The following is a 225,299-nucleotide window of genomic DNA, read 5'->3' on the forward strand; positions in this document are numbered from 1 at the left end:
TGCCCATCAGCCGGTCGCGGCTGAGGACGATGCCCGCGATGCTCATCGACAGGCAGGAGAAGAAGGCGGAGGCGAGCACGACGGCCAGCCCCACGCCGAGCAGCTTCAGCGGGTTCCAGGTGAGGGAGACCCCGAGGACCGCGGCGATGACGATCACCACGACGGCCTGGATCAGGGACTTCACCCCGGCCGCGAAGGCCTTGCCGGTGATGAGGGCGGAGCGCGGGGTCGGGGTGACGAGGAGTTTGTTGAGGACGCCGGCGTCGCGCTCCCAGATGATCTGGATGCCGTAGAAGATGGCGATGAACATCGCGGACTGGGCGATGATGCCGGGCGCCAGGTAGTCGATGTAGGGGATGCCGCCGGTGGGTATCGCCCTGATCCGGGTGAAGGTCTGGCCGAAGATCAGCAGCCAGAGGGCGGGCTGGATCGCCCGGGTGTAGAGCTCGGTGCGGTCGTGGCGGAGCTTCTGGAGTTCCACGGCGCACATGGCGACGACCCGGGCGGGCAGCAGCCGCCAGCCGGAGCGCGGCTGCGGCGGGGTCAGCAGCAGGGACACCGGTCCGGTGCGCTCAGCCGACGCGGTGCGCGGTGCGGCGGGTGCTTCGGACATCGCGGAAACCTCCTGACTGCTCGTCGAGGCCGCTGCCGGCCACGTCGCGGAAGACGTCTTCGAGGGTGGGCAGGGTCTCGGCGCCCTGGCGTTCGGCGAGGCCCTGCCGGAGCTCGGTGGGGGTGCCGAGGGCGCGGATGCGGCCGCGGTGCATCAGGCCGACCCGGTGGCAGTGCTGGTCGGCCTCGTCCATGTAGTGGGTGGTGACCAGGACGGTCATACCGGTGGCTTCGCGTACGGCGTTGATCTGGTCCCACACGCTGGTGCGGGCGATCGGGTCGAGGCCGATGGTGGGCTCGTCGAGGATCAGCAGCCGGGGCGCGCTGACCAGCGCCTGGGCCAGTTCGAGGCGGCGGATCATGCCGCCGGAGTAGGTGCCGGCGAGCCGGTCCGCGGCGTCGGTGAGGTCGACGGCCGCAAGGGCCTGCGCGACCCGTTCGGCGCGTTCGCGCCGGGAGACGTCGAAGACGCGGGCGAACAGGGCGACGTTCTCGCGTCCGGTGAGCCCGCTGTCGGCGGACAGCTGCTGCGGGACGTAGCCGAGCAGCCGGCGGACGGCCATCCGTTCCCGGCCGGAGTCGTGGCCGAAGACGCGGACCATGCCGGCGGGGACGGGGAGCAGGGTGGTGATGCAGCGGATGGCGGTGGTCTTGCCGGCGCCGTTGGGGCCGAGCAGTCCGAAGACCTCGCCCTCGCCGACGGTCAGGTCGAGCCCGTCCACGGCCCGGGTCTCCCCGAAGGAGTAGGCAAGACCGGTGCAGTCGACGGCGGGGGTGTCCGGCGTCATGATTCCTCAGCCTCCTCGTGCAGGGCGACGGCCAGTCTGCGCAGTGCGGGAAGCGCCGCTCTCAGCGCTTCCCGATCGGCCTCGTCGAGCCGGGAGACCTGGCCGGCGACGAGTTCGGAGCGGCGCCGGCGCCAGTCGGCGAGGCGCTGGGCGGCGGAGTCGGTCAGCAGCAGCCGGGCGGCCCGCCGGTCGGCCGGGTCGGTCTCCCGGAGCAGGTATCCGTCCTTGACCAGCTGGTTGACCAGCGTCGACACCGAGTTGCCCGCCAGGTAGAGCTCCTTGGCCGCGTCCGAGATGCCGATCCCGGGCCGCGATTCGACCAGGCGCAGCAGCTCCACCTCGGCGCCGCGCAGCCGGGGCAACGGGCGCCCGCGCCGCAGCCGGCGGCGGATCAGCCGCTGGATGCCGACCAGCGCGTCGGCCAGTTCTTCCGGAAAGGTCTCCGATTCCACACCCCGAATATTACCTCTGCTACAGAGGTATCGCCCCCAAGGGAGGGTCAAGGAGCGATGCGCGGACGGACCGGATGGGCGGACCAAATGAGACGCATCTCACCTTTTCGAGTGAATTGTTTCGCTATGTCCGTCCCGGGGCATCCGGAGGGCAGTGCTTCGGACCGGAGGCACCTGCGTGGGAGCCGGCTTCCGCCGGTCGCCCCGTGTCCTCCCCAGGGTCCGAGCGCGTTCCTCCCACGGTGTCCGTCCACCAGCACCCGCTGAGGGAGGTGCGCGCCCATGGGTGCCACCTGCAAACCCACGTCCCATCCGCACGACGACGCTCCGGACACGGCCGAGGACTTCGCCCGGCTGGCCGGGCTGCCCGAGGGTCCGCGGCGCCGGGCGCTGCGGGACGAGCTGGTCGAGCTCTGGCTGCCCATGGCCGAGCGGATCGCCATCCGCTTCCGCGGCCGTGGCGAGACCCTGGAGGATCTCTACCAGGTCGCCGCGCTGGGACTGGTGAAGGCCGTCGACCGCTACGACCCGGCCCGCGGTCGCGCCTTCGAGGCGTACGCCGTGCCGACGATCACCGGTGAGATCAAGCGCCACTTCCGGGACCACATGTGGACCCTGCACGTCCCCCGCCGGGTCCAGGAGCTGCGCAACCGGGTCCGGGCCGCCCTGAAGGAACTGGGCCAGACGACCCCGGGCCGCACGGCCACCGTCGCCGAGATCGCCGAGCGGGCCCAGCTCACCGAGAGCGAGGTGCGGACCGGCATGGAGGCCCTGGACTGCTTCTCGGCACTGTCCCTGGACGCCGAGGTGCCCGGCGGCGAGGGCTACGCGCTCTGCGACACCCTCGGCGACACCGACCCCGGTTACGACCTGGTCGTCGACCGCACCGCCGTCCGGCCCTGTCTCGCGGGCCTGCCCGAGCGCGACCGGCTCATCCTCTATCTGCGGTTCTTCCGCGGTATGACGCAGAGCCGCATCGCCGAGCAGCTGGGCATCTCGCAGATGCATGTGTCCCGGCTGCTCGGCACCTGTTTCGACCGGCTGCGCGAGGAGCTGCTGGCCGAGGCCGGCTGAGGCTCACCCGACGGGCGGCGCGCCGGGGATCTGGGTGGGTCCGTAGCGCTCCAGCGCCTCCCCCAGCTCCGTGCGGATCTCGTCCGGCATGTCCCCGGTGCGCCCCCAGACCAGGATCAGCTCCGCGACGTTGCGCAGCTTGATGTTGGTGTGCTGGGAGACCTCCTTGAGCACCTCCCAGCCCGCGTCGGGCGTGACCCGGCCGAGCGCGACCACCATGCCGATGGCCTGGTCCACCACGGCATGGGAGGCGACGGCTTCCTTGAGCTGGTCGACCTCGTCCTGGAGGTGGAGGATCCGGTCCGGCTCGCTCTCGCCCATCCCCCCATCGTGTCACTCGAATGGCCTCCCGCCACCGGGGTACTCGCCAGGCGTTCCTGCCGCTTCCGGTTGGAGACTGGTGTCAGGCCGGTCCCCCGCGCCGGCCCCGACACCAGGACGCGAGTGCCATGAACAACGACACGCCTCCCCCCGGTCCCGTGCCCAAGAAGCGAGAGGTCGTCTCCACGCACTCGGTCTTCGGGGCTCCGTGCTGGGTGAGCCTGACCAGCCGCGACCTCCAGACGACCGAGGAGTTCTACAGCGCAGTGCTCGGCTGGCGATGGCGCAGCGTCCGGCTCGGGGACCACTTCCGGATCGCGCTGGCGGACGGGGTGCCGGTGGCGGGCATCGCCGCGGTCGCCTCGATGTGGCAGATGGCGGTGGCCTGGACGCCGTACTTCGCCGTCCAGGACGCGGACGAGGCCGTCGCCCGGGCCCGCGAGCGCGGCGGTACCCCGGCGGTGGGTCCGCTCTCCTTCCCGCCCGGCCGGGCGGCACTGATCGCCGACCGGGACGGCGCCGTCTTCGGTATCTGGGAGGGTGAGCTGGTCTCGAACTGGGAGATCTGGCGCCGGGCCGCCCCGACCTTCATCCGGCTGCACACCCGCAACGCCTTCGACTCGGCGATCTTCTACGGCGAGGTGCTCGGCTGGGCCTCCGACCGGCGGGGCTGCTGCGAGGTCGAGTACGAGGGCGGCGAGGTCGTGCTGCGCAGCCGCGGTGACGCCGTGGCGCGGATCGACTCCGGCGCGGTGGAGGCGGCCCCCGATCCGTCGGTACGGCCGCACTGGCAGATCCACTTCGCGGTCACCGACATCGAGGAGTGCGCCCGCACGGCCGAGAAGCACGGTGGCAGCGTCCTGAGCGAGAAGGACACGGAGGCGATCCTGCGCGACCCGGACGGGGCGCAGTTCACGGTGATGACGCGCCCGGTTGGCTAGGCGGTCGGGGTCCGGGGCGTCCGGCCGCGAGGCGGCGGAGGGCGCCCTGCCGGACCCCGCGTCGGCGGCATCGGACCCCGCCGTCTGCCGCACGATCCGCCGGACGGCCCCTGGTTCCCGCTACTTCCCGCCCTCCTCGCGGGACGGCCGGGTCAGCACCACCAGGCTGCGGGCCTCGACGCGCAGGCGGGTGCCCGCCTTGTGTTCGCGTTCGTCGGGGATGCCGTCCGGGTCGGCGGTGTCGATGAGGGTCGTCCAGCGGTCGCCGTAGGAGTCGTCGGGGAGCCGGAAGTCGACCGGTTCCCAGTGACTGTTCAGGAGCAGCAGGAACGAGTCGTCGATCAGGCGCCGCCCGTAGGGGTCGCGTTCGGCGATGGCGTCGCCGTTGAGGAAGACGCCGACCGAGTGGGCATCGGGGCGCTGCCAGTCCCGGTCGGTCATCTCACGGGCGTCGGGCAGCAGCCAGACCAGGTCGGGCAGTGGCTGCCCGGGGTGCACGGCGGTCTCGCCGCGGAAGAACCGGCTCCGGCGCAGCACGGGATGGGCGGCGCGCAGTGCGATGACGTACCGGGTGAAGTCCGTGAGGGTCCGCTGTTCCCCGGTCAGCTCCCAGTCGGTCCAGGAGACCTCGTTGTCCTGGCAGTAGGCGTTGTTGTTGCCGCGCTGGGTGCGGCCGAGTTCGTCGCCGTGGCCGAGCATCGGGATGCCCTGCGAGAGCAGCAGCGTGGCGAGGAAGTTGCGCTGCTGGCGGGCCCGGAGTTCGAGGACGCCGGGGTCGGTGGTCTCGCCCTCGGCCCCGCAGTTCCAGGACCGGTTGTGGCTCTCGCCGTCCCGGTTGCCCTCGCCGTTGGCCTGGTTGTGCTTGTCGTTGTACGACACCAGGTCGCGCAGGGTGAAGCCGTCGTGCGCGGTGACGAAGTTGACGCTCGCCCGCGGCAGCCGCCTGCTGTGCTGGTACAGGTCGGAGGAGCCGGTCAGCCGGGAGGCGAACTCGCCGAGCGAACCCGGCTCGGCCCGCCAGAAGTCCCGTACGGCGTCCCGGTACTTGCCGTTCCACTCCGACCACAGCGGCGGGAAGTTGCCGACCTGGTAGCCGCCCTCCCCCACGTCCCAGGGTTCGGCGATGAGCTTGACCCGGCTGATCACCGGGTCCTGCTGGATCAGGTCGAAGAACGCCGAGAGCCGGTCCACCTCGTGGAACTGCCGCGCCAGCGTGGCCGCGAGGTCGAAGCGGAAGCCGTCGACATGCATCTCGGTCACCCAGTACCGCAGCGAGTCCATGATCAGCTGGAGTACGTGGGGGTGCCGCATCAGCAGGCTGTTCCCGGTGCCGGTGGTGTCGTAGTAGTGCGCCCAGTCGCCGTCGACGAGGCGGTAGTACGACGCGTTGTCGATCCCCCGGAAGGACAGCGTGGGCCCCATCTCGTTGCCCTCGGCGGTGTGGTTGTAGACCACGTCGAGGATGACTTCGAGGCCCGCCGCGTGCAGCGCCTTCACCATCGCCTTGAACTCGTTGACCTGCTGGCCCCGGGTGCCGAAGGCGCCGTAGGCGTTGTGCGGGGCGAAGAAGCCGATGGTGTTGTAGCCCCAGTAGTTGGACAGGCCCCGGTCCTGCAGCACCCCGTCCTGCACGAACTGGTGGACCGGCATCAGCTCGACCGCCGTGACGCCCAGCGAGGTCAGGTGGTCCAGGACGGCCGGGTGCGCGAGGCCGGCATAGCTGCCCCTGAGCCGTTCGGGTACCTCCGGATGGGTGGCGGTGAGGCCGCGGACATGCGCCTCGTAGATCACCGAGTCGGCGTACGGCCGCCGGGGCGGGCGGTCGTCGCCCCAGTCGAAGTACGGATCGGTGACCACGCCGAGCATGGAGTGCCCCGCGCTGTCGCCCGGTGACGGCCCGCCGGGGGTGCGCTCGTAGAGGGAGGCGTGGTTGTCGATCTGGCCGTCGACCGCCCGGGCGTACGGGTCCAGGAGCAGCTTCGCGGGATTGCAGCGGTGGCCGAGGGACGGGTCCCAGGGGCCGGTCACCCGGTAGCCGTAGCGCTGCCCGGGACCGATCCCGGGCAGATAGGCGTGCCAGACGAAGCCGTCGGCCTCGTTCAGCGGCACCGGCCGCTGGGTCCCGGCGTCGTTCACCAGGACCAGTTCGACGTGCTCGGCGACCTCGCTGAACAGGGCGAAGTTGGTGCCCTGCCCGTCGAAGGAGGCGCCCAACGGGTAGGGGTGCCCGCTCCACACGGGCACCCCTTTCCGGGATTTCCTCGCCGTCACCGGGCGCCCTCCAGGACGCCGTCGGCGGCCGCGGCCAATCGGGCGACGGGCTCGGTGCGGGGCACCCGGAGCGTGCGGCGCAGGCGCGGCTCCGGTCCGGTCGGGACCAGCGGGACGCGCTCGCCGGACCGGGCCCGCTGCGAGAACCAGATGATCTTGCTGCCGGTGTCCGAGGCACAGCAGCCCCAGCCGTCGCTCATGGCGGCGATGTGCGCCAGACACGAGCGCAGGTCCTGGTCCGGACGGAGATCGCGGTCGTCGTCGCCGATCGCGGTGATGAGGTGCTGGCCGTTCCACCACATCTCGATGGACGTGTGCTTGTCCGTGGCGTGCTGATCGATGGCGCGCAGCAGCAGTTCCGCGCCGCCGCAGACCGGGTCCACGAGGTTGTCGAGGTCCCAGTAGCGGAGATGTGCGGCCAGTATGCGGCTGACCTGTCCCACCCGTTCCGGGCTGACCTCCACGTCGAGGTGGTAGTAGCAGGGCACTGCGGTCTTCATTGTCGCTAGCTCCTCACCCGCGAAACTCCCGCTCCCCCACCCCCTCCGGAAATCGGTTCCGGACGCGCAGCGTGAGCACTGATCGCTCCTGAGTCACCTTCACTGTGGAGGCGCTACGCCATTCGTGCAACACGAGAGCCGCACGGGGTGGTTGAAGATCCAACAAGACGCTCGGTCATCGGACATGCACCATGAGTGAAAGCCTCGATTCGCCGTAACGGCTCCGTGCCTCTCCGTGCCCGGACGCTCCCCCGAACATCGGGGACACGTGCCCACTCGAGAGCGTCGGAAGGAAAGACACGGCCATGCTGCTACCCGCGAAGGCCGAGGTGGCCCGGCAGCTGCGGCGCTACCGGGCGTGGGAGCGCGTCATGCTCGCCTCGCCGCACGACCGCGAGGTGCGGTCCACCTTCGAGGACTCGGGCTACACGCTGTGCGTCCTGATGGGCAAGCGCTGCGCCCGGGAGGCGGTGGACGCGGCCGAGCGCTATCTGCGCACCAGCCTCGTCACCTATGTGCGGGAACAGGCGGAGCGGCCCCAGCTGAGCGGAAAGATCCGGCCGGGCCCGCCCGTGGACCGGCGTTCCGCGCGGCAGTGACACCGCAGGCGGACCCCGCGGGAAGACACCGGTCTTCCGGCGCACTACGGACCGCGGAGCCGGGCCCGGCTCCGCGCACGGCGGAGGTGAGACCCATGAAGACGACGGAGGCCATCGGCCGCGTTCCGGTGCGTGACGTCCGGCCGGCCGTGGAGGGCGGCGGGCGTCCGGCGAAGGCGGTCCCCGGCGAGACCTTCCAGGTCACCGCCACCGTCTTCCGTGAGGGTCATGACGCCGTCGGCGCCGATGTGGTGCTGTGCGACCCCGGGGGCCGCCGCGGTCCCTGGACGCCGATGCGGGAACTGGTCCCGGGCACCGACCGCTGGGGCGCCGAGGTCGCCCCGGACGCGCCGGGCCGCTGGTGGTATCACGTGGAGGCCTGGAGCGCCCCGCTCACCACCTGGCGCAGGCACGCGCAGGTCAAGATCCCGGCGGGCATCGACACCGGCCTGGTCCTGGAGGAGGGGGCCGGGCTGTACGAGCGCGCGGCCGCCGGAGTCCCCGCGGGGCCGGCACGCGAGCGGGTGCTCGCGGCGGCACGGGCCCTCGGCGACGACTCCTCCCCGGTGCACACCCGGCTGGCGAACGCGCTGGCTCCCGAGGTCGACGAGATCCTGGCCCGGTATCCGCTGCGGGAGCTGGTGTCCGCGTCCGAGCCGCTGCCGCTGCTGGTCGAGCGCGAACGGGCCCTGTACGGCTCCTGGTACGAGTTCTTCCCGCGTTCGGAGGGGACACCGGAGCGGCCGCACGGCACGTTCCGGACAGCGGCCCGGCGGCTGAAGCCGATCGCGGACATGGGCTTCGACGTCGTCTACCTGCCCCCGATCCACCCCATCGGGACCACCTTCCGCAAGGGCCCCAACAACACCCTGGAGGCGGGTCCCGAGGACGTCGGCGTGCCCTGGGCGATCGGTTCCCCCGAGGGCGGCCACGACACCGTCCACCCCGGCCTCGGGACGCTGGAGGACTTCCGGTGGTTCGTGGCGGAGGCGGGCCGACACGGACTCGAAGTCGCCCTGGACTTCGCGTTGCAGTGCTCGCCGGACCATCCCTGGGTGGAGAAGCACCCGGAGTGGTTCCACCACCGCCCGGACGGCACCATCGCCTACGCCGAGAACCCGCCGAAGAAGTACCAGGACATCTACCCCATCGCCTTCGACACCGACATGCCGGGCCTGATCGCCGAGACGGTCCGCGTGCTGCGGCACTGGATGTCCTGCGGGGTGCGGATCTTCCGCGTCGACAACCCGCACACCAAACCGGTGGTGTTCTGGGAGCGGGTCATCGCCGAGATCAACACGGCCGACCCGGACGTGATCTTCCTCGCCGAGGCGTTCACCCGCCCCGCGATGATGCGCACCCTCGCCCAGGTCGGCTTCCAGCAGTCGTACACGTACTTCACCTGGCGCAACACCAAGCAGGAACTCACCGAGTACCTCACGGAGCTGTCCGGCGAGTCGGCCGCGTGGATGCGGCCGAACTTCTTCGCGAACACGCCGGACATCCTGCACGCCCACCTCCAGCACGGGGGCCGCCCCGCCTTCGAGGCCCGCGCCGTGCTCGCCGCCACCCTCTCCCCCACCTGGGGCATCTACAGCGGCTACGAACTCTGCGAGAACACCCCCCTGCGTGCGGGCGGCGAGGAGTACCTCGACTCCGAGAAGTACCAGCTCAAACCCCGCGACTGGACACAAGCCGAGACGGCCGGCATCGCCCCGCTCATCACCCGCCTCAACGCCCTCCGCCGCCGCCACCCCGCGCTCCAGCAGCTGCGCAATCTGACCTTCCATCACACGGACAACGACTCCGTCATCGCGTACAGCAAGCGCACCGGGTCGGACACGGTTCTGGTGGTCGTCAACCTCGACCCCCACCACACCCAGGAAGCCACGGTCTCGTTGGACATGCCGCAACTCGGCCTGGACTGGAACTCCGTCCTGTCCGTGCGGGACGAACTGACGGGTGAGGCCTACGCATGGGGCAGGACCAACTATGTGCGCCTCATCCCCGGCCGGACTCCGGCGCATGTGCTCCAGGTAGAGCGACCGACCCCAGCGAACGGAGGACCCAGCGCGTCATGACTGTCAACGACCCCGTCCCGGACACCTTCGAGGACACACCTGCCAAGGACCGGGATCCCGACTGGTTCAAACGCGCCGTCTTCTACGAGGTCCTGGTCCGCTCCTTCCACGACAGCGACGGCGACGGCATCGGCGACCTCAAGGGCCTCACCGCCAAGCTCGACTATCTGCAGTGGCTCGGCGTCGACTGCCTCTGGCTCCCCCCGTTCTTCAAGTCGCCGCTGCGGGACGGTGGTTACGACGTCGCGGACTACACGTCCGTGCTGCCCGAGTTCGGTGACCTCGCCGACTTCGTGGAGTTCGTCGACGCCGCCCACCAGCGCGGCATGCGCGTCATCATCGACTTCGTCGTCAACCACACCAGCGACCAGCACCCGTGGTTCCAGGAGTCCCGCAAGAACCCCGACGGGCCGTACGGCGACTACTACATGTGGGCCGACGACGACAAGCAGTACCAGGACGCGCGGATCATCTTCGTCGACACCGAGGTCTCCAACTGGACCTTCGATCCCGTACGCGGGCAGTACTACTTCCACCGCTTCTTCTCCCACCAGCCGGACCTCAACTACGAGAACCCGGCGGTGCAGGAGGAGGTCCTGGCGGCTCTGCGGTTCTGGCTGGACCTGGGCATCGACGGGTTCCGGCTGGACGCGGTGCCGTATCTGTACGCGGAGGAGGGCACCAACTGCGAGAACCTGCCGCCCACCCATGAGTTCCTGAGGCGGGTCCGCAAGGAGATCGACGCGATGTACCCGGACACCGTGCTGCTGGCCGAGGCGAACCAGTGGCCGGAGGACGTGGTCGACTACTTCGGCGACTACGCCAAGGGCGGGGACGAGTGCCACATGGCGTTCCACTTCCCCGTGATGCCGCGGATCTTCATGGCCGTGCGGAGGGAGTCCCGCTACCCCGTCTCGGAAATCCTCGCCAAGACCCCCGCGATCCCGTCCGGCTGCCAGTGGGGCATCTTCCTGCGCAACCACGACGAGCTGACCCTGGAGATGGTCACCGACGAGGAACGCGACTACATGTGGGCCGAGTACGCCAAGGACCCACGGATGCGCGCCAACATCGGCATCAGGCGGCGCCTGGCCCCCCTCCTCGACAACGACCGCAACCAGATCGAGCTGTTCACCGCGCTCCTGCTCTCGCTCCCCGGCTCGCCGATCCTCTACTACGGCGACGAGATCGGCATGGGCGACAACATCTGGCTCGGCGACCGCGACGCCGTCCGCACCCCCATGCAGTGGACCCCCGACCGCAACGCCGGCTTCTCCACCTGCGACCCGGGGCGGCTGTACCTGCCGACCATCATGGATCCCGTCTACGGCTACCAGGTCACCAACGTCGAGGCGTCCATGTCGTCGCCGTCCTCGCTGCTGCACTGGACCCGCCGCATGATCGAGATCCGCAAGCAGAATCCTGCCTTCGGACTGGGGTCCTATACCGAGCTCCAGTCGTCGAACCCGGCGGTGATCGCGTTCCTGCGGGAGTACGAGGACGATCTCGTCCTGTGCGTGCACAACTTCTCCCGGTTCGCCCAGCCGACGGAGCTCGATCTGCGGATGTACGACGGCCGGCATCCGGTGGAGCTGATCGGCGGTGTGCGCTTCCCCGCGATCGGTGAACTGCCGTATCTGCTCACCCTCGCGGGGCACGGCTTCTACTGGTTCCGGCTCTCCCGGGCCGCCTCCCGCATCGGCAGTCGGAACTGAGCGTGCGGAACCCAGCGTGCCGAGCCGAGGAAAGGACGCCCCACCATGACGAAGACCGTTGACCTCCCCCGACTGCCGGGGCGGAGCACGGCGGCGGGCCTCGACCGGCCGCTGGCCTCGCTGGGCGGGATGCTGCGCGAATGGCTGCCCCGGCAGCGCTGGTTCGCGGGCAAGGACCGGCCCGTCACGGAGCTGTCCGTGCTGTCCCTGACCGAGCTCTTCCCCGGCTGTCTGCATCTGCTCGTCCACGCCGACCACTCCGACGGCGGCGGCTCCTCGCCGTCGGGTGACTGCTACCAACTCCTGCTCTCGGTACGCGAACAGCGCACGCCCCGGCTGGAGCGGGCGTACATTGGCCGGGCCGAGGAGGGTCCGCTGGCCGGGCTCGCGGTCTACGACGCCCTGCACGACCCCGACGCGGCCAGGATGCTCCTGGAGCGGCTGCGGCTGCCCGGCACCGCGGGCCCGCTGCACTTCGAGGCCGCCCCGGACGCCCGGATACCCGGCGGACTCGCGCCCCGGCTGCTGGACGCCGAACAGTCCAACTCCTCGCTGGTGTACGGCGATTCCTACATTCTCAAGGTGTTCCGGCGGATCCAGCCGGGCATCAACCCGGACCTGGAGGTGCCGGGGGCGCTGGCCGCGCAGGGCTGTGCCCGGGTGCCCGCGCCGGTGGCCTGGTTCCGCACCACCGAGCCCAGCCCGGCGACCCTCGGGGTGCTCCAGCCCTTCCTGCCCGACGCGGCCGACGGCTGGACCCTCGCCCTGCGCGCGCTCGCGCAGGGGGACGACTTCGCCACCGAGGCGCACGAGCTGGGCCGGGCCACCGCCGAGGTGCATCTCGCGCTCGCCGCCGCGTTCCCGTCCGCCGTCCACGACGAACACGGCCGGACCGCCGAGGCGATGTCGGTACGGCTGGACGCGGCCGCGCACGCGGTACCGGCGCTGCGGCCGTTCGTGCCGGGGCTGCGGGGCGCGTTCGACGCGCTCGCCACCTGTGCCGCGGGGCCGCTCGCCCAGCGCGTCCACGGCGATCTGCATCTCGGTCAGGTGCTGCGGGCGGACCGCGAGTGGTTCGTGATCGACTTCGAGGGCGAGCCGTCCCGGCCGCTCGCCGAGCGGCGCGGCAACCAGTCGCCGGTGCGGGACGTGGCCGGCATGCTGCGGTCCTTCGACTACGCGGCCCGGCAGCGCCGTCCGTGGCGCCCGGAGTGGGCCCGCCGCTGCCGGGAGGCGTACTGCGCGGGTTACGCTGCGCGGGCCGGCTGGGATCCGCGCGAGAAGCACGCGCTGCTGCGTGCCCACGAGACGGACCGCGCGGTGTACGAGGTGGTGTACGAGGCCCGGCACCGGCCGGCCTGGCTTCCGGTTCCGATGGCCGCGATCGAGCGGCTCGCCCGCTGGGGAGGCTGACCTGATGGCCCTGCGTGACTCTTCGCTCCCCGAGCCCTCGGGTCCCTCCCGTCCCACGGCTCCGCCGCTGGACCCCGGCGACCGCGGGCGGCTGCTGGCCGGCGCCCACCACGATCCGCACGCCCTGCTCGGCGCCCACCGGGTGGACGGCGGCGTCCTCTTCCGCGCGCTGCGCCCGCAGGCCCGTGCCGTGAGTGTGCTGGCCGACGGGGTGCGCAGCCCCTTGGTGCCGGAGGGCGACGGGCTGTTCGCGGCCGTGCTGCCGTACGCCGAGGTCCCGTCGTACACCTTCCTCGTCGCGTACGGGGACGGCGAGCAGGAGGTGCACGACCCGTACCGCTTCCTGCCCGCGCTGGGCGAACTCGACCTGCATCTGATCCGGGAGGGGCGGCACGAGCAGCTGTGGAAGGCGCTCGGTGCGGAGCCGATGACCTTGGACGGGGTGGCCGGGACCCGGTTCACGGTGTGGGCGCCGAACGCCCGGGGGGTGCGGGTGGCCGGGGACTTCACCTGCTGGGACGGCACGCAGTACCCGATGCGCTCGCTGGGCGCCGCCGGGGTGTGGGAACTGTTCCTGCCCGGGGTGGGCGAGGGGGCCCGCTACAAGTTCGAGATCACGTCCCGGTACGGCGGCCGGTTCCTCAAGGCCGACCCGATGGCGCGGCGCACGGAGGTACCGCCGGCGACCGCGTCGATCGTGGCGGTGTCCCGGTACGAGTGGGGCGACGCGGAGTGGATGGCGCACCGGGGTGACACGCCGGTGCACGAGGCGCCGTTCTCGGTGTACGAGGTGCATCTGCCGTCCTGGCGTCCGGGCCTGACCTACCGCGAGCTGGCGGAGGAGCTGCCCGCGTACGTCGGCGGCCTCGGTTTCACGCACGTCGAGTTCATGCCGGTCGCCGAGCATCCGTTCGGCGGCTCCTGGGGCTACCAGGTCACCGGCTTCTACGCACCGACCTCCCGCCTCGGCACCCCGGACGACCTCAAGTACCTGATCGACGCCCTGCACCGGGCCGGCCTCGGTGTGATCATGGACTGGGTGCCGGCCCACTTCCCCAAGGACGACTGGGCGCTGGCCCGCTTCGACGGGGACCCGCTGTACGAGCCCGGGGACGAGCGGCGGGCCGAGCATCCGGACTGGGGGACCTACGAGTTCGACCTGGGCCGGGTGGAGGTGCGCAACTTCCTGGTCGCCAACGCGGTGTACTGGTGCGAGGAGTTCCACGTCGACGGGCTGCGGGTGGACGCGGTCGCCTCGATGCTCTACCTCGACTACTCACGGGACTCCGGACAGTGGACGCCGAATGTCTTCGGCGGGCGCGAGGACCTGGACGCGGTGGCGTTCCTGCAGGAGATGAACGCGACCGTGTACCGGCGGGCGCCGGGTGTGGTCACCATCGCCGAGGAGTCCACGGCGTGGGGCGGGGTGACCCGGCCGACGGACAGCGGCGGCCTGGGGTTCGGGCTGAAATGGAACATGGGGTGGATGCACGACTCGCTGGAGTACATGCGGCACGAGCCGGTGCACCGCAAGTACCACCACGACGAGATGACCTTCTCGATGGTCTACGCGTACAGCGAGAACTACGTCCTGCCCATCTCCCACGACGAAGTGGTGCACGGCAAGCGCTCGCTGGTCTCGAAGATGCCCGGCGACTGGTGGCAGCAACGCGCCAATCACCGCGCCTATCTGGGCTTCATGTGGGCCCATCCCGGCAAACAACTGCTCTTCATGGGTCAGGAGTTCGCCCAGGGCGGTGAGTGGTCGGAGGCCGACGGCCCGGACTGGTGGCTGCTCGACCCCGGGTACGGCGCGGAGGCCGACCACCGGGGTGTCCGGGATCTGGTCCGCGATCTCAACTCCGTCTACCGCACCCGCCCCGCCCTGTGGCAGCGCGACACCGATCCGGCGGGCTTCCAGTGGGTCCTCGGGGACGCGGCCGAGGACAACGTCTTCGCCTTTCTGCGGTTCGATGCCGAGGCCCGGCCCCTGCTGGCGGTCTCCAACCTCTCCCCCGTGGTCCGTCCCGGCTACCGGCTGGGCGTGCCCAAGGGGGCGCCCGTCTGGCAGGAGATCCTCAACACGGACAGCGCGCGCTACGGCGGCGGGGACGTCGTCGGCCGGGGGCCGCTGCTGGCCGACGACGGCGTTCTCCGGCTGACGCTGCCGCCGCTCGCCACGGTGTGGCTGGAGCCCGTCGTCCCCTAGCCCGCCGACGGCACCGGGACGTGTTTCCACGGCCGGGTCCGGGCAGTCCGGGATGAAAGACCCCGCCGCGCCCGGTCGCGGCCCGGCCGGAGGGCGGTCCCCAGTGCTGCGTACCGTCGGAGTGGAGGAAGAGGTCCTGCTGGTCCACCCGGACACCGGGGAGCCGATGCCCGGGTCGGCGGCCGTCGTCGACCGCGCGGCCCGGGACGATCCCGGGCAGGTGGTGTTCCAGAAGGAGCTGTTCGGGCAGATGCTGGAGCTCGCCACCACTCCGCAGCGGTACATGGCGGACCTGGGTGCCGAGATCCTGCGCTGCCGCAAGGAGGCGGCGCGGCTCGCCGGTGAGATCGGCTGCGCGGTCGCGGCGCTCGCCACCTGCCCGTTGCCGGTCACCCCCGCGCTCAGCGCGCACGAGCGGTACCGGTGGATGGCCGGGCGGTTCGGGACCGCCACGCTGGACCAGTTCGTGTGCGGCTGCCATGTGCATGTGTCGGTGGAGTCCGCCGAGGAGGGCGTCGCCGTCCTGGACCGGATCCGGCCGTGGCTCGCGGTGCTGCGGGCGCTCAGCGCCAACTCGCCGTTCTGGCAGGGCCGGGACTCCGGTTACGCCAGCTACCGCAGCCGGCTGTGGGCGCGCGGCCCGTCGGCGGGGCCGACCGAACTGTTCGGCTCGGCCGAGGGGTACCGGCGGCGGGTCGCGGACATGGTGGCCAGCGAGGTCATTCTCGACGCGGGGATGGTGTACTTCGACGCCCGGCTGTCCGTGCGCTACCCGACGGTGGAGATCAGGGTGGCGGACGTGTGCCTGCGGGCCGACACCACCGTCCTCGTGGCCACGCTGGCCCGCGCTCTCGTGGAGACGGCGGCCCGGGACTGGCGGGCGGGCCGGCCGCCGCTCGACCACAGCGTGAGCATGCTCCGGCTGGCGTCCTGGCAGGCCGCCCGCTCCGGGCTGGACCAGGAACTGCTCGATCCCGCGACCATGCGGCCGCGGCCCGCGGTCGACGTGGTGCGTGCGCTGGTGGCGCACACGGCGGAGGCGCTCGCCGACAGCGGAGACGCGCGCCTCGTCGAGGAGGCCGTCGCACAGCTGCTGCACAGGGGGACCGGCGCCCGCGAGCAGCGGGGGTTCCTGGAGCGCACCGGCAGCCTGCGGGACGTCGTCGTCGCGTGTGTGCGCCGTACCCAGGGCTGACCTCTTGTCATCAGGTGGAAACGAGTTGACCGTTCCCGACACGGGCCGTGCTCACCTGGGCTAGATTCGACCCGCGTCGACAACAGTACCGATCGGGAGGGTCACCCTCCGTACATCCAGGAGCAGTGCATGCGCGACTACGCCCTCGCTCCGACGACCGCTTCGACCCTGACCGGCGGGCTCGCCGACAGCATCTTCGAGACGGCGGACCGGAACCCCACCCTGCCGGTGCTGGCGCGCCGGCCCGAGGGCGCCCCTGCGGGCTGGGAGGAGATCACCGCGGTCGAACTGCGGGACGAGGTGGTCGATCTGGCCAAGGGCCTGATCGCGTCGGGGATCTCGCCGGGGCACCGGGTGGCCGTGATGGCGCGGACCCGCTACGAGTGGACGGTCCTGTGCCTCGCGCTCTGGTCGGTGGGGGCCGAGGTCGTCCCGATCCATCCGACGTCCTCCCGGGACCAGGTCGAGTGGATCCTGCGGGACGCCCGCTGTGTGGCCGTGGTGGTCGAGGACGACAAGGCGGTGATGACCGTCGGCACCGTCTGCGAGAGCCTGCCCGGGCTCAGACACGTGTGGCAGCTGGACGCGGGGGCCCTGCCCGAGCTGGTGGAGAAGGGCCGGTACGTCCCGCTGACCACGGTGGAGTCGCTGCGCCGCATCGTGATGCCGGACTCGACCGCGGCCATCACCTACACCTCCGGCACCTCGGGCCGCCCGCTGGGCTGCGCGCTGAGCCACAGCGGGCTGGCGTACCCGTGCGACACCCTGCTCGCGGGCTGGGGGCACACCGCCGCGCGCCCGGGCGAACAGGCCTCCGTGCTGGCCTACCTGCCGTTCTCGCACGTGTACGGCCTGATGGTGATGGTGCTGTGCCTGCGCGGCGGGATCCTGATGGCCCACGAACCGGAGATGTCCGAGAACGCGCTGGCCGCGGCGCTTGGCACCTTCCGCCCGACCTATCTGTACGCCGTGCCGTCGGTGCTGGAGAAGCTGTACAAGACGTTCCTGCGTACCGCGCAGCAGCACGGCCGGGGGGTCCTGTTCGAGCGGGCCGCGGAGACCGCGCGGGACTTCGCCGCCGCCCAGGAACGGCAGCGGCTGGGCACCGGGGCGGGCCCGGGCTTCGACCTCAGGCTGCAACACGCCCTGTACGAGCGGACGGTGTACCGCAAGCTGCGCGGGGCGCTCGGCGGCCGGGTGCTGCGGGCCACCTCGGGCGGCTCCTCGCTCAGCCGTGAACTGACCCTGTTCTACGAGGGCATCGGGATGTACGTCCACGACGGCTACGGCCTGACCGAGTCCAGCGGCGGGATCACCATGCAGCCGCTGGGCCGGGAGAAGTCGGGGACGGTGGGCCAGGCCCTGCCGGGCACCCAGATCCAGGTGGCCGACGACGGCGAGATCCTGGTGCGCGGGCCGTCCGTGTTCCAGGGGTACGTCGGTGACGACTACGCGACCCGGGCCGCGCTGCGCGGCGGCTGGCTGGCCACCGGGGACATCGGGCGGCTCGACTCCGAGGGCTATCTGACCATCACAGGGCGCAAGAAGGACATCATCATCACCAGCAGCGGCAAGAGCGTGGCCCCGGCCCCGCTGGAGCAGCGGCTGCGGATGCATCCGCTCGTGCACCAGGCGGTGGTCGTCGGCGACGACCGGCCCTGTGTGGGCGCGCTGATCACCCTGGACCCGGACTTCCTGGCCCACTGGCGCGGCGGCCTGGCGGTCTCGGGCGACTCGCCCGGGCGGGAGGCCCGGGAGGAGAACGCGCTGCGCGAGGAGATCGCCCGGGCCATCGCCTCCGCCAACAGCGTGGTGTCCCGCTCCGAGTCGATCCGGGTCTACCGGGTGCTCCAGGAACCGTTCGCCCCGGGCAACGGGATGCTGACGCCGTCGATGAAGCTGCGCCGGGACGCCATAGCGCGGCACTACGCCGCCGAGATCGACGCCATGTACCAGGCCCGCTCGCACGCGGTCCGCCGGCCGGGCCCGCCGGACCCGGCAGACTGGGACGACTCGGACAACGTGTTCCGCTGACCGGATCAGGGGTATCGGGCCGATCGCTGGGAACTCGTCGCGGTGAGAGCCGATGAGCGACGACGACAGCCCACGGCGCGCGGACGACCAGCGCCCACGCACCCGAACCGGGGAAGGCGAGATGGCGACCGGGCCACGACGGGGCAGACCACCGGTGGAGGAGACCTTCGAGCGTACGGTCGCCTTCCCGGGCGAGCTGCGCAATGTGACCGGCGCCCGGCTCGCCGCCGACGGCTACCTCGCCGACCTCGCCCGGACCGCGCCGCCCACCGTCCCCGAGAGCTGGGACGACATCCTGCTGGTCGTGACGGAGCTGGCCGCCAACGTGGTCCAGTACGCGCCGGGGCCCTTCGAACTGCGGATGCGCCGCACGTACGACGGTGTGCATGTCACCGTGCACGACACCAGCCGGGTCCGGCCCGAGCCGCGGCCGTTCCATCCGCAGCGGGGCGGGGGCGGTGTCGGCTGGCACCTGCTGCACACGCTGTGCGACCAGGTCAGCGTGGTCCTCACCGACGACGGCAAGGACGTCCACGCCTTCCTGCCCTGGTGAGCGCCGGGCACGGTCACGCGGGCCGGTGCGCGACCACCCCGAACATCGTCACCGACATGTGCAGCGCGCCCTGCTCGGCGGCCTCGGCGAGTTCGGTGTACAGGGCGTCCCGGCGCTCCTCGGTGAGGGCTCCGGTGCGGACCGCGGACTCGCCGAGCATGCGGATCACCGGCCAGGCGACCGAGCGGTGGTCCTGGAGCAGGGCCTGCGAGCCGCGGTCGTCGACCACGAACCCGGCGGTGCTGAGCTGTCCGACGAGCCGGCGGCCCGAGCAGGGGTTGGCGCCGTTGAGGACGGCCGAGGTGAGGGCCCGCACCACCTCCGGGTCGCCGGGGTGCAGGATGGTGGTCCCCCAGTCGGTGTCCAGGAGCGCCACCCGGCCGCCGGGGCGCAGCACCCGGGCCATCTCGGCGACCGCCTTGCCGGGCTCGGGGAGGTGCTGGAGGACCCGCTCGCACCAGACGACGTCCACCGAGCCGTCGGGCAGCGGCAGGGCGAGCGCGTCTCCCTCCGTGTAGCGGACCCGGCTGTCAGCGGAGCGTTCCTCGGCGACCGCGCGCAGCCCCGGGTTGGGTTCGATGCCGATCGCGACCCCGTCCGGGCCGACGGCGGCGGCCAGCACCCGGGTCTGCGAGCCGGTTCCGGAGCCGATGTCGAGGACGCGCTCGCCGGGCCGGACCGCCAGCGCCTCCTCGGCCCAGGCGCGCAGCCGTCGTACGCCCGGATTGGCGTCCTGGCTGTCCAGGGCACCCACCAGGGGGGCCACGCGGTCGGGGTCGATGTGCCGCTTCTGGAAGCCCGTTCCGGGCTGGGTCTGCGCCATGGCGCGCACTCTACTGGCGTAGGTGATCGCCGTGGGCGGCCTCGAACCGGACGCGAGTCCGCCGCATATCTGTGCGACACCCGGTTTCTGAGGGCGTTCCAGGGGCATGCTGGAGCCCACGCGTTCGTCTGGCTGCGCCGCCCGGCTGGCGGAACGGCTTCGGGCACGGTGGGATCGATGTGGTGCGAGGCAAGCGTTCCGGGGCATGCGAACGGCGTCGAGCCGGACGCCCCGGAGCAGCGGAAAGGGATGGACACCGTGACACGACCCAGGATCCTGGTGGTGGGCGCAGGCTTCGCCGGAGTGGGATGCGTGCGCCGGCTGGAGCGCAGGCTCGCCCCCGACGAGGCCGACCTCACCCTGGTGTCGCCGACCTCCTACCAGCTCTATCTGCCCTTGCTCCCGCAGGTCGCCTCGGGTGTGCTGACGCCGCAGTCGATCGCCGTCTCGCTGCGCCGCAGCAAGCGGTACCGCACCCGGATCATCCCGGGCGGCGCGATCGGCGTGGATCTCAAGTCCAAGGTGTGCGTGGTCCGCACCATAACCGAGCAGCTCGTCAACGAGCGGTACGACTACATCGTGCTGGCCCCGGGCAGTGTCACCCGCACCTTCGACATCCCGGGTCTGACCGAGCACGCCTTCGGGATGAAGACCCTGGCCGAGGCCGCCTACATCCGCGACCACGTGATCTCCCAGCTCGACCTGGCCGACGCCAGCGACGACCCGGCCGAACGGGCCGCGCGGCTGCAGTTCGTGGTGGTCGGCGGCGGGTACGCGGGCACCGAGACGGCGGCCTGTCTGCAGAAGCTCACCCATGCCGCCCTGCACCGGTATCCGAACCTGGATCCGAAGCTGATCAAGTGGCACCTGATCGACATCGCCCCGAAGCTGATGCCGGAACTCGGGGACAAACTCGGCCGCAGCGCCCAGGAGATCCTGGCCCGGCGCGGCATCGACGTCTCCCTGGGCGTGTCGATCGAGAAGGCGGGACCCGAGGAGGTCACCTTCACCGACGGGCGGGTGGTGCCCACCCACACGCTGATCTGGACGGCCGGGGTGGTCGCCAGTCCGCTGATCGCCACCCTGGGCGCGGAGACGGTCCGCGGGCGCCTCGCGGTGAACGCCGAGATGACCCTGCCGGGCCACGACGGGGTGTTCGCGCTCGGCGACGCGGCCGCCGTACCGGACAAGGCGAAGGACGAGGCGGGCGCGGTCTGCCCGCCGACCGCGCAGCACGCCATGCGGCAGGGCAAGGCGGTCGCCGACAACGTCATCGCGACCCTGCGGGGCGAGCCGCTCCACCCGTACGTGCACAGGGACCTGGGGCTGGTGGTGGACCTCGGCGGCAAGGACGCGGTGTCCAAGCCGCTCGGCATCGAACTGCGCGGGATGGCCGCCCAGGCGGTGGCCCGCGGCTACCACTGGTCGGCGCTGCGCACCAACGTGGCCAAGACCCGGGTCGCGACCAACTGGCTGCTCAACGCGCTCGCGGGTGACGACTTCGTCCGTACGGGCTTCCAGGCCCGCAAGCCCGCCCGGCTCAAGGACTTCGAGTACACGGACACCTATCTGACCCCGGAGCAGGTCCGGGCGCGCGCCGAGGGCCCCGCCGGCCCGACCGCGTGACGCAGAGCGCGGCGGAGTGAGCGCGGCGGGCCGGCCGGCGTGGGCGGAGGTCAGGGGGCGGCTCGCCGCGGCCGACCCCGGGCTGCTCCGCTTCACCGCCGGGCTGCGCACGGTCACCTCGATCGCCCTCACCCTGGCCGTCCTCGCGGCGCTGCGGGCCGATGTGTCGCATCTGGTGGCCGGGGCGATCACCGCGATGGTCGCCACCTTCGCGATCCGTGAGAAGCAGGCCCGCGCCCAGGCCGTCACGCTCGCCCTCGGTCTGCCGGTGGCGCTGGCCTCCATGTCGCTGGGCGCGCTGCTCAACTCCCGGATCGTGATCGGCGACCTCTTCTTCGTGGCGCTCATCTTCAGCGCGGTCTACGGCCGTCGCTTCGGCGACCGGGGCACGGCGCTGGGTCTGATCGGCTTCCAGATCTACTTCGCCTCGCTGTTCGTGCGCGCGACCCTGTCCGCGCTGCCGGGTCTGTACGTGACGATCGCGGCGGCCTTCGCCAGCGCGGCGCTGGCGCGTTTCGTGCTCGTGCGGCAGACGCCCGCGGGCATCCTGGACCGGCTGCGGCGGGCGTTCCGCGCCCGGTTCGGGCAATTGGTCTCCGCGCAGGCCGAGTTGCTCGACGCCGGGCCGGACGAGCTGGACCGGACGGTGGAGGAGGTCCGGGTCAGGACGGCCCGGCTGCACGAGACGGCGCTGCTGATCCAGGGGCGGCTCGCGGACGGTACCTCCGACGAGGCGGTGGCCCGGCTGGTGCAGCGCCGGATCGCGGACGCCGAGATCGCCGCCGAGCGGCTCGGGCTGCTGCTGCTCACCGCGCGCAGCGCGCGGCGGGCGGACACGCTCACCCTGCATCTGCCGGGCGCCCCGCTGCCGTCGGCCGCCCGGGAGCCGGTGCGGGACGAGGCGATGGAGCGGCTGCGGCTGGATCTGGAGGCGCTGCGGCTGCTGGTGCTGCGGCCGGCCGGCCCGGAGGCGGGGACCGCGCTGTCCGGGCTGCGCAACCGGCTCCTCGGCTACCGCGAGGAGGAGAACCTGCCGCCCGCCTCCCCGGCCGTCCAGGACGTCTTCCGGGGCATCGGCGAGGCGGCGCGGGCGGTGCTGGGGCTGCGGATCGCGCTGGACGGGCCGCAGGACGAGTCCGACGACACCCCGGCGACCTCCCGGTCCCGCGAGGAACTGGACGCCGAGGACGCGGCGATCGAGGGCACCGAGGAGCAGGACGGGAAGTCCGGGGAGGAGACCGGGCTGCACCGGCCCACCACCCGGGCGGCGGTGCAGGTGGCGGTCGGCTCGTCGCTGGCCATGGTCGGCGGCGAGTTCCTGTCCGCCCAGCGCTGGTACTGGGCGGTGCTGACCTGCTGGATCGTGTTCATCAACACCGCGTCCACCGGCGAGATCCTGGTGAAGGGCTACCGGCGGCTGCTCGGCACGGTCCTCGGGGTGGTGGCCGGCATCGGGCTCGCGGGCCTGGTCGGGCACCACACCTGGACGGCGTTCGGGCTGGTGCTGCTCTTCATCTTCGCGATGTTCTACTCGGCGCCGCTGTCGTACACCCTGATGTCGTTCTTCGTGACGGCGATGCTGGGCCTGCTGTACACGCTGCTGAACACCTACAGCCTGGACGTCCTGGTGCTGCGGATCGCGGAGACGGCGCTGGGCGCGGTGTGCGGGGTGATCGCGGCGGCGGTGGTGCTGCCGGTGCACACCGACCGCCGTACCGACGAACTGCTCGTCGAGACGCTGGACCGGCTGGCCGACGTCACCCGGGCCGCCGCCGACCAGTTGAGCGGGGCGGCGCCGGTCGACCTGGTGGAGAAGGCCCGTGACCTGGACCAGGCGCTGGCCGATCTGCGGGCGGCCGTGCAGCCGCTGACGCATCCCATCACCCCGCTGCGCTCCCGCCGGGACACCGCGCGCTATGTGGTGGCGCTCCTGGAGACCTGCGCCTACCACGCGCGGTCCCTCGCGGCGACGGCGGAACTGCTGCCCACCCATCCGGCGATCGCTGCGGATCCCCGGCTGCGCGGGGCGGGCCGGCGGATCGTGCACAACATCGAGGCGATCAGCGCCCAGGTGGCCGGCCGACGCCCCGTCCCCGAGATCGAGACCGGCCCCAGCATCGCCGCGATGCTGCAGCCCGGCACGCTGGGCGCACCGCGCTACGGCCGGGTGACCGACCGGGTGCTGCGCCATCTGCAGCGCCTCGACGAGGCGGTGACCGGCCTGGCCCGTCCGTTGAAGGTACCGGTCCGGGCGCGCGCGGGTTGACGGCGTGTCACACCCGGCGCCAGCGGGCCAGGGCGAAGGCGAACAGCCCGAACAGGATCAGGCCGACGGCGACGGCCGCGAGCAGCCACGGGCCCGCCGGAGTGCCGGCGAAGGAGCGGAGGGTGTCGTCCACGCCCTTCGCCTGGTCGGGACGGTAGTCGACCGCCGCACGCACCGCGAAGGCGCCCGCGGCCACGAACACCGCCGCACGGGCCAGACCTCCGACGACGCCCGTCACGTCCACGGCGCGCCGCACCGGCGCGGCCATCGCGCCCGCCTTGAGCTGACGGTAGTAGTCCCGGCGTACGGCCTGGACGCCGGTCCACGCCCCGGTCACCACGATGCCGGCGCCGACGGCGGCCACCAGCCACTGACCGGCAGGCAGGCCCAGCGCCCTGGCCGTGAGGTCCCGGGACGCCGCGTCCCCGGAGCCGCCGCCCGCGCCGGCCGCGAACTCCAGCACCGACCAGGCCACGGCCGTGTAGAAGAGGCAACGTGCGAGGGCCGGCAGGCGCATGTGCGCGGTACGGCCGTCGGGGCCGACCGCGCCGAACACGGCCTCGGACAGCCGCCATACCGCCATGCCGACCAGCCCGAGGCCCAGCGCCCAGAGCAGGGCGGCACCGAACGGCCGGTTCGCGAGTTCGGCGAGGGCGCCGTTGCGGTCGGCCTGCTGCCGCCGGTCGCCGAGGGCGACACGCAGCGCCAGCAGACCCACCAGCACGTAGATCACGCCCCAGGCCACCAGCCCGGCCCTGGCGGCCCACGGGCGGCGGGGCGGGGGCGGGCCAGGGTGGGGGCGGGCGAGGCGGGGGTCACCGGGGTCTCTCCGTCGGGCGCGGATCCGGTGGCAGGAGCGCGGTCAAGGGTCGGTCGGCGACGAGACGTCCGTACTCGTCCACGGGTGTGCCGGGGATGACGGGGTCGGGCATCAGCATGACGGTCGCTCCTCGGTCCTGCGGGCAGCCGCGCGGCGGCAGGGGTCAGGAAGGCCGGCCCAGGGCCTCGGCGCGGACGCGGGCGCAGCTGCGGCTGATGAGGCGGGAGACGTGCATCTGGGAGATGCCCAGGCGGTCGGCTATGCGGCTCTGTGTCATGTCCTCGAAGAAGCGCATGTAGAGGATGGCGCGTTCGCGTTCGGGCAGCCGGCGCAGGCCTTCCTTGGCCGCCTCCCGGTCGATGACGACGTCGTAGGAGCCGTCGGTCGCGCCGAGGGTCTCGGTGAGGCTGTACCCCTCGTCGCCCGTGGCGAGTTCGGCGTCCAGGGACAGGGTGCTGTAGCTGTCCAGGGCCTCCAGGCCGGCGGTGACCTCGCCCTCGGTCAGGCCGGTGCGGGCGGCGAGGTCGGCGGTGGTGGGTTCGGGGCTGCCGGGGAGCTGGGTGAGTTCGCGGCGGGCCACCCGGACCCGGTTGCGCAGTTCCTGGACCCTGCGGGGCACGCGCAGCGCCCACATCCGGTCGCGGAAGTGCCGCTTGACCTCGCCGGTGACGGTGGGCACCGCGTAGCTCTCGAAGGCGCCGCGGGCGGGGTCGTAGCGGTCGACGGCCTTGACCAGGCCGAGGGCCGCGACCTGGCGCAGGTCCTCGACGGCCTCGCCGCGGTCGCGGAAGCGGCCGGCGATGCGGTGGGCCATCGGCAGCCAGGCGGCCACCAGTTCGCCGCGCAGCGCGTCCCGCTCGGGGCCGTCGCCGAGGGCGGCCAGCCGGGCGAAGCGGGCGGCGGTGTCGGGTGCGTCGTCGTGGACACGCCGGGGCGTGTCCCGGGTGGTCCGGTCGGGCGTGCGGGGACGGCTGGTCGACAAGTCGGTGAGCATGCGGAATCGCTCCTGAACTGTGGGTTTCAGGGCATCACCGGAACGTGGTTCCGGGACTCGACCCGAACTGCGGTGTCGGGGTCGCCGCGGGAGCACCGCCAGGACCGCTGTGCGGACCCGGGGGCCGTGAAGCGACTGCTCCCTCGGCGCGCGCCTCCGGTCCGAAGCACAACAGTCCGCGTGCCCCTTCGCACCGGGCGCAAACACCGCCGCCGGACGTTCGGTTCGCCGGCTCAGGCCAACGGCACCACGGCGGTGATCCGCTTGCCCCCTCGGGGCAGTCCGGCGATCTCCACGTCCCGGGCCAGCCGGCAGACGATGGGCCAGCCCCGGCCGCCGGGCCGCCAGCGCTCCCCGTCGTCGGCGGCCGGGGCGGCCACCGGCACCTCGTCGCTGCGGTCGCTGACCGAGACGCGCACGGCGCAGCCGTCGACGTCGACGTGGAAGCCGGTGACCCCGCCGCCGTGCAGGATCGCGTTGGTGGTCAGTTCCGAGGTGACGAGCAGGGCGTCGGCGAGCGCCTCGGCGGCGCATGGCACGGCCCGCGAGGCGAGCGCGCCGCGGACCGCTCTGCGGGCGTCGGCCGGCCGCAGCGACGACGACGGCCGACGGAATTCGTGTGCTGCCAGGGCAGGTTCGGTCCGATACGTCTCGCGCATCCCTTCGCTCCTTGCGTGGTGGACCGGTTGGGCTGCCGTGCCTCCATCCGCACGGTCTCTCCTGGTTCGGCTGACCGCTCGGGGCGCGTCCAAACGCATCCGGGGCCCGCAAGGGCTTCCCCAAAGTGAAACGGGTCACTTAACCTGTTCCCGGTTACGCGAAATCGCCCCGGATGGTTTAGCGTTCACCCATAAGTGGTCGAGGAGTAGACGTAAGGTCCTCCCGGACCGCCTTTGACGGCCCTGGCTGGCCTCCCCCGTCCAGCCAGGGCTTTTTACTGCCCGCCCGGCTCCCGGGCGGCCCGCCCCGGTCCTTCGAGGTGCCCGGCGCGGCGGCAGCGGCTGAAATGGGCGTAGGGAAACCCCCGTACCCTCGCCGGCGAGGAGCCCCGCGCCATGACCAAAGCCATCAAACTGCTGACCGCTCTGCCCCAGGCGCAGCGCGAGCGCCTCATGGAACTGGCTCACGAGGTCTCCTTCCCCGAGGACACCAGGATCTTCGAGGCGGGCGGCACGGCTGACCGCTTCTGGGTGATCCGCTCGGGAGCGGTCAACCTGGACCAGGAGGTGACCTCCCACAAGCGGGTCACCGTCGCCAGTCTCGGCGCCGGCGACCTGCTCGGCTGGTCGTGGCTGTTCCCGCCGTACACCTGGGACTTCGGCGCGGTGGCCTTCAGCCAGGTACGGGCCTACGAGTACGACGCCGCGGCCGTGCTCGCGCTGTCGGTGGAGGACCCGCTGCTCGGGCTCTCGCTGGTGCGGACCGTCGCCGAGATCCTCGCCAGCCGGCTGGAGATCACCCGGGGCAAGCTGCTGGACGCATACGTCGGACGACGGCCCGTCTGAGGCTCAGACGCGGTAGCGGCGCAGGGCGGGGACCGCGGCGGCCAGGGTCAGCATCACGGCCACGACCAGCAGACCGCCGCCCGCGACGGCGGCCCGCGGGCCGAACACGGACCCCATGGTGCCGTGCAGGACGTCGGCGAGGCGCGGACCGCCCGCGACCACCACCGTGAACACGCCCTGCATCCGGCCGCGCATCTCGTCCGTCGCGGCGGACAGCAGGATCGCGCCCCGGAAGACCATCGAGACCATGTCGGCGACCCCGGCGGCGGCCAGGAAGGCCACGGCGATCCAGAGGTTGCGGCTCAGCCCGAACCCGGCGATCGCGGCTCCCCAGCCGACCACCGCGCCGATCACCATCCAGCCGTGCCGGCGCGCCCGGGAGAAGGTGCCGGAGAAGAGTCCGCCGAGCACCGCGCCGATCGGGATCGCCGCGAACAGCAGGCCGAGCGCGAGCCCTTCGCCGTAGGAACCGTAGGTCTGGGCGGCAAGCTGCGGGAACAGGGCGCGGGGCATGCCGAGGACCATCGCGATGATGTCGGCGAGGAACGACAGCAGCAGCACCTTGTGCAGGGAGATGTAGCGGAACCCCTCCACGATCTCGCGCACCCCGGCCCGCCGGGTCGCCCCGCCCGCCAGCGGCGGCAGCGCGGGCAGCCGGTAGACCGCCCACACCGTCACGCACAGCGCCAGCGCGTCGATCAGGTACAGCTCGGGCAGGCCGATGACGGGGATCAGGGCACCGGCGAGCAGCGGCCCGACCACCTGGCCGGTCTGCATCACCGTGGACCCCAGGGCGTTGGCGGCGGGCAGCTGCGCCTCGGGGACGAGCCGGGCGATGGAGGCGGTGCGGGCCGGGGCGTTCAGCCCCCAGAACGCCTGCTGCAGGGCGAGCAGCACCATCAGCGCGGCCACGGACTCCAGGCCCGTGACGGCCTGCAGCCAGAACAGCAGCGAGGTGACGGCGATGCCCATGTTGGTGATCAGCAGCAGCTTGCGCCGGTCCATGGCGTCGGCGACCGCGCCGCCCCACAGCGCGAACACGATCAGCGGCAGCAGCCCGGCGAGGCTGGCGGCGCCGACCCAGGCCGAGGAGCCGGTGATGTCGTAGATCTGCTTGGGCACGGCCACCGCGGTGAGCTGGCTGCCGACCGAGGTGACGATCGTCGAGGACCACAGCCGCCGGTAGGCGGGCACGGCCAGCGGCCGGGTGTCCATCGCCCAGCGGCGCCAGCCGCGCCGGGGCGGGGCCGCCGCCGTGTCGTCGGGGTTCGCTGTGCCGGACTGGGTGCCGCTCTCGCTGGTGTCCACGGAGTTCCTGGTGTCCTGGTCCTCTTGGTGCCCGCTACATCTTTCCTGTTCGGGTTCACTATCCCAGCACCTTCCGTGACGGCCGAACCAGTTGTCTCAGGATCCGGTTACCAGCATCAGACCGAGGCCGATCATGGTCAGGGCCACCAGCCCGTCCAGCACCCGCCAGGCGGCCGGCCGGGCGAGGTACCGGCCGAGCAGCCGGGCGCCGAAGCCGAGGGCCGCGAACCAGCAGAGGCTGGCCAGCGCGGCACCGAGGCCGAAGGTCCAGCGCAGGTCGCCCCGGTCGGCGGCGAGGGAGCCGAGCAGGAACACGGTGTCCAGGTAGACATGCGGGTTGAGCCAGGTCATGGCCAGGCAGGTGAGCACCGCGCGCCGCCGGGAGCCGGCCGCCTCGCCCTCGGCGACCAGGGCGCCGGTGCCGGGCCTGAGCACCCGGCGGGCGGCCAGTACGCCGTAGCAGAGCAGGAAGACACCGCCGATCAGCCCGACCGCCCGCACCGCGTCCGGCCAGGCCACGACGATCGCGCCCACCCCGCCGACGCCGAGGGCGATGAGGACGGCGTCGGAGAGGGCGCAGATGCCGACGACGGCGAGGACCGCGTCCCGGCGTACGCCCTGGCGCAGGACGAAGGCGTTCTGGGCGCCGATGGCGACGATGAGCGAGAGGCCGCTGCCGAAGCCGGCGGCAGCCGCGGTGAGGGAGCTGGACATGCCTTCGACGGTAGGGAAGCGATCTCCGGACGTACAGCTAAAGATTTTTACGTACCCTTAGCGCAGCTGAAGACGGGAGTGGGACGGTGGAGCTTCCCCTCGACCAGGTGCGGACCCTGCTGGCGGTGGTGGACGAGGGCACGTTCGACGCGGCGGCCGCGGCCCTGCATGTGACGCCGTCGGCGGTCAGCCAGCGGGTGAAGGCGCTGGAGCAGCGGACCGGCCGGGTGCTGCTGCAGCGGACCAAGCCGGTACGGCCGACCGAGTCGGGCGAGGTGCTGGTGCGGTTCGCCCGGCAGTTGGCGCGGCTGGAGCGGGACGCGCGCGGCGAGCTGGGCATGAGCGGTGCCGGAGAGCCGACCCGGGTGTCGGTCGCGGTCAACGCGGACTCGCTGGCGACGTGGTTCCTGGCGGCGCTGACCGGGCTGCCGCGGGTCTTCGTCGAACTGCGGCGGGAGGACGAGGACCACACGGCCGCGCTGCTGCGGGAGGGGCTGGTGATGGCGGCGGTGACCTCGTCCCCGGATCCGGTGCCGGGCTGCTCCGTGCGGGCGCTGGGGCGGATGCGGTACCTGCCGGTGGCGGCGCCGGAGTTCGCGGTGGAATGGGTGACGGGGGCGCTGGTGGAGGCGCTCGCCGAGGCGCCGGTGATCGTGTTCGACCGGGTGGACGACTTCCAGGACGGGTTCGTACGACGGTTGGGGGGTGCGGGCGCGAGTGCGCTGCGGCACTACGTGCCGACGTCGGAGGGGTTCGTGGACGCGGTGACGGCCGGGCTGGGGTGGGGGATGGTGCCGGAGCCGCAGGCGGAACCGCGCTTGCGGGAGGGGCGGTTGGTGCGGCTCGGTGATGCTTTGTGGGTGGACGTGCCGTTGTACTGGCAGCAGTGGAAGCTGGATTCACCTGCTTTGGGGGCGGTTGCGGAGGCGGTGGTGCGTACGGCGGGGGGTGCGTTGCGCCGGCCGTAGGGGGTCTGTTGGTGGTGGGGCGGGTGCGGGTGGGTGGGGGCTGGTCGCGCCCACGCGGCGGAGCCGCATATTTACACAGCCCCGCGCCCCTTTGGGGCGCGTTTCCGTCGGGGCGTCTACAAGGACCGTCCCGCGCTGTCCAGGAGCATCTCCAAGGCTGCTGGATAGGCGCTCGTCACCATGCGCTTCGCCAGCAGGGGCGCCGCTTCCGCGATGCGTGGGTGGGTCGTGTGCGGGAGGCGGGCGTAGGTGGACTGCCACTTCTCCTCGTCGGCGCGTTGGGAGTCCTTGGGGAGGGCAAGGGACGCCGCGTCCAGGGCGGCGAAGGCGAGGGTCTGGTCGATGAAGGCGTGGTAGACGCGTACGGCTTCGGGCAGGGGGAAGCCGGCGGTGCGTAGGACGTCGAGGATGGCCTCCTCGGCGGCGAGTTCGTGGGCGCGTCCTGTCACGCGGTTCGTGGTCAGGAGGGCGGCCTGCGGGTGGGCCACGTACTGGGCGTGGACGCGCAGGCCGATGGTGCGCAGGTCGGTGCGCCACTCCCCCGTCGGCGCCCAGCCGGCCAGCGCCTGGCCGATGAGGGCGTCGCCGATCGCCAGGGTGAGGTCGTCCATGCCCCGGAAGTAGCGGTAGAGGGTGCTGGGGTCGCAGTCGAGGGCCAGGCCCAGCCGGCGCGCGGTGAGGCCCGCGCTGCCGTGCTCGCGCAGCAGGCGCAGCGCGGCGGCCACGATCAGGTCCTCGGACAGCACGGTGCCGGCGCGGGTGGGGCGGCGCCGGCGGCGCTTCTCCTCCGGGACGACCGGTTTGGGCATCGCACACTCTCCTGGCGTCCAGTCTTATGCCAACGCCATTGACCTTACGTGACGACCGGGCGTTTGATTCCGGCCAAGGCGCGCCCGTACCCGAACCCCTGTCTGTGGAGGAGATCCCCGCATGCGTGTACTGCTCGTGGGAGCCGGTGGTGTGGGCACCGCCGTCACCCGGATCGCGGCCCGTCGTCCGTTCTTCGAGGCGATGGTCGTCGCCGACTACGACCCGGCCCGCGCCGAGGCCGCCGTCGCGGCGGCCGGCGACGGCCGGTTCCGGGCCGAGCGGGTGGACGCCGGTGACGAGGCGGCCGTGGCCGCGCTGCTGGCCCGGCACGGCTGCGACGTGCTGCTCAACGCCACCGACCCGCGCTTCGTCATGCCCCTGTTCCGGGCCGCCCGCACCGCCGGCGCCACCTATGTCGACATGGCGATGTCGCTGTCCCGGCCGCATGCCGAGCGCCCCCACGAGGAGTGCGGGGTCAAGCTGGGCGACGAGCAGTTCGCGCTGGCCGGGGAGTGGGAGCGGGCGGGCGCGCTGGCGCTGGTCGGGATGGGGGTGGAGCCCGGGATGTCCGACGTGTTCGCCCGGTACGCGGCCGACGAGCTCTTCGACGAGATCGAGGAGATCGGCATCCGCGACGGCGCGAACCTGACGGTGGACGGCTATGACTTCGCGCCCTCCTTCAGCATCTGGACCACGATCGAGGAGTGCCTCAACCCGCCCGTCGTGTACGAGAAGGGACGCGGGTGGTTCACCACCGCCCCGTTCAGCGAGCCCGAGGTGTTCGACTTCCCGGCCGGCATCGGGCCGGTGGAGTGCGTGAACGTGGAGCACGAGGAGGTGCTGCTGGTGCCGCGCTGGGTGGACGCCCGGCGGGTCACCTTCAAGTACGGGCTCGGGCAGGAGTTCATCGACACGCTCAAGACGCTGCACCTGCTGGGCCTGGACGCCACCGCGCCGGTGACCGTGCCGGGGCCGGACGGGCCGGTCGCGGTGTCGCCCCGGGACGTGGTCGCGGCCTCGCTGCCCGATCCCGCGACGCTCGGCGACCGGATGCGCGGCAAGACCTGCGCGGGGACCTGGGTGCGCGGGACGAAGGACGGGCGGCCGCGCGAGGTGTATCTCTACCACGTTGTCGACAACGAGTGGTCCATGGCGGAGTACGGTAGTCAGGCCGTGGTGTGGCAGACGGCCCTCAACCCGGTCGTCGCCCTCGAACTCCTGGCCACCGGCGCGTGGTCGGGCTCGGGCGTCCTCGGCCCGGAGGCGTTCCCGGCCCGCCCGTTCCTCGACCTGCTGACCGAGTACGGCTCGCCCTGGGGCCTGCGCGAGCAGTGACCGCCCGCGTTTTCCAAGGGACTTGGCCGTTTCGACCGCGTCCGCGGTGGTGACCCGGAGCCGAGCAACGTGCACCCGAAACGGCAGAGTCGACTTGGATCGCAGGTGACTTCGATGGACGACTGGCGAGAGCACGCCGAGTGCCGCGACGAGGACCCCGACCTGTTCTTCCCGATCGGTACCACCGGCCCGTCGCTGCAGCAGACGCGGCGCGCGAAGGCCGTCTGTGAGCGCTGTCCGGTCCAGGACCCGTGTCTGCGCTGGGCGATGGGGACCGGGCAGACCGTCGGCGTCTGGGGCGGGACGACCGAGGCCGAGCGCCGGCTGCTGGCCCGGCGCAGGCAGGCGGCGGCGCGCCGGTTCAGCTGACGTCGGCCGGGGCCTCGGCCGCCGGCAGCCGCAGGGTGAACTCGGCGCCCTTGCCCGGTTCGCTGCGCGCCTCGGCGGTCCCGTCGTGGGCGGCGACCAGGTGCCGGACGATCGGCAGGCCGAGCCCGCTGCCCCCGGTGCGGCGGCTGCGGGACTTCTCCGCCCGCCAGAACCGCTCGAAGACGTGCGGGAGATCGTCGGGGGCGATGCCCTTGCCGGTGTCGGTGACGGTGAGGAGCACGTCGGCGCCGTCCCGGCGGGCGGTCAGCGTGACCGTGCCGTCGGCGGGGGTGTGCCGGATCGCGTTGGAGACCAGGTTGCCCAGCGCCTGCCGCATCCGTACCGGGTCGGCGTCCAGCCAGACCGTGTCCTGGGCGTCGGTCAGCAGGGCGACCCCGGCCGCGTCGGCGGCGACCCGGTGGGCGGCGGCGACCTGGTCGAGCAGGTCCGCGGCCCGGACCTGCTCGCGGTGCACGCGCAGGGTGCCGGCGTCGGCGGCGGCCAGGTCCTGGAGGTCGTCGATGATCCGCTGGAGGACCAGGGCCTCCTCGTGCAGCGAGGACAGCAGTGCCGGGTCGGGGTCGACCACGCCGTCCCGGGTGACCTCCAGCCAGCCCCGGATGTTGGTGAGCGGGCTGCGCAGTTCGTGGGCGATGTCGCTGACCATCGCCTTGCGCTGCTCCTCCAGGCGTTCCCGGCGCTCGGTGAGGTCGTTGAACGCCTCGGCCAGCAGCCCGGTCTCGTCCCGGGTCCGCACCGGTGCCCGGACGTGCAGTTCGGGGGGCTGCCGCGCGGCGACCGTGAGCGCGCGCAGCGGTCGTACCAGACGGGTGGCGACCACGGCGGTGACGGCGACGGTGACGGCGAGGACCAGGCCGGCCGCGCCGACGATCCGGGCCTTGTTGGCCGGGGACATGTCGAAGCGGGGCGCGGTCTGGTCGCCGATGCCGAGGAAGAGTTCGGCGGCGGGGGCGACATAGGGTTCGAGCTGGGTGCGGCGGGCGTTGGTGACGCAGTTCTTCGCGGACTGGTCCGTCGTCCGCTCCATGCCCTTTCCGTCGGCGCTCTTCCTGGTGACCAGGAAGGCTCCGGAGACGGGGTTGCGGCCGGTCGTGTCGTAGGTGAGGGAGAGCTCGGCGCCGAGGTCCAGGTCCCGGGCGCGCAGGCAGGGGCGGGCCAGGTCCGTCAGCGCGGCGAGGGCCTTGGTCTCGGTGGGCATCGGGAAGTCGAGCGCGTCGCTCGTGTCGGCGGTCGACTCGCCGTAGACGTTGCCGCAGCCGACCTTGAGTTCGAGGGGAGCGTCCCGAGCGTCGTCGACGATGACGTGGGGCCGCCCGCTCGGGGTGTGCTGGACGGTGGTGTGGACGCCGAAGCGGTCGAAGCAGGACTGCTCCTTCTGCGCGACCGCCTCCAGCTTGGCGCGCTCCTGCGCGGTCAGCAGGAACGGGCCCACCGCGCGCGGGTCGATGCCGCTGAGCTGGGCGCCGAACTCCGTGTAGGTGTCGGTGTGCAGCGGGTCCACGGCGGCGGCCGGCCGGGGCGGCAGCGGGGTGTCGTGGGGCGCCGAGTCGGCGATCAGGGTGCGGTCGGGGGTGGTCAGGGCGATCCGGCGGCCGGTCTTGGCCGCCAGCGCCCGCACGGTGTGCTGGACGCCGGTCCAGTCGGGGTGGTCCGCCGCGTACCCGCTGAGCTGGGCCAGGATCTTGTTGTCGGCCGCCAGGTCCTGCCCCTGCTCCTCCTCCAGCGCGCTGGTGGTGGTCGTCACGGCGAGCCAGGCGGTGGCGGCGACGGAGCACACGGCGATCAGGACCGAGGTGAACAGCAGCCGGACCAGCAGCCGTTTGCGCCAGGGTATGCGCGGCTTCACGGGCGGCCGCCGCTCAGCTTGTAGCCGACGCCGAACACGGTCAGCAGCCGTACCGGCCGCCGGGGATCGGCCTCGATCTTCCGGCGCAGGTTCATCACGTGCACGTCGACGGCCCGTTCGGTGGAGGACCGGTCGAAGCCGCGGGTGCACTGCAGCAGTTGCCGCCGGGTGAACACCCGGTCGGGTTCCCCGGCCATGGCGAGCAGGATCTGGAACTCGGCCGGGGTCACCTCCACCGGTATCCCGTCGCAGCGGACCTCGTGCCGTACGGGATCGACGCTGAGGCCGGCGGCGATCACGGCGGGCTCCTCCCGGACGGCGGCGGCCCGCCCGCTGCGCCTGAGGATGGTCCGGATCCGGGCCATCAGCTCCCGGGGGCTGTACGGCTTGGTCATGTAGTCGTCGGCGCCCAGTTCCAGGCCGAGCAGCACGTCCTCCTCCTCGGAGCGGGCCGTGAGCATCAGTACGGGGATCTCCGGGTCGCCGCCGCGCAGCACCCGGCAGACGCCGAAGCCGTCGATCACCGGGAGCATCAGGTCGAGCACGACCAGGTCGGGCCCGAGCCGGCGCGCCGCGTCCAGCGCCGCGGCCCCGTCGTGGACCACGGTCGCGGTATGGCCCTCGGCCAGCAGGGAGCGCCGGATCAGCTCGGCCTGCATCTCGTCGTCCTCGGCGACCAGCACATGTGCGCACACGAGTTCGGATCCTAAGCGGAGTACCGGCGGTCTACCGGGCGAGCCAGTCGGCGTGCCCCATGACCACGACCGGATGCCGGTCCGGGTCGAGGGTGCGCAGCAGCTCCCTCATATGGGCCTTCGCGACGCTGACACAGGCGTGGGTCGGGCCGCCGTGGTCGACGTGCAACCAGATCCCGCCGCCCCGGCTCGCGCCCAGCGGCCGGGTCCAGTCGAGCGGCGAGGTCCCCGGCTCGCGGTTGTAGTTGATGGCGACGACGTAGTCGAAGGAGCCCTCCAGCGGCTCGCCCTCGAAGCCGGTGCCGGGCGAGTAGAAACCGGAGGACTGGTGGTAGGGCAGCCTGCTCCCGGGGTCCCGGAGCAGCCCTCCGGCGTCGGTGAGCCCGTAGACCCCGACGGGCGAGCGCAGGTCCCCGGCCACATGCTGGTCGCTCCAGCCGTCCCTGCCGTTGTGCGCGGGCCAATGGGCGCCGGGCTGCCAGGCGGTGTCGTCGCGCTCGTAGAGGACGACGGTGGACAGGGGCGAGTCCTTGCCCCGGCCGCTGGCGACGACGACCTGTTCGGCCCGCTCGGGTATCGCGGCCGTGGTCCTCGGTCCGAGCCCGGGTATGCCGGTTGCCCGCGAGGTGCTGCTCTCGGGTGTGGGGGTGGCCGTCGTCCCGGCCGCCGGGACGACGGCCGGGCGGCTGTCGTCCGGCCGGTTCGGCGCGGCCTCGGCGCCGCCCCCGCAACCGGAGAGCAGCAGGGGGGAGGCGACGAGGGCGACGGCGGTTCTGCGATGGATCATGGAGCGAGCGTGGCGCAGATTTGTAAGGAACTCGTCAGGATTCAGGCCTGGTTCGGCTTGCCCTGCTGGTACAACCAGGTCTGGAAGAGCGGACCCAGGTCCTTGCCCGACTCCTTCTCGGCCAGCTTCACGAACTCCGCGGTCGTGCCGTGCCCGTAGCGGTGCTGGGCGGCCCAGGCCCGCAGGATCCGGAAGAAGTCCGTGTCCCCCACGGCCTTGCGCAGCTCGTGCAGGGTCATCGCACCCCGCTCGTACACCGGTGTGCCGAAGATGTTCGCCCCGCTGCCCGGGTTCCCGGGCGGATAGGCCCACAACCCGTTGCTCGCCGGCTTCGCGTACAGCGCGTCGAAGGTCTTCTGCGCGCTGTCGCCCCCGTGCTGCTCGTCGTACAGCCACTCGGTGTACGACGCGAAGCCCTCGTTGAGCCAGATGTCCTTCCAGGCGGTGACCGAGACGGAGTCGCCGAACCACTGGTGGGCGTTCTCGTGCACGAGCGTGTCCAGGTCCGGCGCCGAGTCGTAGATCGGCCGGCCCTGCGTCTCCAGGGCGTAGCCGACGTCCGGCGCGTGGTCGACGATGGACCCGGCGGAGCGGAACGGGTACGGCCCGAACAGCTTGCTCTCCCACTCCAGCACCGACGGCAGCTTCTTCAGCACGGCCGCCGAGCCGCTCGCCTCCCGCGGGTCGACCGCGTTGTACACCTTGATCCCGTCCCGGGTGGTGTACTGCTCGACCTTGAACTTGCCGACGGTCGCGGTGGCGAGATAGGCGGCCATCGGCTCGCTCTGCCGCCAGCGGAAGGTCGTACGGCCGTCGGACGTGTGCTGCCCGAGGAGGACGCCGTTGGCGACGGCGGTGCGCCCCTTGGGGACGGTGATGGTGAAGTCGTACGACGACTTGTCCTTGGGGTGGCTGTTGGCCGGGAACCAGGTCATGGCGCCCTGCGGTTCGCCCGCGACGAAGGCGCCGTCGTCGGTGCGGATCCAGCCGTCGTCCGAACCGTCCGGGTCGGTGACCGACTTGGGTGTGCCGTTGTAGGCCACGGTGACCTTGAAGTCCCGGCCCTTGGCCAGTGCCCGCGACGGGGTGACGGCGAGTTCCTGTCCGCTGCGGCTGAAGCGGGCCGTCCGGCCGTCGACGGTGACCCGGGTGACCTTGAGGCCCTTGAGGTCGAGGTCGAAGCGGGTGAGCTTCTGGGTGGCGCGGGCGGTGAGGACGGCCTTGCCGTCGAGGTGATGGGAGGCGGTGTCGTAGCGGAGCGTCAGGTCGTAGTGGCTGACGTGGTAGCCGCCGTTGCCGCTGAGCGGGAAGTACGGGTCGCCCGCGCCGGAGGCGCCTATGGTGCCCGCCGAGGCCGGTCCGGCGGCGGCGAGCAGGGCCGCCACGGCGACCGGGACGGTGGCGAGGACGGCCTCGCGGCGGAGGACTGCGGTACCGGTACCTCTGCTTGCACCCAGCACATGCGCTCCTTCGAAAGGGGGGTGGCCGATGATCAGTGGCCCACAGACTAGGCGCGCGGGCGTCTGTGCTTCCCCCTCATTCTGGTCAAAGCGAGCCGCGTCGGCAGCCGGTGGCGCGGGCCCGCCGCGTACGCTCGCGGCACCGTCGCCGACCCGAGAGGTGCCCGACCGTGAGCGTGCGCGTCCGCAGGATCTACGAAACGCCCGAGCCCGAGGACGGGGTCCGGGTCCTGGTGGACCGGCTGTGGCCGCGCGGGATGTCCAAGGAGGACGCGCACGTGGACGAGTGGCCCAAGGGGCTGACGCCGTCGAACGAGCTGCGCCGCTGGTTCCACGACGGCGGCTCGTACGAGGAGTTCACCCGCCGTTACGAGGCGGAGCTGGCCGCCCCCGAGGCCGCCGGGCTCCTGGACGGCCTGCGGGAGTCCGCCCGCAAGGGCCCGGTGACCCTGCTCACCGCGTCGAAGACCCCGGAGCGGAGCCACGCCACGGTGGTGGCGCGGCTCCTCTCCGAGTAGGTCACGCGGTCTGCTTCGCCGCCGCGCGTCCGGCCGCCCGGCCGGAGAAGAGGCAGCCGCCGAGGAAGGTGCCCTCCAGCGCGTTGTAGCCGTGCACTCCGCCGCCGCCGAAGCCGGCCACCTCGCCGGCCGCGTACAGCCCGCCGATCGGCTGCCCGTCGGCGCCGAGGGCGCGGGAGTCCAGGTCGGTCTGGATGCCGCCGAGCGTCTTGCGGGTGAGGACGTGCAGCTTGACGCCGATCAGCGGGCCGGCGGCGGGGTCGAGGATGCGGTGCGGGGTGGCGACCCGGCCCAGCCGGTCGCCGATGTAGCGGCGGGCGTTGTGGATGCCCTGGACCTGGGAGTCCTTGCTGTAGGAGTTGTTGATCTGCAGGTCGCGGGCGACGATCTGGCGCCGGATCTCGGCCGCGTCGAGCAGGGCCTTGTCGGTGAGCCCGTTCATCTTCTCGACGAGCTGTTCCAGGGAGGCGGCGGTCACGAAGTCCGCGCCCTTGTCGAGGAAGGCCTGCACCGGTCCGGGCGCGCCCTTGCCGAGCAGCCGGTCGCGGAGCACGGCCTTGCGGTCCTTGGCGGTGATGTCGGGGTTCTGCTCGGAGCCGGAGAGCGCGAACTCCTTCTCGACGATCTTGCGGGTGAGGACGAACCAGGAGTGGTCGTGTCCGGCGATGTCCTCGGTGGTGCGCAGGTGCTTGAGCGTGTTGAGGGTGTCGTAGCCCGGCAGGCAGGGGTCGGGCAGCCGGCGGCCGAGGGCGTCGAGCCAGATCGAGGACGGGCCGGGCAGGATGCGGATGCCGTGGCCGGGCCAGACGGGGTTCCAGTTCTGGATGCCCTCGGTGTAGTGCCACATGCGGTCGCGGTTGACCAGGCGGACGCCCGCCTCGGCGCTGATGTCGAGCATGCGGCCGTCCACGTAGGCGGGGACGCCGGTGACCATCTCGGCGGGGGGCGTGCCGAGCCGCTCGGGCCAGTAGCGGCGGACGATGTCGTGGTTGGCGCCGATGCCGCCGGAGGTGACGACCACGGCCTGGGCGGTGAGCTCGAAGTCGCCGATCCGGTCGCGGTTGGAGGCGACCCCGCGCGCCGAGTCGTCGGCGGCCAGGACCGTGCCGCGCACCCCGCGCGCCTCGCCGCCCTCGATGACGAGTTCGTCGACCTGGTGGCGGTGGTAGAAGGTGAGCAGCCCGTCGCGGGCGGCCTGCCGGGCGTAGCCCACGAAGGGCTCGACCACACCGGTTCCGGTGCCCCAGGCGACGTGGAAGCGCGGGACGGAGTTGCCGTGGCCGTGGGCCCGCAGGTCGCCGCGTTCGGCCCAGCCGACGGTCGGCAGCAGGCTGATGCCGTGGCCCTGCAGCCAGGGCCGCTTCTCCCCGGCCGCGAACTCGACGTAGGCGCGCGCCCAGCGCACCGCCCAGGAGTCCTCGTCGTCCTCTCGGTCGAACTGGGCGCTGCCCCGCCAGTCGCTCCAGGCCAGGTCGAGGGAGTCCTTGATGCCGAGGCGGCGCTGTTCGGGCGAGTCGACGAGGAAGAGCCCGCCGAAGGACCAGAACGCCTGGCCGCCGAGGTTGGCGGCGTTCTCCTGGTCGACCAGGGCGACCCGCCTGCCCCGGCTGGTGAGTTCGTGCGCCGCGACCAGGCCGGCGAGGCCGGCTCCGACGACGATGACGTCCGCGTCCATGGCGACGCCTTTCTTATCCGAATCGGGTGCTGCCGTCGGTCAGCAGCGCGGTGAGCAGTTGCTTGAGCCAGGCACGGGCCCGGTCCACGTCCTTGTCGAGCAGCAGCTGGGTGGTGACTCCGTCGTACGCGGCGACCACGGCGTGCGCGGCGCCCTCGACTCCGCCCAGGACGGCGGGGAGCGGGGCGTGGCCACGGGCCCGGAAGAGCCGGTCGGCGATGGCCTGCCGCAGCCGGGCACGGTGGTCGAGCAGGGCTTCGGCGACGGCCGGGTCCCGGGCGGCGTGCACCAGGAAGTCCGTCTTCACCAGCAGCCAGTCCACGTCCAGGAGCAGCACGTCGGTGACCCGGTCCACGGAGGCCGGTACGTCCAGGTCGGGGCCGTCGCCGGCGAGCGCGTCGGCGACCTGCTCGGCGATCAGCTCGGCGCGCTCCCGGTAGAGGGCGAAGAACAGTTCGTCGAGGGTGGCGAAGTTGGAGTAGAAGGCGCCCCGGCTGAACCCGGCGGCCTCGCAGACCTCCTCGATGGAGACCCGCCCGAAGCCCTTGGCGGCGAACACGGTGAACGCCGCGTCGAGCAGCCGGGCCCGGGTGCGCACCCGGCGCCGGGTCACCCGCTGGGGCGCGCCGTCCACGGTCATGTGCCGACCTCCGTTCGATACGCGAATGTATCGGATACATGAATGTATCGAAAGAGCCCTGACGGGCCTGATCGGAATTGAAAGGGAACAGATTTTCGATTAAGGAGTACGCTGGCTCCATGGCCACGCACCTCCAGGGCTCCCTGTTCGACCAGACCGACGAGCTGCGGCTCGGTCCCCTCGACGGCATCGGCCGGACCGTGCTGGGCTACGGCGCCTGGATCGACGTGCTGCCCGGCTGGCTGAGCGGCGCCGACGTGCTGTTCGAACGCCTGGCGGCGGACGTCCCCTGGCACGCCGAGCGCCGCACCATGTACGACAACGTCGTGGACGTACCGCGCCTACTGGCCTTCTACGGCGCGGGCGACCCGCTCCCCCACCCCGTCCTCGCCGAGGCCCGCGAGGCGCTCACCCGGCACTACGCCGGCGAACTGGGCGAGCCCTTCGCCACGGCCGGGCTCTGCCACTACCGCGACGGCCGGGACAGCGTCGCCTGGCACGGCGACCGGATCGGCCGGGGCGCCCGCGAGGACACCATGGTCGCGATCCTCTCCGTGGGCGCCCCCCGCGACCTGCTGCTGCGCCCGCTGCGTGGCGGTCCCTCGGTCCGGCGCCCGCTGGGACACGGCGACCTGATCGTGATGGGCGGCTCCTGCCAGCGGACCTGGGAGCACTGCGTACCGAAGACGGCACGGGCCGCCGGACCGCGGATCAGCGTCCAGTTCCGGCCGCACGGCGTGCGCTGACGCCGGTCCTCCCTGACGGCCGCCCCACGCCATCTGGTTGGCTGTGTCCATGCACGCTGAGGTACACGAAGTCGGCAAGGGCACCTACCTGGTGCACGGACACCACACCAACTGGGTGATCCTCAAGGACGGTGACGCCGTCACGCTGGTGGACACCGGTTACCCCGGGGACCGGGAGGGGCTGCTCGGCTCCCTCGCGGAGGTGGGCAGCTCACCGGAGGCGGTCACGGCCGTCCTGATCACCCACGCGCACAACGACCACCTCGGCTCGGCCGAGTACCTGCGCCACACCCATGGCACCCCGGTCTATCTGCACGAGGCGGAAGTGCCGCACGCGCGGCGGGACTTCCTCCAGCAGGTGGCCGTGGGCGACGTGCTGAAGAACGCCTGGCGGCCCGGTGTGGTGCCCTGGCTGGTGCATGTGCTGAAGGTCGGCGGCACCGAGCAGCACCCGGTCACCGCCCCCGAGGCGTTCCCGGTCGCCGACGGTCCGCTGGACCTGCCGGGCCGCCCGGTCCCGGTGCACACCCCCGGCCACACCGACGGGCACACCGTCTACCACCTGCCCGAGGCCGGGATCGTGATCTCCGGCGACGCCCTGGTCAGCGGGCACCGCACCTCACGGATCCAGGGGCCGCAGCTGCTGCCCGACATGTTCCACCATGAACGCGCCCGCGCGGTGGCCTCCCTGGACCTGATCGCGGAACTCGACGCCGACGCGCTGCTGCCCGGGCACGGGCCCCTGCACCGGGGGGCCGTGAAGGCGGCCGCCCAGCAGGCCCGCGCACGCGCCGTCTAAGGTTCGGGCCATGGCATTGCAGATCAGCGCCACCAACCCGGAGCACCCCGCGCTCCTGCTCGAACTCCCCTGGGACGTCCCGCTGGAGGAGTGGCCCGAGGAGTACCTCGTGCCGCTCCCCCGCGGTATCTCCCGGCACGTGGTGCGCTACGCCCGCGCGGGCGACGAGGTCATCGCGGTGAAGGAGCTGGCGGAGCGCCCGGCGCTGCGCGAGTACGAGCTGCTGCGCGACCTGGACCGGCTCGCGATCCCCGCGGTCGACCCGCTCGCGGTGATCACCGGCCGTCTCGACCCGGACGGCGAACCGCTGGAGTCGGTGCTGGTCACCCGGCACCTGGGCGGCTCGATGCCGTACCGCTCGATGTTCGAGACGACCATGCGCCCGGCCACCATGCACCGCCTCATGGACGCCCTGGCGGTGCTGCTGGTACGGCTGCACCTGGCCGGGTTCGCCTGGGGCGACTGCTCGCTGTCCAACACCCTGTTCCGGCGGGACGCGGGCGCCTACGCGGCGTACCTGGTCGACGCCGAGACCGGCGATCTGCACCCGCAGCTGAGCAACGGGCAGCGCGACTACGACCTCGACCTGGCCCGGGTGAACATCAGCGGCGAGCTGCTGGACCTGGAGGCCTCGGGCGCGCTGCACCCGTCGCTGGACCCGATCGAGTTCGGTTTCGAGATCTGCACGCGCTACGGCGAGCTGTGGGAGGAGCTGACCCGGACCTCGGTGTACCCGGCGGGCAAGTACCACTACATCGAGCGGCGGATCCGGCGGCTGAACGAACTCGGTTTCGACGTGGCCGAGATGCAGATCGAGCACTCCTCCAACGGCGACAGCGTCACCTTCGTGCCGAAGGTCGTCGACGCCGGGCACCACCAGCGCCAGCTGCTGCGGCTGACCGGCCTGGACGCCGAGGAGAACCAGGCGCGGCGGCTGCTGAACGACCTGGAGAGCTGGATGGCCACCCAGGACGACTACGCCCCGGGCGACCCGCTCGCCGCCCGCCCCGAGGTGCTGGCCCACCGGTGGGTGCGGGACGTCTTCCGCCCCACCGTGCGGGCCGTGCCGCTGGAGCTGCGCGGTTCCATGGACCCGGCCGAGATCTACCACGAGCTGCTCGAACACCGCTGGTACCTGTCCGAGCGGGCCCAGCACGACATAGGTCTGGACAACGCGGTCGAGGACTACATCGAGAACGTGCTGCCGAAGGCGCGGGAGACCCTGGAGCCGGTCACGCCCGAGTGAGCGCGGGCGGGCGTCAGTCGTGCGGCACCACGGCCACCGGGCAGTCGGCGTGGTGCAGCACGCCGTGCGCGACCGAGCCGATGCGGGCGCCGACCGCCGTCCGGTGGGCGCGCCGGCCGACGACCATCAGCTGGGCCCGTCCGGCCACCGACAGCAGTACCTGCCCGGCGCTGCCCATCTCCACGTGCTCGGCGACCGGCACGTCCGGGTACCGCTCGCGCAGCGGCCGTACCGCCTCGGCCAGCGCCTTCTTCTCGAACGGTTCCAGGCCCCCGGTCTCGTCCAGCAGCTTCAGCGAGCCGGGGCTGTAGGCGAAGACCGGCGGCAGGGTCCAGGCCCGGACGACCCGGACCGTCGCCCCACGGGCCGCCGCCGTCCCGAACGCGAACTCCAGCACGGCCGCGCTGTCCTCGGGCCCGCCCTGCTGGCCGACGACGACCTCCCGCCCGCCGGCCTCGGCCGCCGGCTGGTCCCCGGCACGCACCAGCACCACCGGGCGGGCGGCCTCCGCGATCACCTGCTGGCCGACGGAGCCCAGCAGGAACCCGACGACCCGTCCGTGCCCGCGCGAACCCAGCGCAAGCAGCTCCGCCCCGGCCGCCGCCTCGACGAGCACCTCGACCGGACCGCCCTCGACGACGTCGACGCTCGCCGAGAGGTCCGGATACCGCCCCGTCACGGCCCGCACCGACTCGGCCACCCCGTCGGACACCCAGCCGCGCTGGGCCTCCCGGTCCTCGCCGAGCGCCTCGTGCGCCTCGAACCGCCAGGCGTGCACCACCCGGAGCGGCAGCCCCCGGCGCACCGCCTCCCGGGCCGCCCAGTCGAGAGCGGCATGGCTCTCCTCCGTCCCGTCGACCCCTGCCGTGATCGGGCGTGTCATGCGCCGGCCTCCTCGTCGGTTCCGCGTCTGCGCGATCAGTGTTCCGCACCGCGGGCCACCAGGTGTGCACCGGCGTACAAGAGCGAAGGCGGAGGCGGGCGATCGAACATACGGTGACTCCTCCCCCGGCTGAAGCCGGGGGCTTCTCGTTACCAGTCGCTTGAAGGATCCCCCTCCGCGGCAGGCCGTCTCTTGGTCAGCCGGGCTGCAGGACGAAGTCGTACTCGGCTTGCAGATACGGCACTTCAAGCGTGCTGCCGTCGGGGGCGGCGCCGCCGGCGGGTCGTTCGGTGAAGGAGGTGATCAATGCGTCCTTGGTTCCGAAGACGACGTCGGATTCCAGGTACTCGCTGCCCTCCTGGAACAAGTGGGTGATCAGCTTGCGGTAGTCGGGTTCGTCGATGAGGAAGTGGACGTGTGCGGGCCGGAAGTAGCTGATGTCCGTCTTGCGCATCAGGTCGCCGACAGGGCCGTCCATGGGGATGGCGTAACCGCGCGGCGCGATGGTGCGGATGCAGTACGTGCCGTCCTCACGGGTACGGTACTTGGCCCGCAGACGGGCCTCGTCGATCTCGGGGAGCTGGGCTTCGTAGGCGCCGTCGGCGTCGGCCTGCCAGACGTCGAGCACGGCGCCCGGGACGGGCCTGCCCTCGATGTCCGTCACCTTGCCGGTGAAGAACAGCGGTGTGCCCTCGACGCCGTCCGACATGTCGAAGCCGTAGGGCGCGGTCGGCGAGCCGTCGACGTGGAACGGGCCGAGCACCGTGGCGGGGGTCGCCTGCGGCGCGAACCGGTTGTTCAACTGCACGACAAGGGTGCTCAGTCCGAGCACGTCGGAGGTGAGGATCAGTTCCTGTCGCTTGTCGTCGCAGGTCTGGCCGGCCGCGGTCAGCCATTCGATCGCGGCCATCCACTCGTCCTCGGTGAGCCGCACCTCGCGCGCGAATTCGTGCAGATGACGGACCAGCGCGGTCATGAGCTCGCCCAGCCTCGGGGAGTGCGCAGTGGCCCAGCGCTGAGCGGCCAGGTCGGTGATGTTGTCCTCGTCGACGAACACGGTTGCGGCTCCTTGGTCTGCGGGCGGTTGCGGTGCTGGGCGTGCGGCGGTCGCGGGGTCAGTCCTCGCGCCGTCCTTCCACGAGGGGCTTGGGGGCGTAGGGGTCCGGTGGGACGGGGGTGTTGTTGAGGTCGACGGACAGGAAGACGTCCTGGGCGACCGGGTGGCGCAGTTCCTCGGCGAGCTGGCCGATCAGCCCGGCGGTACGGGCCAGCAGCGCGAAGCCGCGCAGCAGGGGCAGCGGGAGGCCGAGGTCTGCGAGTGCGGCGCCGCAGACGCCGGCTCCGTTGAGGGGAAGTGTTCTGTTCAGCACGGCCGGGTGGACTCGGCCGATGGCGGCGAACAGGTGCAGGTGCGGTCCGAAGACGCCTTCCTCCTGTGCGATGCGCATCAGCCGCGGTGTGCGGGGGTCGCCCTCCTTGTGTACGTGGTGTCCCAGGCCGGGGACGAATTTCCCGGCCGCGCGCTGCTCCCGGACGGTGCGCAGGGCGAGTTCGTCCCAGCCGGCCTCGTGGGTGGGCAGGGCACCGTCGAGGGACTCCAGTACGTCGTGCAGGAAGCGACCGGTGTCCTCGGTGACTCCGAGGAAGCGGGAGCCGCCGCCGAGCAGGCCGGCGGCGAGGGCGCCCTGGACCGAGTCCGGTGCGGAGAGGTAGGTCAGGCGGGTGACGATGGCGGTGGGGGTGAAGCCGTGGTCGGCCAGTGCGGCGAGGACGGCCTCGAAGACGCGTGTCTCGCCGGGGGTGGGCCGCCGCTGGGTGGCGAGCCAGAAGGCGAGTTCGCCGAAGCCGACCGAGCCCATGATGTCCTCGGCCAGGTCGTGCCCGAGCAGGGTGATGGTCTTCAGGTCGGAGGCGCCCAGTGCGGTGGGGTAGGCGGGGCGGGGTGCCGGCTCAGTCATGGTCGGTCCCTTCGGCTTCGGACAGCCACTCGCGCAACTCCTCGCCGTGTTCGTCGAGTTCGGGTGGTGGCAGCCGGTAGGCGGCGGGAGTCGCGGAGAACCGGATCGGATGCCGGGTGGTGGGCACCGCGCGGTCCCCCTCCCCCACGGTGACGACCGGGTCGAGTCCGAAGCGCTCGGCCATGGCGAACCCGCCGTCGATGGTGTTGATCGGTCCGCTCGGCACGCCGGCCTCCACCAGTGCCTCGAACCATTCGGTGGCGCCGCGCGTCACCAGCCTCTCGACCAGCAACGGCCGCAGCTGCTCGCGGTGGGCGGTGCGGTCGGCGTTGCGGGCGAACCGCGGGTCGTCGGCGACCTCCGGTATGCCGAGTACTTCGCACAGCTTGCGGAACTGGCCGTCGTTGGCGGCGGTCACGATGAGGTCGTTGTCGGCGGTGGGCAAGGGCTCGTAGGGGAAGACGCTGGGGTGGGCGTTGCCCATCCGGTACGGCACGGTGCCGCCGGCGATGTAGGCCGAGCTGTGGTTGACCAGTCCGGTCAGGGCCGAGGACAGCAGGTTCACCTCGACGAGCTGGCCCGCGCCTGTGGCGTCCCTGTGCCGCAGTGCGGCGAGGATGCCGATCGCGGCGTGATTGCCGGCCATGACGTCGAACACGGATATCCCGGCCCGGTAGGGCGGCCCGTGCGGGTCGCCCGTCAGGCTCATGAGCCCGGAGATGGCCTGCACCATGAGGTCGTAGCCGGGGACGTGGCGGCCGGGCCCGGCACCGAAGCCGGTGATCGACGTGTAGATCAGACCGGGGTTGTCCCGGCGGAGCGACTCGAAGTCCAGGCCGTACTTGGCCATGCCGCCGGGCTTGAGGTTCTCGATCAGGACGTCCGCCCGGCGGGCGAGCTTCCGGGCGACCTCGGCGTCGGCCTCGTCACGCAGGTCGAGGGCGATCGAACGCTTCCCCCGGTTGATCCCGAGGTAGTAGGTCGAGACGTCGCCGCGGGTGGGGGGCGTCCAGGTCCGGGTGTCGTCGCCGTTCGGTCCCTCGACCTTGACCACGTCGGCCCCCAGGTCGGCGAGGAGCATCGTGGCGTACGGCCCGGCGAGGATCCGCGAGAAGTCCGCGACCAGCACCCCGGAGAGCGGTGCCGCGGTGCCCTGCTGGGCGGACTTGGTGCTCTGTGACATCGTTCTCGCCTCCGCGTCCGCACAGCGGACGATCGTCCGGACAGCGATTCTGGGTCCTGTGGGGAGAAGGCGTCAAGACTTCACGCCCGCGCCCGCCGGCCGGACGGCGTGCGGTGCGGACTCCAGCCGGGCGAAGTCCACGCTGATCTCGCCGGCGGCCTGAAGGAGAAGCGGGAGGTGGTCGTTGAGGAGCACCTCCACCGAGGTCTCGGCGGCGTGCGCGTTGACGTTGACGCTCGCGACGACCCGGCCCGAGCCGTCCCGCAGGGGGGCGGCCACCGAACGGATGCCCCTGGCCAGTTGCTCGTCGGTCATCGCCCACCCCCGCGCGCGCACCTCACGCAGCTCCGCCTCCCACTCGGCCCGGTCCGGGCGCCACACGGACTCCAGGCCGGAGCGGCTGGGTTCGGCGAGGATCCGGGCCACGTCGTCGGGCGGCAGGGCGGCCAGCAGGACCTTGCCCAGCGAGGTGGGCAGCGCGGGGAAACGGGTGCCGATCTGCACGGCGAGGGTCACGATCTTGGGCACCGAGACCCGTGCGACGTAGACGATGTCCGAGCCGTCGAGCTGGGCGATCGAGCAGGACTCGTTCGTGCGCTCGACCAGCCATTCCAGGTGTGGACGGGCCACGTCCCACAGCCCCATCGAGCGGACGTAGGCGACGCCGAGGTCCAGGACGCGCGGGGTCAGGGCGAAACCGCCGGCCTGGGGGCGTACGTATCCCAGCTCGGCCAGGGTGAGCAGGATCCGGCGCGCGGTGGGCCGGGCCAGTCCTGTCGCGGTGGCCACGTCAGTCAACGACATCACGGGCTGCCGGGGCTGGAAGGCGGTGATGACCTCCAGGCCTCGGGCCAGCGCCTCGATGAAATCGGGCCCGGTTCCTTCACGCGGCATGGTCGCTCCTCCGGATGTCTTCGAATGCACTGTGCATGCGTCCGCCTGGCGGACAGTTCATCGCAGGCACTCTACGCAGGGAAACAGACTCCTGTGTCCATGGTTCGGCGTCAATGGCTCCCATCCGACCGTGGAGCGGACAGTGTCTATCAAAACTGGGTGGAGTTCGGAGTACGCGCAGTATTGACAGCGATCGGCGGCCTGATAACCATCAGGCAGCAACAAGTGGCCGTGATACGGACACCTGTCCGTCATAGCGTGGGAGATTCAGTGATGAGCCAGTCCACCCCATTCCAGGCGGGACGTCCCGTCGTCTTCCGCGGCGGCACGGTGCTGCCCATGGACCGCGCGCGACGGGTGCTCACCGACACCGACGTGCTCGTGACCGGCGACCGGATCACCGCGGTCGGCCCGCGGCTCGCCGTCCCGGAGGGCACGACGGAAATCGATGCGTCCGGCGGCATCGTGATGCCCGGCATGATCGACACGCATCGGCACATGTGGCAGACGGCGATGCGCGGTTACGGCGCCGACTGGACCCTCACCCAGTACTTCGTCTGGTACTACCTCGAACACGGCAAGACCTTCCGGCCCGAGGACGTGCACGCCGGCAACCTCCTGGCCGCCGTCGAAGCGCTGGACGCCGGGGTGACCACGGTCGTCGACTGGTCACACGGGCTGCAGACGGTCGACCACGCGGACGCGGCCGTGGACGCGCTCCAGTCGGTGCCCGGACGGTTCGTCCTCGCCTACGGCAACATCCAGCAGGCTCCGGCGCAATGGACCGCGGCACCGGAGTTCCGGGACTTCGTGAGCCGCCGCATCACCGGCGACGACATGCTGGGCTTCCAGCTCGCCTTCGATGTCACCGGCGACCCCGCCTTCCCCGAGAAGCCGGCCTTCGAGGTGGCCCGTGACCTCGGTGTCGCCGTCACCACCCACGCCGGTGTCTGGGGCGCCACCAACGACGACGGCATCCGGCTGATGCACGAGCACGGATTCATGAAGCCCGAGACGGTTTACGTACACGCCTCCACCCTGTCGGCCGACTCCTACCACCGCATCGCGGCCACCGGCGGCTCCATATCGGTTTCCACGGAGAGCGAGCAGAGCGCCGGCCAGGGCTATCCCACGACCTGGGCGATCCGCTCCCACAACATCCCCGTCTCCCTGTCGATGGACACGAGCGTGTGGTGGAGCGGCGACCTGTTCTCCGCCATGCGCACCACACTCGGCGCCGACCGAGCGCGCGAGCACCTGGAGGCCCACGCCGGCGGTGAGACCGTCACCCACTGCGCGCTGCGCGCCGACCAGGTGGTGGAGTGGGCGACGCTCGGCGGTGCCAGGGCTCTCGGCCGCGAGCAGGACCTGGGCAGCATAGAGGCGGGCAAGAAGGCAGACCTCGTGCTGCTGAAGAACGACCACTCGCCGGTCTCGTTCCCGGTCCTCAATCCCTACGGCCATGTGGCGTTCCAGGCCCAGCGCGGCGACGTGCACACCGTGGTCGTCGACGGCCGGGTGGTCAAGCACGAGCACCGGCTGCTCGGCGTCGACCTGGCCGCGGTGCGGCGCACGGTCGAGCAGACCGTGGAACACCTGCGGTCGGCCATGGGCGAGGAAGCATGGGCGAAGGGCATGAACCCGGACGTCCCCGAGACGAAGGTGCTCGACAACCCCTACACGTACACCGACTACCGCAGCACCTCGACGCACAGCCACTGAACCGGCCCAGCCGACGCGACCCCACCTCGGCCGCAGCCGCCTCCCGCGGCACACTACACAACGCCAAGTCCGCCGCCTCCGCCCCCTCTCCCGCCACCCTCGACGCGCGCCTAGCTCCCGATCACGCTCGCCACGACGCACACAAGCTTCGAAATCGGCGCCGGATCACCGCACGCGACCGCCGTCGCCTCAAGCAGCAGCCAAATGGCGGGTCGCCTGCAGCCCATGGCGGCCGCCCGCGCCTGACCGCGCGACCGCGGCATCGACTGGATGCCCTTCAGCCAGGACGAGATCCGCCGGGATCTCGCCTGCGGCATCGGCCTCGACGGACACTGGCACGGCTGGTTCGACGTCCGCGTCGATGCCGCCGCCCTGCGACGGCTCGGACTCCACCCAGACCAGCCCACCGCCCACGTGAACAGCCCTTCCCCCGCCTCAATGGTGGCACGCCGCCGCAGAACGCAACGCTCCCTGACACCACGAAGCTCGTCTCTGAAACAGGCCCTAGCCTCCCTGTCTCGCTTCGGGCGGCTGAGCCGGTCTGTGGGGTGCGGTCGATTGCTTGTCGTAGGTTGGCATGGCTGGGGCCCGACGCGTGGGTCGGGTGCTCCAGAGTTCCTCGGTCGTGGGTGGGCAGGAACTCCCGCGGTTCAGGTGGCTGGCTGGGGCAGGTTCGCAACGCGGGTGAATGCGCCGGTCAGCTCGTCTCGCCAGGGCCAGGTGGCGGAGATCCGTAGGCGGAGGCGGTGGCCAACTCGCTGTCCAGGAGCAGGGTTTGAGTCCAGGCCAGCAGGTCTGCACCGGCCAGTGCCAGTTCGAGCCAGGCGGCGTACCTCCAGATGCTGCAAGGAGCCCTCGCCGTAGGGAGTGTCGGTGAGGAAGATCCGCTCAGGACTTCGGCACCGCCGTAAGCGAAACGCGCAGACTGGTGCGCACCGAGGGACAGAGCAATGCCCGTGCAACCACAAGGAGTTGAGGGACCGTACAACCGACCCCCGGAACACAACCTGAACCCGACCCGAAGTCGGCCCGAACTCAGACAGTCCCAGGTATCACAAGCCCCGACTCGTACGCCACGATCACCAGCTGCGCCCGGTCCCGCGCTCCCAACTTGCCCATGATCCGGCTGACATGGGTCTTCGCGGTCAGCGGGCTGAGTCCCAGCGCGTCGGCGATCTCGGAGTTGTTGAGACCGCGCGCGACCAGCGCGAGCACCTGCCGTTCCCGTTCGGACAGCCCGCTCGGCCCGCCCACCGCGGATGTCGTCGCGGTGTTCGGCGCGCGCAGAAAACGGGCGATCAGCCGCGAGGTGGGACCGGGCGAGAGGAGGGACTCGCCCGCGGCCACCGTCCGGATGGCGTCGAGGAGTTCGGCCGGCCTGATGTCCTTCACGAGGAAGCCGGACGCCCCGGCCCGCAGTGCCTCGACGACGTTCTCGTCGGTCTCGTACGTCGTCAGGACGAGCACCTTCACCCCCGCGAGATCCTGGTCGGCGGCGATGAGCCGGGTCGCCTCGATCCCGTCGAGGTCGGGCATGCGGATGTCCATCACGACGAGATCGGCCCGCGCCGACCGGGCCAGTGCCACGGCCTCCCTCCCGGTGCCCGCCTCGGCGACGACCTCCATGTCCCCGGCCGACGAGACGAGCATCGCGAAGGAGGCCCGTACGAGGTTCTGGTCGTCGGCCAGCAGTACGCGGATGGTCATCGGACCTCGCCCTCCCGGGACAGCGGCAGTGTGGCGGTCACCTCAAAGCCCTCGGCGGGCCCCGGACCGGCGTCCAGTGTGCCGCCCACGCTACGGGCCCGCTCCCGCATTCCGACGAGCCCGTACCCCGGCGGACCGTCGCACGGGCCCACCCCGCCGCCCGTCCCGTCGTCCCCGCCCGTCCCGTCGTCCCTGACGCTCACCCGCAGTGCGCCGTCCGCGGTCCACAGCCCCACCCGCACGGTGAGGTCCTCGCGGCCACCGTGCCGTACGGCGTTGGTGAGCGCCTCCTGCACGATCCGGTACGCGGCGGCGCCCACGGAGGGCGGTATGCCGTCCGCGCGGACGGACAGTTCGACCTTGGCCCCGGCCACCCGGCCGGTCTCCGCGAGACCGGCCAGTCCGTCGATCCCGGGCAGCGGCCCCCGCAGGTCAACGGCCCCCGACACGGAACCGGCCCCCGCTCCCGGATCCGCGCCCACTCCCACGGCCGTGTCATGCGCCCGCAGCACCTCCAGCGTCGTACGCAGTTCCCCTCGGGCGATCCGGCAGGTCCCCGCGATGTCGTCCAGTGCCTGGGCGACGGCCTTGCGGTCGAGGCGCTCTGGGTCGGCGGTGAGGACGTGGGCCGCCACGGACGTCTGCACGCCGATGAGCGTGATGCTGTGGGCGAGCAGGTCGTGCAGGTCACGGGCGATCCGCAGCCGTTCCTCGGCGACGCGGCGCCTGGCCTCCTCCTCCCGGGTGCGTTCGGCCCGCTCGGCCCGCTCGACGATGGAGGCGACGTACAAGCGGTAGTAGCGGACGGCGATACCGACGAACAGGACCGCGATGATCCAGCCGGAGATCTCCAGGGAGTCCAGCGCCTCGTCCTGGTCGGTGATGCCGTTGCTGATCACTGTCGAGCCGAGGATGGCGACGCCGGTGAGCAGCGTGCGGCGTACGGCGCCGGTCGCCGCGACGGTGTAGAGCGCCAGGACGATCGCGGGGACGGGCAGGGCGGGGTTGTAGTCGAGGGCGTAGTACGGAGCCATGCAGGCCACCACCCCGAGCAGGGCCACCACCGGACGGCGGCGCCGCCATACGAGGGGCAGGTGCCCGGCGAGCAGCAGCATCCAGCCGAGATGGCCGGGCCGGATCCCTTCGCCGCCGCCCATCAGGGGGGTGATGGCTACGGCGAGCACGGCGACGCCCAGCGCGAGGACCGCGTCGTTGCGGGTGCGGTGCGGTGCGGTCAACGGTTCGCGGTTGATGGCGGACATGACGCGCTCGACGCGACGGGGCCGCCCGCCGCCACCGGCCGCCGTCTCCGCCGCCGACCGGTCGCGTACCCCTGTGGTCGTTCCCCGCTCTTCCACGGCTCCATCTTCCGGTACTCGTGCGGGAACCCGGGCGCCGCTCCGGAAGGAGAGACACCCGGGCGGGCCCGGCGGATCAAGGTGCTCGATCGAGGCGTTCGCCCAACGTGCTCAGGGTGCGCCGACGGTTTCCGGCTGCCGTGGCGGCTCGGTCGGTGCGGCCGGCCCGGGCTCCCGTGAGAGCACGCCCGGCCACCACACCTTGCGGCCCAGGGCGACGCTGGCGCTGGTCACCAGGTACGTCCGTACGAGGAAGGTGTCGAGCAGGACGCCGACGGCGATCACGAAGCCGAGCTGGACCAGCTGCACCAGGCCCATGTTCGTCAGCACGGCGAAGGTCGCGGCGAGGACGAGTCCGGCGGAGGCGATGACGCCACCGGTGGTGCGCAGCGCGGTGAGTGCCGCCGCGGCCGGTTCCGCTCCCGCCAGGGACTCCTCCCTCATCCGGTGCATGAGGAAGATGCCGTAGTCGACGCCTAGGGCGACCAGGAACACGAAGGACAGCAGACCGAGCCCCGGATCGGTGCCCTTGAGGCCGAGGAGCGGTTCGAAGAGCAGTCCGCCGATCCCGAGGGAGGCGCCCCACACCGCGACGACCGCGACCACCAGGAGCAGCGGTGCGACCAGGCTCCGCAGCAGTCCGATCAGGATGAGCAGCACGGAGACGAGGACGAGCGGTACGACGATCTTCGTGTCCCGGGCGTTGGTGGCCTCCAGGTCGATCTGCTGGGCGCTGTCCCCGCCGACGTAGGAGCCCTTCAGTTCGTCCCGCAGGGACTTGATGGTGGCGGTCTCCCCCGCCGACTGGGGTGCGCTCTTCGCGAAGACGGAGATCTCGGTCCAGCCGTCTCCCGTACGCCCCTTCTCCGCGCTGCCGACGCCCGGCGTGCCGCGGACGGTCGCGAGGGTCTCGTCGGCGCGCCCCTGCGGGGTGATCACGTCGATGGGCTGGCTGCCGCTGTCGGGAAAGGACTTGGCGAGGGTCTCCATCGCGACGACGGACTCCGGCTTCTTGACGAAGGAGTCCTCCTGCTTGAGCGCTCCCGGCAGGTTGAGCGAGCCCAGCGCCAGGGCGCCGAGCAGTACGGCACCGCTCGCGAGTACGGTCAGCGGCCGACGTCCGGCAGAGCTGCCCATCGCCGAGAACAGGCTCCGCCGCTGCTTGGGCGTGCTCCCGAAGGCGGGCACGAGCGGCCAGAACACCCGCCGTCCGACCAGTACGAGGATGGCGGGGAGCAGGGTCAGCATCGCGATCAGCGCGCACAGCACACCGACCGTGCCGAGCGGGCCCATGCCCCGGCTGCTGTTGAGGTCGGCGGCGAGCAGGCACAGCAGTCCGGCGGCGACGGTGCCGGAGGAGGCGAGCACGGCGGGCCCGCAGCCACGCAGGGCTGCGACCATGGCCTCGTACGGTCGCTCGATGCGCCGCAGCTCCTCCCGGTAGCGCGCGACGAGCAGCAGCGCGTAGTCCGTGCCCGCCCCGAACACGAGGATCGTCATCACCCCCGAGCTCTGCCCCGAGACGGCCGTGCCGAAGGCCTGGTTGAGGCCGTAGGCGACGCCCATCGACATGTAGTCGGCGATCCCGGCGACGACGAGGGGTACGAGCCACAGCACGGGGCTGCGGTAGATCAGGATCAGCAGTACGGCGACGACGGCGACGGTGGTGTAGAGCAGCGGTCCGCCGAGCGAGTCGTAGACCGCGCCGGAGTCGGTGCCCAGCGCGCCGGTGCCGCCCACATCGACGCTCAACCCGCCTTCGCCCTGGGCGACTTCGCGAACGTCGGTGACGAGCTTGTCCTGCTTCTCCTCGTCCGCCCCGGGGTCGTTGCTGGCGACCGGGTACATCAGGGTCGTGCCGTCCTTGGACGGAATGCCCTGGGGAGTACCGCCGATCAGCTTGTGCTGCCGGCTGATCTCCGCGACCTGCCCGGCCGCGGTCTCCCGGTCGGCGGCGCTGAGCCCGCCGTCCCGGTGGTAGACGAGCACCATCTCCGTGGTCTCGCCCCCGGGCAACTTCTCCTCGATCCTCGCCACTTGCGTCGAGTCCGCGCTCGCCGGCAGGTAGTCGGTGACCTTGTCGTGCTGCACGCTGCCGAGCTTCGCCGCGAACGGCCCGACGAGCGCGATCACGGCAATCCACAGCCCGAGCACCGCCCATGGAACGGTTCGCCCGCGCCCCGGCCCCAGCCTCGTCGTAGTGGTTGTCTTTCCGGCCCTCATTGACCGAACTCCCTCCGGATGACGTCTGCTTCGGTCCCCAGACTTCCGGTGAGAGCCACGGCTTTCGTCGGGCGGGAGGGCGAGGTGACGCGTACTGCCGGGGGCGGCGGCGGGTGCGGATTACTCCCTGGGGAGTACGTGCGGCGACTTCATGTCACAGCCCGGTCTGACGACAATCTTTCCGCCTTTGGTCTCCCGCAGATCGGCCTCGTTCATCTCGGTCATGAAACGGGTGGAGCCGCAGATCACGACGATACGCGGGAGGCTCAGCAGCTTCTTCGCCTCGGCGAGCTTCTCCTCGGGGGTGAGCAGTGGCGGGTAAGACACTGGGTCCTCCTGGGAGTGTGGTCCAAGGGGTGCCCGCGGAGACGAGAACGAGGGTTTCCAAGATCGTTTTGTGACGAACGACGTGGACACCCTCGCGACAGAACTCTGTGCGCCGGCCGACGACATACTGAAGGAGCATCCCGACCTGGCGCCGTGGCGCCCGCCGATCGGCATTGCGTCCCCTGGGACTACCTACCGGCGAGGATCGCGAAGGCGCCGAATCCGGCAGATGGTGTCATCCTGCTTGATCGCCATCCGGATCTTCCGCCAGAGCGAGGCCCCGGCGGTAGCCCGGACTACCGGGAGCCCGCCACAGGCTGCCGCTTGTAGAAAGACTCCTCCAGGTAGGCGGCCTCGTGCGGCTGGTAGGGCTCCTCCAGGTAGGCGGCCTCGTCTTCGTCGAGTTCCACGTCCACCGCGGCGACCGCGTCGGTCAGCTGGGCCGGCTTGGTGACCCCCACGATGGGCGAGGTCACCGCCGGGTTGCGCATGACCCAGGCCAGGGCAACCTGGGCCGGGGACAGACCCCGCCTGCCCGCGATCTCGTGGACGCGCTCGGCCACCGCCTGGTCCTCGTCGCGGTAGAGGATCTTGCCGCCCGCGTCGGTCTCGGCACGTGCCGTGGCGGTGTCCCGGGCCCGCGTCAGCCTGCCCCGCGCCAGCGGGCTCCACGGGATCACGCCGATGCCCTGGTCGGCGCAGAGCGGGAGCATCTCCCGCTCTGCTTCCCGGTGGATGAGGTTGTAGTGGTCCTGCATCGACACGAACCGGGTCCAGCCGTTCAGGTCAGCCAGGTACAGGGCCTTGGCGAACTGCCAGGCATACATGGAAGAGGCCCCGATGTAGCGGACCTTCCCGGACTTGACCGCGTCGTGCAGCGCCTTGAGGGTTTCCTCGATCGGGGTGTCGTAGTCCCAGCGGTGGATCTGGTACAGGTCGATGTAATCGGTCCCCAGCCGCTTCAGGGACGCGTCGAGCTCGGCGAAGATCGCCTTGCGGGACAGCCCGGCGCCGTTCGGGCCGGGTCGCATCCGCATCCAGACCTTGGTGGAGAGAACGACCTCCTCGCGCCGGGTGAAGTCCTTGACCGCCTGGCCGACGATCTCCTCGCTGCTTCCGGCGCTGTACCCATTGGCCGTGTCGAGGAAGTTGACGCCGCACTCGAGGGCCTGCTTGATGATGTCCCGGCTGGCGTCCGCGCCCAGCGACCAGGGCTCGCCGCCACGGTCCGGCTCGCCGAAGCTCATACAGCCGAGGGTTATGGCGGAGACTTCCAGTCCGGTCGTTCCGAGCTTGATGTATCGCATGCCGCCGAACCTAGGAGTTGGAGTGCACTCCAGCGCAAACATGTCTCGGTCTGGAATTGGGAGGCGTGGGGCATGTGCGCCCTGTCAGGTCGTTTCGGCCAGACGCACCAGAGAACCCAGTGGTAGCGAGTAACAAACTGCCAATTCGCGGCCGAGCGCGTGGGGCATCACTCAGCCCCCGTCGGCAAACCGCCCTCGCGGGTCCGGGCGGTGGTATCGCGGCGCTCGCGGCGGCGCCCCCACCCGCGAGATCTCTCAGTCCGGAAAAGGGGCGTCTGTCCGGCGGGCCGCCTCGCGCCGAGGTCCGCTGCGGCCCCCTCCGGCCGCGCATTGTCCGCCAGCCACGGGGCAGGCGTCCCTTGTTGTAGTCGCTCTTGTCGAGCAGACCGTACGCTCCCGTCGGACGGCACTCGTATCGCTTCTCATGGGTGTCGTAGTACCGCTCTTGAGGCGGCACGGCGTGTCGGTCCTGAGGTGACAGCGTCGAGGTCCTGGCGGAGGAATCCGGCGAAGCCCTTCATCGGCTTCGGTGTGTCCGCCGAGTCAGCTCCTGTGTCGGCAGTTCGAGCGCCTCGAACTCCGGCACGGTGAGTGGGCGAGGCGTTTCGGACCGCAGGACGGCGATGGTCCAGGAACAGCCCGCCCACGTGGCTTGCTGGGCGGGTCCGGGCACGACGCCGATCAGCTTTCAGCGCACGACAGCCGTGCACCACTCGCGGTTGTCTTGCTGTTCGAGGACGAGGACACGCTTCCCGCCGAACTGCGCGATCGTGCGCGCCGCCGCGAGACCGCCCATACCCGACCCGATCACCACCACCACGTCGGCTTCCTCGTCCGACACCATCCGCAACCCCCAGTCATCCGCCCCCCGAGTGCTCAGATTGACCGAACCGGCTTGACGTCGACTGAATCATCAGTGGAGGCCACCCGGAACCAGGTCCCGGCCCCATTCCATTCCCGTCCAGTGCGACCTCATAGCTTTGCGCCGCGCGTGAGGGTACGGAGCCGTGTCGTTCTCGCTGAATTCGTCCGCCGACCCTCCACGGTCGCCGCGGTGGCGCCTCCGGTTCGTCGACCGATGTGTCCGGACACTTCCGTCGGTCGACGTCACGCCGACGGACCTGTCCCGCAAGCGCGGTTCGAAGAAGTGGTCGCCGGCCGGACGGTGCGGAAGAACCCGACACCCGCTCCGGTTCCTGTCGGCCGTCATCCGAAGGAGAGGTTGGTCCATGGTGAGCGGGAATCCGACGATCGCGCTCGCGCACAGAGCCTTTGCCGACAGCAGCGGCTTCAACGCCGTCGCCAAGCGGCCTGTCGCCGACGGCCATCCAGTGGTCGCCGCACCGAATCCGCTTCGAGAACTCACCTTCGACGCGGCCAACGCCAGGGCACTGCTGGAGAGCGAGGCGGCGCCGCTTGCCCATGGAAAAGTCTTCATCCTGATTCCGCAGGTCACGGGGCTTGGCGAAGCCGTGCTCGACGGCGGTGCGTTCGCGATTCAGCAGGCGGTTCGCTTCCTTCTCCGCGCCGGTGAGGCGGTGGTTGCGGGTGGCCTTGCGGCCGGTGATGATCACCGGGTCGTCGGGGTCGTCGTCCAGGCCGATGAAGCCGAGGTCGGCCAGGGTCCCGAATCCGGCCTCGCGCAGATGGCCGGTGATCTCGTTGCGGCGGGCCGCGGTGATCCCGCTGGACCGGCCGGGCCTGGCCGCGGAGATCCAGATCAGGTTGCCCTTCTCGTCGGCCGGTGCGAGAAACAGCGGGCCATGGGCTTTGTGCTTGCCGGAGAAGTTCTTACAGCTCGACCACGTGCGGCCCCTCGGCCGGATCGGCCTCCTGCGACACGGGGCGCGGGCGGCCGTCGATCAGCTCGTACGTGCGCCGGTAGCCGAAGGGGATCTTGCCGTGGGGGCGGCCCTCGCCGGCTGCGGAGTTCACCCCACGCAGCGTACGCACCGACAGGAGCCGAGCCTCCTTCTCGGCGTCATTGATGCCACTGATCAAGGAGTGCCGGTCACCGTAGTTGCGTGGGTCGAAGGTGCGGTCCAGGCTGGTCACGTGGATCAGGTATCCGCCCGCCTCCGCCGCGTCGACCAGGGCCACGCCCTGGCCGGCCTCACGGGCGAGCCTGGACACCTCCCACAGCACGAGCACGTCGCCGGGCTCGCCGAAGGCGCCGGACGTCAGGTCGGCCAGCAGCTTCTCGAAGTCGTCGCGCACCTTGGTCGCGAACTTGGAGGGCGAGCCGGTGTCCCTGCACGGCTCGCCCCGCGTTCACGGACCGTGATCGGCTTCGGTGGCGATATTGTCGCGGTGCTGGTCAGTGATGCTGCACGCGGTCTTGCCCTTGCCCTCGGACACACACAGGTACTCGCGTGCCGCCCTTGTCACGGTTCCCGTGGCCAGGGCCCCTCCCCGTCCCTTACGGTCGCGTTATGTCACCTTCACAGTCACCCGTAGGTGTGATCATGACCGTGGACGACGACCCGGGGGTCTCCCGTGCCGTCGCCCGGGACCTGCGGCGCCGCTACGGGGCGTCGTACCGGATCGTGCGCGCGGAGTCCGGGGACTCGGCGCTGGAGGCGCTGCGGGAGCTGAAGCTGCGCGGCGACCTGGTGGCGGTGATCCTGGCCGACTACCGGATGCCGCAGATGAACGGCATCGAGTTCCTGGAACAGGCCCTGGACGTGTATCCGGGCGCCCGGCGCGTGCTGCTGACCGCGTACGCGGACACCAACGCGGCGATCGACGCGATCAACGTCGTCGATCTCGACCACTATCTGCTCAAGCCCTGGGACCCGCCGGAGGAGAAGCTCTACCCGGTCCTGGACGACCTGCTGGAAGCCTGGCGGGCCAGCGACTACAAGCCGGTGCCGGCCACCAAGGTCGTCGGGCACCGCTGGTCGGCCCGGTCCTCGGACGTGCGGGAGTTCCTGGCCCGCAACCAGGTGCCCTACCGCTGGTACTCGGTCGAGGAGCCCGAGGGGCAGCGGCTGCTGGCCGCGGCCGAGGCCGACGGGGACCGGCTGCCGCTGGTGATCACACCGGACGGTACGCCCCTGATCGAGCCGGAGGCCCCGGAGCTGGCCGCGCGCGTGGGGCTGGCGACGACGCCGACGGCGGACTTCTACGACCTCGTGGTCATCGGCGGCGGCCCGGCCGGGCTCGGCGCGGCGGTCTACGGAGCGTCCGAGGGACTGCGGACCGTGCTCGTGGAACGGTCGGCGACCGGCGGGCAGGCCGGTCAGAGCTCCCGCATCGAGAACTACCTGGGCTTCCCGGACGGCGTGTCGGGCGCCCAGCTCACCGACCGGGCCCGGCGGCAGGCCCACAAGTTCGGCGCGGAGATCCTGACCGCCCGCGAGGTGACCGGCCTTGAGATCAACGGGGGCGCCCGGGTCGTGCGGTTCGCGGACGGGTCGGCGGTCGCGGCGCACAGCGTGATCCTGGCGACCGGTGTGCAGTACCGGCAGCTGGAGGCGGAGGGCTGCGTCGACCTGACCGGCTGCGGGGTCTTCTACGGCTCCGCGCTCACCGAGGCGACCTCCTGCCAGGGCCAGGACGTGTACATCGTCGGCGGCGCCAACTCGGCCGGCCAGGCCGCCATGTACCTGTCCCGGTTCGCCAAGTCGGTGACCCTGCTGGTGCGCGGCACCGATCTGTCGGCCTCGATGTCGTACTACCTGATCCAGCAGATCAACGAGGCCCCGAACATCTCCGTGCGCAGCCGGACCGTGGTCGAGGCGGCGCACGGCGTGGAGCGCCTGGAGCAGCTCACCCTGCGCCATGTGGAGACCGGGGACCGGGAACAAGTCGAGGCCCAGTGGATGTTCGTCTTCATCGGGGCGGCGCCGCTGACCGACTGGCTCGGTGACACGGTGCTGCGTGACGGACGCGGGTTCATCCTGGCCGGGCCCGATCTGACCGTCGACGGACGGCCACCGGCGGCCTGGGAGCTGGACCGGCCTCCGTACCACCTGGAGACCAGCATTCCCGGCGTGTTCGTGGCGGGCGACGCACGCGCCGAGTCCGCCAAGCGCGTCGCGTCCGCCGTCGGAGAAGGAGCCATGGCAGTGATGCTCGTCCACCGGTACCTGGAGCAGTCATGAGCGGGCAGCCGATGCCGTGCAGCCCGCAGGAGGTCGGCGCGCTGTTCCTGTTCGAGAAGCTGGAGCCGGAGCAGCTGGGGCGGCTGTGCGCCGCGGGCCGGGTGGAGCTGTTCCAGCCCGGTCCCGTCTACACCGAGGGTGAGCCGGCGACCTGTTTCTACGTGATGATCGAGGGCACGGTGGTGCTCTCCCGGCAGGTCGGCGGGGACGACATCGAGGTCACCCGGACCTCGCAGGCCGGCGTGTACGCGGGCGCCATGCAGGCGTACCTCGGGGACCGGGTGCGGCAGGCCTACAACAACTCGATGCGGGTGACCGAGCCGACCCGGTTCTTCGTGCTGCCCGCGGACACGTTCGCGGACATCATGCGCGAGTGGTTCCCGATGGCCGTCCACCTCCTTGAGGGCCTGTTCTTCGGTTCGAAGAACACCCAGGCGGCGATCGGGCAGCGCGAACGGCTGCTGGCGCTCGGCTCGTTGTCGGCCGGACTCACCCACGAGCTCAACAACCCGGCCGCGGCGGCCGTGCGGGCCACGTCCACGCTGCGCGAGCGGGTGGCGAAGATGCGGCACAAGCTCGCGATCATCGCCGAGAGTCCCTTCTCGCGCGAGCAGTTGGCCGGTCTGATCGAAATCCAGGAGCGCACCGCCGAGCGGGTCGCCAAGGCACCGGCACTCAGTCCGCTGGAGGCCTCCGACCGCGAGGACGTGCTCACGGACTGGCTGGAGGACCACGGCATCGACTACGGCTGGCAGCTCGCGCCGACCTTCGTCCAGGCCGGTCTCGACGTGGACTGGCTGGAGCAGGTCGCGGCGGCCGTGGACGAGGAGATCCTGCCGAACGCGGTCGGCTGGCTCAACTACACCATCGAGACCGAGCTGTTGATGAACGAGATCGAGGACTCCACCACCCGGATCTCGCACCTCGTGGACGCTGCCAAGCAGTACAGCCAGCTGGACCGGGCGCCCTACCGCGAGGTGGACGTGCACGAACTCCTCGACAGCACGCTGCTGATGCTGTCCGGGAAGATCGGGCAGGACATCCACGTGGTCAAGGAGTACGACCGTACGGTCCCGCCGGTGCCGGCCTACCCCGCCGAGCTCAACCAGGTGTGGACCAACCTCATCGACAACGCGGTCTGCGCGATGAAGGACGGCGACGGCGGGCGTGGCACGCTGACCGTGCGGACCGCCCTCGACCACGAGCAGCTGCTGGTCGAGTTCCGGGACACCGGGAGCGGGATCGCGCCGGAGATCAAGGACCGGATCTTCGACCCCTTCTTCACGACCAAGCCCGTCGGGCAGGGCACCGGCCTCGGTCTGGACATCTCCTGGCGGATCGTCGTGAACAAGCATCACGGCAGCATGCGGGTGGAGTCGGTGCCCGGGGACACCCGGTTCCAGGTGCTGCTCCCGCTGACCGCCGAAGCATCCGAGTCACCTGAGTCACCCGAGTCATCTGAGGAGACGGTATGAGCGGCGACACCGCGATCGACACGAACGTTCCGCCGAGCGGTGCCGGGTGTGTCGAGTGCGACAAGGCGGGGGGCTGGTGGTTCCATCTGCGGCGGTGCGCGCAGTGCGGGCACATCGGGTGTTGTGACGACTCGCCGGCGAAGCACGCGACGGCGCACTTCCATGACTCCGGGCATCCGGTGATCCGTAGTTACGAACCGGGCGAGGGCTGGTTCTGGAACTACGAGACGGAGGAGCTGTTCGAGGCCGGGCCGGAGTTGGCGCCGCCGGAGAGTCATCCCGCGGACCAGTCGGTGCCGGGTCCCGCGGAGCGGGTGCCGGAGGACTGGGCGCGGGTTCTGCGGGGCTGAGCGCCCAAGGGGGTGGGGGTTCTGTGATGGGGCGGCTGCGGGTTCGTTGTGGCTGGTCGCGCCCACGCGGCGGAGCCGCATGTCGATACAGCCCCGCGCCCCTTGGTTTCTCGGGTGGTCCCTTGTCAGGATGTGGGCGTGTCGCAGAGATCGTTTAACACCCCACTGATCGGTCGGGACGATGAGCTGGCCCGCCTTGCCGGGGTGCTTCGGCGTGCCCGGGACGGCAGTGGGCAGGCTGTGCTGGTCGCCGGGGACGCGGGGGTCGGGAAGACGCGGTTGCTGGACGAGGTGGCGGCGCGGGCCGTCGCGGGCGGGGCCGTGGTCATCACCGGGCACTGTGTCGATCTCGGTGATGTGGGGCTGCCGTACCTGCCGTTCACCGAGATCCTCGGTGTGCTGGCCGCCGACGAGCGGTTCTCCGGGGTGCTGGCCGCGCATCCGGTCGTCGACCGGCTGCTGGGTGCCGCGTCGGACTCCTCCCGGGACGCGGACGCGCGGCTGCGGCTCTTCGAGGGGGTGGCGGGGCTGTTCGCCGAGCTGGCCGCCGTCACGCCGCTGCTGCTGGTCCTGGAGGATCTGCACTGGGCGGACCAGTCCTCCCGGGATCTGCTGCGGTTCCTGCTGAGCCGGGGTGTGCTCCCCCGGCGGCTCGCCGTGCTGGCCTCCTACCGGTCCGACGACCTGCACCGTCGGCATCCGCTGCGGCCGTTGCTCGCCGAGCTGGTACGGCTGCCCGCCGTGGACCGGCTGGAGCTGCGGCCGTTGGCCGATGCCGAGGTGGCCCGGCTGGTGCGGGCGCTGGAGGAGCGTCCGCTGTCGGACGCGACGGTGCGGGGCATCGTGGAGCGGGCCGAGGGCAACGCCTTCTACACGGAGGAGCTGGTGGCCGCCGCCGACGCGGACGGCATGCCGACCGGGCTGGCCGATCTGCTGCTCATCCGGGTCGAGCAGCTGTCGGAGACGGCCCAGCAGGTGCTGCGGACGGCCGCGGTGGCCGGGCGCCGGGTCGGGCACGAACTGCTGCGGGACGCGGTCGGGATACCGGAGGAGGAGCTGGAGTCGGCGCTGCGCGAGGCGGTCGGGCGGCAGCTGCTGGTCGCGGGCGACGAGGACACGTACACCTTCCGGCACGCCCTCGCGCGCGAGGCCGTCTACGCCGATCTGCTGCCCGGGCAGCGGTCGCGGCTGCACGGGACGTTCGCCCGGCTGCTGGCCGCGCGCGGCGGCGGGGCGGAGACGGCGGCCGAACGGGCGCACCACTACCGGGAGAGCCATGATCTGCCCGAGGCCCTGGCCGCGTCGCTGGAGGCCGCCGATCACGCGCGGCGGGTGGGCGCGCCCGCCGAGGAGCTGCGGCGGCTGGAGACGGTCCTGGACCTGTGGCCGGCGGTGGCTCCCGACGCACGGCCCTCGGGCGAGGGGCTCGACCCGGTGACGTTGACGCTGCGGGCCTCGGCCGCGGCCGCGCACGCCGGTGATGTGCACCGGGCGGTGTCGCTGACCCGCTCCGCGCTGGCCGGCACCGGTCAGGACGCCGATCCGGAACTCGCCGCCCGGGTCCGGTACACCCTCGCCGGGAACCTGATGACCGTCGACAACCTCGCGGCGGCGTTCGCCTACAGCAGCGAGGCGCTCGCGATGATCCCCGCCGAACCGCCGTCGCGGACCTGGGTGTGGGCCGCGTCCACCCATGTCATGGCGGCCCGGCAGGTCGGGGACGACGCCACCGCGCTCCGGGTCGCCCGGCAGGCTCTGGAGGCCGCCGACCGGATCGGCGCCACCGCGGCCCGGGCCGAGCTGCTGATCTCCCTGGCCCGGCTGGAGGACGGCGCCCGCGGCACCGCGAAGGGGCGCGAACTGCTCCGGGAGGCGCGGGAGTTGGCCCGGTCGGCCGGGGACGCGCCGGTGGAGATGCGGGCGCTGTACAGCCTCGCCATCGGCTGCTTCGAGTCCGGTGAGTTCGAGGAGTGCCTGCCGTGGATCACCGAGGGGCTCGACCGGGCCCGGCGTTCGGGGCTGCTCTCCTCGCCCTATGCCTCGGAGCTGCGGTACCTGCGGCTGCTGGTGCTGTTCACGCTGGGGCGGTGGGACGAGTGCGCGGCCGCGGCCGACCGGGACGGCGTGCCCGGGTATGCGCAGGGACCCGCGCTGTACGTCGCGCTGGCCCGGGGCGAGTCGGATGTGGCCGAGCGGGCCGAAGCGCTGCTCGGGGAGCCCTTCGACTGGATGGGCCGGCTCGTCGGGGGCATCGTGCTCGTCGACGAAGCCGCCCTGCGGGGCGATGCGGAGGAGGCCGTGGCGCGGGTGCGGGAGTCCGTCGCGTCGTTGGCCGACCGGTTGGGGCGGGCGCCGTACGTGTCGGTCCGGCTGGCGGCGCTCGCGCTGGCGGTGGTCGCGGACCGGGCCGTGGAACTGCGCGGCACCGGGGGCGAGGAGCCTTGGACGGACGTCGCCGACGAGTTGGTGGAGCTGGCCCGGGAGACGGCGGTGCGGCAGGGGCCGGAGGGACAGGCCTGGCTGGCGCGCGCGGAGGCGGAGCGGGCCCTGGCCTGGTCGGGGCCGGACGTGGCGGCCTGGGAGAAGACCGTGGCCGCGTTCGCGGACGGCGATGTGTACGAACGGGCCCGGGTGCGGCTGCGGTACGCGCAGGCCCTGCTGGCCGACGGCCGGCGTGCCGAGGCCGAGGAGCAGGCGGCAGCGGTACGGCGGACGGCCGTGGCCCTGGGCGCGGTGCCCCTGCTGGAACGGCTCGACAGGCTGGTACGGCCGCCCGCGGAGGCCGACCGGGTCTCGCCGCTCACCGCCCGTGAGCAGGACGTGCTGAGCCTGCTGGCGCTCGGCCGCAGCAACCGGCAGATCGGCGAGGAGCTGTTCATCACCGGCAAGACGGCGAGCGTGCATGTCTCCAACATCCTCGCCAAGCTGGGCGCCGCGAGCCGTACGGAGGCGGTGGCGATCGCCTATCGCGAAGGCCTGATCACCCCGGAGCCGTCGGCCCGGGGGTGATCAGGCGCTCACGCGGGTTCAGCGGTCGCAGTCCAGACCGGCCAGGTCGACGGAGTCGGCCATGGCCTGCATCCCCTTGTCGTTGGGGTGGATGTGGTCGCCGCCGTCGAGGAACGGCAGCATGCGGGCCTGGTCGTAGGGGCTGCGCAGGATCCGGTCGAAGTCGGCGGTCCCGTCGAACTCCCCGCTGGTGCGGATGTAGTGGTTGACCTCCTGCCGGACGGCCTCGCCCGCCGGGTCCCACTCCGGCCAGCCCTCGAACGGCCCGACGGTCGAGGCGACCACGCACTTCCCGGCCGCGTGCGCCCGCCGCGCGATCTCGCGGTACCCGGCGATCAGGTCGGCCGCGGTGACCCCGGTGTGGGCCTTGATGTCGTTGACCCCCTCGAAGAGGAAGACGGTGCGGACGCCCGGCTGGCTCAGGACGTCGCGGTCCAGCCGGTTGAGCGCGGCCTGTCCGGCGCCGTCGGCGAGGACCTGGTTGCCGGAGATCCCCTCGTCGGCGACGCCCTTGACGTCGGTGTCCGCCTTCTGGAGGCGGCGGGCGAGGTAGTCGGGCCAGCGGCGGTCGAGGTCGGTGGTGGACGCCCAGCCGTCCGTGATGGAGTCGCCGAGCGCGACCACCGCCCCGGTGGCCGGGTCCGGCGGCCGTACCGAGACCGAGTCCAGGTACCACCAGGAGCCGGTGGTGTCGGTCCAGTTGGCGGCGCTCTCCTCGGCGGTGTGGTCGCCCTGGGTGACGTAGGACGTCTGCATCGCCATGCCGTGTCCGGTCGCGGGGCCGGCCGCGTCGGGGGTGTGCAGGCTGACGACCAGGTTGCTGCCGGCGGGCAGGGTGCCGGGCAGCGGGTCACTCCAGGCGGTGGCGCCCGCCGGGACGGTGACCGTGCGGGCGCCGTCGAAGGTGAGCCGCTTGTTGCTGCCCGGCCTGAGGGCGGCGCCCCGGCTCTGCAGTCCGGCGTAGACGCTGTCCAGGGTCAGCGGCCGGTCGCCGAAGGCGTTGGACAGGCGTACCCGCAGGCCGCTGCCGGCCGCGCTGGTGTGCACGACCAGCCGGTAGGCGCGGTCCGCGGTGCCCTGTCCCAGCCGGTCGGCGCTGGCGCCCCAGGTGACGACGCCGTGCCGGGCGGAGGCGGCGGCCCCGGAGGAGGGCTCCCAGGTGGGCGCCGCCTCGGCGGGCCCGGTCTGGCAGGCGACCGTCGTCAGTAACACGGCGGCGAGGCTCAGCAGTCGCGCGAACCGGCCGGTCACCGCGCGAGGTCCTTCAGGGTGACGGACTGGCCGGGCTTGAGTGTGACCGTCCGGGTCGTACTGCCGAACGCGACCGTGGTGGTGCGGCCGCCGACGCTGCGGATCCGGGCCTCGGTGGGCTTTCCGTCGCGCCAGCGCAGGTCGACGACGAAGCCGCCGCGCGCGCCGGCGCCGGTGACCGAACCGGCGGCGGCCCAGGCGTCGGGCAGGGCCGGCAGCAGTTCCAGGTGGCCGGGGCGGGAGTACAGCAGCATCTCCGCGATCGCGGCCGGGGTGCCGAAGTTGGCGTCGATCTGGAAGATGCCCCGGCCCCCTCCCATGTCCATGATGTCGAACAGGTTCGACGCGCTGCCGTTGCTGCCGTTCACCGACGGCTTCAGGTTGTTCACGACGAGTTGGTAGGCCTTCTCCGCGTTCTTCAACCGGGCCCAGCACAGGCTGCGCCAGGCGTTGGACCAACCGTAGCTGTCCATGCCCCGGGCGGTCAGCAGAGCCGTCGCGCCGGCGAGGATGTCCTTGGGCGTGGAGTCGTCCGGGCGGATCCGGTCGCCGGGGAAGAGGTTGATGAGCGGCGAGAGGTGGCGGTGGGTGGTCTCGCCGAGGTTGTCCGGGGACATCCACTCCTCCAGCCAGCCGGTCTTGGGGCTCACCACCGGCAGGTAGAGGCGGTCGCGGAGCCCGCCGACGGTGCCCGCGTATCCAGCATCCCTCTTCAGCTCGGCCGCCGCAGTACGGAAGTTCCCGAACAGGGTCCAGACCAGTTCCTGGGCGTAGGTGATGCCCTTGGCGTCCAGCGGCCCCTGCTCCGGCGACCAGTCGCTGTCGGCGATCAGCACCTCCCTGCCGTCGTCCAGGGTGGTGGTGAGCAGCCGCGCCTCCCAGAACTCGACGGCGCCCTTGAGCAGCGGGTAGATCTTCTCCAGGTGGGCGCGGGACTGGGTGAACTCGTAGTGCTCCCACAGGCTCTGGCAGAGCCAGGCGTTGCCGGCCGGGTGCCACCACCAGCCGCCTCCGCCGTAGGGGTTGGTGGAGATGGCGACGGTCCAGCCCGCGACCTTGCCCCGGGAGTTGCGGTAGCGGTTGCGGGAGTCCTGGAAGAGCCGCCGGGTGGTGTCCTGCCAGGACGGGAGCTGGTCGACGCAGTAGTCGGTGAAGGCATCGAAGCACGGGGACAGACCCACCCGGTCCGACAGCCAGTAGTTCATCTGGACGTTGATGTCGGTGTGGTAGTCGCCCATCCAGTCCGGGTCGTTGCCGTCCAGCCAGAGGCCCTGCAGGCCCATCGGGAGGCTGTCGCGCGATCCGGCGACCATCAGGTACCGGCCGAACTGGGCGTAGGCGGCCTCCAGTTCGGGGTCGGGGTCGCCGGTGGCGGCGCGGGCCTGGACGCGCGCCCAGGTGTCCAGTTCGCGCTGCTCGGCCGTCGAGGTGCCGAGGGTGAGGTCGAACTGCCCGAACAGCGCCCGGTGGTCGGCCGCGTGGGTGCGCAGCAGCGCGTCGGCCGAGTGCTGGGCGGCCGCCCTGACCTTGGTGCGGGCCAGCGCCACCGGGTTCACGGAGGGGGCGCGGTAGCCGGCGGCGGCGTCCGGGGCGTAGTTCGTGCCGCCGCTCAGTACGACGGTCAGCTCCCGGCAGTCCGCGAAGGTGATGTGTGACCCGCTCACCCGGACGCTGCCGCCGCTGCCGTACGCCTTGACGGCGGCCCCGTACTCCAGCCCGTTGGCGAAGGACCCGGCGAACGACTCGGCCGTGCCGCCGGTCTCGCCGTGGGTGCCCTCGAGAGTGATGGTGCCGGTGTAGCGCCCGCCGCCGTCCTGGCCGAGGTGCAGCACGATCACGTCGTCGGGGCGGCTCGCGAACACCTGCCGCCGGTAGGTCACTCCGGAGCGGACGTACGAGGCCGACACCACGCCGTTGTCGAGGTCGAGGGTGCGCCGGTAGCCGGAGACGGCGCCCAGGTCGTGGTCGGGGATCTCGACGGTGAGCCGGGCGAGCAGGGTGAGGGAGCCGAAGTCGGCGCGGCCGTAGGGGAACTGGCCGTCGGAGTCGAGGGTGTCGTTGAGCCCGCCGGTCCACAGGGTGGCGTCCGTGACGAGCAGCAGCTCACGCCCGGAGTCGTTGCTCGCGAGCGCACCGAGCCGCCCGTTGCCGACGGGCAGGCCCTGCGTGATCATCGACCCGCCGTCGGCGGGCGCCTGCCACCAGAGCTGGTGACGGGGCGTGGTGAGCGGTTCGGTGGAGCGCTGCGCGGCGGCGGAGGCGGTGAACGAGGGAAGCGAGGCCAGGGCCCCGGTGGCGGCGGCCAGTGCCAGAAAGCCGCGTCTGCTGGGGTGGTTGTCCATGGGGTTCCAATCCAACGTCCGTGAGGGGAAGCGCCCCTTCAGGGGCGCGGGGAACTGCGCGACCAGCCCCCACCGGCCCGCAGTTCCCCCACAACGCACTTTCCGAAGCGACCGACTACCGGGGCGACTTGGGAACGTCGATCCGGTCCACGTCCGGCGCGTACCCCGACCCGCTGTCGAAGCTGACCGTGTTCGCCCCGGCCTTCAGAACCACCGGCACACTCACCGAAGCGACGGTCCCCCAGTCCCCGGTCGACGGGAACTTGTGACTGGTCCCGCCCCCGGAGTTCGCCGACACGACTGCCGACCGCGAGTCACCACTGACGTACGCGACCTTCACCAGGTACGTCCCGGCCTTGTCGACGACAACGTTGTTGAAGGTCAGCTTCCCGCCCTGGTAGAGGTTCCCGACCTTCTTCTGCCCGGAGCACGCGTCGCACCCGGCGACCGACGCGTTGCCGCTCAGCGTGTTGCCGCTCGCCTCGGCCTCGTAGCCGGTGGAGGCCAGCGCGCTGCCCTTCGGCGTCACGGTGAAGAGCCGGGAGCCGTGCGCCGGCAGCGCCTCGGTGATCTTGTTCTGGAAGCTGCCGAGGTTCTCCTTGTTCCACACGTCCCGCACCGACGCCTTGCCGCCGAAGCCGAGCGCCGTCCAGTCGGCCGTGACCGCCGAGGGCGAGTCCGCGAGGTTGAACAGGGCGACCGTGTACGTGCCGTCGGCGTTCTTGGCGGCCCAGACCTGCTGCGGGTCGGACGGGGTGACCGGGCGGGCCGGCGGGTTGCCGCTCTGGTCGATGCCGATGACCTCGCGGTTGGTCAGCAGGGAGACGCCGTAGTCGTCCAGCTTGGTGAGGTCGTCACCGGTGAACAGGGGCGACTTGGCGATGGCCCAGAGCGTGGCGTAGCTCTGCCGTTCGGCCTTGGTGAGGCCGTCCATGGCGCCGTTGCCGACGTCGAGGGAGTCGAGGTCGTTCCAGCCGCCGGGGCCCGCCTTGTCGGTCCAGGCCGGGGTGTCGTCCCAGCGGTCGTCGACGGAGTTCTCCCAGCTGACGAGGGTGTTGCAGTAGCACTCGACATCGGTGTCGATGCGCCAGCCGTTGGTGTACTTCTGCCAGTCGGCGGCGTGCCCGAAGTCCAGGGACCAGGAGGCCTCCAGGTGGATCGGGCGGCCGGTGGCGGCGATCGCCCGGTGCCAGGCGGCGACGTCGGCGACGTTGTTGTACTGGTCACCGCTCTTGCCGGAGCCGGGGCCGACGCCGTCGAGCTTGAGGAAGTCGTAGCCCCAGCCGGCGATCAGCTGGGCCTGGGAGTCGATGTACTTCTGTGCGCACGGCTTGTCGAAGTCGATCTTGTACGCGCTGTCCCAGCCGTTGGTGGTGCGCAGGTCGTCGTAGACGATGTCGGCCGTGGTGCAGCCGTCGGCGTTCCAGACCGGCGTCTTCCCGTCGCCGTAGGCGCCCTTCTCCAGGCCGGCCGGGAGGTAGATGCCGGCCTTGAGGCCCTTGGCGTGGATGCGGTCGGCGACGGCCTTCATGCCGCTGGGGAAGCGGGCGGGGTCGGCCTTCTGGCGGCCGTACTGGTCGTAGCCCTGCTTCCAGTTCCAGTCCATCCACCAGCCGGCGTCGATGTTGACGTATTCGTAGCCGTACTTCTTCAGCTTGCTCGCCAGGGCGTCGGTCTGCTTGAGGACGTTCGCCTCGGTGAGGTAGCTGTAGTCGCCCTGGTCGTTCAGACCGGGGTACTTGGACGACTGCATGCTCCAACTGGACCAGCCCATGTAGGGCTTGGCGGCTATCGGCGTGGAGGTCTCGGCCTGCGCCGCGGGCACGGCGGACGCGAAGGCGGCCGTCAGTGCCAGCACCAGGACGGTTCTCAGCCCGCGTACGGGCAGGACGGAATGCGAAGGTGACCGCATGGGTCCTCCAGGTTTCGGGGTCTCGGGCGGCTCAGCCCTGGCCCGTCGGAGTGGGAGAAGAGGTGATGAAGGACTGGATCGCGGCGGCCGCGGCCCCGCGCGCCCACTCCTCGAAGGGGAGCGGGCGGGTCTGTACGTCGCACTGCGCGGCGGAGCCGAAGGCGGCCGCGGTGAACGAGTCGAGGATCTGCTCGGCGAAGAGGTCGGAGGCGGCGAGTCCCTCGCCGGAGATGATCACGCGTTCGGGGCCGAACAGGTTGGCGACGGTGGCGATGCCGCGGCCGATGGCCGCACCGGCGTGGGCGTACACCTCCCGGGCTCCGGGCACGCCTTCGTGGGCGAGGGCCACGGCGTCGGCGGAGTCAGCGACCTGACGGCCCGTCACCTCGCGCATGCGGGCGACGATCGCGGCGTCCCCGGCGATCGCCTCCACGCAGCCGCGGTTGCCGCAGTGGCAGAGCGGTCCGGCCGGGTCGATGGGCACATGCCCGATCTCCCCCGCGACGCCATGGGCGCCGGACACCACCTGTCCGTGGACCACCAGTCCGCAGCCGATGCCGGCGCCGACGGTGACCACGGCGAAGTCGGAGAGTCCGACCCCCGCGCCGAACCACTGCTCGGCGACGGTCAGGGCGCGGACGTCGTTGTCGACGACGACCGGCAACCCCGTGGTCATCGCGGCAAGTTCGGCCAGGGCCACGTCCCGCCAGTCGAGGAAGGGCGAGTAGCGCACGACGCCCTCGGCGCGGTCCACGTCGCCGGAGACGGCGATGCCGAGGCCGAGGACGGGGGCGCCGAAGTCCTCGGCCTCGGTGCGCAGTTCGTGGGTGAGCTCGGCGACGGAGGTCAGGACGGCCCTGGCGGCGCGGTCGGTGACCGGCAGCCGGCGGGCCAGACGGATCCGGCAGCACAGGTCGGTGAGGACGGCGATGACCTCGTCCCCGGTCACCTTGACCCCGATGAACAGCGCCCGCCCGCCGTCCACGCGCACCAGGTTGGCGGGGCGCCCGAGAGCGGGCCGGGCCTCGCCGTCGGCGTCCTCGGCCAGGTACCCGGCCGCCAGCAGCGGCCGGACGGCCTTGGTCACGGCCGCCGGCGACAGGCCGGCCCGGCGGGCCGCCTCCAGCCGGGTGAGGGGGCCGTGGGACAGGACCGTGGTGAAGATCTGCGAGACGGCCGGCGTGTGGGCCGGGAACGTCTCGGCACGGGAGGTGGAGCGCATGGCCGGGAACTTAGGTGGCTTATTTTCCGCTGTCAATAAAAGAAACAGGAATCACCTGAAGGTTGACTGTGAGGCTCCAGTGGCCTTCAAATGGCGGGTGTGGCGGGGGCGTTGGCCCGTGTTCCACCGCTCTCGTTCCACCGCTCTCGTTCCATCACTCGTGTTCGATCACTCGTGTTCGACCAGGAGGACCGATCCGGGTACCCGGCCCCCCGACAGGGCACCCGGATCAGTGGCGTGGCGCGCCCGTCAGCGGCGGGCGGCCGGCGTGTTGGCGACCGTGACGTTGACCGCGGCCCAGGCCTGGTCGACCGTCCGGTACTCGACGCCGCTCGCGCCGTAGAGGTCCTTGGCCGCCTTCAGCGTCGCGATCCGCGCGTCGTGGAAGTCGGTCGAGGAGACCATGTACCGGGTCAGGGCGCGGTAGAAGATCGCCGTGGCCTTGGTGCGGCCGATGCCGGTGACCGTGGACCCGTCGTAGGTCGGCGAGTCGTAGGTGGTGGCGCCGATCGTCTTGCGACCGCTGCCCTCGGCGAGCAGGTAGTAGGCGTGCGAGGAGACGCCGGAGCCGGCGTGCACCTCGGCGTCCTCGACCTCGGGCGACCAGTAGTCGACGGTGCCTTCGAGGCGGTCGAGCGAGGGGTGGTCGAGGCGGCGCAGGAACTTCTGGGCGAGGCCCAGCTTCTCGCCGAGGAGGTAGTTCGGCGGGTTCTTCGGGTTGTTGGCGGAGAACTCGACGTTGGAGCCGAAGATGTCCGCCAGCGACTCGTTGAGCGCGCCGGGCTCGCCGAACTGGTTGCCGTCGTTGTCGACGTAGGTCGGTTCGAGCTTGGCGGTCGCGTCCACCACGCCATGGGTCAGCTCGTGCCCGGTGACGTCGAGGACGACCAGCGGCTTCTTGATCTCCTGGCCGTCGCCGTCGCCGTACAGCATGCAGCCGCAGGTCGGGTCCCAGAAGGCGTTGCCGACCTTGTTGCCCCAGTGGACCATGGCGCGGGCGGGCTTGGAGTTGTTGGCTATGCCCTTGCGGCCGAAGGTCTTCTTGTAGAAGTCCAGGGTCTTGGTGATGCCGTACTGGGCGTCGGCGGCGGCGCTGCCCCGGCTGCTGGTGGTGCCGTTGCCCCAGCTGTCGGTGGTGCTGGTGAACTTGGTGCCCTGGCCGAAGCTCTCGGTCTCCCTGCCCTTGGCGTCCCGGGTCTCGGTGCCGTAGCGGGTCGGGTCCTTGAGCAGGAAGCTCTTGCGGGCGGTCTGCGTGGTGGTGAGCGGGACCTTGCCGACGAAGAGGGACCTGCCGGAGCCGTGCGCGGTCGCCGGGTAGTGGGCGGCGGCCGCGGCGGACGAGCCGATGAGGGCCTGGGCCTGGCTGCCGATGCCGAGGGCCGGGTCGACGGTCTCGCCGCGCCTGCGGAGGGTCTCCAGCACCTTGGGCGAGAGGAATTCGTCGCTGTCCGGCGTGTTGCTGCGCACCTTGCCGGTCAGGGCGTCGACGACGACCGTGCTGGAGCCGTTCGCGCCGTCCACCGGCACCTGGTAGGCGAGGGCCGAGGCGCCGTCGCGGGCGTCCACCACGAGTTCGGCGGTGCCGGCGTCGCCGTCGGCGGCCGAGGCGGCCTTCTCCTCGGCCTGCCGGGCCGTCAGCTTCGCCTCGGTAGCGGCGGGTTTCACGGCGTGATCGGCCGCTCGGGTGACACCGGTGTAGGCCAACCGACGGGAAAGATGGACGACGAGGTCGCCGCCGAGCACCGGCATGCCCCGGTGGGTGCGGACGAAGCGGACATGGCGCGCCCCTTCGGGGTCGATCATCACGTCCTGGGCCCGGAGTTCGTCGCCCGCGCCGACACCGGTCGTCGGGGCGTGGGCGAAGGCGGCGGCCCGGGCCGCCTCCACCACCTGCGCGGATGTCGCGGCGGAGGCCGCCGACTGCTGTACCCCCGTGGTGGGACCGGCGAAGGCCGTACCGGCCAGGCCCGTGGCGGCGGTCGTCACGGCGACGGCGACGGCCACGCTGCGTATGTGCGCGCTACGCACTGATCAGGGTTCCTTTGTTCGGACGGCGGTCGAGGTCGTCGATCGCCGTGCGGCATGGCGCCCTGGGGCGCCAAGGGGGCTGGTCGGGCCCCGGCCCGCAACCCTTCCGGACGAGTCATGTCCATGTAAAGCTCGGTTCGTCGCTTTTCTTGCTTTTCGTGGCAATACTTTGCGAAACCGCATCGCATGGTGATCACTGGGTGACCAACTGTGCGTCTGCTGTGGAGATGTGACGGGATGCGAGAAGGTTCCCTGACACGCATGTGACCCATCTCGCATCAGAAACAGCACGGAGAGGAGCAGAGTCCGGATGGTCTCGGCAAAGGTGAGCAGAAGCGCGGTGCTCGGGGCGGTGGCGCTGTCACTGGTCGCGGTCCCGGCCCAGGCGGCGACCGGTACGACGGGAGCGGAGCCGCGGCCGGCCGCCGCCGCCCTGCCGGCGCCCGACACAGCGGGGCTGGCCGCGGTGCTGGGTTCGGTGGTGTCCAAGGGCGCGCCGGGCGCGATGGCCCGTATCGACGACGGCACGAAGGTCTACAAGACGTCCCGGGGCGTGGCCGACCGGACCACCCGGCGCGCCCTCACGACCAGCGACCGCTTCCGCGTCGGCAGTGTCACCAAGACGTTCTCGGCGGTCGTCCTGCTACAGCTGGTGGACGAGCACAAACTCGTCCTGGACGCGCCGGTCAACCGCTATCTGCCGGGGCTGCTGCCCGACGACCGCATCACCGTGCGGCACGTCCTGAGCCACCGCAGCGGTCTGTACGACTACACCAACGACATGTTCGCCAGCAGCGTCTCCGGCTTCGAGGCGGTGCGGAACAAGGTCTTCACCTACCGCCAGCTGGTGAACCTCTCCCTGAAGAAGCCACGCACCAACGCGCCGGGCGCCGCCTACTCGTACTCCAACACCAACTTCGTGGTGGCCGGCCTGCTGATCGAGAAGCTCACCGGGCACAGCGTGAGGACCGAGTACCAGAACCGCATCCTCAAGCCGCTGAAGCTGCGCGACACCTTCTACGTCCACCCGGACACGAAGATCCCGGGACAGCACGCCAACGGCTACCTCACCGCGGACAAGACGGGCGCCCAGCCCGTCGACGCCACGAACCAGACGGTCTCCTGGGCGCAGAGCGCGGGCGCGATCATCTCGACCGCCCAGGACCTCGACACCTTCTACTCGGCGCTGGTCCGGGGCAAGCTCACCTCGGCCGCCCAGCTCAAGGAGATGCAGCGGTTCACCCGCGTCAACTCCACCACCTCCTACGGCCTGGGCCTGCGCCGCCGCGACCTGTCGTGCGGCGTCTCGGTGTACGGCCACACCGGCGCCGTCCAGGGGTACTACACGTACGCCTTCACCACCAAGGACGGCAAGCGGAGCCTGACCGCCGTCGCCAACGCCTCCAACAACTCGGCCGTGCTCAACGCGCTGGCGGGCACGCTGGAGTCGGCGTTCTGCGGCAAGAAGGCGACGGCCACCCGGAACGCGGCCACACCGGTCGAGCAGGAGGACGTGGCACCGGCCGACCCGAGCCGGCTCTAGCGCCCCGCCGGGGGAACCTCGCGCCCGGGCCGGACGTTCTACCGGCGACTCCCCCCACCGGGCGCGAGGTTCTGCCCCCCGACCGCACAGAGGCGGCGCGATGAGCGAGCTGGTCCCCGGGGGCAATCTGCCCCTCCCGGGCGGCGCGCTGACGCTGCGGGTACCCGGCCCCTTCGACGTGTCCGCCCTGATCACCGGCGAGAGCGGCCAGGTGGGCGGTGACGCCGACTTCGTGTTCTACAACCAGCCGGACGCACCCGGCGTCCGGCTGCGCGGCGACACGCTGACCGTCGAGCCGGGCCGGCTGCGGTCCGGCGCCCAGCGCGTCACCCTCGCCGTCACCGCCGAGGAGCCCGGGACCGCGCTCGGCCGGCTGCCCGCGTCCACCCTGCACGTCACCGACCGGCTCGGCCGCACCCTGGCCCGGTTCGCCCCGCCGCGCCCGCAGAGCGAGACCCTGCTGCTGCTCGCCGAGATATATCGCCGGGGCACCGGCTGGAAGCTGCGCGCGATCGGCCAGGGGTACGCGGACGGGCTGGCGGGCCTGGCCCGGGACTTCGGGGTCGACGTCGTCGAGGACCGGCAACCGGCCCCGGCCGCCCCGGAGTTCCGCACCACCATCCCCGCGCAGCGCACGGCGGCCGCCCCGGCCCGTCCCTCGGCGGCCTCGCTGCCCGACCCGGACGGCCTGCTGGGCCTGGTCAACTCCGCCCGCGCCGAGGCCGGCCGCCCGCCCGTGGCCCCCGACGCCCGGCTGGCCTCCGCCGCCCACGCGCACGCCACCGCGATGGCCGAGTCCGGCCGGCCGGCCACCGAGAGCCGCGACGGCGTCTCCGTGCACCAGCGGATCAGCCACACCGGATTCGCGTACGTCACGGTCGGCGAACACCTCGTCTCCGGCCCCCGCACCCCGGCCGAGTTCGTCGACTACTGCCTGCGCACCGAGGACGCCCGGCGCACCCTGCTCGACCCCGCCTTCACCCACACCGGGCTGGCCCACGTCAGCGACCCGCGCGGCGGCGACACCTACTGGACCGCGCTGTGGGCCAGACCGCTCACCCGGACCGAGCTGACCCGCACCCGCGCCGAGGTCGTCGACCTCACCAACCGGGAACGCGCCCGGGCCGGGCTGCGGCCGCTCGCGGTGGATCCGCAACTGGCGGCCGCCGCGCAGGCGTACAGCACGGACATGGCGACCCGTGACTTCTACGCGCACACCTCCCCCGAGGGCACCCAGCCCTGGGACCGGGCCGCCGCCGCGGGCTCCCGGCGGCGCACCATCGGCGAGAACATCGCCTGCGGCCAGCGCTCGGCGGCCGAGGTGGTGGACGGCTGGATGAACAGCCCGGGCCACCGGGCCAACATCCTCAAACCCGAGTTCACCCACATCGGCATCGGCTTCGCCGGCGGCGGCCGGGCGGGCACCTACTGGACCCAGCTGTTCGGTGCCTGAACCGGTACCGTCCGTGATCTTGGCGGAACGGGTCCGTCCGGGCCACCATGCCCCGCATGAAGGGTGATCTCTTTTCCAGTCAGCACATGGTGGCACCGGCCGTCGAGCCCGGTATGTCGGTCGAGAACGCGAAGTGCCTCAAGTACACCGTGAACGGCGAGATGCACGCCCGCCAGGGCGCGATGATCGCGCACCGCGGCAATCTCAAGTTCGAACGCAAGGGCCAGGGCGTGGGCGGCATGCTCAAGCGCGCGGTCACCGGCGAGGGGCTGCCGCTGATGTCGGTGCAGGGCCAGGGCGAGGCCTGGTTCGCGCACGAGGCGCAGAACTGCTTCATCGTGGAGGTCGAGCCCGGTGACCAGTTCACGGTCAACGGCCGCAACGTCCTGTGCTTCGACGCCTCCCTGTCGTACGAGATCAAGACCGTGAAGGGGTCCGGGATCGCCGGCGGCGGTCTGTTCAACAGCGTGTTCACCGGGCACGGCAAGCTGGGGCTGATCTGCGACGGCAACCCGCTGGTGATACCGGTCTCGCCGCAGACTCCGGTGTACGTCGACACCGACGCGGTGGTGGGCTGGACCGCGCAGTTGCAGACCTCGCTGCACCGCTCCCAGTCCATCGGGTCGATGCTGCGCGGCGGTTCGGGCGAGGCCGTGCAGCTGATGCTCCAGGGCGAGGGATATGTGGTGGTCCGGCCGAGCGAGCTGACCCCGCAGAAGGCACAGCAGCACTGACACCTCGTGCGGTGATCCCCGCCACACGGGCAACCCCGGCGGCCCTGCCGACGTCCTGATGCACAACAGCAAAGCCCTGGTCCCCGCGGCCAGGGCATTATTCGGGCGGACTATACGCAGTGTGTATACATGCGATGTATAGATGCCGTGTATACGCCCTTGTGCAGAGAGGCACGCATGTACGGCAAGGCATTCGCCCCGGAGTACCAGGGCGCGTTGACTTCCCTGTCGGTGAACTCGTCGCTGGTCGACGTGCTGGCGGCGGCCGTCGAGCAACTACGGGCGGCCGAGCGCTCCGGACGGCTCGACGAGGAGGCACGCTGCCGGCTGGCGGTAGCGGAGGCACACCGGCGGCTGGGCCGGGCGGCGGACGCGGACCGGGCCTGGAAGGCGAGCTACCGCACCGCCCGGGCCGCCGGGGAGACGGCGGCGATGGCGTGGGCGCTGTGGAGCGGCGGCACCCTGGCCCGACAGCGTGGGGCGTTCCCGCTGGCCCGGCGGCTGCTGGCACTGGCGGCCGGACTCGGTGAGCGGGGCGGGGACGTCGTCGTACGCGGCTACTCGCTGGCCGGACTCGCCGAGACCGGCCGGATCCAGGGCGACTACGAGGCCGTCGGGCGGCTGCACGAGCAGTTGCTGGCCGAGGCGCGGCGGCGCGGGGAGGCACGGCACACGGTGTGGGCGCTGGAGGGCATCGCCCAGATGCACCGCAACACCGGGTCGTACGACACGGCGTACGCGCTGTTCGAGGAGGCGGCGGAGATAGCCGGGCGGGCGGAGGACCGGCGCGGACACGCCTGGGCACTGCGCGGGCTTGCCGACATCGTGTCGGTCCGCGACGGCGACACCGGGCGGGCGCTGGCGCTGCTGTCCGAGGCCGAGGTGTCGTGCCGGACGATGGACCTGTCCGGCGCGCTGGCCTACAACCACAAGATGCGCGGCAACGTCCTGTACCGGGCGGGGCGTTACCCCGAGGCCCGGGCGATGTACGAGACGGCGCTCGCGGAGTTCCGAGCGATGGGCGAGCCACGTGGCGAGGCGCTGTCCCGGCTGGGGCTGGCCAAGGCGCTGGCCCGGCTGGGCCGGGACCGGACCGAGACGGCGGCCGAACTCGCCGACCTGGCGGGGGTGCTGGAGCGCGCCGGGCTGCGGCACGCCCGAGAGATGGTCACCCGGGCCCAGGCGGAGTTCGGCGTCGCGGCGGAGGCCGTCCGATGACCGCACCCTCACCCGTCAGCACTCCCCCACAGGCCCTCACCCGCTGCCGGGACCTGGTACGGCCCGAGCTGCGGGCCGCGGTGGAACGGCTGCACACACAGGACACGGTCACCCGGGCCCACGCGGAGCTCGGCGTCACGGCGGAGGCCCTCCGATGACCGCACCCGCACCCGTCAGCACTCCCCCACAGGCCCTCACCCGCTGCCGGGACCTGGTGCGGCCCGAGCTGCGGGCCGCGGTGGGAGGGCTGCATCCCTGGGTCGGCGAGATGGCGGCGTACTCCTTCGGCTGGTGCGAGGTCGGCGGGGCGGCCGTGGACGCACCGGGCGGCAAGGGGGTCCGGCAGGCGCTCGCGGTGCTCGGCGCGGAGGCGGTCGGCGCACCGGCGGCGCGCGGGGTTCCGGCGGCGGTGGCGGTGGAGCTGGTGCACGCCTTCTCGCTGCTGCACGACGACATCATGGACGGCGACACCACCCGGCGGCGCCGGCCGGCGGTGTGGCGGGCCTACGGCACCGGGCCGGCGGTGCTGGCGGGCGACGCCCTGTTCGCGCTCGCCGTGCGGACGCTGGCCGACTCGCCCGGCGCCGTGCGGCTGCTGTCGGGCGCGCTGGCGGACCTGGTGCGGGGGCAGGCGGACGACCTGCTGTTCGCGACCCGGCCGTGGACCGGCGTGTCGGCGCGGGAGTACCGGGTGATGGCCGAGCACAAGACGGGCGCGCTGCTCGGGTGTGCCGTCGCGCTGGGAGCCGAGCTCGGCGGGGCGCCGGAGGCCGTGGTGAGCGCGCTGGACCGGGTCGGCCGGCAGCTGGGCGTGGCGTTCCAGCTGGTCGACGACGTCCTGGGGATCTGGGGCGACCCGGCTGTCACCGGCAAGCCCGTGCACGGCGATCTGCGGGAGCGGAAGAAGACGTATCCGGTCCTGGCCGCGCTCGGCACCTCCGCCGGGCCCCGGCTGGCCGGGCTCCTCGACACGCCCGGGCGCGCCGAGGAGGCGGCGGCGCTGATCGAGCAGGCGGGCGGGCGCACGGCCGCGCTCGCCGAGGCGCGCCGGCACACCGAGCGCGCCGAGGCCCTGCTCACCGCACTCCCGCTCGCCTCCCCGGACCTCGCCGACCTGCTGGACTTCCTGGTGCGCCGGGACCTGTGAATCCGGATCAGGGAAGGAGCCACGCGCACCACCACCCGCGCCGGGCCACACCCGCACACCCCGCACGCCGGAACACTCCTCACCGGGCTGCCACTCGCCACCGCGGACCGCCACGGCCTGCTGGACCTCGTGAGCCGCCGAGACCTGTGAATCCGGGTTGACCTGGGACGTCCGGCCGGGTCAGGGTGCGAAAGGCGCGGCCCTCCACCTCCGCGCCGGAAGGGTGAACCACCTTGATCGGCATCTCGGACATCGAAGCCGCCGCACAGCAGATCGCCGGGCATGTCGTCCGCACGCCCACCGTGCCCAGTCCGGGTCTGTCGGAGCTGCTCGGCGCCCCCGTCACCGCCAAGCTCGAACTCCTCCAGCGCACCGGCTCGTTCAAGGCGCGCGGCGCCACGGCGAAGCTGCTCTCGCTGAGCGAGGCCGAGCGGGCGGCGGGTGTGGTGGCCGTCAGCGGCGGCAACCACGGCATCGCCCTCGCGGTGATGGCCGAGGCCCTCCAGGTGAAGGCGACGGTGGTCATGCCCCGTACCGCGCCCGCCCGGTCGATCGCGCTGGTCGAGGCGGCCGGGGCATCGGTGCGGCTGACCGACGGCATGGGCTCGGCGTTCGAGCTGGTCACCGTGTTGCGCGACGAGGGCCTCACCCTCGTCCACCCGTTCGACGACCCGATCGTGATCGCCGGTCAGGGCACGGTGGGCCTGGAGCTCGCCGAGGACGCGGACGACCTCACCGATGTGATCGTCAGCATCGGCGGCGGGGGCCTGATCGCGGGCGTCGCGGCGGCCCTGCGCGCGAAGCGCCCGGACGTGCGGGTGTGGGGCGTGGAGACGGAGGGCGCGCAGGCCATGTCCGAGGCGCTCGCGGCGGGCGGTCCGCTGCCGGTCGTGGTGTCCTCGATCGTGACGACGCTCAGCGCGCCGGCCGTGTCCCGGCTGACCTACGACCACGGGGCGGCCCTCGTGGAGGAGGTCCTGGTGGTCCCGGACCGGGAGGCCGTACGGGGCAGTCTGGAGTTCGCCGAGCACGCCAAGGTGTGGACCGAACCGGCCGCCGGCTGTCTGCTGCCCGCGGCCCGGCAGGTGCGCGAGCGGGTCGGCGACGGGGCGCGGATCGGGCTCGTGGTGTGCGGGGGCAATGTGACACACCGGGAAATCGCCGAGTGGACCGAGCGTTTCGGGCTCGGCTGACCACCGCATCGCAGCCGGGCTTTTACCGTCGGTTACCCGCAGGTCGAAGCCCGGCCATTCATTGTTTTCCCCAAGTTCGCCGCTGGTGCCGCCGTTTGAATAAAAGGCAAGAACCCTCCCGGAGTTGCAGATCCTTTGAACAAACCCGGGCGCGTTCCCCGTACCTCTGGTCAAGACGAGGCAGGGGTTTCAGCGAGGGATGACGATGGTCAAGGCGCATGTCTCCGCACAAGAGTTGGTCGCCGGAAGGTATCGGCTCCTCGAGGTCGCCGACCGCGAGCCGAACCGCATCGGCTGGTATGCGGAGGACATCCAGGCGGAGCGCCCGCGTCTGGTGACCCAGATCGCGCTTCCCGGCGACCTCACCGCCGACGTCGTGCGCCGGGCCACCGCCCGGGTGCTGCGTTCCTCCGAGGTCATGAGCGCGCTGCGGCCGGGCCGGGTGGCGATGGTGATCGACGCCTTCGAGGAGGCGGGCGCGCTGTGGACGGTGACGGAGCTGATCGACGGCACACCGCTCAGCGAAGTCCTCGCCCAGCAGGGCTCGTTCACCTACGTACGGGCCGCCCGGATCGCCCTTGAGGTGCTCGACGTGCTGGAGGCCGCGCACAGCGACGGCTACACCCACGGCGAGCTCAGCCCCGGCCAGATCTTCGTCCGGGACAAGGGTCCGGTCGTGGTCACCGGGTTCGGTCTCGCGGGCGCGACGCTGGCGCCCCGGGTCACCGCGCCGTCGTACGCCTCGCCGGAGCAGGCCCGTGACGAGCGCATCGGGCCGGCCGCCGACCTGTGGGCGCTGGGCGCGATCCTCTACACGATGGTCGAGGGGCGGCCGCCGTTCCGGGACCGGGGCAAGGCCGACGCCACCCTGAAGGGCGTGGACCGGCTGCCGCTGCGCACCCCGTTGCGGGCGGGCCCGCTGACGCAGGTCGTGCAGGGGCTGCTGCGCAAGAACTCCCGGGAGCGGCTCAGCCGGCCGGTGGTCCGCCAGGCGCTGGCACGTGTCCTCGACGAGGATCCCGACGCGGTCGGGCAGCCGGCCCCCGTGCCCCGGCTGCGCGGCGCCTATGTGGCCGCCCGGGCCTCGGGGTGGAGCAGGACCACCATGATCGGCGGGACCGCGCTGGCGGTGGTGACCGTGTCGGTGGCGGTGCTGGCCGCGACCCAGGGGCTGCCGGGCGGCGCCGCTACCTCGGCGGGCTCGGCGCCGAGCGCCACCGCCACGACCGACCAGCCGGGCAACCGCACCGACGGCAACGGCCCCAGCCCCTCCCCCTCGAAGACCTCGGCCTCCCCCAGCGCCACCGCCGACCCGTCCCCCTCGGCCTCCGCCACCGCCGGCGCCCTGCCGGCCGGCTTCCACCGCTACACCGCCCCGGAGGGCTTCTCCGTGGCGCTCCCGACGGGCTGGAAGCGCATCGAGACCTCCCGCGTCGACGACCTGGCCTACCGGGTCACCTTCGGTCCGGGCGGCGACGACCCGCGCACCCTGGCGGTCACCTACAGCACCCAGGCCGGCCCCGACCCGGTCGCCGTCTGGCGGGACGACGTGGAACCGCAATTGCAACAACTGGACGGCTACCAGCGGGTCGGCCAGATCACCGCCACCACCTACCAGGGCTACAAGGCAGCCGACATGGAGTGGCTCTCCGGCACCGGCGCCGACCGCGTCCACACCTTCGGCCGCGGCTTCCTCCTCGGCGGCGGCCGCAGCTTCTCCCTGCGCATCACGACATCCGCCAGCACCTGGGACCTGCCCGCGAACAAGCTGGCGATGAAGACCTTTCTCACGACCTTCCGACCGGCGAAGACCTGACCCGCCCGCCCTCCCCGGACCGACGCCACCAGATGCTCCGGTCGGCGCCACGCGGCGCGCCCGGCCGGTCTTCGGTGGTGTGGCAAAGGCTGGTCAATGGGCGGATATAGGCTGCTGGTCTGTACGCATGCAGTTCGGCAGCCTTCGGGAGTGTTCTCCGTGACCCTAGCGATCGACCCGTCCGAGACGTCCGGTGCGTCTTTGGCTCCCCTGTCCGACCTCGTGGCGCGGGATGCGCGGGAGTTCGGGGCCTATGTGCGCACCGGAGGCTGGACGTTCGGGCTGATGGTGGCGCGCAGTGTGCGACCGGGCGGCCAGGGTGCGGACGAGACGGCGAAGGTGTCGGCGAGGGAGTTCGCGGAGCTGGCGGGCTGCTCCCCGGAGCGGGTGATGCGCTACTACAAGGCGTGGGACAAGGCCGCCGACGACGGTCTCGTTCCGCACTTCGAGGCGCTGGCCCCCGGGCAGGAGGTCGAACTGCCGGACTCCGACGTGTGGCTGGCGTACTACGTCGCCCGCAGCAGCGCGACCTCCGAGCGGGGCACCGCCATCGCCGAGGCCGCGGAGGCGGAGGGCATCCGGCCCACCAAGGCCCTTGAGGTCGCCGAGAACCCCACCGCGCTGCGTGCCGCGATCCTCGCCGACCCCTCCACGGCCAGCGCCGCCCGCACGGCTCTCCTGGACCGCATCAAGGAGGACCCCGAGCTGCAGACGGTGCTGGCCCGGGACGTGGTCCGCACCGCCGACCTGAAGAAGGCCGTGGCCACCGAGAGCCGCTCGGCGGACCGGATCGGTTACGTCCGCCAGATCGCGGAGTCCGGCCAGATCAAGACCCCGGCCGGACAGACCGTCGACGCCCCCGCGGAACTCCGCCAGGAGGCCGAGCGCCATCTCTCGCTCCTGGACGAGCTGGACGAGGACGAGGACACCGGCGAGTGGGCGTCCGAGGCCTACGACACCCTGAAGAACCTGGTGGTGGAGGCGGTCGAGGCCGACCCCGACCTGCGGGTCCAGGAGAAGCGGACGAAGTTCTACAACAGCCTCCAGAAGGCGACCAAGGCGTTCGAGGAGCTGACCTTCGACGACGCCCAGGACTTCTACGAGGACGACATGGTCCAGCAGCTGGAGGAGCTCCAGCAGGCCATCGGTTCCTGCCTGGCCGCGCTGCGTTCGCGGGACTCGTAGGGCAATTCCGCTCAGGATTGAGCGTTTTTCCCGTGAGAGGGGTACTAGAGGGCACCCAGCCGATCGTTCTCGGAGGCCTCTCGGTGAACCCCATCGTGCACAGGACCCTGGTCGTACAGCTCCGCGCGGACGGGACGGACCGCTGCCCGGTCCTCGCCCATCTGTCGTACGACGCCGGTGACCCGTTCGCCGTCACCGCGGTGTTCACCCTGGACGGCCGGGTGCTCGCCCGGTGGCGGCTGGACCGCGAGATGCTGAACGACGGTCTGAGAGAACCGGTCGGGGTCGGGGACGTGCGGCTGCGTCCGGTGCGGCAGGGCCGCTGGCGGGAAGTGCGCATGGACTTCCTCGGCGATCCGCTGCCCGGCGGCACCCGACACCACGCGGTGGTGTTCGCCTGGGCGCCCGCGCTGGCCGCGTTCCTGAGCGACACCTACATGGTCGTGGCGCCCGGGCGCGAGGAGGTCCAGGTGGACGACGTACTCGCGGAGATCCTCGCGACCGGCTGAGTAGCCGTACTCATGTCCGTGGCCTCGGGGCGCGGCCACGATGAGGGCTCCACGACAAGGAGTCCGCCATGACCGCAGTGCACCCCGCCCCGCGCCCCGTTCCGCACCGGGTGCCCCGCCGTGTTCCGCCCGTCCTGCTCGCCGGGGCGGTGGTGGCCGGCATGGCGCTCTCGGCCTGGGGCGCACGGGACCGCACGACCTGGTTCCTGGAGACGGTGTGGGTGCTCGTGGGACTGCCGCTGGTGGTGCTGACCTGGCGGCGCTTCCCGCTGACGGGCCTGCTGGCCGGACTGCTGACCGCGCACGCGCTGGTGCTGGCCGTCGGCGGCCACTACACCTACGCCGAGGTACCGGCGGGCGACTGGGTCCGGGACACCTTCGGCCTCGACCGCAATCCGTACGACCGTCTCGGCCACCTCATGCAGGGGTTCGTGCCGGCGATCCTGGTCCGGGAACTCCTCAGCCGTACCTCGCCGCTGCGCGGCAGCCGCTGGCTGGCCCCGCTCACCGTGTGCGCCTGTCTCGCGTTCAGTGCCTTCTTCGAGCAGCTGGAGTGGCTGGCGGCGGAGATCGCCGGGCACGGCGCGGACGCGTTCCTGGCCACGCAGGGCGATGTCTGGGACACCCAGTGGGACATGTTCTGCGCGCTGATCGGCGCGACGGTGTCGGTCCTGCTGCTCAGCAGGGTGCACGACCGGCAGCTGCGGGCGCTGGAGGCGGCTCAGCGGGTGCTGTGACGGCGCCTGGACCAGAACGGCAGGCCGTACCAGCACACCAGGTACCAGCCGACGACGGCCACCACCACCCAGGTCACCGCGCTCCCGCCGGTGGCCACCCGGAGGATCAGCACCAGGGACGAGGTCATGGTGGCCAACAGCAGGAAGAGGCCGATCTGGGTCAGCCCGGAGGCCAGCCGCACCGCCTGCGGCTTGACCTTCCGGCCGGCGACCAGCCGGTGCAGGGACACCGGGCCGATGAGGGCGCCGGTGGCCGAGGCGCCCAGGACGACTGTGACGACGTAGATCGTCCGGTCCGCGTCGGACAGCTCGGCGTACTTCTGCTGGAACACCACGGTCAGCAGGAAGCCGAAGAGGATCTGCACCCCGGTCTGGGCGACGCGCACCTCCTGGATGAGTTCGCCCCACATCCGGTCGGCGCGCTCCTCCTCCGTCTCGTCACGCCCGGTGCGCCGGTCCTGGTCGGTCATGACATGCGGGTAACCGCGGGCCGGTTCCCCAAACGGCGCGGGCCGGGGGCGGCGCCTGTCCGCTCCCGGCCCGTACCCGGTTCTACCAGCGGTTCTCGACCTGGTCCTTGATCCGGCCGGCGTACAGCTCACGGATCGCGGTGACGGTCTCGGCGGGCAGCTCCGGGAGCTTGGCGGCGGCCGCGTTGGCCCGGGCCTGCTCCTGGTTGCGGGCGCCGGGGATCACCGTGGTCACCCCGGGCTGCTCGATGATCCAGCGCAGGGCGAGCTGGGCCGGCGTGTACCCCTCGGGGGCGAGGGCGGCGAACTCGGCGGCGGCCTCGACGCCCGTCGCGTAGTCCACTCCGGAGAAGGTCTCGCCCTGGTCGAAGGCCTCGCCGTGCCGGTTGTAGGTGCGGTGGTCGTCGGCCGCGAAGACGGTGTCCTTGGTGTACTTGCCGGACAGCAGACCGGAGGCGAGCGGCACCCGCGCGATGATCCCGACGCCAGCCTCGCGGGCCGCCGGAAGCACCTCGTACAGCGGCTTCATGCGGAACGGGTTGAGGATGATCTGCACGCTGGCCACGCCCGGGCGGGCGATCGCGGTGAGCGCCTCCGCGCAGGTCTCCACGCTGACGCCGTAGGCGGCGATGCGCTCCTCCTCGACCATCGTGTCGAGGGCGTCGTACACCTCGCCGGAGGAGTAGACCGGGGTCGGCGGGCAGTGCAGCTGCACCAGGTCGAGGCGGTCCACGCCGAGGTTGCGGCGCGACCGGTCGTTCCACGCGCGGAAGTTGTCCAGGACGTAGTTCTCCGGGATCTGGTCGACCCGGCGGCCCATCTTGGTGGCCACCAGCACGTGCAGGTCCGGCCGGCCGCGCAGGAAGGCGGCGATGGTCTGCTCGCTGCGCCCGTCCCCGTACACGTCGGCGGTGTCGAAGAAGGTCACCCCCGACTCGGCCGCCGCCTCCAGCACGGCGAGCGCGTCCTTCTCGTCCACCTCGCCCCAGTCGGCGCCGAGCTGCCATGTGCCCAGGCCGACGACCGATGCCCGCTGTCCCGACCTGCCGATTACGCGTTCGTCCATGGCGCCAGTCTGTCATCCGCCACCGACAACGCTGTCACGGGCCCGAGCGACCGCGCCCACCTGTGAATCGTTCACTCACACGGGTGATTGCATTCGACAGAAATCAGGAGTGCGTCAACCCGGACCTAGCGTGTCGGCGTGACTGACACTTCAGCGAACAACACGTCCTGGGGCGACGGCTGGAGCCGTCGGGCCTTCCTGCGGTCCGCCGCCGTGCTGGCCGCCGTACCAATACTGCTGGCGGCCGACCCGGCCGAGGCCGCCGCCGAACTGCCGGGCTTCCCGGCGGAGGTCGCGCTGTACCGCTCGGCGTACCGCAACTGGGTGGGCGAGATCACCGCGGACGGGCTGTGGGCCTGTGCCCCGGCCGACGCCGGCCAGGTGCTCGCGGTCGTCGACTGGGCCTGGCGGAACAGCCGGCGGGTGCGTGCGCGGGGCGCCTCGCACGGCTGGTCGCCACTGACGATCACGGAGGGGACGGCGGCCGACGACCAGGTCCTGCTCGTGGACACCACGGCTCATCTCACGGGTCTCTCCCTGGAGTCCGGTTCGCTGGTGCGGGCCGGGACCGGAGTCACCCTGGAGGCCCTGCTCACCTTCCTGGAGGGCCACGGTCTCGGGCTCACGGCCGCGCCGGCGCCCGGCGATCTGACGCTCGGCGGCGCCCTGGCCGTCGACGCGCACGGGACCGCCGTACCGGCCGACGGCGAGGATCCGCTGCCCGGGCACACCTACGGCTCGCTGAGCAATCTGGTGGTGTCGCTGACCGCGGTGGTGTGGGACGAGGACGCGGGTGCGTACGTCCTGCGGACCTTCGGCCGGGACGAGGCGGACTGTGCGGCGCTGCTCACGCATCTGGGCCGGGCGCTGGTGACCGAGGTCGTGCTGCGGGTGGGGGCGAACAGCGACCTGCGGTGCGTGAGCCGGACCGACATCCCGGCCGGCGAACTGTTCGCGGCGCCGGGTTCCGGCGGGCGGACCCTCGACGGCTTCCTGACGCGGTCCGGGCGGGTCGAGGCGATCTGGTTCGCCTTCACCGAGTACCCGTGGCTGAAGGAGTGGAGCGTCGCGCCGGCCAAGCCGCTCACCTCGCGGCACGTCACCTCGCCGTACAACTACCCCTTCTCCGACAACGTCCCGACCGTGGTCGCCGACCTGGCGGGGCGGATGGTGTCCGACGCGGCGTGGTACCTCGCGCCGGTGCTGGGGAACGCGCAACTCGACGTCGCGGCGCTCGGGTTGGTGACGACGCTGTCCTCGGACCTCTGGGGGCCTTCGAAGAACACGCTCCTGTACATCAGGCCGACCACGCTGCGGATCAACGCGAACGGGTACGCGGTGCTGACGGAACGGGGCGAAGTGCAGCGAGTGGTGCACGAGTTCACCTCGTTCTACCGGGAACGGCTCACCGCGTACGCGGCGTCCGGGCGGTTCCCGGTGAACGGGTCGGTGGAGATCCGGGTGACGGGGCTGGACGAGCCGGGGGATGTGGGGGTGGCCGGGGCGCAGGTGCCGTCGCTGTCCGCGGTGCGGCCGCGCGACGGGGCCGACACGGCGGTGTGGCTGGACGTGCTGACGCTGCCGGGGACGCCGTACGCGGAGGCGTTTCTCCGGGAGTTGGAGAGGTTTCTCTTCGAGAGGTTCGAGGGGACTCGGGTGGAGTGGTCCAAGGGGTGGGCCTATACGGAGTCCGGTGTGTGGAGCGATGAGGAGGTGCTCGGGGCAAGGATTCCGGATTCGTTCGGGAGTGCGGTGTGGGATCGGGCGGTGGGGGTGCTGGATCGCCTTGATCCTCATCGGGTGTTCGGCAATGGGTTTTTGGATGGGGTGCTTGTGCGTCGTTGAGATCTGCGGGTTTGTGGGGGCTGGTCGCGCCCACGCGGCGGAGCCGCACGTTGATACAGCCCCGCGCCCCTGACGGGGCGCGTCAGCCGGCCGGCGATCAGAAGTAGTGGCCTTCTTCCAGATCAGCGATCAATCCCTGCTCTTCCGGCTGCCAGCCCAGGAGCTTGCGGGTGCGTTCGCTCGACGTCGGGTTGTCGGCTGCCGCCACCATGCCGAGCCAGCCGAAGTGGGACTGGGCCTCTTCGCCCGGGATGCTCTTCAGCGGTACGTCGAGACCCCGGCCGATCGCCGCCGCTATGTCCTTGAACGGGACCTCCTGGTCGGCCGCCGCGTGCAGGGCGGTGCCCGCGGGGGCCGATTCGAGGGCCAGGCGGAACAGGTGGGCGGCGTCGAGGCGGTGTACGGCGGGCCAGCGGTTGGTGCCGTCGCCGATGTAGGCGGCGACGCCGGTCCGGCGGGCGACGTCGATCAGGCGGGGGACGAAGCCCTGGTCGCCGCGGCCGTGGACGGTGGGGGCGAGGCGGAGCACGGAGCTGCGGACGCCGCGTGCGGCCAGGGCGAGCGCGGCGAGGTCCGCGGCGCTGCGGTGGACGGCCGCTGCCGGGGTGTCCTGCTCGGCCGCGACCCCGCCGTTCGGGGCGAGCATGAGGGTGCCCGAGGTGACGACGAAGGGCCGGTCCGAGCCGGCGAGGGCGGTGCCGACCGCCTCGATCACGCGGAGGTCGGTCGCCACGGGCCCGGTCATGTCGGGGAAGGAGTCGTGGTCGAAGGCGAGGTGGATCACGCCGTCGGTGCCGGCCGCCGCGCGTGCCAGGTCCTCGGGGTCGTCGAGGCTGCCGCGGTACACCTCGGCGCCCGCCGCCGTCAGGGCTTCGGCGGACTTGTCGGAGCGGGCGAGGGCGAGGACCCGATGACCGGCGCCGAGGAGTCCGGGGACGACGGCCGAGCCGATGAAGCCGCTGCCGCCGGTGACGAATACCCGCATGAGGGGTGCTCCTTCGAGGGATGGGGTGGTGTTCTCCATCGTTCGGCCGACGGGTGCCGCGCGTCCAAAGCCTGTTTCGTACTACGCAATGCCTCTGAGGCATGAGCGCAGGTCATTGTGCATATGCTGAAGACATGGCTGATGCGGCTCCCGCCCCCGACCTCGATCTGCGGATCGTCCGGTACTTCACCGTCGTCGCCGAGCAGCGGCACTTCGGGCGGGCCGCCGGTGCCCTGCACATCACGCAGCCGTCGCTGAGCCGGCAGATCCAGCGTCTGGAGCGGGTGCTGGGGGCGCGGCTCTTCGACCGCACCCCGCAGGGCGCGCGGCTCACCGAGGCCGGTGAGGTGTTCCTGCCGCGGGCCAAGGGACTGCTGCGGGCCGCGCGCGAGGCCGCGGCCGTCACCCGGGCCGCCGGGGAGCCCAGCCGGATCACCGTGGGGTACATCAACGGGATCTTCGTCACCCCGGCCGTGCGCGATCTGCGCTGCCGCTTCCCCGACGCCGAGGTGCGGACCCTGCACCTCGACTGGGGCGAGCCGCGCGAGGCCCTGCTGGCGGGACGGGTGGACGCGGTGGTGACGCGGCTGCCGCTGCGCACGGACGGGCTGCGGGTGACGGTCCTCTACGACGAGCCGCGGGTCCTGGTCGTACCGCTGGACCACCGGCTCGCCGGGAAGGAGTCGGTCACGCTCGACGACTTCGCCGACGAGCCGTTGCCCCGGGGCCAGGATCCGCTCTGGAACGCGTTCTGGCGTGTCGATCCCCGGCCGGACGGCAGCCCGGCGCCCGGCGGTCCGCTGATCGACGCGGTGGAGGACAAGTTCGAACACGTCGCCGCCGGGCAGGCGGTGGCGATCGTGCCCCGGGTGCCCGGCATGTCCCTGCGCCCCGACCTCACCGCCGTCCCGCTGCACGGCGTCGAGCCGAGCCATGTGGTGCTGGCGACCCGGGCCGGTGACAACAGCCGTCTGCTGGCCGCCCTCCGCCGGTCCGTCGAGGCGCTCCTGACCGCGCCGGAGCCCGGCTAGGGCGTCAACTGGGCCTGGACGGCCGGGCCGTAGCGGTCGGCGAGGTCGCTGACCGCCGAGTCGCGCAGCCGTGGGCCGCGGGCGATGCCGTACATCACGCCCAGGCCGATGAGCTGGGCGACGGCGAGTTCGGCGCGCAGGCCGGGGTCCGGGCCGGTGAGCCGGGCGGCGAGGACGTCGACCACGTGGGCGCGGAAGTTGGCGCGCAGCACGTCCCCGAGGTCGCCGTGCAGGGGTGCGAAGACGATCCGCAGCAGCGGGTCGGCGCCGCGGTCGCGCTGGCCCTCCAGGACGTAGCGGACCATGTGCGGGCCGAGGCGGTCCAGGGGCGCGTCGAGCAGGGCGGCCGCGTCGGCGTCGAAGGACATCACCCGGGCGAACAGGCCGTCCTTGTTGCCGAAGTACTTGAGGATCAGGGGCGGGCTGACCCCGGCGCGCTCGGCGACGTCCTTGAGGGTGATGTCGGCGTGCGCGTGCCGGGCGAGGAGATGGCGGGCGGCCTTGAGGATGGCCGTCCTGGTGGCCTCCGCGTCCCGGCGGGCGGGCGCGGCGGGGAGGTCCGGTGAGGTGCTCACGGCACTCATGCTCCCTCCAGCGCGTCGTCGCGCACGCCCTCGGCGCGGTCCTTGGCACGGGGGGCGTCGTCGGTGGCCCGGTCCTTGTCGCCGGGGATGGACAGGGCGGCGGCGCCGGCCGCGAGCGCGATGACGCAGGCCATCGCGAAGGCGAGGAGATAGCCGTGCAGGGTGGGGATCGCGGCGCCGCCGACGAGGCTGGTGTGGTGGGTGAGCACGGCGGCGACGGCGGCGCTGGAGGTGGCCTGGCCGATGGTGCGCATGAGGACGTTGACGCCGTTGGCGGAGGCGGTCTGGCTCGCCGGGACGGCCCGCAGGATCAGCGTGGGCAGCGCGGAGTAGGCGAGCGTGGTGCCGGTGGCGACGACGGTGGCGCCCAGGATGATCATCCAGAGGTCGCGGCTGTCGGCGATGCGTACGACGTAGCCGCAGGCGATGACGGCGGCGCCGAGGGCGAGGGTGATGCGCGGGCCGCGGGAGGCCGAGATCCGGGCGGAGACCGGCGAGAACAGCAGCATGGTGACGCCGCCGGGGAGCAGGCAGAGGCCGGTGGCGACGATGGACAGGCCCAGGCCGTACCCGGTGGCCTTCGGCGCCTGCACCAGCTGGGCGGTCACCAGGGAGTTGGCGTAGAAGGCGAACCCGGTGAGCAGGGCGGCGACATGGGACAGGCCGACCCGGGGCCGGGTGACGAGGTGCAGGTCGACCAGCGGCTGCTCGGTGCGCAGCTGCTGCCACCACCACAGGACCAGGACGAGGACCGCGGCGGCGAAGAGTCCGAGGACGCGCGGGCTGGACCAGCCCCACTGGCCGCCCTGGGAGACGCCGAGCAGCAGACAGGTCAGCCCGACGGCCAGCCCGAGCGCGCCGAGTACGTCGAACCGGCCGGACTCGCGCACGGGCGATTCCCGGACCGCCCACCAGACGGCCGCCACGCCGAGCGCGCCCAGGAGGCTGGTCAGCCAGAACATGGTGTGCCAGTCGTAGTACTGCACGACCAGCGCGGCCAGCGGCAGGCCCAGTGCGGCCCCGATGCCGACGGTGGAGCTCATCAGCGCCACCGCCGACCCCCGGCGCTCCGGCGGCAGTTCGTCGCGCAGGATGCTGATCGAGAGGGGGACGACGGAGGCGGCGGCGCCCTGGAGCGCGCGGGCGACGATGAGGACGGTGATGTCCGAGGAGAGCGCGCACATCACGGAGCCGACGGTCATCAGCGCGAGGGCTCCGGTGAGCACCCGGCGCTTGCCGTACATGTCACCGGCCCGGCCGAGCACCGGGGTGAGGACGGCTCCGGCGAGCAGGGTCGCGGTGACCGTCCAGGAGACGGTGCCGGCCGAGGAGTGGGTGAGCCGGGGCAGGTCGGGCAGCAGGGGGACGACCACCGTCTGCATGACGGCCATCAGGATGCCGCCGAAGGCCAGTACCGGGATGGTCAGCCGTTGCCGCAGCGGGCGCGGTGCGGCGGGCGAGCCCGAGGGGCCGGCTATCGGGACGGGCTGCTCCATCGGCACTCCTGCGGACGGCATGGATAAGTAGGTGAATATAAATTCACCCTACCGGGTGAATGACCTTTCACCTACCCGGTATGCCGCCGGACGGCCGCTACGACCGGGCGTGCAGGGCCCGCGCCGCCCGTGGCCCGAGCCACCGCTTGAACCGGCGCAGCACCTCCAGCCGCCCGGCCGCCTTGTCGATGCCGTAGTAGAGCTGCGGCGGCACATAGGGCAGCAGGGGCGAGTGACGCTGGCCGAGCAGGGCGAACATGCGGTGCGGGGGCAGGTCGATGTAGCGGGGCAGCTGCTCGTACCACTGGGCGCTGAGGCGGGCGGCGCTCTGGGCGGAGACCAGTTCGGCCTTGCGCCGCCGTTCGTAGGCGGCGAGCGCCTGGGGCACGGCGCCGTGTTCGCGCAGGGTGTCGGCGAGGCACATCGCGTCCTCCAGGGCGAGGGTGGTGCCGGCGCCGATGGAGTAGTGGGTGGTGTGGGCGGCGTCGCCGAGCAGGACGAGGTTGCCGTGGTGCCAGCTGCGGTTGGTGAGGGTGCGGAAGGCGGGCCAGGCCGCCGTGGCACCGCCGATCAGCGCGTGGCCGTCGAGGATGCGGGCGAACAGCTTCTCCAGCAGGGCCAGTTGATCGGCCCCGTCCATGGCGTCGAGACCGAGGCCGGCCAGGGTGTCCGGGGCGCACTCGATGACGCAGGTGCTGTGTTCGGCGTCGTACGGGTAGCCGTAGCACCAGACCCAGCCGTGCTCGGTCTCGACGAAGGCGAAGGTGAAGGAGTCGAAGACCCTGGTGGTGCCGAGCCACAGGTAGTGGTTGCGGCCCTCGGTGGCCTCGGTGCCGAAGTCGTCGGCGTGCCGGGTGCGCAGGGCGCTGTGGATGCCGTCGGCGGCGACGACGAGGTCGGCCTCGGGGAGGCGGTCGGGCGTGATCCCGTCCTCGAACTCCAGGCGCACGCCCAGGGACCGGGCGCGGTCGGCGAGGATCTCCAGGAGGCGGTGGCGGCCGATGCCGTGGCCCGGGTCGCCGGGCTGCCGCGTGATCCGGTCGCGGACGTGGGCGACGCCCTGGTGCCAGCGCACCGAGCTCTCCTCGATCGCGCGCGCCGACTCGGGGTCGAGCGCGTGCAGCCGGTCGAGCAGGGCGCGCCAGTAGGTGACGCCCCAGCCGTAGGTCGAGCCCTCGGGGTCGCGTTCGTGGACGGTGATGTCGTGGGACGGGTTTTGCCGCTTGAGCAGGATCGCGAGATACAGGCCGGCGGGCCCGCCTCCGACACAGACGACCTTCACGCACACACCCCTGGGTTTCACCGAACGTGGTCAATTGGCACCGCAGGGTAGCAGCGCGGGTGAGTCCGGCCGGGTTTTCGAATCGCGCCAGATTGACGCCGTGAGCCACGCCACCCGGACGGCGGACCGCCGCGAAAGATCGACGGAAACCTCCTCGCCAGAGCAAGGAATTACCCGTTCCGGCAGCGGTGAGCCCCCCACCGCGGCAAGATCATCTTCGTTCAATCTTGTATGACATGTAGTCAATTGTCCTGATCGTAGCCAACCCGATCCGGGCGATTTCTCCCGCTCCGGAACCGGCGGATAGGCATACGGGGTCATCACCCGCACCCACCACAGGAGCACCCGTATGCCCGAACTCACCCGCCGTCGCGCGCTCACCGGGGCGGCCGTCCTCGCCGCCGCGGTCGGCGCCCAGACCCTCGTCGCGCCCGGCGCCTCGGCGGCCGGCCACTCGCACGAGGGATCCCTCGAACCCTTCGACGAGGTCTACGGGGGCCGACGGATACAGGGCCACCCGGCCGGCATGGGCGGCATGGGCGGACACCACCACGGACACGGCGCCGGCTACGCGGTGTTCGTCGACGGGGTCGAGCTGCACGTGATGCGGAACGCCGACGGCAGCTGGATCAGCGTGGTCAGCCACTACGACCCGGTCGCCACCCCGCGCGCCGCCGCCCGCGCCGCGGTCGACGAGCTGCAGGGCGCCGCGCTGCTGCCGTTCCCCGCCAACTGACCGCCCCCGCAAGGACTTCCGGAGTTTCGAAGCACATGACCGTACGCAAGAACCAGGCCAGTCTGACCGCCGACGAGAAGCGGCGGTTCGTCGCCGCCGTCATCGAGCTGAAGCGCGACGGCCGTTACGACGACTTCGTGCGCACGCACAACGCCTTCATCATGTCCGACACCGACGACTCGGAGCGCACGGGCCACCGTTCACCGTCGTTCCTGCCCTGGCACCGCAGATTCCTGCTCGACTTCGAGCAGGCGCTGCAGGCGGTGGACCCCTCCGTCGCGCTCCCCTACTGGGACTGGAGCACCGACCGGACCGTCCGCGCCGCGCTGTGGGGCCCGGACTTCCTGGGCGGCACCGGGCGCAGCTCGGACGGCCGGGTGACGGACGGGCCGTTCGCCGCGTCCGGCGGGAACTGGCCGGTCAACGTCCGTGTGGACGGCCGTACTTACCTGCGCCGGGCGCTCGGGACGAGCGTGCGCGAGCTGCCCACCCGGGCCGAGGTCGACTCGGTGCTGAACATGGCGACGTATGACATGGCACCCTGGAACAGCGCCTCGGACGGCTTCCGGAACCACCTGGAGGGCTGGCGCGGGGTCAATCTGCACAACCGGGTCCATGTCTGGGTCGGCGGGCAGATGGCCACCGGGGTCTCCCCCAACGACCCGGTGTTCTGGCTGCACCACGCCTTCGTCGACAAGCTCTGGGCCGAGTGGCAGCGCCGGCATCCGCAGGCCGGGTACGTGCCGGGCGGCGGCACCGCGGACGTGGTGGACCTGGACGAGACGATGAAGCCGTGGAACGACGTGCGGCCGGCGGATCTGCTCGACCACACGCGGTTCTACACGTTCGACGTCTGAGCCGTCCGGTCAGGCCTCGGCCGTACGGCACTCCGGGTGGCCCCAGCCCTGCGCGTTCTTGGCGATGGTCTCGCCCGCCGCGTAGGAACGGCCGCACAGGCAGCGGCCGGGGAACTTCGCCTTGAGGGTGCGGGAGGAGGAGCCGTTCGCCGTCTTGCGGGGTGCCGCCTTGCGCCGCGGGGCCGAGGCCGCGGACGTCGGGGACGACGGCGGTTCCGGGGAGCCGAGGGCACTGCTCGCGGCCTCCTGGGCCGTCGCCGCCTGGCTGGCCGCCCGGTCGGCGAAGTCGTTCAGCGGGTCGCCGTCGACCTGGTGCGCGGGGACGTAGCGGAAGTCGACCGTGCGGCCGTCGAGGAGCGCGTCGATCCGGACCACGAGGTCCTGGTTGGCGACCGGCTTGCCCGCGGAGGTCTTCCAGCCGTTGCGCTTCCAGCCGGGCAGCCAGGTGGTGACCGCCTTCATCGCGTACTGCGAGTCCATCCGCACCTCAAGGGGCACGTCCGGGTCGGTGGCCGCCAGCAGCCGCTCCAGGGCGGTCAGTTCGGCCACGTTGTTGGTGGCCTTGCCGAGCGGCCCGGCCTCCCAGCGGGCCGCGGTCGCCGCGTCGTCGGACACCACCCAGGCCCAGCCGGCCGGTCCGGGGTTTCCCTTAGAAGCCCCGTCGCACGCGGCCACCACTCGTTCACGCATGGCCCCGATCATGCCACGGCCGGGCGCCCCGCCCGGCCGTGGCCCCGCGTCCGCCCTGGTCAGGCGTCCTTGACCTGCGGCATCTCACCCTCGGTGGTCGTGATGTCGATCACCGAGAAGTTGGCGCCCTGCGGGTCGCTGAGCGCCGCGAACCGGCCGAAGGGGCTGCTCATCGGGCCGAAGCGGAGGATCGCGCCGAGCTTGGTCGCCTTGGCGACGGCCTCGTCGCAGTCGGCGACGGTGAAGTAGACGTTGATGTACGAGGGCACCTCGGGCGGGAAGTCGTCGGTCATCCGCATCCGGCCGAGGACGGTCTGCTCGCCGAGGTCGAACATCCGGAAGTCGACGTTGTCGTCCTCGATCTGCTTGGCCGTGTAGGGGAAGACGGCGCCGAAGAAGGGGTCGGCCTTCTCCGGCTCACGGGTGAACACCTCGGCCCAGCAGTAGGCGCCGGGCACGGCCGTGGCCTCGAAGCCCTCGTGGACACCGCCCTGCCAGATGCCGAACACCGCGCCGCTGGGCTCCCGGGCCAGGCACATGGTGCCGAACTCGCCGACCTGCATCGGCTCCATCAGCACCTCGCCGCCGTTCTCCCGGATCCTCGCGGCGGTCGCCGTCGCGTCGGGCGAGGCGAAGTAGAGGCACCACTGCGACTGCCCCTCCTGGCCGGGCATGGGCGGTACGACGGCGGCGACGGCCTTGCCGTCCGCGTAGGCCTGGGTGTAGTTGCCGTACTCCGACGTCGACTCGCCGAACGTCCAGCCGAGGACCTCGCCGTAGAAGCTCTTGGCCCCCTCCAGGTCGCTGAACATCGCGTCGGCCCAACAGGGGGTTCCTTCAGGTTGTACCGCCATGGCCGCGACCCTTCCGATCGAGCGGATTCTCCCGCTTCCTCACGCTAGCCACCGGGCCGTCCGCCCGCGCGCCGAACGCCGGACTCCGGCGGACACTGGGGAGGGGACCGGCGGCCTTCGGCGGACGGGGCGCGAGATGGCGGACACGATGCGGGCGTGGTCGGTGGTGCGGCCCGGGATGGTCGAGGCGGATCTGCTCCGCCTCGTCGAGCGTCCGGTGCCGGTGCCCGGGGCGGACGAGCTGCTGGTCCGGGTGCGGGCCTGCGGGGTGTGCCGCACCGACCTGCATGTCACGGAGGGTGATCTGCCCGTGCACCGGGCCGGGGTGACCCCGGGACACGAGGTGGTGGGCGAGGTCGCGGGCGCGGGCGGCGCGGTCACCGGCTTCGCGGTCGGCGACCGGGTCGGGGTGGCCTGGCTGCGGCGCACGGACGGGACGTGCGGGTACTGCCTGCGGGACGCCGAGAACCTGTGCCCGCACTCGGAGTACACCGGCTGGGACGCCGACGGCGGGTACGCCGAGTACACGACGGTCCCGGCCGGCTTCGCCTATCGCCTGCCCGACGGCCTCGACGACCTGGCGCTCGCGCCGCTGCTGTGCGCCGGGATCATCGGGTACCGCGCGCTGCGCCGGGCCTCGCTCCCGCCGGGCGGGCGGCTCGGGCTGTACGGCTTCGGGGGCAGCGCCCATCTGTGCGCGCAGGTGGCGCTCGCGGAGGGCGCGCGGGTCCATGTGCTGACCCGGGGTGCCGAGGCCCGGCGGCTCGCCCTGGAACTGGGCGCTGACTCGGCACGGGACGCCTACGAGGTGCCGCCCGAACCACTGGACAGCGCGATCCTGTTCGCGCCGGTCGGCGATCTGGTCCCGGTCGCGCTGCGTGCCCTGGACCGGGGCGGGGTGCTGGCGGTCGCGGGCATCCACCTCAGCGACGTACCCCCATTGAATTACGAACGCGAACTGTTTTACGAACGTGAGCTGCGGAGTGTCACCTCGAACACCCGTGCCGACGGGCGGGAGTTCCTGGCGCTCGCCGAGCGGTACGACCTCCGCGCGACCACCCACGCCTACCCGCTCTCGGAGGCACCGAAGGCCCTGCGGGACCTCAAGGAGGGCCACTTCGACGGGGCTGCGGTGCTGGTGAACGACCTGTCCTGAGTCCAACCCCGCGCCCGCCCGGGCACGAGAGCGAGCCACCGGCGCGCGATCTCGCGCCGCGCCCCTTTCCGCACCGGACCACGGGTTTGCGCAACTCGGGCAAATATCCGCCCCGTTCGCGCCGTACCCGGAGATCACCGGGGCTGTTTGGCTTGTCGGTGCGCATCACCACCTCGCACCCCACCGACCTTCCGGGTCACCGTCGTTCACCTCGTAGCTGGAGGGAAAGTGTCCACACCGGACAGCGTCATCGGTTCCGCCGTCGACGAGCCCGAGCCGGATCCCACCACCGACCGGCAGCTCACCAGTCTGAGCACCCGGGCGGCACGTCAGCTCGCCACGACCACCAAGTCCGAACCGCAGATGCAGGCCATCACCTCACGATGGCTGCTCAAGACACTGCCGTGGGTGGACGTCAAGGGCGGCACCTACCGGGTGAACCGGCGCCTCCAACTGCGCACCGGGCGCGGCCGGGTGAGCTTCGAGCAGAACGGCGGGAACGACATCCGGGTCATCCCGCAGACCCTCACCGAACTGCCCGTCCTGCGCGGCTACGACGACCTGGACGCGCTCACCGAGATCGCCGGCCGCTTCCGGGCCCGCGAAGTGCGGGCCGGCCAGGTGCTGTTCGAGGCGGGCCAGCCGGTCACCGAGACCTACCTGGTGGTGCACGGCCGGTTCACCCGGTACGCGGCCGGCAAGTACGGCGAGGAGGAGGTCGTCGGCGTCATCACCGACGGCGACCAGATGGGCGACGAGGCGGTCGGCCAGACCGACCCGCTGTGGCTGACCTCGGTCCGGGCGGAGACCCCGGGCGTGGTGCTGGCGCTGCCCTGGTCGGTCGTCGAGGAGGTGATGGACCGGGTCCCCTCGCTGGGCGCCCACCTCCAGGCGTATGTGGACCGGCAGCGGCTGCCGATGAACCGCAAGGGCGAGGCCGAGGTCCCGGTGCAGGCCGGCCACAGCGGCGAACCGACCCTGCGGGGCGGCTTCGTGGACTACGAACTCGCGCCGCGCGAGTACGAGTTGTCCATCACCCAGACCGTGCTGCGGGTGCACACCCGGGTCGCCGACCTCTACAACCATCCGATGGACCAGACCCAGCAGCAGCTGCGCCTCACGGTCGAGGAGATCCGCGAGCGCCAGGAGTGGGAGCTGGTCAACAACCGCGAGTTCGGGCTGCTGCACAACATCGACTACGGGCAGCGGATCAGCTCCTTCACCGGACCGCCGACCCCGGACGACATGGACGAGCTGATCTCCATGCGCCGCAAGACCAAGGTGCTGCTGGCCCATCCCAAGGCGATCGCGGCGTTCTTCCGGCAGTGCAACCGGCGCGGCCTGGTGCCCGGTACGGCGAACGTGGACGGGCACGAGATCCCCGCCTGGCGCGGGGTCCCGATCTATCCGTGCAGCAAGATCCCGATCAGCGACGAGCACACCAGCAGCATCATCGCGCTGCGCACCGGCGAGGGCGACCAGGGCGTCGTCGGCCTCTACCAGACCGGTATCCCGGAGGAGTTCCAGCCCGGCCTCAACGTCCGCTTCATGGGCATCAACGAGCAGGCCGTCATCAACTACCTGGTCACCGCCTACTACTCGCTCGCCATCCTGGTCCCCGACGCGGCCGGGATCCTGGAGAACGTCCAGCTCGGCCGCACCGCCGACTGACGGCCTGGAGCACATCCATGACCACGACCACCACCTCCTACGTCCTGCCCGGGCCGCCGAACATCGCGGAGCGCCTGCGCCCGGCCCGGCGCACCGGCGCGGTCCCCGGACTGCACTACCGGCCGGCCGTGCCCGCCGACCCCGAGAAGGCCGCCGAACTCGACCGCCGGCTCGAGGCCTGGGCCCGGGAGCTCGACCTGTTCCCGGAGTCCTGGAAGGGGGACTTCTCGGACTTCCAGTTCGGCCGGGCCGTCGTCCTGCAGCATCCGGGCGGGCTCGACCTGGACCGGCTCACCGCCGCCGGCAAGCTGCTGCTCGCCGAGAACATCGTGGACTCCTGCTACTGCGAGGAGGACGAGGGGCGGGGCGGCTCGCGGCGCGGGCTCGGCGGCCCGCTGATCATCGCCCAGTCGGCGCTCGACCCGTACCACGGCATCCCGGAGATCGAGGAGGAGTGGCGCGAGGGCATCGCGGCCGACGGTCCACTGCGCTCCTACCACTTCGCGCTCTCCGGCTTCGCCGAGTTCGCCACGCCGAGCCAGACCGACCGGTTCGTGCACGACATGGCCCGGCTGCACCTCGGCTATCTCGGCGAGGCGGCCTGGATGGAGACCGGGTACACGCCGCGGGTCTGGGAGTACCTGGTGATGCGGCAGTACAACAACTTCCGGCCCTGTCTGTCGATCGTCGACGCGGTGGACGGCTACGAACTGCCCGAGCAGCTCTACGCCCGTCCGGAGATCCAGCGGATCACCGCCCTGGCCTGCAACGCCACCACGATCGTCAACGACCTGTACTCCTTCACCAAGGAGCTGGCCAGCGACCCGGATCACCTCAACCTGCCCCAGGTGGTGGCGGCCAACGACCGGCGGGGGCTGAAGGCGGCCTATCTGAAGTCCGTCGACATCCACAACCGGATCATGGCGGCCTTCGAGGAGGAGTCGGCCACCCTGGCCGCCGGCTCCCCGCTCGTCGCGCGCTACGCCGAGAGCCTGGCCGCGTGGGTCGCCGGCAATCACGAGTGGCACGCCACCAACACCAACCGCTACCACCTGCCGGACTACTGGTAGCCCCTCAGCCACATCCGAAACACCGTCAGAAACACTTCGAGGAGAACCTGTTGACCACCGCCCCTGTCGCCCGGAAGAAGACCACCACGTCAGCCCCGGTGCCGACCCAGTCCAGGTACCAGAACCGCGTCGCGGACTACTGGAATGCCGAGGAGAACCCGGTCAACCTCGAACTCGGAAAGATCGACGACCTGTACCACCACCACTACGGCATCGGTGAGGCCGACTGGTCGGTGCTCGACGAGACCGACCCCGAGCTGCGCAAGGAGCGCGTCACCGGCGAACTGCACCGTCTGGAGCACGCCCAGGCCGAAGTGCTGGCCGGTCACCTCGGCCCGCTGACCCCGGCCGACCGGGTCTTCGACGCCGGCTGCGGCCGGGGCGGCGGCAGCATCGTGGCGAACCTGCGCTACGGCTGCCAGGCCGACGGGGTCACCATCTCCGCCAAGCAGCACGAGTTCGCCAACGACATGGCCCGTAAGCGGGAGGTCGGCGACAAGGTCCGCTACCATCACCGGAACATGCTGGACACCGGCTTCGAGACGGGCGCGTACGCGGCCTCGTGGAACAACGAGTCCACGATGTACGTCGAACTGGAGCTGCTGTTCGCCGAGCACGCCCGGCTGCTGCGCCGCGGCGGCCGCTATGTCACGATCACCGGCTGCTACAACGACACCTACGGTCGCGCCTCGCGCGAGGTGTCCCTGATCAACGCGCACTACATCTGCGACATCCACCCGCGCTCGGAGTACTTCCGGGCGATGGCGAAGAACCGGCTGGTGCCGGTCCATGTGGAGGACCTCACCCAGGCCACCATCCCCTACTGGGAGCTGCGCAAGCAGGCCGAGCACCTGGTGACCGGCATCGAGGACGCGTTCCTCACCGCCTACAAGAACGGCAGCTTCCAGTACCTGCTGATCGTGGCCGACCGGGTCTGACCCGGCGGGGTCCGCGTGCGGGGCGGTGTCCGGACACCGCCCCGCGTCCGTGTGCGGTCACTCGCCCGCGTACGCCTTCTTCAGCGCGGCGATGTCGAGCTTGCCCATGGCGTACATCGCCCGGGTGGTACGCGCCGCCTTCTCCGGGTCGGCGTCGCCGATCATCTCGATCAGGCCGTCGGGGACGACCTGCCAGGACAGGCCGAACCGGTCCTTGAGCCAGCCGCAGGGGCCGGCTTCGCCGCCGTTCTCGGTGAGCTTGGCCCAGTAGTGGTCGACCTCCTCCTGTCCGTCGCAGTAGATCTGGAAGGAGATCGCCTCGCTGAACTTGAACTGCGGGCCGCCGTTGATGGCGACGAACTTCTGCCCGTTGGCCGTGAAGTCGACGGCCAGCACGGAACCCGGCTCGCCCGGTCCGGCCTCGTTGTACCGGCCGACCTTCCCGACGCTGGAGTTCTTGAAGATCGACGCATAGTAGTGGGCGGCCTCCTCGGCCTGGCCGTCGAACCAGAGACACGTGGTGAATCCGTCGGTGGTCATGGGCACCTCCTGGGGCGGGGAACGCGGTCATGTGTACCGACCGCCGCACGGCCGGAAACTCATCGGTGGCCCGCCTACGATCCCGACCACGACCTCATCGCCGGACCTCCGTCCCTTCCGCGTCTCGATCCCGCAGAGCGACCTCGACGATCTCCACGACCGCCTGGACCGCACCCGGTGGGCGCGCCGAACCGGCGTCAGGCGGCCAGGCACAGTCCGTTGTAGGGCCTCGGCACGGGGCGGGCGGTGGTGGTCCTGCGGGCGAACTCGGTCTGGACCCGGGACAGCAGAGTTCCCAGGTCGAGGCCGAGGGCGTGGGCGGCGGCCGCGAGGACCTCCGAGGAGGCCTCCTTGCGGCCCCGCTCGACCTCCGACAGGTACGGCAGGGAGATCCGGGCGGTGTCGGCGACATCCTTGAGGGTGCGTTCCTGAGTCAGTCGTTCGCGCCGCAGGACGTCTCCGACCAGGTCGCGCCAGAGCGGCTCCCTGGGGTCGGCGGACGGCTCCTGCGGACGCAGCGGAAGGACGGGGGCGTGGTTCGGCGGTTGGCTGCTCACCCCCTCAGCCTAAAAGCAGTGGCCCACGCGGGAGGGAGATCGGCATTCTCCCCCGCATGGAAGCGCATGAGTTCAGCGGAGAACGGCAGGAACTGCGGGTCACCTTCGACGAGGACGCCGAACTGTACGAGCGGGCGCGGCCCCGCTATCCCCCTTCTCTCGTGGCGGAGCTGGGCCGGGTCATCGGCGCCGCTCCCGGAGTCCGCGTGCTGGAGATCGCCCCGGGCACCGGCCAGCTGACCGTCGACCTGGCCGGGTCCGGCTGTGCGGTGACCGCCGTGGAGATGGGTCCGTCGATGGCCGCCGTCGCCCGCCGGCGCCTGGCGGGGTTCCCGGAGGTGGAGGTCGTCACCGCCGTCTTCGAGGAGTGGGAGCTGCCGCCGGAGCCGTTCGACGCGGTGGTGTGCGCGACCGCGTTCCACTGGATCGACCCGGCGCTCCGGGTCACGAAGCCGGCCCGGGCGCTGCGCCCCGGCGGGCTGCTCGCCGTCGTCACCACCCACCATGTGGCGGGCGGCACCGAGGACTTCTTCGCCGACGTCCAGGAGTGCTACGAACGATGGGATCCGGCCACACCACCCGGGCTGCGCCCGTCCCCCGAGTCCGCCGTCGCGACCGACACGGCCGAGTTCGCCGGCTCCCCGTACTTCACGGACGTCACGGTGCACGGCCACGCCCAGGAGATCACCTACCGCACCCGCGCCTACCTGGACGTCCTGCTCACCTACTCGAACCACCGCGCACTCCCCGAACCGGCCCGCGCCGGGCTGCTCGCCGACATCCGGCGGCTCATCGACTCCCGCTACGACGGAGTCGTCACCAAGCGCTACTGGCACGAGCTGATCACGGCCGTACGCGTCGGGGAGACCGGCGGCTGAGCCGCTGATTTTCCGCCACGCATGCGGACGGGACGCATGCGTGGCGTCACCCCGGGTACCCGACCGTCAAGCACGCATGGGATGTCCGGTTCCGGGTACCCGACCCAGGGGCGAAACCCTGGAGAGGGCCGGAACGACAGGCCGAAGAGGCAGCCGCCGAACCGTGACTTGGGAGAGGGAAATGGAAACCGCCGGGATCCGGTCGGAAGCAGTGGTCACCGCGCACACCGCGGAAGAGCTGACAGCGGAGGGAGCCCTGCCCGGAATCGAGGACCCGAAGTCCGTGGCCCCGCGCGACGCGCGGGAGTTGTCCCGGCAGTTCTTCCGCCGGCTGGCCGAGGTGGAGGAAGGAACCCCGGAGTACCAGTACGCCCGGAACACGCTCATCGAGATGAACATGTCGCTGGTGCGGTTCGCGGCCGGACGGTTCCGCAACCGGGGCGACGACATGGAGGACATCGTCCAGACCGGGATGATCGGCCTGATCAAGGCCATCGACCGGTTCGAGCTGTCGCGCGAGGTCGAGTTCACCTCCTTCGCGCTCCCGTACATCGTGGGCGAGATCAAGCGGTTCTTCCGGGACACCACCTGGGCGGTGCACGTGCCGCGCCGGCTCCAGGAGCTGCGCGTCGAGCTGGCCAAGGCCCGCGAGGAGCTGTCCAGCCGGCTGGACCGGGAACCGAGCGTCGTCGAACTGGCCACGCTGATGAACCTGTCCGAGGACGAGGTGGTCGAGGGCCAGCTGGCGTCCAACGGCTACAACTCCTCCTCCCTGGACGCGGCCCTGACCGGGGACGGGCCCGAGGACGGCGAGTCCGTGCTCGCCGACTTCATCGGCGTCGAGGAAGAGGGACTGCGGCTGGTGGAGGACTTCCAGTCGCTGGCCCCGCTCATGGCCGAACTCAGCGAACGCGACCGGGAGATCATCCATCTGCGGTTCGTGGAGGAAGCCACCCAGGCGGAGATCGGCGAGCGCCTCGGCTGCTCCCAGATGCATGTCTCCCGGCTGATCAAGCGGATCATCACACGCCTGCGTCAGGGGATGCTGGGCGAACTCGGCTGCGCCTGACGGCAGGACTCCGGGCGCTGCCCCACACCGGCGCGTGGGGCGGCGCCCGTGGTGTCCGCGAGGGCCGGTGAAGCGGGAAGAGGGAAGCGGTCAGTGCGGGAAGTGGTCAGTGCGGGAAGCGCACCAGGGCCCGCACCCGCTTGCCGACCGGCACCCGCTCGGCGCTGACCTCGGCGGCCAGGGCGTGCACGATCTCCAGGCCGTGCCGGCCGACCCGCTCGGGGTCCCTGGGGAAGCGGCGGGGCAGCGCGGCGCTGCTGTCGTACACGGAGACCAGGACCGCGCTGTCCGTGCCCTCCAGTTCGAGGATGTACGGGCCGTTGCTGTGCCGGTCGGCGTTGGTGACCAGTTCGCTCACCACGAGGAGCAGCTCTCCGTCGGCCCGGGGGTCGATCGCGGCGCACCACTCGGTCCTGAGCTGCTCCAGGAAGCGGGCCGCGAAATCCCGCGCCTCCGCTATGCAGCCGGGTTCGCCCGTGTAGTGCGCCGCCCGCCGCAGCGGCTCCACGGGTACGTCGAAGCCAGTCGGTATCACTGCCCCGCCCAGGTGTTCGGTCATGCGTGTCTCTCTCGGAGGCCGGTACGGCCGGTCGCTGTTGCATCCATGCTCGTACCCCGAGTGCGGTCGGGCAGTCCCGGGAGATGTTCGCCGATCGCGCACAAGAACGTCGCGCTTCTCACACCGGCGGGGACGCGGGGGCCGAGCCGGGCGGGACCACCGGGGATTCGGGGGCGGCGGAGGACACCGCGGACTCGGGACCGGGCGACGCCGGGGACGGCGGCCCCTCGGAGCGCGGCACCTCGGACTTCGGGGACTCCGGAGACTTCGGGGACTCCGGCGGCTTCAGGGGCTCCGGGGATTTCGACCCCGGCCCCGGCTCGGTCGCCGGCGATTCGGACCCCGGGGACTCGCTCTTCGGCGACTCGGTCTTCGGCGACTCGGTCTTGGGCGACTCGGTCTTCGGGGACTCCGCCGAAGGGCCCTGCGACGAAGGCGGCACGGAGGACGGCGGCATCGAGGACGGCGGCTGGGACGAGGGCGGCTTCGAGGACGGCGGCGGTGAGGACGGGGAGTGCGAGTTCGCCGACGGAGGCTTCGAGGACGGCGAGTGCGACGAGGGCGGCGACGAGCCGGTGCCGGGGCTGGACGGCCGCGAGGGGCCGGTGGAGGCCGGCGGGTACATGGGGTTCGGGTCGGCCGGAGGCCTGGTGCGGTGGTCCTGGTGCCCGGTGTGGTCGCCCCGGTGGCGGCCGAACCAGTCGTCGTGCCGGTGGTCGAAGATGACGAAGACGTTGACGACCTGCGCGGCGGGCGCGACGACGACCACGTTCCCGGGCCGGTACGCGGGCCAGGCGGCGCCGGTGGTCCGGGGGGTGGTCCGCTGGGCGACCGGCGGGGTCAGCGGGTTGCCGCAGGCGCACCGCACCCGGGGCACGCCGTGCCCGTCGACCATGACGGCGGTACCGGCCTGGAGGACCGACTGGTAGGTCGTCGCGCCGCCGTCGCGGTAGCCGTGGGCGGTGACCCGGGTGTCCGCGCGCAGCTGCACGGGGGTGAGCGAGCGCAGGTAGGCGGGGACGCCGGAGGGCTGGACGCCGACCTGCGAGGCGAACGCCCTGTTGCGCGAGGGCGAGGCCTGGAAGTACTTGATCTGCTGCTCGACGTCGCAGCTGCCGCTGTTCTGGGTGCCGCTGTACAGGCCGGGCGCCGCGCCGCTCACCCCGCGCACCTCGTTCGCCGGGGCCCCCGAGACCACCGACGCGGACGGGGCGGGGGACTCCGAGGTCACGGAGCTCTTCACCGCGGTGGACTCGGTGAACGGGTCCTGGCCGGCGCTGTTGGCGGCCTGGAGGAAGACCTCGCCGCGCTTGCCGGTGCCGCTGCCCGCACGGGTGAGGACCACGGCGAGGACGGCGGCGACCACCACGGCGGTGGTGAGCATGGCGATCCGGGGAGCGGACCGCCACCACGGCTGGTGCGGCCGTCCGTCCTCGCCGCCTCCGCCGGTGGGCGGCTGCGAGGGGGGTCCGGCCGGTGGTCCTGAGGGCCCGGACAGCGGGCCGGAGGGAGGCCCCGTGGGGCGGCCGGATGACGGCGGTTGGACGCTCACGCGCTCATCTCCCCGTTGCGATAAACGGCATTTGCAAAAAATGCCTCATTTGATGCACAACGAGCCCAATGTGCGCCGGTCCCGTAGCGTCCGCAAGCGGACGCGGACGGCTCACCCGGCGGGCGGGGTGTCCGGCCGTTGCCTAGCGTGACAGCGTGAGCCCCCGAATCGCCTCCGAGCGGCCGGTGGCCGAGTCGGCCGCCCGCCTCGTGGCCCGGCACGGCTGGCCACTGGCCCTGTCCGTGGTCCTGGCCGCGACGGTCGCCATGGCCGCGGTGGCCGCCGGGGGGCTGTGGGCGGCGGGCGCGACGGACCTGCCGAAGGGCGCGTTCGGGCCGGTGGTGCTCGCGACCGTGGTGACGGCGGTCGGCGGCACGGTGGAGCTGTCGGGGAACGCGGGGGAACTGGCCCGGACGAACGCCGGGCTGACCGCCGTACCCCTGTCGGTGACGCTGGTCGGGGCGCTCGTGGTGGCCGGGGGCTTCCTGCGGCCGCTGCGGCATCGGGCGGTGGCCGGTGCCCGGGAGCTGGCCGGGTGGGCGGCGCGGCTGGCGGTGCTGTGGCTGCTCGCGCTGATCGGCCTCGCTCTCGGCGCCCGGCACACCTTCACGGTGAACGTGGGCACCGGCGCCCTCGGTGACGTCACCGACCTCCTCGACGCCTCGCCGAGGGTGGGCTTCACCACGGACGTGCCGCTGACCGTCGGGTTCGGGCTGCTCTGGCTGGCCGGGATCCTGCTGCTGGCGCTGCTGGTCTCGCGCGGGGCGCCGCTGCCCGGGCGGCTGCTGCGCTTCCAGGCGTCGGTGCGCCCGGCGGCGTACGCGATGGTCGTGCTCGTCCTGGCGTACGTGGCGCTGGCGCTGGTGATCGCCCTGGTCACGATGGTGACGCGCGGGCAGGCCAGGGAGACCCTCGCGCTGATCCTGCTCGGGCTGCCCAACCTGGCGTGGCTGGCCCTTACCGTGGGTCTCGGCGCGACCTGGGACGGCCGAGTCGACGGCCCGTTCGGTCTGCCGGTGCCGAAGGTGCTCGCGGAGGTGCTGCGCACCCCGGACGTCTCCACCCTGAACGTGCGCACCCTGGCGGCCCACGACGGCAGGGCGTGGTGGCTGGTCGGGGTGGCCGCGGTGCTGCTGCTGGCGGCCGCCCTCGTGATGGTGGTGCGCTCCCCCGCCCGCATGCGCCCCTGGCAGCACGCGCTGCATCTGGCGATCGCCCTCGCACTCACCATGCTGACGCTCTGCCTGACCGTCCGAGTCTCCGCCCACTACGGCCTCTCGTTGCTCGGCCTCGGCGACCTGGGCGGCGGCCTGTCGGGCGAGGTGCTGCTGCGGCCGCGCCTGTGGTCGGCGGTGGGGCTGGGCGCGCTCTGGGGTCTGGTCGCCGGGTTCGTGGGCGCGCCGGCGGCCCGGCGGGTGCGCCGGCGGGGCGAGGTGGCCGCCTAGCGGTCCCGCAGGACGGGTGCCGCCCAGGGCGGCGGGCGGGTGACCGACCGCCGTTCCCCGGGCGTGTCGGCCGGCGCCGGCGCGGCGGCGGGTGTGACGGCCGGTGTGGCGGTGCGCAGGGCGGTGACGAAGGCGAGGCAGGAGCCGTAGCGGTCGGCGGGGGACTTGGCGAGGGCCTTCGCGAGGACCTGGTCCACGGCCGGGCCGAGGTCGGGGCGGCCCGGGGTGAGCGCGGGCGGCTCGTCGTACTGGTGGGCCCGGAGCACGGCCATGTCGTCGTCGCGCACGAAGGGCGGACGGCCCGTCAGGGTCTCGTGGACGACGCAGGCGAGGCCGTACTCGTCGCAGCGGCCGTCCACCGGGCGGCCCGCGATCTGCTCGGGCGCCACGTAGTCGAGGGTGCCGACCAGCTGGCCGACGGAGGTGAGGCCGGTCAGGGACAGGGATTTCTTGGTGAGGCCGAAGTCGGTGAGGTAGACGTGCTCGGGGTGGTCGCTGTCGGGGCCCCGGGCGACCAGGATGTTGCCGGGCTTGACGTCCCGGTGGACCAGGCCGTGGTCGTGGGCCGCGTCCAGCGCGGACGCCACCTGGGCGGCGATCCGCACGGCCGCCGCGAACGGCAGCGGGCCCTTGCGGTCCAGGAGTTGACGCAGGTCGCAGCCGTCGACGCAGCGCATGGCGATGTACAGGACACCGTCGGCCTCGCCCGCCTCGTAGACCGGCACGATGTGCGGGTGGTCGATGGCGGCGGCCGCCCGGGACTCGTGGATGAAGCGCCGGCGGAAGGTGTCGTCGCGGACGAGTTCGGGGGTGAGCAGCTTCAGTGCCACCGTGCGGTCCAGGCGCGGGTCGTGGGCGCGGTACACGACGGCCATGCCGCCGCGGCCGAGCCGGCTCCCGATCCGGTAGCCGGCGATCTCCTGGCCGGTCAGGTCGGCGAGCGCCTGCGCGCCGCCGGTCATCAGCGCTCTCCGCCGGGGGTGACCACCCGGGTCGGGTAGTGGCCGGGGCCGTCGCTGCCCGGCTCGGCCCGGTCGGTGACGTACGTGGTCAGCCGTCGTCCGTCGCCGTACAGCCAGCGGCCCTCGGCGGGGTCGTACAGCCACACGGACTCCCCGTCGACCACCACGCCGATGCGCAGCCCGTGGGTGCGGTCCCGGAAGGACTCGCCGTCCAGGGCGCCGCCCGCCAGCTCCTCGACGGCGGCGTTGTAGTCGGCCAGGGCCCGTTCGGCGCGGGCCAGCAGCGGACGCGGGTCGGTGGCCTCGGTGGACGGGCCGCCGGTGAGGGGCGGGTCGTGGGGTACGGCGACGAGGTAGCGGCCGTCGACCCAGGCGGCCCAGCCGTTGGCGCAGCTGATGTGCGCCCAGTCGCCGCGCCGCTCCACCAGTTGCACCGGGAGCAGCGGGTCCAGGGGCACCGTGGGCCGGGCGGGGTCGGGGGCCTCCCAGGCGGGCATGCCGTCGGCCGGGACGACGTGGGTGGGCCGGAATCCTGGCGTCGTCGTCATCGCCTCGCCTACTTTCGCATCACGGCCGGTTCGTGCCGGCGCAGCAGCCGGGACAGCACCAGGCCGAAGCCGGCCGACAGCACCACCAGCATCACCATGTTGCGCAGCCAGACGCCCGCCGAATGCCGGAAGAACGGGTCGGCGGTGAGGGTGCCGGGGACGATCCGGTGCAGTTCGACGGTGCCGGCCATGGCGCCGAGCGCCCACCGCGAGGGCACCAGCCAGGCGAGCTGTTCGAGGCCGGGCACGCCGTCGAGTTTCAGCAGGGTCCCGCAGAAGACGACCTGCACGACGGTGAGCAGCACCAGCAGTGGCATGGTCACCTCCTCCTTGCGGACCAGCGCGGAGATCAGCAGGCCCAGCATCATCGCGGTGAAGGAGAGCACGGCCACGGCGACGGTGATCTCCAGCAGGGGCGGCATCAGCACCCCTCGGCCCCCGGGCGCGTTGAGGTCGACGCCGGCCAGGCCGACCTGGGTGAGCACGATCGCCTGGAGCACGGTGATGGCGCCGAGGACGACGACCTTCGACATCACATAGGCCGATCTGGGCAGGCCGACGGCTCTCTCGCGCTGGTAGATGACCCGCTCCTTGACCAGCTCGCGCACCGCGTTGGCCGCGCCGGTGAGCACCCCGCCCACGCACAGGGTGAGCAGCGCGTTGGTCGCGGTGTCGAAGGTGAGCTTGTTGCCGGCGACGGCCCGGGCCATCGCGCCCATCACGAACGGCAGTCCGATCATGATGGCGAGGAAGGTCCGGTCGGCGAGGAGCGCGGCGGTGTAGCGGCGGACCAGGGTCGAGAACTGGGCGCCCCAGCTGCGCGGGCGCGGCGGCGGGGCCGGGGCGAGGGGCCCGCTGCGCGCCACCACCGGCTGCGTGCTGGAGTTCACGATGTACTTCCGGTGGAACGACGAGTCGCGGTACTCCCCCGCCCAGTCCCGGCCGGTGTCCCGCTCGAACGCCTCGAAGGCCTCGGGCCACTCGTCGAACCCGAAGAAGCCGAGGGCCTCGCCGGGCGGTCCGAAGTAGGCGGTCCGCCCGCCCGGCGCGAGGACCAGGAGGCGGTCGCACACGTCGAGGCTGAGCACGCTGTGCGTGACGACGATGACGGTACGGCCGTCGTCGGCGAGGCCGCGCAGCATGTTCATCACCGAGCGGTCCATGCCGGGGTCCAGTCCGGAGGTCGGTTCGTCGAGGAAGAGCAGCGACGGCTTGGTCAGCAGTTCCAGGGCGACGCTGACCCGCTTGCGCTGTCCGCCGGAGAGGCTGTGCACGGGCTGCTCGGCGCGCTGTTCCAGGCCCAGTTCCCGGATGACCTCCTCGACCCGTTCCCGGCGTTCGGCCTTGGCGGTGTCCTCGGGGAAGCGGAGTTCGGCGGCGTAGGTGAGGGCGCTGCGGACGGTGAGCTGGACGTGCAGGATGTCGTCCTGCGGGACCAGGCCGATGCGCTGGCGCAGTTCGGCGTAGTCGCGGTAGAGGTCGCGGCCGTCGTAGAGGACGGTGCCGTGCTCGGCGGGGCGCTGCCCGGTGAGGGCGCCGAGCAGCGTGGACTTGCCGGCGCCGCTCGGGCCGACCACGGCGAGCAGGCACTTCTCGCCCACCGGGAAGGAGACGTGGTCCAGCAGGATCTTGCGGCCGCGGTCGACGGCGACGGTCAGGTCCTGGACGTCGAGGGAGACCTCGCCGGTGTCGACGTACTCCTGGAGCCGGCCGTCCACCAGGCAGAACGCCGAGTGGCCGATGCCGACGACGTCCCGGGGGCCGAGCGGGGCGCGGGTGACGGTGCGGCCGTTGAGGTAGGTGCCGTTGTGGCTGTTCAGGTCGACGATCTCGTAGCCGCCGTCGGGGTGGGCGCGCAGTTCCGCGTGGTGGCGGGAGACGACGAGGTCGTCGACGACGACGTCGTTGTCGAGGGCGCGGCCGATGCGGACCGTGCCGGCCTGGAGCGGCCGTACCGAGGACGGCTGCCGGAAGGTGCCGGTCCGGCTGGGCATCGAGACGACGGAGGGGCGGTCCGGGGCGGGCGGTGCGCGGCCCACCAGGACGGCGCTCGGGCCGTCGGCGGGGCTGCCGAAGCGGATGACCGTGCCGGCGCCGACCTCCCATTCCCGGACGCGGCGGCCGTCGGCGTAGGTGCCGTTGGTGCTGTCCTCGTCCTCAAGGGTCCAGTGGCCGTCGGCGGGCCGGAGCACCGCGTGGTGCCACGAGACCCGGGCATCGTCGATGACGATGTCGCTGTACGGGTCGCGCCCGACGTGGTAATCGCGGCCCGGGCTCATCACCGTGGAGCCCGTGTCGGTCTCCAGGACGAGTTCGGGCGCCGTCGAGGCGACCGGCCGCTCCACCATGGCCAGAATTCTACCGATCTGACCTCTTATGTGCCTGGTCATGCCGCCGGGGCGGCGGCTGTCACGTGTCAGGCGACGGGGACGACGAGTGCCGGGATGGTGCGCTGCATACGGAGGGCGTCGACGGACTCGGCGAGCAGTTCGTACTCGGTGGTGTCGTCCTGGACGGCGATCCTGACCAGCCGTCCGCCGGCCAGTTCGTCGGCGACGAGTTCCTGCCGGACCACGTCGGAGCACCAGGCGCGCAGCAGGCCGGGCACGTCGAGGACGGTCTCCGCGACCGGGACGAGCGCTCCCCGCGGGAATCTGGGGTTCTCGGGTAAGGGGTCCAGTCGTTCCGCGATCCAGGAGGCCCGGTCCCGTAACCACCACAGCGCCAGTGCCAGGGTCGGCGCACGGTAGGTGCCGAGCGGAACGCCGATGCGCTGCCCGCCGCACGTACCGTATGCCGTGACATGGCACAGGAATTCGTCGTGCACGATCACTCCCCCGTAGCTCGCCGGTGTGCCGTCGCGGGCCGGTTTTCCGTGCGGCTCCTGTGCGGTGAAGTGCTCCTGACATTCGAGTATGTTCACTTTCGAAACACTGTCACCACGCCTTTCCGGCCAGTCTCTTGGCATATTCCCTCTACGAATTGGCCGAAATGCGCGAGCTGTACCGGCCAACCTTCATTACCCGAGGGGTAATCGACCCGTCGCGCGGACCCGGGCAGGGTGGTGCCAACGGATCGCCGCACACCGCGATCCACCACCTGACCAGCGATGACGACCCTCGATGGAGGCTGATCCGCCATGTCCGTGAACACCGACCGTCACCAGACCGCCGCCGCCCGCTACTTCGAGGCCTGGAACGCCACCGAGCCGGAGGCGCTCGGCAAGGCGGTCGCGGCCGCCTGGGCTCCGGAGGGCTCCTACACCGACCCTCCCCCAGAGGGGGGACCCCCAACCGATGTCGCCGGGCATGCGCAGATCGCGGCCGTGATCGCGGCGGCGCACGCGCGGTTCCCCGGTTTCGTGTTCCGTCCGCTCGGCGCCGTGGACGGCCACCACGACACCGCGCGCTTCGGCTGGGAGCTGGTGAACGAGGCTGGGGGTACCCCCTCTGGGGGAGGCTCCGCTCCGGTGGCCGGTTTTGACGTGGTCACGCTCGACGAGGAGGGCCGGATCCGCCGGGTGCTGGGTTTCCTCGACCGGGTTCCGGCCGGAGCCTGAGCCGGCGCCGAGTTCTGCCGCTCACGCGAGGCGACCGGAATGGGTGAGGGGGACGCGGTACGCGTCCCCCACACCGAATGCGTCACCGAACGCGTCACCGGTTGATGATCGCGTCGATCCGCGTCAGTTCCTCCGCGTCGAAGTCCAGGTTCGCGGCGGCGCCGACGCAGTCCTCGACCTGCCGCACGCTGCTGGCGCCGATCAGCGCGGAGGTCACCCGGCCGCCGCGCAGCACCCAGGACAGGGCGAGCTGGGCCAGGGTCTGGCCGCGGCCCTTGGCGACCTCGTCGAGCTCGCGCAGCTGCCCGACCAGGTCCTCGGTGACCGCGTCCGAGTTGAGGAACGGGCTGTCGCTCGCGGCCCGGGAGCCCTCGGGGATGCCGTCGAGGTAGCGGCCGGTCAGCAGGCCCTGCTCCAGCGGGGAGAAGACGATGGAGCCGACCTGGAGCTCGTCGAGCGCGTCCAGCAGGCCCTCGGTCTCCGGGCGGCGGTCGAGCATCGAGTAGCGGGGCTGGTGGATGAGCAGCGGGGTGCCGAGCTCGCCGAGGATGCGGGCGGCCTCGCGGGTCTGCTCCGCCGAGTAGTTGGAGACGCCCACGTACAGCGCCTTGCCCTGCTGCACCGCGGAGTGCAGGGCGCCCATCGTCTCCTCCAGCGGAGTCTCCGGGTCCGGGCGGTGCGAGTAGAAGATGTCGACGTAGTCCAGGCCCATCCGGCCCAGGGACTGGTCGAGCGAGGACAGCAGGTACTTGCGGGAACCCCACTCGCCGTACGGGCCCGGCCACATCAGATAGCCGGCCTTGGTGGAGATGATCAGCTCGTCCCGGTACGCCGCGAAGTCCGCCTTCAGGGCCTCGCCGAACGCGGACTCGGCGGCGCCGGGCGGCGGGCCGTAGTTGTTGGCGAGGTCGAAGTGGGTGACGCCGAGGTCGAAGGCGCGGCGCAGGATGGCGCGCTGCGTCGTCACCGGCCGGTCGGGCCCGAAGTTGTGCCAGAGGCCGAGCGACAGCGCGGGAAGCTTCAGGCCGCTGCGGCCGCTGCGGCGGTACGGCATGTCGGCGTAGCGGTCGGGGTGTGCGGTGTACAACGCGACTCCAGAGGGGTTGGCACACGAACTACCGATCCCACTCTTTCCCGAGCCGCGGGCAGTGGTCCAACAGAAGAATCCGATGGAATTGTGCGGTTAGGCTTCTCAATCATGGAACTGCGTCATCTCCAGCACTTCGTGGCGGTCGCCGAGGACCAGCACTTCACCCGGGCGGCCGAGCGGCTGCTGGTGTCCCAGTCCGGTCTTTCGGCGTCGATCCGGGCCCTGGAGCGGGAGCTGCGGGCGCCGCTCTTCGTGCGGACGACCCGCCGGGTGACGCTGACCGAGGCGGGCCGGGCGCTGCTCGGCGAGGCGGAGCGCATCCTCGCCCAGGTGCGCTCCGCGCACGAGGCGGTGGCGGCGGTGCAGGGCGTGCTGCGCGGCACGCTGGCGCTGGGCACCGAGCAATGCATCGCCGGGGTGCATGTGGCGGGGCTGCTCGCCGCGTTCCGGCGCCGCCACCCCGACGTCGAGATCCGGCTGCGGCAGGCGGGGTCGGGGGCGCTGGCCGAGGAGGTCGCGGCGGGCCGGCTCGACCTGGCCTTCGCCTACCGCACCCAGGACGACACCGACCAGCTGCGCTCGGTGGCGCTGACCAGCGAGCCGATCACCGTGCTCTGCCATCCCAGCCACCGGCTGGCCACGGCGGGCGCGGCGGTGCTCCCGGAGGACCTCGGCGGGGAGGTGTTCGTCGATTTCCACCCGGACTGGGGCCCGCGCCGCGCGACCGACGCGGCCTTCGCCTCGGCGGGCGTCCGGCGCACGGTCGCGCTGGAGGTCAACGACGTCCACAGCCTCCTCGACCTGGTCGACGAGAACCTCGGCATCGCCGTCGTCCCCCGCCACTTCCGGCACAAGCGGCCCGCGCTCACCGCGCTCGCCCTCAAGGACACCGACGAGGCCGCGTACGAGACGGTCGCCCTGCTGCCGCCCGAGACGGCCACCAGCCCGGCGGCCCGGGCCCTGATCACCCTCCTCGAAACAGGGGGCCTGACACCACCCCCGGACGGGGCCTGCCCCTCCTGACCCCGGCTCCCCGCCGCCGCAGACTCGTGTCCGTCACCTACGGAAACGGGGAGTGCGGAGATGGCGGAACACACACGGCGTACGGTGCTGCGCGGGGCGGCGGGCATCGCGGCGGCGAGCGCGCTGACGGGAGCGTCGATTCGGCCGGCCACGGCGGCAACCGCGTCGGCGGAGCACCGGTATCCCTTCCTGAAGGGCGCGTTCGCCCCGGTCACCGAGGAACTCACGGCCTTCGACCTGCCGGTCACCGGCCGTATCCCCCGCGAACTGAACGGGCGGTATCTGCGCAACGGCCCGAACGTCCTCGGCCTGGAGGATCCGCGCGCCCACCACTGGATGCTGGGCGACGGCATGGTGCACGGGGTGCGGCTGCGGGACGGCCGTGCCGAGTGGTACCGCAACCGCTGGGTGCGCTCCTCCCAGGTGACCGCGAAGCTCGGCGAGCCCTGCCCGCGCCCGGTCCCGCCGGACGACTTCGCCTGCAACACGCATGTCATCCCCTACCGGGGGCGGATCCTCGCGCTGCAGGAGAGCGGCCCGCTGCCGTACGAGCTCGACGGCGAGCTCAACACCGTGGGCACCCACGACTTCCGGGGCACCCTGGAGGGCGCGTTCACCGCGCACACCAAGTACGACGCGCGCACCGACGAGCTGCACGCGATCACCTACTACCCGACCTGGGACCACGTCCGGCACCTGGTGGTCGGCCCGGACGGCCGGCTCGCCCGCACCACCCGGATCCCGGTCGCCGACGCGCCGATGATGCACGACTTCGCCCTCACCGAGAGGCATGTGGTGGTCTTCGACGTCCCGGTCTCCTTCGACCCGGCGGCCGCCGAGCGCGGCGCCCCGGTGCCGTACGTCTGGAACCGCGAGCACCCGGCGCGGGTGGGTGTGATGCCCCGGGGCGGGGGCGCGGTCCGCTGGTTCGACGTCGACCCGGTGTTCTACTCGCACACGCTCAACGCGTACGACGAGGGGGCGTCCGTGGTGATCGACCTGACGACGTATCCGGCGCCGTTCGACGTCGCGGGCCCGACCACCGACGGACCGCACGCGGTGGGCACCGCGAGGCTGGAGCGCTGGACCGTCGACCTGCGCCACGGGCGGGTCCGCCGGCGCACCCTGGACGACCGGCCGCAGGAGTTCCCGCGCGTCAACGAGGAGCTGGTGTCCCACCGGCACCGCTACGGCTACTCGGCGGCCGCCGCCGAGATGTCCGTCGCCTATCTCGCGGGCGACGGCAACCCGCCGGACCGCGCCTTCTCCAACGCCCTCCTCAAGCACGACCTCGTCCGCGGCACGGCCCAGGTGCACCGGCTGCCGAGGGGCGCCGCGGCGGGCGAGGCGGTGTTCGTACCGCGCGAACACGCGGCCCGGGAGGACGACGGGTACACCCTCGCCTATGTCCACGACCCCGACCGGGGCGCCGCCGACCTGGTGATCCTCGCCGCGCAGGACTTCACCGGCGCGCCGGTCGCCCGGATCCATCTTCCCGGCCGGGTGCCGCTGGGCTTCCACGGAAGCTGGATTCCGGACGCATGACGGCCGGGGATGCGCGATCGTGGTCGCATGCATGCAAGGGACATCCTCATCGACGGCTTCGGCCGCATCCAGGAAGAAGTCCACGCCGCCCTCGACGGCCTCGACCCCGAACTGCTCAACCGGCGCCCGGCCCCCGACGCCAACTCCGTCACCTGGCTGGTCTGGCACCTCACCCGGATCCAGGACGACCACATCGCCGACGCCTTCGACCTGGACCAGGTGTGGCTCACCCAGGGCTGGGAGAAACGCTTCGGCCTCGACCTGCCGCCCCATGACCACGGGTACGGCCACACGGCCGCGCAGGTCGCGAAGGTCACGGTGGACTCCGGCGACCTGCTGACCGGCTACTACGACGCGGTGCACGAGCAGACCCTGCGGATGCTCCGCGACCTCCCCGCGACGGACCTCGAACGGATCGTGGACGTCCGCTGGGATCCGCCGGTCACGCTGGGCGTACGGCTGGTGAGCGTCCTCTCCGACGACCTGCAGCACGCCGGACAGGCCGCCTACCTGCGGGGACTGCTTCAGAGCGCGGCGGCGTAACCCGGCAGGACGACGTCCTCGATGAGGGCCTCGCGCTCGTCGAACGGGATGAACGCGCTCTTGAGGGCGTTCACCGTGACCGTGCGCAGGTCCTCGACGCCCCAGCCGGCCTCCTCGACCAGCAGGGACATCTCCCGGGTCATCGTGGTGCCGGAGACCAGCCGGTTGTCGGTGTTGAGGGTGACCCGGAAGCCCAGCTCCTTCAGCGCGGTGATCGGGTGCTCGGCGATCGAGGTGGCGCAGCCGGTCTGGAGGTTGGAGGTGGGGCACATCTCCAGGGCGATCCGGCGGTCGCGCACCCAGCTCGCGAGGCGGCCGAGCTTGCCGTCGACGATGTCCTCGGTGATGCGGACGCCGTGCCCGATGCGCTGGGCGCCGCAGTCCTGGATCGCCTGGTGGATGCTGGGCAGCCCGAACGCCTCGCCGGCGTGGATGGTGAAGGGCACGTTCTCGCCGCGCAGCAGCCGGAAGGCGTCCAGGTGGTCGACGGCCGGGAATCCGGCCTCGGCGCCGGCGATGTCGAAGCCGACGACGCCCGCGTCCCGGTAGGCGACGGCCAGCTCGGCGGCCTCCCGGACGCGGTCGAACATCCGCATGCCGCAGAGCAGGGTGCCGACGCGGACCGGCGTGCCGGCGGCAGCGGCCTTGGCCATACCGGCGGCGAGCCCCTCCTGCACGCTCTCCACGACCTCGTTGAGCGTCAGCCCGCCCTTGACGTTCAGCTCCGGCGCGTACCGCACCTCGCCGTACACGACGCCGTCGGCGGCCAGGTCGAGGACGTACTCCTCGGCGACGCGCCGCAGCCCCTCCTTGCTCTGCAGCACGGCGAGGGTGTGCTCGAAGGTGGCTATGTAGCGGACCAGGTCGCCGGAGTTGGCGGCCTCGAAGTACCAGGCGGCCAGCTCGTCGGGGTCGGTGGTGGGCAGGGTGTGACCGACCCGCGCCGCCAGCTCGACGAGGGTGGCGGGGCGCAGGCCGCCGTCGAGGTGGTCGTGCAGGACGGCCTTGGGGAGGCGACGGATCACAGCTGCGTCTACGCGCGTAGCGGTCATGGCGGGGCTTTCCTCGGCAGGTGGTTCGGGGTGATCGGTCAGGTCAGGCGGCGGGCTGGAGCAGGTCCCAGCGGTTGCCGTAGAGGTCCTGGAAGACGGCGACGGTGCCGTACGGCTCGTGCCGCGGCTCCTCCAGGAAGGTCACGCCGGCGGCGGCCATCCGGGCGTGGTCGCGGGCGAAGTCGTCGGTGTGCAGGAAGAACCCGACACGCCCGCCGGTCTGGTCACCGACCCGGGCGCGCTGCTCCTCGTCCTTGGCGCGGGCGAGCAGCAGTCCGGTGCCGGCCCCCTCCGCACCCGGCTCCACGACGACCCAGCGGGACCCGTCCGGGCGCGGCGCGTCCTCGACGAGCCGGAACCCGAGGGCCTCGGTGTAGAAGCGGATCGCCTCGTCGTAGTCGCCGACGACAAGGGTGACCAGGGCGACGCGTCGCATGGGGGCCTTTCGATGGAGCGGTTAGCGGGAGAGGTTATACGTAAAACTAAAGGGATGCCAGTCACCTTTTTCCAAGGCCCGGCAGGAGCGCCCCTTCAGGGGCGCTGGGGGTACCCCCGGCCGAAGGCTGGGGGAGGAACTGCGCGACCAGCCACGACGGACCCGCACCCGACGACCGGCCACCCCTACCGCTCCGCTTCCCCCTGAGCGACCTCCACCCGATGGTGGAAGTCGGCCATCCCGGTCGCGGAGGCCACGCACGACACCCCGGCGCAGGCCACCAGCAGCACCGCGACCCACCCCCCGGCCCGCCGCCGCCCCCGCGGCGCCAGCAGCGCCTCGACCCGCTGCGGCACCGGCCCCGACGCCACCCCCGGCACGAACGCCGGCCGCTCCGCACCCCCGCCCTGCCTCGCCAGCGCGGCCCGCGCGATCGCGCGGGCGGTCAGCCGCCGGTCCCCCACCGCACGCGCCGCGGCCTCGTCCGCGACCCGTTCCACGGCCAGCCGTACGACGTCCCGGACCCGCCGCAGCGCCGGATGACAGTGCGCCGCGAGCTCGGCCACCGCCAGGAAGAAGTGGTGCCCGCCGGCGTTGTGCGCCCGCTCGTGCGCGAACAGCGCCTCCCGCTCGGCCCCGTCGAGGCTGCGCAGCATCCCGGTGGTGACCACGATCCGGTGCGGCCGGCCCGGCAGCGCGTACGCGTCCGGACACGGCGAGTCGACGACGCACAGGTCGCCCGCGGCGGCCCACCCGGCCTCCGCGCGGGCCGCGTGGAAGGCACGGGCCTGGCGGAGCACCGTCCGGACCAGGCGCCGGGTGCCCAGCGCGACGGCGCCGGCCGAGACGGCCGCCAGCGGCAGCACCAGGCGGTCGGAGCCGAGGCGCAGCGGCCGGATCAGCTCACCGAGCGAGGCGAAGAACGGCAGTCTCAGCAGTCCGGTGAGGACGAACGCGCCGAGCGCCGCCAGGGAGCAGCCCGCCAGGGCGACGGCCGCGCCGGTGACCGTCCAGAGCGCGGCGGCGGGCGACAGCCGGTCGAGCGCCCGCCGGGCCAGTGCCGGCAGGACGAACGGCACGAGCAGGGGCAGGATCAGCAGGGCGATCATCATCCACCGGACTGCTCGTCGGCTTCGAGCAGATGGCGGAGCACCCGCTCGTCGTCGGGGCTGAGCTGGGCGACGAACCGGGCGAGCACGGTCTCCCGGTCGGTGTCCCGGTCGAGCTCGGTGTGCATCCGCTTCGCGGTGAGGCCCTGTGCGTCCTGGACGGGGACGTAGGCGAACCCGCGCCCCTGGCGGTGCCGGTCGACCACGCCCTTGTCGTGCAGCCGGGTCAGGATCGTCGTCACCGTCGTACGGGCCAGGTCGGTGCCGAGGCTGTGCTGCACCTGGCCGGGGGTCTGAGGCGTACCCGCGGCCCAGAGAGCCGCCATGACGCTCGCCTCGAGTTCACCGGCGGGCCGGCGTTCGTCCTTCGCGTCGGCCATGGAAGATTCCTCACCCCTTCGTCGTCCACAGTCCGGCAGACCGTCTACGACAGTGTAGTCAACACTGCGGCGGCCACCACCCTTGAGCCATTATGAGGAGGACCGCCGCGGCGGACGGAGGAATTCTCCCCCGCGGGTCAGGCGGCACCGGTGTGCAGGGCGTTGAGCCGGGCCAGCTCCTCCCCGGTGAACCGGAGGGCGCCGGCGGCCACGTTCTCGGCGAGGTGGTCCGGGTTTCCGGTGCCGGGGATGGCCAGGACGTGCGAGCCCTGGTGCAGGGTCCAGGCCAGGCGGATCTGGGCGGGACTGGCGTCGTGCGCGCGGGCGACGGCGAGGACGGCCTCGTCGTGGTTCTCGGTGGCTCCGTGGGCCCCGGACTCGCCCGCGACGGCGAAGAACGGCACGAAGGCGATGCCCCGGTCGCCGCAGAGGCGGACCAGTTCGCCGGTGGCCGGATCCCGCATGTCCAGGCCCCAGCGGTTCTGCACGCACACCACGGGGGCGATGGCGAGCGCCTCGTCGAGATGGCGCGGTTCGACGTCGGAGACGCCGAGGTGCCGGACCAGGCCCGCCTCGCGGAGTTCGGCGAGGGCGCCGAAGTGCTCGGCGATCGAGTCCTGGCCCATCCTGCGCAGGTTGACCACGTCGATGTGGTCGCGGCCGAGCTGGCGCAGGTTCTCCTCGACATGGCCGCGCAGCTGGTCCGGGCGGGCGGAGGTGTTCCACTCGCCGGAGTAGTCGCGGAAGGGGCCGACCTTGGTGACGACGACGAGGTCGGCGGGGTACGGGGAGAGGGCGGTGTTGATGAGTTCGTTGGCGGAGCGCAGGGCGGAGAAGTAGAAGGCCGCCGTGTCGATGTGGTTCACACCGAGTTCGACGGCCTTGCGCAGCACGGCGACCGAGCGGGCGCGGTCGCTCGGGGTGCCGTGGTGGAAGGCGGCGCTGCCCGTCAGCCGCATCGCGCCGAAGCCGAGGCGGTGGACGGGCAGGTCGCCCAGTTTCCAGGTGCCGGAGGCGTCCGCGGTGATCGTTTCGGAGGTCATCGACGGAGTCTGGCACACAGCCCCTGACGAGGGGGTCAGCAATACAGGTTGTTTCCGGCCGCGACACCGAGGATCTGCGTGAACTTCTGGTAGGCGCTGACGCGGCTCTGCACCTGCGCCGGGTTCTTGCCGTCGCACTCCAGGGAGCCGTTGATGGAGCGGATGGTCTGCCCGAAGCCGGCCTGGTTGACCATGGCGTTGTGGCCGGTCATGGTGCCGGGACCCTTCTGGGTGTTCCAGTACCACAGGCCGGTCTTCCAGGCCACGGCGGAGTTGTTCTGGACTTGCCAGGGGTTGTTGAGGAGGTCGATGCCGAGCGCGTCGCCCGCGGCCTTGTAGTTGAAGTTCCAGCTGAGCTGGATGGGACCGCGCCCGTAGTAGGCGGACTGGCCCGCGGGGCAGCCGTAGGACTGGCTCCAGTCGCAGTAGTGCGAGTAGTTGGCGGTGTTCTGCTCGACGATGTAGACCAGTCCGCCGGTCTCGTGGCTGACGTTGGCGAGGAAGGCGGCGGCCTCCTGCTTCTTGACGGTGTCGCTGCCGGTGTTGGCGAAGCCGGGGTACGCGCTGAGCGCGGCGGTGAGACCGCTGTAGCTGTAGAACGAATTCCGGTTCGGGAACATCTGGTTGAACTGTGCCTCGCTGACGACGAAGCCGGCCGCCGAGGCCGAGGGGGCCGCTTGGAACACCAGGGCGGAGCTTCCTATGGCCAGCGAGGTCAGGAGCGCGGCGATGCGACGCCTCACACGGATCAACTCCTTTGCGGAGCACGGCCGCACCCCTCGAAGGGGGAGCGGCCGCGGTGGGGGGTGTGAGGCCCACTCAACTGCTTTGGTCTGTACCAGTCAAGGGTGTAGACCAGTCAAGCCGGGACCGGTCTCCGCTCGGTGGTTTCCGCAATTGCGCCCGGAAACCAGGAAGTCGGGCATTCGGCGCCGCCGGGAACGGCAGCGCTCGGGCCCGGCCGCGTCAGCACGCGGCCGGGCCCGGAGGGAATCGGCGGATCAGCTCAGCGGCTTGGCGAGAACCGCCTTGCGGTGGCTGAACGTCTCGATGGAGTAGCGGCCGTGGTAGCTGCCCATGCCGCTCTCCCCCACCCCGCCGAACGGCAGGTCGGAGACGGTGAGATGGGCGACCGGGAGGCCGTAGCCGAGGCCGCCGGAGGAGGTCTCGGCGGCGAACCGCTCGCGGGTGGCGTCGGACTCGGTGAAGACGTAGAGCGCGAGGGGCTTGTCACGGTCGTTGACGAACCCGATCGCGCCGTCCAGGTCGGGGACGGTGACGATCGGCAGGACCGGGCCGAAGATCTCCTCCCGCATCACCGGGGACTCCGGGTCGACGTCGGCGAGCACGGTGGGCGCGATGTACTTGACGGCGCGGTCGGTGTCGCCGCCGACCACCACCCGGCCCGAGCCGAGCAGTGAGCTGAGCCGGTCGAAGTGGCGCTCGTTGACGATCCGGCCGTACTCGCCGGATTCCTTCGGCTCGGCGCCGTACAGCGCCTGGACGGCCTTGGCCAGGGCGGGTTCCAGGGCGGCGGCCGTCCCGGGGTCGGTGAGGACGTAGTCGGGGGCCACGCAGGTCTGCCCCGCGTTGAGGAATTTGCCGCGCGCCAGCCGCTCGGCGACCACCGCGAGGTCGGTGTCGCGGTCGACGAACGCCGGGGACTTGCCGCCGAGTTCGAGGGCGACCGGGGTGAGGTGCTCGGCGGCGGCGCGCATCACGATGCGGCCGACCACGCCGTTGCCGGTGTAGAAGATGTGGTCGAAGCGCTCGGCGAGCAGGGCCGTGGTCTCCGGGACTCCGCCCTCGACGACGGCGACCGCGTCGGGGTCGAGGTAGGCAGGGAGCAGCCGGGCCAGGGCGGCGGAGGTGGCCGGGGCCAGCTCGCTGGGCTTGGCGACGACCGCGTTGCCGGCCGCCAGGGCACCGGCCAGCGGCGCCAGCAGCAGCTGGGCGGGGTAGTTCCAGGGGGCGATGACGAGGACGACGCCGAGCGGGTCGTACTGCGTCCAGGCGGTCGCGTCGGCGCCCAGGTGGGCCGGGACGGGGGCGGGCTCGGGACGCAGCCACTCGGCCAGGTGATCGAGGGTGTGGTCGATCTCCCGGATCGTGAAGTCGATCTCCGTGCGGTAGGCCTCGGTGGTGCTCTTGCCCAGGTCGGCGTGGAGAGCCGCCGCCAGGTCCGCGCCGCCCTCGGTGAGCAGGGCGCGCAGCCGGCGCAGCTGGTCGGTGCGCCACTCGACCGGCTTGGTGCGGCCGGTGCGGAAGGTGGCGCGCAGCCTGGCGACGACGTCGGCGGGCTGCTCGGGGAGGGACTGGTTCACGGATGCCTCGCTGGTGGTGCGCGCGGGCCCGACGGCCCGGCTGGGGTCTCAACAGTCAGATGTATATTGCAACCATTCAGGGGGCGAAGTAAATTCCGGCGGCCCGAAACCACCGCGGTTGACGAAGGTCACACCTGCTCAGCCGGTGAGTTCGTCCCGCCGCCGCGCGAGGTGTACCCGTTCGGGCAGGCTGCCGGTGAGCGCGATCGCCGCGTCGTACTCCACCACCGCCTCGCCCGTCCTGCCGAGCCGGCGCAGCAGGTCGGCGCGGACCGCGTGCAGCACGTGGTAACCGTCCAGGTCCAGCGCGTCGACCAGCGCCAGCGCCTCGCCCGGGCTCTCGACCTCGGCCACCGCGACCGCCCGGTTGAGGGCGACGACCGGACTCGGGGCGACGGCCATGAGCTGGTCGTACAGCCGCAGGATCTGCCCCCAGTCGGTGGCCTTCGCCGTGAGCGCGTCGCTGTGCACGGCGTTGATCGCGGCCTGGATCTGGTACGGCCCCGGCCGGTTGCGCCGCAGGCACCGCCGGACCAGGTCCTGGCCCTCCCCGATCAGCTCCCGGTCCCATCGCCCGCGGTCCTGCTCGGGCAGCGGCACCAGCTCGCCCTCCGCCGGCTCCCGGGCGGGCCGCCGGGCCTCCACGAGCAGCATCAGCGCGAGCAGCCCGGCGGCCTCCGGCTCGTCGGGCATCAGCTCGTACAGCAGCCGCCCCAGGCGTACGGCCTCGGCGCACAGCGCGGGATCACCGCCGTACCCCTCGTTGAAGACGAGGTAGACGACGGCGAGCACCCCGTTGAGCCGGTCGGGCAGGTCGGCGTCCCTCGGCACCCGGTAGGGAATGCCCGCGTCGCGGATCTTGGCCTTGGCGCGCACCAGGCGCTGCGCCAGGTTGGGCTCGGGGACCAGGAAGGCGCGGGCGATCTGGGCCGTGCTCAGTCCGCCCAGCAGGCGCAGGGTCAGGGCGACCCGGGACTGGAGGGCGAGGGCGGGGTGGCAGCAGGTGAAGACCAGCCGGAGCCGTTCGTCGCGCACGGGGCCCTCCTCGGCCGGTGCGTCGGGGGCGAGCAGCCGGGCGGCCTCGGTGTGCCGGGCGGCCCGGGAGGACTCACGGCGCAGCCGGTCCAGCGCGCGGTTGCGGGCGGTGGTGATGATCCAGCCGGCCGGGCTCGGCGGCACCCCTTGCTCCGGCCATCTGTCGAGCGCCGTGGTGAAGGCGTCCTGGACCGCTTCCTCGGCGAGGTCGATGTCGCCGAGGAAGCGGACGAGGACCGAGACCGCGCGCCCGTACTCGGCACGGAAGGCGGCCTCGACATCGGCGGCGTCCGCCATCAGTGCCGGCCCATGAAGGGCCGCACCTCGATGGGGAGAGTGGTGGCGAGGGCGCACTTGCGGCCCCACTCCAGGGCGGCGTCCAGGTCTTCCGCGCGGATCAGGCAGATCCCGCCCAGGTACTCCTTGCCCTCGGCGTAGGGGCCGTCGGTGATCAGCACGTCGCCGTCCTTGGGCCGCAGCACGGTCGCGGTCTCCGGGCCGTGCAGACCGTCCGCGAAGACCCAGGCGCCGGCGGCGCGCAGCTCGTCGTTGAACGCCTCGACGTCACGCATGATCGCGGCGAGCGCGTCGGGCGTGGGCGGGGTGCCGTCGGCCGGCTGGACCACGCTGAGCAGGTAGTGCTTCATGGGGTTCTCCCAGGTCGTTTCGGGATGTTCTCGCCTTCTACACGAACGGCAGCCCCCCGGATCGACACCTCACGCCGGGAAACCGAAAGAATCTTGTCCATGACCGTCGCCGCACATCCGCTCGTCGTCCGCGCCCGGGAACTCGCCGACGGCCTGCTGGCCCCCGCGGCCGAGCGGGTCGACCAGGAGGGCGTCCCCGCCGGCCACATCGAGGCGATCAGGCGCTCGGGCCTGCTCGGGGTGAGCGCGCCGGCGGCGTACGGCGGCTCGGCGGCACCGGCGGCCGTGGTCCGCGAGACGGCGGAGATCCTGGCCGGGGCGTGCTGCTCGACCTGGTTCGTGCAGACGCAGCACCACACGCCGGTGCTGACCCTGGCGAAGACCGCGCTGCCGGTACGGGACCGCCTGTTGGGCCCGCTGGCCCGCGGTGAACTGCTGTCGGGGGTGGCGTACGCGCACCTGCGGTCGTACCCGCGGCTTCCTGTGCGGGTCCGGCGCGAGGCCGACGGCTGGAGCTTCTCCGGCACCGTGCCCTGGTACACCGGCTGGGGTCTGAACGACGTGATGCTGCTGGCCGGGGTGAGCGAGGACGACGAGGCCCTGTTCGCCTTCGTCGACGCCCGTGAACAGCCGGGCCTGCGGCCCTCGGAGCCGATGCGGCTGGCGGCCCTCACCGCGTCCCGGACGGTCTCCCTGGACCTGGACGGCCTGCGGGTGCCCGAGGCGGACGTGGCCCTCCGGCTGCCGTACGCGGAATGGGCGGCCCCGGACCGCCTCAAGACCCTCAACGCCAATCCGGCGGTCTTCGGGATCACGTCGGCGGCGCTGGCGCTGGTGGCGGAGGAGTACGCGGCCGCCCTGCGCACCCGGCTGGAGGAGATCCGGCGCCGCGCCTACGCCCTGGCCGACCACCCGGTGCCGCACGAGCACGCGGAGGAGCGGCTGGCGCTGCGGGCGGAGGCGTTCACGCTGATGCGTACGGCGACCACGGCGGCCGTGGTGTCGGGAGGCGGCCGGGCGATGTCCCTGGACCACCGCGCCCAACGCCTGGCCAGGGAGGGCCTGTTCCTGCTGGTCCAGGGACAGACGGCCGAGTCCCGCACGGCACACCTGAGCCGACTCGCCGAGCCCCGCCGCCCCGGCCGCTGACGAGGCCGCCACCCCGGAGGGCCACCCCCTCTCTGTTGCGTATCGCACAAAACGATGCGTCAAGAAGAACACTCCCTCTTGACCCGCGAGCCGACTTGGCTGGACCATGTTGCGCATCACTCATATCGTTGCGCGATGCGCATCCTGGAGGGTGTCATGTCTCCTCGACCGCAGCCCGGCCGCGAGTTCGTCCTCACCCTTTCGTGCCCCGACCGGGCCGGTCTGGTCCACGCCGTCACCGGCTTCCTGGTCGAACACTCCGGCAACATCCTGGAGAGCCAGCAGTTCGACGACCGGCCGCAGGACCGCTTCTTCATGCGGGTGCACTTCGACGTCCCCGACGGCGCCGTCTCGCTGGAGGACCTGCGCACCGGCTTCCTGCCGGTCGCCGAGGCGCACGGGATCACCTGGCGACTCAACGACGCGTCGACCCCGACCCGCACCCTGATCATGGTGTCGAAGTTCGGCCACTGCCTCAACGACCTGCTCTTCCGCAGGTCCACGGGCGCACTCAACATCGAGATCCCGGCGATCGTCTCCAACCACCGCGACTTCGAGTCACTGGCCCGGACCTACGGCATCCCCTTCCACCACATCCCGGTGACCCCCGACACCAAGGCGGAGGCGGAGGCCCGGCTGCTGCGACTGGTCGACGAACTCGACGTCGACCTGGTGGTGCTCGCCCGGTACATGCAGATCCTCTCCGACGACCTGTGCAAACAGCTCGACGGCCGGGCCATCAACATCCACCACTCCTTCCTGCCGAGCTTCAAGGGCGCCCGGCCCTACGTCCAGGCACACCAGCGCGGCGTCAAACTCGTCGGCGCCACCGCGCACTACGTGACGCCCGACCTCGACGAGGGCCCGATCATCGAGCAGGACGTCGTCCGCGTGACCCACTCGCACGCGCCCGACGAACTGGTCGCCCTGGGACGTGACGTGGAGGCCCAGGTGCTCGCCCGCGCCGTGCGCTGGCACAGTGAGAGCCGGGTACTGGTCAACGGCCGCTGCACGGTCGTCTTCCGCTGACCGCGCGCACAGCGGGCCGGCACCCTGGTGGGTGCCGGCCCGCTGTGTCCTACGTGCTCAGACGGGGCCCGCGTTCCGCTCCGCGGCCTCGACGACGTTGGCGAGCAGCATCGCCCGCGTCATGGGACCCACTCCCCCGGGCATCGGCGCGAGCCACCCGGCGACCTGGGCGGCCTCCGGGTGGACGTCGCCCGCGAGGCCGTGCTCGGTACGGGTGATACCGACGTCCAGGACGGCCGCCCCGGGCCGCAGCATGTCCTTGGTGATCAGCCCGGGCGAACCGGCCGCCGCGACCACGATGTCCGCCTCCCGCACGTGCCAGGCCAGCCCCTTGGTCCCGGTGTGGCAGAGGGTGACGGTGGCGTTCTCGGAGCGCCGGGTGAGCAGCAGCCCGATCGGCCGGCCCACGGTGATACCGCGCCCGATCACACAGACCCGCGCCCCGGCGATCGGCACCTCGTGGCGGCGAAGCAGCTCGACGATGCCGCGCGGGGTGCAGGGAAGAGGCGCCTCGACGCCCAGGACCAGTCGGCCCAGGTTGACGGGGTGCAGTCCGTCGGCGTCCTTGCCCGGGTCCATCCGCTCCAGCACGGCGTTGGCGTCCAGGTGGCGCGCGAGCGGGAGTTGGACGATGTAGCCGGTGCAGGCCGGGTCGGCGTTGAGTTCGTCGACGACGTCCTCGACCTGCTGTTGCGAGGCATCGGCGGGGAGTTCCCGCCGGAGGGAGGCGATCCCGACCTGAGCACAGTCCCGGTGCTTCCCGGCGACATAGGCGTGGCTGCCGGGGTCGTCCCCGACGAGCACGGTACCGAGCCCAGGCGGCCTGCCTCCGCCGGCCGTCAACTTGGCGACCCGATCGGCGAGTTCACGCCGAATAGCGGCGGCAGTGGCCTTCCCGTCCAGCACTTGTGCGGTCATCGACGGTTCTCCTTCATCGAGCCTGTGCCTGAGCGCCCCTTCAGGGGCGCGGGGAACTGCGCGACCAGCCACAACACACCCGCACCCGACAACTCACCCACGCAGCCGGGACATCGCCGGATCGAACAGCGGCTCCTCCGCCACGACCGCCTCCACCCGCTCGTCGAAGTAACCGATCTGCACCGCCGTACCCGGCACAGCCAACTCCGCCGGCAGCCACGCGTACGCGATCCCCTTGCCGACCGTGTAGCCGTACGCGGCGCTGGTCACGTACCCGACCGCGCGCTCACCGTCGTACACCGGCTCCTTGCCCATGACGACGGCCCGCGGGTCGTCGATGGTCAGGCAGCTCAGCCGCCGCCGCACCTCCCCCTTGCGCCGCTCCAGCGCCGCCTTCCCGACGAAGTCGCCCTTGTCGAGCTTGACGGCGAAGCCGACGCCGGCCTCGTAGGGATCGTGCTCGTAGGTCATGTCGGTGCCGAAGGACCGGTAACCCTTCTCCAGGCGGAGGCTGTTGAAGGCGCCGCGCCCGGCGACGATGCCGCCCAGCGGCTCCACCGCCTGCCACAGCGTGTCCCAGAGTTTCGCGCCCTGGTCGGCGGTCGTGTACAGCTCCCAGCCGAGCTCACCGACGTACGACAGCCGCATCGCGGTGACCGGCACCGAGCCGATGTAGGCGCGCTTGGCGCGGAAGTACTTGAGGCCGTCGTTGGAGAAGTCCTCGTCGGTGAGCGGCTGGAGGACCTCCCGGGCGAGGGGCCCCCACAGGCCGATGCAGCAGGTGCCGGGGGTGATGTCGCGGACCTGGACCGTGCCTCCCCCAGCTACCGCTGGGCGGTGCCCCCAGGCCGGCAGCCGCCGCGCGAACCAGTCGAGGTCGAGGTTGCCGTTGGCGCCGACCTGGAAGAGGTCGCGGGCGAGGCGGGCGACGGTGATGTCGCTGCGGATGCCGCCGTCGTGGTCGAGGAGCAGCGTGTACGTCACCGAGCCGACGGACTTGGCGACCTTGCCGGTGACCAGGCCCTCCAGGAAGTCGGCGGCGCCGGGGCCGCTCACCTCCAGGCGCTTGAGGGCCGTCATGTCGTACATCGCGACCGTCTCGCGGGTGACCTGGGCCTCGGCGCCGACGATCGGGGACCAGTAGCGGGCGGCCCAGTCGTTGGGCGTGGGGATCGAACGCCCTTCGACCAGGCCCGCGTTGGCCTCGTACCACTGGGGCCGCTCCCAGCCGTTCGCCTCCAGGAAGAACGCGCCGTGTTCCTGCTGGCGGGCGTGGAAGGGGCTGGTGCGGATCGGGCGCGGCTTCCCGGACGGCTGGAGGGGGTGGAGGATGTCGTAGACCTCGACGAAGTTCTGGCAGTCGCGGGCGAGGACGTACTCCGGGGCCAGCTGGTGCGGCTCGAAGCGGTTGACGTCGCACTCGTGCAGGTCGAAGGTCGAGCAGTGGCCGTCGACCAGCCATTCGGCGACCGCGCGGCCGACGCCCGCGGAGTGGGTGACCCAGACGGCCTCGGCGACCCAGAAGCCCTTGACGTCCGGGGACTCGCCGAGCAGCGGGTAGCCGTCGGTGGTGAAGGAGAAGAGGCCGTTGATGCCCTCCTCGACCTTCGCCTCGCGGGTCGCGGGGAGCAGGGACTGGGTCTCGGTCCAGGCGTCCTCGAAGTCCTCCTCGGTGAACTTGAGGACCGAGGGCATCTGGTCGGCCTCGTCGACGGAGAGGATGTCGTCGGCGGAGATCGGCATGGGGCGGTGGCCGTAGTAGCCGATGCCGATGCCGTCGAAGCGGTCGCGGTAGTAGAGGTCGGCGTCCTGGTGGCGCAGGATCGGGCGGACGGCCTCCTCGGTCTGGCCGGCGAGCGCGGGGACCGGGCCGGTCCAGGCGAGCTGGTGGCCGAGCGGGGTGAGCGGGAGGTTCATGCCGACCATGCGGGCGATCCTCGGGCCCCAGATGCCGGCGCAGCACACGACGATGTCGGCTGCCAGGTCGCCCTGGTCGGTGCGGACGCCCGTCACCCTGCCGTCGGCCTGGAGCACGTCCAGTACCTCGTGGCGGGGCAGGAAGGCGACCCCGCGCTCGGTTGCCCGGCGGATCTGGGCCTCGACGGCGAGGACGGCCTTGGCGAGGCCGTCGGTGGGGACCAGGAGGCCGCCGAGGACCCGGTCGCGGTTGACCAGCGGGTGCTGCTCGACGCACTCGTCGGGGGTCAGCAGGCGTGCCTCGATGCCCCAGGCGGTGATCCAGCCGTGCCGGCGGTGGAGTTCGGCGAGGCGTTCGGGGGTGGTGGCCACTTCGAGGCCGCCGACCTGGAGGAAGCAGGGCTTGCCGTCGACGTCGAGGGAGCAGAACTTCTCGACGGTGTAGCGGGCCAGCTCCGTCATGGTCTTCGAGGGGTTCGTCTGGAAGACCAGGCCCGGCGCGTGCGAGGAGGAGCCCCCGGTCGCCGGGAGGGGGCCCTGGTCCACCACGGTCACCTCGGTCCAGCCGCGTGCGGAGATCTCGTCCGCGAGGGCCGCCCCCACGACGCCCGCTCCGATGATGACCACTCGGGGTCCCGCCATCGCCCAACCTCCGAACTTGAGACCGGTGCAGTTGCTTTGTGCGCAACGTGATTCAGGCTGCGCAACTCAATGTGCCCGTCGCCCAGGAGGGGTGTCAAGGGGTCCGGTGACGTCGGGGAACGGGCCGCCGAGCGGTCCGGAAAACGGCAACGCCCGGCGGGCGGCGCGCACAGCTGCGCACCGCCCGCCGGGCGTCCCGGACCGGCCTTCCAGCGACCTGCGACCCCGCTACTTCAGCCAGGCCTTGACCTTGTCGGGGTTGGCGTCGACCCACTTCTTGGCCGCCGCGTCGTCCGACATCTTGTCCACCGCGATGTACTTGGCCACGGTGTTCTGGTCGTCGTTGGTCCAGTTGAACTTCTTCACCAGGTCATAGGCCGGGCTGCCCGACTTGGCGAAGCTCGAACTGACGATCTTGTCGAGGTCGTAGACGGGGTAGTCGCAGGCGACCTTCGCCGCGTCGGCGTCGCAGCCCGTCGTGTACGCCGGCAGGGAGACCTTCTTCAGCGGCACCTCGGACAGGAACCACTGCGGTTCGTAGAAGTAGCCGATCAGCCACTGCTTGTTCTTCTCGGCCGTTCTGAAGGCCTGGATGAGCGCGGTCTCACTGCCCGCGTACACCACCTTGAAGTCCAGCTTCAGGTTCTTCACCAGGGCCGCGTCGTTGGTGACGTACGACGGGTCGCCGTCGAGGAGCTGGCCCTTGCCGCCCGACTCGGACGTCTTGAACTCGGACGCGTACTTGTTGAGGTTCTTCCAGTCGAGGATGTCGGGGTGCGCCTTGGCCAGCCACGGCGGCACGTACCAGCCGATGATGCCCTTGTTGCCGGTGGAACCGGCCTCGACGGCCGTCTCCTGGCCGGTGATGTACTTCTTCTTCAGGTCGTCGTGGCCCCAGTTCTCCAGGACGGCGTCGACCTCGCCGGTCCCGAAGCCCTGCCAGGCGATCTCCTCCTTGAGGTCCTTCTTGTTGACCGTACAGCCGAGGTCGTGCTGCGCGACGTACGCGACGACCGCCGCGTCCGCCTCGTAGCCCACCCAGGGGTTGACGGCCAGGTTGAAGGTGCCGCACTTGCCGTCCGAGGACTTCGAGCCGGCGGAACTGCTGTCGCCGACCTTCGCCCCGCCGCAGGCGGTGAGGGTGAGGCCGAGGACGGCCAGGCCGGCCGCGCCGGCTCGCCAGTGTTGTGCCATGGTGTCGAGCTCCTTATGCCCTGGTGCGTCGTGCCGCAGCCTGAGTGATCCGGTCGAACATGACTCCGAGCAGGACGATGGCGAGTCCTGCCGCCAGCCCCTTGCCGTACAGCTCGCCCTGCGAGAAACCGGCCACGACGTCGTAGCCGAGGGCGCCCGCCCCCACCAGGCCGCCCAACACAACCATCGACAACACGTAGATCAGGCCCTGGTTGGTAGCGAGAGTCAGGGCGCCGCGTGCCATCGGCAGCTGGACCTTGGTGATGATCTGCCAGGTGTTGCACCCGGCCGAGGTGGCCGCCTCCACGGTGGACTCGGACACGTTCCGCACCCCGTCCGCGATGATCTTGATCGCCACGGGTGCCGCGTAGACGACGCCCGCGATGATCGCCGTGAAGCGGGTGGCGCCGAAGAGCGCCAGGAACGGTACGAGGTAGACGAACGGCGGCATGACCTGCGCGGCGTCCAGGGTGGGCCGGATCAGCCGGTCCGCCAGCGGGCTGCGGCCCATCCACACGCCGAAGACGACGCCGGCCAGCATCGTCAGGATGGTGGCCACGACGGTCGAGGCGAGGGTGGTCATGCTGTCCGACCAGAGTCCGGTGCCGACCAGCAGCCCGACGCAGACGGCCGCCGTCACCCCGGCCCGCCAGCCGCCGAGGACCGCGCCGAGCGCGACCAGGACGGCGCCGACCAGCCACCACGGGGAGTCGGTCAGCAGGGTCTGGAAGGGGTTGAGCAGGCCGTTGGTGACGGCGTCCCGCAGGGCGTTGGTGAGGCCGTAGAGATGGTCCTGCAGCCAGCTGGACGCGGTGTCGGCGGCGCTCGCGATGTGGCTGCCGACGGTGCCGTCGCCGGGGAACTCGGCCGCCCAGACGTAGGTGTGGGAGAGGTAGACCAGGACGGCGGCGGCGACTCCGCCCGCGCCCAGCAGCGGGCGGCGCCACGTGAGGAACCGCCCGTCCGTGCGGCGGGTCTCGGTCCGGACGGCCGCCGCGGTGGTCACCCGGTCGAGCACGATGGCCATCACGACGATGGCGAGGCCGGCGTTGAAGGCGGTGCCGACGTCGAGCGACTGGAGCGCCTGCACGACGGTCTTGCCGAGGCCGGGCGCGTCGATCAGGGCGGCGATGGTGACCATGGCCAGGGCGGCCATGATCGTCTGGTTGACGCCCACGACGACCGTGCGCTTCGACATCGGCAGCAGCACCTTCACCAGTTGCTGCGCGCGGGTGGCGCCGAGTGAGTCGGCCGCCTCGACGGTGGTCTCGGGGACCGAGCGGATGGCGTACGCGGTGATGCGGATGGCGGGCGGGGCCGCGTAGATGACCGTGGTGATCACGGCGGAGGCGCCGCCGATCAGGAAGATCAGGGTCAGCGGGGCGAGGTAGACGAAGGTCGGCATCGTCTGCATGAAGTCCAGGAAGGGCGTCATGATCCGGTTGACCCGGTCGGAGAGCCCCGCCCACACGCCGAGCGGGATGCCGATGAGCAGGGCCACCAAGACCGCCGACAGGGTCAGCGCCAGGGTGTCCATGCTCTCCTGCCACAGGCCCTGGAGCCCGAAGAAGGTGAAGCCCGCGACGGCCAGCAGGGCGACCCGCCAGTTGCCCACGGCCCAGGAGACGTAGCCGGTGATGCCGACGACGCCGAGCCAGCCGATCTGCGGGACCGGGCGGCCGTCGGTGGGCTGGGAGATCAGCGACTGGACGAAGGTGACCAGGTTGTCGATGACCAGCCGGATCTCGTTGAAGAAGTAAAGGAAGACCGGGTTGGAGTTGCGGTTGGCGCCGATGCTGTCGTTGACGTCGTTCAGCCAGCGGTGCAGACCGGTGAGGTCGGCGGCGGCCAGCGTCAGGGTCTGCCGGCCGCGCAGCGCGGCGAAGAGCACCAGCCAGACGAGCACGATCGCCGCCACCACCATCGGGCGGCTGACCTTCTGGCGCAGCGTCGCGACCGGCGCGGTCGCGTCGGCGACGGCGGCCATCAGGCGCCGCCCTCCTGCCCGGCGACCACGGCGAGGATCTCCTCGTCGCCGACGATGCCGAGCAGCTTGCCGTTCTCGACGACCTTGACCGGTTTCTCGGCGGCGAGCACCGCCCGGGTGGCCTCGCGGACCACGACGTCCGGGCCCAGCTCGGGGCCGTCCAGCTCGTCGCCGTCGGCGGGCGGGCGCATGATCCAGCGCAGGGTGAGGACGTCTCCGCGCGGCACGTCCTTCACGAAGTCCCGTACGTAGTCGTCGGCCGGGGCGCCGACCAGTTCGTCACCGGTGCCGCACTGGACCATCTTGCCGTCCCGCATGATCAGGATGCGGTCGCCCAGCTTGAGGGCCTCGGAGAGGTCGTGGGTGATGAAGACCATGGTCTTGCCGACCTCGTGGTGCAGGCGGATGACCTCGCTCTGCATGTCCCGGCGGATCAGCGGGTCCAGGGCGGAGAACGGCTCGTCGAAGAAGAGGACGTCGGGGTCGCCGGCGAGGGCGCGGGCGAGGCCGACGCGCTGCTGCATACCGCCGGAGAGCTGGTCGGGGTAGGAGTTCTCGTAGCCGGCGAGGCCCACCAGTTCGACGGTCTCCATCGCGCGTTTCATCCGGTCGGCCCGGCTCATGCCGCGGATCTCCAGGCCGAACGCCACGTTGTCGACGACCTTGCGGTGCGGCAGCAGCCCGAAGTGCTGGAAGACCATGGAGAACTTGCTGCGCCGCAGCTCCCGCAGCCGCCGGGCGTCGGCGCCGCGGATGTCCTCGCCCTCGAAGACGATCTCGCCGGCGGTGGGTTCGATCAGCCGGGTCAGACATCGCACCAGGGTGGACTTGCCGGAGCCGGACAGGCCCATGACGACGAAGACCTCGCCGTTGGACACCTCGAAGTTCACATCGCGGACGGCGGCGGTGCAGCCGGTGCGGTCCATCAGCTCGCGGCGGGTGAGCCCGCACAACTCCTCGGAGCCCGGCACCTCGTCGGCCTTCGGCCCGAACACCTTCCACAGCCGGCGCACGGAGATGACCGGGGTCCGATCCTCGGGGTCCTGGGACGTGCCGCGCCGCTGCGACACCTCGGTCTGGGCTGGGGTCATGATCGGCCTCTCTTCGGCGTCAGCCGCGGAACCAGTGCTGCGGCCCGGGTTGGATGTTCTGCCAGACATGCTTGGGCTCTCGGTACTCGTCCAGGCCGGTCGGTCCCAGCTCACGGCCCACACCCGAGTGCCCGAAGCCACCCCATTCCGCTTGCGGCACATAGGGGTGGTAGTCGTTGATCCACACGGTGCCGTGGCGCAGCCTGCGCGCGACCCGCTGGGCCTTGCCGGCGTCCTGGGTCCAGACGGCTCCGGCGAGGCCGTACTCCGTGTCGTTGGCGATGCGGACGGCGTCGTCCTCGTCCCGGAAGCGCTCGACGGTGAGCACGGGCCCGAAGGACTCCTCGTGCACCACGCGCATGTCCTGCCGGCACTCGTCGAGGACGGTGGGCGGGTAGTAGAAGCCGTTCGCCAGCGCGGGGTCCCCGGGGCGCGCACCGCCGCAGCGCAGCACGGCCCCCTCGGCGATCCCGGCGGCCACGTAGGCCTCGATCTTCTCGCGGTGCTGTGCGGAGATCAGCGCGCCGGTCTCGGCCTCGGGGTCGAAGGGGCCGCCGAGGCGGATGAGCCGGGCCCGGCGGACCACCTCGTCGACGAAGGCGTCGTGGATCGAGTCCTCGACGATCAGCCGGGCGCCGGCCGAGCAGACCTGCCCGGAGTGCAGGAAGACGGCGGTGAGCGCGAAGTCGACGGCGGTCTCGAAGTCGGCGTCGGCGAAGACCACGTTGGGATTCTTGCCGCCGAGTTCGAGGGCGACCTTCTTCACGGTGGCGGCGGCGGTGGCCATCAGGTGCCGGCCGGTGTGCAGGCCACCGGTGAAGGACACCATGTCGACGTCCGGGTGCTCGGCGAGCGGTGCGCCCGCCTCGGCTCCGGCGCCCAGCACGAGGTTGGCGGCGCCGGCCGGGAGCCCGGCCTCCGCCAGAGCCCTCATCAGCAGGATGGAGGTGGAGGGGGTGAGCTCGCTGGGCTTGAGGATCACGGTGTTGCCGGCGAGCAGGGCCGGGGCGACCTTCCAACTGGCCTGCAACAGCGGGTAGTTCCAGGGGGTGATCAGCCCGCAGACGCCGACGGGTTCGTAGGTGACCCGGCTGAGCGCGTCGGCGCGGCCGGTGTCCACCACCCGGCCGGCGCTGGTGCCGGCGATGCCGCCGTAGTAGCGGAAGCAGGAGACGACGTCGGCGATGTCGTACTCGCTCTCCACCAGGCGCTTGCCGGTGTCGAGGGACTCGGCGCGGGCGAACTCCTTGGCGTCGCGCTCGATGATGTCGGCAGTCCGCAGGAGCAGGGCGCCGCGCTCGCGTTCGGGGGTGTGCGGCCAGGGGCCCTCGTCGAAGGCGCGCCGGGCCGCGGTGATCGCCGCCTCGGTGTCCGCGCGGGTCGCCTCGCTGACCGTCGCGACGAGGGTCCCGTCCGCCGGACAGCGGATCTCGCGGTGGCCGCCGGCCACCGCCGCGCGCCATTTTCCATCCACATACAGATCTGCCACGGCCGCGCCCTTCGAGCCCGAAATCGTTGCGCATTGTGCATTGGATTGCTTTTGGTGGAACACCCTGACCGAATGTACGGACAGCCGTCAAGGGCTCCGCGTATCCCGATTCGGCCGCGAAAAGCGGCGCCCCCGGGGTGGGTCAGCCGGCTTGCTGCCGCGCGTCGCGGTGCCGGTAGTAGACGGCCTTGGAGGGCTCCAGCGGATCCTTGCCGAGGATCAGGTCGGCGGCCTTCTCGGCGATCATCATCACCGGCGCGTAGATGTTGCCGTTGGTGACGTACGGCATCACCGAGGCGTCCACCACCCGCAGGCCCTCCACCCCGTGCACCCGCATGGTCGCCGGGTCGACGACGGACATCTCGTCGGTACCCATCTTGCAGGTGCAGGAGGGGTGCAGGGCGGTCTCGCCGTCCTTGGCGACCCAGTCGAGGATCTCCTCGTCCGTCGCCACGGACGGCCCGGGCGAGATCTCGCCGTCGTTGTAGGGGGCGAGCGCGGGCTGGTTGAGGAGTTCGCGGGCGACCCTGATCGCCTCGACCCACTCGCGGCGGTCCTGTTCGGTGGAGAGGTAGTTGAAGCGCAGGGCCGGGTGTTCGCTCGGGTCCTTGCTCTTGATCTTCACCGAGCCGAGGGCGTCGGAGTACATGGGGCCCACATGGACCTGGTAGCCGTGGCCGCCGGCGGGCACCGAGCCGTCGTAGCGGACCGCGATGGGCAGGAAGTGGAACATCAGGTTGGGGTAGGCCACGTCCTCGTTGCTGCGGCAGAAGCCGCCGGCCTCGAAGTGGTTCGTGGCGGCCGGCCCCTTGCGGAAGAGCCACTGCAGGCCGATGAAGGGCGCCCGCCACTTCGCCAGGTACGGCTGCATGGAGACGGGCTGCTTGCAGCCGTACTGGATGTACACCTCCAGGTGGTCCTGGAGGTTCTCGCCGACGCCCGGCAGGTCGTGGACGACGTCGATGCCGAGGGCACGCAGTTCCTCGGCGTTGCCGACGCCGGAGAGCTGGAGCAGCTGCGGGGAGTTGATCGCGCCGCCGCAGAGGACGACCTCCTTGGCCCGCACCTGCTGGAGGGCGCCCCTGCCGCGCCGGTACTCGACGCCGACGGCCTTCTTGCCCTCGAAGAGGACGCGGGTGACCAGCGCGCGGGTCTTCACGGTGAGGTTGGGGCGCTTGCGGGCGGGCTTGAGGTACGCCTTGGACGCCGACAGGCGCCGGCCGCGGTGGACGTTGCGGTCGAACTTGGCGAAGCCCTCCTGCCGGTAGCCGTTGACGTCGTCGGTGGGCGCGTGGCCCGCCTCCTCGGTGGCCTTCAGGAAGGCGGAGAAGAGCGGGTTGGTGGCCGGGCCGCGCTCCAGCACCAGGGGGCCGTCGTGGCCGCGGAACTCGTCGTCCGGGTCGGCCGCGAGACAGTTCTCCATCCGGCGGAAGTACGGCAGGCAGTGGGCGTAGTCCCAGGTCTCCATGCCGGGGTCGGCGGCCCAGCGCTCGTAGTCCATGGGGTTGCCGCGCTGGAAGATCATGCCGTTGATGCTGCTGGAGCCGCCGAGCACCTTGCCGCGGGCGTGGTAGACGCGGCGGCCGCCCATGTGCGGCTCGGGTTCGGACTCGTACTTCCAGTCGTAGAAGCGGCTGCCGATGGGGTAGGTCAGCGCCGCGGGCATGTGGATGAAGACGTCCCAGGGGTAGTCGGGGCGGCCCGCCTCCAGGACGAGCACCCGGTTGCCGGGGTCGGCCGAGAGCCGGTTCGCCAGTGCGCTGCCGGCCGAGCCGCCGCCGACGATGACGAAGTCGTACTGCAAGGGAGCCATGGTGCCTCGTCTCGCTCGCGCCGTCGATTGCGCGGAATGCTAGTACGGGTATCGCTATACGCACCAGGTTGCGAACAACGCAACTTGTAAGATCTTTGTTCACACCGCGTTACTTGGAGCGTGTTGTTTACTGCGCGTATAGTTTCGCTATGAGCAACTACAGTCCGGATTCCGAAACGAACGGCTCATCCTCTGGTGGCGTGCAGTCCGTCGACCGCGCCATCAGCGTCCTGGAGATCCTGGCCCAGCGCGGCGAGGCGGGGGTCAGCGAGGTGGCCGCCGAGATCGATGTTCATAAATCGACCGCGTTCCGGCTGCTCGGCGCCCTGGAGGCGCGCGGTCTCGTGGAGCAGGCGGGCGAGCGGGGCAAGTACGCGCTCGGTTTCGGCATCGTACGCCTGGCGGGCGCGGTGACGGGACGCATCGACGTCACCCAGCAGGGCCGGCAGGTGTGCGAGCGGCTGGCCGAGGAGATCGGCGAGACGGTCAACATCGCGGTGATGCAGGAGCACTACGCGATCAACCTCTACCAGGTGCGCGGCACGGCCGCCGTCACCGCGCACAACTGGGTCGGCCAGCTGACCCCGCTGCACGCGACCTCCAGCGGCAAGATCATGCTGGCCCACCTGCCCGCCAAGGAGCGGGCCGCGCTGATCGTGGACGGCGGACTGAAGAAGCTCACCCCGCACACCATCTCCGCGAAGGCGAAGCTGGAGAAGAACCTCGCCGAGGCCCGGGAGCGCGGGTACGCCTGGACGCTGGAGGAGCTGGAGATCGGGCTGCACGCCATGGCCGCGCCGATCCGGGACCGGGAGGGCCGGGTCGTCGCGTCGATCAGCGCCTCCGGGCCCTCCTACCGGTTCACCGAGGAGCGCATGCACGAGCTGGCTCCGGTGCTGGTCAAGGGCGCGGAGGAGATCAGCCACCGGATGGGGTACCTGGGCTGAGCGCCCGCAGGACGACCGCCGTCGGGCCCGCGTTCAGCCGCTCGCGCGGGCCACGGGCGTCACTCCGGCTGCCGGGTGCCGAGCCGTTCGTGCACCCAGTCGTGGAAGGCGCCGATGTGGTGCTCGCTGGGCACCAGCACCCCGCCCTTGGCGTACAGCCGTGAGCTCATCCCCGGCTGAGTGCGCTCGCAGGCGTCGAAGTCCTGGCGGTTGACCCGGTCGAAGAGCTCCACGGACCGGCTGACGTCCTTGCCGCTCTCGACGACGTGCGGAAGGTAGAGCCAGTCGCACTCGACGATCGTGCGGTCGACGGCGACCGGGTACATCCGGTGGAATATGACATGGTCCGGAACCAGGTTGATGAACACCTGCGGCTTGACGGTGATCGCGTAGTAGCGCCGGTCCTGGTCATCGGAGACGCCGGGGATGCGGTCGAGGCCCTCGGAGCCGTCCACGGTGAAGCCCTGCACGCCGTCGCCGAACTCCGCGCCGTGGCCCACGTAGTACTGGGCCGCGTAGCCGTCGGCGAACTCGGGAAGCACCTCGGTGAGTTCGGGGTGGATGGTGGCGCAGTGGTAGCACTCCATGAAGTTCTCGATGATGAGCTTCCAGTTCGCCCGCACGTCGTACACGATCCGCCGGCCGACGGAGAGGTCGTCGACGCCGTAGCGCTCGATCGACGCCACATCGCCCAGCCGCTCGACCACGGCACCGATCACGTCCTCCTCGAAGGACGGCGGGTTCTCCGCGAGGCACACCCACACATAGCCGAGCCACTCGCGCACGGCCACCCCCACCAGGCCGTACTCGGTGCGGCCGACGTCGGGCATCTTCGTGAGGTTGGGGGCCGCGACCAGCTTGCCGTCCAGGCCGTAGGTCCAGGCGTGGTACGGGCACTGGAACGCCCGCTTGACCTCGCCGGTCTCCTCGGTGCAGAGCTTGGCCCCGCGGTGCCGGCAGACGTTGAACCAGGCGCGGATCGAGTGGTCCCGGGCCCGGGTGACGAGGATGGACTCGCGGCCCACGTCGACGGTCCGGAACGCGCCGGGCTTCGGCAGGTCGGAGGCGCGGGCGACGCAGAACCACATCGTCTCGAAGATGCGCTCCTGTTCCTGGGCGAAGATCCCGGGATCCGTGTAGGCGGACCCGGGGAGGGTGGCGATCAGGCTGTCCGGCAGGCTGGTCGAGGTCACGGTGCACTCCTCGGAGAACGTCGTGGATCGGTGGGGTGGCGCGGGCGCCGGGTCAGGACGCGGCGGCGGTGAACTGCTTGCGCGCGCGGGTGAACAGCCGCGGCTGGTCCATGCCGAGCACGGCGACCTGCCGGCCGGCCTGCCGGTAGACGGCGAGGAAGCTGCGCTCCTCGGTGGAGCCGGCCTCGACCGTCACGCTGTCGGCCCCGGCCGCGCTGCCGACGAACTGGATCTTCACGCCGTACTGGTCGGACCAGAAGTACGGGGCCCGGGGGACGCCGGGGTCCGTCGCACCGTGCGCGAGCAGCGTGGCCACGGCGGCGTCCGGCCGTTCCAGCGCGCCGGTCCAGTGCTCGACCCGGCGGTGGGTGCCGGTGTGCGGGTCGTACCAGTTGGCGCAGTCGCCGACCGCGACCACCCCGGCCAGGCTGGTGCGTCCGTCGGCGCCGCACCTCACCCCGTTGTCGAGCGTGATGCCGGAGCCCTCCAGCCAGTCCACATTGGGGCGCGCGCCGACGCCGACCACGACGGTGTCGGCGGGCACGCTGCGGCCGTCCTCCAGCAGGACGGCCGCCACCTGGCGCTCGCCGCTCAGCCCCTTGACCCCCACCCCGCACAGCAGCCGCACCCCGTGGTCGGCGTGCAGGCCGGAGACCACGGCGCCCATGGTCTCGCCGAGGGGTCCGGCGAGCGGGGTCGGCGCCGCCTCGATCACGGTGACGTCGAGACCGAGGGCGTGGGCCGTGGCGGCGACCTCGGCGCCGACGAACCCGCCGCCGATCACCACCAGCCGGCCGCCCCGGGCGAGGTCGTCGCGCAGGGCGCGGGCGTCGTCGAGGGTGCGCAGCACATGGACTCCGGCGAGGCCCTCGGTGCCGGGCAGGGTGCGGGCGGCGGCACCGGTCGCGAGGACCACGCCGTCGGCGCGGACCTCCCGGCCGTCGGCGAGCCGGATCGCCCGCGCGGTGCGGTCGAGCCCGGTGGCCCGGGCTCCGAGCAGCCACTCCGCGTGGAGTTCCTCGTCGTCCCGCTCCAGCGCGAGGTCCGCCTCGCCGAGGGTGCCGGCCAGGAACTCCTTGGACAACGGCGGCCTGTCGTAGGGGCGATGGGTCTCGTCGCCGATGACGACCAGCCGGCCGTCGTACCCCCGCCGCCGCAGCGAGCGCGCGGCCGACAGTCCGGCCAGTGAGGCGCCCACCACGGCCACGGTCCTCACGCGGCGCCTCCGGCGAGGCGGGCGCTGACGCACGGCGGCAGGTTGGGGGCGTCGGTGGAGAGCCGGACGTAGACCGTGCCGTCCTCGACGACGACCTCGTGGGTGCGGACCGGGAGCTTGGCCGGGGGTGCGTCCACGGCGCCGGTCCTGAGGTCGAACCTGGAGGCGTGCAGGGGGCATTCCACCTCACAGCCCTCCAGCCAGCCGTCGGCGAGCGAGGCGTCCTGGTGGGTGCAGGTGTCGTCGATGGCGAAGAGCTCGCCGTCGTCGGTGTGGAACACCGACACGGGCGGCTCGATGTCGAGCCGGTGGGCCTCGCCTCGCGGCAGATCCGCGAGACGGCACGCGGGAATCATCATGACACCTCGGTGCGTATAGCGAAACGGATTGCGATGAGCGCAACGTCAGTTTGAGGGCGGTTCCGAAGCGTTGTCAAGGAGTTCACCCGTCGGTTCGGGCGGGCCTCCACGGCGGTCGCGCGGGCACGCCGAAGCATCCTCGAAACCATGGTTGAACAGGGGAAACAAGCTCCCCTCCAAGCGCCGCGACGGCCCTGCCCCGGGGCCGGCCGAAGGGGTCGGCCGCCGGGGCGGGGCCGCTGCGTCGCGGCGCGGTCAGAAACCGCGGTCGATCCACTCCTGGAGATGCGGCGCCTCGGCACCGACGGTCGTACCGTCCCCGTGTCCGGTGTATACGACCGTGTCGCCGGGGAGGGTGAGGAGCCGCTCCCGGATCGACCCGACGAGGGTGGGGAAGTCGCTGTACGACCGCCCCGTGGCCCCCGGCCCGCCGGCGAACAGGGTGTCGCCGCTGAAGAGCGCGGACAGCCCCGGGGCGTACAGGCAGACCGCTCCCGGCGCATGGCCCGGGGTGTGCAGCACGGTCAGCTCGGCACCGGCCACCTGGAGGCGCTGTCCGTCGGCGAGTTCGGCGTCGGGCAGCCGCTCGGAGTGGGTCTGCTTCCACAGCGGCAGGTCGTCGGGGTGCAGCAGGACCGGGGCGCCGGTCCGGGCGGCGAGGGCGGGCGCGGCACCGATGTGGTCGTCGTGCGCGTGGGTGCAGACGATCGCGCGCAGGGTGCGCCCGCCGAGGGCTCCGAGGATCGCGTCGGTGTCATGGGCGGCGTCGACGACGATCACCTCGTGGTCGTCGCCGACGAGCCACACGTTGTTGTCGACGTCCCAGGTGCCGCCGTCCAGCGAGAAGGTGCCCGAGGTGACGAGGCGCTCGACGCGGGCACCGCCCGTCACAGGACCACCACCGAGCGCAGGACGTCGCCGTGGTGCATGCGCTCGAAGGCCTTCTCCACCTCGTCCAGGGCGATGGTCTCGGTGACGAAGGCGTCCAGGTCGAGGCGGCCCTGGAGGTAGAGGTCGATGAGCATCGGGAAGTCGCGGGAGGGCAGGCAGTCCCCGTACCAGGACGACTTGAGCGACCCGCCGCGGCCGAACACGTCGAGGAGCGGCAACTCCAGCTTCATCTCCGGGGTCGGCACGCCGACCAGCACCACGGTGCCGGCGAGGTCACGGGCGTAGAAGGCCTGCCGGTAGGTCTCCGGGCGGCCCACGGCCTCGATGACGACGTCGGCGCCGAAGCCGCCGGTCAGCTCGCGCACCGCGTCGACGGCGTCGGTCTCCTTGGAGTTGACCGTGTGGGTGGCGCCGAGCGTGCGCGCCGTCTCCAGCTTGCGGTCGTCGATGTCCACCGCGACGATCTTCGCCGCGCCGGCCAGGTTCGCGCCGAGGATCGCTGCGGCGCCGACGCCTCCGCAGCCGATCACGGCGACGCTGTCCCCGCGCCCGACGTTGCCGGTGTTGAGGGCGGCGCCGAGGCCGGCCATCACCCCGCAGCCCAGCAGCCCGGCGGCCGCCGCCGAGGCGCGCCGGTCGACCTTGGTGCACTGCCCGGCCGCCACCAGCGTCTTCTCGGCGAAGGCGCCGATACCGAGCGCGGGCGAGAGTTCCGTCCCGTCGGTCAGGGTCATCCTCTGCTTGGCGTTGTGGGTGTTGAAGCAGTACCACGGCCGCCCGCGCAGACAGGCCCGGCACTGGCCGCACACGGCACGCCAGTTGAGGATCACGAAGTCCCCGGGTGCCACGTCGGTGACCCCGGCGCCGACCTCCTCGACGACCCCGGCCGCCTCGTGTCCCAGCAGGAACGGGAAGTCGTCGCTGATCCCGCCCTCGCGGTAGTGCAGATCGGTGTGGCAGACCCCGCAGGCCTCGATCCTGACCAGCGCCTCACCCGGGCCGGGATCGGGCACCACGATGGTTTCCAGGCTGACGGGGGCGCCCTTGCTCCGCGCGACGACGGCACGGACCTGCTGAGACATGGCCACTCCTCGGCTGACAGAGGTGGCGAGACGTTGCCCAATGCGGCACGTATCTCGTGTTTCGCAACACAGCATCGCGGAGGCCGCAGCGGCGGTCAAGAATCCGTCCGGCCGGACCCGACCGGGAACGAGCGACCCGGCGAAGGGGGGCCCGGTATCATCAATTGCACAATTACCTCAAAACACCCATGTCCCTAGTCCGGCACGGATGTGCCCGAGGTGAGGATGCACGACATCACCTTCGACGGCCGCGGTGAGCTCCCGGAGCCCGGGGGCGAGGCGGAGGTCCTGCTGGACGCCCGTGCCCGGGTGGCGGCCTGGGGGCCGGGAGCCGAGCGGCTGCTCGGCCACCCGGCACGGGAGGTGCTCGGCCGCCGTGCGGACGAACTGCTCCACGACCCCGCGGACGCGGCGGACCTCGCCCGGCGGTGGGAGGAGGGCCTGCGCCGGGGGACGGTGGCGCTGCGGCGGCGCGACGGACAGCCCCTCCGGGCCGAGGTCTGGGCACGCCCCCTCACCTCCGCGGACGGTGCGCGGCAGTGGCTGGTGCAGGCGGTCGGCACGGAGACGTTCCGCATCTACGAGTACGGGCGCGCCCTGTTGAAGGGGCTGTTCACCGACACCCCCTTCCATATCGACCTCTTCGACACCCGGCTCCGGTTCATCGGCCAGAACCTCACGGAGCGTCGCGCCGGGGTGTTCCGGGAGAGCGAGTACTCCGGGCACACGATGCGCGAGATGGCACCGCCCGGCCTGCTGGACTTCGACGCCCTGGAGCTCCGGCAGCGGCAGGTGCTGGAGAGCGGCGAGGCCCTCATCGACACCGAGGTCGAGGGCCACCCGGTGCCCGGTTCACCGCGCGAGTACGTGTGGTCGGAGTCGATCCTGCCGCTCAGGGACCCGTCCGGGGCGGTGATCGCGCTGGGCCATGTGGTCTCCGACGTGACCCAGCAGGTCCGCGCCCGCGAGCGGCTGATGCTGGCGAACGAGGCGGGCACCCGGATCGGCACCTCCCTGGACCTCTGGCAGACGGCCCGGGAACTGACCGAGGTCGCGGTGGACCGCTTCGCCGACGTCTGCCAGGTCGACCTGCTGGACTCCGTCTTCGCCGAGGACGAGCCGGCCGAGGACGAGCAGCCGCGCTCCCCGCGGCTGCGCCGGGCCGCGTCCGGCGGGACCCCGGAGGAGCCGGGTCCGGACGGCGGGCCCCGGGACGGGACGGTGCGGGTGGGCGATCTCGACACGGCGGCGACCGCACCCGGCTCACCGTTCCTGGACGCCCTGACGAAGGGCACGTCCGTTCTCCTCACCGATGACGACGAGCGGCTGCACACCCGCCCGGGTGTCGTGTGTCCCCCGCCGTCCCCGGACGGCGGGCCCGAGGTGCACTCCTGGCTGCTGGTCCCGATGCTCGCCCGCGGGGTCGCGCTCGGCACCGCCGTCTTCATGCGCTCCCGCAGCCCCCGCCGGTTCGAGCCCGACGACGTGCTGCTGGCCGAGCAGATCGTGACCCGTACGGCGGTGTGCGTCGACAACGCCAGCCGCTACCACCGGGAGCGCACCACGGCCCGGACCCTGCGGCGCAGCCTGCTCCCCCAGCGGCTGCCGTCGCCGTCGGCGGTGCGGACGGCGTCCCGCTATCTGCCGGCCAGCGAGCACACCGGCCTCGGCGGGGACTGGTTCGACGTGATCCCGGTGTCCGGCGCCCGGGTGGCGCTCGTGGTGGGCGACGTGGTCGGCCACGGTCTGCAGTCGGCCGTGACCATGGGCCGGCTGCGCGGCGCCGTCCGCACGCTCGCGGATCTCGACCTGTCGCCCGTCGAGGTGCTCACCCATCTGGACGACCAGATGAACCGCTTCCTCGACGAGCGCGGTGACGAGGTGTCCCTGGTGACCGGGGCGACCTGCCTGTACGCCGTGTACGACCCGGTGTCGCGCCGCTGCCAGCTCGCCCGCGCGGGCCATCCGCCCCCGGCGGTGGTGTCGGCGGACGGCGGGGTCTCCTTCGTCGACCTGCCCGGCGGTCCGCCCCTGGGGCTGGGCGGTGTCGTGTTCGAGGAGCGGGAGATCACCCTGGACGACGGGGACCTGCTGGTCCTCTACACCGACGGGCTGCTGGAGTCGCGGTCCCAGGACTTCGAGACCGGGCTGCGCCGGATGCGCGAGGTGCTGGCCCGCACCTCCGCGTCGGCCGCGCCGCAGGAGGTGTGCGACACGCTGGTCCGCGAGCTGCTGCCGCCGGGCCACCAGGACGACGTGGCCGTCCTGGTGGCCCGGATGACCGGCCTGGCGCCGGACTCCCATGTCACCTGGGAGATCGAGGCGCAGGACATGATGGTGGGCCGCGCCCGGGAGCTGACCGCACGTCAGATGGCGGTGTGGGGGCTGGCGGAGGAGTCGTTCACCACCGAACTGATCGTCAGCGAGCTGCTGACGAACGCGCTGCGCTACGGCGGTGAGCCGATCACCCTGCGCCTGATCCGTGACCAGGGCCTGATCTGCGAGGTGTCGGACGGCAGCAGCACCTCGCCGCATGTGCGGCGGGCCCAGGAGACGGACGAGGGCGGACGCGGCCTCTACCTGATCACCCGGCTCTCCCAGAACTGGGGGACGCGCTACGGCGAGCGCGGCAAGACCATCTGGGCCGAGCAGCCGCTTCCCCGGTGACGGTCAGTCCTCGTCCGGGCCCGGGACCACCACCAGGAAGGCGTCCGTCCTCAGGTCCATGACCACGGTCGCGGGCTCGCCCAGGGCCCGGCGCTCGGCCGCGTACTCCTCGGCCGGCCATGATCCCCGGGGAGCCCCGGCGGGAAATCGCTGCAACACCCTCGCGCCCATACCGGCCCTCACCTCCGCGGTCGATGTCGCCGTACCCGTGCGGCTGCCCCGGATCGACGCGGACATGCCGGAAACGCCGGAGGGGCGCGGCCACCGGTCCGCCGCCCAGGCGCGGAGAGGTGAAAGCCTGGGGGTTTCGCCCCCGTTCCCGGAGCCGCACCATGAACGTCTCGGTCGTCCTGTTCACCGCCGATCTGCGTCTGCACGACCACCCGCCCTTGCGGGCGGCCCTCGAAGGGTCCCGTGCGATCGTGCCCCTGTTCGTGCGGGACCGGGCGGTGGAGCGGGCCGGGTTCGCGGTCCCGAACCGGCTGGCCTTCCTGGCCGACTGTCTGCGCGACCTGGACGCGGGGCTGCGCGAGCGCGGCGGACGGCTGGTGGTGCGCTCCGGCGACCTGGTCGAGGAGGTGTGCAAGGCCGCCGCCGAGGCGGACGCCGAGGCGGTGCACCTGGCGGCCGACGTCAGCGGGTACGCGCAGCGCCGGGAGGAGCGGCTGCGGCGGGCCCTGGCGGCGGACGGCCGGCGGCTGCACGTCCACGACGCGGTGACGGCGGCGGTCCCGGCCGGCGCGGTGACACCGGCCGGCCGGGACCACTACGCGGTGTTCACGCCGTACTTCCGGCAGTGGTCGCGGCAGCCGCTGCGGGACGCCCTGGCCGCACCCCGCACGGTCCGGGTCCCGGAGGGCGTCGGATCCGAACCGCTGCCGGACCGCGCCGCGCTGTCCGGGGTGTCGCGGGACCTGGCCCCCGGCGGCGAGACGGCGGGCCGCGCGCGGCTGACCGCCTGGCTCCGCTCGGACCTCGCCGCGTACGAGGACCGCCACGACGACCTGGCCGGCGACGCCACCTCCCGGTTCTCGCCGCACCTGCACTTCGGCACCCTCTCCCCCGTCGAGCTGGTCCACCGGTCCCGGCGGGCGGGCGGCCCGGGCGCCGAGGCGTTCGTACGTCAGCTCGCCTGGCGCGAGTTCCACCGCCAGGTGCTGGCCGCGCGACCGGCGGCGGCCACGGCCGACTACCGCACCCGGCAGGACCGTTGGCGCACCGGGACCGCCGCCCGCGCGGACGTCGAGGCGTGGCGTGCGGGACGCACCGGGTACCCCGTCGTCGACGCGGCGATGCGCCAGCTGGCGGCGGAGGGCTGGATGCACAACCGCGGCCGGCTGCTGACCGCGAGCTTCCTCGCCAAGACGCTGTACGTCGACTGGCGGGTGGGCGCCCGGCACTTCCTGGACCTGCTGGTCGACGGGGACGTGGCGAACAACCAGCTCAACTGGCAGTGGGTGGCGGGCACCGGCACGGACACCCGCCCCAACCGCGTCCTCAACCCGGTGGCCCAGGCGAGGCGTTACGACCCGGACGGCGCCTACGTCCGGCGCTGGGTGCCGGAGCTGGCCGGCCTGCCGGGCGCGAGGGCGCACGAGCCGTGGAAGCTGCGCGGCCCGGAGCGGGCGGCGCTCGACTACCCGGACCCGGTCGTCGACCTCGCGGAGGGCCTCGACCGGTTCCGCCGGGCCCGCGAGCGCGGCTGACCACGCCGAGAGCTACACATAAAGAAGAAATAAGAGCAGAATGATAGTAAGCGGCGTATACCGCACGCTTCAGACGCGGTCAGGCCTGCAAGTCAAAGGAGACGAGTCATGGCCAACGTCTCGCACGGCAGAAGTGACATAACCAGCCACCCCGACGTCTCCGAGATGCGGGAGCGCTACGCCCGCATGCTCGGCGGTCGTGATGTGGCACTCGTGGACGGACCGGTGTTCCTGCTCGGTCTGTACTGCGCGGCGTCCCCGTGGATCCTCCACTACTCGGCGAGCCAGCCCGCGCTCATGACGCACAACCTGATCATGGGCATAGCGATAGGACTGCTGGCACTCGGATTCACCCGGGCCCCGGAGCGCATGTACGGCCTGAGCTGGGCCATGTGCGCCATGGGCATCTGGATGATCATCGCGCCCTGGGTGGTCGGCAGCAGCCCGGACACGGGCGTCATCATCAACAACGTCATCATCGGCGCGCTGGCCCTCTGCCTCGGGCTGGTGTGCGCCGCTTCGGCGGCCAGGCGGACGCCCGCGACGTAGACGCCACCGAGCACCTCCTCGGAAAGGAGGATGCGGGGCCGGCCCGGTGACGGCGGACCGGCCCCGCCGCCTGCTCACCGGCCGGGCACCAGCCAGGGCTCCTGCGGGAGCGGGCCGCCGGTCTCGACGAGGGACTTCAGGTTGGACAGGACGGCCGGCCAGCCGGACGAGACGGCCCGCAGCTCGTCCTCGTCGTTCAGTTCCTCGTGGGTGACGGTGAGCCTGACGATGTCGGCGTGCGGCTCGATGTCGAAGGTGACCCGGGAGTGCCGGTCCGGCTCCCCCTCGTGCTCGGGCGCGGCCCAGGTGGTGACCAGCCGGGTCGGGCGTTCGCTCACGACGACGGTGCCCACCACGTCGGCGATGCCGGAGCCGTCGGTGCGGACGTGCTCCCAGCGGGATCCGGGGCGCCAGTCGGAGACGTTGGAGTGCCCCCAGTAGGCGGCGGTCAGGTCGGCGTCCGTGAGGGCGTCCCAGACCTTCTCCGGGGTGCCGGCGATGTAGGTGACGTAGACATGGCTGGGCTTGTCGCTCATGGCTTCCTCGGCTCGTCGCTTCAGGTCGCCGAGCGCGCGCAGGCGCGGGCGCTCGAACTTGTCGATCCACCGCTCCTGGATCTCGTGGAGCGGCACGGGGTTGAGGTAGTGCAGCTTCTCCCGCCCCCGCCGCACCGTGCTGATCAGGTTCGCGGCCTCCAGGACGGCCAGATGCTGGGTCACCGACTGCCGGGTCATGGCGATGTGCCCGCACAGCTCGCCCAGCGTCTGGCCGTTCTGCTCGTGCAGCCGGTCGAGCAACCGTCTGCGCGTGTCGTCGGCCAGCGCCCTGAAGACCCTGTCCATCGCACTGTCGTCCTCTGATCGCACACCCAAAGTTATGCAGCCAATCACCTGCATGTCAATCCCGGCACCCGGGGCCGGGCACCCGGCCCCGCACGTCGAACGAGATCCACACGTCCGGCGGCAGCTCCGGCCGGCCGGGCACCGGGCGGGGCTCCTCCGCCCAGGCGTCCCCGGCGGCCTCGGCCGCGACCCGCCGCCAGAAGGCGACGGCATCGGGGTTCTCGTACTGGAAGGCGACCTCCCAGCTGCCCGGATGCCGGGTGAGCACCTCGTGGACGGCGCGCAGCCCGATCCCGGTCCGGCGGGCGCCGCGCACCACGAAGAAGCTGTTCAGGACCCGCACGGGCGCGCCCAGTCCGCGCACGAACGCGAAGCCGACCGGGTGCTCGCCCCGGACGAACAGGTAGGGCGCCCAGTCGGGCGAGGTGAAGGCGTCCTCGACGCGTTCGTCACGGAACGTGCCGTCGGGGCGGGGCAGCAGCCGGCGGAACCCGGACAGGTCGTGGCGGAACATCAGCCACAGCCGTTCGACGGTGGCACGGTCGGCGGGGGCGGCGGTGCGGACGGCGACGTCCGTATCGGTGGTGTCGGTCATGAAAAAAGCCTCACCCGGCGGGAGTTGCCCGCGCCGGGTGAGGCTGACGTCTGCCGGGGAGACTACACCACGACCGCTTCGCCCTCGTCGGGCGCCAGGTAGTCCTCGCCGATCTCCTTCGGGCCGAACGGCCACACCTTCTCGAACCGCGCCCACAGCACGAACGCCACACAGCCGAGGGCGAGCCAGGCCAGCGACCATTCGATGGGGTGACGGCCCGGGGAGTTCTTGTCGGCGTAGCCGTAGATCACGCACCAGCCGACGAAGGCGACGATGCTCGGCACGGGGTAGAGCCACATCCGGTACGGCCGTTTCAGCGCCGGCTGCCGGCGGCGCAGCACCGTGAGCGCCACGATCTGGGCCAGGGCCTGGACGATCACCATCACCGTGGTGAGGAGCTGGATGAGGGTGGCCAGGTCGGTGTGGCGGCCGATCAGGAAGCCGATCGCGGTGATCACGCCCATGGTGGCGAGGCCCAGCATCGGGAAGCGGTGCCTGGGGTGGAGCTTCGCGTACGGCCGGAAGAAGACCCGCTCGCGGGCGGCGTCGTAGGGCACCCGGGAGCCGCCGAGCAGCCCGGTGAAGACCGAGGCGAAGGCCGTGATGAGGATCAGGACGGTGACCGTGTCGGCGGCCCCCTTGCCCCAGGTCTTCTCCAGCACCGCCGACGCCACCGACGTGGAGGCGATGTCGCCGGGGTTCGTCATGCGGTGCCAGTCGATGACGCCGAGCGTGCCGATCTGGAGCAGCAGGTAGATCGCCATGATGCCGACGATGGAGAACAGGATGGAGCGCGGCAGGGCGCGGCCGGGGTCCTTGATCTCGGCGCCCATGTACGCGGTGGTGTTGTAGCCGAGGTAGTCGTAGATACCGATGGTCAGGCCCGCGGCGAAGCCGAGCCAGAAGTGGTCGCTGGTCAGGTCGAAGGCGCCCGACGGGTAGGTGAAGGCCAGGTGCGGGCTGAAGTCGCTGGCCGCGGCGGCGATCACCAGCACCACCGAGGCGATCATCACCGCCCACATGACGGCGGTGATCCGGGCGATGTGCTCGATGCCCCGCCAGAGCAGGAGCACCACCAGGGCGATGATGCCGAGCCCGACCAGGTCGCCCGAGGTCTTTCCGAGGTCGGGGGCGAGATAGCCCAGGTACTGGACGAAGCCGACCACGCCGGTGGACATGATCAGCGGGATGAAGAGCATCGCCGTCCACACGAACAGGAACGGCATCAGGCGTCCGGTGCGATACTGGAAGGCCTGGCGCAGATAGACGTAACTGCCGCCGGAGCCGGGCATCGCGGCGCCGAGTTCGGCCCACACCAGGCCGTCGCAGAGGGCGAGCACCGCGCCCGCGACGAAGCCGATCACGGCCTGAGGGCCGCCGAACGCGGCGACCATCAGCGGGATGGTCACGAACGGGCCGATGCCGCACATCTGGCTCATGTTGATGGCGGTGGCCTGGAACAGGCCGACGCGCCGGACGAAGCCACCCGTGGGTGGCGCGGTGCCGGGACTACCGGGACTACCGGACATGGCGGGGCTCCTGGGGCGAGGACGGGGCGGGGCGGAGGGGACACGGAGAGGACTTCGGCCGAGAGGGCGGGATGGCCGATAAAGTTAAGGAGCCTTACTAGATGCGTCAAGTATGCGTCGGGAATCGGTGAGAATGGTGTGATGGCCGCCAGCGACGTCGTAGAGCAGCAGGAACAGCCCTGGAGCCGGCAGCGACTGCGCAGCACCAACGAGCGGCTGCTGCTGGACCGGCTGCGCACGCTCGGTTCCGCCTCCCGGGCCCAACTGGCCCGCGAGACCGGTCTGTCCAAGCCGACGGTCTCCAGTGCCCTGGCCGCCCTGGAGTCGGCGGGCCTGGTCCACGAGGTCGGCACCCACGCCCCCGAGCGCGGCCGCACGGCCGTGCTGTACGCCCCCGACCCGGCGGCCGGGTACGCGCTCGGCATCGACGTCGGGCGCGGCTGGCTGCGGGTGGCGGTCGCCGATCTCGACGGCACCCTGGTCGCCCGCTCGGAGGTGCGCAACCGGGCCCGCGGCTCGGGCGCCATGGCCGACCTGCTGGTCGCGACCGCCCGGCAGGTCGTCGCCAACTCGGGGGTGGACCCGGCCGAGGTGGTGCACGGGGTGGTGGGCACGCCGGGGGTGTACGACGAGCGGCAGCGGCGGGTGCGGTACGCGATGCATCTGCCGGGCTGGGGGCGCGCCGGGCTGTTCGACCGGATGCGCGAGGAACTGGGCGTGCCGCTGGAGGTGCACAACGACGCCAATCTCGCGGCGCTGGGCGAGTACACCTACGGGGTCGGGGCGGGCAGCCGGCTGTTCGCGTACATCATGATCGGCACCGGCCTCGGCATGGGCGTGGTCAGCGAGGGCCGGCTGTTCACGGGGGCGCACGGGCTCGCCGGGGAGATCGGCTTCCTGCCCTGGCCCGGGCAGCAGCGGGGGCCCGAGCGGCTGGAGGACGCCGTGTCGGGGGTGGCCGTGGTCGAGACGGCGCGGCGGCTGGGGATGAGCGGGCAGCTCACCGCGAAGTCCGTGTTCGACGCGGCCCGCCAGGGCGACCGGGCGGCCGCGGAGGCGGTTCGTCTTGAGGGCGAGCGGATCGCGCACACGGTGGCGGCCGCGACGGCCGTGCTCGACCCGGACCTGGTGGTGCTGGGCGGCGGGGTCGGCCACAGCGTCGACCTCCTGCTGCGCCCCGTACGCGAGCATCTGCGCACACTCACACCACTGCGCCCGAAGCTCGCGCCCAGCCGGCTGGGCGAGGACGCGGTACTGCTGGGCGCGGTGGCCACGGCCCTCGGGACCGCCCGCGACCTGGTCTTCGAGCGCAGATCTGCGGCTTCCTGAGAGCCCGGGCCGGCCGCGTCCCGAGCGCACAGGTAGGTGGGTTCCGGAAACCGGCGGCGCCAACTCGCACGGACGCCACGGTGATTGACACGCCCCTCTCGGGACCCTAGCTTGAGCCGGGTTAGTAAAGTTTCCTAACTTTACGAGCCTGGAGACCATCGTGTTCCCTCGCCCCGCCCCCGGACACCGCCTCGCCACCGCCGCCGTGGCCCTGGGCCTGCTCTGTTCACTCAACACGAGCGCCTGGGCCGGCGCCAGGAACCCGGCCGGGGCCACCCCCGAATCCCCCTCGCACGGCCACCCCCGGGTCACCCGGGTGCCGTCCGCCGCGGGCTCCGCCACCCCCCTGTCGGGCTACGCGATCCGGTCGACGGCCGACGTGGGCGACTCCGCGACAGCGGTCTCCTCCCCCGGCTACCCGGCGAAGGGCTGGTATCCGGCGGGCCCCCGCTCCACGGTGCTGGCCGCACTGCTCGCCGACGGCGTGTACGACGACCCGTTCGTCTCCACCAACCTCCAGAAGATCCCCAAGTCGCCCTTCCAGGTCCCGTGGTGGTACCGCAGCGACTTCACGGTCACGGACCCCTCCCACCGCACCTATCTGGACTTCAGCGGGGTGATCTCGGCGGCCGACGTGTACGTCAACGGCCACCGGGTCGCCACCACCGACGAGGTCACCGGCGCCTACACCCACCACGAACTGGACGTCACCTCCCTGGTGACGTCCGGCACGAACACGGTCGCCTTCCGCATCCAGCCGAACAACCCGAACAAGAACCTCACCATGGGCTGGCTCGACTGGCTCCAGCCGCCGCCCGACCAGAACATGGGCATCGTCCGTGACGTCCTGGTCCGGCGCGGCGGCCCGGTCGCGCTGCGCGACGCGCATGTCGTCACGAAGCTCGCGGTGCCGTCCCTCGCGACGGCCGACCTGACCGTGAAGGCCGAGGCCCGCAACGACTCGGACACGCCGGTCACCGCCGAGGTCTCCGGCACCGTCGCCGGGGTCACCCTCACCCGGTCGGTCGAACTCGCCGCCCACCAGGCCAGGACCGTCACCTTCACCCCCACCGACACCCCCGGTCTGCACCTGACCTCCCCGAAGGTGTGGTGGCCCGCGGGCATGGGCGGCCAGCCGCTCTACGACCTCGACCTCACCGCGTGCGTCGCCGGCACGGCCTCGGACACCGCCCACGAGAGCTTCGGCGTCCGGGACGTGCGGGCCCCGCTCAACTCCGACGGCGCCCGCCAGTACTCGATCAACGGCCGCCGGCTGCTCGTCAAGGGCGGCGGCTGGTCACCGGACGAGTTCCTGCGCTGGGACCGCACCTACGTCGAGGACCGCCTCAAGTACGCCCTCGACCTGGGCCTGAACACCATCCGCCTGGAAGGCCACATCGAGCCCGACGAGTTCTTCGGCCTCGCCGACCGCCTCGGCGTCCTCACCCTCCCCGGCTGGGAGTGCTGCGACAAGTGGGAGGGACAGACCAACCCCGGCGAGAGCGGCGAGAAGTGGACCGCCGCCGACTACTCGGTCGCCCAGGCCTCGATGGCCGCCGAGGCCGCCCGGCTGCGTGACCACCCGAGCGTGATCTCCTTCCTGATCGGCAGCGACGCCGCGCCCGACGCGAAGATCGAGAAGAACTACCTGGACGCCCTGAACGCCGCCGACTGGGCCGTCCCCGTGGTCCCCGCCGCCTCCGCCAAGTCGGCTCCCCAGCTGGGCAGTTCGGGCATGAAGATGACCGGACCCTACGACTGGGTCCCGCCGGGCTACTGGTACGCCAAGCGGGAGGGCGGCGCCACCGGCTTCAACTCCGAGACCAGCGCGGGCCCGGACATCCCCACCCTCGACACCCTGCGCCGGATGATGACCCCGGCCGAACTCGACACCCTCTGGAAGAACCCGGACGCCAAGCAGTACCACCGCTCCCCGTCCGCGACCTTCGGCACCCTGAAGATCTACGACGCCGCCCTCACCGGCCGCTACGGCGCCCCGAAGAGCCTCCCCGACTACGTCAGGAAGGCCCAGCTCGCCCAGTACGAGAACGTCCGCGCCCAGTACGAGGCGTACGGGCGCAACCAGACCGACGCCTCGAAACCGTCCACCGGGGTCGTGTACTGGATGTTCAACAGCGGCTGGACGTCCCTGCACTGGCAGCTGATGGACCGTTACCTCGACCAGGGCGGCGCCTACTTCGGCGCGAAGAAGGCGAACGAGCCCCTGCACGTCCAGTACTCCTACGACGACCGCTCGGTCGTCGTGGTGGGCAACCGGACCGCCCCGGCCTCCCGGCTCACGGTTCGGGCCACCCTCTTCAACCCCGACGGCACCCAGAAGTACGACCAGACCGTCAGCGGCGTCTCGGTCGGGGGCGACGGGGCGCGCACCACCGCGCTCACCCTGCCGGCGTCGGTGAGCGGACTGTCGTCCACCTATCTGGCCCGGCTGACCCTCACCGATGCCGACGGCAGGGAGGTGAGCCGCAACGTCTACTGGCTCTCGACCAAGTCGGACACCCTCGACTGGGCGAAGACCGACTGGTACTACACCCCCACGACGAGCTACGCGGACCTCACGGGGCTGTCGTCCATGGCCCAGGTCCCGGTGACGGCGACGGCGTCGACGACGGAGGCCGACGGCGCCTCGACCACGACGGTCACCGTCCGCAACACGGGCACCGGCAAGACGCCGGCTCTGCTGACGGACGTCCATCTGGTCGATGCGAACGGCAAGCCCGTGCTGCCGGTCCGGTGGTCGGACAACGAGGTCAGCCTGTGGCCGGGCGAGTCGGCGACCCTGACGGCCACCTACCGCACCGCCGACCTGCACGGCTCGGTGCCGCAGGTACGGGTGTCCGGCTGGAACGCGGTGGAGCGGACGGTTCCGGCGGGCCTGCCGGAACCGTCCGTCCCGCTCAGCTCACGTTGAGCGCGGTGTCGTCGATGACGAAGGACGTCTGGAGGGTCGAGCCCTCGACACCGGTGAACTTGATGGTGGCCGTGGTGCCGGCCAGGGAGGAGACGTCGAAGCTCTTGAGGACGTATCCGGAGGCCGCGTTGAGGTTGGAGTACGTGGCCAGGGTGGTGGATCCGGCGGTGACCGTCAGCTTGTCGTAGGCGGTGCTGGTGGTGGTCTCCGCGGTGTCGATGTGCAGATAGAAGCTGAGCGTCGCGGAGCAGCCGGACGGAATGGTCACCGACTGGGACAGCGTGTCGGTGTGCGCGGATCCGTAGCCGTCGAGCCAGGCCTTGTAGGAGCCGGTGCGGGCCGCCTCGCTGCTGGAGCTGGTGATGACCCCGCTGCTGGCGGTCCAGGTGGTGTTGCCGGACTCGAAGCCGGGGTTGCCGAGGAGCTGCGCGGAGGTGCAGGTGCCGCCGCCACCCCCTCCGCCACCGCTGCTGCCGCTGCTCGCGCCGGTCAGCCAGGCGGTGGCGTTGAGGGCGAGGGCCGCGTTGGTGGCGCCGGAGTCGTTCCAGCCGTCGTACAGCGTGTTGCCGGACTGGCCGGTGCCGTCGTCGATCGGGGAGCTGTCGCCCCAGAAGGCGACCCGCCCGCTGCCGAAGGTGCTGGTGGCGAAGAAGGCGCCGGTGTTGCCGGAGTAACCGCTGCGGTACACCAGGCCCTTGACGGCCGAGTTGTCGGCGGGCTTGAGAGTGGCGGTCGTGCCGTCGGCGATCAGGCTCTTGGTGACGGTTCCGTAGGCGCCGTTCAGGACCGGGTCGCTGCTGTCGCTGATCGCGGCCGGGTAGCCGGAGCTGATGTCGAGGGTGTCGATCGAGAAGCCGAACGGGTCGGTCGAGTCGACGCTGTTGTTGGTCATCAGGTCGTTGAGGATCTCGACCGCGTCGTAACCGTCGCTGTTGCGGTCGGCGCCGGTGTGGTCGGAGATCATGAACAGACCGCCGCCGTTGTTCACGAAGTTCATGATCGCCGTCTTCTCGGCGGTCGTGAACAGCGTGTTGGGCTCGGGCAGCACCAGCGCGTCGAAGTTCGACAGGTCGGTCGTCGACGAACCACCGTACGTCAGCGCGCTGGTGGCCGTCTTCATGCTGTAGCTGCCGGTCTTCTGGAGGTCGACGCCCCACGAGGAGAGCGCGCCGGTCCAGTCGGTCTCCGAGGACGGGGAGGAGTCCTGGGAGAGCGGGTCGGGCTTGCTGGTCGAGATGATCCAGTCCGCGTTGCCCGCCTCCTCGGCGTGGCCGTCGTCGAACAGGACCCGGTAGGTGGTGGCTGCGTGGGCGGGGGTGGCGGCGGTGCCGACCTGGAGGGCGGCTCCGGTGACGAGCAGTGCGAACCCGGCCAGGGCGGTGGTGAGTCTGTGGCGGGATCTGCTGGATCCAAGCATCCGGCGAACCTCCATGAGGGGTGGGGTAGAGGCGGTGCGGGCGCCAACTCTGCGCGCGTAGAACCTGCTTGAGATTTCTACACGCGTCGACTCATTGAAAGGTACATGGCATGTCCGACCGGTGAACAGAAAACCGCTGTAACAACCGGACGGGACTGGGTCCCGGATGAGCGGGCAGATTGGACTTCAGCGGGGTACCGACGAAGAGGGGCGGACATGGAGATCTCGGGCATCATCAGTGCCATCATCGGTGTACTGGGGCGCCTGGTCGTCCCCGGTCGCCAGCACATCGGCCTGCTGTGGACCATCGTCGTCGGCATCGTGGCGGCGCTGCTGGGCTCGGCCATCGCGGCCGGCTTCGGCGTGGCCGACACCAAGGGCCCCGACTGGATCGAGTGGTTCATCCAGATCGCCCTGGCCGCATTCGGCGTATCGGCCCTGGACCGAGCCAAGTCACGCCGGTAGGCGCCACACCCGGCCCGCACACGGCCCGCACACGGCCTAGGACGCGAAGACGTACGGCGTAGTCGTACTCAACACATGAAACCCGAGCCGTTCGAGAATCGGCCGGCTCATCGCGGACGCATCCACCTGCAGATACCGATATCCGTGGTCCGCGGCGACACGCGCGCGGTGAGCGACCAGGGCGCGGTACACCCCCCGCCCCCGCCACCCCTCCACCGTGCCGCCGCCCCACAGCCCGGCGAACCGCGTCCCCGGCACCAGCTCCATCCGCGCGGCGCTCACCGGCTCGTCCCCGGCCAGCGCCACGACGGCGACGACGTTGTCGGGCTGCTCGGCCAGCTGCGCCAGCAACCGGTGCCGCAGCCGGGATCCGTCCGTGCCGAAGGCCTTCTCGTGCACGTCGACCACGAGATCGACGCCCGCCGCGTCCACCGCGGGCACCACCCGCACGCCCTCCGGGAGTTCGGCGTCGAGGCCCAGCCCGCCGACCTCGGCGACCATCAGCGCCTCCTCCGGTTCCGGCCGGAACCCGGCCGCGACGAGCCGGGCGCCGAGGTCCCCCGGGAGGTCGTGCCCGTAGAGCTTCCACTCGAACTCGTGCCCGAGGCCCCGGAAGAAGTCGATCTGCTCGGCGATCGCACGGTCCGCGGTCGTCTCGTCCAGCGCCGACCAGAGGACCCCGTTCCAGCCTTCGGCGTCCGCGGCCTGTCGCACCACTGCGCCGACCCGTTCGACGCGCGCGCCGGGGCCGTCGGGCCGGGCGCCCTCGCGGATGTCACGGTCGTAGCGGGCGAGCACCTCTTGATGATCCATCCGAGCACTTCAGCATCCGTGCCCGGCGGCGGCAACGCATTTACCCGCGCTCGGCCCGGCACGTCCGCCCGGCGGCGGGTCAGCCGAGTTCGAGCGTCGTCACCCCGAAGACCCGCTCGCGGGCGTGGTCGCGGACCGGGCCCGTGTACATGCGGGCGGTCTCGAAGGAGGGGGTGAGACCGGCAGTCTCGGCGAGGGCGACGGCCGCCGTGCTGGTCTCCGGGACGTCGATGGCGACGGGGGCGCCGGCCGCCTCGGCGGTGAGCGCGGCGAACAGGGCGCGGGCGTCGTCGGCGGTGTCGGCGAAGAGGGGGCCGATGCGCAGGGTGTCGCGGCCGGGGCGGAGCACGCCGTAGCCGGTGACGCGGTCGCCGTCGTGGCGGACGACCGCGTGGTGGCCGGCGCCGGTCAGCCAGGCGGCGAGGAAGCGCGGCCGGTCGGCCGGGTAGCAGGCGCTGTCGTACGCCGTGAGGGCCGCCAGGTCGGCGGGGCGGGCGGGGCGGACGCCGGCCGGGACCTCGGAGTCGGGGGCCTCGCCCGTGAACCGGACGGTGCGGTGGGCGAGTTCGAAGCCGGACTGGCGGTAGTTGTCCTGCTGGGCCACCACGCCGTCCAGGCCGACCGTGCGGGTGCCCGCGTGGGCCAGGGCGGTCTTCCAGGTGGTGAAGCCGTGGCCGCGGCCGCGCAGGTCGGGGCGGACCAGGTAGCAGCCGAGGAAGGCGTAGTCGGCGCCGTAGGTGACCACGGAGACGGCCGACACCGGTTCCCCGTCGATCCGGCCGATGAAGAACCCCTCGGGGTCCTGGGCGAAGAAGGCGGGGCCGTCCGAGAGACCGGGGTTCCAGCCCTCGCCCGCCGCCCAGCCGCTGATCACCGGCCAGTCGTCGAGCGTGGCCTGGGTGACGACGAGGTCCTGGGGGGCCGGGGAGGTCATCGATACGGTCCATTCCGTGGCGGGTCGGGCGGGCACGTGGTGCGGTGACCGGCACCGCGCCCGCAGCATCCTTCCCGATCACCGGGCGCCGCGTCACGCCGGGATCAAGCCGCCGAGTGCCCAACACACCTTTCCGGCCCGCGTGTTGGGCACTCGGCCGCGAGGGGGCGGTGCGTCCCGGCACGACGCAGGCCCCACCGGTCGGGTCCGGTGGGGCCTGCGGATGCGCGGCGCGTCGGCCCGCCCCGCTGTCCGGGGCGGACGGTCAGTTCGTCCGGCCGGGGCGGAACCGCCGGTGCAGCGCGGTGCCGGCGAGCAGCAGCGCCGCACTGCCCGCGACGGCCGCACCCGTCAGGTCCGTACCGGTGTGGGCGAGGGTGCCCGCCGGGGCCGGCGGAACGGCGGGGTGGTCCGTCCTGGGGCCGGGGTGGTGCTTGACCGGCGGCGGCGCGGTCGGCGGCTCCGGGGCGGGCGGCTGGGTCTTCGGCGGCTCCGGGGCGGGGGGCTCCGGCGGGCTCGGGTGGTCGCCGGAGGTGTTCACCGAGGTGTTGCCGATGGCCGGGTTCAGGACGCCGACCACGTTGACGCTGTTGCCGCTGACGTTCACCGGGAGATCGACCGGCAACTGGATGCCGTTGCCGGAGATCACCCCGGGCGAGTCCTTCTCCGTGCCCTGCGCGGACGCACCGCCGGACGTGGCCGAGCCGCCGGGCGCGCCATGGCCGCCGCCCTCGTTGGCGCAGGTGTTGCCCGCCGCCGGGTTGAGCAGCCCCACCACGTTCACGGTGTTCCCGCACACGTTGACCGGGAGGTGGACCGGCAACTGGATGCCGTTGCCGGAGATCACCCCGGGCGAACCGGCCGCGGTGCCGTTCGCGCCCGCGTCGGCCCAGGAGGGGACCGCCACGGCCATCGCACCGGAGGCGGCGGCGACGGCGATCACACCGTTTCGGGTAACCCGTTTCATAGGTTCCCTGCCTTCCAGACATGATTGCGGGCGCTCGCCCGCAACGGTTAAAACGCAGACGAACCATCCGAGTTATGGCTTATCCCTCTTTCACCCCATTGAGTGACACTGGTATCGAACCAGTGGCAAAAATATGCAAGGGGCCTGGAAGCGGGTGATCGCGCGGAGAATACGGCCTCCCGGCCCGCCCCGCTCGCCGGGAGGCGTGGTCCCGGGAGCCCGCTTATGGTGAGCGAAAGCCCTGTTTCCGGTCCGTCACGGAGCGTCCCTGGAGGCTCTCGATGCCTGCCGTGCCCCGTACCCGGCCCGCCCTGCGGCGCTGCGCCGGCGCCGGAGCCGTCGCGCTGGCGCTGCTCGGCGCGGGGCTCCCCTTGCCCGCGGCGGCCGAGGCGGCGGGGAGCAAGGAGCCCGACCTGACCCGGTTCTACGGGCAGAAGGTCCGGTGGGCGGCGTGCAAGGACCAGGAGCTGCCCAAGGACATGCAGTGCGGCAGGGTCACCGTCCCCCTCGACTACGCGCGGCCGGCCGCGGGCACCCTCGATCTGGCGCTCTCCCGCTACCGGGCGACCGGAAAGTCCCGGGGTTCGGTGCTGCTGAACTTCGGCGGCCCGGGTGGCTCGGGCGTCAGCCAGCTCGGCATCGCCGGCAAGGACTACATGGACCTCACCAACGGCTACGACGTGGTCGGCTTCGATCCGCGCGGAGTGGGCCGCTCCTCCCCCGTGAGCTGCGGCGACGAGACGGGCGGGCCCTCGGACGGCGACAGCTCGGACAAGCCCCCGGACGTCGCCCATCCGCAGGCCCTGATGAAGGCGCTGAAGCGGCTGACGGTCCGGTGCACCGAGCACTCCGGGCCCGTGCTGTCCCACATAGGCACCGTGAACGCCTCCCGGGACCTGGACGTCATCCGGCAGGCGCTCGGCGACGACAAGCTGAACTACCTGGGCTTCTCCTACGGCACCAAGCTCGGCGCGGTGTACGCGGCGCAGTTCCCGCACAAGGTGGGCCGGATGGCCCTGGACGGCGTGGACACGCTGACCGAGTCGCTGGCCGAGCAGGGGGTGGCCGGTGCCCGGGGGCAGCAGACGGCGCTGGACGACTTCCTGGACTGGTGCGTCACCGACCTGGGGTGCCCGTTCGGGCAGGACCGGCGCAAGGCCGGGGACGCGGTCGTCCGGCTGATCCGCTCGCTGGACGAGAACCCGGTGCCGTCCGACTTCGGCGGCGCGTTCTCCGGTCAGGACCTGGTGGACGCCCTCGGGGAGGGGCTGTACAGCAGGGACCTGTGGTCGCAACTGGCGCGGGCGCTGTCCTCGCTCACCGATGACGGGGACACCCGGGGGGTGCAGAACTTCGCGTCCGGCGGCTATGCCGTCCCGTCCGGGACGAAACCGGGCGGCGGGCTGGTCGACAGCGCGGACATCCCCAGCGACAACCTGTCGGCGGCCCTGATGGCGATCAACTGCGCCGACGACCCCGACCGGCCGAGCGCCGCGCGGCTCGCCGGGGACGTCGCCCGGCTGAAGAAGGAGTACGAGCAGGCGTCCCCGGTGTTCGGCCGGTTCCGGCTCACCCAGGTGCTGCTCTGCTACGGCCGGCCGCGCGGCACGGACTTCATCCGTGAGCAGGTGAAGGACGTGCCCTCCGCGCCGATCCTGCTGGTCGGCACCCGCGGCGACCCGGCGACGCCGTACAGCTGGGCGGTCGAGACGGCGAAGCGGCTCGGGCCGTCGGCCGTGGTCCTGGACAACCGGGGTGACGGGCACACCGGGTACACGTCCTCCCGGTGCGTGCACGGCAAGGTCGACGACTATCTGCTGTACGGCACACTGCCGCCCGACGGCAGCTCGTGCCCGGCGGACGGCGACGGCCGCGGGGCCGTCGCCGACGCGTCGGACGCGGGCTGAGCGGGCTCAGGCGAGGGTGAGTTCCGGGGCGTAGAGGTCGATCCACCGGGCCAGGTCGAGGGTGCGTTCCAGTCCGCGCCGGGCGGCCTGGTTGGTCAGCTCGGGCCGGTTCGCGGCCCGCCGCGCCTTCTCGTGGTCCACGAGGTCGAAGACCCGGTGGCCGGGACGGGCCAGCAGGTCCTTGACCTGCTCCTGGAGGGCCTTGCCGTAGGCCGGGTCCTGGGTGGACGGGTAGGGACTCTTGACCCGGTCGTACACCGACTGCGGCAGGACGTCCCGGGTCGCCTCGCGCAGCAGGGTCTTCTCGCGGCCGTCGAAGGACTTCAGGGCCCAGGGCGCGTTGTAGACGTACTCGACGAGCCGGTGGTCGCAGAACGGCACCCGGACCTCCAGGCCCACGGCCATGCTCATCCGGTCCTTGCGGTCCAGCAGGGCGCGCACGAAGCGGGTGAGGTGCAGATGGCTCATCCGGCGCATGCGGAACTCGAAGTCGCTCTCGCCGGTGAGGCGCTGGATGCCGGTGACGGCGGAGTGGTAGGAGTCGGCGACGTAGGTCTCCAGGTCGAGGGACTTGACGAGGTCCGCGCGCAGGACGTCGGAGTCGTCGCCGAAGTGCCGGGCGAACTGGAAGAGCCAGGGGAAGGTGTCGGCGGTGCGGGCGCCCTCGTCGAAGAACTGCAGGTAGCCGCCGAACACCTCGTCGGCGGACTCCCCGGACAGCGCGACGGTGGACTGGTCGCGGACGGCCTTGAACAGCAGCAGGAGCGAGGCGTCCATGTCGCCGAACCCGGCCGGCAGGTCGCGGGCCCGGATCACGCGTTCGCGGACGGCGGGGTCGGCGAGGCTGCCCGCGTCGAGGACGATGTCCTGGTGGTCGGTGCGGGCGAGCCGGGCCACGTCGTGCACGAAGGGGGTGTCCGGGGTGCCCCGCAGCTCGTCGGCGACGAAGTTCTCGGTCTGGCCGACGAAGTCGACGGCGAAGCTGCGGACCTTCTCGCCCTGGGCGGCGAGTTGCCGGGCGGCGAGCGCGGTCATCGCGGAGGAGTCGAGGCCGCCGGAGAGCAGGGTGCAGCGGGGCACGTCGGCGACCAGCTGGCGGCGCACGATGTCGTCGAGGAGTTCGCGGACGGTGGCGACGGTGGTGTCGCGGTCGTCGGGGTGCGGGCGGGTCTCCAGCCGCCAGTAGGCCCGGGTGCGCAGGCCGTGGCGGTCGACGGTGACGACGGTGCCGGGCTCGACCTCGCGCATGCCCTCCCACACGGCGTGGCCGGGGGTCTTGACCATGGTGAACAGCTCGCGCAGGCCGTCCAGGCCGACCCGGGGGCGGACCAGCGGGTTGGCCAGGATCGCCTTGGGTTCGGAGCCGAACAGGACGCCGTCGGGGGTCGGATACAGGTAGAAGGGCTTGATGCCCATGCGGTCGCGGATCATCACGAGCTTGTCGTGGCGGCCGTCCCAGACGGCGAAGGCGTACATGCCGTTGAGCCGCTCGGCGACCGTGTCGCCCCACTCCACATAGCCGCGGAGCACCACCTCGGTGTCCGAGTCGGTGGTGAACTCGTGGCCGCGGTCCGTGAGTTCACGGCGCAGTTCGGTGAAGTTGTAGGCCTCGCCGGAGTAGACCATGGCGACGGTGCCGTCCGGGGTGCGGACCGTCATGGGCTGGCGGCCGCCGGGCAGGTCGATGATCGCGAGCCGGCGGTGGCCGAGGGCCGCGGGGCCCTCGCTCCAGGTGCCCCGGTCGTCGGGACCGCGGCAGGCCATCGTCTCCGTCATTGCATCCAATGCGCGCGTCTCGGTGGTGAGGTCACGGTCGAAGGAGACCCAGCCGGTGATGCCACACATGCGTTACCTCCTGCTGCCGGTCAGCCGGGCATGCCGCGCCACCTGCGGTTCCACGACGGAGGCGATTGCCCGAGCGAACCACTTGTATTCAGCATCTATATAACGAGCGTGCGCCCGGTACCCCGGCCGGTCAACCTGGCCGTAACACGGACGGCCGCACCGGCTCCCGCTTTCGGTCGTGCTTTGCCCGTGCGAGGGCCGCGAACCCGCCCCACTGCGGGCCCGGCCCGCCCGGAACAGGCCAAGCGCAAAAAGTTCCCCAAGCGGACCGGCGCCGGGCTCCTCGCCCGACGCCGGTCACCTGGTGCTGCCGCCGCCTCGCGCTACGGCTTCCCACCCACGAACCGCTCCACCGCCGCCGTCAGCTCGGCGGGCCGCTCCACCGGCAGCTCATGGCCCGCGTCGATGATCCGGACCTCCGCGTCCGGGTAGGCCTTGGCCATCCGCAGCATCTGCCGCACCGGCAGCTGGATGTCGTGGTAGCCGTGCACCATCAGGGTGGGCGCGTCGATCTCGCCGGCCCGGTCGAGGACGTCGAAGGCCCGCATGGCGCCGTAGAGCGTCATCACGACCTCGCGCGGGGTACCGGCGGAGGACCGGACGTACTCACGGATCCGCTCCTTGGGGTACCCCGGGGCGAAGGCCCGCTGGATGTTGGTGGCGACGAAGAGCTTGTACGGCACCAGGGTGGAGGCCGCCATCAGCAGTCCCCGGCCGCGGCTGTACGTCATCCGGCCGATGGAGTTGACCAGGACCATCCGCTCGACCCGCGCGGGGTGGGCGAGCGCGAGGGTCTGGGAGATCATGCCGCCCATGGAGTGGCCGACGGGGACGAACCGGTCCACCTCCAGGTGATCGAGGAGGGCGACGACGTCCTCGGCCAGCTCGGCGACGGTCTTCACCCCGGCTCCGGTGCTCTCGCCGTGGCCGCGCAGGTCGAGGCGGATCACCCGGCGGTCCGCGGCGAAGTGGGCCAGCTGGTGGTCCCAGCGGTGCCGGTTCGCGGTCCAGCCGTGGATGAACACCAGGGGCGCGGCGGCGCCGTCGCGGGGGCCCTCGTCGTCGTACGCCAGCGTCGCTCCGGCGACTTCGAGCTGCGGCATGGGGGCCTCCTGGGGCGTGATCCGGTTACTGCCGGGTACGGTAACCGGCGCCCTGGTCCGGCGTCATCGGGAAGTCGGCCTCAACACGGTTACAGCGTGCGCCTGATGGCCCGCACGGCGGACTCGGCGTCGTCCGCGTCGCCGGCCGAGACCGCGAGGCGCGCGAAGGGCGCGGACCTCGCCAGGTCGACCAGGACGACCGGGCCGTGTTCATGGACGGCGACGAAGTCCCGCCCGCCGGGGTACTCCCACGCGCCCACGCAGAACCGGTCCGGGAGCCAGTGGCCGTGGTGGTGCGCCTCACCGCGCAGCACCCGCCACCAGTCGGGCTCCACCGAGGCCCCGCGCACCTGCGCGAGCGGCACCCGGATCCGGCTCCGGCGGGCCAGGAGCTTCTCCGGGCCGCTCAGGCGGACGACGACCTCGTCCTCGTCGACGGTCAGCCGGGCCATCGCACCCACCTCCTCCATCCAGGGGAGGTTTACCCCAAATGCCGTAATCGCGAATCCGCCCTATGGTGCTGATATGGAGCACGCACTCAGTCCCACGACCCTCGCCGAGCTGCGCCGCCCGCGTCCCTACCCCGCCGTCTCCGTGCTGACGCCGACGCACCGCCGCGAGCCCGACAACGCCCAGGATTCCGTCCGGCTGCGCAATGTCGTGGCCGAGGCGAAGAAACAGCTGGAGAACGATCCCTCGGTCACCCGGGAGCGGCGTTCCGACGTGTTCAGGCAGCTCGACCAGGCGCTGGCCGAGGTCGATCTGACCTACACCGAGGACGGTCTGGTGATCTTCGCCGCGCCCGGCGAGCACCAGGTGTGGTCCCTGGCCCGCAGTGTCCCGGAGCGCGTGGTGCTCGCGGACACCTTCCTGACCCGCAACCTGGTCTCGGCGCACGCCGCCGAGCGCCCGTTCTGGGTGCTGTCGCTCTCGGCCGACCGCGTCACGCTGTGGAACGGCGGCATCGACCGGGTGGCCGAGAGCCGGGCCGGCGGTTTCCCGCAGACCCGCAGCCGGCAGAACTTCGACGCCGAGCGCCGGGAGCAGATCGGCGACATGCCGAGCACCTTCCGCGACGAGGACACCAAGCACTTCCTGCGGGACGCGAACACCGCGATGGCCGCGCTGCTGCGCGAGGATCCGCGACCGCTGTACGTCACCGGCGAACAGGCCGCCCTCTCCCTGTGGGAGGAACTGGGCAACGTCGCCCGGCAGAGCATCCCGGTGCAGCACGGCGGGCTCTCGCACGCCGGTCCGGAGGCCGTGTGGCAGGCGATCCGGCCGCTGCTGGCCGCGGAGTCGCGCCGCAGCACCGCGTCGGTGACCCGGGAGCTGGAGTCCGCGCGCGGCCACAGGACGTTCGCGGCCGGCGTCGACGAGGTCTGGCAGAACGCCCGTGAGGGCCGGGTCCGGCTCCTCGCCGTCGAGGAGAACTACCGCACCACGGTCCGCGACGACGGCGACCATCTGATCCCGGCGGACGGCGGCGACCTCGACTCCCGCGACGACATCGTGGACGAGATCGTCGAGCAGTGTCTGGAGACCGGCGCCGAGGTCCGCTTCGTCCCGGACGGCACCCTCGGCGACGAGAGCGGCATCGCCGGCGTGCTGCGGTACTGACGAGCCCCCTCTCCCGGCCGACGACTAGGCTCGATGCCGGTGATCGTCGGCCGAGAGGGAGTGTGGGCGTGGCAGAGCTGCTGGGCGTCGCGGTACTGGGTGCCGGACACATGGGGGCCGACCACATACGACGGCTCGCCCAGGTGGTGAGCGGTGCGCGGGTGGCGGCCGTCGCCGACCCTGACCTGGACCGCGCCAAGGAGGCGGTGGGCGGTCTGGACGACGTCTCCGTCCACGCGGATCCGCTGGCCGCCCTGGCCGCGCCCGGTGTGGAGGCCGTGCTGATCGCCTCCCCCGGCCCGGCGCACGAGGAGCCGCTGCTCGCGGCCTTCGAGCGCGGGCTGCCGGTCATGTGCGAGAAGCCCATGGTGCCGGACTCCACAGGAGCCCTCCGGGTGGTGGAGGCCGAAGCCAGGCGGGGACGCAGGCTGGCGCAGATCGGGTTCATGCGCCGCTACGACGTCGAGTACCGGCGTCTGAAGACCCTGCTGGACGGCGGTGGTCTGGGCCGCCCGCTGATGCTGCACTGCACGCACCGCAACGTCTCCTCGCCGCCCGGCTTCACCAGCGCGATGCTCATCGACAGCTCGGTGTCGCACGAGATCGACGCGGCCCGCTGGCTGCTCGGCCAGGAGCTGACCGCGGTGACCGTGCTGCGGCCGGTGCCCTCCTCGGGCGCGCCCGAGGGGCTGCTCGACCCGCAGCTGGTGCTCTTCGAGACCGACGGCGGCGCCCTCGTCGACGTCGAGGTCTTCGTCAACAGCGGCTTCGGCTACCAGGTGCGGTGCGAGGCCGTGTGCGAGAAGGGCAGCGCCCGGATCGGCGAGGACCGCACCATGCTGGTCACCACGGCCGACGGCGCCCGCGAGGAGGTGGCCCAGGACTATCTGGTGCGGTTCGCCGACGCCTACGACCGCGAGGTGCAGGCCTGGGTGGACGCCACCCGGCAGGGCCGGGTCACCGGAGCGAGCGCCTGGGACGGCTACGCCTCCTCCGTGGTGGCCGAGGCCGGGGTCCGGGCGCTGGAGTCCGGCGGCCGTACGACCGTCGAACTCGCCCCGCGCCCGGACCTGTACGCCGGGGACGTCAGCCGCTGACGCTCGCGGCGCCCGTCTCCAGGTGTCCGGTGAACCGGCGCGACCAGGTCGCGTCGGAGTCCACCGTCACGGTGAAGTCGTACCAACCGCCCTGGTAGGCGACGGCGTTGAAGTAGTCCTCGGTCGAGGCACCGGTGGCGACCGTGTACGTCCAGGGGCCGTCGGTGCGGTAGTTGTTCGAGGTGATGGTGAACTTCACCGACGCGGAGCCGGTGTTGGACATCTTGAACCAGACGGCGAGCTTGCCGGTGCCGGGCTCCACGGCGTAACGGACGCTCACCTCGGCCGACTTGCCGGCCTTGGTGGCGTCGCCCTGGAAGCGGCGCAGGAAGCGGTTGGGGCCGGTCATGGTCAGGTCGTACTTGCCGGAGCCGTACCCGGTGCCGATGTTGAAGTAGTCCGAGGCCGTGCCGCCCGCGTCGACCGTGTACTGCCAGGGCGTGGTGTCGCGGTAGGCGTTCGGGTGGATGGAGAAGTGGGCGGACCGGGCCGCCGGGCTGCCCTGGTTGGCCATGGTGAACCAGGCGAGGATCTTGCCGGCGCTCCCGAACTCCAGGTGGTCCAGGTAGCCGTTGGGCTGGTAGGGCAGCGCACGGGCCGGACGGGTGCCGGACTCCTGGGCGGGCAGGGCGTTGTCCGTGGGGACCGGGTTGGGCAGCGGGCCGCAGGTGGAGTAGCCGATGACGCCGGTCGCGGGCAGGGAGACGGCGCCGTGGACCGGGTGGGCGAAGTCGAAGACACCGGTCAGGTCGCCGCTCACCGCGCGCCGCCAGGCGCTGATGTTGGGGCAGTTGGCGGGCTTGCCGAGGGCCGCGGTCCAGGTCTCCAGGAAGCGCAGCACCGAGGTGTGCTCGAAGACCTCCGAGGAGACCCAGCCGCCGCGCGTCCAGGGGGAGATGACGATCATCGGGACGCGGAAGCCGAACCCGTACGGCACGCCGTTCAGGAACTCACCGGCCGTGCCGGCGGGCGGGACCGGCGGCGGGACGTGGTCGAAGCAGCCGTCGTTCTCGTCGTAGTTGAGGAACAGGACGGTGGAGTCGAAGACGTCCTCGTCGGCGGCGAGGGCCTGGTAGACCAGGTTGACGAAGTGGGCGCCGTCGCCGGGCGGGGCGTAGGGGTGCTCGGAGAAGGCCTGGTTGGCGACCACCCAGGAGACCTGCGGGAGGGTGCCGGCGACCACGTCGGCCCGGATGGCGGCGGCGATGTCGTCGGGGGTCGAGCCGGTCACCGCGGGGACGGAGGACATGCCCCGGTCGTAGAGGGGGTTGCCGGCCTTGGCGCCCGCGAAGTTCTTGAAGTAGGCGCAGCCGTTGTCCCCGTAGTTGTCCTGGGCGTTCTGGTAGACCTTCCAGGTCACTCCGGCGTTCTGCAGCGCCTCGGCGTAGTTCTGCCAGGTCAGGCCGGACTCGTCGCCGCCGTCGTAGCTTGACGAGTCGACCTTGCCGCTCCACAGGTAGGTGCGGTTGGGGCCGGTGGCGCTGAGGGTGGAGCAGAAGTAGGCGTCGCAGATGGTGTAGTTGTCGGCGAGCGCGTAGTGGAAGGGGATGTCGGAGCGGTCCAGGTAGCCGAGGGAGCCGACGTTGCCGACGCCCGCGACCCAGTTGTCGAGGCGGCCCTTGTTCCACGCGGAGTGCTGCGAGGACCAGGAGTGCGGGAGGTCGCCGTTGCACTGGGCGAGGGTCTCGCCGTCCTTGCCGCCCGCGTCGGGGGTGGCGCTGAGCTTCCACGGGTACTGGCGGCCCGTGCCGTTCGGCTGGTTGAAGACCGGATAGCCGCCGCTCAGGGTGATGCCGCTGCGGTCCGCGAAGCCGCGGACGCCCTTGAGGCGCCCGAAGTAGTGGTCGAAGCTGCGGTTCTCCTGCATGAGGATCACCACGTGCTTGACGTCCGAGATCGTGCCGGTCGCCGTGCTCTGGGCCGCGGCCGCGGTCCGTGGGCCGGCGGCGCCCACCGCCATGCCCGCCGCCACGGAAGCGCCCAGTCCCACGAAGCCTCTTCGGCTGATCGGTGTCATTCGCCCCGTCCTCGTCACGGGTGTGCCCGTGCGGCACACCGCGCGCAAGGGTGCACGGGGCGTCCGTCAGGGTCCATACCGGCGCGGTGAGGCGGGAGTGAACAGAAGTCAAAGTGCGGGCCGGGCGGGCCCGCAGGGCCTCACACGCCGCCGAACAGCGCGCTCAGGCCCCGCTCCACGACGGCTTCGACGTCCTCCTCCCCCGGGCTCACCACCTCGTGGGTGCGCTGCAGGAAGCGGAACAGCGCCTGGGTGTCGAACTGGAGCAGCGCGAGTCCGTGCGGCGAGTGGAACTCCACGGCCGTACGGCCCCGGCCGCAGGGCCAGATGTGGACGTCACCGCGCCCGGCCGGAGTGCTGAGACCCTGGTCGAGCAGCGAGCGGGCGAAGGTCCAGGTGACCTCCTCGCCGCCGAGGGTGACCTCGGCCGGGAAGTCGACGAACACGGCCAGCGGATCACCGGACGTGTAGCGCAGCGTGGCGGGCACCGGGACCTCCTGGTCCTCGGCGGTGATCAGCCGGGCACGGGCGGGCTGCTCGAAAGTGATGTCCATGCCTGTAGGACTCCGTTCGGCCCCTCCGCATGACGCGAAATCCGGACAGAGTTGCCGCGCGTGGCCGAGACCGCGACACTGTGAACACACGCGCGTCGAACAGTCGCCCGAGCGCGACACGAACGCCCCGGTAAGGGGGCCAAGTCACGTAGTCCGCCTACGCCTTCCCGCACCGGGACGCGTACGTCTTTCATAGCGGTCGACCAGCCCGTGAAGACTCTGGCATATGCCAGAAGCACCACCGTATCGTGTGTTGCCAAATCCCTTACAGGGCGTCGCAGGCTGTGCAACAGTCGTAACCGGTCCCCCGCCCGTACTGACCGTACCGTCCCCGCATCGGAGTGCGTCATGCCGTCCCATGTCTCCGCGGACCGCCCCGCCGCCCAGCCGCCCGGGCGCGGCTCGGTCGAGGCGTTGATATCGCAGACACGGCGGCTCAAGGGGGACGTGGACGCCGTACGACGGGACACCCAGAGCGACGGCTGCGATCCCCAGGACCGGTGGCAGCGGGCACTGTACGACCTGGCACTGCACCAACTCAACGACCTGGACGCGCACTTGGCCCAGCTGCGGGACGGTCCCGCACGGCTGCCGGCCGTGCCGGACGGATGCGAGGCGCTCCCGGAGCCGCGCCCGGCGCAGGCCGGCCCGCCGCACGGTTCGCTGCTCAGCCGGGTCGGCAGCGCCGAGTGGAACCTCCTGACGGACGAGGCCAGTTGGTCCGCCGAGCTGTACCAGATCCTGGGCCGCGACCCCGCCACACCCGCGCTCACCCTCGACGAACTGCCGTCCGTGGTACTGGACGAGGACCGGCCCTGGCTGACCTCGATGGTCACCTCCTGCCTGGTCGACGCCAAGCCGATCGACGGCGAGTTCCGGGTCCTGCGGGCCGACGGGAACGTGCGGACCGTGCACATGATGGGCGAGCCCGTGCTCGGCGGGGACGGCAGCACCGCCTCGATGTGGGCCGTGCTGCGGGACGTCAGCGAACTGCGGCGCAGCCAGCGGACGGTGCGCGAGACCAGGGACTCGATGCGGAGCCTCCAGCAGCGGGCCCGGACCGAGCAGCGGCTCGCGGTCGAACTGCAGGAGGCCGTGCTGCCACCGGGGCGCGGTGCGCTGCGGCCGCCCCGCCGGGGTCCGGGCACTCTGGAGGTCGCCGCCCGGTATCTGCCCTCCGGGGCCGACACCCCGCTCGGCGGCGACTGGTACGACGCGCTGGAGCTGTCCGACGGCGACACCCTGCTCAGCGTCGGCGACCTCACCGGGCACGGCGTCGGCGTCACCTCGGGCATGACGATGCTGCTCGGCGCCGTACGCGGGATGGCGATGGCCGGCGCCCAGCCGGGGCATCTCATGGCCCTGCTCAACCAGTTACTCGACGCCACCGTGCAACCCGCCCTGGGCAGCGCAGTCTGCTGCCGCTACCGGCCGGCGACCCGCACCCTGACCTGGGCCCAGGCAGGACACCCCGCCCCGTTGCTGTACCGCGACGGGACGGGGTGCGTGCTGAGCGCGCCGGACGGCGTACTGCTCGGTGCCACCTCGGGAGCCGGTTACGGACAGGCCGAAGTGACCCTGGAACCGGGCGATCTGCTCCTGCTGCACACCGACGGGCTGGTACCCGGGCACAGCGGAACGGACGCCCTGGACCGTCTCCTCGGCCTGGCCCCGCGGTTCGCGGCGGTGCGTACCGCCCAGGACTGTGTCCGGGCAGTGGTCGAGGAGTTCGGCGAGACCGAGCGCGGGGACGAGGCCTGCGTGCTCATCGCCAAGGTGAGTGAATAAACAAGGGCAGGAAGGACGGCGCGCCGGCCCCTACGCCGGGGCGCTGTTGTCGCTCCCCCTGCTCTTGGGCTTGGGCAGGGCGAGCTTGATCTCCTCCCGGAGTTCCTGGATCCTCGGGTAGCTGGAGTACTCGGCGGTCAGCCGGTACATCTGGCGCAGCCGGTCCCAGGTGCGGTGGGAGGAGTTCTGTCCCATCGACATCAGGGCCAACCGTGCGTACCGGTCCGCCTGTTCGGGGTCGTCCGCGATGAAGCAGGCGGACGCCATGGACAGGAAGTCGAAGATCTTCGACCGCTGCCGGCCGTCGACCCTGAGCGACAGGGCCTTCTCCGCGTAGTGCTGGGCGTGCGCGGCCGCGCTCGGGTCGTGCTCGGCCAGCGTGCGGTAGGCCAGGGCCTGCATGCCGTACAGATCCTCTTCCTTGAACATCTGCATCCAGCTCGGCGGCGGCACGTCGCCCCGGTCGGAGACGAAGAGGTCCTCCGCCTGGCCGAGGGTGCGGCGCATCGCCTGGCCCTTGCCCATCGACGCCTGTGCCCAGGCCTCGATGGTGTAGAGCATCGCCCTGGTGCGCGGCAGCACCTCTTCGCCCGAACCGGACTTGGCGAGCTTCATCAGGTCGAGTGCGTCGTCGGGCCGGCCGAGGTGCACCATCTGGCGAGCCGCTCTGGAGAGCGCCTCCCCGGCGCGCGGCCGGTCGCCGCCCTCACGGGCCGCGTGGGCGGCGATGACGAAGTACTTCTGGGCCGTGGGCTCCAGGCCGACGTCGTGCGACATCCAGCCCGCGAGGACGGCGAGGTTGGCGGCGACGCCCCACAGGCGCCGCTGGAGATGGTCGGGGTGACGGTAGGCGAGCATGCCGCCCACCTCGTTGAGCTGTCCCACCACGGCCTTGCGTTGCAGCCCGCCGCCGCGGGCCGCGTCCCAGGCGCGGAACACCTCGACGGAACGCTCCAGTTCCTCGATCTCCTCGGACCCGATGGGGGCGGCCTCGTAGCGGTCGAACCCAGCGGGGTCGGCGTGCAGAGGGTCGTCGAGGACGGGGGCGTCGGCCCTGAGTGTGGGGTCGGTGTGCAGCCAGTCGTACATGGCGCTGCTGAGTACGGATCCCGCGGTGAGCGCGGCACCCGCACCCACCAAGCCGCGTCGGTTGAGCATGAGGTCCATTCCCGTGAATTCGGTGAGGACCGCGGCGGTTCGTTCGGGCGCCCACGGCATGCCGTCGGGATGTTCCACGTTCCCGTCGTCCGGCCGTTTTCCCGTACGCCCGTGCCGTACCAGACCGAGGTCCTCGATGGTCACGACACGGCCGAGACGCTCGGTGAACAGGGCCGCCAGCACCCGCGGCACCGGATCGCGCGGGATCTCTCCCGTGTCGATCCAACGCCGCACCCGGGAGGTGTCGGTCGACAGCTGGGGGTGGCCCATGGCCGCCGCCTGCCGGTTGACCAGCCTCGCGAGTTCGCCCTTGGACCAGCCGGCCAGGCCGAACAGGTCCGAGAGACGGGTGTTGGGTTGTCCGCTCACGTCAAGCCCCCAGGTTCTCGGCTGAGTTGACAGTAGCCCCGTGACGATTGCCGGGCGACTATTCGCCACGGTTCGCCAGGGTGCGCCAGATGGTGTGCCACTGGGCATCCGGTGTCAGGTAGAAGTGCGCCACCCCGACCCGGTCGCCGCCAGCGAGATTCGGAGACTCTCCCCAGGGTGGATCCGGGTGACCGGGCCGGGTGGGCGTCGAGGATTTCTCACAGGACTTCTCAGGCAGGCACCGCAGGTACACGAAGGGATCTGTATCGCCCATGTACGCAGCATCGTCCTCCGTGTCCGCCCCGCTCCGGCCGCTGCGCCCCCGACCGGCGGGCAGCGGCCCCTATCTCGACCCCGCGCGCACCGGGGCCGCCGCACCGGTCGTGGGCCGGCAGCGGCGCGCCCCGGGTCTGGGCACCCAGCCCCTCAGCGGGAGACTCGACTTGTCCGGCCCCCAGGGCGCGCAGCTGCGCACCGCGATCACGGCGGTGCACCGGATCTGCCCGGAGTTCGCTCCGGTGCAGGTGCTGCGCCGCTCCGGGCGGTCCGTGATCCTCGTCGGGACGACGGGGCGCAGCACGGCCGTAGCGAAGTGTCTGCTGGACCACTCCCCCGCGTGGGCGGAGCGGATCCGGCACGAAATAGCCGCTTACCGCTCGTTCGTCCGGCACCGGCCGCCGATCCGGGTGCCGAGACTGATCGCGGCGGACCCGGACAACTGCACGCTGGTGATCGAGCGGATGCCCGGCCGGGTGGCGGCGATCCAGCGCCACCCGGCGGAGGCTCCGCCCCGGGCGGACATCCGGGCCGCACTGGGTGCGATCTGCCGGCTGAACGCGTGGCGCCCCCCAGCCGGGACGTTCGACGCCCCGGTGGACTACGCGGCCCGTATCTCCCGGTACCACGAGCTGGGTCTGCTCACCGACCGGGACATGGGGGACCTGCAGAAGCTGCTGCACGGCATCGCGATCGCGGCGGGCCGTCAGGGGATGGGCCAGTTCTGCCACGGCGACGCCCTGCTCTCGAACATCCTGCTGTCCCCGGCCGGTCCAGTGCTGGTGGACTGGGAGCACGCGGGCTGGTATCTGCCGGGGTACGACCTGGCGACGCTCTGGTCGGTCCTCGGCGACGCCCCGGTGGCCCGCCGTCAGATCAGCCAGATCGCCCAGTCGGCGGGGCCCGCCTCCCGTGACGCCTTCCTGGTGAATCTGATGCTGGTCCTCACCCGGGAGATCAGGACCTACGAGACCGCCGTGCAGCGTTCGATGCACGACGCGACCCCGGCGGCACCGGGTACGGCCCACCCGGGCGCCGCGCCGACCGGCGAGGAACAGCGGCTGCTGCTCCGGCGGCTGCACGACGACTGCCAGCTGGCCCGCCGGGCCGTGCGCGCGGCGGTCGGCACTCGCTGACGGGGAGGAGAAATCCGCGGTGCGCTCAGGGCAGCTGCGCACCGCGGATTTCTCGCGTCCGGGGTCCCGCACAGGTGTACGCCACTGACGCCGTGCAGGCCCGAAGCCGCCATCGCGAAACTCCCACGATCATCGTATGACATGGGAAATCACCTCCCTCTGGGCATGATTGACGGACCGTCGGCAAGCCGGTACCACTGAGCCACGCTCAGCCCCGCACGCCCCGCCGCGCTCGAACGCCCCAGGAGGCTGCTTTGCGAGGACCCGTCACCGAGCCAGCGCCCGCCCACCGCCGCAGACGTATGCGCAGGACGGCCGGGGCCGTCGGCTCCGCCGCGCTGCTGCTGCCGCTGCTGGGTGTGGCTCCGCCCCCGAGCACCACCGCATCGTCCACCGGACTGCTGCAGCGGGCGTTCGCGTCCGCGTCCGCCGAGTACCACGTGCCGCAGAGCGTGCTGCTGGCCGTCTCCTATCTCCAGTCCCGCTGGGACACCCACGGCGGCGCGCCGAGCGTGACCGGCGGCTACGGCCCGATGCACCTCACCGACGCGCACACCGCGCTGGCCACGGACACCGAGCACTTCGCCGACGGCACCGAGGACCCCCGCGGCGACAGCGCCCGCCCCGCCCTGCACCCCAAGGTGAAGGTGCCGGCGAACTCCGCGCTCCCGGCCCGCCTCAAGACCCTCGCCAAGGCCGCCGAGCTGACCGGCATCCCGGCCGCGGAGCTGCGCACCGACCCGGCGGCGAACGTGGCCGGCGGTGCCGCCCTGCTCGCGGCCGCGCAGCGGAGCCTCGGCGCGCCCCTCGGCTCCGATCCGGCCGGCTGGTACGGCGCGATCGCCCGGTTCTCCGGCGCCGACGACAAGGCGACCGCGGCGGCCTACGCGAACGACGTGTTCGACGTCCTCCACACGGGCGAGGAGCGCACCACGGACGAGGGACAGCTCGTCGCGCTCGCCGCCCAGCCGCGGCTGAAGGCCGACACCGCGCAGCTGAGGCGGACGGGGTTGCGCACGGTGGCGGCGCGCGACACGGAGTGCCCGACAACGGTGTCGTGCGAGTCGATCCCGGCGCCGTACTCCCAGTTCGGGGACAACGACTACGGCAACCACGATCTCAGCGACCGGCCGGTGTCGCAGAGCATCAAGTTCATCGTCATCCATGACACCGAGGGCTCCTGGGACACGACGATCAAGCTGGTCCAGGACCCGACCTATGTGTCCTGGAACTACACGATCCGCTCGACCGACGGTCTGATCGCCCAGCACGTCAAGGCGAAGGACGTGGCCTGGCACGCCGGCAACTGGTACATCAACGCCAAGTCGATCGGCATCGAGCACGAGGGCTTCCTCGCCGCGCCGGACGCCTGGTACACGGAGGCGATGTACCGCTCCTCGGCGCGGCTGGTGAAGTACCTGTCCGAGAAGTACGGCATTCCGCTGGACCGGCAGCACATCCTCGGCCACGACACCGTGCCCGGCCCGGTCACCTCGTCGATCCCCGGGATGCACACCGACCCGGGCCCGTTCTGGGACTGGCGGCACTACTTCGAGCTGCTGGAGCACCCCTTCAAGCGGACCGCCGGCAAGAAGGGCGGTCTGGTGACGATCCTGCCGGACTACGCCGCGAACCAGCCGTCGTACACCGGCTGCGTCACCAAGGGGCAGCCCTGCGCCGCGCACGGTTCCAGCGCGGTACGGCTGTACTCCGACCACGACGAGAACTCGGCCCTGATCAAGGACATCGGTCTCGGTACGACGCCGACGACCGACGTCAACGACCTGTCCTCCCGGGTCGCCACCGGACAGCAGTACGCGGTGGCGGACACCTGGGGCGACTGGACGGCGATCTGGTTCCTCGGGCAGAAGGCCTGGTTCAAGAACCCGGCCGCCCAGCCGACGGCGGTGACCGCGGCCGGGCGGGTGGTCACGCCGAAGGCGGGCCGGACCAGCATCCCGGTGTACGGCCGCGCCTATCCCGAGGCGTCCGCATACCCCTCGGGGGTACCGGCCCAGTCGATCTCCCCGCTCTCGTACACGATCCCGGCGGGCCAGGAGTACGTGGTCGGTGACGAGCTGCCGGGCGAGTACTACTACGCGGTCACCTTCACCACCGACTCGCACAAGGTCGTGGTCGGCAAGGACCTGTACTACGAGATCCAGTACGGCCACCGGGTCGCCTTCGTCCGCGCGGCCGACGTCGACGTGACGTCGTCCCGCAGGTGGGGCGGGCGGTAGCCGCTGTCAGCCCTGCTGGAAAAGCTCCGCGGGGAGTGGCTTCAGCAGGGCGTACAGGTCATCGGTGATGGGGCGGTCCCAGGCGGCGATGGTCACCAGGACGCCGTCGCTGCGGTCGAACTGGACGCAGGAGATCCGGCTCTCGGAGAGCTTGAGCCGGCGCACGATCAGCAGGTTGTCGCCCTGCAGGACCGGCATGTCCTCGGTGCCCACGACGGTGACGTCCTCGTCGTTCTCCAGCGCGAGGAGGAGCTGGCCCACCTCGAAGGGGATCTCGTCGTCGGCGACCTCGCGGGCCGGGGAGCCCTCGGGGAGGTTGCCGATGATCATCGCGGGGCCGCGGCCGCCGAAGAGGTCGTAGCGCAGGAAGACGCCCTGGCAGGTGCCGTCGGGGGCGGGCAGCAGCCCGGCACCGAGGTTGCCGGGCCAGTCGCCCGGGTCCATGGCCAGTACGTCGAAGTCGGGGCCGGCGGGGGTGGCGCTGCGGCGGCGGAGGAACGACATGCGGTCCATGGTACGGGGCTGCGCGGGCGGGGGGCCGAGGGGCTGGGGATGGTTGCGGTGAGTGGGCTGGTGCGGCGCCGTCGGGCCTGGTCGCGCAGTTCCCCGCGCCCCTTGGGGCGTCGGCGCTCGCGCCCGCTACGAAGGTGCCCTTTCCATCGTCGCAAGCTCGGTCCTCGCCTGGGCGGCCAGGCCGTCCGCTCCGCACTGTTCGGCGGTCTTGAGGCCCCTGCGGAGGTGGTCGGCGTCGTGGAGTTCCGTGCCCAGGGCGACGAGGGAGCACGCCAGTTCGTAGGCGGCCGGGGAACCGTCGAGGCGGGTCACCGACTCCTCCAGGTAGCGGAGGCGTGCCTCGCCGGTCGAGACGTCGGCCGCCGTGCGCAGGGCCTGGCCGATGGCTGAGGGGGCGCCGAACTGGCGGGCCCGGGCGACCGCTTCCAGGGCTGTCGTCAGGGCTCGGTCGGGCGTGTCGCAGGCTTCCGCGCGGGCCAGGTGGAGTTGCCAGGGACACCAGGCGGGGTTGCGGATGCCGCGTGGTTCGAGGCGGCGGCCGGCCGCGGAGAGCTCGGCGGCGGCGGCCTCGGTGAGGCCGCGGGCGAGGAGCAGTTCGCCGTAGACCGTCTGGGCGTCGGGGAAGACCACGGCCGCCGGGAAGGGCTCCCGGAAGGAGTGGTCCTCGGCGACCCGGGTGGCCTCCTCGGTGCGGCCGCGGGCGATGAGGGTCTGGATGAGGGTGCCGAGGGCGTACCAGTGGGCGGGGGTGCCGGGTCCGACGCGTTCGGCGAGGCGCAGGCCGGAGCGGACCAGCTCCTCCGCCTCGGCGAGCCGGCCGCGCCGGTAGCGGACGTAGCCGAGGAGGGTGTACGCGAAGGAGAGGTGGGCGCCGCGCCAGCCCTGGCGTTCGAAGTCGGCGGTGCCGGCGGCGAACAGCTCCTCGGTGCGGTCGGGCCGGTCGGCGTACATGAACGCGAGGGAGACCAGGACGGGCACCTCGAAGCCACGGTCGGCCTCGGCCCAGCCGAGGCCGCCGGCGAGGGCGCGTTCGGCGTGGTGGAGGGCGATGTCGGCGGGTTCGCCGCGCTGGACCGCGTCCCAGGTGCGCAGGCCGATGATGTACCGCTCGGTGAGGTCGCGGCCCTGGAGCCGGTCGGCGAGCCGGGCCAGTCGGCGGGAGCGGGAGGGATGGTCGGGTTCGTCGGCGCGGAAGGCGTCCCACATGAACTGCTCGGAGAGCATGCGAAGGCGGACCCGGGCGTCGCCGGTCACCCGGATCTCCCGGGCGAGGGTCTCGGAGGCCTCGGCGAGCCGGTCGCTGTGGGCGAGGACCTGGGAGAGCCGGTAGACGATGTGGTGGCGCAGGGCGGGCTCGGCGATGGGCTCCTGGAGGGCCGCGCGGAGGTGGTTGACGGTGGTGGCGGGTTCGGTGAGCAGGGAGGCGCTGCCGAGTTCGTGCAGGACGGCGGCGCGCAGCTTGGCCGGCGGGGGTTCGCGCAGGGCGCGGGCGAGATAGCGGCGGGCCGCGTCCGGGGCGCCGGCCCGGAGGTTCTCCCCGGCGGCGGCGCGCAGCTGCCGCACGACCCAGGCGTCGCCCTCGGGGTGGGTTTCGAGGAGGTGGCGGGCGGCGGCGGTGGCGCCCTGGCCGTCGTCGGTCACGCACCAGGCGGCCTGGCCGTGCAGGGCGACGCGGGTGGCGGGCGGGATGGCCCGGTAGACGGCGGTGGCGATCAGCGGGTGGACGAACTCCAGGGTCTCGGCGCCGGTGAGGATACGGGCGCCGCGCAGGGCGTCGGCGGCGTCGGCGGCCTCCTCGTGGCCGAGGCCGGCGACGGCGGCGGCGAGCGCGGGATGGATCTCGGTGCCGAGGACGGCGCAGGCCCAGGCGAACCGGACGGCGGAGGGGCCGAGGCGTTCGAGCCGGGCGATCAGTCCGCTGCCCTTCACGGCGGCGGCGAGGTCGCGCAGCAGGGGTGCGCCCGCCTCGGTGGGATCCAGGCCCCGGTCGTGGACCTTGGCGGTGAGTTCGACGATCTCGAAGGGGTTGCCGGAGGTGACGGCCCAGGACTCGTGGCAGAAGGCGTCGTCGGCATGGTCGCCGAGGCTCTCGCGGACCAGTCCGGCGACGGCGTCGGCGCTGAGCGGTTCGAGGTCGTGCGGGCGGCCTCCCGCACGGCCGGGCAGGCCGCGGAACGCGTCGGCGTGTTCGGGGAGTTCGTCGGGCCGGTACGCGACGACGACGAGCAGCGGGAGTTGCTCGGCGCGGGGTGCGAACGCGGCGAGCCAGCCCAGGGATTCGGGGTCGGCCCAGTGCGCGTCGTCGAGGACGAGGACCATCGGGGCGCGGCGCACGGCGAGGTGGGTGAGGACCCAGTCGAGGCCGTCGCGCAGGCCCTGCTGGTCGGGCGGGGCGCCCTCGGTGGGGGCGCACAGGCCGAGGGCGGGGCCGACGATGTCGTACCAACTGCCCAGTGAGGCGCGGAGTTCGGCCTCGGGTGCGCCGGCGAGGCGGGGTTGCAGGAGCTGGCGGGCGACGTGGAAGGCGACGCGCTGTTCCTGGTCGCCGCCGCGTGCGGAGAGCACGGTGCAGCCCTGGGCGGCGGCGCGGCGGCGGACCTCGGCGAGCAGGGTGGTCTTGCCGATTCCGGCGCGGCCGGCGAAGGCGAGCAGGGCGCCGCGCTGCCGGTCGGCCGGGTCCGCGCCGTCCGTGCCCAGCCCGGTGAGTTCGGCCAACGCCTCGTCGACGGCGACGAGTTCGCTCTCGCGCTCGTAGAGCGTGCGTCGGTTCCGCAGGACCCGCTGTCCCATGACCACCCCCCGCCACGGTGGTACGCGTGCGCGGGGAGCGGGCGCGCACCGTGGCTTGCAGGCAGCTCAGCGTACGCCTGACGAGAGTGATCCGCTCCCTACTGGCGGTAACTGACGCGGGGGCCTTGACATCACTCCTCGGCCGGCGTCGGCGGCACCACCGCGACGGGTGCGGCCGCGTGCAGCAGCACGGCCTGGGTGACGGAGCCCATCATGCGGGCGGGGGCGAGGGGGCGCCGGCGGTGGCGGCCGACGACGACCAGGCCGGCGTCCTCGGAGGCGGAGACCAGCAGGCCGGCGGCGTCGCCGGGCGGTGCGAGGATCTGGGTTCGCACGTCCGGGTGGTTCTTGAGGTGCGGGGCGAGGAATCCCTCGGCGAGGGTGCGGGTCTCGTGTTCGACCTCGTCCTGGTCGACGGCCGGCGGGACGATTCCCCCGGCCGCGGCCCAGCTCTGCACCGGCCAGGGGTAGGCGGCGATCACCTGGAGCAGGGCGTCGCACCCCGCGGCCTCCGCGAAGGCGAACGCGAGAGTGGCGTCGTCGGGACTGTCCACGTCCACGCCGACGACCACCCGTGGCCCGGGCGCCGCGGGCAGCTCCTCGTGCTCCCCCACTGCCCGAAAGGCGTGGGAGGTACCCCCACCGCGCCCCGGCCGGGGTACGACGACCACCGGGCATCCGGCGTCGCGGGCGGCGGCCAGGCCGTTGGAGCCGAGCAGCAGGCTGGCGAAGCCGCCGCGGCCCCGGGAGCCGAGCACCAGCAGTTGGGCGTCGGCGCCGAGTTGCGGCAGCAGAGCCGTGGGGGCGCCCTCCAGGGCGACGTACTCGGCGACCGGTTCCCCGGTACCGGCGCGCAGCCGGTCGCGGACCTCGTCGAGCACCGGGTCGCCGGCACCGTCCGGCTCCCCGGCGACCAGGACGTCCGGCTGCCCCCAGGCGGCGTACTGCCGCACATGCACCACCCGCAGCGACGTGCCCCGCCGCCGGGCCGCGTCCACGGCCCAGTCCAGGGCGCGCAGACTGTCGTCCGAACCGTCCACCGCGGCGATGACCGGCGCTGTGCTCATCGTTCCTCACCTCCGGAATACGACCTTCCCTTTGTCCGGGGCCAGCCTGTCGCAGGCGGCGGCCCCGGAAGGGCGCTGCTGGTCACGTGTCCGGAAATCCTTGCGGAACACCCCCCGGTTCGGCGCTGGGCCACGGGACCGGGGGGAAGCACGCGGGCGCGCGGTCCGTCAGGTCAGGTCGAACTCGCCCTCCCGGGCCCCCGACACGAAGGCTCCCCACTCGGCGGGGGTGAAGATCAGGGAAGGGCTCTGCGGGCTGCCGCTGTTGCGCATCGCGATGAATCCCTCGACAAAGGCGATCTGGACATCCCCCAGGCCACGGCTGCTGGACTGCCACTCGGCCCCGCTGAGGTCCAGCTCCGGCTTGTCCCAGCCCCGTACCGGCTGCTGCTGGATGGTGCTCTCGGCCACGTCCGTGCTCCTCCCGAATTCGTCGTCCGCGGCCAGCCTAGCTTTCGGTTCCGGCACTCAACAGGCCACGTGAACGGGTCCTTTCAGGAGTCGGGGGCCGCGGCGCCGACGAGCCACATGGAGAAGAACTGGGAGCCGCCGCCGTAGGCGTGCCCGAGCACCTTGCGGGCGCCGTCCACCTGGTGTTCTCCGGCCTGGCCGCGCACCTGGAGGGCGGCCTCGGCGAACCGGATCATCCCGGAGGCACCGATCGGATTGGTGGAGAGCACTCCGCCCGACATGTTGACGGGGAGGTCCCCGTCGAGCTCCGTGACACCCGATTCGGTGAGTTTCCAGCCCTCGCCCTCCTCGGCGAAGCCCAGGTTCTCCAGCCACATGGGCTCGTACCAGGAGAACGGCACGTACATCTCGACGGCGTCGATGTCCCGGCGCGGGTCGGCGATGCCGGCCTGCCGGTAGACGTCCGCCGCGCAGTCCTTCCCCGCCTGCGGCGAGACGGCGTCCTTGCCGGCGAACAGGGTGGGCTCGCTGCGCATGGCCCCGCCCAGCATCCAGGCCGGCGGCTTCGTCGAGCGGGCGGCGCCCGCCCGGTCGGTGAGCACCATGGCGCAGGCGCCGTCGGAGGAGGGGCAGGTCTCCGAGTAGCGGATGGGGTCCCACAACATGGGGGACGCCTGGACCTTCTCCAGGGTGATGTCGTGCTCGTGGAGGTGCGCGTAGGGGTTCTTCAGCGCGTTGCGGCGGTCCTTGTAGGCGACCAGCGAGCCGACCGTGTCGGGGGCGCCGCTGCGCCGCATGTAGGCCCGCACATGGGGGGCGAAGAAGCCGCCCGCGCCCGCAAGCAGCGGCTGCTGGAAGGGGATCGGCAGGGACAGCCCCCACATGGCGTTGGACTCGGACTGCTTTTCGAAGGCGAGGGTCAGCACGGTGGAGTGGACCCGGGCGGCGACGAGGTTCGCCGCGACCAGTGCGGTCGACCCGCCCACCGAGCCCGCCGTGTGGACCCGCAACATGGGTTTGCCCACCGCGCCCAGCGCGTCCGCCAGGTACAGCTCCGGCATCATCACGCCCTCGAAGAAGTCGGGCGCCTTGCCGATGACGACGGCGTCGATGTCGGCCCACGTCAACTCGGCGTCGTCCAGCGCCCGTCGCGCCGCCTCGCGCACGAGCCCCGCGATCGAGACGTCCCGCCGGGCCGCCACATGCTTGGTCTGGCCGATCCCTACGACGGCCACGGGCTCCTTGCTCATCGCGGATCCCCTTCGAGTACGGCGACCAGGTTCTGCTGCAGACAGGGCCCGGAGGTGGCGTGGGCGAGGGCACGGTCGGACTCGCCCCGGTGGATACGGGCGGCGGCCTCACCGATACGGATCAGCCCGGCGGCCATGATCGGGTTGGCGGCGAGGGCCCCGCCGGACGGGTTCACCCGCACGTCGTCGCCGAGCCGCAGCGCCTTGCGCAGCACGACCTCCTGCGCGCTGAACGGCGCGTGCAGCTCGGCGGTGTCGACGGGCCGTTCGAAAGCCCCGGCCTTCTGTGCGGCGAGCCGCGCGGACGGCGAGTCGGTCAGGTCACGGACGCCCAGGCCGTGCGCCTCGATGCGGTGGTCGATGCCCCGGATCCAGGCGGGCCTGGCACACAGCTCCCGCGCCCGCTCCCCCGCCGCGAGGATCACGGCGGCGGCGCCGTCACCGATGGGCGGGCAGTCGCCGGTCCGCAGCGGCCGTACGACGTACTCCCCCTGCGCCACCGGTCCCCTCAGCTGGGCGTGCTCGTTGGCGGTGGCGTCGGCCCGGCTTCTGGCGCCCACGGCGGCCAGCGCGGGCTCGTCGGTCTCGCCCGCGTCGATGAGGGCCTGGGCCTGGAGGGCGGCCAGGGCGACGGAGTCCGGCCACAGGGGGGCCACGTAGTAGGGGTCGAGCTGCCGGGTCAGCACGTCCCGCACCGACCCGGGCGAGGACTTGCCGTAGGAGTAGACGAGCGCGGTGTCCGCGTCCCCGGTGAGCAGCTTGGTCCACGCCTCGTACAGCGCCCAGGCGCCGTCCATCTCGACGTGGGACTCGGAGATCGGCGGCCAGGCGCCGACGCCGTCCAGGGCGAGGGTGAAGGAGAAGGCGCGGCCGGCCAGGTAGTCGCTGGAGCCGGAGCAGGTGAAGCCGATGTCGGCGGTCTTCAGACCGGTCTGGCCGAGGACGTCGTGCAGCACCGGCATGAGCATCTCCACCTCGGAGAGGTCCTCGCTGGTGCGGCGGTGGTCGGTCTGCGCGAAGGCGACCAGTGCTATGTCACGCATCACAGCAGCTCCTTGTACAGGTCGTAGTCCGCGTCGGGTTCCCCGGTGGGCCGGTAGTGGTCGGGATAACGGGCCCCCTCCGTCCACACCGGCTCCACCCGCAGCCCCATCCGCACCTGGTCGTAGGGGATGCCGCCGATCCGGCCGTGCAGGGCGAGCCCGGCGCCGTCGAGGGCGATGTGGGCATAGACGTACGGCACCTCTATGTCGAGGTTCTTCGCCTTGATGTTGACGATGCAGAAGGTGGTGACCGTGCCCGCGGGCCCCACCTCGACCTGTTCCGATGTGGCCACCCCACATGTGGGGCACGCACCCCTCGGCGGCACGTACACCTTCCGGCAGGAAGGACACCGCTCGCCGAACGTCCGCCGGGACGACAGGGCGTTGATGTACGCGGTCTGGGCCCGGCCCGGCGAGTAGGTGTAGTCGAGGCGTGCGTGCGCGACGATGCCATGCACAGCGTCCTCGAACTCCCCGTCGTGCCCGCCGGGTTCGACCGCCTCGCCGTCGTACGGCTCGAAGCAGGCGATGTCGGTGACGGCCCCTGAGCGCTCCTCGGCCCAGCGGACGCGGACCCGCATCCCGGTGTGCACGGCCTCCGGTCCGGGCGCGTCGAGGGCGTGCAGCAGGGCGGTGTCGGCGCCGTCGAGCCGGACCAGCACCCAGGCGAAGGGAGTGCCGAGGGGCTGGCCGCGGCGGGGTTCGTGGTTCCAGGCCCAGGTGGTGACCGTGCCCGTGGGGGCGACCTCGACGAGGTCGCGGAGCTCCTCGGCGGTGACCGGGTCGTACTCGACGGGTGGGACGAGAGTGCGGCCGTCGGTGGTTCTCACGCCGAGGACGACACGCTCACGCAGGCCCGTGAGGAAAGCGCTCTGGACGGGCCCGAGCGACCGGGTGAAGGGGAACTCGACGACGAGGGGAGCCTTGAGGACTTCGGGCATCGGCGCTGCCTCCTTGGGAAAGTCGATGTGCAGCGCCCCGTCAGGGGCGCGGGGCTGTGACATGTGCGGCTCCGCCGCGCGGGCGCGACCAGCCACCTAGAGCCCGCAGCGTCAATCGCACCTCGAAGACGCTCACGCACGCTTGTAATCAGGCGCCCGCTTCTCCGCGAACGCACGCGCCCCTTCCTTCGCGTCCGCCGTGTCGAAGATCGGCCACCCCCGCTTCAGCTCAGCGGCCAGCCCGTCGGTCTCCGTCAGCTCCGCGGTCTCGTACACCGACGCCTTCACCGCCTCGACCGCCAGCGGCCCGCACGCGTTGATCTGCTCGGCGATCTCCAAGGCCTTGTCGAGCGCGCCGCCGTCGGGGACGACATGCCCGATCAGCCCGATGTCGGCGGCCTCGCGCGCGCTGTACGGCCGCCCGGTGAGGAGCATCTCCAGCGCGTGGGTGCGCGGGATCTGGCGTTGCAGCCGGACGGTGGAGCCGCCGATCGGGAAGAGCCCGCGCTTGACCTCGAAGAGCCCGAACGTCGCGGACTCGCCCGCGACCCTGATGTCGGTGCCCTGGAGGATCTCGGTACCGCCCGCCACGCAGTAGCCCTCGACGGCGGCGATCACCGGTTTGCGCGGGCGATGGTGGCGGAGCATCGCCTTCCAGTGCAGGTCCGGGTCGGCCTTGAGGCGGTCACGGAGGTGTTCCCCCGCCATGCCCTGTCCGGCCAGTGCCTTGAGGTCCATCCCGGCGCAGAAGGCGCCGCCGGCCCCGGTGAGCACGATCGAGCGGATGCCGTCGTCCTCGTCGGCCTCGATCCAGCCGTCGTACAGCCCGACGAGCATGGAGATCGAGAGCGCGTTCTTCGCCTCGGGCCTGTTCAGCGTGAGCACGAGTGTGGCGCCCTCGCGCCGCACGGTGAGGTGTTCCGTCCCACCCATGACCGTCTCCCCTCTCAAAGAACGAGAACAGGTTGCAGTAGCCGGGGAGCCACTTCAAGGGTTTTCTGACAGACAGTCAGATTTCTTCGCGCGAACCCTTCCCACTTGCCGCGCCCTTTGCTCTGATGACCGGCGAACCGACAGGTGCGCCTTTCTTCGTCACGGTTGCCGGGTCAGGAGGAGCGGTGGAGTACAACCTTGCCGATCTGTTCGAGTCGGTCGTCGACGTGGCCGCGGACCGGGAGGCACTCGTCTACATCGACCACCCCGGCACCGGCGCGGAACGCCGGCTGACCTACGCGGAACTGGACGCCGCCGCCAACCGCGTCGGCCACCATCTGATCGACAGCGGCATCCGCCCGGGTGAGCACCTTGGGCTGCACCTCTACAACGGGGTGGAGTACCTCCAGACGGTACTCGGCTGCCTCAAGGCGAGAGTGGTGCCGGTCAACGTCAACTACCGGTATGTCGAAGAGGAGTTGGTGTACCTCTACCGGGACGCCGATCTGGTCGCGCTGGTCTTCGACACGGAGTTCGACGACCGGGTGGCGGCGGCACTGCCCCGGGCGCCGAAGCTGCGGCATCTGGTGCGGGTGGGCGGGCCGGGGTCGGGGGCCGACGCCGTGCCCTTCGAGGCGGCCGAGGCCGCCGGGTCGCCCGAGCGGGGCTTCCCGGCGCGTTCGGCGGACGACCAGTTCATCATCTACACCGGCGGCACGACGGGGATGCCCAAGGGCGTGATGTGGCGTCAGGAGGACCTGTTCTTCGCCGGGTTGGGCGGCGGGGCGCCGACCGGGGAGTCGGTGAAGCGGCCGGAGGAGCTGGCCGAGCGGGTCGCCGCGGGCGGGACCGGGATCACCTTCTTCCCCACGCCCCCGCTGATGCACGGCACCTCGACCCTCACCTCCTTCATCGGCTTCAACTTCGGGCAACGCGTGGTGATCCACCGCAAGTTCGTGCCCGAGGAGGTGCTGCGGACCGTCGAGAAGGAGAAGGTCACCAGCATGTCGCTGGTCGGCGACGCGATGCTGCGTCCGCTGATCGACGCCCTCAACGGCCCGATGAAGGGCACCGACTGCTCCTCCATGTTCAGCGTCTCCTCCTCGGGCGCGATCCTCTCCGAGACCGTGCGCCGGCAGTTCAGCGAACTCGTCCCGACCGCCATGCTGCTGAACAACTTCGGGTCCTCCGAGTCCGGTTTCAACGGCACCGCGACGAACGACTCCGGGGCCGGCAGCAAGTTCCGCGTCCGCGTCAACTCCCGTACGCAGGTGGTCGATCCGGCCACCCACGAGCCGGTCGCGGTGGGCGAGATCGGCAGGGTCGCGCAGAGCGGCCACGTCCCGCTCGGCTACTACAACGACGCGGGGAAGACCGCCGAGACCTTCTTCGAGAAGGACGGCCGCAGGTGGGTGCTGCTCGGCGACATGGGGACGGTAGACGCGGACGGTGTGGTGACCGTGCTGGGCCGGGGCTCGCAGTGCATCAACACCGGGGGCGAGAAGGTGTACCCGGAGGAGGTCGAGCAGGCGCTGAAGTCGCATCCGGACGTGTACGACGCCCTGGTCGCCGGGGTGCCGGACACCACCTGGGGCAACCACGTGGCGGCCGTGGTGCAGCTGCGCGAGGGCGCCGAGCGGCCCTCCCTCTCCGACATCCAGACCCACTGCCGTACCCAGCTGGCCGGGTACAAGATCCCCCGCCAGCTGGTGATCACCGAGTCCATCCAGCGGTCGCCGAGCGGCAAGGCCGACTACCGGTGGGCGCGGGAGGTGGCGGTGGCCGCCGCGCGCTAGGACGCGCGGGCGGCGGGGCAGAACCCGCCAGGACAGCTCTTTGCCCGCGATTGACCCGGCTCTTTGAACACCGGGTTACGTCAGGCCGTACGCGAGGTTGGCGGTTCCTGACCTGCGGGCCCGGTCCGCCGTGCCATCGTCGGGCTTTGCACGGAAGGACCTGCGGGTGTCGCACCTCACGCCCCCTCGCCAACTGCCGGACGCGGACGCGTCGGCACCGGACCGGGCGGCGGGGACGTCGCCCGCGCCGACGGAGACCGAGACCGAGTCGGCGGCGACCGAGACCGAGTCGAACGCCTCGTCGCACGAACACCCCACGGACGAGGGGGCCGAGGCCGGCGCACGGGGCGAGGATCCCGAGGAAACCGGGGATCCCGAAGAAGCCGAAGAAGCCGGGGAGACCACCGGCCCGCTCCCCGCCGCCGACGCCGACGAACCCGCCCCCGAGGACGACGAGCCGCCCATCGGCCACGCCACGCCCGAGGGGGAGAGCGAACCCGCTTCCCAGGCGACCGGTTCCGGCCGGTTCGGCAGATTCGGCAGGTTCAGCCGGATCGGACGGACCGGCTGGATTGGCCGCCACCCCCGGACCGCCGCCGGCGTGCGCGTGGGGACGAGTGTCCTGGCGGGTGCCTTCGTGCTCGGCGCGATCCTCGTGCCGGACCGCCTCGACCGGTTCTCCTTCCAGAACTTCCTGCGCCTCCCCGTGGAGGTGTTGTACCTCGCGATCGTCCTGCTCGCGCTGCCGTCGAAGGCACGACGGATCACGGCAGCCGTCGCGGGCACGTTCCTCGGCCTGTCCACCGTCCTGAAGTGCCTGGACATGGGCTTCTACCAGACCCTCGCCCGACCGTTCGACCTGGTCTTCGACTGGGTTCTGCTGACCGACGCGGCGGACTGGGTGAAGGACTCGTTCGGTCACACGGGCGAGGTGCTCGCGGTGGTCGGGGTGATCGTCCTGCTCATCGCCGTGCTCGTGCTCAGCGCGCTCGCGATGGTGCGGCTGGCGAACGTCCTGGACCGGCACCGCTCCACGGCGGTGACCACGACGCTCGTCCTCGGCACCGTGTGGATCACCTGTTTCTCGCTGAGCGTGCAGTTCGCCGGTGTCCCGTTCGCCACCAAGGGCTACAGCCAGTTCCTCGCCAACCGTGTGCAGTACGTCCGCGAGGGGCTGGGGGACGCCGACGTCTTCAAGAAGCAGCTCGCCGTCGACGCCTACGCCGACACGCCGTCCGACCAGCTGCTGACCGGGCTGCGCGGCAAGGACGTGCTGTTCACCTTCATCGAGAGCTACGGCCGGGTGGCGATCGACGATCCGGCGATGGCTCCGGAGATCGACGCGACGCTGAACGAAGGGAACGCCCGGCTCAAGTCGGCGGGTTTCGCGGCGCAGAGCGGCTGGCTCAGGTCACCCGTCACCGGCGCCGGCAGCTGGCTGGCCCACTCGACGTTCCTGTCCGGCCTGTGGATCAAGAACCAGCAGCGGTACCGGACCCTGACCACCGGCGACCACGCGACCCTCACCAGCTACTTCCAGAAGACCGGGGCCTGGCGCACGGTCGGCATCGTCCCGGGCGTGCGCAAGTCCTGGCCCGAGGGCAAGTACTTCGGCCTCGACCACATCTACGACTCCACTCACCTCGGCTACGAGGGGCCGTACTTCAGCTGGACCCCGGTGCCGGACCAGTTCAGCCTGGAGGCCTTCCAGAAGCTGGAGCACGGGAAGAAGAACCGCGACCCGATCATGGCGGAGATCATCCTGGCCTCCAGCCACAACCCCTGGTCCCCCATCGCCCACATCATCGACTGGAAGGACCTCGGGAACGGCAAGATCTTCTACAAGATCAAGAAGGAGGGCACGAACCCCACGGAGGTCTGGAAGAGCGCGAAGAGCGTGCGGACCGAGTACCGCAAGGCGATCCAGTACTCCCTGGACAGCCTGACCCAGTGGATGCAGCGCTACGGCGACGACAACACCGTCCTCGTCTTCCTCGGCGATCACCAGCCCGTCCCGACGGTCACGGGCGGCAGCACCAGCCGGGACGTACCGATCACCATCGTCGCCCGCGACCCGAAGGTTCTGGACCGGGTCGCCGGCTGGGGCTGGACGGACGGGCTCAAGCCCGCGGACAACGCACCGGAGTGGGCGATGAACCAGTTCCGTGACCGCTTCCTGAAGGCGTTCGGGCCGCAGAGCTGAGGGGGACGAGCCGCTCCGCCCCGCCACGAGGCACGGGTGTGCCGTCGCCGCGGGGCGGTGTGGGGGTCGTACTCTGTGCGCACGATGTGTCGCTGATCATGCACAGAGTGTCACGACGGCCGCATGGAAGGAACGCCGGTGCCGCACCTCCCGCCTCCCCAGCCGCCGGACACCGAAGGTCTGCCGGACGCGGACGGACCGTCGGCGGCGGAAGCTGCCTCGGAGGGCGGCCGGTGGTCGAGGGCGAGGTGGCCCCGTGTCGCCCGGGGTGTCGCGGTGGCGACGACCGTCGTGGCGGCCGGTCTGCTGCTGGCCGCGCTGTCGCTGCCCAACCGGCTGGACCTGCTCACGCCGAAGGCGTTCCTGCGGCTGCCGGCCGAGGGGATCGTGCTCGCGGCGGTCCTGCTGGTGCTGCCGGGACGGGCGCGACGGGTCGCGGCGGCGGTGGCGGGCACCGGGCTCGGGGTGCTGACGCTGGTGAAGTGCCTGGACATGGGCTCCTACTCGGTGCTGGAGCGCCCGTTCGACCTGGTGCTCGACTGGATCCTGCTGGACGACGCGGCGGACTACCTGCGCGAGTCGTTCGGCCGGGCCAGTGAGGTCCTCGCCGTCGCGGGGGCGCTGCTCCTGGTCGCGGCCGTCCTGGCCGTGACCACGTTCGCCACGGTGCGGCTCGCCGACCGGATGGCCCGCCGGCGCCCGCCCGCGGGCCGCACCACCCTGGTCCTGGCGGTCGCCTGGGTCACCTGTGCCACCTTCGGCCTCCAGCTGGGCGGCGCCCCCGTCGCCTCGACCCTCGACGCGCAGCTGGTCGACGAGCGGGTCCGGGCGGTCCGCGCCGGTCTGGCGGACGCGCGTGTCTTCCGGGCGGAGTCCGCCGTCGACGCCTTCGCGAAGACCCCGCCGGACCGGCTGCTCACGGGCCTGCGCGGCAAGGACGTGCTGTTCACGTTCGTGGAGAGTTACGGCCGTACGGCGATCGAGGACCCGGCGATGGCCCGGCAGGTCGGCGCGGTCCTCAAGGAGGGTTCCGCCTCGCTCCGGGCGGCCGGGTTCGACGCGCGGAGCGGCTGGCTGCGGTCACCGGTGCTGGGGGCGGGCAGCTGGATGTGCCATGCCACACTGCTGTCCGGGCTGTGGATCGACAACCAGCAGCGTTATCGCAATCTCGTCTCGGGCGACCGCATGACCCTCAACAAGTACTTCCGGAAGACCGGCGCGTGGCGCACGGTCGGCGTCGTCCCGGGTGTGCGGCGCGCCTGGCCGGAGTCCGGGTTCTTCGGTCTCGACCGCAGCTACGACTCCACGCATCTCGGCTACCACGGCCCCTACTTCAGCTGGACGCCCGTCCCCGACCAGTTCACGCTGGAGGCCTTCGACCGCCTGGAGTTCGGGAGGAGGAACCGGCGCCCGATGATGGCGGAGATCGTCCTGGCCTCCAGCCACCAGCCCTGGGCGCCCCTCCCCCGCATGATCGGCTGGAACGACCTGGGCGACGGCTCGGTCTTCGGGCCGATCCAGAAGGCGGGGAAGGATCCGGCGGAGGTCTGGAAGGACACCGAGCGCATCCGCGCCGAGTACCGGGCCTCGATCGAGTACTCGCTGCGCAGCCTCTTCGGGTTCATGCGGCGCTACGCCGACGCGAACACGGTCCTGGTCTTCCTCGGCGACCACCAGCCCCGTCCGGAGGTCGTCGCGGGCAGCCCGCGCCGGGACGTCCCGGTCACGATCGTCGCCCACGACCCCAAGGTCCTCGACCGGGTCGCCGGCTGGGGCTGGACACCGGGCCTGAAGCCGGCCGGGGACGCCCCGATCTGGGCGATGAACCAGTTCCGCGACCGGTTCCTGACGGCGTTCGGACCGCGCGGGTGACCTCGGCTCAGGCGTCCAGGAAGCCGAGGGTACGGCGCACGAACCACTCGGGGCCGTCGAGCCAGGGGTAGTGGGCGGTGCCGGGCTGGACGGCGACCTCGGCGTTCGGGAAGGCCTCGGCCGCGCGACGGGCCAGCGCGGGGCTGGGGCCGCCGTCGAGTTCCCCGGCGTACACCAGGACGGGGGCGGTCAGCAGACGCAGTGCGGCGCGGGTGGCGTCCGGGGTGAAGGCGCCGTCGGCGAAGTAGCGGTCGCCTGCCGCGTCGTTGGTCTGTTTCTCGGCGGCCGCGTCATGGGCGCGGGCGGCATCGTCCCAACGGCCGTAGAAGAAGGGCATCATCGCCTCGTCGAAGTCCCCGGTGCCCGTCAGCCACGCCTCCAGCAGGGGGAACGCCTCGTCGAACCACGGTTCCGCCGACCGCAGCCGGGCCGCCGCCAGCCGCTCCTCGGGGGTCGGCCGCAGGCCCAGCGCCGAGGGGTTGCCGGTGATCAGCGCGAGCCGCCGTACCCGGTGCGGATGGGCCGCCGCGTACAGGATCGCCAGGCTCGCGCCCGCCGAGTGCGCCAGTACGTCCATGTGGTCGAGCCCCATGTGGGCGCGCAACATCTCCACGTCGTCGACCTGTCGGTCGCAGCGGTACGACGCCGGGTCGGCCGGTGCCGCGGAGTCGCCGGTCCCCCGCAGGTCCAGCAGGACCAGCCGGCGGTGGGCGGCCAGTCCGCCGAGGTCACCGAGGTAGGCGGAGGCCCGCATGGGCCCGCCCGGGAGCACGACGAGCGGTTCGCCCTCGCCTCTGACGTGGTAGGCGAGTCGGGTTCCGTCGGCTGCGGTGAAGGCGGGCACGGAGCCGATCATCGGGCACGGCGCGACCGTACCGCAACGGAGTTCGACGGGCCGTGCCCGGAGGGGGCATGCGGAGACCGCACGCCCCCTCGTACGGACTACTGAATGAGGTTCCAGGCGCTGCCGTTCAAGTCCCGTGGCCCGGTCCCGGACGAAGGTTGTTCCCGGCTTTCCGGGCATGTACCAGTCCTGGTACCGGTTCCCGGGCGTCTGGCACGGATTGACGTAGACCTGCTTGTTCGCGTGGCTGTCCACGCAGAAGTCGGCAGACAGTCCAGCACCGTTGTTGTTGTAGTGGACGCGGTGACGAACGCGGCACCGATCGTCCACATCAGCGCCTGGTGGCATGCCGTTCAGAGCGCCGCGTCAGCCCCGTGGGACCGGCTTGCTCACCCGGAACGCGAACTGTCCGCAGAACGTGAGCTTGCGCAGGTTCACCAGGGCCGTGTTGCGCTTGCTCTTGCGGGCCCAGGTGTCGATCTCGGTGTTGAGGGGTGACTCCGTCTGCCAGAACTTGCCGTACTCCTGCTTCCGTGAGGCGTGGTAAGTGCGCATGATCAGGGTCACGCCGTCGAGGGAGGGCCGGATCTCCTCCAGGGCGAGCCCTGCCTCCTCGACGAGGACCCGGAATCCGTACGGGGTGTAGTTCCACAGGCTGAAGGAGTGGTACGGCTCGAACTGGGAGGTGCTGCCGATGAACAGGCCGCCCGGGCGGAGCACTCGGCCCACTTCGGCGAGCAGTTCCCTGGGGCGGGCGACGTGTTCGAAGACCTGGTGCGAGTAGACGAGGGGCACGGCGTCGGAGCGGAACGGCAGGTTGACGCCGTCGTAGTACACGACGCTGTCGCCGCCGGGCAGGCGCTGTGCGGCCTCGGGTGAATCGCGGATGTCGACGCCGACCCAGCGGACGCCGGAGTCGTGCTTGCGGAAGAGGTCGGCCGACGTGCCCCGCCCGCACCCGAGGTCGACCACCCGGTCCGGTGCCTGCGGCGAGCTCATGGCCTCGTCGAGGTAGTAGCGGGAGGTGACCTGGCGGGCGTGGTCGTCGGGGATGCAGTCGCGCATGAGGTCCCACAGGGTCGCCATGGCCCCACGCTACGGAGGCGGCCTTGCCTAGGCCACATCCAGGCCGGGGTTCGGGACGGCCGTCATCCCTTGGGGCGAACGGGACAGCGCGGACGGGGGCACCGGACGGCTGATGCCGGAGAGGTCGTGGGCGGCCACGCTGTTGCGGTCGGCGACCGTGCGGCCGAGGGCGTGGTACGGCCACAGTCCCCCGGCCTGCCGGCGGCTGCGCTCGGTCCACTCCAGCGCCTCGGCGGCGCGGGCCCGGAAGAAGTTGAGCGCGTAGCCGCCGGAGTGGATCCGCAGCAGGAGGAATCCGCCGGGGTACTCCTTGGCGGCGCCGACCTCCTGCAGGGTCACGTGCGGGGCGAGGGGCAGCCGGGTGCGTTTGTTGCGGTGGGTGTGGCCGGCGTGGTGGAGGAACACTCCGGGGGCGGTGGCGTAGGCCCGCAGGATCGCGCGGGCCTGACGGCGGCTCAGGCGTTGGCCGGGGCTCACCGGGAAGAGGGCGTCCCGGACGGTGAGCGGGTGGTGTCCGAAGACCACGGTGGGCTGTTCCCGGTGCGCGCGCAGCCGGCGCCGGAACCAGGACAGCTGCTCGGCTCCGAGGCCGCCGGTGTCGGCGCCGTTGCCCCGCTTGTCGTAGGTGTCGAGGCCGATGATCCGCAGGCCGCCCACGTCGTGTTCGAAGTAGCCGGGCCGGTCCTGGCCGCCGAAGACACGGTGGAAGGGGTCGTTCTCGCGCATGCCGCGGTCGTGGTTGCCGCGGACGACGAGGTAGTCGCGGCCGTGGGTGCCGAAGCCGTCCAGGATCCGTCTGGCCTGTGCCAGGTCGCGCGGCCCGCCGCCCGCGGAGATGTCGCCGGCGGCCAGCAGCAGCTGGGCGCCCCGGTCGCGGGCCTCGTCCACCACGGCCCGGCTCATGAGTTCCGGGTAGGGGGCGAGCCCCGTCCGCTGACTCACTCCGCGCAGGAAGGGCACCCCGGCCACCAGACCGGCGATCGTCTCGCCGATGTGCAGGTCGTTGCAGAGGGCGAGGGAGAGGAGGTGGCGGCCTGGCGGGGGCTGCGGGGTGGTGAAGGAGTAGGGGCCGCCGGGCGAGCCGAGGCCGTGCCGGGAGGTGCCGGCCGCGTTGCCGCGGACCAGGTGCAGGGCGGTGGGTGTGGCGGGCACGCCGTGGGAGCGGGCCTGGTAGTAGTAGGTCTGCCCCGGCTCCAGGCCGGTGAGTTCGACGTGGTGGTTCGCCGTGGGCCGGTCCTCGCCCGCGGTGCGGTTGAGGCGGGCGGGGTGGGTGCCGTAGACGACCTCGCCCTCCGTGACGGCGGGCAGCATCCGGCCGGTGCCGTCGTCGGTGCCGGGCTGGGCGGTGTGCCAGGTGAGGACGGCGCGGTCCTCGGTGAGGGTGACGAGTTCGAGGTGGACGGCGGCGAGGGAGCGGGGTGGGCGGGGGCGGGCCGTGGGGACGGCGGCCCGGAGCAGGGCGGGCGCGAGCAGGAAACCGGAGCGCAGTACCTCGCACGGGCCGGGTATGCCCGCGAGCGCGCCGAGGGGGACGGGGAAGCAGCAGCGCATGTCTGCTATGTGCCTGGCCCCGGTGAACGGCGGACGTGGTGGCGGAAGCCGCGCACGGTATGGAACCAGACTTCTTGGCTCCTCACGAGACGTCTCCGAACCGCTCCCGCAGCTCCCGCTTCAGGATCTTGCCGCTGGCGTTGCGGGGCAGCTCGTCCACGAACAGGACCCGCTTGGGTGCCTTGAAGGCGGGCAGTGTCTCCTTCACATGGGCGATCAGCCCGGCCTCGTCGACCTCGCCGCGCACCACCACGACCGCGGTGACCGCCTCGATCCACCGTTCGTCGGACAGGCCGATCACGGCGGCCTCGGCGACCGACTCGTGGGTGTAGAGGGCGTCCTCCACCTGCCGTGAGGCGACCAGTACGCCACCGGAGTTGATGACGTCCTTCACCCGGTCGACGATCGTGTAGTAGCCGTCGGCGTCGCGTACCGCGAGGTCCCCGGAGTGGAACCAGCCGTCGCGGAAGGCCGCCTCGGTCTCCTCGGGCTTGTCCCAGTACCCCTCGCACAGCTGCGGTGAGCGGTAGACGATCTCACCGGGGGTGCCGTCGGGGACGTCCGCGCCGTCCTCGCCGACCACCCGTGCCTCCACGAACAGCACGGTGCGGCCGCAGGAGTCCAGCCGCCCCTTGTGCTCCTCGGGTGCGAGCACGGTGGCGAGCGGACCGATCTCGCTCTGCCCGAAGCAGTTGAACAGGGCGAGTTTCGGGAGCCGTTCCCGCAGTCGTTCGAGGACGGGCACCGGCATGATCGACGCCCCGTAGTAGGCCTTGCGCAGTCCGCTCAGGTCGCGGGTCGCGAAGTCGGGCCGGTTGGACAGGCCGATCCACACGGTGGGCGGTGCGAACAGGCTGTCCACGCGCCCGGTTTCGACCAGGTCGAAGAGCGTGTCGCCGTCCGGCCCCTCCAGGATGACGTTGGTCGCGCCCACCGCCAGGTACGGCAGCAGGAACACGTGCATCTGGGCCGAGTGGTAGAGCGGCAGCGCGTGCGCGGGCCGGTCCCCGGCGCTCAGGTCGAGGGCGGCGATGGCGCTCAGGTACTCGTGCACCAGCGCCCGGTGGGTCATCATCGCGCCCTTGGGCAGCGCCGTGGTGCCGGAGGTGTACAGCAGCTGCACCAGGTCCTCGGTGCGCGGTTCGGGCCCGTCGTACGGCGCCGCGTCCGCGAGCCGGTCCAGGAGCGAGCCGTCGGTGTCCCGCAGCGGCAACACCCGTACGCCGTCCGGGAGTCGCCCGGCGAGGCCGGGGTCGGCGAGGACCAGCGCGCTGCCCGACTGGCCGACGATGTACGCGAGATCGCCGCCGGTCAGGTTCTGGTTGACGGGGACGTGCACCAGGCCGGCCCGGGCGCAGGCGAGGAACGCGATCAGGTAGGCGTCGGAGTTGTGCCCGTAGGCACCGACCCGGTCGCCGCGGTCCAGGCCCTGGTCCAGCAGGACGGTCGCCGCGCGGGAGACGGCGTCGTCGAGTTCCTCGTACGTCCAGCGCCGTCCGCCGTACTCCACCGCCACCCGCGCGGGGGTACGCCGGGCGCTGCGCCGCAGCACCCCGTCAACCGTGCTGCCCTGTCCCTGCGTCATGACTCATGATCCTCGGCCCGTCGCCGGGACAGGTCAAGCACCGTCGCGGCAGATCATCCGGACCGGAAGTCAACTGCCCTTTCCATCAATGAAGTTGGGAGGCACAGATGCGTACCACCTCTGTGCGACGACTGCTCGTCGCAGCCGTCGCCCTGCTCACCGCGTCGGCCGCGTTACCGGCCGCCGCGGCCGGGCCGCCGACCCGCCAGGACCGTCCCGCGCACGGCGGGCTGTCCGCCGTCATCCGGTACACCGAGTACGGCATTCCGCACATCCTCGCCGACGACTACGCGGACCTCGGCTTCGGGACCGGCTGGGCGCAGGCCGCCGACCAGGTCTGCACGCTCGCCGACGGCTTCGTGACCGTGCGCGGCGACCGCTCGCGCTTCTTCGGGCCCGCCGCGGCCACCGACCTCTCGCTCTCCTCGGCCGGCGACAACCTCTCCAGCGACCTGTACTTCCGGGGCGTACGGCAGTCCCGCACGGTGGAGAAGCTGCTCGCCGCACCGGCGCCGCTGGGCCCGAGTCGGCAGGTGAAGGACCTGCTGCGCGGGTTCGCCGCCGGGTACGACAGCTGGCTGGCGCGGCACCGGATCACCGACCCGGCCTGCGAGGGCGCGAAGTGGGTGCGTCCCATCAGCGCGCTGGACGTGGCCACCCGGTACTACGCCCTCTCCGTGCTCGGCGGCCAGGGCGGGTCCGTGGACGAGATCACCGGGGCCGAACCGCCCACCGGCCCGACGGCCACGCCGACGGGCACGGAGCCGGGTGTCGACGCCCAGGCCCTGATCAAGGCCGTGCGGGCGGGAGCGGGCACCGCCGACATGGGCTCGAACGCGGTGGCGTTCAGCGGGGCGGCCACCGCGAACGGCCGCGGTCTGCTGCTGGGCAACCCGCACTACCCGTGGCAGGGCGGACGCCGGTTCTGGCAGTCGCAGCAGACCATCCCGGGCGAACTGAACGTGGCCGGCGCCTCGTTGCTCGGCACGCCGACCATCGCCATCGGCTACAACTCCCGGGTGGCGTGGAGCCACACCGTCTCGACCGGTGTCCCCTTCAACCTGACCCGGCTGACGCTCGATCCGTCCGACCCCACCGTCTATCTGGTGGACGGCAGGCCGGAGCGGATGACGAGACGGACCGTGACCGTGCCGGTCGAGGGCGGCGCCCCCGTCACCCGCAGCCAGTGGTGGACGCGGTACGGCCCGGTGATCGCCGACCCGGACGGCGATCCGCCGTTGCCCTGGACCTCGACGACGGCGTACGCGCTCAACGACCCGAACGCCGCCAACTTCCGGTTCCCCGACACCTCGCTCGGTTTCGGCAGGGCGCGCTCCACGGCGGACGTGCAGGCGTCCCTCGACCGGCACCAGGGTCTTCCCTGGGTGAACACCGTCGCGGCGGACTCCGCCGGGCACACCCTCTACACCCAGTCGCAGGTGCTGCCCCGGATCACCGACGACCTCGCGGCCCGCTGCTCCACCGACCTGGGGAGGATCACCTATCCGCAGGCGGGGCTGGCGGTCCTCGACGGCTCCCGGGCCGGCTGCGCCCCCGGCAGCGACGCCGACGCGGTGCAGCCCGGCATCTTCGGGCCCGCTCGGATGCCCACCCTCAAGGACGCCCCGTACGCGGAGAACTCCAACGACAGCGCCTGGCTGGCCAACGCCGACCGGCCCCTCACCGGGTACGAGCGGATCTTCGGCACGGTCGGGACGCAGCGCGGACTGCGGACCCGGGGCGCGATCGAGGACGTGGCGGCGATGGCCGCGCGGGGCGGGCTGACGGTCCGGGACCTCCAGGACCAGGAGTTCGCGAACCGGGCGCCCGCGGGTGCGCTGGCGGCGGCCGACGCGGCGACGGCGTGCGCCGCTCTGCCGGGCGGTACGGCGACGGGCAGTGACGGCAAGGCCGTCGACGTCGCCGGGGCGTGCCCGGTGCTGGCGTCCTGGGACCGGACCATGAACACGGACAGCAGGGGCGCCCTGCTCTTCGACCGCTTCTGGCGGAGGCTGACGTCCTCCGTGCCGGCCCCGCAGTTCTGGAAGGTGCCGTTCTCCGCGGCGGACCCGGTGCACACACCGAACACGCTCAACACCGCGGCTCCGGGCTTCGCCACGGCCCTCGCGGACGCCGTCGCCGAACTGCGCGGGGCGGGTGTCCCGCTCGACTCCGCGCTCGGGGAGCACCAGTTCGTCGTACGGAGCGGCAAGCGCGTTCCCGTTCCGGGCGGTACGGAGCGGCTGGGTGTGTGGAACAAGATCGAGCCGGTGTGGAACGCGGCACAGGGCGGCTACTCGGACGTCTCGTTCGGCTCCAGCCACATCCAGGCGGTGGGCTGGGACGGCAGCCGCTGCCCGGTGGCCCGCACCCTGCTGACGTACTCCCAGTCCTCGAACCCGAACTCGCCCCACCACAGCGACCAGACCCTGTTGTTCTCGGATGAGAAATGGGTGACCGCGCGGTTCTGCGAGAAGGACATCCTGTCGTCACCCGCGCTGAAATCCGTCCGGGTGAACGAAATCTGAGCCCACGTGGTCCCGTCCCGTATCTGGGGCGGGACCGCACTCATGGGGCGGGAGGAATGCACTGTCGATGCACAAGGCATCAACAGCCGTTCACGCCGGGTGCAATTTGCTTCAACGTGCCCCCGTGCGCCCCTTTGGAGAAAGGTTTCGGGAAACCTGGAAACCGTTCAACTGGGCAGAACACGTCTCGCACCGGACAGGAGGCTTTCATGAACCGTGCCGTGCCCGAACAAAAACGAACGTGGACGACAGGTACTGCTCCCGGCATATTCCCTCTCCTCGGTCACGGTATCGCCTTGTACCGTCGCCCGCTGGCGTTTCTGAATTCTTTGCCCGCGCACGGGGATCTGGTCGAGATACGGCTGGGCCCCCAGCGTGCCTGGATGGTGTGTCACCCGGAGCTGGCCCACGAGGTGCTCATGGATCCGCACACCTTCGACAAGGGGGGCCCGCTCTACGACAGACTCGGGAAACTGATGGGCGACGGACTGGTCACCTGCCGTCAGTCCACCCACCGCGACAAACGCAGGCTGCTGCAACCGGGTTTCCGCCCGTCCCATGTCGCCGCGTACACGGACCTCGTCACCGAGGAGGCCGAGGCGGTGTGCGAGGGGTGGCGGACGGGCCGGACCGTTCCGGTCACCGAGGCCATGATGACCTTCACGACCCGCACGATCAGCCGGGTCCTGCTCTCCGACTCGCTGGACGACCCGACGACCGCCCAGGTCCGGGACTGTCTCGCCGACGTCGTGCGGGGCCTCTTCGTCCGTACGGTCGTCCCGATCGACGCCCTGTTCCGCCTGCCCACCCCCGCCAACCGCCGCTACCGGAACGCCCTGTCACGCCTGCACGCCATCATCGACACGGTGATCGCGCGGCGCCGCCGGGGCCCCGACCGGGACGACGTACTGGGAACGCTCCTGGCGGCGGCGCACGGCGAGGGGGACGGCCCGCCGATCACGGACCAGGAGATCCACGACCACCTGATCACCCTGCTCCTCACGGGCGCCGAGACCACGGCCCTGTGCCTGGCCGCGGCCTTCGATCTGCTGGCCCGCCATCCGGCGGCCGAGCGGCGTCTGCACGCCGAACTCGACACCGTCCTCGTCGACGGGCGCCGGCCCGGCCCCGACGATCTGCCGCACCTCGTACGGACCCGGTGCGTGGTCTCCGAGACACTGCGTCACTCGTCACCGGGCTGGCTCTTCACCCGGGTCGCCATCCGGGAGACGGAACTCGCCGGGCGCCGGCTGCCCGCGGGGGCCACCGTGCTCTACAGCCCCTACCTCCTGCACCACGACCCGGCGTCCTTCCCCGACCCCGAGCGGTTCGACCCCGACCGCTGGCTGCCGGGGCGGCCCACCGCCGAGCAGCGCCGCGCGACGATGCCGTTCTCCGTCGGCAACCGCAAGTGCCTCGGGGACGAGTTCGCCATGGTGGAGGCCACCTTGGCGCTCGCCACCATCGCCGCCCACCTGCGCCTGCGCCATCTCCCCGGCCACACCCCCCGGCCGCCCCGGCCCGCGATCACACTCGGACCGCGTTCGCTGGTCATGACCTGCGAGGCGCGATCGCGCATGCCGTCACCCCACCCCGCAGGCACCCCTCGCGCCGCACACTCCGGAACGGCAGGTGATCACGTTGTCGACGACGCATGAGGAACGCCCGGTCGCTGTACTGGACGGATCCCAGGTCTCCAACCTCAGGGACCTGATCGACCATCACCTGCACATGCCGTTTCCGTTCGCCCGCAACCCGCACGAGTCCGAGGCGGCCGCCGGCGTCGACGCGTGGCTGGGCGCGCGGGGGCTGACCGGCGAACCGGGTGTGGCGGAGATGATCGCCCGCACTCGCCCCGCCCAGCTCGCCTCCTGCACCAGCGCGGGCGTCGATCCCGGCCTTCTCCAGATCGTCGCCAACCAGATCGCCTACCAGTTCGTCTTCGACGACCGCGCGGAGGACGTCGGCCGGCGCTCCCCGGGTCTGCTGCTGCCCATGCTGTGCGAGAGCGTCGCGATCCTGCGGGACGGGCAGGCGCCCACCACTCCTCTCGGAGCGGCCCTCGCCGACCTCCAGCGGCAGGTCCGGGAACGGTGCACCCCCGCACAGGCCGCGCGGTGGGCGTGGAAGAGCCGTGAATACGTGCACGGTCTGCTGTACGAGGCGGTGGCCCAGGACCAGCCCTTCCCCCTGCGGTCCGGGGAGTGCACCTCCATACGGTCGCTGACCGCGGGCGTCGAGCCGTTCTACCCGCTGTACGAGGCCGCCCAGTCCCACGAGGTGCCCCTGGCCGAGCTCCACCACCCCGGTGTACTGCGGCTCGGCAGGCTGTCGGCCGACGCGGCCGTGTGGACGGCCGACCTGTTCTCCGCGGTGAAGGAGCAGCGCGCGGGCGAAATGATCAACCTGGCCCTGGCGTACCAGCGCGAGCGCGGTGGCTCACTGCAGGCCGCCGTCTACCTGGCCGTCCAGCGGATCAACGACACGATCGAAGAGTTCCAGAGGATCCACCGGGCGATCGAGGCGGAGCTGAGCCCGGCCGGCATCGGCTATGTGGAGGGCATGATCGGCTGGATCCGCGGGTGCTACCAGTGGTCGCGAACCGTACCCCGGTACGCGGACGCGGCCTCGGTCCCCGCCGCAGGCCTACATCCGGGGCCTCGTACCCGGTGAGAGGGCATTCTCCCATCCCCGGTCGATGATTCACCCTATAGTGCTCAATCCGTCCTATCGCACCTGCTCGGGGCGTACGCTCGGCTGTCCCGCAGGCCGAACGAAGAGGGCGGTACGGCACATGGCGACGGAGCTGCGGCAACCGGTCATGGACCCAGAGACGTTGATCGAGCGCCAACGGGAACTCCATGCCCTGGACGCCGCGTTCAAGGAGCTGCGGCGTACGACGGACGGCGTGCCGCGAGCACGGCGCGCCGGACTGCTGGCCTTCACGGGGTCGGCCGGACTGGGCAAGACGGCGCTCGTCACGGAGGCACGCGCCCAGGCCGCGGCACAGGGGTTCACCGTGCTGTCGGGCCGCGGCGGCGAGGCGGAGCAGAGTTCGGCGTTCCGTGTCGTGCGCCAGTTGCTGCAGCCCTCCCTGGCGAGGATGGGCGAGGCGGAACTCCACGCCTTCCTGGGGAGTTGGTACGACACCGTCGCCGCCGTGCTCGGCCTGGAGGCGAAGGGGCCCGCCCCCGCGCCGGACGCGACCGGCGTCCGTGAGGGGCTCGACTGGGTCATGACGCGCCTCACGGTGAAGAAGGCGCCCGTCGTCCTGCTCCTGGACGATCTGCACTGGACGGACCCCGAGTCGCTGAGCTGGCTCGCCTCCTTCGCGCCGCGGGTCGACGACCTGCCCCTGCTGATCGTGGTCGCCTACCGGCCCGACGAACTCCCCTCCGAGGCGGTGCCGCTCCGCGCGCTCGCGGGGGATCACGGGAGCCGCCCGCACGACCTGGCCCTGCTCACCCCCGAGGGCGTGGCGCGGATCGTCAGGAGCGAGCTCGGGGAGACGGCCGAGGACCGGTTCTGCAAGGAGTGCTGGTCGGCCACGAACGGCAGTCCGTTCGAGGCGGTGGAGCTGGCCATCGGACTCGGTGAGCGGAGGCTGGGCGGCACCGACGGCGACCTGACCGAGATGCGCGAACTCGCCGCGATGATCAAGGGCCCGGGACTGATCGAGCGTCTGGAACGGCTCGGCACTGCGACCGTCCGGTTCGCGCACACCGCGGCCGTGCTGGGCTCGCCCTTCTCACCGCAGCTCGCCGCGACCATCGCGGTGCTCGGCGAGGAGGCGGTCGCCGAGGCGATCGAGAAGCTGCGCGGGGCCCGGATCCTGGCCGAGGGCCACGGACCCGAGGGGGAGCTGGAGTTCGTCCACCCCCTGATCACCACGACGATCTACCGGTCCATCCGCACGGCCTTCCGGACCGGTCTGCACAACACCGCCGCGCAGACTCTGCTGGCCGCGGGATACGGCCCCGCCACCGCCGCCCGGCATCTGATGGAGGTCCCCTGCGAGGACCGCCCCGAGACGGTCGCCTGTCTGCGCGAGGCCGCCCGCGTGTACCTGCGCGCCGGTGCCACCGAGGCGGCCGGGCGGCTGCTGACCCGTGCGCTGCAGGAGCCGCCGCTGCCCGAGGACCGTGCCGCGGTGCTCCACGAACTGGCCTGCGCCACGTTCCTGATCGAGCCCACGGCCACGGTCAGACATCTGCGGCAGGCGCTGGCGCAGCCCCACGTCGACCCCGATCTGCGCGCTTCCATCGTCTACCGGCTGACGACGGCCATGGCCCACACCGACCAGCTGGCCGACGCCGTGACCGTGGCCGCCGAGGAGGCGCGCAAGGCCACGAACCCCCGCGTCAAACTGCGGATGCAGGCCGACCAGTTCGTCTGGAGCATGGTGCGTTCCGACGACCAGGACTCCCCGGCCCGCTCGCGGACGATGGCCCGCCTGGCCGAACAGCTGCCCGGCCGCAGCCTGGAGGAGCGCTACATCCTGGGGCTGCGGGCCTGGGACGCGGCCATGCGCGGCGAGCCGAGGCGGATCTCTCTCGGGTATGCCGAGAAGGCCCTGACCGGCGGTATGAGCTGGACCGGCGAGAACCGGGGGTTCGAGGTACCCCTCTCCGTCGCCCTGGTGTTCCTCTACGGCGACCAGCCGCGTCGGGCCGAGGCGTTGTTCGACCAGGGGATCGCCGAATGCATCGCGAAGGGCTGGCACGGCTCCCACCTGGCCTTCGGGCAGACCATCGCCGGCTACATCCGCTATCGCCGGGGCAGTCTGGCCGAGGCCGAGGACGTCGTACGGGAGGGTCTGCGCATCGCGGGCAAGATGGACGGGGTCGTGGCCGCCCAGTGGTTCGGCATGAGCATCCTCATCAAGACCCTGCTGGCCCGCGGGCGCGTCGCCGAGGCACGCGCGCTCGCCGACGAGCACGCCTTCGACGAGACGCCCCTCAACACGGTCATCTATCCCGACCCCCGCACCGTCTACGCCGAACTCCTCCTCGCGGAGGGGCGGCACGCCGAGGCGGCGCGGCTGCTGGTCGCGGTCGGGGAGTGGCTGGACGGGCGGGGCTGGCGCAATCCGGCCTGGTGCCCCTGGAAGCTGCGGCTGGCGTCCGCACTGGCCCCGACCCGTCCGCAGGAGGCGGTCGGTCATGCCGAGGACGCCGTGCGGCGGGCCCGGGACTTCGGTGCCGCCTCCACGATCGGTCAGGCGCTGCACACGCTCGCCGAGGTGACCGGCGGGCCGGCCGCCGTGGACCTGTACGCGGCGGCGGTCGACCAGCTGGAGCAGTCGCCCGCCGCCTATGAACTCGCCCGTGCCCAGGTCGGCCACGGTGCCGCGCTGTCCCGCAACGGGCGGCTGCAGGAGGCCGCCGACCGGCTCTACCAGGGGCTGGAGGGAGCCGTGCACTGCGGGGCCGAGGCGCTCGCCGCCCGGGCCAGGGAGGAGCTGTCGGCGGCCGGGATGCGCCCGCTGCCGTTGCGTTACGTGCAGGCGGACACGCTGACCTCGCAGGAGGTGCGCACCGCCGAACTGACCGTCCAGGGACTGCCGGTGGCGGTGGTCGCCAAGGAGCTGCGGCTCACCGAGCAGGGGGTGCGGCAGTTGCTGTCCCGGGTCTACCGCAAGATCGGCACCGACTCGGCCGGCCTCGCCGGGTATCTGGAGGCCCGTTCCCGCCCGCACTCGTGAGTCAGACGGGCCGGGTGCGCCCCTCCCAGTACGGGTCGCGCAGGCGCCGCTTGTACAGCTTGCCGTTGGGGTCGCGGGGCATCTCGGCGATGAAGTCGACGGTCTTGGGGCGTTTGTAGCCCGCCAGTTGTCCGGCGCAGTGGGCGAGGAGGGCGGCGGCGAGGTCCGGTCCCGGCTCGTGTCCGGGGGCGGGTTCGACGACGGCCTTGACCTCCTCGCCCCAGTCGTCGTGCGGGATGCCGAAGGCGGCGGCGTCGGCGACGGCGGGGTGGGCGAGCAGGGCGGACTCGATCTCGGCGGGGTAGATGTTGACCCCGCCGGAGATGATCATGTCGATCTTGCGGTCGCGGAGGAAGAGGTAGCCGTCCTCGTCGAGGTAACCGAGGTCGCCGACGGTGAAGAAGTCGCCGATGCGGTTCTTCTCCGTCTTGGCCTCGTCCTTGTGGTAGGAGAAGCCGCCGGTGTTCATCTTCATGTAGACGGTGCCGAGTTCGCCGGCCGGCAGCCGGTTGCCGTCGTCGTCGAAGACCGCGAGTTCGCTGATGGGCCAGGCCTTGCCGACGGTGCCGGGCTTCTTCAGCCAGTCCTCGGCGGTGGCGAAGGCGCCGCCGCCCTCGCTGGCCGCGTAGTACTCCTCGACACTGGGGCCCCACCAGTCGAGCATCGCCCGCTTGACGTGGTCCGGGCAGGGGGCGGCGCCGTGGATGGCGTGCCGCATGGAGGAGACGTCGTAGCGTGCGCGCACCTCGTCGGGGAGCGCGAGCAGGCGGTGGAACTGGGTGGGGACCATGTGGGTGTGCGTGCACTGGTGGGTGTCGATCAGGCGGAGCATCTCCTCGGGGGTCCACTTGTCCATCATCACCAGGCGGTGGCCTATGTGGAGGGACGCGCCCGCGAACTGCAGGACGGCCGTGTGGTAGAGCGGCGAGCAGACCAGGTGGACGTTGTCACCGAAGGGCCGGATGCCGAAGATGCCGAGGAAACCGCCGAGGTAGGCCTCCTCGGGGAGCTTGCCGGGCAGCGGGCGGCGGATGCCGCGGGGGCGGCCCGTCGTACCCGAGGTGTAGTTCATGACCCAGCCGAGTTCGCGGTCCGCGGGGGCCGACCCTGGCCGGCCGTCGAGGAGATCGGCGTACGGGCGGAAGCCCTCGACCTCGCCGACGGCGTACCGGTGGGTGGCCGGGAGACCGGCCTCGTCGGCGGCCTGGCGGGCGGGGGCGGCGAACCGCTCGTGGGCGAGCAGCACCTTCGCGCCGGAGTCCGCGACGATCCAGGCGATCTCCGGGGCGACGAAGTGGTGGTTGACGGGGACGAGGTAGAAGCCGGCCTGGGTGGCGGCGAGGTACGCGGTGAAGAACTCGGGCCCGTTGGGCAGGACGACCGCGAAGGCGTCGCCGCGGCGCAGGCCGGCCGCGCGCAGTCCGTGGACGAGGCGGTTGGTGTCCGTGAGCAGGCGTCCGGCGGTCCATTCCGCGCCGTCGGGTGCGACGAGCACCGTGCGGTCGGGGTCGCTGGTGGCCTGGGCCCAGAATCCGGCGGGGGGCGTGCTGGTCACGTGCCGCTCCTTCCGGCGATGCGGTTGATGTGGTCGACGGCCTGTTCGAAGCCCCGGGTGAGGTCGTCGAAGACGGCCTGGACGCTGCGCTCGCTGGTCATCCGGCCGACGATCTGGCCGACGGGGGTGCCGAGCAGGGGTTCGACCTCGTACTTCTGGATGCGGGTGAGGGCCTCGGCGACGAGCAGGCCCTGCAGCGGCATGGGGAGGGTGCCGGGCCCGCTCGGGTCGTCCCAGGCGTCGGTCCACTCGGTGCGCAGCTGGCGGGCCGGTTTGCCGGTCAGGGCGCGGGAGCGGACGGTGTCGCCGGAGCCGGCGGCGAGCAGCTTGCGGGTCACGGCGGGCGAGGAGAGGTCGGCCTCGGTGACGGTCAGCCACAGGGAGCCCAGCCACACGCCCTGGGCGCCGAGGCTGAGCGCGGCGGCCACCTGCCGGCCGCTGCCGATCCCGCCCGCCGCCAGCACGGGCAGCGGGGCGACGGCGTCGACCACCTCCGGGGTGAGCACCATGGTGGCGATCTCCCCGGTGTGGCCGCCGGCCTCGTAGCCCTGGGCCACGACGACGTCGATCCCGGCCTCCTGGTGCTTCACCGCGTGCCGGGCGCTGCCGGCGAGCGCGGCGACCAGGACACCCCGGTCGTGGGCGCGGGCGACGACGTCGGCGGGCGGGGAGCCGAGGGCGTTGGCGAGCAGCCGGATCGGGTAGTCGAAGGCGACGTCGAGCTGGGTGCGGGCGACCTGCTCCATCCATCCGGTGATGCGCCAGCCGGACGCCTCGCCGTCGGCGAGTTCGGGCACGCCGTGCTTGGCGAGGGTGTCGCGGACGAACTGCCGGTGCCCTTCGGGGATCATCGCCTCGACGTCGGCCTCGCTGACGCCCTCCACCTTCTTGGCGGGCATCACGACGTCGAGCCCGTACGGCTTCCCGTCGATGTGCGCCTCGATCCAGTCGAGGTCGCGTTTGAGGTCGTCGGGGGCGGTGTAGCGGACCGCGCCGAGCACTCCGAAGCCGCCGGCCCGGCTGATGGCCGCGGCCACGGCGGGAAAGGGCGTGAAGCCGAAGACGGCGTGCTCGACTCCCAGGGTCTTGCTCAGCTCCGTCTGCATGGGCGCAGGATGCCCCAGCCGGGCAGCCGACGGAAGGCTTTTTCTGATGCTCCGTCAGATTTCTCGTGGGTGCCCGGGCCGCCGGCCGGAAGCACCGCGTGCGCCGGTCCCCCGCGTCAGCCGTCCGCCCCCTTCAGCACGGCCATCGCCGCGTTGTGCCCCGGCACCCCGCTCACCCCTCCGCCGCGCACCGCGCCCGCCCCGCACAGCAGGACGTTGGCGTGCCGGGTCTCGACGCCCCAGCGGCCGGTGGTGTCCTGGGCGTAGGGCCAGGAGAGGTCACGGTGGAAGATGTTGCCGCCAGGCAGCCGGAGGTCGTGTTCGAGGTCCAGGGGGGTCTTCGCCTCGATGCAGGGGCGGCCGTCCGCGTCCAGGGCGAGGCAGTCGGTGATCGGTTCGGCGAGGTGGGCGTCGAGCTGGGCGAGGGTGGCCTTGAGGAGTTCCGTGCGCACGGCGTCGTTGTCGGCGGCGAAGAGCCGGGCGGGGGTGTGCAGACCGAAGAGGGTGAGGGTCTGGTAGCCGCGCTCGACCAGGTTCCGGCCGAGGATCGTGGGATCGGTCAGGGAGTGGCAGTAGATCTCGGAGGGCGCGGCGCTGGGGAGCAGGCCGGCCGCCGCCTCCGCGTGGGCGGTGGCCAGTTGGCCGTACCCCTCGGCGATGTGGAAGGTGCCGGAGAACGCCTCGCGCGGGTCGACGGCGGTGTCGCGCAGCCTGGGCAGCCGCTTGAGCAGCATGTTCACCTTGAGCTGGGCGCCCTCGGCGGGCTCCGGGGCCGGATCGCCGGTGAGGGCGGCGAGTTCCTGCGGGGAGGCGTTGACGAGGACGTGCCGGGCGGCGGCCACCCCCTCGCCGTCGGCGGTGCGGTACGCGACCTCGGCGCCGCGGCCGTCCGTCTCGATCCGGACCGCCTCGTGCCCGGTGGCGAGCTCCGCGCCCGCCGAGCGCGCGGCGGCCGCCAGCGCGTCGGTGAGGGCGCCCATGCCGCCCACCGGCACGTCCCAGGCGCCGGTGCCGCCGCCGATGACGTGGTAGAGGAAGCAGCGGTTCTGGCGCAGCGAGGTGTCGTGGGCGTCGGCGAAGGTGCCGATCAGCGCGTCGGTGAGGACGACGCCGCGCACCAGGTCGTCGGTGAAGTTCTCCTCGATCGCTACCCCGATCGGCTCCTCGAACAGCTCCCGCCAGGCCTCCTCGTCGTCGATCCGGCGGCGCAGTTCCTCGCGCGAGGGCAGCGGTTCGGTGAGCGTCGGGAAGACGCGCTCGGCGACCCGGGCGGTCCGGCCGTAGAACCGCTGCCAGGCCTGGTACTCGCTCTTGCCGCCGGTCAGCCGTTCGAAGGCCTCGCGGATCCGCCGCTCGCCGCCACCGACCAGCAGGCCGGTCGGCCGGCCGTCGCGCTCCACGGGTGTGTACGACGAGACGGTCCTGGCGCGGACCCGGAAGTCCAGGCCGAGATCGCGGACGATCTTCTTCGGCAACAGGCTGACCAGGTAGGAGTAGCGGGACAGCCGGGCGTCGACGCCGGCGAAGGGCCGGGTCGAGACGGCGGCGCCGCCGGTGTGGCCCAGCCGCTCCAGCACCAGCACGGACCGGCCGGCCCGGGCCAGATAGGCGGCCGCGACGAGGCCGTTGTGTCCGCCGCCGACGATGACGGCGTCGTAGGTCCGGGATGCTGTGGTGGCAGGAGGCATGGTTCTTCGTAACACGTGATGATCCACCGGGGAAGCCAAACGATTCTGTGGTGACTTGTTCCCTCCAGTTGGACCAGACGCCGTCAAGTCCGCAAGCGGGTCCGTCGAGAAGTCGCGCATGGGAAAGGTGAAGGCGTGGACGGCGAGGGTGCGCACCTCGTTCGCCGAGCGGGCCCCGTTCTGGGCCTCTCGCGGCGAGCTGGGCGCGTGGGAGCAACGGGAGATCCTCCGGTCGAGGATCGCCGAGCTGGAAGCCGTGCTCGACGCGGTCGCGGCGAACGCGCGGACGGACAGCGAGGCGTGCGGCACGGATCCGCGCTACGCGGAGAAGGCGCGCGAGGAACTCCGCGCCGCCAAGGACACCATCGGCCACCAGTGGCATCCGATGATGAGGCGGGCCGCCCACCTGGGCGTGGCGCAGTCGCATGTCGACTCCGCGCTGAATCTCATGGTCTGGATGGCGTCGCTCGACGACATCACGGCGCATCTGCCGGACATCGTGGCCCGCATCGACGAGCACTTCGCCCCCGGTGACCCCCGCCGCGTCCGCAGCGCGGCGATCGCCCGCAAGCTGAACGATCCGAAGAACGCCGAGCTGAGCCCCGCCGACCGCGCCTTCCTCGCCGAGACGATCAGCCTCGCGCGGCGACTCAAGCGCAGGGAGACGCTCCGCGTACGCAGCTTCGTACGGATCGTCAAGGTCGTGACGGTATGCCTGACCGTCGGCGCGGTCGCCATCGCCGTCGCGGGCTACCTGTGGAAGCACGTGGTCCCGCTCTGCTTCACCCCTCACACCGGTCAGAGGTACTCCATCGTCTGCCCGACGAGCAGCGTGACCGCCGGCCTGACCCGGCCGACCACCACACAGGTCGCCGCAATCACGCGCCCGGCGGACTACCTCGTCGTCGAGGTGGTCGGCATCGTGGCCGCGTCGATCGCCTCCGCGGCGGCCCTGCGGCGGATCAGGGGCACGGCACTGCCGTACGACGTCCCGGTCGTCCTCGCGCTGCTGAAACTGCCCACCGGTGCGCTGACGGCCGTCCTCGGGCTGCTGCTGATGCGGGGTGGATTCGTGCCGGGGCTCAGCGCCCTCGACTCGACGGCGCAGATCATCGCCTGGGCCATCGTCTTCGGCTACTCCCAGCAACTGTTCACCAAGTGGGTGGACAATCAGGGACAGGCACTGCTGGACTCCGTGCGCGGTCCGCAGAATCCCGCCACACCCAGCGACAGACGCCCCAGCGAGCCCCCCGGGCCCTGACCCGGCGGGTCAACGACCGCCGGAGGCCCGCTGCTGCCGCAGCACCGCGACCCGCCGGTACAGCTCCACGGCCTCCGCGCCCCGCCCCAGCTGCTCCAGACAGTGCGCCTCGTCGTTGCGGCTGGCCAGGGTGTCGGGATGGTCCGGGCCGAGGACGCGTTCCCGCGCGCCGGCCACCCGCCGGTACTCGCTGAGCGCGTCCGCCCAGCGCCCCAGCCAGCCGAGGCTCACGGCGACCTCGCGGCGGCTGACCAGCGTGTCGGGGTGGTCGGGGCCGAGGACCCGCTCGCGGATGGCGCAGACGTCACGCGATTCGGCGAGGGCCTCCTCCCAGCGGCCGCGGCGGCCGAGGTTGACGCCGAGGCCGTGCCGGGCGCGCAGGGTCTCGGGATGGGCGGGGCCCTGCACCCGGGTGCGGTCGTCGATCAGGGCGCGGTAGAGGGCGAGCGCGTCCGCGCTGCGGCCGAGGCGGCCGAGGCTGATGCCGACCTCGTAGCGGGCGGCGAGGGTGTCGGGGTGGTCGGGGCCGAGGGCGCGGGCGCGGGCCTCCGCGACCTCGCGGTAGGTCCCCAGGGCCTCCTCCCAGCGGCCCAACTGGCCGAGCGCATAAGCGACTTCGTAGCGGGTGACCAGGGTGTCGGGATGCTCCGGGCCGAGTACCCGGGCGCGGGCGGCGGCCACGTCGCGGGCCATCCGGTAGGAGTCCTCGAGGCGACCGAGCCTGCTGAGGTTGAAGGCGAGGTTGTGGCGGCAGCGCAGGGTGTCGGGGTGGTCCGGGCCCATCAGCCGCTGCCGGGCGGCGAGTACGGCCGTGTACGCCTGGTGGGCTTCGAAGTGCCGGCCCAACTGGCCCAGGACGTAGGCGATCTCCTGGCGGGCGGCGAGGGTGTCCGGGTGGTCGGCGCCGAGCGCGCGCTCCCGGTCCCGGGCGACCTCGGTGTACGCGCGCAGGGCGTCGGCGGCGCGGCCGGTGCGGCTGAGGGTGAAGGCGATCTCGTAGCGGCTGGCGAGGGTGTCGGGGTGGTCGGCGCCGAGCAGGCGGTCACGTTCGGCGGCGACACCGCGGTGCACCTCGCCGGCCTCGGCCCAGCGCCCGAGCCGCCCGAGGCTCAGCCCGGCGTTGTGGCGGCCGGCGAGCGCGGCGACGGTCGCGGGAACGGAAGCCGAAGCGGGACCGGAACCGGGGCCGGAAGCGGGAGCAGGAGCGGAAGCGGCGGCAGGACCGGGACCGGCGAGCGCGGGCGGCGGCTGTGCGGTGCCGGTGGCGGGGCGGGCGGTCCACTCGCCGGTGAGTCCGGCGCTCGGGTCGGGCGGGGTGGTGCGCAGGGGAGCGCCGGTCGCCTTGTGGCCGGTGGTCATGCCCCGGGTCCAGGACGGCAGCCCGGGTGCGCGCGACGCCGGTTCCGGGGACCGGAGTCGAGGCCGTGCGGTGACCACGGTGGGGACGTAGGTGGGGGTCGTCCGCCCGAGGGTGATGCGACGGCCCAGCTCCTTGGCGTCGTAAGGGCGTTGCTCCGGTCGCTTGGCCAGCAGGTCGAGGACGATCCGCTCGAACCAGCCGGGCAGTTCGGCGCGTTGGTCGCGGGGTGGGGCGGGCGGGGTGTCACGGTGGCCGACGAGGATCGCCCAGGCGTCGCCGAGGTCGAACGGCGGCGCCCCGGTGGCGATCTCGTACAGGACGCAGCCCAGCGAGTACAGGTCGCTGCGCTGGTCGACCTCCACGCCGCCGATCTGTTCCGGGGACATGTAGTGCGGGGTGCCCATGGCGATGCCGGTGCCGGTCAGCCGGGAGGTGAAGCCGATGTCGGCGCCGAGGCGGGCGATGCCGAAGTCGCAGATCTTCACGGTGCCGTCGGTCAGCCGCATGATGTTGGCGGGTTTCAGGTCGCGGTGCACGATGCCCTGCTGGTGGGTGTAGGCGAGGGCGGCGGCGACCTGTTCGGCGATGTCGACGACGTCGCCCACGGGCAGCGGATGGTGCTTGTTGTCCTCCAGCAGCTGGCTCAGGTTGCGGCCGTCGAGCAGTTCCATCACCAGGTAGAGGACGCCGTCGGACTCGCCGAAGTCGTGGACGACGGTGACCCCTCGGTGCGAGAGCGCGGCGGCCACTCTCGCCTCGCGGCGGAACCGCTCGCGCAGCACACGGGTGAACGCCTGGTCGTGGTGCGGGCCGAGCGGCTTGAGGCACTTCACTGCGACCTGCCGGCCCAGGGACTCGTCGCGGGCCCGCCACACCTCCCCCATCCCGCCCCGCCCGATCAGGTCCAGCAGCCGGTAGCGCCCCTGGACCAGCCTGGTGTCAGCCATCGCGCGCCGTCGCCCCCCGTCGCCTCCAGCCCGCCCTCCCCTGGGGGTCACGGGCACCGCGTGGCCGCGCGGTGCCGTACACCCCCAACTCGTCCAGTATGGCGCCCTATCGCCCGGCTTTGTACGGTGCGGGGCGCGCGTCAGGACCGAGCCTCGCCATGGCGCGCAGGATGTGTTTGGGCGGGAGTTGCCAGCGCAGACGTGCGGGAACACAGCGCAGCAGGGTGCCGGTGGCGCGCAGCCGGCGGGTGACGACGGCGGCTCGGGGGGCCGGTCTGCCGTACAGCTCGTGGGCGTACGGCGGCAGAGCGGCGTACGCCAGCTGGGCCACGCGCCGCCAGAGCACTTCGCGCGCCGGTATCAGGAGCGGGTGCGTCGGCGGGCGGAGCAGGAAGTCGTCCACCGCGCGTGCGTCCGCTCCCGCGCCGAGTCGCGGCCGTACCTTCTCGAAGTAGGCGGCCAGCTCTTCCTGGTCGCCCGGCGCGGCGGCGGGGTCAAGGCCGACCAGGCGGGCGCTGGTCCGGTGTTCGGCGATGTAGCGGTCGGCCTGCGCGTCGGTGAGCGGGAAGCCGGAGCGGCGGACGACGTGCAGATACGAGTCGATCTCGGCGCAGTGCACCCACAGCAGCAGTTCGGGTTCGTCCACGCCGTACCGTTCGCCGGTGTCCGGGTCCGTGGCGGCCAGCATGCTGTGGATCTTCCGGATGCGGGCCCCGGCCCGCTCGGCGGACTCGGTGGTGCCGTAGGTGGTCGTGCCGACGAAGTTCGCGGTCCGCATCAGCCGGCCCCAGGCGTCCCGCCGGAAGTCCGAGTTCTCCATGACTCCGCGCACCGCGCGCGGGTGCAGGGCCTGCAGATAGAGCGCGCGGACTCCGGCGACCCACATCATCGGGTCACCGTGCAGCTGCCAGGTCACGGAGGCCGGGGTGAAGAGCCCGGGGTCGGCGCCCATGACGGCAGATTAACGCCGTACCCGGGGCATCCCCAGTCCGATCCAGGAGATGATCTCCCGCTGGATCTCGTTGTTGCCGCCGCCGAAGGTGAAGATGACCGCCGAGCGGTAGCCGCGTTCCAGGTCTCCGTGGAGGACCGCGCCCGCCGAGCCCTCCTTCAGCGGGCCCGCGGCGGCGGCGATCTCCATCAGCCAGGCGTAGGCGTCGCGGCGGGTCTCCGAGCCGTAGACCTTGACGGCGGAGGCGTCCTGCGGGGTGAGGGTGCCCTCCTGGACGGCGGTCACCATCTGCCAGTTGAGGAGTTTCATGGCGTCCAGGCGGGTGTGGACCTGGGCGAGGCGGCGGCGCACCCAGGGCAGGTCGACGACCCGGCGGCCATCGGCGAGCTTGGTCTCCATCGCCCAGCGCTGGACGTCGTGCAGGGCGCGGATGGCCATGGTGCCGTGGGCGGCGAGGGTGACCCGCTCGTGGTTGAGCTGGTTGGTGATCAGCCGCCAGCCCTTGTTCTCCTCGCCGACCCGGCGGGAGACGGGGACGCGGATGTTCTCGTAGTAGCTGGCCGTGGTGTCGTGCGAGGCGAGGGTGTTGATCACCGTGCAGGAGTAGCCGGGGTCGGTGGTCGGCACCAGGAGCATGGTGATGCCCTTGTGGGGCGGGGCCTCGGGGTCGGTACGGGTGGCGAGCCAGACCCAGTCGGCGGTGTCGCCGTTGGTGGTCCAGATCTTCTGCCCGTTGACGACGTATTCGTCGCCGTCGCGCACGGCCCGGGTCTTCAGCGCGGCCAGGTCGGTGCCCGCGTCGGGCTCGCTGTAGCCGATGGCGAAGTCGATCTCGCCGGAGAGGATGCGGGGCAGGAAGTACGCCTTCTGCTCGTCGGTGCCGAACTGCATGATCGTCGGGCCGACGGTGTTCAGGGCCATGAGCGGCAGGGGTACGCCCGCCTGGGCGGCCTCGTCGAAGAAGATGAACTGTTCCATCGCGGTCAGGCCGCGCCCGCCGTACTCCTTCGGCCAGCCCACGCCGAGCCAGCCGTCCGTGCCCAGCCGCCGGACCGTCTCCCGGTAGAAGCGTTTCTGCGCGGCCGGGTCGGCGTAGCGGGCGTAGGCGTTGTCCGGCACCAGGCCGGCGAAGTAGGCGCGCAGTTCGGTGCGCAGCCGCTGCTGCTCGGGCGTGTGGTCGAGGTGCACGGCGCCTCCAGGCTCCCCAAGGGCGGTCCTGACGGCGCACACCGTAGAACGTGTTCCAGAAATTGGGAATGGCGGCGCCGGGGGCGTTTCAGCCGGGGAGCACGGTCGACCAGCCGCCGTCGACGACCAGGTTCGCACCGGTGATGTACGACGCCTCGTCGGAGGCGAGGAAGACCGCCGCGTTGACGACCTCGTCGGGGCGGCCGACGCGGCCGAGGGGGATGTGCCCGGCGATCGTCCGCATGGGGTGGTCCTCGGCCAGCAGGTCGCCCCGCGAGCCCTCGGTGTCGATCATTCCGGGGCTGACGCAGTTGGCCCGGATCCCGTGCGGGGCGCCCTCGGCGGCGAGCTGCCGGGTCAGGGCGATGACGGCGCCCTTGGAGGCGGAGTGCGCGGTCCGCCGGTTGGTGAGCGAACCGGTCAGGCCCGCCGTCGATCCGACGGTGAGGACGCAGCCGCGGCTGCGGACCAGGTGCGGCCAGGCGACATGCGCGGCGAGCCACACGGAGTCCAGCTCCGCGCGCAGGGTGAAGGCGAAGTCCTCGTACGGCTGGGTGTCGACCGCTCCGAAGCGGACGGCGCCCGCGTTGGCGTAGAGGATGTCGACACGGCCGAAGGCGCGGACGGCCTCCGTCACCCAGGCCCGGACGGAGTCCTCGTCGGTGACGTCCAGCCGGGCGGGGGTGCGGGCGGTGCCGCCGGCCTCCGTGATGAGCCGCTGGGTCTCCAGCGCGCCCTCGTGCCGCAGGTCGCCGCCGACGACCAGGGCCCCCTCGGCCGCGAAGCGCAGCGCGGCGGCCCGGCCCTGGCCCCGGGCCGTTCCCGAGATCAGGGCCACCTTGCCGGCCAGGCGTCTTCCTTCGGACGTCACGTACGCGTTCTCCTCACCACTGCGACGGTCGGCGGCGGGTTCAGGACTCGCCGGGTGCCAGCGGGCTGCCGTGCAGGGAGCCGAGCACCTCGGGGCCCAGCACCTTCAGCAGCGGCTCGGTGAAGACGCCGTCGACGAGGACGAACGCCATCCGGGCCACCGTGCCGGTGCGGTTCTCCCAGCGGTGGTCGGTGCCGCGCTGGATCACCACGTCCCCGGCCCTCAGCACCCGCTCGGAGTCGTCGAGGACGAGGACGACCTCGCCGTCCAGGACGATGCCGTAGTCCACGGTCTGGGTGCGGTGCGTCGGGGAGACACAGCCCGGCGGGAACTCGTTGACCCGGATCTTGGTGCCGCCGGGGGCGGGCGGCACGGTCAGGTCGCGCTCGGTGGGCTCGGCCTCGTCGGCGGCGAGGGGCGCCGGCACGGCGTCGGTGTTCCACATCTCGTAGAAGACGGCGCCGTCGGGAGCGGTACGGACGACGGGCGGTTCGCCGTCGGAGAGGAACACGGAGGTACCCGACCCGTCGTGACCGGTGACGATCCGGCGCGGCGGCTGGCTCATGGAGGCGCTCCTCTGGGGGACGGACGGCGCGGAACTCCTGTCACGCTAGGCAGCCGGGCGGGGCGGCGGAAATGCGCGTTCCGGATGCCAGGCATCGGGTCGGCCGCTCCTCCGGGCGCTCCCCCGCCGCACGCGGCCGTTCCACCGCACCGGCACGGGATACCTGTACTGTGCACTTTCTCACGTGGCGGGGCGCGCGGATCCCGGTAACGTCCTGAGCACAGGAAAGAGGAGACGGACCTTGCCCAACTCCACCGGGCCCCGGGGTGGTTACTTCGAGGCCATCGACGAGCGGCGCTACAAGCCGACCGCGCACGCGGGCGGCGCCTGGGACGTGAACGAGCAGCATTTCAGCCCGCTGGGCGGACTCGTCGTGCACGCCCTCGACCGGCATCGGGCCGCGGGACCGGACAACGGTCTGCTGCTCTCCCGGATCAGCTACGACATCCTGGGCCGGCTCGCCCTGGACGAGTGCGAGATCGAGGTCGGGACCGTCCGCCCCGGCCGGACCATCGAGCTTCTCGAAGCGGTCGTGCGGATCGCCGGCCGCCCGGTCGTCCGGGCCCGCGCCTGGTACCTGGCCGCCGCGGACACCACCGCCGTGTCGGGCGGCCCCAGGGAGCGCCTCACCGCGCCCGAGTCGCTGGCCCCGTGGCGGATGTCCGACCTCTGGCCCGGCGGCTACATCGCCTCCGTGGACGTCCGCCCGGTCGCACCGCCCACCCCGGGCCGGACGACGGCGTGGGTCTCCACCCCGCTCGACCTGGTCGCCGGCGTCGAGGCCGGCCCGCTCGCCTCGTATCTCGCCCTCGTCGACACCGCCAACGGCATCGCCGTCCGGCAGCCGCCCACGGCGTGGATGTTCCCGAACGTCGACCTGACCGTGCACCTGCACCGCCAGCCGCGCGGCACCTGGACGGGACTGGACACCACGGTCACCTTCGGCCCCTCCGGCCAGGGCCTCACCAGCACCGTCCTGCACGACGTCGACGGCCCCGTCGGGCGCGCCGAGCAGATCCTCACGGTCCGCCCGCTGCCGGGGGCATGACGAGCGGAGTGCAGAGAAGGGGTGCCGGATCCGGCGCCCCGGGCCGTCAGCCGAGGGCCGCGAGGAAGTCCGCACAGGCCGCGGCGCACTCCCGGCAGGCCGCCGCGCTCGTCCCGGCGCCGCGGTGGGTCTCGAAGGCGACCGCGCATTCGAGGCAGACCGTCCGGCACCAGGCGAGCTGGACGCGCAGATCGGCCTCGCCCCGGCCGTTCTCCTCGGTCAGCGCCCGGCACGTGGCCTCGCACACCTCGGCGCACATGATGCCCTTGCGGCGCACCTTCTCGGACTCGGCGCCGCCGGGGTCGAGCACCCCGGCGCGCAGCGCGCACACCCGGGCACACTCCGCGCAGGCCTGGGCGCAGGCGAAGCGGTCCTCCAGGAACCGGTACAGCTCCTGCTGGGAAGTCTGCTGTGTCACCCGCCCCGGGTAGCCGGGAGCGGGGACGGCAAACACGGCGTCTTGCATGGGTTCCGGCCGTTCGGCGGCACCGCCGGGAGGTCGCCCACGGTGTGCGACCGGCTACGAAACGCGTCCGGTTCGTACCGTTCTGGGTGGGGTATCCCCTTGCTATGAGTACGTCATCGATGCAGCTGGCCGCTCCCAGCGGCCTGATGAGTCTCGCGCTCTTCCTGGTGGCCGTGGCCGTGCTGGCGATGCTCGCCGGCGGCTTCTGGCTGGGCAACCGGGTCAAGTACCACGAGTCGCTCCGGCCGCGCCCCGAGGAGCAGCCGAAGCTGCCGCCGGAGGGCGCGGTGCGCGAGGTCCGGGAGAACCGCGAGTCGGAGGAGATCCCGCTGATTCCCAAGGGTGGCCACGCGCTCACCCCGTACGAACTCAGCAACCAGCAGACCAGGCCGAGCGCGTCGAAGGACCGGCCGCGCTGGAGTCCGGGCTCCAGCGGCTCGTTCGGCGGCGGCGGGCTCGGCGCCCACTGACCCTAGGCAGTCCCCCGGCCCGCGTCGAGACGTCCGACATGGGCCACGTTCCCGAGATCCTCGGCGTCCTGGCTCGGCACCGCCGTGAACCAGGCGTCGAGGATCTCCTTGAGCACCGGCGGCGAGGTCAGGCGCAGGCTCAGGGCGAGGACGTTGGCGTCGTTCCAGCGGCGGGCGCCGTCCGCGGTGTAGGCGTCCGTGCACAGGGCCGCACGCACGCCCGGCACCTTGTTCGCGGCGATCGAGGCGCCGGTGCCGGTCCAGCAGCACACCACGGCCTGGTCCGCGGCCCCGGCGGCCACCTCCCGGGCTGCGGCCTGCGAACAGACGGCCCACCGCGGGTCCGCCCCGGGCTCCAGCGCGCCGTACGTGCGTACGTCATGGCCGCGCCGGATCAGCTCCTCGACGAGGAGCCGGGCGACGGGTTCGTCCATGTCGGAGGAGACGGTGATTCTCATGCCGGTTCACGTTACGCGCCGGCCGGGAAGCTTCCGAGGACGGACGGGTGCCCCGACGGCGTCGGTGCGTTTTGTTACACGGAATGACGTATCCTCTAGTGGAACGTTCCGTGAAACCGTGCGACAGGAGCCTGTCAATGGCCGGGGTCGAAACTTCAGAGGACGCGCAGGCGGGCGGGCGCGGGGGCCGCAGCTCGCTCGCGGGGAACGCCACCGACAAGGCGCTCAACCTGCTGGAGGCCGCGGTGGCACCCGGCTACCCGCACCGGCTCGGCGAGGTCGCGGCCGCCGCGGGGGTGCCCAAGGCCAGCGCGCACCGCATCCTGAACAACCTGGTGGCGACGTCCTTCCTCGCCTCTGACGGCACCGGCGGCTACGGTCCCGGGCCACGGCTGAGAGCCCTCGCCGCCCGCGTCACCCAGGGCTGCGAGGAGGACCAGGTGATGCGCGCCGAACTGGAGGTCCTCGGCAGGCGGGTCGGCACCACCGTGCATCTCGGGGTGCGCACCGGGGACGCCGCGACCTGCCTGATCAAGGTCGCCAGCCCGAAGCCGGTGCAGACCTCGTCGCGGGTGGGCATGCAACTGGCGTTGCACGCCACGTCGATCGGCAAGTGCATCCTCTCCGGCCTGGGCGACGACGAACTCGCCGACCTGACCGGGCGGGTGGGACTGGCGGCCCGCACCGAGCACACCATCACCGACCTGGGCGCCCTGCGCACCGAACTCGCCCGGGTGCGCGCACAGGGCTTCGCCGTCGACGAGGAGGAGAACGAGATCGGCGTACGCTGCGTCGGCGCCCCGGTCCGCAACGCCAAGGGCGCGGTCATCGGCGGTGTCAGCGTCTCCGCCATCACCTACCTGGAGTCCCGCGAGACGCTCCTGGGCTGGACCGATCTCGTCCGTGCCACCGCGGACTCGCTGCACGGCCTGCTGGGCTGAGCCGGACCCCTCCGGCCTGCTCGGTTCCGACCCGCACCACACGGTGCCGGGCGAGCCGCTGCCCGCCGTGCAGGACACGGTGCCGCCGCCCGAGTGGCCGGTGGGCTGCCACTTCCAGAACCGCTGCCCGCGCGTCACCGACGCCTGCCGTGAGAAGCCCGTCGTCATCTCCCGGTCCGCGGCCCTGGAGCGGTCGGCACGGTGCATCCGGCCCGTCGAGCTGATCGGAGAAACGGTCCACGACTGAACACACCCGGGGCGCCGCCCTGCTCGACGTGCACGACCTCAGCGTCACCTACCGCGCGGCGGGCCGCCGGGGCGACGGTGTGAGGGCCGCACGCGGGGTGGATCTGACGGTACGGCGCGGCGAGACCGTCGGCCTGGTGGGCGAGTCCGGTTCCGGCAAGTCCATCATCGGCTCGGCGATCCTCGGCCCGGTGCCCGCGCCCGGCGGACGGCCGGCCTTCGACGGCACCGACATCACCCGCGGCAGACGACGAGCGGGGTGCCGGCCCGGGCGAGGTTGAGCGCCATCGGCTGCCCCATCACACCGAGCCCGGCAAAGCCGTACATCGGGGCCTCGGGGCGGCCGGCCGCTGGCGTCATCGTCGCAACTCCTGGTGGTCGTACGGAGGGTGGGACCACCGGCACTGTACGGCGCCGCCCCGGCCGGACGGATCAGGCGTCGGCGTGGAGCCGTCCGGAGGCGGCGCGGATCAGGCCGTCCAGCCAGGCCTGGTGGCCGTTGAGCATGGGGTTGGGGTGTTCCTGGGCGAGGGCGGCGGCCGGTGCGCCGATCTGCGTCTCCTGGGTGAGGACGCGTACCCGGCCGCCGGGCAGGTCCTCGACGAGCCAGGCGTGCAGCACGTCCAGCCGCTCCCGCGGCCCGCCGTCCTGCTTCGCGGTCCAGGACAGGCGGCCGGGCGTGCCCTGCGCCGGTGCCTGGTACTCGACGACGTGGGCGTCCAGGGGCGGGAAGCCGAAGGTGCCGAAGCGGAAGACCTGGTCGTCCTTCAGCTCGGGGCCGCCGCCCTGCGGGAAGGAGATGTCGGCGACGTTGTCGTAGTACGACTCCCAGGTGGAGGTGTCGGTGAGGTGGTGCCAGACCCGGGCGGCCGTCACTCCCTGGACGATCACCTCGTTGGAGACGAAGTTGTCGCCCATGCCGGGGAGGTACTTCTCGGGCCAGTTGATCGCGTTCTGCGTGGTCATGGGGGTTCCTTGGGCCGAAGGGGCAGCGGGTCTCGGGGCGCGGGTCGGAGTGCGGTGTCAGGAGGGCCTGTCGGGGAGTGCGACCGGCGACGTCCCCGACGGTAGGCGCGAGTGCCATCGGATCACCAATAGGAGCACCGATCTCTCCCATCGGGACTCCGATGTCTTCCGCGGGTACGCTGACCGGTATGGAACAACCGGCTCCCCCTGTCGACGAACCCGGGCACGCCGACCGACCGCTTCCGTCGCACGCGGACCTGAACCTGCTGCGCACCTTCCTGGCCGTCTACCGCTCCGGCTCGTTCACGGCGGCGGCCCCGCTGCTGGGGCTCTCGCAGCCGACCGTGACCGCGCAGATCCGGTCGCTGGAGCAGCAGACGGGCCGGGAGCTGTTCACGCGGCTGCCGCGCGGGGTCGAGCCCGCTCCGCTCGCCCATGAGCTGGCCGGTCAGGTCGCGGCCCCCCTGGACGCGCTCGCCGCGCTGGACGGCGGTGGCGGTCCGCTCGCCGGACAGCGTGCGCCCGTGCATCTCGCGGGTCCCTCGGAGCTGCTGTGCGTGCGGGTGCTGCCCGCCCTGGCGCCGCTGGTCGCCGAGGGGGTCCAGCTGCGGGTGGCCCAGGGCCTTCCCGAGCCGCTGCTGGAGGAGATGGGCTCGGGCCGGCACGACCTGGTGATCGCCACCCGTCGGCCGCGCGGGCGGGCGCTCCCCTCGGTGCCGCTGGCCGACGAGGAGTACGTGCTGGTCGCCGGTCCCGCATGGGCACGGCACACCGGCGACGGCGATGTGTGCACCGCCCTGCGTGACGTCCCGCTGGTCACCTACGCCGAGGACCTGCCCCTCGTACGGCGCTACTGGCGGACGGTCTTCGGCAGGCCGCTCACCGCCCGCGCGGCGGTGACCGTGCCGAACCTGTACGCGGTGCTGTCCGCGGTCAACGCCGGCGCCGGGTACAGCGTGCTGCCCCGCTCGCTCTGCCAGGAGTACCTGGACTCCGGCCGCCTGACCCTGCTGCACGCACCCGAGGAGCCCCCGCTCAACACCCTCTTCCTCGTCCAGCGGCCGGGCTCCGGCACCAACCCGGACGTGGCCCGGGTCCGGGAGCTCCTGCGGGCGGCCGCCCGCGACTGGTGAGGCGTCAGCCCCATGGCGTCGCCGATGGGGGCGCCGCGAGGCCGGTGTCCCCGTCTCCGCCATGCGCTGTCCGGGCGTCATCCACGACTTCGTGATGCTCAACGCCGTGCACGGGACCCAGGCCGCCGAGGCCGCGATCGAGCAGGCGGTCGGCGTCCTGCGTACGGCGCCGCGCGCCGGCTGACGGCCGGGCGGACGGCATGAGGGCGCGTCCGTCCGCGGGCCGTGCGCCGTTCGGCTCCGGGCCCGGCGCGCCTCGGCCGCTGCGGCGGCCGTCCGTGGAGGATCGGTGGGCGGCGGCCCCGGGACGGGCCGCCCGGCGCTGCCCCGCCGTGTGAGGAGGTCCGGCCTTGAGATCCTGCGACGACCCGCTGTTCCGGTTCCCCGGGTGCGACGAAGTCCTCGGCGCCCTCGGCGCCCTCGGCGCCCTCGGCGCCCTGTCGGTGGCGAGGTGACCCCCGGCGGTCGGCGCGGTGCGGCGCCGGGCGGCGGTCGCTACGGCGAGGCGGTGTTCCGTCCCGGGCAGGCGGGCGAGGGCGAGCGCATCGACGTCGGCGCCCTCGCCTACGACGACCTCACCCTGGCCCGGCTGCGGGCGCTCGGGGCCGGACCGGGGTGGCGTTGCCTCGACGTGGGCGCGGGCACCGGCACGGTCTCCCGGCGGCTGCTGGAGGAGGCCGGCGTGGACAGCGTGCTGGCCGTGGACCGCGACGTGCGGTTCCTCGGCGAGCGGCCCGGGCTCGAGGTGCTGGAGGCCGATGTCACCGCCCCGGGCGTCGTGCGGGGGCGGTTCCGGCTCGTCCACGCGCGGTTCGTGCTGATGCACCTGCCCGAGCACGAGCGCCTGATCTCGGCTCTGGCCGAACTGGTCGAGCCCGGCGGGGTGCTGGTGCTCGGCGACGCGGTGGACCTGACGAGCGACCGGACGCCCGACACGCCGTACACCACGGTGATGCGGGCCATGTGGCAGGGGCTGCGCGCCACCATCGGCACGGATGTCTCCTGGGTGCCGTCGTATCCGCATCTGCTGCGCGCGGCGGG

General features: G+C 72.0%; 189 protein-coding genes and 8 pseudogenes (2 of these 197 cut by a window edge). 83 read left to right on the forward strand and 114 right to left on the reverse strand.

What is annotated here, in order from left to right:
- The 3 genes in view from ACIPSJ_RS46895 to ACIPSJ_RS46905 are tightly spaced (each overlapping or abutting the next) and all read right to left on the reverse strand, a layout consistent with a single transcriptional unit that may run on beyond the window.
- Positions 1-613 carry the 5' portion of an ABC transporter permease gene (locus ACIPSJ_RS46895; protein ID WP_401355672.1) on the reverse strand. The gene continues 242 nt to the left of window position 1, outside the view, so the window shows 613 of its 855 coding nt (coding positions 1-613); its start codon is at positions 611-613; its stop codon lies beyond the left edge, outside the window.
- Positions 573-1,400, reverse strand: a complete 828-nt coding sequence (locus tag ACIPSJ_RS46900) for an ABC transporter ATP-binding protein (protein WP_401355674.1) — start codon at positions 1,398-1,400, stop codon at positions 573-575. The genes ACIPSJ_RS46895 and ACIPSJ_RS46900 overlap by 41 nt, the downstream gene beginning before the upstream one ends.
- Positions 1,397-1,852: a MarR family transcriptional regulator gene (locus tag ACIPSJ_RS46905; RefSeq protein ID WP_355727795.1), complete on the reverse strand. Its 456-nt coding sequence runs from the start codon at positions 1,850-1,852 to the stop codon at positions 1,397-1,399. Before ACIPSJ_RS46905 ends, ACIPSJ_RS46900 begins: the two co-directional genes overlap by 4 nt.
- A gap of 282 nt (positions 1,853-2,134) precedes the next feature.
- On the opposite strand from ACIPSJ_RS46905, the gene ACIPSJ_RS46910 reads away from it, so the two are divergent.
- Positions 2,135-2,926 (forward strand): RNA polymerase sigma factor SigF, encoded by a 792-nt coding sequence (locus tag ACIPSJ_RS46910; protein WP_401355677.1) that lies wholly within the window; start codon positions 2,135-2,137, stop codon positions 2,924-2,926.
- A gap of 3 nt (positions 2,927-2,929) precedes the next feature.
- Here ACIPSJ_RS46910 and ACIPSJ_RS46915 read toward each other — a convergent pair whose 3' ends face one another.
- A complete protein-coding gene (locus tag ACIPSJ_RS46915) occupies positions 2,930-3,247 on the reverse strand; it encodes an ANTAR domain-containing protein (protein WP_359223512.1) in 318 nt (105 codons plus the stop codon).
- Positions 3,248-3,375: 128 nt separating this feature from the next.
- On the opposite strand from ACIPSJ_RS46915, the gene ACIPSJ_RS46920 reads away from it, so the two are divergent.
- Positions 3,376-4,188: a VOC family protein gene (locus ACIPSJ_RS46920; RefSeq protein ID WP_359223514.1), complete on the forward strand. Its 813-nt coding sequence runs from the start codon at positions 3,376-3,378 to the stop codon at positions 4,186-4,188.
- Between the two features lie 120 nt (positions 4,189-4,308).
- On the opposite strand, the gene glgX is transcribed toward ACIPSJ_RS46920, so the two are convergent.
- Together glgX and ACIPSJ_RS46930 are read right to left on the reverse strand one after the other, a co-directional pair.
- Positions 4,309-6,432, reverse strand: coding sequence for a glycogen debranching protein GlgX (gene glgX / locus ACIPSJ_RS46925; RefSeq protein WP_401355680.1), 2,124 nt, complete (start codon positions 6,430-6,432; stop codon positions 4,309-4,311).
- A gap of 23 nt (positions 6,433-6,455) precedes the next feature.
- Positions 6,456-6,959, reverse strand: coding sequence for a pep a2 (locus tag ACIPSJ_RS46930; protein ID WP_393547668.1), 504 nt, complete (start codon positions 6,957-6,959; stop codon positions 6,456-6,458).
- Positions 6,960-7,264: 305 nt separating this feature from the next.
- Here ACIPSJ_RS46930 and ACIPSJ_RS46935 point away from each other — a divergent pair, with 305 nt between their 5' ends.
- The 8 genes from ACIPSJ_RS46935 to ACIPSJ_RS46970 all read left to right on the forward strand — a co-directional run bounded on the left by ACIPSJ_RS46935 (position 7,265) and on the right by ACIPSJ_RS46970 (position 18,758).
- Complete coding sequence (locus ACIPSJ_RS46935; RefSeq protein WP_355727786.1) at positions 7,265-7,558, forward strand: DUF5133 domain-containing protein; 294 nt, start codon at positions 7,265-7,267, stop codon at positions 7,556-7,558.
- A 95-nt stretch (positions 7,559-7,653) separates the two neighbouring features.
- Entirely contained in the window at positions 7,654-9,639 is a 1,986-nt protein-coding gene (locus tag ACIPSJ_RS46940) for an alpha-1,4-glucan--maltose-1-phosphate maltosyltransferase (protein WP_401355683.1), read from the forward strand.
- Positions 9,636-11,354 carry a maltose alpha-D-glucosyltransferase gene (gene treS / locus ACIPSJ_RS46945; RefSeq protein WP_401355685.1) on the forward strand — a complete coding sequence of 573 codons (1,719 nt, stop codon included), beginning with the start codon at positions 9,636-9,638 and terminating at the stop codon, positions 11,352-11,354. The genes ACIPSJ_RS46940 and treS overlap by 4 nt, the downstream gene beginning before the upstream one ends.
- Before the next feature lie 45 nt (positions 11,355-11,399).
- Positions 11,400-12,767, forward strand: a complete 1,368-nt coding sequence (locus tag ACIPSJ_RS46950) for a maltokinase N-terminal cap-like domain-containing protein (RefSeq protein ID WP_359224810.1) — start codon at positions 11,400-11,402, stop codon at positions 12,765-12,767.
- 4 nt (positions 12,768-12,771) lie between these two features.
- Entirely contained in the window at positions 12,772-14,976 is a 2,205-nt protein-coding gene (glgB, locus tag ACIPSJ_RS46955; RefSeq protein WP_401355687.1) for a 1,4-alpha-glucan branching enzyme, read from the forward strand.
- Between the two features lie 106 nt (positions 14,977-15,082).
- Positions 15,083-16,171 carry a glutamate--cysteine ligase gene (locus ACIPSJ_RS46960; protein WP_359224820.1) on the forward strand — a complete coding sequence of 363 codons (1,089 nt, stop codon included), beginning with the start codon at positions 15,083-15,085 and terminating at the stop codon, positions 16,169-16,171.
- Between the two features lie 129 nt (positions 16,172-16,300).
- Positions 16,301-18,205, forward strand: a complete 1,905-nt coding sequence (locus tag ACIPSJ_RS46965) for an AMP-dependent synthetase/ligase (protein WP_355728721.1) — start codon at positions 16,301-16,303, stop codon at positions 18,203-18,205.
- 121 nt (positions 18,206-18,326) lie between these two features.
- Positions 18,327-18,758 (forward strand): ATP-binding protein, encoded by a 432-nt coding sequence (locus ACIPSJ_RS46970; protein ID WP_359224818.1) that lies wholly within the window; start codon positions 18,327-18,329, stop codon positions 18,756-18,758.
- 13 nt (positions 18,759-18,771) lie between these two features.
- Here ACIPSJ_RS46970 and ACIPSJ_RS46975 read toward each other — a convergent pair whose 3' ends face one another.
- Positions 18,772-19,581: a methyltransferase domain-containing protein gene (locus ACIPSJ_RS46975; RefSeq protein ID WP_359224802.1), complete on the reverse strand. Its 810-nt coding sequence runs from the start codon at positions 19,579-19,581 to the stop codon at positions 18,772-18,774.
- A 249-nt stretch (positions 19,582-19,830) separates the two neighbouring features.
- Here ACIPSJ_RS46975 and ACIPSJ_RS46980 point away from each other — a divergent pair, with 249 nt between their 5' ends.
- Together ACIPSJ_RS46980 and ACIPSJ_RS46985 are read left to right on the forward strand one after the other, a co-directional pair.
- Positions 19,831-21,207, forward strand: coding sequence for an NAD(P)/FAD-dependent oxidoreductase (locus ACIPSJ_RS46980; protein WP_359224799.1), 1,377 nt, complete (start codon positions 19,831-19,833; stop codon positions 21,205-21,207).
- 16 nt (positions 21,208-21,223) lie between these two features.
- A complete protein-coding gene (locus tag ACIPSJ_RS46985; protein ID WP_401355691.1) occupies positions 21,224-23,473 on the forward strand; it encodes an FUSC family protein in 2,250 nt (749 codons plus the stop codon).
- A gap of 7 nt (positions 23,474-23,480) precedes the next feature.
- Here the strand turns inward: ACIPSJ_RS46985 and ACIPSJ_RS46990 are convergent, their stop codons facing one another.
- The 3 genes from ACIPSJ_RS46990 to ACIPSJ_RS47000 form a co-directional block, all read right to left on the reverse strand.
- Positions 23,481-24,221 carry a DUF1206 domain-containing protein gene (locus ACIPSJ_RS46990; RefSeq protein WP_401356032.1) on the reverse strand — a complete coding sequence of 247 codons (741 nt, stop codon included), beginning with the start codon at positions 24,219-24,221 and terminating at the stop codon, positions 23,481-23,483.
- Between the two features lie 235 nt (positions 24,222-24,456).
- Positions 24,457-25,287, reverse strand: coding sequence for a SigB/SigF/SigG family RNA polymerase sigma factor (locus ACIPSJ_RS46995; protein WP_359224791.1), 831 nt, complete (start codon positions 25,285-25,287; stop codon positions 24,457-24,459).
- 233 nt (positions 25,288-25,520) lie between these two features.
- Positions 25,521-25,946 carry an ATP-binding protein gene (locus ACIPSJ_RS47000; protein WP_359224789.1) on the reverse strand — a complete coding sequence of 142 codons (426 nt, stop codon included), beginning with the start codon at positions 25,944-25,946 and terminating at the stop codon, positions 25,521-25,523.
- 396 nt (positions 25,947-26,342) lie between these two features.
- On the opposite strand from ACIPSJ_RS47000, the gene ACIPSJ_RS47005 reads away from it, so the two are divergent.
- Positions 26,343-26,792: a cyclic nucleotide-binding domain-containing protein gene (locus tag ACIPSJ_RS47005; RefSeq protein ID WP_355720070.1), complete on the forward strand. Its 450-nt coding sequence runs from the start codon at positions 26,343-26,345 to the stop codon at positions 26,790-26,792.
- 3 nt (positions 26,793-26,795) lie between these two features.
- On the opposite strand, the gene ACIPSJ_RS47010 is transcribed toward ACIPSJ_RS47005, so the two are convergent.
- Positions 26,796-28,100 carry an MFS transporter gene (locus ACIPSJ_RS47010; RefSeq protein ID WP_359224785.1) on the reverse strand — a complete coding sequence of 435 codons (1,305 nt, stop codon included), beginning with the start codon at positions 28,098-28,100 and terminating at the stop codon, positions 26,796-26,798.
- Between the two features lie 96 nt (positions 28,101-28,196).
- Entirely contained in the window at positions 28,197-28,814 is a 618-nt protein-coding gene (locus ACIPSJ_RS47015) for a LysE family transporter (RefSeq protein ID WP_359224782.1), read from the reverse strand.
- Positions 28,815-28,900: 86 nt separating this feature from the next.
- Here ACIPSJ_RS47015 and ACIPSJ_RS47020 point away from each other — a divergent pair, with 86 nt between their 5' ends.
- On the forward strand, positions 28,901-29,782 hold the full coding sequence (locus ACIPSJ_RS47020) for a LysR family transcriptional regulator ArgP (protein ID WP_401355696.1): 882 nt from the start codon (positions 28,901-28,903) through the stop codon (positions 29,780-29,782).
- Positions 29,783-29,898: 116 nt separating this feature from the next.
- On the opposite strand, the gene ACIPSJ_RS47025 is transcribed toward ACIPSJ_RS47020, so the two are convergent.
- Positions 29,899-30,591: a TetR/AcrR family transcriptional regulator gene (locus ACIPSJ_RS47025; protein ID WP_401355699.1), complete on the reverse strand. Its 693-nt coding sequence runs from the start codon at positions 30,589-30,591 to the stop codon at positions 29,899-29,901.
- 121 nt (positions 30,592-30,712) lie between these two features.
- On the opposite strand from ACIPSJ_RS47025, the gene ACIPSJ_RS47030 reads away from it, so the two are divergent.
- Together ACIPSJ_RS47030 and ACIPSJ_RS47035 are read left to right on the forward strand one after the other, a co-directional pair.
- On the forward strand, positions 30,713-31,927 hold the full coding sequence (locus tag ACIPSJ_RS47030; protein WP_401355702.1) for a saccharopine dehydrogenase family protein: 1,215 nt from the start codon (positions 30,713-30,715) through the stop codon (positions 31,925-31,927).
- 114 nt (positions 31,928-32,041) lie between these two features.
- Positions 32,042-32,296 (forward strand): WhiB family transcriptional regulator, encoded by a 255-nt coding sequence (locus ACIPSJ_RS47035; RefSeq protein WP_355720086.1) that lies wholly within the window; start codon positions 32,042-32,044, stop codon positions 32,294-32,296.
- Here ACIPSJ_RS47035 and ACIPSJ_RS47040 read toward each other — a convergent pair.
- From ACIPSJ_RS47040 to ACIPSJ_RS47055, 4 genes are read right to left on the reverse strand one after another with little or no spacing between them, the layout of a single operon-like run.
- On the reverse strand, positions 32,289-34,163 hold the full coding sequence (locus tag ACIPSJ_RS47040; protein ID WP_401355705.1) for an ATP-binding protein: 1,875 nt from the start codon (positions 34,161-34,163) through the stop codon (positions 32,289-32,291). The two genes, ACIPSJ_RS47035 and ACIPSJ_RS47040, sit on opposite strands and share 8 nt — an antisense overlap.
- On the reverse strand, positions 34,160-34,858 hold the full coding sequence (locus tag ACIPSJ_RS47045; RefSeq protein ID WP_401355708.1) for a response regulator transcription factor: 699 nt from the start codon (positions 34,856-34,858) through the stop codon (positions 34,160-34,162). Before ACIPSJ_RS47045 ends, ACIPSJ_RS47040 begins: the two co-directional genes overlap by 4 nt.
- A gap of 31 nt (positions 34,859-34,889) precedes the next feature.
- Positions 34,890-35,645, reverse strand: a complete 756-nt coding sequence (locus ACIPSJ_RS47050; protein WP_401355710.1) for a hypothetical protein — start codon at positions 35,643-35,645, stop codon at positions 34,890-34,892.
- Positions 35,646-35,686: 41 nt separating this feature from the next.
- On the reverse strand, positions 35,687-37,105 hold the full coding sequence (locus tag ACIPSJ_RS47055) for a M1 family metallopeptidase (protein WP_359224765.1): 1,419 nt from the start codon (positions 37,103-37,105) through the stop codon (positions 35,687-35,689).
- Positions 37,106-37,275: 170 nt separating this feature from the next.
- On the opposite strand from ACIPSJ_RS47055, the gene ACIPSJ_RS47060 reads away from it, so the two are divergent.
- Positions 37,276-37,623, forward strand: coding sequence for a DUF488 family protein (locus ACIPSJ_RS47060; RefSeq protein WP_359224763.1), 348 nt, complete (start codon positions 37,276-37,278; stop codon positions 37,621-37,623).
- A gap of 1 nt (position 37,624) precedes the next feature.
- Here ACIPSJ_RS47060 and ACIPSJ_RS47065 read toward each other — a convergent pair whose 3' ends face one another.
- Positions 37,625-39,298, reverse strand: a complete 1,674-nt coding sequence (locus ACIPSJ_RS47065; RefSeq protein ID WP_401355714.1) for an FAD-binding dehydrogenase — start codon at positions 39,296-39,298, stop codon at positions 37,625-37,627.
- A gap of 13 nt (positions 39,299-39,311) precedes the next feature.
- Positions 39,312-39,938: a TetR/AcrR family transcriptional regulator gene (locus ACIPSJ_RS47070; RefSeq protein WP_355720105.1), complete on the reverse strand. Its 627-nt coding sequence runs from the start codon at positions 39,936-39,938 to the stop codon at positions 39,312-39,314.
- A 119-nt stretch (positions 39,939-40,057) separates the two neighbouring features.
- Between ACIPSJ_RS47070 and ACIPSJ_RS47075 the strand changes: the two genes are divergently transcribed.
- From ACIPSJ_RS47075 to ACIPSJ_RS47085, 3 genes are read left to right on the forward strand one after another with little or no spacing between them, the layout of a single operon-like run.
- Entirely contained in the window at positions 40,058-40,684 is a 627-nt protein-coding gene (locus tag ACIPSJ_RS47075; RefSeq protein ID WP_401355717.1) for an alpha-ketoglutarate-dependent dioxygenase AlkB, read from the forward strand.
- Between the two features lie 49 nt (positions 40,685-40,733).
- Positions 40,734-41,483, forward strand: coding sequence for an MBL fold metallo-hydrolase (locus tag ACIPSJ_RS47080; protein WP_401355719.1), 750 nt, complete (start codon positions 40,734-40,736; stop codon positions 41,481-41,483).
- 10 nt (positions 41,484-41,493) lie between these two features.
- Positions 41,494-42,729, forward strand: a complete 1,236-nt coding sequence (locus tag ACIPSJ_RS47085) for a DUF4032 domain-containing protein (protein ID WP_359224754.1) — start codon at positions 41,494-41,496, stop codon at positions 42,727-42,729.
- 13 nt (positions 42,730-42,742) lie between these two features.
- Here ACIPSJ_RS47085 and ACIPSJ_RS47090 read toward each other — a convergent pair whose 3' ends face one another.
- The 5 genes from ACIPSJ_RS47090 to ACIPSJ_RS47110 form a co-directional block, all read right to left on the reverse strand.
- Complete coding sequence (locus ACIPSJ_RS47090; protein WP_401355721.1) at positions 42,743-43,612, reverse strand: universal stress protein; 870 nt, start codon at positions 43,610-43,612, stop codon at positions 42,743-42,745.
- A gap of 196 nt (positions 43,613-43,808) precedes the next feature.
- Positions 43,809-44,669: a dioxygenase gene (locus ACIPSJ_RS47095; RefSeq protein ID WP_359224750.1), complete on the reverse strand. Its 861-nt coding sequence runs from the start codon at positions 44,667-44,669 to the stop codon at positions 43,809-43,811.
- 58 nt (positions 44,670-44,727) lie between these two features.
- Positions 44,728-45,570, reverse strand: coding sequence for a citryl-CoA lyase (locus tag ACIPSJ_RS47100; RefSeq protein WP_401355723.1), 843 nt, complete (start codon positions 45,568-45,570; stop codon positions 44,728-44,730).
- Positions 45,563-46,753 (reverse strand): CoA transferase, encoded by a 1,191-nt coding sequence (locus tag ACIPSJ_RS47105; protein ID WP_359224745.1) that lies wholly within the window; start codon positions 46,751-46,753, stop codon positions 45,563-45,565. Before ACIPSJ_RS47105 ends, ACIPSJ_RS47100 begins: the two co-directional genes overlap by 8 nt.
- A 72-nt stretch (positions 46,754-46,825) precedes the next feature.
- A complete protein-coding gene (locus ACIPSJ_RS47110; protein WP_359224743.1) occupies positions 46,826-47,647 on the reverse strand; it encodes an IclR family transcriptional regulator C-terminal domain-containing protein in 822 nt (273 codons plus the stop codon).
- A 273-nt stretch (positions 47,648-47,920) separates the two neighbouring features.
- Here ACIPSJ_RS47110 and ACIPSJ_RS47115 point away from each other — a divergent pair, with 273 nt between their 5' ends.
- Entirely contained in the window at positions 47,921-49,369 is a 1,449-nt protein-coding gene (locus ACIPSJ_RS47115) for an amidohydrolase family protein (RefSeq protein WP_401355726.1), read from the forward strand.
- A 270-nt stretch (positions 49,370-49,639) separates the two neighbouring features.
- Positions 49,640-49,844, forward strand: a pseudogene (locus ACIPSJ_RS47120) (hypothetical protein).
- Positions 49,845-50,019: 175 nt separating this feature from the next.
- On the opposite strand, the pseudogene ACIPSJ_RS47125 reads toward ACIPSJ_RS47120, so the two are convergent.
- From ACIPSJ_RS47125 to ACIPSJ_RS47165, 9 genes and pseudogenes are all read right to left on the reverse strand, one after another.
- A pseudogene (locus ACIPSJ_RS47125) lies at positions 50,020-50,195 on the reverse strand (IS1380 family transposase); the annotation flags it as partial.
- A 209-nt stretch (positions 50,196-50,404) separates the two neighbouring features.
- A complete protein-coding gene (locus ACIPSJ_RS47130) occupies positions 50,405-51,076 on the reverse strand; it encodes a response regulator (protein ID WP_401355729.1) in 672 nt (223 codons plus the stop codon).
- Positions 51,073-52,434, reverse strand: coding sequence for a sensor histidine kinase (locus ACIPSJ_RS47135; protein WP_401355731.1), 1,362 nt, complete (start codon positions 52,432-52,434; stop codon positions 51,073-51,075). The genes ACIPSJ_RS47130 and ACIPSJ_RS47135 overlap by 4 nt, the downstream gene beginning before the upstream one ends.
- A 111-nt stretch (positions 52,435-52,545) precedes the next feature.
- Positions 52,546-54,657, reverse strand: coding sequence for an MMPL family transporter (locus ACIPSJ_RS47140; RefSeq protein WP_401355733.1), 2,112 nt, complete (start codon positions 54,655-54,657; stop codon positions 52,546-52,548).
- A 132-nt stretch (positions 54,658-54,789) separates the two neighbouring features.
- Positions 54,790-54,984: pseudogene (locus ACIPSJ_RS47145) on the reverse strand (hypothetical protein); the annotation flags it as partial.
- Positions 54,985-55,280: 296 nt separating this feature from the next.
- A complete protein-coding gene (locus tag ACIPSJ_RS47150) occupies positions 55,281-56,291 on the reverse strand; it encodes an aldo/keto reductase (protein WP_401355736.1) in 1,011 nt (336 codons plus the stop codon).
- A gap of 688 nt (positions 56,292-56,979) precedes the next feature.
- On the reverse strand, positions 56,980-57,135 hold the full coding sequence (locus ACIPSJ_RS47155) for an FAD-binding protein (RefSeq protein WP_401355738.1): 156 nt from the start codon (positions 57,133-57,135) through the stop codon (positions 56,980-56,982).
- Positions 57,136-57,148: 13 nt separating this feature from the next.
- Positions 57,149-58,117 (reverse strand): transposase family protein, encoded by a 969-nt coding sequence (locus ACIPSJ_RS47160; protein WP_401356035.1) that lies wholly within the window; start codon positions 58,115-58,117, stop codon positions 57,149-57,151.
- A pseudogene (locus ACIPSJ_RS47165) lies at positions 58,083-58,529 on the reverse strand (recombinase family protein); the annotation flags it as partial. The gene ACIPSJ_RS47160 and the pseudogene ACIPSJ_RS47165, both read right to left, overlap by 35 nt.
- 194 nt (positions 58,530-58,723) lie before the next feature.
- Here ACIPSJ_RS47165 and ACIPSJ_RS47170 point away from each other — a divergent pair.
- The 4 genes from ACIPSJ_RS47170 (at position 58,724) to ACIPSJ_RS47185 (ending at position 65,231) form a co-directional block, all read left to right on the forward strand.
- A complete protein-coding gene (locus ACIPSJ_RS47170) occupies positions 58,724-60,397 on the forward strand; it encodes an FAD-dependent oxidoreductase (RefSeq protein ID WP_401355740.1) in 1,674 nt (557 codons plus the stop codon).
- Positions 60,394-61,872 carry an ATP-binding protein gene (locus ACIPSJ_RS47175; protein ID WP_401355743.1) on the forward strand — a complete coding sequence of 493 codons (1,479 nt, stop codon included), beginning with the start codon at positions 60,394-60,396 and terminating at the stop codon, positions 61,870-61,872. The genes ACIPSJ_RS47170 and ACIPSJ_RS47175 overlap by 4 nt, the downstream gene beginning before the upstream one ends.
- Positions 61,869-62,222, forward strand: a complete 354-nt coding sequence (locus ACIPSJ_RS47180) for a UBP-type zinc finger domain-containing protein (protein WP_355720124.1) — start codon at positions 61,869-61,871, stop codon at positions 62,220-62,222. Before ACIPSJ_RS47175 ends, ACIPSJ_RS47180 begins: the two co-directional genes overlap by 4 nt.
- A 138-nt stretch (positions 62,223-62,360) precedes the next feature.
- Entirely contained in the window at positions 62,361-65,231 is a 2,871-nt protein-coding gene (locus ACIPSJ_RS47185) for an AAA family ATPase (RefSeq protein WP_401355745.1), read from the forward strand.
- 18 nt (positions 65,232-65,249) lie between these two features.
- Here the strand turns inward: ACIPSJ_RS47185 and ACIPSJ_RS47190 are convergent, their stop codons facing one another.
- The 5 genes from ACIPSJ_RS47190 to ACIPSJ_RS47210 form a co-directional block, all read right to left on the reverse strand.
- The gene (locus ACIPSJ_RS47190; protein WP_401355748.1) at positions 65,250-66,482 is read right to left on the reverse strand and encodes an SGNH/GDSL hydrolase family protein; all 1,233 of its coding nucleotides are present in this window, start codon (positions 66,480-66,482) and stop codon (positions 65,250-65,252) included.
- The gene (locus tag ACIPSJ_RS47195) at positions 66,479-68,824 is read right to left on the reverse strand and encodes a glycosyl hydrolase family 95 catalytic domain-containing protein (RefSeq protein WP_401355751.1); all 2,346 of its coding nucleotides are present in this window, start codon (positions 68,822-68,824) and stop codon (positions 66,479-66,481) included. The genes ACIPSJ_RS47190 and ACIPSJ_RS47195 overlap by 4 nt, the downstream gene beginning before the upstream one ends.
- A gap of 115 nt (positions 68,825-68,939) precedes the next feature.
- Entirely contained in the window at positions 68,940-70,736 is a 1,797-nt protein-coding gene (locus ACIPSJ_RS47200; protein ID WP_359213180.1) for a CBM35 domain-containing protein, read from the reverse strand.
- A 31-nt stretch (positions 70,737-70,767) separates the two neighbouring features.
- A complete protein-coding gene (locus tag ACIPSJ_RS47205; RefSeq protein ID WP_401355753.1) occupies positions 70,768-71,958 on the reverse strand; it encodes an ROK family protein in 1,191 nt (396 codons plus the stop codon).
- A 249-nt stretch (positions 71,959-72,207) separates the two neighbouring features.
- Entirely contained in the window at positions 72,208-73,986 is a 1,779-nt protein-coding gene (locus tag ACIPSJ_RS47210; RefSeq protein ID WP_401355755.1) for a M4 family metallopeptidase, read from the reverse strand.
- A gap of 310 nt (positions 73,987-74,296) precedes the next feature.
- On the opposite strand from ACIPSJ_RS47210, the gene ACIPSJ_RS47215 reads away from it, so the two are divergent.
- The 11 genes from ACIPSJ_RS47215 to ACIPSJ_RS47265 all read left to right on the forward strand — a co-directional run bounded on the left by ACIPSJ_RS47215 (position 74,297) and on the right by ACIPSJ_RS47265 (position 85,521).
- Positions 74,297-75,529, forward strand: coding sequence for a serine hydrolase domain-containing protein (locus ACIPSJ_RS47215; protein ID WP_359213189.1), 1,233 nt, complete (start codon positions 74,297-74,299; stop codon positions 75,527-75,529).
- A 100-nt stretch (positions 75,530-75,629) separates the two neighbouring features.
- Positions 75,630-76,982, forward strand: coding sequence for a CAP domain-containing protein (locus tag ACIPSJ_RS47220; RefSeq protein WP_401355757.1), 1,353 nt, complete (start codon positions 75,630-75,632; stop codon positions 76,980-76,982).
- Positions 76,983-77,038: 56 nt separating this feature from the next.
- A complete protein-coding gene (locus tag ACIPSJ_RS47225; RefSeq protein WP_359213195.1) occupies positions 77,039-77,716 on the forward strand; it encodes an AIM24 family protein in 678 nt (225 codons plus the stop codon).
- Positions 77,717-77,893: 177 nt separating this feature from the next.
- Positions 77,894-78,934, forward strand: a complete 1,041-nt coding sequence (locus ACIPSJ_RS47230; RefSeq protein ID WP_401355759.1) for a tetratricopeptide repeat protein — start codon at positions 77,894-77,896, stop codon at positions 78,932-78,934.
- Positions 78,931-79,092 carry a hypothetical protein gene (locus ACIPSJ_RS47235; RefSeq protein WP_401355762.1) on the forward strand — a complete coding sequence of 54 codons (162 nt, stop codon included), beginning with the start codon at positions 78,931-78,933 and terminating at the stop codon, positions 79,090-79,092. The genes ACIPSJ_RS47230 and ACIPSJ_RS47235 overlap by 4 nt, the downstream gene beginning before the upstream one ends.
- Positions 79,089-80,081, forward strand: a complete 993-nt coding sequence (locus tag ACIPSJ_RS47240) for a polyprenyl synthetase family protein (RefSeq protein WP_401355764.1) — start codon at positions 79,089-79,091, stop codon at positions 80,079-80,081. The genes ACIPSJ_RS47235 and ACIPSJ_RS47240 overlap by 4 nt, the downstream gene beginning before the upstream one ends.
- Before the next feature lie 233 nt (positions 80,082-80,314).
- Complete coding sequence (locus ACIPSJ_RS47245) at positions 80,315-81,274, forward strand: threonine/serine dehydratase (RefSeq protein ID WP_401355766.1); 960 nt, start codon at positions 80,315-80,317, stop codon at positions 81,272-81,274.
- A gap of 199 nt (positions 81,275-81,473) precedes the next feature.
- Complete coding sequence (locus ACIPSJ_RS47250; RefSeq protein WP_401355769.1) at positions 81,474-83,090, forward strand: serine/threonine protein kinase; 1,617 nt, start codon at positions 81,474-81,476, stop codon at positions 83,088-83,090.
- Positions 83,091-83,249: 159 nt separating this feature from the next.
- Positions 83,250-84,275 carry a hypothetical protein gene (locus ACIPSJ_RS47255; protein ID WP_401355771.1) on the forward strand — a complete coding sequence of 342 codons (1,026 nt, stop codon included), beginning with the start codon at positions 83,250-83,252 and terminating at the stop codon, positions 84,273-84,275.
- An 83-nt stretch (positions 84,276-84,358) separates the two neighbouring features.
- Positions 84,359-84,784 carry an SsgA family sporulation/cell division regulator gene (locus ACIPSJ_RS47260; RefSeq protein ID WP_359213216.1) on the forward strand — a complete coding sequence of 142 codons (426 nt, stop codon included), beginning with the start codon at positions 84,359-84,361 and terminating at the stop codon, positions 84,782-84,784.
- A 68-nt stretch (positions 84,785-84,852) separates the two neighbouring features.
- Complete coding sequence (locus ACIPSJ_RS47265; RefSeq protein ID WP_401355774.1) at positions 84,853-85,521, forward strand: DUF2238 domain-containing protein; 669 nt, start codon at positions 84,853-84,855, stop codon at positions 85,519-85,521.
- Here ACIPSJ_RS47265 and ACIPSJ_RS47270 read toward each other — a convergent pair.
- Both ACIPSJ_RS47270 and ACIPSJ_RS47275 read right to left on the reverse strand, forming a co-directional pair.
- Positions 85,506-85,991, reverse strand: a complete 486-nt coding sequence (locus ACIPSJ_RS47270) for a DUF6328 family protein (protein ID WP_401355776.1) — start codon at positions 85,989-85,991, stop codon at positions 85,506-85,508. The genes ACIPSJ_RS47265 and ACIPSJ_RS47270 overlap by 16 nt on opposite strands.
- A gap of 82 nt (positions 85,992-86,073) precedes the next feature.
- Entirely contained in the window at positions 86,074-87,057 is a 984-nt protein-coding gene (locus ACIPSJ_RS47275; RefSeq protein WP_401355779.1) for an aldo/keto reductase, read from the reverse strand.
- Between the two features lie 138 nt (positions 87,058-87,195).
- Between ACIPSJ_RS47275 and ACIPSJ_RS47280 the strand changes: the two genes are divergently transcribed.
- Positions 87,196-88,902 (forward strand): cholesterol oxidase substrate-binding domain-containing protein, encoded by a 1,707-nt coding sequence (locus ACIPSJ_RS47280; protein ID WP_401355781.1) that lies wholly within the window; start codon positions 87,196-87,198, stop codon positions 88,900-88,902.
- A 97-nt stretch (positions 88,903-88,999) separates the two neighbouring features.
- On the opposite strand, the gene ACIPSJ_RS47285 is transcribed toward ACIPSJ_RS47280, so the two are convergent.
- Positions 89,000-89,887: an SDR family oxidoreductase gene (locus ACIPSJ_RS47285; RefSeq protein WP_401355783.1), complete on the reverse strand. Its 888-nt coding sequence runs from the start codon at positions 89,885-89,887 to the stop codon at positions 89,000-89,002.
- A gap of 134 nt (positions 89,888-90,021) precedes the next feature.
- Between ACIPSJ_RS47285 and ACIPSJ_RS47290 the strand changes: the two genes are divergently transcribed.
- Positions 90,022-90,918 (forward strand): LysR family transcriptional regulator, encoded by an 897-nt coding sequence (locus tag ACIPSJ_RS47290; protein WP_401355785.1) that lies wholly within the window; start codon positions 90,022-90,024, stop codon positions 90,916-90,918.
- Here ACIPSJ_RS47290 and ACIPSJ_RS47295 read toward each other — a convergent pair.
- The 3 genes from ACIPSJ_RS47295 to ACIPSJ_RS47305 form a co-directional block, all read right to left on the reverse strand.
- Positions 90,915-91,502, reverse strand: a complete 588-nt coding sequence (locus ACIPSJ_RS47295; RefSeq protein ID WP_401355787.1) for a TetR family transcriptional regulator — start codon at positions 91,500-91,502, stop codon at positions 90,915-90,917. The genes ACIPSJ_RS47290 and ACIPSJ_RS47295 overlap by 4 nt on opposite strands.
- Positions 91,499-92,998, reverse strand: coding sequence for an MFS transporter (locus ACIPSJ_RS47300; protein ID WP_401355790.1), 1,500 nt, complete (start codon positions 92,996-92,998; stop codon positions 91,499-91,501). Before ACIPSJ_RS47300 ends, ACIPSJ_RS47295 begins: the two co-directional genes overlap by 4 nt.
- Positions 92,999-93,095: 97 nt before the next feature.
- A complete protein-coding gene (locus ACIPSJ_RS47305; RefSeq protein ID WP_401356038.1) occupies positions 93,096-94,286 on the reverse strand; it encodes an FAD-dependent monooxygenase in 1,191 nt (396 codons plus the stop codon).
- 343 nt (positions 94,287-94,629) lie between these two features.
- Between ACIPSJ_RS47305 and ACIPSJ_RS47310 the strand changes: the two genes are divergently transcribed.
- Positions 94,630-95,016, forward strand: coding sequence for a tyrosinase cofactor (locus tag ACIPSJ_RS47310; RefSeq protein WP_401355793.1), 387 nt, complete (start codon positions 94,630-94,632; stop codon positions 95,014-95,016).
- 35 nt (positions 95,017-95,051) lie between these two features.
- Positions 95,052-95,873, forward strand: a complete 822-nt coding sequence (locus tag ACIPSJ_RS47315) for a tyrosinase family protein (RefSeq protein WP_359213243.1) — start codon at positions 95,052-95,054, stop codon at positions 95,871-95,873.
- Positions 95,874-95,882: 9 nt separating this feature from the next.
- On the opposite strand, the gene ACIPSJ_RS47320 is transcribed toward ACIPSJ_RS47315, so the two are convergent.
- Complete coding sequence (locus ACIPSJ_RS47320; RefSeq protein WP_401355796.1) at positions 95,883-96,575, reverse strand: ribonuclease H; 693 nt, start codon at positions 96,573-96,575, stop codon at positions 95,883-95,885.
- A 47-nt stretch (positions 96,576-96,622) separates the two neighbouring features.
- Positions 96,623-97,417, reverse strand: coding sequence for a VOC family protein (locus tag ACIPSJ_RS47325; RefSeq protein WP_401355797.1), 795 nt, complete (start codon positions 97,415-97,417; stop codon positions 96,623-96,625).
- Between the two features lie 148 nt (positions 97,418-97,565).
- On the opposite strand from ACIPSJ_RS47325, the gene ACIPSJ_RS47330 reads away from it, so the two are divergent.
- From ACIPSJ_RS47330 to ACIPSJ_RS47345, 4 genes are all read left to right on the forward strand, one after another.
- Positions 97,566-98,573: a zinc-binding alcohol dehydrogenase family protein gene (locus tag ACIPSJ_RS47330; RefSeq protein WP_401356041.1), complete on the forward strand. Its 1,008-nt coding sequence runs from the start codon at positions 97,566-97,568 to the stop codon at positions 98,571-98,573.
- A gap of 228 nt (positions 98,574-98,801) precedes the next feature.
- Positions 98,802-100,244 carry a family 2B encapsulin nanocompartment shell protein gene (locus ACIPSJ_RS47335; protein WP_401355798.1) on the forward strand — a complete coding sequence of 481 codons (1,443 nt, stop codon included), beginning with the start codon at positions 98,802-98,804 and terminating at the stop codon, positions 100,242-100,244.
- A 17-nt stretch (positions 100,245-100,261) separates the two neighbouring features.
- A complete protein-coding gene (locus tag ACIPSJ_RS47340) occupies positions 100,262-101,314 on the forward strand; it encodes a family 2 encapsulin nanocompartment cargo protein terpene cyclase (RefSeq protein WP_401355801.1) in 1,053 nt (350 codons plus the stop codon).
- Between the two features lie 50 nt (positions 101,315-101,364).
- Positions 101,365-102,252 (forward strand): geranyl diphosphate 2-C-methyltransferase, encoded by an 888-nt coding sequence (locus tag ACIPSJ_RS47345; RefSeq protein ID WP_401355803.1) that lies wholly within the window; start codon positions 101,365-101,367, stop codon positions 102,250-102,252.
- A 57-nt stretch (positions 102,253-102,309) separates the two neighbouring features.
- Here the strand turns inward: ACIPSJ_RS47345 and ACIPSJ_RS47350 are convergent, their stop codons facing one another.
- Both ACIPSJ_RS47350 and ACIPSJ_RS47355 read right to left on the reverse strand, forming a co-directional pair.
- Positions 102,310-102,792, reverse strand: coding sequence for a VOC family protein (locus tag ACIPSJ_RS47350; RefSeq protein WP_401355805.1), 483 nt, complete (start codon positions 102,790-102,792; stop codon positions 102,310-102,312).
- 197 nt (positions 102,793-102,989) lie between these two features.
- Positions 102,990-103,349: a helix-turn-helix transcriptional regulator gene (locus ACIPSJ_RS47355; RefSeq protein ID WP_359213261.1), complete on the reverse strand. Its 360-nt coding sequence runs from the start codon at positions 103,347-103,349 to the stop codon at positions 102,990-102,992.
- Between the two features lie 56 nt (positions 103,350-103,405).
- Here ACIPSJ_RS47355 and ACIPSJ_RS47360 point away from each other — a divergent pair, with 56 nt between their 5' ends.
- Together ACIPSJ_RS47360 and ACIPSJ_RS47365 are read left to right on the forward strand one after the other, a co-directional pair.
- Complete coding sequence (locus ACIPSJ_RS47360) at positions 103,406-104,227, forward strand: class I SAM-dependent methyltransferase (RefSeq protein ID WP_401355807.1); 822 nt, start codon at positions 103,406-103,408, stop codon at positions 104,225-104,227.
- A gap of 181 nt (positions 104,228-104,408) precedes the next feature.
- The gene (locus tag ACIPSJ_RS47365; RefSeq protein ID WP_355720213.1) at positions 104,409-105,296 is read left to right on the forward strand and encodes an RNA polymerase sigma factor SigF; all 888 of its coding nucleotides are present in this window, start codon (positions 104,409-104,411) and stop codon (positions 105,294-105,296) included.
- Positions 105,297-105,402: 106 nt separating this feature from the next.
- Here the strand turns inward: ACIPSJ_RS47365 and ACIPSJ_RS47370 are convergent, their stop codons facing one another.
- Both ACIPSJ_RS47370 and ACIPSJ_RS47375 read right to left on the reverse strand, forming a co-directional pair.
- Positions 105,403-105,855, reverse strand: coding sequence for an ATP-binding protein (locus ACIPSJ_RS47370; protein WP_359213269.1), 453 nt, complete (start codon positions 105,853-105,855; stop codon positions 105,403-105,405).
- A gap of 352 nt (positions 105,856-106,207) precedes the next feature.
- A pseudogene (locus ACIPSJ_RS47375) lies at positions 106,208-107,407 on the reverse strand (DUF6777 domain-containing protein); the annotation flags it as partial.
- Between the two features lie 155 nt (positions 107,408-107,562).
- Here ACIPSJ_RS47375 and ACIPSJ_RS47380 point away from each other — a divergent pair.
- Positions 107,563-108,852, forward strand: a complete 1,290-nt coding sequence (locus ACIPSJ_RS47380; RefSeq protein ID WP_401355811.1) for a streptophobe family protein — start codon at positions 107,563-107,565, stop codon at positions 108,850-108,852.
- Here the strand turns inward: ACIPSJ_RS47380 and ACIPSJ_RS47385 are convergent.
- From ACIPSJ_RS47385 to ACIPSJ_RS47400, 4 genes are all read right to left on the reverse strand, one after another.
- Positions 108,849-109,814, reverse strand: a complete 966-nt coding sequence (locus ACIPSJ_RS47385; protein ID WP_401355814.1) for a serine/threonine-protein kinase — start codon at positions 109,812-109,814, stop codon at positions 108,849-108,851. The genes ACIPSJ_RS47380 and ACIPSJ_RS47385 overlap by 4 nt on opposite strands.
- Positions 109,814-110,362, reverse strand: a complete 549-nt coding sequence (locus ACIPSJ_RS47390; RefSeq protein WP_359213278.1) for a hypothetical protein — start codon at positions 110,360-110,362, stop codon at positions 109,814-109,816. The genes ACIPSJ_RS47385 and ACIPSJ_RS47390 overlap by 1 nt, the downstream gene beginning before the upstream one ends.
- A gap of 8 nt (positions 110,363-110,370) precedes the next feature.
- The gene (locus ACIPSJ_RS47395) at positions 110,371-112,710 is read right to left on the reverse strand and encodes an FHA domain-containing protein (RefSeq protein ID WP_359213281.1); all 2,340 of its coding nucleotides are present in this window, start codon (positions 112,708-112,710) and stop codon (positions 110,371-110,373) included.
- A gap of 68 nt (positions 112,711-112,778) precedes the next feature.
- On the reverse strand, positions 112,779-113,189 hold the full coding sequence (locus ACIPSJ_RS47400) for a hypothetical protein (protein WP_355729264.1): 411 nt from the start codon (positions 113,187-113,189) through the stop codon (positions 112,779-112,781).
- Between the two features lie 312 nt (positions 113,190-113,501).
- Here ACIPSJ_RS47400 and ACIPSJ_RS47405 point away from each other — a divergent pair, with 312 nt between their 5' ends.
- On the forward strand, positions 113,502-113,921 hold the full coding sequence (locus tag ACIPSJ_RS47405; protein WP_401355817.1) for a nuclear transport factor 2 family protein: 420 nt from the start codon (positions 113,502-113,504) through the stop codon (positions 113,919-113,921).
- 94 nt (positions 113,922-114,015) lie between these two features.
- On the opposite strand, the gene mgrA is transcribed toward ACIPSJ_RS47405, so the two are convergent.
- A complete protein-coding gene (gene mgrA / locus ACIPSJ_RS47410; RefSeq protein WP_359213287.1) occupies positions 114,016-115,008 on the reverse strand; it encodes an L-glyceraldehyde 3-phosphate reductase in 993 nt (330 codons plus the stop codon).
- Between the two features lie 111 nt (positions 115,009-115,119).
- On the opposite strand from mgrA, the gene ACIPSJ_RS47415 reads away from it, so the two are divergent.
- From ACIPSJ_RS47415 to ACIPSJ_RS47425, 3 genes are read left to right on the forward strand one after another with little or no spacing between them, the layout of a single operon-like run.
- Positions 115,120-116,034 (forward strand): LysR substrate-binding domain-containing protein, encoded by a 915-nt coding sequence (locus ACIPSJ_RS47415; RefSeq protein WP_359213290.1) that lies wholly within the window; start codon positions 115,120-115,122, stop codon positions 116,032-116,034.
- Between the two features lie 60 nt (positions 116,035-116,094).
- On the forward strand, positions 116,095-117,579 hold the full coding sequence (locus ACIPSJ_RS47420; RefSeq protein ID WP_401355820.1) for a carotenoid oxygenase family protein: 1,485 nt from the start codon (positions 116,095-116,097) through the stop codon (positions 117,577-117,579).
- 27 nt (positions 117,580-117,606) lie between these two features.
- Positions 117,607-118,122: a DUF664 domain-containing protein gene (locus tag ACIPSJ_RS47425; protein WP_359213296.1), complete on the forward strand. Its 516-nt coding sequence runs from the start codon at positions 117,607-117,609 to the stop codon at positions 118,120-118,122.
- On the opposite strand, the gene ACIPSJ_RS47430 is transcribed toward ACIPSJ_RS47425, so the two are convergent.
- The 9 genes and pseudogenes from ACIPSJ_RS47430 to ACIPSJ_RS47470 all read right to left on the reverse strand — a co-directional run bounded on the left by ACIPSJ_RS47430 (position 118,104) and on the right by ACIPSJ_RS47470 (position 126,148).
- On the reverse strand, positions 118,104-119,174 hold the full coding sequence (locus ACIPSJ_RS47430) for an adenosine deaminase (protein ID WP_401355822.1): 1,071 nt from the start codon (positions 119,172-119,174) through the stop codon (positions 118,104-118,106). The genes ACIPSJ_RS47425 and ACIPSJ_RS47430 overlap by 19 nt on opposite strands.
- Positions 119,175-119,217: 43 nt before the next feature.
- Positions 119,218-119,610 (reverse strand): VOC family protein, encoded by a 393-nt coding sequence (locus ACIPSJ_RS47435; protein ID WP_355729247.1) that lies wholly within the window; start codon positions 119,608-119,610, stop codon positions 119,218-119,220.
- 185 nt (positions 119,611-119,795) lie between these two features.
- Positions 119,796-120,719 (reverse strand): M56 family metallopeptidase, encoded by a 924-nt coding sequence (locus tag ACIPSJ_RS47440; protein WP_401356043.1) that lies wholly within the window; start codon positions 120,717-120,719, stop codon positions 119,796-119,798.
- On the reverse strand, positions 120,719-121,099 hold the full coding sequence (locus ACIPSJ_RS47445; protein ID WP_401355824.1) for a BlaI/MecI/CopY family transcriptional regulator: 381 nt from the start codon (positions 121,097-121,099) through the stop codon (positions 120,719-120,721). Before ACIPSJ_RS47445 ends, ACIPSJ_RS47440 begins: the two co-directional genes overlap by 1 nt.
- Before the next feature lie 137 nt (positions 121,100-121,236).
- A complete protein-coding gene (locus tag ACIPSJ_RS47450; protein WP_401355826.1) occupies positions 121,237-122,142 on the reverse strand; it encodes an aldo/keto reductase in 906 nt (301 codons plus the stop codon).
- Between the two features lie 35 nt (positions 122,143-122,177).
- The gene (locus tag ACIPSJ_RS47455; RefSeq protein ID WP_401355828.1) at positions 122,178-122,885 is read right to left on the reverse strand and encodes a chitinase; all 708 of its coding nucleotides are present in this window, start codon (positions 122,883-122,885) and stop codon (positions 122,178-122,180) included.
- Between the two features lie 258 nt (positions 122,886-123,143).
- Positions 123,144-124,487, reverse strand: a pseudogene (locus ACIPSJ_RS47460) (aldehyde dehydrogenase family protein); the annotation flags it as partial.
- A gap of 117 nt (positions 124,488-124,604) precedes the next feature.
- On the reverse strand, positions 124,605-125,798 hold the full coding sequence (locus ACIPSJ_RS47465) for an RNA polymerase sigma factor (protein ID WP_401355830.1): 1,194 nt from the start codon (positions 125,796-125,798) through the stop codon (positions 124,605-124,607).
- Positions 125,798-126,148 (reverse strand): YciI family protein, encoded by a 351-nt coding sequence (locus tag ACIPSJ_RS47470; protein WP_401355832.1) that lies wholly within the window; start codon positions 126,146-126,148, stop codon positions 125,798-125,800. Before ACIPSJ_RS47470 ends, ACIPSJ_RS47465 begins: the two co-directional genes overlap by 1 nt.
- Positions 126,149-126,247: 99 nt before the next feature.
- On the opposite strand from ACIPSJ_RS47470, the gene ACIPSJ_RS47475 reads away from it, so the two are divergent.
- Positions 126,248-127,297 carry an acyl-CoA dehydrogenase family protein gene (locus tag ACIPSJ_RS47475; protein WP_401355834.1) on the forward strand — a complete coding sequence of 350 codons (1,050 nt, stop codon included), beginning with the start codon at positions 126,248-126,250 and terminating at the stop codon, positions 127,295-127,297.
- 156 nt (positions 127,298-127,453) lie between these two features.
- Positions 127,454-128,326 carry a formyltetrahydrofolate deformylase gene (gene purU, locus ACIPSJ_RS47480; RefSeq protein ID WP_359213625.1) on the forward strand — a complete coding sequence of 291 codons (873 nt, stop codon included), beginning with the start codon at positions 127,454-127,456 and terminating at the stop codon, positions 128,324-128,326.
- 57 nt (positions 128,327-128,383) lie between these two features.
- On the opposite strand, the gene ACIPSJ_RS47485 is transcribed toward purU, so the two are convergent.
- The 7 genes from ACIPSJ_RS47485 to betA all read right to left on the reverse strand — a co-directional run bounded on the left by ACIPSJ_RS47485 (position 128,384) and on the right by betA (position 139,377).
- Complete coding sequence (locus ACIPSJ_RS47485; protein ID WP_401355837.1) at positions 128,384-129,244, reverse strand: bifunctional methylenetetrahydrofolate dehydrogenase/methenyltetrahydrofolate cyclohydrolase; 861 nt, start codon at positions 129,242-129,244, stop codon at positions 128,384-128,386.
- A gap of 93 nt (positions 129,245-129,337) precedes the next feature.
- Positions 129,338-131,803: an FAD-dependent oxidoreductase gene (locus ACIPSJ_RS47490; protein ID WP_401355839.1), complete on the reverse strand. Its 2,466-nt coding sequence runs from the start codon at positions 131,801-131,803 to the stop codon at positions 129,338-129,340.
- Between the two features lie 228 nt (positions 131,804-132,031).
- A complete protein-coding gene (locus ACIPSJ_RS47495) occupies positions 132,032-132,997 on the reverse strand; it encodes an ABC transporter substrate-binding protein (RefSeq protein WP_359213324.1) in 966 nt (321 codons plus the stop codon).
- Positions 132,998-133,010: 13 nt separating this feature from the next.
- Entirely contained in the window at positions 133,011-134,984 is a 1,974-nt protein-coding gene (locus tag ACIPSJ_RS47500) for an ABC transporter permease (protein WP_401355842.1), read from the reverse strand.
- Entirely contained in the window at positions 134,984-136,075 is a 1,092-nt protein-coding gene (locus ACIPSJ_RS47505; RefSeq protein WP_355728466.1) for a glycine betaine/L-proline ABC transporter ATP-binding protein, read from the reverse strand. The genes ACIPSJ_RS47500 and ACIPSJ_RS47505 overlap by 1 nt, the downstream gene beginning before the upstream one ends.
- A 19-nt stretch (positions 136,076-136,094) precedes the next feature.
- Positions 136,095-137,564 (reverse strand): aldehyde dehydrogenase family protein, encoded by a 1,470-nt coding sequence (locus tag ACIPSJ_RS47510; RefSeq protein ID WP_401355846.1) that lies wholly within the window; start codon positions 137,562-137,564, stop codon positions 136,095-136,097.
- Positions 137,565-137,706: 142 nt separating this feature from the next.
- Entirely contained in the window at positions 137,707-139,377 is a 1,671-nt protein-coding gene (gene betA / locus ACIPSJ_RS47515; protein WP_401355848.1) for a choline dehydrogenase, read from the reverse strand.
- Between the two features lie 149 nt (positions 139,378-139,526).
- On the opposite strand from betA, the gene ACIPSJ_RS47520 reads away from it, so the two are divergent.
- Positions 139,527-140,324 carry an IclR family transcriptional regulator gene (locus ACIPSJ_RS47520; RefSeq protein ID WP_359213334.1) on the forward strand — a complete coding sequence of 266 codons (798 nt, stop codon included), beginning with the start codon at positions 139,527-139,529 and terminating at the stop codon, positions 140,322-140,324.
- Between the two features lie 59 nt (positions 140,325-140,383).
- On the opposite strand, the gene ACIPSJ_RS47525 is transcribed toward ACIPSJ_RS47520, so the two are convergent.
- From ACIPSJ_RS47525 to ACIPSJ_RS47545, 5 genes are all read right to left on the reverse strand, one after another.
- The gene (locus ACIPSJ_RS47525; RefSeq protein ID WP_359213337.1) at positions 140,384-141,517 is read right to left on the reverse strand and encodes an aromatic ring-hydroxylating dioxygenase subunit alpha; all 1,134 of its coding nucleotides are present in this window, start codon (positions 141,515-141,517) and stop codon (positions 140,384-140,386) included.
- 52 nt (positions 141,518-141,569) lie between these two features.
- Positions 141,570-142,733, reverse strand: coding sequence for an NAD(P)/FAD-dependent oxidoreductase (locus ACIPSJ_RS47530; protein ID WP_401355851.1), 1,164 nt, complete (start codon positions 142,731-142,733; stop codon positions 141,570-141,572).
- Positions 142,730-143,092, reverse strand: coding sequence for a bifunctional 3-phenylpropionate/cinnamic acid dioxygenase ferredoxin subunit (locus tag ACIPSJ_RS47535; protein WP_359213342.1), 363 nt, complete (start codon positions 143,090-143,092; stop codon positions 142,730-142,732). The genes ACIPSJ_RS47530 and ACIPSJ_RS47535 overlap by 4 nt, the downstream gene beginning before the upstream one ends.
- 255 nt (positions 143,093-143,347) lie before the next feature.
- Positions 143,348-143,983 (reverse strand): MBL fold metallo-hydrolase, encoded by a 636-nt coding sequence (locus ACIPSJ_RS47540; protein WP_401355853.1) that lies wholly within the window; start codon positions 143,981-143,983, stop codon positions 143,348-143,350.
- A complete protein-coding gene (locus ACIPSJ_RS47545) occupies positions 143,980-145,065 on the reverse strand; it encodes an S-(hydroxymethyl)mycothiol dehydrogenase (protein ID WP_401355855.1) in 1,086 nt (361 codons plus the stop codon). The genes ACIPSJ_RS47540 and ACIPSJ_RS47545 overlap by 4 nt, the downstream gene beginning before the upstream one ends.
- A gap of 225 nt (positions 145,066-145,290) precedes the next feature.
- Here ACIPSJ_RS47545 and ACIPSJ_RS47550 point away from each other — a divergent pair, with 225 nt between their 5' ends.
- Positions 145,291-147,732 (forward strand): SpoIIE family protein phosphatase, encoded by a 2,442-nt coding sequence (locus ACIPSJ_RS47550; protein WP_401355857.1) that lies wholly within the window; start codon positions 145,291-145,293, stop codon positions 147,730-147,732.
- Between the two features lie 3 nt (positions 147,733-147,735).
- On the opposite strand, the gene ACIPSJ_RS47555 is transcribed toward ACIPSJ_RS47550, so the two are convergent.
- A complete protein-coding gene (locus ACIPSJ_RS47555; protein WP_359213353.1) occupies positions 147,736-147,903 on the reverse strand; it encodes a hypothetical protein in 168 nt (55 codons plus the stop codon).
- A gap of 161 nt (positions 147,904-148,064) precedes the next feature.
- On the opposite strand from ACIPSJ_RS47555, the gene ACIPSJ_RS47560 reads away from it, so the two are divergent.
- Together ACIPSJ_RS47560 and ACIPSJ_RS47565 are read left to right on the forward strand one after the other, a co-directional pair.
- The gene (locus ACIPSJ_RS47560) at positions 148,065-149,438 is read left to right on the forward strand and encodes a cryptochrome/photolyase family protein (protein WP_401355860.1); all 1,374 of its coding nucleotides are present in this window, start codon (positions 148,065-148,067) and stop codon (positions 149,436-149,438) included.
- Between the two features lie 108 nt (positions 149,439-149,546).
- A complete protein-coding gene (locus tag ACIPSJ_RS47565; protein WP_355729375.1) occupies positions 149,547-149,987 on the forward strand; it encodes an SPW repeat protein in 441 nt (146 codons plus the stop codon).
- Between the two features lie 74 nt (positions 149,988-150,061).
- Here ACIPSJ_RS47565 and ACIPSJ_RS47570 read toward each other — a convergent pair whose 3' ends face one another.
- From ACIPSJ_RS47570 to ACIPSJ_RS47580, 3 genes are all read right to left on the reverse strand, one after another.
- Positions 150,062-150,829 carry an ArsR/SmtB family transcription factor gene (locus ACIPSJ_RS47570; protein WP_401355863.1) on the reverse strand — a complete coding sequence of 256 codons (768 nt, stop codon included), beginning with the start codon at positions 150,827-150,829 and terminating at the stop codon, positions 150,062-150,064.
- Positions 150,830-150,884: 55 nt separating this feature from the next.
- Positions 150,885-151,424 carry a GNAT family N-acetyltransferase gene (locus ACIPSJ_RS47575; RefSeq protein ID WP_401355865.1) on the reverse strand — a complete coding sequence of 180 codons (540 nt, stop codon included), beginning with the start codon at positions 151,422-151,424 and terminating at the stop codon, positions 150,885-150,887.
- A gap of 62 nt (positions 151,425-151,486) precedes the next feature.
- On the reverse strand, positions 151,487-152,953 hold the full coding sequence (locus ACIPSJ_RS47580) for an APC family permease (protein ID WP_401355868.1): 1,467 nt from the start codon (positions 152,951-152,953) through the stop codon (positions 151,487-151,489).
- A gap of 141 nt (positions 152,954-153,094) precedes the next feature.
- On the opposite strand from ACIPSJ_RS47580, the gene ACIPSJ_RS47585 reads away from it, so the two are divergent.
- Positions 153,095-154,282 (forward strand): ROK family protein, encoded by a 1,188-nt coding sequence (locus ACIPSJ_RS47585; protein WP_401355871.1) that lies wholly within the window; start codon positions 153,095-153,097, stop codon positions 154,280-154,282.
- Between the two features lie 160 nt (positions 154,283-154,442).
- On the forward strand, positions 154,443-157,214 hold the full coding sequence (locus ACIPSJ_RS47590; RefSeq protein WP_401355873.1) for a glycosyl hydrolase 2 galactose-binding domain-containing protein: 2,772 nt from the start codon (positions 154,443-154,445) through the stop codon (positions 157,212-157,214).
- On the opposite strand, the gene ACIPSJ_RS47595 is transcribed toward ACIPSJ_RS47590, so the two are convergent.
- Positions 157,201-158,631, reverse strand: coding sequence for a hydrolase (locus tag ACIPSJ_RS47595; RefSeq protein ID WP_401355875.1), 1,431 nt, complete (start codon positions 158,629-158,631; stop codon positions 157,201-157,203). The genes ACIPSJ_RS47590 and ACIPSJ_RS47595 overlap by 14 nt on opposite strands.
- 216 nt (positions 158,632-158,847) lie before the next feature.
- Between ACIPSJ_RS47595 and ACIPSJ_RS47600 the strand changes: the two genes are divergently transcribed.
- Entirely contained in the window at positions 158,848-159,096 is a 249-nt protein-coding gene (locus ACIPSJ_RS47600) for a GlsB/YeaQ/YmgE family stress response membrane protein (protein ID WP_401355877.1), read from the forward strand.
- Positions 159,097-159,132: 36 nt separating this feature from the next.
- Here the strand turns inward: ACIPSJ_RS47600 and ACIPSJ_RS47605 are convergent, their stop codons facing one another.
- The 3 genes from ACIPSJ_RS47605 to ACIPSJ_RS47615 all read right to left on the reverse strand — a co-directional run bounded on the left by ACIPSJ_RS47605 (position 159,133) and on the right by ACIPSJ_RS47615 (position 161,810).
- Positions 159,133-159,909 carry a GNAT family N-acetyltransferase gene (locus tag ACIPSJ_RS47605; protein WP_401355880.1) on the reverse strand — a complete coding sequence of 259 codons (777 nt, stop codon included), beginning with the start codon at positions 159,907-159,909 and terminating at the stop codon, positions 159,133-159,135.
- 79 nt (positions 159,910-159,988) lie between these two features.
- Positions 159,989-160,843, reverse strand: a complete 855-nt coding sequence (locus tag ACIPSJ_RS47610; RefSeq protein ID WP_401355884.1) for a GNAT family N-acetyltransferase — start codon at positions 160,841-160,843, stop codon at positions 159,989-159,991.
- A 265-nt stretch (positions 160,844-161,108) separates the two neighbouring features.
- Entirely contained in the window at positions 161,109-161,810 is a 702-nt protein-coding gene (locus ACIPSJ_RS47615) for a chaplin (RefSeq protein WP_359213388.1), read from the reverse strand.
- Between the two features lie 281 nt (positions 161,811-162,091).
- On the opposite strand from ACIPSJ_RS47615, the gene ACIPSJ_RS47620 reads away from it, so the two are divergent.
- A complete protein-coding gene (locus ACIPSJ_RS47620; RefSeq protein ID WP_401355887.1) occupies positions 162,092-163,717 on the forward strand; it encodes an alpha/beta hydrolase in 1,626 nt (541 codons plus the stop codon).
- 6 nt (positions 163,718-163,723) lie between these two features.
- On the opposite strand, the gene asnB is transcribed toward ACIPSJ_RS47620, so the two are convergent.
- From asnB to ACIPSJ_RS47635, 3 genes are all read right to left on the reverse strand, one after another.
- Positions 163,724-165,562: an asparagine synthase (glutamine-hydrolyzing) gene (gene asnB / locus ACIPSJ_RS47625; protein ID WP_401355889.1), complete on the reverse strand. Its 1,839-nt coding sequence runs from the start codon at positions 165,560-165,562 to the stop codon at positions 163,724-163,726.
- 323 nt (positions 165,563-165,885) lie between these two features.
- On the reverse strand, positions 165,886-166,665 hold the full coding sequence (locus ACIPSJ_RS47630) for an alpha/beta fold hydrolase (RefSeq protein WP_401355891.1): 780 nt from the start codon (positions 166,663-166,665) through the stop codon (positions 165,886-165,888).
- 89 nt (positions 166,666-166,754) lie between these two features.
- Entirely contained in the window at positions 166,755-167,135 is a 381-nt protein-coding gene (locus ACIPSJ_RS47635) for a hypothetical protein (RefSeq protein ID WP_359213399.1), read from the reverse strand.
- Positions 167,136-167,190: 55 nt separating this feature from the next.
- Here ACIPSJ_RS47635 and ACIPSJ_RS47640 point away from each other — a divergent pair, with 55 nt between their 5' ends.
- Both ACIPSJ_RS47640 and ACIPSJ_RS47645 read left to right on the forward strand, forming a co-directional pair.
- On the forward strand, positions 167,191-168,285 hold the full coding sequence (locus ACIPSJ_RS47640; protein WP_359213402.1) for a chemotaxis protein: 1,095 nt from the start codon (positions 167,191-167,193) through the stop codon (positions 168,283-168,285).
- Positions 168,286-168,353: 68 nt separating this feature from the next.
- The gene (locus ACIPSJ_RS47645; RefSeq protein WP_401355895.1) at positions 168,354-169,382 is read left to right on the forward strand and encodes a Gfo/Idh/MocA family protein; all 1,029 of its coding nucleotides are present in this window, start codon (positions 168,354-168,356) and stop codon (positions 169,380-169,382) included.
- Here the strand turns inward: ACIPSJ_RS47645 and ACIPSJ_RS47650 are convergent.
- Together ACIPSJ_RS47650 and ACIPSJ_RS47655 are read right to left on the reverse strand one after the other, a co-directional pair.
- The gene (locus ACIPSJ_RS47650) at positions 169,372-171,399 is read right to left on the reverse strand and encodes a phosphocholine-specific phospholipase C (RefSeq protein ID WP_401355897.1); all 2,028 of its coding nucleotides are present in this window, start codon (positions 171,397-171,399) and stop codon (positions 169,372-169,374) included. The genes ACIPSJ_RS47645 and ACIPSJ_RS47650 overlap by 11 nt on opposite strands.
- Before the next feature lie 140 nt (positions 171,400-171,539).
- Positions 171,540-171,953 (reverse strand): SsgA family sporulation/cell division regulator, encoded by a 414-nt coding sequence (locus tag ACIPSJ_RS47655; RefSeq protein WP_359213410.1) that lies wholly within the window; start codon positions 171,951-171,953, stop codon positions 171,540-171,542.
- A 348-nt stretch (positions 171,954-172,301) separates the two neighbouring features.
- Between ACIPSJ_RS47655 and ACIPSJ_RS47660 the strand changes: the two genes are divergently transcribed.
- Entirely contained in the window at positions 172,302-173,741 is a 1,440-nt protein-coding gene (locus ACIPSJ_RS47660; RefSeq protein WP_401355899.1) for a PP2C family protein-serine/threonine phosphatase, read from the forward strand.
- Between the two features lie 30 nt (positions 173,742-173,771).
- On the opposite strand, the gene ACIPSJ_RS47665 is transcribed toward ACIPSJ_RS47660, so the two are convergent.
- Positions 173,772-175,268 carry a hypothetical protein gene (locus ACIPSJ_RS47665; RefSeq protein ID WP_359213415.1) on the reverse strand — a complete coding sequence of 499 codons (1,497 nt, stop codon included), beginning with the start codon at positions 175,266-175,268 and terminating at the stop codon, positions 173,772-173,774.
- Positions 175,269-175,540: 272 nt separating this feature from the next.
- On the opposite strand from ACIPSJ_RS47665, the gene ACIPSJ_RS47670 reads away from it, so the two are divergent.
- On the forward strand, positions 175,541-176,680 hold the full coding sequence (locus ACIPSJ_RS47670) for an aminoglycoside phosphotransferase family protein (RefSeq protein WP_401355901.1): 1,140 nt from the start codon (positions 175,541-175,543) through the stop codon (positions 176,678-176,680).
- Between the two features lie 302 nt (positions 176,681-176,982).
- Positions 176,983-178,920 (forward strand): N-acetylmuramoyl-L-alanine amidase, encoded by a 1,938-nt coding sequence (locus tag ACIPSJ_RS47675; RefSeq protein WP_401356047.1) that lies wholly within the window; start codon positions 176,983-176,985, stop codon positions 178,918-178,920.
- A gap of 6 nt (positions 178,921-178,926) precedes the next feature.
- Here the strand turns inward: ACIPSJ_RS47675 and ACIPSJ_RS47680 are convergent, their stop codons facing one another.
- From ACIPSJ_RS47680 to ACIPSJ_RS47715, 8 genes are all read right to left on the reverse strand, one after another.
- Positions 178,927-179,424: a hypothetical protein gene (locus tag ACIPSJ_RS47680; protein WP_355729563.1), complete on the reverse strand. Its 498-nt coding sequence runs from the start codon at positions 179,422-179,424 to the stop codon at positions 178,927-178,929.
- 135 nt (positions 179,425-179,559) lie between these two features.
- Positions 179,560-182,223 (reverse strand): ATP-binding protein, encoded by a 2,664-nt coding sequence (locus tag ACIPSJ_RS47685; protein WP_401355904.1) that lies wholly within the window; start codon positions 182,221-182,223, stop codon positions 179,560-179,562.
- A gap of 131 nt (positions 182,224-182,354) precedes the next feature.
- Positions 182,355-183,290 carry a universal stress protein gene (locus tag ACIPSJ_RS47690; RefSeq protein ID WP_401355906.1) on the reverse strand — a complete coding sequence of 312 codons (936 nt, stop codon included), beginning with the start codon at positions 183,288-183,290 and terminating at the stop codon, positions 182,355-182,357.
- A 168-nt stretch (positions 183,291-183,458) separates the two neighbouring features.
- Positions 183,459-183,701 carry a DUF397 domain-containing protein gene (locus ACIPSJ_RS47695; protein ID WP_355723738.1) on the reverse strand — a complete coding sequence of 81 codons (243 nt, stop codon included), beginning with the start codon at positions 183,699-183,701 and terminating at the stop codon, positions 183,459-183,461.
- Positions 183,702-183,784: 83 nt separating this feature from the next.
- Entirely contained in the window at positions 183,785-184,951 is a 1,167-nt protein-coding gene (locus ACIPSJ_RS47700; protein WP_359213430.1) for a thiolase domain-containing protein, read from the reverse strand.
- A complete protein-coding gene (locus ACIPSJ_RS47705) occupies positions 184,948-185,994 on the reverse strand; it encodes a thiolase domain-containing protein (RefSeq protein ID WP_359213433.1) in 1,047 nt (348 codons plus the stop codon). Before ACIPSJ_RS47705 ends, ACIPSJ_RS47700 begins: the two co-directional genes overlap by 4 nt.
- Entirely contained in the window at positions 185,994-186,935 is a 942-nt protein-coding gene (locus tag ACIPSJ_RS47710) for a Zn-ribbon domain-containing OB-fold protein (protein WP_401356049.1), read from the reverse strand. Before ACIPSJ_RS47710 ends, ACIPSJ_RS47705 begins: the two co-directional genes overlap by 1 nt.
- Before the next feature lie 132 nt (positions 186,936-187,067).
- Positions 187,068-187,868: a crotonase/enoyl-CoA hydratase family protein gene (locus ACIPSJ_RS47715; RefSeq protein ID WP_401355909.1), complete on the reverse strand. Its 801-nt coding sequence runs from the start codon at positions 187,866-187,868 to the stop codon at positions 187,068-187,070.
- 185 nt (positions 187,869-188,053) lie between these two features.
- Here ACIPSJ_RS47715 and ACIPSJ_RS47720 point away from each other — a divergent pair, with 185 nt between their 5' ends.
- The 3 genes from ACIPSJ_RS47720 (at position 188,054) to ACIPSJ_RS47730 (ending at position 193,739) form a co-directional block, all read left to right on the forward strand.
- Positions 188,054-189,664, forward strand: a complete 1,611-nt coding sequence (locus ACIPSJ_RS47720) for an acyl-CoA synthetase (RefSeq protein WP_359213438.1) — start codon at positions 188,054-188,056, stop codon at positions 189,662-189,664.
- A gap of 166 nt (positions 189,665-189,830) precedes the next feature.
- The gene (locus ACIPSJ_RS47725) at positions 189,831-191,867 is read left to right on the forward strand and encodes a sulfatase (RefSeq protein ID WP_401355911.1); all 2,037 of its coding nucleotides are present in this window, start codon (positions 189,831-189,833) and stop codon (positions 191,865-191,867) included.
- A 123-nt stretch (positions 191,868-191,990) separates the two neighbouring features.
- On the forward strand, positions 191,991-193,739 hold the full coding sequence (locus ACIPSJ_RS47730; protein WP_401355914.1) for a sulfatase: 1,749 nt from the start codon (positions 191,991-191,993) through the stop codon (positions 193,737-193,739).
- A gap of 7 nt (positions 193,740-193,746) precedes the next feature.
- On the opposite strand, the gene ACIPSJ_RS47735 is transcribed toward ACIPSJ_RS47730, so the two are convergent.
- The 4 genes from ACIPSJ_RS47735 to ACIPSJ_RS47750 form a co-directional block, all read right to left on the reverse strand.
- Positions 193,747-194,595 carry an alpha/beta fold hydrolase gene (locus ACIPSJ_RS47735; RefSeq protein ID WP_401355917.1) on the reverse strand — a complete coding sequence of 283 codons (849 nt, stop codon included), beginning with the start codon at positions 194,593-194,595 and terminating at the stop codon, positions 193,747-193,749.
- A gap of 354 nt (positions 194,596-194,949) precedes the next feature.
- Positions 194,950-195,669 carry a class I SAM-dependent methyltransferase gene (locus tag ACIPSJ_RS47740; RefSeq protein ID WP_401355919.1) on the reverse strand — a complete coding sequence of 240 codons (720 nt, stop codon included), beginning with the start codon at positions 195,667-195,669 and terminating at the stop codon, positions 194,950-194,952.
- A 27-nt stretch (positions 195,670-195,696) separates the two neighbouring features.
- Positions 195,697-197,220 (reverse strand): metallophosphoesterase, encoded by a 1,524-nt coding sequence (locus tag ACIPSJ_RS47745; protein WP_401355922.1) that lies wholly within the window; start codon positions 197,218-197,220, stop codon positions 195,697-195,699.
- Positions 197,221-197,302: 82 nt separating this feature from the next.
- Positions 197,303-198,805 (reverse strand): acyl-CoA synthetase, encoded by a 1,503-nt coding sequence (locus ACIPSJ_RS47750; protein ID WP_359213455.1) that lies wholly within the window; start codon positions 198,803-198,805, stop codon positions 197,303-197,305.
- Positions 198,806-198,912: 107 nt separating this feature from the next.
- Here ACIPSJ_RS47750 and ACIPSJ_RS47755 point away from each other — a divergent pair, with 107 nt between their 5' ends.
- From ACIPSJ_RS47755 to ACIPSJ_RS47770, 4 genes are all read left to right on the forward strand, one after another.
- A complete protein-coding gene (locus ACIPSJ_RS47755; protein WP_401355924.1) occupies positions 198,913-201,333 on the forward strand; it encodes a penicillin acylase family protein in 2,421 nt (806 codons plus the stop codon).
- A gap of 209 nt (positions 201,334-201,542) precedes the next feature.
- Positions 201,543-202,991, forward strand: a complete 1,449-nt coding sequence (locus tag ACIPSJ_RS47760; protein ID WP_401355927.1) for a cytochrome P450 — start codon at positions 201,543-201,545, stop codon at positions 202,989-202,991.
- A complete protein-coding gene (locus ACIPSJ_RS47765) occupies positions 202,966-204,006 on the forward strand; it encodes a (-)-alpha-amorphene synthase (RefSeq protein WP_401355929.1) in 1,041 nt (346 codons plus the stop codon). The genes ACIPSJ_RS47760 and ACIPSJ_RS47765 overlap by 26 nt, the downstream gene beginning before the upstream one ends.
- Before the next feature lie 121 nt (positions 204,007-204,127).
- Positions 204,128-207,037 (forward strand): ATP-binding protein, encoded by a 2,910-nt coding sequence (locus ACIPSJ_RS47770; RefSeq protein WP_401355931.1) that lies wholly within the window; start codon positions 204,128-204,130, stop codon positions 207,035-207,037.
- 1 nt (position 207,038) lies between these two features.
- Here the strand turns inward: ACIPSJ_RS47770 and ACIPSJ_RS47775 are convergent, their stop codons facing one another.
- The 3 genes from ACIPSJ_RS47775 to ACIPSJ_RS47785 all read right to left on the reverse strand — a co-directional run bounded on the left by ACIPSJ_RS47775 (position 207,039) and on the right by ACIPSJ_RS47785 (position 211,386).
- Positions 207,039-208,592, reverse strand: coding sequence for an acyl-CoA synthetase (locus ACIPSJ_RS47775; protein WP_401355934.1), 1,554 nt, complete (start codon positions 208,590-208,592; stop codon positions 207,039-207,041).
- Complete coding sequence (locus ACIPSJ_RS47780) at positions 208,589-209,698, reverse strand: NAD(P)H-dependent flavin oxidoreductase (protein ID WP_401355937.1); 1,110 nt, start codon at positions 209,696-209,698, stop codon at positions 208,589-208,591. Before ACIPSJ_RS47780 ends, ACIPSJ_RS47775 begins: the two co-directional genes overlap by 4 nt.
- A gap of 116 nt (positions 209,699-209,814) precedes the next feature.
- Positions 209,815-211,386, reverse strand: coding sequence for a phytoene desaturase family protein (locus ACIPSJ_RS47785; RefSeq protein WP_401355939.1), 1,572 nt, complete (start codon positions 211,384-211,386; stop codon positions 209,815-209,817).
- A 118-nt stretch (positions 211,387-211,504) separates the two neighbouring features.
- Between ACIPSJ_RS47785 and ACIPSJ_RS47790 the strand changes: the two genes are divergently transcribed.
- Positions 211,505-212,647 (forward strand): hypothetical protein, encoded by a 1,143-nt coding sequence (locus ACIPSJ_RS47790; protein ID WP_359213482.1) that lies wholly within the window; start codon positions 211,505-211,507, stop codon positions 212,645-212,647.
- A 9-nt stretch (positions 212,648-212,656) separates the two neighbouring features.
- Here the strand turns inward: ACIPSJ_RS47790 and ACIPSJ_RS47795 are convergent, their stop codons facing one another.
- The 5 genes from ACIPSJ_RS47795 to ACIPSJ_RS47815 form a co-directional block, all read right to left on the reverse strand.
- The gene (locus ACIPSJ_RS47795) at positions 212,657-214,954 is read right to left on the reverse strand and encodes a tetratricopeptide repeat protein (RefSeq protein ID WP_401355942.1); all 2,298 of its coding nucleotides are present in this window, start codon (positions 214,952-214,954) and stop codon (positions 212,657-212,659) included.
- A gap of 106 nt (positions 214,955-215,060) precedes the next feature.
- Positions 215,061-215,906, reverse strand: coding sequence for an oxygenase MpaB family protein (locus tag ACIPSJ_RS47800; RefSeq protein WP_401355945.1), 846 nt, complete (start codon positions 215,904-215,906; stop codon positions 215,061-215,063).
- Positions 215,907-215,915: 9 nt separating this feature from the next.
- Complete coding sequence (locus tag ACIPSJ_RS47805) at positions 215,916-217,094, reverse strand: acyl-CoA dehydrogenase family protein (protein ID WP_359213491.1); 1,179 nt, start codon at positions 217,092-217,094, stop codon at positions 215,916-215,918.
- Between the two features lie 88 nt (positions 217,095-217,182).
- Positions 217,183-217,965 carry an SDR family NAD(P)-dependent oxidoreductase gene (locus ACIPSJ_RS47810; protein WP_401355948.1) on the reverse strand — a complete coding sequence of 261 codons (783 nt, stop codon included), beginning with the start codon at positions 217,963-217,965 and terminating at the stop codon, positions 217,183-217,185.
- Between the two features lie 40 nt (positions 217,966-218,005).
- Positions 218,006-218,530 (reverse strand): cupin domain-containing protein, encoded by a 525-nt coding sequence (locus ACIPSJ_RS47815; protein ID WP_359213496.1) that lies wholly within the window; start codon positions 218,528-218,530, stop codon positions 218,006-218,008.
- A 241-nt stretch (positions 218,531-218,771) separates the two neighbouring features.
- Between ACIPSJ_RS47815 and ACIPSJ_RS47820 the strand changes: the two genes are divergently transcribed.
- The gene (locus ACIPSJ_RS47820) at positions 218,772-219,578 is read left to right on the forward strand and encodes a thioesterase family protein (RefSeq protein ID WP_401355950.1); all 807 of its coding nucleotides are present in this window, start codon (positions 218,772-218,774) and stop codon (positions 219,576-219,578) included.
- Positions 219,579-219,624: 46 nt separating this feature from the next.
- On the opposite strand, the gene ACIPSJ_RS47825 is transcribed toward ACIPSJ_RS47820, so the two are convergent.
- Positions 219,625-220,044 (reverse strand): ferredoxin, encoded by a 420-nt coding sequence (locus ACIPSJ_RS47825; RefSeq protein WP_401355952.1) that lies wholly within the window; start codon positions 220,042-220,044, stop codon positions 219,625-219,627.
- Between the two features lie 104 nt (positions 220,045-220,148).
- On the opposite strand from ACIPSJ_RS47825, the gene ACIPSJ_RS47830 reads away from it, so the two are divergent.
- Positions 220,149-220,514, forward strand: coding sequence for a DUF6479 family protein (locus ACIPSJ_RS47830; protein WP_355729180.1), 366 nt, complete (start codon positions 220,149-220,151; stop codon positions 220,512-220,514).
- Positions 220,515-220,516: 2 nt separating this feature from the next.
- On the opposite strand, the gene ACIPSJ_RS47835 is transcribed toward ACIPSJ_RS47830, so the two are convergent.
- On the reverse strand, positions 220,517-220,972 hold the full coding sequence (locus ACIPSJ_RS47835; protein WP_359213503.1) for an RpiB/LacA/LacB family sugar-phosphate isomerase: 456 nt from the start codon (positions 220,970-220,972) through the stop codon (positions 220,517-220,519).
- 137 nt (positions 220,973-221,109) lie between these two features.
- Here ACIPSJ_RS47835 and ACIPSJ_RS47840 point away from each other — a divergent pair, with 137 nt between their 5' ends.
- The 3 genes from ACIPSJ_RS47840 (at position 221,110) to ACIPSJ_RS47850 (ending at position 222,440) form a co-directional block, all read left to right on the forward strand.
- Positions 221,110-221,913, forward strand: coding sequence for an IclR family transcriptional regulator (locus ACIPSJ_RS47840; protein WP_401355955.1), 804 nt, complete (start codon positions 221,110-221,112; stop codon positions 221,911-221,913).
- Entirely contained in the window at positions 221,876-222,160 is a 285-nt protein-coding gene (locus ACIPSJ_RS47845; protein WP_401355958.1) for a hypothetical protein, read from the forward strand. Before ACIPSJ_RS47840 ends, ACIPSJ_RS47845 begins: the two co-directional genes overlap by 38 nt.
- 136 nt (positions 222,161-222,296) lie before the next feature.
- Positions 222,297-222,440 (forward strand): hypothetical protein, encoded by a 144-nt coding sequence (locus ACIPSJ_RS47850; protein WP_401356052.1) that lies wholly within the window; start codon positions 222,297-222,299, stop codon positions 222,438-222,440.
- Here ACIPSJ_RS47850 and ACIPSJ_RS47855 read toward each other — a convergent pair.
- Both ACIPSJ_RS47855 and ACIPSJ_RS47860 read right to left on the reverse strand, forming a co-directional pair.
- Positions 222,406-222,486 (reverse strand): annotated as a pseudogene (locus ACIPSJ_RS47855) (NAD(P)-binding domain-containing protein); the annotation flags it as partial. The gene ACIPSJ_RS47850 and the pseudogene ACIPSJ_RS47855 sit on opposite strands and share 35 nt — an antisense overlap.
- Positions 222,487-222,591: 105 nt before the next feature.
- Positions 222,592-223,125 carry an SRPBCC family protein gene (locus ACIPSJ_RS47860; RefSeq protein WP_401355961.1) on the reverse strand — a complete coding sequence of 178 codons (534 nt, stop codon included), beginning with the start codon at positions 223,123-223,125 and terminating at the stop codon, positions 222,592-222,594.
- A 188-nt stretch (positions 223,126-223,313) separates the two neighbouring features.
- On the opposite strand from ACIPSJ_RS47860, the gene ACIPSJ_RS47865 reads away from it, so the two are divergent.
- From ACIPSJ_RS47865 to ACIPSJ_RS47875, 3 genes and pseudogenes are all read left to right on the forward strand, one after another.
- Positions 223,314-224,258 carry a LysR family transcriptional regulator gene (locus ACIPSJ_RS47865; RefSeq protein WP_401355963.1) on the forward strand — a complete coding sequence of 315 codons (945 nt, stop codon included), beginning with the start codon at positions 223,314-223,316 and terminating at the stop codon, positions 224,256-224,258.
- Between the two features lie 34 nt (positions 224,259-224,292).
- Positions 224,293-224,442 (forward strand): annotated as a pseudogene (locus tag ACIPSJ_RS47870) (esterase); the annotation flags it as partial.
- A gap of 267 nt (positions 224,443-224,709) precedes the next feature.
- On the forward strand, positions 224,710-225,299 hold the 5' portion of the coding sequence (locus ACIPSJ_RS47875; protein WP_401355965.1) for a class I SAM-dependent methyltransferase. Its footprint extends 244 nt past the window's final position; the window shows 590 of its 834 coding nt (coding positions 1-590); it begins with the start codon at positions 224,710-224,712; the stop codon falls past the right edge of the window.

The sequence above is a fragment of the Streptomyces sp. NPDC090088 genome, from assembly GCF_044747345.1.
Lineage (GTDB): Bacteria > Actinomycetota > Actinomycetes > Streptomycetales > Streptomycetaceae > Streptomyces.

Excerpts from the sequence above, each read along its gene's own strand:
- ACIPSJ_RS46900 (WP_401355674.1), bottom strand. The coding sequence starts at position 1,400 with ATGACGCCGGACACCCCCGCCGTCGACTGCACCGGTCTTGCCTACTCC.
- ACIPSJ_RS46910 (WP_401355677.1), top strand. The coding sequence starts at position 2,135 with ATGGGTGCCACCTGCAAACCCACGTCCCATCCGCACGACGACGCTCCG.
- ACIPSJ_RS46915 (WP_359223512.1), bottom strand. The coding sequence starts at position 3,247 with ATGGGCGAGAGCGAGCCGGACCGGATCCTCCACCTCCAGGACGAGGTC.
- ACIPSJ_RS46920 (WP_359223514.1), top strand. The coding sequence starts at position 3,376 with ATGAACAACGACACGCCTCCCCCCGGTCCCGTGCCCAAGAAGCGAGAG.
- ACIPSJ_RS46930 (WP_393547668.1), bottom strand. The coding sequence starts at position 6,959 with ATGAAGACCGCAGTGCCCTGCTACTACCACCTCGACGTGGAGGTCAGC.
- ACIPSJ_RS46935 (WP_355727786.1), top strand. The coding sequence starts at position 7,265 with ATGCTGCTACCCGCGAAGGCCGAGGTGGCCCGGCAGCTGCGGCGCTAC.
- ACIPSJ_RS46940 (WP_401355683.1), top strand. The coding sequence starts at position 7,654 with ATGAAGACGACGGAGGCCATCGGCCGCGTTCCGGTGCGTGACGTCCGG.
- treS (WP_401355685.1), top strand. The coding sequence starts at position 9,636 with ATGACTGTCAACGACCCCGTCCCGGACACCTTCGAGGACACACCTGCC.
- ACIPSJ_RS46950 (WP_359224810.1), top strand. The coding sequence starts at position 11,400 with ATGACGAAGACCGTTGACCTCCCCCGACTGCCGGGGCGGAGCACGGCG.
- glgB (WP_401355687.1), top strand. The coding sequence starts at position 12,772 with ATGGCCCTGCGTGACTCTTCGCTCCCCGAGCCCTCGGGTCCCTCCCGT.
- ACIPSJ_RS46965 (WP_355728721.1), top strand. The coding sequence starts at position 16,301 with ATGCGCGACTACGCCCTCGCTCCGACGACCGCTTCGACCCTGACCGGC.
- ACIPSJ_RS46970 (WP_359224818.1), top strand. The coding sequence starts at position 18,327 with ATGGCGACCGGGCCACGACGGGGCAGACCACCGGTGGAGGAGACCTTC.
- ACIPSJ_RS46975 (WP_359224802.1), bottom strand. The coding sequence starts at position 19,581 with ATGGCGCAGACCCAGCCCGGAACGGGCTTCCAGAAGCGGCACATCGAC.
- ACIPSJ_RS46980 (WP_359224799.1), top strand. The coding sequence starts at position 19,831 with ATGGACACCGTGACACGACCCAGGATCCTGGTGGTGGGCGCAGGCTTC.
- ACIPSJ_RS46995 (WP_359224791.1), bottom strand. The coding sequence starts at position 25,287 with ATGCTCACCGACTTGTCGACCAGCCGTCCCCGCACGCCCGACCGGACC.
- ACIPSJ_RS47000 (WP_359224789.1), bottom strand. The coding sequence starts at position 25,946 with ATGCGCGAGACGTATCGGACCGAACCTGCCCTGGCAGCACACGAATTC.
- ACIPSJ_RS47005 (WP_355720070.1), top strand. The coding sequence starts at position 26,343 with ATGACCAAAGCCATCAAACTGCTGACCGCTCTGCCCCAGGCGCAGCGC.
- ACIPSJ_RS47015 (WP_359224782.1), bottom strand. The coding sequence starts at position 28,814 with ATGTCCAGCTCCCTCACCGCGGCTGCCGCCGGCTTCGGCAGCGGCCTC.
- ACIPSJ_RS47025 (WP_401355699.1), bottom strand. The coding sequence starts at position 30,591 with ATGCCCAAACCGGTCGTCCCGGAGGAGAAGCGCCGCCGGCGCCGCCCC.
- ACIPSJ_RS47030 (WP_401355702.1), top strand. The coding sequence starts at position 30,713 with ATGCGTGTACTGCTCGTGGGAGCCGGTGGTGTGGGCACCGCCGTCACC.
- ACIPSJ_RS47035 (WP_355720086.1), top strand. The coding sequence starts at position 32,042 with ATGGACGACTGGCGAGAGCACGCCGAGTGCCGCGACGAGGACCCCGAC.
- ACIPSJ_RS47050 (WP_401355710.1), bottom strand. The coding sequence starts at position 35,645 with ATGATCCATCGCAGAACCGCCGTCGCCCTCGTCGCCTCCCCCCTGCTG.
- ACIPSJ_RS47065 (WP_401355714.1), bottom strand. The coding sequence starts at position 39,298 with ATGGACGCGGACGTCATCGTCGTCGGAGCCGGCCTCGCCGGCCTGGTC.
- ACIPSJ_RS47070 (WP_355720105.1), bottom strand. The coding sequence starts at position 39,938 with ATGACCGTGGACGGCGCGCCCCAGCGGGTGACCCGGCGCCGGGTGCGC.
- ACIPSJ_RS47075 (WP_401355717.1), top strand. The coding sequence starts at position 40,058 with ATGGCCACGCACCTCCAGGGCTCCCTGTTCGACCAGACCGACGAGCTG.
- ACIPSJ_RS47080 (WP_401355719.1), top strand. The coding sequence starts at position 40,734 with ATGCACGCTGAGGTACACGAAGTCGGCAAGGGCACCTACCTGGTGCAC.
- ACIPSJ_RS47085 (WP_359224754.1), top strand. The coding sequence starts at position 41,494 with ATGGCATTGCAGATCAGCGCCACCAACCCGGAGCACCCCGCGCTCCTG.
- ACIPSJ_RS47090 (WP_401355721.1), bottom strand. The coding sequence starts at position 43,612 with ATGACACGCCCGATCACGGCAGGGGTCGACGGGACGGAGGAGAGCCAT.
- ACIPSJ_RS47100 (WP_401355723.1), bottom strand. The coding sequence starts at position 45,570 with ATGACTGAGCCGGCACCCCGCCCCGCCTACCCCACCGCACTGGGCGCC.
- ACIPSJ_RS47105 (WP_359224745.1), bottom strand. The coding sequence starts at position 46,753 with ATGTCACAGAGCACCAAGTCCGCCCAGCAGGGCACCGCGGCACCGCTC.
- ACIPSJ_RS47110 (WP_359224743.1), bottom strand. The coding sequence starts at position 47,647 with ATGCCGCGTGAAGGAACCGGGCCCGATTTCATCGAGGCGCTGGCCCGA.
- ACIPSJ_RS47115 (WP_401355726.1), top strand. The coding sequence starts at position 47,921 with ATGAGCCAGTCCACCCCATTCCAGGCGGGACGTCCCGTCGTCTTCCGC.
- ACIPSJ_RS47130 (WP_401355729.1), bottom strand. The coding sequence starts at position 51,076 with ATGACCATCCGCGTACTGCTGGCCGACGACCAGAACCTCGTACGGGCC.
- ACIPSJ_RS47140 (WP_401355733.1), bottom strand. The coding sequence starts at position 54,657 with ATGAGGGCCGGAAAGACAACCACTACGACGAGGCTGGGGCCGGGGCGC.
- ACIPSJ_RS47150 (WP_401355736.1), bottom strand. The coding sequence starts at position 56,291 with ATGCGATACATCAAGCTCGGAACGACCGGACTGGAAGTCTCCGCCATA.
- ACIPSJ_RS47155 (WP_401355738.1), bottom strand. The coding sequence starts at position 57,135 with ATGGTGTCGGACGAGGAAGCCGACGTGGTGGTGGTGATCGGGTCGGGT.
- ACIPSJ_RS47170 (WP_401355740.1), top strand. The coding sequence starts at position 58,724 with ATGTCACCTTCACAGTCACCCGTAGGTGTGATCATGACCGTGGACGAC.
- ACIPSJ_RS47175 (WP_401355743.1), top strand. The coding sequence starts at position 60,394 with ATGAGCGGGCAGCCGATGCCGTGCAGCCCGCAGGAGGTCGGCGCGCTG.
- ACIPSJ_RS47180 (WP_355720124.1), top strand. The coding sequence starts at position 61,869 with ATGAGCGGCGACACCGCGATCGACACGAACGTTCCGCCGAGCGGTGCC.
- ACIPSJ_RS47195 (WP_401355751.1), bottom strand. The coding sequence starts at position 68,824 with ATGGACAACCACCCCAGCAGACGCGGCTTTCTGGCACTGGCCGCCGCC.
- ACIPSJ_RS47200 (WP_359213180.1), bottom strand. The coding sequence starts at position 70,736 with ATGCGGTCACCTTCGCATTCCGTCCTGCCCGTACGCGGGCTGAGAACC.
- ACIPSJ_RS47205 (WP_401355753.1), bottom strand. The coding sequence starts at position 71,958 with ATGCGCTCCACCTCCCGTGCCGAGACGTTCCCGGCCCACACGCCGGCC.
- ACIPSJ_RS47215 (WP_359213189.1), top strand. The coding sequence starts at position 74,297 with ATGGTCTCGGCAAAGGTGAGCAGAAGCGCGGTGCTCGGGGCGGTGGCG.
- ACIPSJ_RS47220 (WP_401355757.1), top strand. The coding sequence starts at position 75,630 with ATGAGCGAGCTGGTCCCCGGGGGCAATCTGCCCCTCCCGGGCGGCGCG.
- ACIPSJ_RS47225 (WP_359213195.1), top strand. The coding sequence starts at position 77,039 with ATGAAGGGTGATCTCTTTTCCAGTCAGCACATGGTGGCACCGGCCGTC.
- ACIPSJ_RS47230 (WP_401355759.1), top strand. The coding sequence starts at position 77,894 with ATGTACGGCAAGGCATTCGCCCCGGAGTACCAGGGCGCGTTGACTTCC.
- ACIPSJ_RS47235 (WP_401355762.1), top strand. The coding sequence starts at position 78,931 with ATGACCGCACCCTCACCCGTCAGCACTCCCCCACAGGCCCTCACCCGC.
- ACIPSJ_RS47240 (WP_401355764.1), top strand. The coding sequence starts at position 79,089 with ATGACCGCACCCGCACCCGTCAGCACTCCCCCACAGGCCCTCACCCGC.
- ACIPSJ_RS47250 (WP_401355769.1), top strand. The coding sequence starts at position 81,474 with ATGACGATGGTCAAGGCGCATGTCTCCGCACAAGAGTTGGTCGCCGGA.
- ACIPSJ_RS47265 (WP_401355774.1), top strand. The coding sequence starts at position 84,853 with ATGACCGCAGTGCACCCCGCCCCGCGCCCCGTTCCGCACCGGGTGCCC.
- ACIPSJ_RS47270 (WP_401355776.1), bottom strand. The coding sequence starts at position 85,991 with ATGACCGACCAGGACCGGCGCACCGGGCGTGACGAGACGGAGGAGGAG.
- ACIPSJ_RS47275 (WP_401355779.1), bottom strand. The coding sequence starts at position 87,057 with ATGGACGAACGCGTAATCGGCAGGTCGGGACAGCGGGCATCGGTCGTC.
- ACIPSJ_RS47285 (WP_401355783.1), bottom strand. The coding sequence starts at position 89,887 with ATGCGGGTATTCGTCACCGGCGGCAGCGGCTTCATCGGCTCGGCCGTC.
- ACIPSJ_RS47290 (WP_401355785.1), top strand. The coding sequence starts at position 90,022 with ATGGCTGATGCGGCTCCCGCCCCCGACCTCGATCTGCGGATCGTCCGG.
- ACIPSJ_RS47295 (WP_401355787.1), bottom strand. The coding sequence starts at position 91,502 with ATGAGTGCCGTGAGCACCTCACCGGACCTCCCCGCCGCGCCCGCCCGC.
- ACIPSJ_RS47300 (WP_401355790.1), bottom strand. The coding sequence starts at position 92,998 with ATGGAGCAGCCCGTCCCGATAGCCGGCCCCTCGGGCTCGCCCGCCGCA.
- ACIPSJ_RS47310 (WP_401355793.1), top strand. The coding sequence starts at position 94,630 with ATGCCCGAACTCACCCGCCGTCGCGCGCTCACCGGGGCGGCCGTCCTC.
- ACIPSJ_RS47315 (WP_359213243.1), top strand. The coding sequence starts at position 95,052 with ATGACCGTACGCAAGAACCAGGCCAGTCTGACCGCCGACGAGAAGCGG.
- ACIPSJ_RS47320 (WP_401355796.1), bottom strand. The coding sequence starts at position 96,575 with ATGATCGGGGCCATGCGTGAACGAGTGGTGGCCGCGTGCGACGGGGCT.
- ACIPSJ_RS47325 (WP_401355797.1), bottom strand. The coding sequence starts at position 97,417 with ATGGCGGTACAACCTGAAGGAACCCCCTGTTGGGCCGACGCGATGTTC.
- ACIPSJ_RS47330 (WP_401356041.1), top strand. The coding sequence starts at position 97,566 with ATGCGGGCGTGGTCGGTGGTGCGGCCCGGGATGGTCGAGGCGGATCTG.
- ACIPSJ_RS47340 (WP_401355801.1), top strand. The coding sequence starts at position 100,262 with ATGACCACGACCACCACCTCCTACGTCCTGCCCGGGCCGCCGAACATC.
- ACIPSJ_RS47350 (WP_401355805.1), bottom strand. The coding sequence starts at position 102,792 with ATGACCACCGACGGATTCACCACGTGTCTCTGGTTCGACGGCCAGGCC.
- ACIPSJ_RS47360 (WP_401355807.1), top strand. The coding sequence starts at position 103,406 with ATGGAAGCGCATGAGTTCAGCGGAGAACGGCAGGAACTGCGGGTCACC.
- ACIPSJ_RS47365 (WP_355720213.1), top strand. The coding sequence starts at position 104,409 with ATGGAAACCGCCGGGATCCGGTCGGAAGCAGTGGTCACCGCGCACACC.
- ACIPSJ_RS47370 (WP_359213269.1), bottom strand. The coding sequence starts at position 105,855 with ATGACCGAACACCTGGGCGGGGCAGTGATACCGACTGGCTTCGACGTA.
- ACIPSJ_RS47385 (WP_401355814.1), bottom strand. The coding sequence starts at position 109,814 with ATGACCGGCGGCGCGCAGGCGCTCGCCGACCTGACCGGCCAGGAGATC.
- ACIPSJ_RS47390 (WP_359213278.1), bottom strand. The coding sequence starts at position 110,362 with ATGACGACGACGCCAGGATTCCGGCCCACCCACGTCGTCCCGGCCGAC.
- ACIPSJ_RS47395 (WP_359213281.1), bottom strand. The coding sequence starts at position 112,710 with ATGGTGGAGCGGCCGGTCGCCTCGACGGCGCCCGAACTCGTCCTGGAG.
- ACIPSJ_RS47405 (WP_401355817.1), top strand. The coding sequence starts at position 113,502 with ATGTCCGTGAACACCGACCGTCACCAGACCGCCGCCGCCCGCTACTTC.
- ACIPSJ_RS47415 (WP_359213290.1), top strand. The coding sequence starts at position 115,120 with ATGGAACTGCGTCATCTCCAGCACTTCGTGGCGGTCGCCGAGGACCAG.
- ACIPSJ_RS47420 (WP_401355820.1), top strand. The coding sequence starts at position 116,095 with ATGGCGGAACACACACGGCGTACGGTGCTGCGCGGGGCGGCGGGCATC.
- ACIPSJ_RS47425 (WP_359213296.1), top strand. The coding sequence starts at position 117,607 with ATGCATGCAAGGGACATCCTCATCGACGGCTTCGGCCGCATCCAGGAA.
- ACIPSJ_RS47430 (WP_401355822.1), bottom strand. The coding sequence starts at position 119,174 with ATGACCGCTACGCGCGTAGACGCAGCTGTGATCCGTCGCCTCCCCAAG.
- ACIPSJ_RS47435 (WP_355729247.1), bottom strand. The coding sequence starts at position 119,610 with ATGCGACGCGTCGCCCTGGTCACCCTTGTCGTCGGCGACTACGACGAG.
- ACIPSJ_RS47440 (WP_401356043.1), bottom strand. The coding sequence starts at position 120,719 with ATGATCGCCCTGCTGATCCTGCCCCTGCTCGTGCCGTTCGTCCTGCCG.
- ACIPSJ_RS47445 (WP_401355824.1), bottom strand. The coding sequence starts at position 121,099 with ATGGCCGACGCGAAGGACGAACGCCGGCCCGCCGGTGAACTCGAGGCG.
- ACIPSJ_RS47450 (WP_401355826.1), bottom strand. The coding sequence starts at position 122,142 with ATGACCTCCGAAACGATCACCGCGGACGCCTCCGGCACCTGGAAACTG.
- ACIPSJ_RS47465 (WP_401355830.1), bottom strand. The coding sequence starts at position 125,798 with ATGGCGGACGCCGCCGATGTCGAGGCCGCCTTCCGTGCCGAGTACGGG.
- ACIPSJ_RS47470 (WP_401355832.1), bottom strand. The coding sequence starts at position 126,148 with ATGAAGCACTACCTGCTCAGCGTGGTCCAGCCGGCCGACGGCACCCCG.
- ACIPSJ_RS47475 (WP_401355834.1), top strand. The coding sequence starts at position 126,248 with ATGACCGTCGCCGCACATCCGCTCGTCGTCCGCGCCCGGGAACTCGCC.
- purU (WP_359213625.1), top strand. The coding sequence starts at position 127,454 with ATGTCTCCTCGACCGCAGCCCGGCCGCGAGTTCGTCCTCACCCTTTCG.
- ACIPSJ_RS47485 (WP_401355837.1), bottom strand. The coding sequence starts at position 129,244 with ATGACCGCACAAGTGCTGGACGGGAAGGCCACTGCCGCCGCTATTCGG.
- ACIPSJ_RS47490 (WP_401355839.1), bottom strand. The coding sequence starts at position 131,803 with ATGGCGGGACCCCGAGTGGTCATCATCGGAGCGGGCGTCGTGGGGGCG.
- ACIPSJ_RS47495 (WP_359213324.1), bottom strand. The coding sequence starts at position 132,997 with ATGGCACAACACTGGCGAGCCGGCGCGGCCGGCCTGGCCGTCCTCGGC.
- ACIPSJ_RS47500 (WP_401355842.1), bottom strand. The coding sequence starts at position 134,984 with ATGGCCGCCGTCGCCGACGCGACCGCGCCGGTCGCGACGCTGCGCCAG.
- ACIPSJ_RS47505 (WP_355728466.1), bottom strand. The coding sequence starts at position 136,075 with ATGACCCCAGCCCAGACCGAGGTGTCGCAGCGGCGCGGCACGTCCCAG.
- betA (WP_401355848.1), bottom strand. The coding sequence starts at position 139,377 with ATGGCTCCCTTGCAGTACGACTTCGTCATCGTCGGCGGCGGCTCGGCC.
- ACIPSJ_RS47520 (WP_359213334.1), top strand. The coding sequence starts at position 139,527 with ATGAGCAACTACAGTCCGGATTCCGAAACGAACGGCTCATCCTCTGGT.
- ACIPSJ_RS47535 (WP_359213342.1), bottom strand. The coding sequence starts at position 143,092 with ATGATGATTCCCGCGTGCCGTCTCGCGGATCTGCCGCGAGGCGAGGCC.
- ACIPSJ_RS47545 (WP_401355855.1), bottom strand. The coding sequence starts at position 145,065 with ATGTCTCAGCAGGTCCGTGCCGTCGTCGCGCGGAGCAAGGGCGCCCCC.
- ACIPSJ_RS47550 (WP_401355857.1), top strand. The coding sequence starts at position 145,291 with ATGCACGACATCACCTTCGACGGCCGCGGTGAGCTCCCGGAGCCCGGG.
- ACIPSJ_RS47555 (WP_359213353.1), bottom strand. The coding sequence starts at position 147,903 with ATGGGCGCGAGGGTGTTGCAGCGATTTCCCGCCGGGGCTCCCCGGGGA.
- ACIPSJ_RS47560 (WP_401355860.1), top strand. The coding sequence starts at position 148,065 with ATGAACGTCTCGGTCGTCCTGTTCACCGCCGATCTGCGTCTGCACGAC.
- ACIPSJ_RS47565 (WP_355729375.1), top strand. The coding sequence starts at position 149,547 with ATGGCCAACGTCTCGCACGGCAGAAGTGACATAACCAGCCACCCCGAC.
- ACIPSJ_RS47570 (WP_401355863.1), bottom strand. The coding sequence starts at position 150,829 with ATGGACAGGGTCTTCAGGGCGCTGGCCGACGACACGCGCAGACGGTTG.
- ACIPSJ_RS47575 (WP_401355865.1), bottom strand. The coding sequence starts at position 151,424 with ATGACCGACACCACCGATACGGACGTCGCCGTCCGCACCGCCGCCCCC.
- ACIPSJ_RS47580 (WP_401355868.1), bottom strand. The coding sequence starts at position 152,953 with ATGTCCGGTAGTCCCGGTAGTCCCGGCACCGCGCCACCCACGGGTGGC.
- ACIPSJ_RS47585 (WP_401355871.1), top strand. The coding sequence starts at position 153,095 with ATGGCCGCCAGCGACGTCGTAGAGCAGCAGGAACAGCCCTGGAGCCGG.
- ACIPSJ_RS47595 (WP_401355875.1), bottom strand. The coding sequence starts at position 158,631 with ATGCTTGGATCCAGCAGATCCCGCCACAGACTCACCACCGCCCTGGCC.
- ACIPSJ_RS47600 (WP_401355877.1), top strand. The coding sequence starts at position 158,848 with ATGGAGATCTCGGGCATCATCAGTGCCATCATCGGTGTACTGGGGCGC.
- ACIPSJ_RS47605 (WP_401355880.1), bottom strand. The coding sequence starts at position 159,909 with ATGGATCATCAAGAGGTGCTCGCCCGCTACGACCGTGACATCCGCGAG.
- ACIPSJ_RS47610 (WP_401355884.1), bottom strand. The coding sequence starts at position 160,843 with ATGACCTCCCCGGCCCCCCAGGACCTCGTCGTCACCCAGGCCACGCTC.
- ACIPSJ_RS47615 (WP_359213388.1), bottom strand. The coding sequence starts at position 161,810 with ATGAAACGGGTTACCCGAAACGGTGTGATCGCCGTCGCCGCCGCCTCC.
- ACIPSJ_RS47620 (WP_401355887.1), top strand. The coding sequence starts at position 162,092 with ATGCCTGCCGTGCCCCGTACCCGGCCCGCCCTGCGGCGCTGCGCCGGC.
- asnB (WP_401355889.1), bottom strand. The coding sequence starts at position 165,562 with ATGTGTGGCATCACCGGCTGGGTCTCCTTCGACCGTGACCTCACCACC.
- ACIPSJ_RS47630 (WP_401355891.1), bottom strand. The coding sequence starts at position 166,665 with ATGCCGCAGCTCGAAGTCGCCGGAGCGACGCTGGCGTACGACGACGAG.
- ACIPSJ_RS47635 (WP_359213399.1), bottom strand. The coding sequence starts at position 167,135 with ATGGAGGAGGTGGGTGCGATGGCCCGGCTGACCGTCGACGAGGACGAG.
- ACIPSJ_RS47640 (WP_359213402.1), top strand. The coding sequence starts at position 167,191 with ATGGAGCACGCACTCAGTCCCACGACCCTCGCCGAGCTGCGCCGCCCG.
- ACIPSJ_RS47650 (WP_401355897.1), bottom strand. The coding sequence starts at position 171,399 with ATGACACCGATCAGCCGAAGAGGCTTCGTGGGACTGGGCGCTTCCGTG.
- ACIPSJ_RS47655 (WP_359213410.1), bottom strand. The coding sequence starts at position 171,953 with ATGGACATCACTTTCGAGCAGCCCGCCCGTGCCCGGCTGATCACCGCC.
- ACIPSJ_RS47660 (WP_401355899.1), top strand. The coding sequence starts at position 172,302 with ATGCCGTCCCATGTCTCCGCGGACCGCCCCGCCGCCCAGCCGCCCGGG.
- ACIPSJ_RS47670 (WP_401355901.1), top strand. The coding sequence starts at position 175,541 with ATGTACGCAGCATCGTCCTCCGTGTCCGCCCCGCTCCGGCCGCTGCGC.
- ACIPSJ_RS47675 (WP_401356047.1), top strand. The coding sequence starts at position 176,983 with ATGCGCAGGACGGCCGGGGCCGTCGGCTCCGCCGCGCTGCTGCTGCCG.
- ACIPSJ_RS47680 (WP_355729563.1), bottom strand. The coding sequence starts at position 179,424 with ATGTCGTTCCTCCGCCGCCGCAGCGCCACCCCCGCCGGCCCCGACTTC.
- ACIPSJ_RS47685 (WP_401355904.1), bottom strand. The coding sequence starts at position 182,223 with ATGGGACAGCGGGTCCTGCGGAACCGACGCACGCTCTACGAGCGCGAG.
- ACIPSJ_RS47690 (WP_401355906.1), bottom strand. The coding sequence starts at position 183,290 with ATGAGCACAGCGCCGGTCATCGCCGCGGTGGACGGTTCGGACGACAGT.
- ACIPSJ_RS47700 (WP_359213430.1), bottom strand. The coding sequence starts at position 184,951 with ATGAGCAAGGAGCCCGTGGCCGTCGTAGGGATCGGCCAGACCAAGCAT.
- ACIPSJ_RS47705 (WP_359213433.1), bottom strand. The coding sequence starts at position 185,994 with ATGCGTGACATAGCACTGGTCGCCTTCGCGCAGACCGACCACCGCCGC.
- ACIPSJ_RS47710 (WP_401356049.1), bottom strand. The coding sequence starts at position 186,935 with ATGCCCGAAGTCCTCAAGGCTCCCCTCGTCGTCGAGTTCCCCTTCACC.
- ACIPSJ_RS47715 (WP_401355909.1), bottom strand. The coding sequence starts at position 187,868 with ATGGGTGGGACGGAACACCTCACCGTGCGGCGCGAGGGCGCCACACTC.
- ACIPSJ_RS47730 (WP_401355914.1), top strand. The coding sequence starts at position 191,991 with ATGGAAGGAACGCCGGTGCCGCACCTCCCGCCTCCCCAGCCGCCGGAC.
- ACIPSJ_RS47735 (WP_401355917.1), bottom strand. The coding sequence starts at position 194,595 with ATGATCGGCTCCGTGCCCGCCTTCACCGCAGCCGACGGAACCCGACTC.
- ACIPSJ_RS47740 (WP_401355919.1), bottom strand. The coding sequence starts at position 195,669 with ATGGCGACCCTGTGGGACCTCATGCGCGACTGCATCCCCGACGACCAC.
- ACIPSJ_RS47745 (WP_401355922.1), bottom strand. The coding sequence starts at position 197,220 with ATGCGCTGCTGCTTCCCCGTCCCCCTCGGCGCGCTCGCGGGCATACCC.
- ACIPSJ_RS47750 (WP_359213455.1), bottom strand. The coding sequence starts at position 198,805 with ATGACGCAGGGACAGGGCAGCACGGTTGACGGGGTGCTGCGGCGCAGC.
- ACIPSJ_RS47755 (WP_401355924.1), top strand. The coding sequence starts at position 198,913 with ATGCGTACCACCTCTGTGCGACGACTGCTCGTCGCAGCCGTCGCCCTG.
- ACIPSJ_RS47760 (WP_401355927.1), top strand. The coding sequence starts at position 201,543 with ATGAACCGTGCCGTGCCCGAACAAAAACGAACGTGGACGACAGGTACT.
- ACIPSJ_RS47770 (WP_401355931.1), top strand. The coding sequence starts at position 204,128 with ATGGCGACGGAGCTGCGGCAACCGGTCATGGACCCAGAGACGTTGATC.
- ACIPSJ_RS47780 (WP_401355937.1), bottom strand. The coding sequence starts at position 209,698 with ATGCAGACGGAGCTGAGCAAGACCCTGGGAGTCGAGCACGCCGTCTTC.
- ACIPSJ_RS47785 (WP_401355939.1), bottom strand. The coding sequence starts at position 211,386 with ATGCCTCCTGCCACCACAGCATCCCGGACCTACGACGCCGTCATCGTC.
- ACIPSJ_RS47790 (WP_359213482.1), top strand. The coding sequence starts at position 211,505 with ATGGGAAAGGTGAAGGCGTGGACGGCGAGGGTGCGCACCTCGTTCGCC.
- ACIPSJ_RS47795 (WP_401355942.1), bottom strand. The coding sequence starts at position 214,954 with ATGGCTGACACCAGGCTGGTCCAGGGGCGCTACCGGCTGCTGGACCTG.
- ACIPSJ_RS47800 (WP_401355945.1), bottom strand. The coding sequence starts at position 215,906 with ATGGGCGCCGACCCCGGGCTCTTCACCCCGGCCTCCGTGACCTGGCAG.
- ACIPSJ_RS47815 (WP_359213496.1), bottom strand. The coding sequence starts at position 218,530 with ATGAGCCAGCCGCCGCGCCGGATCGTCACCGGTCACGACGGGTCGGGT.
- ACIPSJ_RS47825 (WP_401355952.1), bottom strand. The coding sequence starts at position 220,044 with ATGCAAGACGCCGTGTTTGCCGTCCCCGCTCCCGGCTACCCGGGGCGG.
- ACIPSJ_RS47830 (WP_355729180.1), top strand. The coding sequence starts at position 220,149 with ATGAGTACGTCATCGATGCAGCTGGCCGCTCCCAGCGGCCTGATGAGT.
- ACIPSJ_RS47835 (WP_359213503.1), bottom strand. The coding sequence starts at position 220,972 with ATGAGAATCACCGTCTCCTCCGACATGGACGAACCCGTCGCCCGGCTC.
- ACIPSJ_RS47840 (WP_401355955.1), top strand. The coding sequence starts at position 221,110 with ATGGCCGGGGTCGAAACTTCAGAGGACGCGCAGGCGGGCGGGCGCGGG.
- ACIPSJ_RS47860 (WP_401355961.1), bottom strand. The coding sequence starts at position 223,125 with ATGACCACGCAGAACGCGATCAACTGGCCCGAGAAGTACCTCCCCGGC.
- ACIPSJ_RS47865 (WP_401355963.1), top strand. The coding sequence starts at position 223,314 with ATGGAACAACCGGCTCCCCCTGTCGACGAACCCGGGCACGCCGACCGA.